Genomic DNA, 226097 nt, shown 5'->3' on the forward strand with positions numbered 1-226097 from the left:
CGGCATCATCTGCCGCACCACCCACTCCCGATGCTCTATCGAATAACGCGCCACACGGCTCTCACTTCCGCCCACCGACCAAGACTCATCGAATCAACTCACACGACAACTATCCTGACGCGGCGGGTGATGGTTGGTAAGGCGGTGTCGATTGATTTCAGTGCCTGCAAGGCAACGCTGACTTACTTCAATCGGCTAGGTTTTTTTGACCACCTAGCTGGGGCCGTGAATGTGATACCGGAGCGACCCTCCCTATCAGGGGCGGCAACCTACCGTGGCAACAATCATGGTGTGGTTGAGCTTGCACCGATTGCTCCTCACATCCCCGATGAGTCCATTCCGAAGCGTTTGAAAAATAGCCTGGTGGAGTGTGCAGGTGAACGCTATATGCAGTCCGCGTTCACCTTCATTTCGGAGCTATTTGGCAACGTGAGGGATCATGCAAAGTCCGAGATTCCGGGCGTTGCAGCTCTTCAGTACTACCCGAAAGGCCGCAAAATTCAGACAGTGATCTCTGACAGCGGGATTGGCATTGTCGGCAGCCTTCAGCCTGTTCTGGAACGGAAGTACCCACAGCTCTTTCAGCAGCTCGATTTCTCGAAAGCAGAGTCAGGGCCGGAGCTGGTCTTGCACGTCTTCAAGCAGGGGCGAGTCTCCAGTTCCGACGAAGATGGCCGGGGGCTCGGGCTGAAACGAAGTGGTGATATGGCCGCTGATTTCAATGCCACGGTTACGGTGAGACAAAGAAACTTTGAGCTGACGATGGTCTACAGCGATGGTCGATTCAACCGTAGCTACCCCCGAATGGATATGCCAACCATCCTGGGAACCCATATCTGCTTTGACTTCTTAATTGACAGCTAAAGCCCTCTCGTTAAACTGAGCAAATGAATCAGAAATCAATTACGGTCAAGCTAAGAGACTTCACTGAGGACGACCACCCTTTTGGCAATGTCCAGGGGAAGGCAACCTTTGGGAAGCTGCTCGACGTCGTTCACTCCCATCCGCAGTACTCCGTTTTTGGGATCTCCCTCTCTGGCATAGAAGCGACGGATGCGTCATTTCCGAGAGAAAGCGTGGTTGCTGTCGCGAAGCTTTTTAGGGGAGAGCGCGGCTTCTTTCTCAAAGATGTCAGAAGTCGAGACTTACTGGATAACTGGAGCTATGCGGCCCAGGCCAAAGAGATTCCTCTGACTGTCTGGGCCGATGACGGTTACCAAATTATCGGGCCTGAGATCAGCTCGTCCACGAAGGAACTGTTGGAGTGCGTGCTGTCTCAGCGTTCGGTAACTGCCGCCAAGGTGGCCGAAACGCTGAAAATTTCGGTCGCCAATGCCAGTACCAAGCTCAAAAAGCTCAAGGATCAAGGGTACATCCTCAGAGCCGAGGAGACGGCTGAGTCTGGCGGGATCGAGTACGTCTACTTTGCCATTGGCGAATCTGCTTAAACAGCTTTACATAATCAGAATAGAGGCGTAACGTTTGCTTTGACTCCAAGGGATTTGTGTAATCTCTGGTTAAACTGAATAAATAAAGCAGAATGGTGATCGATATGGCAACGAATCCTCCGGCAGGTGATGGGCATCGAAATGGTGCTGTGCGTCAGCGTTCCCAAACCCAGACTCCGTCTGGTCATTGGGTCAAACGTGATACGGAAACCGGCCAGTTCATGGACGTGAAAACGTCGGATAAAACGCCGTTCAAAGGCGTGCGGAAAGAGAAATAGGAGAACAGCTCATGAGTGCGAAATACGAGATTTTCCTGGGAGCGGATCGTCAGTATTACTTCCGGTTGAAGGCACCTAATGGCGAGAAAATTCTTGCCAGCGAAGGCTATACCACCAAGGCGAACTGCCAGAATGGTATCCAGTCGGTGAAGACCAACTCCCCTTACGATGCCAACTACAAGAAGCTGACGTCCATTAACTCCCAGTACTACTTCACCCTGCACGCAAGCAATGGGCAGGTAATCGGCAAGAGCGAAATGTATACGTCCGCTCAAGCACGTGATGGTGGTATCACGGCGGTTAAGGCGTACGGCCCGAGTGCTCCGGTGGTAGATCTCACCTGATACATCGTGCTTGTACAAACCCGCTTCGGCGGGTTTTTTGTTGCCTAAAAAAGGGGGGGCGCGTGGCCATTTCCCTGCAATCCTAAGGAGCTAACCGTTGCGGCTGTTCTGTAGACGGGGTTGGCAAGGCGAGAGACTCGGGAATTTATTAACAAAAACGTTAATAAATTCCCGAGCCGGGCGGTGCGTATATCGGGCGCTATGTTCAATGGCGCCCCGCAGGGGGCAGGGTGCTGGCGATCACTTCAGCGTTATGTGGCTACCGGGTAACTGGGGTGTGGCGCCGCAGCCAGGGGGCACTTGGTCGGTGTGCTACTGGCGGGGTCGCCAACCCGCTTGCCAAAATACGGTTACCCTGTCACTGTAAATACGAATGTCATTACAGTGAGGGTCGCATCATGGCGTCCATCAATATCCGCATCGACGACGAGCTTAAGGCGCGTGCTTACCAGGAGCTGGAAAAGCTCGGCGTCACCCCCTCTGAACTGATGCGCCAGGCTTTGCAGTATGTGGCCGAGCGCGGACAGCTGCCCTTCCGGCCCGTGCTGATGACCGAGGAAGATGAAGCGTTAATCGCCACGGTTCGTGAACGCCTGGCCGCTCCTCAGCGCGTGAAGGTTGCGCTGGATGACCTATAGCCTTGAGTTTGATGCGCGGGCACTGAAGGAGTGGCAAAAACTGGGTGATACCGTTCGCCAGCAGCTGAAGAAAAAGCTCGCTGAGGTGTTGCTCAATCCGCGCATTGAAGCCAATCGGCTCCATTCGCTGCCGGACTGCTACAAGATCAAGCTGCGCAGCAGTGGTTATCGCCTGGTGTACCAGGTGCTTGACCACGAGGTGGTGGTGTTTGTGGTCGCGGTTGATCGCCGTGAGCGTGAGCAGGCCTATCGCAAGGCAGCCGAGCGTCTTAAATAGCGGGCTCAGCTGTTCCCCTATGACTGAAAGGTGGTCTCGGCACGATGAGTGGTGATGATCTGCTTGAGCATCTACGGGCCGAAAATGCGCGCTTGATCGCGCTGTTGGAAGCGCATGGTGTTGAGTGGCGCTTGCCTGACGAGCCGCCGCTAGTCGAACCGACTAGCCCGCCTCCACTGATAAGTTCGAGTCTCGACACGGATGCCAAGTTGGCGTTGTTCAGGCGACTGTTTCGGGGCCGTGCCGATGTGTTTCCCGTGCGCTGGGAAAGCAAGGCCGGTAAATCGGGCTACTCACCGGCGTGCGCCAATGAATGGCGACCCGGTGTGTGTGAGAAGCCACGGATCAAGTGCGGAGATTGCTCGTTCCGCCAACTCCTGCCGCTGACCGATCAGGTGCTCTACAAGCATCTGGCCGGAGATATTGTCATCGGCGTTTACCCGTTGCTGCCAGACGACACCTGCTACTTCCTGGCGGTGGATTTTGACGAGGCCGATTGGCGTGAAGATGTCACGGCTTTTGCCCAGTCATGTTGTGAGTTGGACGTGCCGGTGGCACTGGAAATCTCTCGCTCGGGCAACGGGGCGCACGCCTGGATTTTCTTCGAGCGTAATGTCCCCGCCTATGAGGCGCGCCTGCTCGGCTCCGCGATCATCAGTCATACCTGCGAGCGTACCCGGCAACTGACGCTGGGCTCGTATGACCGACTGTTTCCAAATCAGGACAGCATGCCCAAAGGCGGCTTTGGCAACTTGATTGCCTTACCCTTGCAGAAGCGGGCCCGCGCGTTTGGCGGCAGTGTTTTTGTCGATGAGACGCTGACGCCCTATCCCGACCAGTGGGCATTTCTGGCCAGCATTCAGCCTATGCCCGTGCAGGATATTGTGCCGAAAACCCTGCTGGCCACTGGAGGTCGCCATCCATTGGATGTCACCGCAGTTGCGGATGACGACGAGCCGAAACCCTGGCAGCGCACAGCGGAAAAGACTCAGAAGTTGGCTTGTCCGTTACCCGAGTCAGTGAACGTTACCCTGGCCAACCAGATCTATTTCGACAAGTCCGAACTGCCCCAGCCATTGGTCAACAAGCTCATCCGCTTGGCGGCCTTTCAGAACCCCGAATTCTACAAGGCACAGGCCATGCGTATGCCTGTGTGGAACAAGCCCCGGATCATTGGGTGCGCGGAAAACTTTCCCCAGCATATAGCCTTGCCCCGTGGCTGCCTGGATGACGTGCGGGCATTGCTTCATGACAACGGGGTTGAGCTGGTGCTGCACGATGAGCGCTTCGCAGGAGAGCCCATTGATGTCCGCTTTGCGGGCACGCTACGCCCGGATCAAGAGGCTGCTCTCGAAGGCATGTTGGCGCACGACACCGGCGTCCTCTGTGCGCCCACTGCTTTTGGTAAAACCGTCACGGCAGCCGCGCTGATTGCCAGGCGAGGTGTAAACACGTTGGTGCTGGTGCACCGGACGGAATTGCTCCAGCAGTGGAAGGAAAGGTTGCAGGCGTTTCTGGGCGCAGACAAAACGAAGGTCGGCACTATAGGCGGTGGTAAGGTCAAGCCGACCGGCATCATCGATATTGCCGTGATGCAGTCTTTGTCGCGGCAAGGTGAAGTCAGCGAGCAGGTGAAAAACTACGGGCAAATCATCGTGGATGAATGCCATCACCTGTCAGCCTTTTCATTCGAGGCCCTCCTCAAGGCTGCTGGGGCCAAATATGTCTTGGGTCTGACCGCTACGCCAGTCCGTCGTGATGGCCAGCAGCCGATTATCTTCATGCAGTGCGGGCCCATTCGGCATACAGCGAGTAGGCCGGAGAGTGCTCCAGCTGATCTGGCCGTGACGCCGCAGTGGCTTTCTCGACCGATAGTCATGCCCGAAGGGACAGGCATCCAAGATGTCTTCTTGCAGGTGTGCAGCGACACAGAGCGAACAGCCAAGATTGTTGCTGAGGTTGGAGATGTTTTTGACCAAGGCCGGAAGATCCTGGTGCTGACTGAGCGAACGGATCACCTCAACGCTATTGAGGCGCAGTTGGTCGGTCGGGTCGAGAACCTATTCACGCTGCATGGGCGGATGTCCAAGAAGCAACGCGCTGCGCTAATTGGCGAACTGGAAGCACTGCCAGCAGATGCCCCGCGTGTGATCCTAGCAACCGGGAAATTGGTTGGAGAGGGTTTTGACCACCCGGCACTGGATACCTTGGTACTGGCCATGCCGGTTTCCTGGAAGGGCACTCTCCAGCAGTATGCGGGCCGCCTGCATCGGGAACATGCGAGTAAGGCGGATGTGCGCATCATTGACTTCATTGATGCCGGACATCCTGCATTGCTCCGTATGTGGAGCAAGCGCCAAGCGGGTTACAAGGCTATGGGCTATCGATTTGTTGATTCGTCCAGCTCAATGGAACTGCCGGCAAATGGTTAACGAGTCTTCATACAGCCACCAAGCTTCCGTCTGTCGGAGTCGGAAAGTGGCTGTTTCCTACGCAGTGGATTCGCCGTAATCTGGGTTGCATTGACAGGTTGTCAATCCAGGCTGTGGCTTGAGGTCTGCCTCCAGCACGTCCGCTGTCTTACCGAAATGTAGTGCTGTGAGCGGCTCGTTTCAGGGGCTTACGGAAAATGCCATTTATTGCGGTAATTTCGGCGGAAAATGCCACTTTATGTGGCTCAATCATGCCAATAATGGTGCCCATTGCTTTTCGTAACTCATTGATTTAATTGAGTTTACCTGTGGTTCTGAATGCCAGGTTTGTCGCCCGTCGACAGATCTGCTAGCTGAACCGCTAGTTGGCGTGAAATGAGAAGCCCCTGCCGATGTGAGTCGGCAGGGGCTTTTTAATTTGAACCGGGCTCGCTCCGCGTTAACGCTGACCTTATTTCTTGAAACGCCGTCGCCACGCCGCGCGCTGCCCTCGCACTTCCACCATGGCCACAAGCATGGCGCGGTAGCGCTTGCTGTTCAGCGTCAGCAGGGTACTCAACGGCAGCAGCAAGCCGATGGAGTACAGCAGGTCAGGTGCGCGCCTGCCCCAATGCGTGATGATCACCAGCATGCAGGCGACCATGGCCGCCACGATCAGCCACACCGCCCAGGGGCGGCCGCGAATCACCAGAAGGTTGGCCGCGCACAGGTACAAGGATATTCCGCTGCTGCCCAGCATCATGTAAATGCCATAGTCGTCCAGGCTCGGCGGATAGACTTCCAGCAGCAGAATCTGAGAGACCGCCAGGGAAAATAGCGCCAGAAAGAACGCGGCGATGAAGACCGGGAAGTGCCGGCGCAGTATCGAGAGAAAATCGAGTCCTTGCTTCACTCCAGCTCCTCGTAAAGGCCGATGGCGTAAGTCTGTACCATGCTGCTGCCGAGCAAGCCGAGCCCGGCACCCAGCGCATCTCTGATATTGATCGCCAATGTTGACGAGATCTCACTGGTACTGAAGCGTTTCGGAAGCTCGCCGCTGCTTTGCAGGGCTTTGCGCAGCGCGGGAGTGAGAGCTGGATTGCGGTTCTCCAGAATCTCGTTGGTCAAGCGACGCCGTTCCTGGCGGCTTAGGCCATTCAGGCTCTGATACCAGCTGCGTCCGGTCATGGCCTTGCGCATGTTCATCACACGCAAAATCGTGGCTCCAGCCCCGGCGACGCCACCGAGAGAGATGATATCCAGCGCTCTGGATACGTCCTGGTACCACTGCTGGCTATCCAGCCTATCGAGTGCTTCCGGATTATTCACTTCGGTATAGACGCGAGCAGCACCGGCTACGCATTGCACGGAGCTCGCCGATGCAGCCGCTACGCCCAATGTCGTGATCACCAGGCTGGCACCACCGGTAAACGGCACGATGGCCGTACCGCCGATGATCGCGATCCAGCCCAGCACCGCACCGGCGCAGGCCAGCGTGGTATTGACGCTTTCGGCCACCAGTCGCGACTCGCGTGGGTTGGACCGCACCTGTTGCACGAACTGCTGAGGTGAGACATTGCGCTGGGCTTCGCGGATGATGATGCGCTTGGGTCTGATGCTGCAGATCGGCGTGAACTCGCGAAGGGTCACCGAGTTGAATCTGGTATCGATATACACCACGCCTGCACCGGCGATGGCGGGGTCGGCGTCGATGGCGGCATAGAGCCTGCGCAGGTCGATCATGGCTTCGATGCGCCGTCTTGCCATCATCTGCGATGGGGTATTTTGCAACCCGATCAGGTAGTCGGACATCGGCCCTCCTTGGTTTGTATTCCGATAGCCGCCGGCTCTGCCCGAAAGCGGAAACCAGCGGCGCGCTGTTTAAGCTAGTCACCCGGCGTAACTCAGACGTTCGGGCAGGGAATCGGTGCCCAGTCGCCCATGTCCGGGTTGTTGCACATGCTGTTGACCTGGTTGGTACCGGCCACGGCCACTTGTTGGCTCTTGGCCTGTTTAACTTCGGCCTGTTGCAGAACCTGTTCGGTCTTGACCGCTTCGGTGGGTACCTTGGCCGGCTTCTTGGCAGGGGTCTTGGCTGCGGTGGTCACTTCCGCGCGCGCGACGCCGACGTTCTTCAGGTCAGCCTCGTAGGCCTGGGTGTAGTTGCTCAGGTTCTCGCCAGCCTTGCCATTGACTGCGGTGATCAGGTTATTGGACTCGTTCAGGCCGGCGATGATCTCGGCCAGACGCTTGCGCCCTTCTGTATCGTCGATCGCACCGGACTTGCGCTTCTCCAGCAGGCTGGTGAATTCCTTCTGGTAGCAGCTCTGCGACGCTTCGGCGTAGGCGATGCTGCGGTCGAAGGTGCTGGCACTGGCATTGATGTCGGTGGAGTAGGAGCCGATACGCTGACGGTCGTCGCTGATCTGCTGCTGCTTGGAGGTGTAGTAGGCCGCTGCGCCGCCGACTAGGGCGCCACCGGCGGCGCCAATGGCGGCATTTCGCCCTCGGTCTTCCTTATCGGCGGTCAGGGCACCGGTCAGGGCACCGCCGACTGCACCGAGCATGGCGCCGGTAGCGATCGAACGCGTGATGCTGGAATCGGTATCGCGCAGGTGTTGAACGGGCTGGTAGCAGCTCGGGTAGTAGCTGACTTCGGTGGATTTGCCGACTCGGTTGACCGCAGAGGTGGAGCAGCCGCTGATCAGTACGGTCATCGAGGTGAAACCGATGGCAGCGAGGGTCAGGAGACGGCTGCGAGGTTGCGAGGTGTGTTGCGATGTGGATGGACGCATAGCTAGGTTCTCTGCTGATGGTGGATTGGTGTGTGTGAAACGGCTGATCACGCTCACGGCTGTTGCACCGCTTGCGTTGCCAGCAATTGCTTGAGGATCTCGGCCGGATCGGCCCGCTGCTGGGTCCGGTACAGGGCCACGTGGTTGACGAACAGGGTGGCGCGGTTGACCAGGCTGTTGCCGATCACGGGCTTGCGCGCGAGCTCCTCCTTGATGCGCTGGAACTGTGCCTGGATCACGGCATTGGTGTAGCGGGTGCCGCTGGCCATGTTGTCGATGTAGATCGCCACCGCGCCATCCAGCGCCTTGGTGCCGTTCTGGATAGCGCCGCCGAACACCTGCGCCGAGGTGGCGTCATTGTTTTGCTGCGCCTGGCGCTGGCTCTGGCGCAGGTTGGTCAGGCGGATGTTGTAGTTGTTGATGGTTTCCGCCACCAAGGCGGCGGACTGGATCAGGTTGCCGGCCGCCTCTTCGCGCTGGCGGGCGATCAGCGAGACGTTGCGCTTGAGTTCCTCGTTGACCAATCCGAGCTCGGCTTGCAGGCGCGGATCGGTGGCACTGGCGATGATGCTGTCCAGGCGTTGGGTAGGGTCATCGTCAGCATTGATGTCATCGGTCAGGCCGGCCAGGCGACCCTGCTTCTGCCACTGGGCGAACAGCTCGTCGTAGCGCGAGCGCGGAGCGGACAAGGCGCCGATGGCCACGCGGAAACCGGTGGTTTCGTTGCGTTGCTCGCTGCCGTCAGCACCGAACAACGGGTATTCGCGGCGCATGCCGGTGAACAGCGTGCCCTCGCCTTCCAGGTAGTTGCCGCCCTTGACCACGAAGCCGCCATAGGTGCCCTGGCGGCGCCCGGCACTGACCAGCTGGAACGATTCCTGAACCATTTCGGCGGCGTTGCCGATCACGTCGAACAGACCCAGCGGGTTGGCCTCCTTGGTGCCGATCGGCATCAGTCGGGGGGCCTGACCGGTACCACCTGCCACCTGGTTGAAAACGGCCCATTTGGCCAGCGGGCCATCTTCGTCGCTGCCTTCGACCGGCCGCGGGAACAGCCGTCCCTCCAGTTCCTGACGGCTGACTTCCGAGCCTCCTCGGGCAGCAAACTCCCATTCCACTTCACTAGGCAGCCGGACGAACGCAGCACCGCCCTCCTCGGCCTTGCTACCGCGACCGCTGACCGGCAGCAGGTCGCGGTGATTGGCCAGTAGCCAGGCGCTGTAGACCGCTGCGAAGCGCTCGGCTTCGAAACGCGACAGTTTCACCTGCGGCAGTCGTCCGCTCAGATCGGTGACCGGCGCACACGCTGGAGCAGGCTCGCCGCCGGCCAGTGATTGAGCCTGGGCCATGACCTGGGCGTACTGGCGGGCGGTGACTTCGTATTTGCCGATGAAATACATCATCGGCTTCAGCGGGCTGCCGACGTCGATCCTGGGCAAACGCTCGGTGATCTGTTTCTGCCACTGCGGTGCCAGGTCCTGCAGGCTGAACTGACCGTTGATGAAGTCGCGGCGATAGCCGGAAATGAAAGACTGCTTGTAGCCCGCCTCCCCTTCGCTGAACGGATAGCCCAGGCTGACTTCGCGATCATCCAGGCTGCCCTGCGTCAGCACGTAGACATGACGGAAAACCATCTCTCCGCCACAGGGCAGCGGCAGGCTGACGTCGCCCGGCAACGGCTTGGGGTTATCCAGCTTGGCCAATTGCTCCGCATCCAGTTCGCGGGCGGGCTCGCCGGATGACTGCGCAGGTGTGGCAGCTTTGTTCGCCGCTGGTGGCTCCTCGCCCGGCGAGCAGGCCGCCAGAGCCAGTGTGGCGAACATCAGGGCGGAAGCAGCGAAACGACAGTCAGACATCGCGAATTCCTTGAGAGGCGTCGATCCGGGCCGCACGTCGCCCTCCCAGCGCAGCGGCAAGGGCGCTGGCCAGCAGGACGGCGCCGAGGGCCACCAGGTAATGCTCGGGCAGCAGGCGACTGGCGTAGTCGCCCGGCACCTGTACGAAAAGATGGTTGATGCCGCCCTCCGCCAAGCGGTACAGCAGGGCCGACAGGACACTGGCGAACAGGCCGCTGTACAGCGCCTGGAGAATTACGAACAGCAACAGCGCACCGCTGCCGAAGCCCAGCAGGCGCAGCACCGCCAGTTCACGCTGCTTGCGCTCCACTGCAGCCAGGGCGCCGGCACTGGTTGCCGCTACGGCGCCACCCAGGGCCAGGGCGGTGATCAGCCAGAACAACAGATCGAGGTTGCGGCTCAGGGCCTGTACCTGGGCGATCTGCGCTGCCTGAGTGACCACCTGTACCTGCTGCGTGGCCAGATACTGGCGCAGCGGCTCGACGTCTTCGAGCGTGCGCGCATACAGACGAAATCCCGGGTAGATGCGTGGCGTCTGCCCTGCTGCTGCGCCAGGCCAGTCCAGCGCAGCGACCGCCAGGCCGTCGCGGTAGTCCTCGACGGCTTCCAGCAGGATCTGCGGCGCGAACAGCGCATCGCGCTCGAAGGCGGCCAGTGGCAGCACAGCCAGCACCTGCAACGTGGTCTGTTGCCACTGCAGGTCGCCGCCACGCTGGCGGCCGAAGCGTGCCTGCAACGATTCGCCGGCCTCGACACCGAGTTTCTCGGCAGCGGTATGGCTGAGCACCACCTGTTGCAGCGCCCGTGGCACTGGCAGGCCCTGCAGCAGCGGATCGCCGGGCGCCGTCGGCAGCATCTCCACGCTGACCCTTGCCTCCCCTGGCGCGACCTGCAATTCGCTGGTAGCCGCGATCTGCCGGGTACGCGGGATGGCGAAGGCAACGTCCTCACGCTGGCTCAGTGCCTCGATGAATTCTGGCTGCAGGCGCGTGCCGCCCAGCGGAATGATCTCGCGCACAGCAGGGTCACGTTGCAGGCGTTCGGTCAGGCTGCCGACCAGGCCGTACTTCAGGCCGAACAGCACCAGCAGCGGTGCGATCACCGCCACCAGGGCGAGCACGGCGCAGGCCGACAGGCGCGCTTCGCGGCGGTAGTCCTGCCAGGCCAGGCTGGCGATCAGCAGCGGGCGCATCAGGCAGCCTGCTCCAGATGGGCGCTGACACCGCCGTCGGCGTCACGCCGGCAACTCATGCGCAGAATGTGCAGGCCGGCGCGCTGCGCCAGCGCTTCGTCGTGCGTCGCCACCACGCAAGTCGCACCGGTCTCTGCAGCCTGGGTGAGCAGCAGCTGCATGACGCGTTCGGCGTTGAGCGGGTCCAGCGCCGCAGTGGGTTCGTCAGCCAGCAACAATTGCGGCTCGTGTGCCAGCGCACGCGCGCAGCTGACTCGTTGCCGTTGGCCGATCGACAACTGCGCCGGATACTTGGCCAGCTGCTCCTGCACATCCAGCGCCTGTGCCAGACGCTGCACCTTGCCGTTGTCCGTCATGCCGAGCAGTTGCCGGGGCAGTGCGATATTGCCGCGCACGTCGAGAAAACCGAGCAGCCCGCCGGCCTGCAGCACATAACCCAGATGCCGGCTGCGTAGCTGCGCCAGCTGGCTTTGCCGGCCCTGCCGCCACAGCTCGGAGATATCGCTGACAGTGCCGGCCAGCTCCAGATCGAAAGCCTCGGCGGAATCCGGAGCCAGCACCATGGCCAGCAGATCGAGCAGCGTGCTCTTGCCGCAACCGCTGGGTCCGACCAGCGCCACCTGCGCGCCTGCATGCAGCTGCAACCGCTCGATGGCCAGGCTGTAGCGCTGTGCGCCCTGGCCACGTTGCTTGAGGACCTGCTGCAGGCGAATCATCATGGCAGCGTCGACAGCGGTACACGGTACAGGGCGTCGCCCGGCTCGGCATTGCCGAAGCGCACCCAGTTGGCCATGTCGTTGTGGAAGGTTTCGTAGAGACGAATCTTCGACTCCAGCTCGTCGATGAAGTCCTCCTGCTCGGCCACCGACAGCGACAGCCAGAGATCCTGGGTCATGCTCAGCGCCTTGCTGCGATACGGCAGGCCGTCGAGGTATTCGCCGAGTACGCCGCTCTGTGCCAGGTTGGCGCCCTGGCGCAGTGCAGCTGGGTCGCGGCTCATGTAAGCGCTGGCGCTGGCGATTTCGCTGAAGAAGTCAGCCGGCGAGGTCTTGGTCTTGCGCGCGGCGTCGACGATCAACTTGAGCGACTGCTGCAGGTCGTTGAGTTGCAGCTTGGTCAGCATCACGCAGACCTGCAGTGTCGGCAGGTTGGGGTTGCTCAGGTCGCGGTCGGCGGTCCAGGCGCTGACCAGTTGCGGCGCCTGACTGGCGCTGCGGCGGCCGAGAAAGTCCATGTGCATGGCGTAGCCGATGGCCTGCGACTTGGCCGCGAGGTTGGCGCCACCGGCCAGTTGCGGCGTCTCGGGCGCCTGCTGTGCGCGGATCTGCTGCGCCAGTTCGGCGAAGGTCGAGCCGATCTCGCGTACGCGCTCGCCGAAGGCTTCGACATCACCACCCGGCACCGAGACGTAGAGGTCGCCGATCTGCGGGTTGCTGTCGGCCGTCAGCACCCGATACTGCTGCTCGGCCGAGGCGTGGTTGGACTTGCCGGCTGGTGTGCGCAGATGCAGGGCGAAGATCTTGATCTGCTTGCTCAGCGCCGCCTGGCGTACCTCGGCCTCGTTCATCCGGGTGCTGCTGTGCGGGTCGTTCTTGCGCAGCGCACCGGCGTCGCTGACCAGCAGGATCAGGCGCCCGCCATAATTCGACCAGTCCATGCCCTCGACGGCCTGCATGACGCCGGCGAAGGCATCCTCGTTGAAGGAATGGCTGGACACGCTGGTCGCCTGCACCTGTTCGGCGGCGCGCAGAAAACGCTGCGGGTCGCTGCCGTCCTGCAGGCTGACCAGGGTCTTGCTCAGGTATTGCAAACCCGGGGTGCGCTCGGTGCTGTTGCGATAGCCGACCAGACCGAAGCTGACGTTATCCAGCTCGCCACGTGCCTGCAGCTGGCTCTGCAGCTCGCTGACCACCTGGCGCACGCGGTCGATGTAGGGCTGCATCGACACCGAGGTGTCGACCACCAGCACGATGCCGGTGCGGAAGCCCGAATCGGTGGCAGTCGCCGGCTTGCCGGCAGGTGTCTGAGACTGGGCGGCGTTGCCGGGATCGATCGAGGCGATGTTGAGCAACTGCACCGGCTGCCCCTCGGCGTCGAAGGCTTCGCGGAAGTCGAAGATCGGCATCAGGTAGAACTGATCCTGCGGCACGGCGCTGGCGGTGGGCTCCAGTGCAACCACCTGCGGTACCTGCTCGGGGTCGTTCTGCGCCTTGAGCAGCAGCTCGCGAGCCTGGCTGGTGCGATCGATCAGGCGCTCCACGTCGGCGGCCTGTTGCATGAACAGCACAGGTGCCCGACCGGAGCGTTCGGTGAACTTCAGCACCAGGCTCTGTTTCCAGTCGGTTGCTTGTTCGGCGGCGATCCAGCCCTGCACCCGGCCATCGCTGGCCGCACCGACCTGCAGCCAGGTCTGGCCGTCCTGGCTGCGCTTGGCGTACACGTAGAGCACCGAGAAGGCTGGCAGCGCCTCGCCGCTGGCGGCGCCGGGAGCGTTAAGCAGTTGCGCGCCGGGCTTGGCCAGGATGCGCTGGTAAAGGGTCTTCTTGCCCGGCATGAGCAACGGGTGGTCGCCCGCTTCACCCGTGTCGGCCACTTGCTGTGTATCTGCGACTGGCTGTTCGTCGCGCTGCGGTGGGGTGTCCGAGGCCACCACCGGAGACGGTTGGGCGAGCCACCAATAGGCGCCGCCACCCAGACCCAGCGCGGCGGCTACGGCCACCGCCAGCAGCGCCATGCGAGGGCTCTTGCTACCAGCAGTGGACGACCGCCCCGCTACGCTGGCTGCCGTGGCAGTCGGTGCGGGTGCCACGGTCGGCGCTGGTGCCGGTGCGCTGCGTGGAATCTCGATGGAGACCGGTTGCAGATCGCCGAGCTCGCTAGTCGAGGGCGCGCTCAGCGTGGCCTGCGGGGTGAGCGCTGGACGGATCACGGTCGCATCCGAGTCGGGTGTCGGCAGGGCATCCAGCGCGGCCAGCAGTTCCCCGGCATTGCTGAAGCGTTCATCCGAATTCTTCGCCAGCAGGCGTTGCAGCAGCGTCTGATAGCGGCTGTGCTGCAATGGCAGCTCCGGCAATGGTTGGGTCAGGTGCGCCAGCGCCGTGGACAGGGCATCGGTGCCCATGTACGGCAACTCGCCGACCAGAATTTCATAGAGCACCACGCCCAACGCATAGAGGTCGGCGCGGCCGTCGATATCCAGACCGCGCGCCTGCTCGGGGCTCATGTAGTTGGGCGTGCCGACGGCAAAGCCCACCTGGGTGAACTGAGTACTGTCGTCGAGCGACTTGGCGATACCGAAGTCCGACAGCACTGCGGTGCCGTCGGCGCGAAAGAGGATGTTGGCCGGTTTCACGTCGCGGTGGATCAAGCCCTGGCTGTGGGCGTAGCCCAGCGCCGAGGCGATCTGGCGGATGTACTGCAGGCCCTGCTCGGGGCTCAGGCCGGCGGCGATACGCTCGCGCAGGGTACCGTTGGGCAGGTACTCCATGGCCATGTAGTAGTGCTCGCCGGCGTTGCCGATGTCGTGCACGGTGACCACATGCGGGTGGGCCAGACGCGCCAGGGTCTTGCCCTCGCGCAGGAAACGCTCGCAGAACGAGGCATCGGCCGCCAGCGCCGGGGCCATGATCTTCAACGCCACCTTGCGCTCGAGGGAGCGCTGCAGCGCCAGGTAGACGGTGGCCATGGCGCCTTCGCCGATCACGCCTTCGATGTCGAAACCGGGAATGTTCAGGTCCATGAGGCGGGCTCGCTGGTCTTGATGACGATGGCGGTGATGTTGTCGGGAGCGCCGCGGGTCAGGCCCAGATGAACCAGACTGCGCACCACCTGATAGGGGTCGGCATGGGCCAGTACATCGCGGATTTCGTGGTCTTCGGCGGTGCGGGTGAGGCCGTCGCTGCACAGCAGCCAGGTATCGCCGGGGAGGACCTCGAACTGGCTACCGGCGAGTTCCAGCTGGTCCTGCACGCCGACGGCGCGGGTGACGACGTTGGCGCGAGGATGCAGGCGCGCCTCGGCCTCGCTGAGCAGGCCGCTGTCCTGCAGGTCCTGCACGTAGCTGTGGTCACGCGAGACCGCCTGCAGCTCACCCGCTCGCAGCCGGTACAGTCGGCTGTCGCCGGCCCACAGGCACAGGCCACGGTCGCCACGCGTCGCCATCAGCACCACGGTGCTGCCCATCATGCTTACGCCGCGCAGTTGGGTCTGCTCGCGCACCGCCGCATTGACCTGGCTGAGGCTGTGTCGCAGTACCTGCTCGTAGTCATTCAGGCTGTCGCTTGCGTTGAGGTTGCGCAGGCTGTCGACGATCAGGCTGCTGACATAATCGCCCGCGGCGTGTCCGCCCATGCCATCGGCCACGACCCAGAGGCCGGCTTCGGGCCGCTCCAGATAAGCGTCTTCGTTGATCTGACGAACCAGGCCGACATGACTGTAGGCCGCCGATCGGTAATGCAGTGCAGTCATTGCGCGACCACCTCCGGCCCCAGCAGGTAAACCGCGAACGACTCGGTCGGCGGCAGTCCCTGGCAACGGCGCAGGCCGGCCGCGATGCGTTGCGAGCCACGCCCCCACCACAGGCTGGCGCCGCTGCAGGCCTGGGCGGCCAGCGCTGCCAGGCGCCCCGCTGCATCGACCACCGGCCAGTGTTGCAGGCCATGCGCCTCGTCGTGCGCGGGTGTCACTGTGTCCGGCAAGGGTTCCAGGCGCTGCACCTCGCTTTCGAAGTCTTCGAAGCGGGCGCCCTCTTCCAGGGTGCTCAGCAGCAGGTTCTCGATCCGCTCGAACCACGATTCGTTTGCCTGCAAGGCCAGCAGCGGCTGCCCGCCGGGGATGGGGCAGGCGATGGTCAGCGGGAAGTAGCGGCCCACGCGGTCGATGCTTGGCATCAGCACCCCGGTCATGGCCTCGCTACCGCACACGCCCGGTGCCAGGGCGAAGCGCCACAACGGGCTGGTCAGGTAGGCGTCCAGCCAGTGTTCACCGAGCTGTTGCCGGCTTGTCTGCAGGCCAGCGGAGAGCCAGGCGTCCCAGCTGCGCTGGAAGTCCTTCGGCAGGTTGCGCTCGATGAAGTCGCCGCGGCTGGCGACCTTGCCGTAGAAACCCATCATCGTCATAGCCGCTCCGGCAGGGTGAAGCCGGCCACTGCGCGACTCTTGAAAGGATTGAAGGCACTGCTGGCGCGCAGTTCGTAGGCAACGCTGGAGCGATCCAAGCGTATACGCAGGTTGAAGCGATCCGGCGAGGCACCGCCAATCAGCTCGGACTGGTCGAGCAGGCGGAACCAGGCCCAGGGCCCTTCCAGGGTCAGGGCCGAGCGCCCGCCTTCTACTGGTGGCGACACCGACAGACGTACTACGCCGATGCTGCTCGGGTTCGGCCATTGCACCGCCACCGGACGGCTCGGGCCGTGGTCGAAACCGATCAGTTGGCCGTCGAGATCGAGCTGCGACTGGCTGATGGTGGCATCCATGCTCACCGGCTTGAGGTCGAAGCGCACGCTGGGCTGCAGGCCGCCGCTGCGGAAGAACTCGTCGCGGATCAGCGCCGCGCGCTGGAAGGTCTGCAGCACACCGGCGGAGATGCCCAGCTTCTGTGCCGCGCCCGGCTGCCAGCGCCAGGTGCGTGCGGAGGTATCGACGTAGGGTTGCAGGTACTTGCGGAAGTAGCTGTCCATGACCCCGCCGACGCCGAAGAACTGGCCGAAATCATCCAGCGTGGCGTCGCGCTGGCTACCCGGTACCATGGGGTAACGGCCGGCCAGCGACTGCCGCCAGACATTGACCACATCGCTTTGCCAGGCCGCATTGAGCTGGTTGCGCACCCCGCCCATCATGCTGTTGGTGCTGGCTGCGACGACCGAGCCTACCAGGCCCTGAACCAGCTTCGGCTGACGTGCCGCTGTCAGGTTGACCCTTGCCGCGGCGGCACTGGCCTGGTTCTTCGCCTCGCCGAGCAGCGCCTCGCCGCTGGCGCCGACCATGCTGCTGAGTTGCACGTAAAGTTCGTTGAGATCCGCCAGCAGGCCATCGATGGCCATCGGCGCCGACGGGTCCTGGCTGACCAGGCTGTTGAGCTCGGCGAAATGCGCGCTGACCGGATCGATCTCGCTCACCGCCGCCACGGCATTGCCGGCGGGAGTCTGGCCAAGCAGCGAGCCGAGCTTCTGCTTGAGCTGGTCGACACCCTCGTCGCTGGTCTTGGCCACACCTTCGGCTTCGGGCGCCTGCTGCAGATCGGTTTCCCGCGCCACTGCGATCAGCAACTGCTTGAGCGGCGAGGATGGTCCCGAGAGTATCCGCAGCACGTCGGCGGCCCGGGCCACGCTGGTGATCGACACGAAGTCGAGATCGGCCAGCAGCGCATCCCACTGTTGCACGTAATCGCGCAGGTACAGCTGGCGTACATCGGCGGCCAGGTTCACCGCGTCCTGAGTGCTGTCGAGCTGACGGCCCAGCACCCATTGTTCCTCAGCCACCACGCTGGCCTGGCCGACGCTGGCGCGGAGGAAGGCTTCGCGGTAGCCGCGGCGGGTGTAGAAACCACTCAGCGGATCGCTCAGCGCTTTGCCACTCTTGCGCGTGAAGATCAGCGCGGCGTCGCGCCCGGCGGCTTCGCTGATGCGGAAGTCACTGACCCCGGCCGGCAGCTTCTGCCGCTTGACCCGGTCGTATACGCGCTGCGCCAGCGGCAGACGTTGCAGTTGCATGCGCAGCTCGTCGATCAGGCGCTGATCCAGACGCGCGTCCGGTGGACGACGTTCGAACAGCGCCTGCAGATGCCCGTCGAGCGCCTGGCGCTGCTCGCCCGGCAAGTCACGCGGCAGGCTCTGATCCCAGTCCAGAGCGATCCAGGCCTTGATGAACTCGGCGTCGTAATGTTCGCCGCCACCGAGCATCAGGTAGGCCTTGAGTCCTTCGTAGAGGTAATCGGTGCCACCGCCGGAACGCAGTTGTTCCTCAACGCGGCTGAGCAGGCGCGGGGCGAAGGTGGCTACCAGCAGACGGCGATAGACGCTGGCGGCCTGCTCCTCGAGCATGTCGCCCTGATACAGACCCAGGCCCTTGGCCCAGTCCGGCGGATCGCCAGCAAGGTTGCGTACGGCGCTGAGCAGGGGCAGTACCGCCAGTACATCGCGTTGCGCCGGGCTGAGGCTGCGCACCTGCTGCTCCAGCGGCACGGTGCGCGCGCCGACCTGGGCGATATGCTCGCGGTTGGCGTTGAAGCTGAGCAGCCACAGCGTACTTACCACCAGTACCAGCGCCACGCTGGCAGCCAGCGAGCCGATGGCCAGCCATCTGCGGCGGCGCTCGACCTTTTGGTCGACGCCGACCAGGCCGCGCTCGGCGAATGCGACGCGGCTGAACAGGTGCTGGAGGAAATAGCTGCGGCCGCTGCCGCTCTGCCTGGCCAGGTGCTGGCGGTCGAGGTTCATGCTCTGCGCCATGGCGCCGATCAGGCGGTCGATCGGGCTGCCTTCCTGAGTGCCGCTGGTGAAGTACACACCGCGCAGCAGGGTGCGCTCCTCATAGGCATTGGGTTTGAACACGCCGTTGAGAAACTCGCCGAGCAGGCTCTTGATCGCCGCGAATTGCTGCGGGAAACCGTAGATCAGGTCGCGTCGGGCTGGATCGCGCTCGCGCTGCAGACGTTCGACCAGGCGCTGGTTGAGGCGCTGTTCGAGGGCGATGAACTCGCTGTCGAAATTCTCCAGCGGGCCGCCGATGCTCTTGCCGTCATCCAGGGCGAAGGTAAAGCCCCAGACCTGGGCACGTTTCTCACGGCTGAGGTCGTCGAAGAACTCCATGAAGCCCGGCACCAGGTCGCACTTGGTGAGCATCACGTAGACCGGGAAACGCACGCCGAGCTGGGTATACAGCTCCTGCACCCGCGAGCGGATCGCCGCCACGTGTGCGGCACGTTCGCTGTCGCTGCTCTGCAGCAAATCGGACAGGCTGATGGCGATGAAGGCGCCATCGATCGGGCGGCGCGCACGTTGGGTCTTGAGCAGGTCGAGAAAGCCGAGCCAGGCCGCCTTGTCCACCTGGGCGTGGCTGTCCTGGGTGGTATAGCGCCCGGCGGTGTCGAGCAACACCGCTTCGTCGGTGAACCACCAGTCGCAGTTGCGCGTACCGCCCACGCCGCGAACGGCCCCGGCGCCCAACTGCGCTGCCAGCGGGAAGTTCAGCCCGGAGTTGACCAGTGCGGTGGTCTTGCCGGAGCCGGGCGGCCCGATGATCACGTACCACGGCAGCTGATACAGGTTGCGCCGCTCATCGCCGCCCAGGCGCGCCTTCTTCAGCAACGCCAGGGCTTCGTCCATGCGCTGGCGCAGGGTCGCCAGCTCCTCGGCGGTGGCCACGCTGGCGGCATCCGGTGCTGCCTGTGCAGCCAGGCCGTCGAGTACGTTGCGCTCCTGCTGGCGTTCGCGCAGCAGCCAGAACAGGCGCCAGCCAAGCCACAGGGCGAGCAGCAGGACGATCAGCGTCCAGCGCGTCCAGGCCGGCTGCAGTGCATTGAGCAGCGGACCGATGAACCAGATGATCAGGCTCAGGGCGATCAGCCCGAGCAGCGGGATGACCCAGCGGGTGATGAATCCGAACAGCGCCTTCACTCCACACCCTCCGCCAGCACGGTGATCTCTACCCGGCGATTCTTCGCCCGTCCTTCGGCCGTGGCATTGGATGCCAGCGGTTCGGTGTCGCTCAGGCCCTCGGCGCTGAAGCGCTCGGCCTGGCCGGTGCGCGCTGCGAGGATCTGCAGCACCTCTTCGGCGCGGGCACGCGACAGTGCCCAGTTGGAGGGGAAGCGCAGCGTGGCGATCGGCTGGTTGTCGCTGTGGCCGGTGATGCGCACCTGGCCCTTGACCTTGGCAACCGCCTCGGCGATGCGCAGCAGCAACGGCTGGAAGTCGTCACGGATGCTGGCGCTGCCGGAGCTAAACAGCTCGTCGCCACGGATGGTCACCACCGACCGGTCGACGCCATCCTCGACCGCTACGCGGTTGGCGCGGATGTCGTCGGCGAGGAAGGTGGCCAGGCGCGGGCGCTCCACTACACGCGGCTTGACCACGGCTGGTTCGATGCTCTGCACCGGTACTTCGCCCAGGGCGTGGATCTGCCGGAATACCGGTTCGGCGTCGGCCGCGAGCATCATCCTCAGTGTCATCAGCAGCATCAGCAACAACGCCAGCGCCACGGCCAGGCCGACCCAGGGCGGTAGCAGTCGTGACAGCCTGTCCGGCGCCACGCTGACCCCGCGCCAGTGCGGCGACAGCTCCTGTTCGCGCTCGCCACGCACGCTGCGCAGGGTCGCTGCGGTACGCTCGCGCAGCGCTTCCAGCTGGCTGCGACCGTCATGCATGACCCGATAGCGACCCTCGAAGCCGAGGCTGGTGCACAGGTACAGCAGCTCCAGCAGATCGAGTCGTTCGCGTGGGCTTTGCAGGCAGTGTTCGAGTAGCTGGAACACCTTCTCGCCGCCCCAGGCCTCGTTGTGCACGGTGATCAGCAGGCTTTGCTTGCCCCACTCGCTGGTGCTGCCCCAGGGCGTGCTCAGCACCGCCTCGTCGAGGGCGGTGCACAGCGCATAGCGCGCCAGCAACACGTCGTTGCGCGGCACACCGGCGGCCTCGGCACGCTGTTCGAACTGGCGCAGGTAACCCAGCAACTGGGCGCGAAGGCTGGCCGGTGCGGGATGGGCCAGGGTGCTGCGCAGCCGGGTGAGCATGCTCAGCAGCGGCCCGGCGGCCTGCTCCAGCGGGTTCATGCCACGCGCCTGGCCCGCCGGTAGCGGCGCGGCCGGCATCTGCAGCGGTGCCGCAGCCGGGGCCTCGGCTGGCGCCTGCGGAGCACGGCCACCGGGGCGGGGCATGAACTGAGTGCGGTCGTTGTTCGCCGGTTGAGGTGCTGGCGGCTTGTTCAGCCAGTCGTCTTGATCGGTCATGGATTAACCCCGTATCGCCCAGAAGGCCAGATTCAGGCCGGGGTACTCGCCCGCCACGTGGAAGGCGAAGCCGCCGGAATGCGCCAGCTGCTTCCAGTGTTCGCTGCCACGGTCGAGCTCGTAGTAGGTCGAGCCGGCGTGGAATGGAATCTGCCTTGGCGCCACCGGCAGCGGCAGCAGGTTGATACCCGGCAGCTGCAGGTTGACCAAATCGCGAATGTGCTCCACCGAGCCGATCTTGCTCTGCTGGCCGAAGCGCCCGCGCAGGGTCTCGGCGGGCATGTCGGCGCGGACCACCAAGATGAAGCTGGCGCTGTCCAGCAGGCTGCGGTCGGCCAGCATGGCCACGTGCACGCCGTAGGCCTTCTCGACGATGGGAATGGGTACGGCCTTGCTGTCGATCAGCATCGACAGGGCTTCGCGCAGTGCCTGCATCACCGGGGTGAAGCTGGCCTGCAGGTCATCGTGGATGTAGGGCGGGAACTCCAGCGGCCTGCGCCCGGCGTTGGAGAAGGTGGCGAACTCGCCGGCCAGAGCCAGCAATTCGCTGTACAGACGCTCCGGGTGCAAGGGTTGCAGCTGGGCCAGGTGGGCGAACAGTGGCTGCGCGCGGTTGACCAGTTGCAGCAGCATGAAATCGGCAATTTCCGAAGCGCCGCCGGCGCTGGAGGCCACCACGCGCCCGGCCAGGGCTTCGCCACGCTGGTGCAGCAAGCCCAGCAGTTCGCCACGAAAGGCTGCCAGTGGTGCGCTGGCCGCCACGTCGAGCAGCGGTGGGATGTACTGTTCGTCCAGCACCAGGGCGCGGTCGGCGCGTTTTTCCCGCACGCGCGCCACGCCCAGCACGGCGTATTCCTGCAGGCCATCGGCGGCGGTCAACAGGCGCAGGGCGCGTTCGCCAACCATCACCGGCACACGGCTTTCAAACGCGGCGTTGTCGTCGCGCACTTCGCGGACCTGGCCACGATAGCGCGCGCCGCCCAGCGCTTCACCCGCTTCGACGGTGTCTCGCACACCCGCCCGGCGCAGCGGCAGGGCCAGATAGATCACGCCGTCGCGCAGGTCGTCGGGGATTTCCAATGGCTCCGGCGCCACGTCATCCTGGGGGATGTTGAACGGTGTGCCGTCGGGCAACAGGCCGCGGGCGCTGACGATGGCCAGCTTGCCCTGTGCCAGCAGGCCGATATCCAGCTGCAGCTCGGCGAAGCCCCAGCCGGCGGCCGACAGCGGGCGGCTGCGGGCGTCGATCAGTGCCTCCAGGTAGCGGTCATGCTGCTGGAAATGCTGGGTGCCGATGAACATGCCTTCGGACCAGATCACACGGTTGTTCCAGGACATACAGGCTCCTGTTAGCGAGAGTCGAGGCGGGACGGCGCGGCGAGCTCAGCAGCGCTGGCGGCGTGGGTCCCGAGGTCGATGCGGTAATGGCTGCGGCTGCCCTGCTTTGGCTCTAGGACCACGCGCCACTGCGCCCGGTCAATTTCGCGGTAGCCGACCAGCAGGCCCAGATGACGCGTTTCCGGGTCGAGCGTGCGTTTCAGCTCCCGTGTCTGGCCGGGATGGACCAGCCATTCGTCCTCGGCCACCAGCTCGCCGCCCAGGGTCGCTGCTGCGCGCTCGGCGAGGCTGAAGTAATCGGTCCGGCTGAATGCGGCGGCGCTGCGCAGCTCCAACAGGCGCACACGCACCGGGGCGCTGTAGCCTTCGACGGTAGGGTTCAGTTCGTCGCCGGCCTGCAGTTGCAGCACGACGCTGGTTGGCCCTTGTGCGGCAGTGCTGTCGTCCATCGCGTCCTTGCTGCAGCCGCTGCCAAGCCCTGCCAGCACCAGGCCCAGCAGAGCGGGCCGAAGTAGTCGTTGTCGCACGTTGTCATCCTTGCCCGGGCCCGTCAGGGGCGTCGTTGACGGGCGATATGTTGCTCATAGGCCCGGCCGAACTCGCGGCCGAACAGGTCCTGAAAATCGTCTTCGGCTTCGCGCGACAAGGTCGCGTAGAGCTCCACGAACTGCTGCCAGCACTGCGCCTGGCGCGAGCCCGGCAGCAGGCTGGCCAGCCCGCCTCCCTTGCCCATGCGTGCTTCCAGTGCCTGCGGTTCGAAACGCGCCAGCAGGTGACGGATGGCGGCCTGTACGCCGGCCATGACGGCCAGTTGATGGGCGCGCAGGTCCTCGAAGCCATCCTGTACGGCCTGGTCGGCCGGCATGAACGCCGAGTTGCCGCCACGCAGCAACAGGAGCAAGGCTTCTTCGGCGTTGGGGGCGAACTTCAGCGGGTTGTTTTCCACCGGCTGCACCATGGTCTGCTGAAGGCGGAACTCGCCCTTGAGGCTGCTGCGCGCCCGCAGTACATCGATCAGGCCCTCGACCATCAGGCGATAACTGCGCCCGATGCTTTCCATCTGCGCGGCGGCCTGCTGGCCATCCAGACGCAGCTGATCCAGCCCGGCACCGCGCAGGAAGGCCTGTAGCATTGCATCGTCCGGTTGAGCGCTCTGCGGCTGGATGGCTGGAGCCTGGCTGACCGGCGCAGCAACCGGGGCAGCAGGTGCGGGACTCGGCACCGGCGCAGGTATCGGCTGGAAGGGTTCCGGCGGTGGAGCATGTTCCGGCAAGGGTGCAGCCGGAGCGGCTGCCGGCGCGATGTCATCGAACAGGTTCCAGTCATCGGGGATCAGGCTCGGGGCACTGGGGGTGGGTTCGATGGGCGGGGCAGGTGCCTTGAATTCCGGCGGTCGGAAGTCATGCTGTTGCGCGGGCACATGGTCGGCAACAGGGGCCGGCGCGGCTGTGCTCGGGCCAAGAAAATCGAACAGATCGGGCAAAGTCTCGTGCGGAGCGACGCTTTGCAGATGGGCGCTGGCCGAGGCATCGAAGGGGTTGGCCGGTGCATCGAAAGGGCTGACTGGAGTGGCCTGTTGGTTGGCCATCAGCGCTTCGAAACTGTTTGCAGACGTGGTATCGGGAAACGGCGCGGAGCCCTCTGCAATGGAACTTTCCAGCGCTACTGCAATTTCGTACTCGCCGATTCGAATAACTTCGCCATGCTGCAGAAGTTCACTGTTGCCGCGTTGCATGCGGATACCGGCCTGGAGCAGTTCGACACCGTTGGTGCTGCTGTCGGTGATGTAGTAACGGCCGTCCTTGTTTTGCACAAGGCAATGTTTAGAGGAAACCAGGCGCGCCGGGTCAGGTAATACCCAGTCATTATCCGTGCTACGGCCAATTGCCATCATGCCTTGTTCCAAGGTTTTCTCGGGACATTGGCCGGGGGTGATCTTGTGATAGCTGGTGATGGTCAAGCGCAGCGCCATATGGCCTCCCTGCCCGGCTCTTGTGACACCTTTGAAAACCGTGAAAGCCTTTATTTACAAGGCTTACAGACCGCTTTTAGCCCTGATTGAACATCCGTCTAAGGGGCCCCTGAACGCGGAAACACGCGATCTTACCTATTCTTTCGGGGTTCAAGTATGTGCGCAATCTCACAACTTGACGAAACTTTGCCGAAGTTCACAAAGGTTCTGGGCGGTCGCCATACTACCTTGACTTTATATATTTTTAAGTTAAAAAATGCGCGACGCCATCGACAATGCGTAGTGGCCAATTAACATTAAGCGTTAGTTGGCAAAGTGCCAGCCAGGATGAAGTTTGGGCACTTATTGTGACGCAGTTCAAATCGATAAGGAGATCGAATCCGTGGAGAATTCGTTGTTATTCGCCGCCATTTCGGATACTTCGCCCTGCGGCGAAGATCTGGAATACGACAGCGATTTTCTCCAACTGGAGCGCGATGCGTTGGGGCGCCCCGAGCGCAGCATGGGTGATGCCATCCAGGCCGCCGAGCCGCCCGAGTGGCGCCAGCTGGAACAGGCCTGTCACGCCCTTTTGCAGCGCAGCAAGGACTTGCGCGTCACCCACTACCTGCTGCAGAGCCGCCTGGCGCTGCGCGGTGTCGAAGGGCTGGCCGACAGCCTCGAATTGATCCTCGAACTGCTCTCGCGCTACTGGCCCGAGATCCACCCGCAGCTCGATGCCGACGACGACAACGATCCCACCGTACGCATCAACACCCTTTCCGGCCTCACCTGCGAGACCAATCTCGGCCTGCTGCGCGATGCCGTGCTGGTGCGTTCACGCGTGTTCGGCAGCATCACCCTGCGCGCCGCACTGAACGCCGCCGGCTTGCATCCGGCCAGCAGTGAAAGCCTCAGCATCGAAGAACTTGGTGGCGCCCTGCAGGATGCCGACAGCGAATCCCTGCAGCTCACTCGCGACGCCCTTGGCCGCGCCTTGCACAGCCTGGATGCGATCGAGCGGCTGGTCAGCGAACAGGTCGGTTCCGCGCAGGGCGTGGAGCTGGCGGCGCTGCAACAACCGCTCAAGCTGGCCTTGCAGGTAATCGGCGACAGCCCTGCCGGCGCCGGCGAACATTTGGCAGATGCGTCAGTCACTGACGATGCGCCGATGCAGTCAGCAACGCCTGCCACCGTGCGTGCCAATGGCGAAATCGCCAATCGCGACGACGTGCTCAAGAGCCTGGAGCGGATTCTCACCTACTACGCCCGCCACGAGCCTTCCAGCCCGTTGCCGGTGCTGCTCAACCGGGCTCGCAGCCTGGTCAATGCCGACTTCGCGACCATCGTGCGCAACCTCATACCCGATGGCATGAGCCAGTTCGAAAACCTGCGCGGCCCCGACGAGTACTAGGCCGACTGGCCCAGGTATGCGGGATCACGCTTTACCGTAGACGGCCGGTGGCCGACACGCCGCGTCGCGTCAGGCGACCAGGAGAGAAAGCATGGCGAACAGCAGTTCTCAGAAATTCATCGCGCGCAATCGCGCGCCCCGTGTGCAGATCGAATACGACGTCGAACTCTACGGCGCCGAGAAAAAGGTCCAGCTGCCCTTCGTCATGGGCGTCATGTCCGACCTCACCGGCAAGCCTGCCGAGCCGCTGCCGGCGGTGGCCGATCGCAAGTTCCTGGAAATCGATGTCGGCAACTTCGACTCGCGCCTCAAGGCGATGAAGCCGCGTGTGGCGTTCAACGTGCCCAACGAGCTGACCGGCGAAGGCAACCTGAGCATCGACATGACCTTCCAGAGCATGGACGACTTCAGCCCGGCCGCCGTGGCGCGCCAGGTGGACGCCCTCAACCAGTTGCTGGAGGCCCGTACCCAGCTGGCCAACCTGCTGACCTACATGGACGGCAAGACCGGCGCCGAGGACATCATCATGAAGGCGATCAAGGACCCTGCATTGCTGCAGGCCCTGGCCAGCGCGCCGAAACCCCAGGACAACGAGCCCCAGGCCTGATTCGGAAGACCACCATGAGCGAACAGTTGCAACACGACCAGGCCGCACTGGCCAGCACCGAGCAGACCAGCGAATTCGCCTCGCTGCTGATGCAGGAATTCAAACCCAAGACCGAACGCGCCAAGGAAGCGGTGGAAACGGCCGTGCGTACCCTGGCCGAACAGGCCCTGGCGCAGACCGATCTGATCTCCAACGATGCGATCAAGTCCATCGAGTCGATCATCGCCGCCATCGACGCCAAGCTCACCGCACAGGTCAACCAGATCATCCACCACAGCGACTTCCAGCAGGTGGAAAGCGCCTGGCGTGGTCTGCACTACCTGGTGAACAACACCGAGAGCGACGAGCAGCTGAAGATCCGCGTGCTCAACATCTCCAAGCCGGAGCTGCACAAGACCCTGAAGAAATTCAAGGGCACCGCCTGGGACCAGAGTCCGGTGTTCAAGAAGCTCTACGAAGAGGAATACGGCCAGTTCGGTGGCGAGCCCTACGGCTGCCTGGTCGGCGATTACTACTTCGATCAGTCGCCGCCCGACGTCGAGCTGCTCGGCGAACTGTCCAAGGTCTGCGCGGCAATGCACGCGCCGTTCATCGCGGCTGCCTCGCCGACGGTGATGGGCATGGGCTCCTGGCAGGAACTGTCCAACCCGCGTGACCTGACCAAGATCTTCACCACCCCGGAATACGCCGGCTGGCGCTCGCTGCGCGAGTCCGAGGATTCGCGCTACATCGGCCTGACCATGCCGCGCTTCCTCGCCCGTCTGCCGTATGGCGCCAAGACCGATCCGGTGGAGGCCTTCGCCTTCGAGGAAAATACCGACGGCGCCGACAGCAGCAAGTACACCTGGGCCAATGCCGCCTACGCCATGGCGGTGAACATCAACCGTTCCTTCAAGCACTACGGCTGGTGCTCGCGCATCCGTGGCGTCGAGTCCGGCGGCGAAGTGCCGAACCTGCCGGCGCACACCTTCCCCACCGACGACGGTGGCGTGGACATGAAATGCCCGACCGAGATCGCCATCTCCGACCGCCGCGAGGCCGAGCTGGCGAAGAACGGCTTCATGCCGCTGCTGCACAAGAAGAACACCGACTTCGCCGCCTTCATCGGTGCGCAGTCGCTGCAGAAACCGGCCGAGTACGACGATCCGGATGCCACCGCCAACGCCAACCTGGCCGCGCGCCTGCCTTACCTGTTCGCTACCTGCCGTTTCGCGCATTACCTGAAGTGCATCGTTCGCGACAAGATCGGCTCGTTCAAGGAGCGCGACGAGATGCAGCTCTGGCTGCAGGACTGGATCCTCAAGTACGTCGACGGTGACCCGGCGCATTCCACCGAAACCACCAAGGCGCAGCACCCGCTCGCTGCTGCAGAAGTCGTGGTGGAAGAGGTGGAGGGCAACCCGGGTTACTACAACTCGAAGTTCTACCTGCGTCCGCACTACCAGCTCGAAGGGCTGACGGTGTCGCTGCGGCTGGTTTCCAAACTGCCGTCGGCCAAGGGCGCATAACCCGACCGACAACCCGTAGGAGCGGCTTCAGCCGCGAGCCGCTTGCGGCTGAAGCGCAACGTCGTACGGGACAGGTCGATGGATTTGCAAGGCGAGTGAGATGACCAGGGTCATCCCTAAATTTACGCAGTGGCCCATGCCACCTCAGGAGAAAACATGGCTGTTGATATCTTCATCAAGATCGGTGACATCAAGGGCGAGTCTCAGGACAAGACCCACAAGGACGAAATCGAAGTGCTCAACTGGAGCTGGGGCATGTCCCAGTCCGGCAACATGCACACCGGCACCGGTGGTGGCGCAGGCAAGGTGAGCATCCAGGATCTGTCGCTGACCAAGTACGTCGACAAGGCTACCCCCAACCTGATGATGCATTGCTCCAGCGGCAAGCACGTTCCCAAGGTCACCCTCACCGTGCGCAAGGCGGGCGGTGATTCCCAGGTCGAGTACCTGATCATCAACCTCGAAGAAGTGCTGATTTCCTCGCTGAGCACCGGCGGTTCGGGCAACGACGATCGTCTGATCGAGAACATCACCCTGAACTTCGCCAAGGTCACGGTCGACTACCAGCCGCAGAAAGCTGACGGTACCAAGGAAGGCGGCCCGATCAAGTACGGCTGGAACATCCGTTCCAACGTCAAGATCTGATGCGCTGCCGCCCCCGGCGCTTGCGCCGGGGGCGTTCGGAATTGGGACGACTCCGATTCATCCAGTACTGAGACTGTTTCATGGCCAAGCCATCGTTTATCAATCTGTGGAACGAATATCTCAAGATCTGGGACGAGTATCCCGACGGCAAGGTATGTGATGGCCCATGGGCGAACCAATGCGCCATTCGCATGAGCTACGCGCTCAATGCCGAGCAGACCATCAAGGTCAACAAGGCCACCTACACCGAACCCAAATGCGCTCATGCACATGCCAGGGGCGCCGAATCACTGGCCAACTGGCTGTGGAAACATCACCTGGGCCGACCGCTGATCGTCGGCGGCAGTGCACAGGATCGTCTCAAGCTGGCCGACAAGAGCGGACTGATCTTCTTCAAGGACTGCTTCCAGCAAGCCGGACAGACCGTCGATGAGCGCACGGGCGACCACATCGATCTATGGAAACGCGGCTTTACCGCAGGCCGTTACGATGACCCGAGGCACATGGCCCGGCAGGTCTGGTTCTGGGAGCTGGCATGAGCAAGCGCCTGCGTACACCCTTACTGCTGCTCGGCATGTTGACCAGTCTTTGTGCATGTGCCGAATCGACTCCCCCGCCTGCCGCAGGCAATTCTGACTATCCGCAGCACGTGGATCTGGCAGGGCAGACTTATAGATTGGAGAACGCTGGCCAGGCCTGCGTATTGCGCAAGCCAGACCAGAGCGTACTGCCGCTGGACATTGCCTCGCCGTGTCATTTCAGCGTCGGCAAGGATGGCCAGGCTCATGTCGAAACCTTTCAGGATGTGCCGATCATCATGGTGCTGCATGTAGCCCCCGTGGCGGACAGCAAGCTGGAGTGCCGTTCGCAATACAAGGCCATTCGACTGGTCGAGGGCCAGCTGGAGCCATCGGTGCTGGCGCGGAGTGCCAGTTGCCTGCGCGGTGTCGGTGATCAGAAGAGCTACACCGCGATGTTCGACTGGTAAACCTGCGCATGACCAGCCCCATGACCCCGCGTGAGCGCCTGCAGCCTTCGCTGCTCGACCGTCTGACCGACGATGACCCCGGCAATGCGCAGGAAAGCGCGGATCGTCGCGTGCTGTCGCTAAGCCAGCTCAAAGCCTCGGTGCTGCGTGACCTGACCTGGCTGTTCAACACCATCGCCCTGCTCGATGCCGACACCACGCGGCACACACCAGCCGGTACCTCGGTAATCAACTATGGCCTGCCGGCATTGGCCGGCAGCAGTGTGTCCGGGATCGACATCGCCGCCCTGGAGAGCCTGATCCAGCGCGCCATCGTCACTTTCGAGCCGCGCATCCTCGCCCATAGCGTGCGGGTGCGGGCGCATGTCGGTCACGAACAGATGAACCACAACGCGCTGAGCTTCGAGATCCAGGGCGACCTGTGGGCCCAGCCGGCGCCCCTGCCCTTGCTGTTGCGCACCGAGCTGGACCTGGAGTCCGGCCATGTGCAGGTGCTGCCCGCCGCGCAGCGGAGACGCTCATGAACCCGCGTTTGCTGGAACTGTACAACCAGGAGCTGCAACACATCCGGGACGGCGCGGCCGAGTTCGCCCGCGAATACCCGAAAATCGCCAGCCGCCTCAGCCTGTCCGGCCTGGAGTGCACCGACCCCTACGTCGAGCGCCTGCTGGAGGGCTTTGCCTGGCTGACCGCGCGCGTGCAGCTCAAGCTCGACGCCGAATACCCGGTATTCACCCACAACCTGCTGGAAATCGCCTACCCGCATTATCTGGCGCCTACACCGTCGATGACCGTGGTGCAGCTGCACACCGATGCCAACGATGGCGCGCTCAACGGCAGCTTCAACCTGCCGCGCGACAGCGTGTTGCGCGCCACCCTCGGCAAGGACAGCCAGACTCCCTGCGAATACCGCACCGCACACCCGGTGACCCTGTGGCCGCTGCAGGTGGCGGACGCCGAGTACATCAGCAACCCCGCCGCGGCGCTTGGCCGTCTGGCCGCCAGCGAGCCGCGCGTCAAGGCTGCCCTGCGCATCACCCTGCGCAGCGGCGCGGAAATCCCCTTCGCCAGCCTGGATCTGGACAACCTGCCGCTGTACCTCAACGGCCTCGACGAACTGCCGTTCCGTCTCTACGAGCAACTGCTGGGCAACCGCGTCGCGGTGTTCGCCCGCCAGCCGGGGCGCGACTGGGTCGAACGGCTGCCGGCCGACGCGTTGCGCCCGTGCGGCTTCGATGATGCCGAGGCGGCCCTGCCGGTGGTGCCGCAGGCCTTCCAGGGCTATCGCCTGCTGCAGGAGTATTTCGCCCTGCCGCAGCGTTTTCTGTTCGTCGACTTCTGCAATCTGCGCCGCGCCGTGCGCCAGTGCAGCGGCAACGAGCTGGAGTTGATCGTGCTGTTCGATCGCCTCGACAGCCACCTGCAGAACCAGGTCGACGCCAGCCAGTTCCTGCCGTTCTGCACCCCTGCGATCAATCTGTTTCCGCGGCGCCTGGATCGTATCCACCTGAGCGACAAGGTGCATGAGCACCACGCCATTGCCGACCGCACACGGCCCATGGACTTCGAGATTCATTCGCTGCGCAGCGTCAGCGGCCATGGCAGTGGCCCGGAGCAGACCTTCCTGCCCTTCTATGCCGTGCGCGATCCCGCGCGCTATGGGCGCGATCAGGCCTACTACATCGTGCGCCGCGAGCCGCGCGTACTGTCGGCCGAACAGCGCCGCAACGGTACGCGATCCAGCTATGTGGGCAGTGAAACCTTCATCAGCCTGGTCGACAGCCACCAGGCGCCGTATCGCCATGACCTGCGCCAGCTCGGTCTCAGCGCCCTGTGCACCAACCGCGACCTGCCGCTGTTCATGAGCGTCGGCAGCGGCAAGAGCGACTTCACCCTGGCCGACAGTGCGCCGGTGCAGAGCGTGCGCTGCGTAGCCGGGCCGAGCCGTCCGCGTCCCAGTGCAGCCCACGACAACCAGGCTTGGCGGCTGATCAGCCAACTGTCACTGAACTACCTGTCGCTGGCCGAGCAAGGCCAGGGCGCCGCCGCGCTGCGAGAAATGCTGCGGCTGTATGGCGATGTGCAGAATCCGGCGCTGCAACTGCAGATCGAAGGCCTGCGCGAGGTCAGCGCCAAACCCTGTACGCGGCGCCTGCCGATGCCCGGGCCGATCGTCTTCGGCCGGGGTCTGGAAATCACCCTGGAGTTCGACGAGAACGCCTTCCGCGGTACCGGGGTGTTTCTCCTCGGTGCAGTGTTCGAGCGTTTCCTGGCGCGCTACGTATCCCTCAACAGCTTTACCGAGACGGTGCTGCGCAGCACCGAGCGCGGCGAGATCATGCGATGGAAAGCCCGGCCCGGCCGTCGTCCGAACCTCTAGACACGCTTGCACAGATGCAGGCGCTGCCCTGGGAGTACGACTTCTTCCAGGCTCTGCGACGCATCGAGAACGAGCATCCGCATCTGCCGCGCCTGGGGCGTTCCCGGCGCCTGGCAGACGATCCGCTGCGCCTCGGGCAGCGCCAGGAGGGCACTTTCGCCCCGGCCACCCTGGCCGCTGTGACCCCAGCCAGCGACGAGCGACCGGCACGTCTGGAACAGTATTTCTTCGGCCTCGGCGGGCCCAACGGGCCGCTGCCGCTGCACTTGACCGAGTACGTGCGCGAGCGCCAGCGCAACCACGCCGACAGCACCAGCAAGCACTTCCTCGACCTGTTCCATCATCGCCTGCTGACCCTGTTCTATCGTGCCTGGGCCGAGGCCCGGCCGACCGTCAGCCATGACCGCCCCGACGACGATTACTGGTCGGCTCGCCTGGCCGCCTTCAGCGGTCGCGGCATGCCCAGCCTACGCCAGCGGGGCTTGCTGGACGATGCGGCGAAGCTGCACTACAGCGGTCACCTGGCCGCGCAGACGCGTTACCCCGATGGCCTCAAGGCGATCCTCGCCGATTACTTCGGCGTGCCGGTGCAGATCGAGGAATACGCCGGCAGCTGGCTCAGCCTGCCCGAACGCACGCGCCTGGGCGTGGAGTCCAGCCAGCTGGGCGTGGACTTCTGCCTGGGCAGCCAGGTCTGGGACCGCCAGCACAGCTTCCGTATCTGCTTCGGCCCGCTGACGCTCGAGCAGTACAACGCCATGCTGCCCGATGGCGACTCGTTCGCCGCGCTGGTGGCCTGGGTCGCCGAATACCAAGGCGACGAACTGGACTGGCAACTGAATCTCGTACTGCAGCGCGAGGAAGTCCCCGCGCTGCGCCTCAACGGCCAGGCTCGCCTGGGCTACACCACCTGGCTCGGCCAGCCACAGCACGACGCCAGGGATCTGGTGCTGGCCCGCCATCACGCCACAGCGACCCCGCCGGCGGATCAATCAAGGAGAACTTCACATGGGTGAAATCAGTCGTACCGCGCTGTTCGGCAAGCTCAACAGCGTCGGCTACAAGGCCATCGAGGCCGCCACCGTGTTCTGCAAGCTGCGTGGCAATCCCTACGTCGAGCTGGCGCACTGGTTTCATCAGCTCCTGCAGCTGCAGGACTCCGACCTGCACCGCATCATCCGCCAGTTCAGCCTGGAGCCGGCGGGTCTGGCGCGAGACCTGACCGACGCACTCGACCGCCTGCCGCGCGGCTCGACCTCGATCACCGACCTGTCCTCGCACGTCGAGGAAGCGGTCGAGCGCGGCTGGGTCTACGGCAGCCTGATGTTCGGCGAGCACCAGGTGCGCACCGGCTACCTGATCATCGGCATCCTCAAGACGCCGAGCCTGCGCCAGGTGCTGCTGGGCCTGTCGGGCGAGTTCGCCAAGATCAAGGTGGAAACCCTCAGCGAGCGTTTCGACGAGTACGTCGGCGATTCGCCGGAGAACAACCTGGCCGCCAGCGACGGTTTTGCCGCTGCCGCACCGGGCGAGGCCAGTGGCGCCATGGCGCCAGCGGCGATGGGCAAGCAGGAGGCGCTCAAGCGCTTCACCATCGACCTCACCGAGCAGGCGCGCAAGGGCGAGCTGGACCCCATCGTCGGCCGCGACGAGGAGATCCGCCAGCTGGTCGATATCCTCATGCGCCGCCGGCAGAACAACCCGATCCTCACCGGCGAGGCGGGCGTCGGCAAGACCGCCGTGGTCGAAGGCTTTGCCCTGCGCATCGCCGCCGGTGACGTGCCGCCTTCGCTCAAGGATGTCGAGCTGCGCAGCCTGGATGTCGGCCTGCTGCAGGCCGGCGCCAGCATGAAAGGCGAGTTCGAGCAGCGCCTGCGCCAGGTCATCGAAGATGTGCAGGCCTCGCCCAAGCCGATCATCCTGTTCATCGACGAAGCCCACACCTTGGTCGGCGCCGGTGGCGCGGCCGGTACCGGCGACGCGGCCAACCTGCTCAAGCCGGCGCTGGCGCGCGGCAGCCTGCGTACCGTGGCCGCCACCACCTGGGCCGAGTACAAGAAGCACATCGAGAAGGACCCGGCGCTGACCCGCCGCTTCCAGGTGGTGCAAGTGCCCGAACCGTCCGAGGACAAGGCGCTGCTGATGATGCGCGGCGTGGCCTCGACCATGGAGAAGCACCATCAGGTGCAGATCCTCGACGAAGCCCTGGACGCTGCGGTCAAGCTCTCGCACCGCTACATCCCGGCGCGCCAGCTGCCGGACAAGTCGGTCAGCCTGCTCGATACCGCCTGCGCCCGCGTAGCCATCAGCCTGCATGCCGTACCGGCCGAGGTGGACGACAGCCGCCGGCGTATCGAAGCGCTGGAAACCGAACTGCAGATCATCGCCCGCGAGCACGCCATCGGCATCGACGTCAGCCTGCGTCAGGCCAACAGTGAGAGTCTGCTGGCCGCCGAGCGTGAGCGCCTGGCCGAGCTGGAAAGCCGCTGGGCCGAAGAGAAGCAGCTGGTCGACGAACTGCTGGCGACCCGCGCCAGCCTGCGCGAAAGCGCCGGCGTGGTCGATCAGGACAGCGGCACCGATCACCAGGCCCTGCGCGCGCGGCTGGTCGAGCTGCAGGAGCGCCTGAGCCAGCTGCAGGGCGAAGCCCCGCTGATTCTGCCGACCGTCGACTACCAGGCCGTGGCCTCGGTGGTGGCGGACTGGACCGGCATTCCGGTCGGGCGCATGGCGCGCAACGAGGTCGAGACCGTGCTCAACCTCGACAGCCTGCTGGCCAAGCGCATCATCGGCCAGGACCACGCGCTGAAGATGATCGCCAAGCGCATCCAGACCTCCCGCGCCGGCCTCGACAACCCCAACAAGCCGATCGGCGTGTTCATGCTCGCCGGCACCTCCGGCGTCGGCAAGACCGAAACCGCGCTGGCGCTGGCCGAGGCACTGTATGGCGGTGAGCAGAACCTGATCACCATCAACATGAGCGAATTCCAGGAGGCGCACACCGTCTCCACCCTCAAGGGTGCGCCGCCCGGCTACGTCGGCTACGGTGAAGGTGGCGTGCTGACCGAGGCGGTGCGTCGCCGGCCGTACAGCGTTGTGCTGCTCGACGAGGTGGAAAAGGCCCACCCGGACGTGCACGAGATCTTTTTCCAGGTGTTCGACAAGGGCGTGATGGAAGACGGCGAAGGGCGCCTGATCGACTTCAAGAATACCCTGATCCTGCTCACCACCAACGCCGGTACCGAACAGGTGGCGCGCCTGTGCCAGGACCCGGACAACCTGCCCGACCCGGAAAGCATCGCCCGCGACCTGCGCCAGCCGCTGCTGGAGATCTTCCCGCCGGCGCTGCTCGGCCGTCTGGTGACCATCCCCTATTTCCCGCTCAGCGACACCATGCTCAAGGCCATCACCCGCCTGCAGCTGGGGCGCATCAAGAAGCGCATCGAAAGCACCCACAAGGTGCCCTTCGACTACGACGAGGCGGTGGTCGACCTGGTGGTTTCGCGCTGCACCGAGAGCGAGAGTGGCGGCCGGCAGATCGACGCCATTCTCACCAACGGCATGCTGCCGGACATGAGTCGCGAGTTCCTCACCCGCATGATGGAAGGCAAGCCGCTGGCCGGCGTGCGCGTCAGTGTGGCCGACAACGACCTGAACTACAGCTTCGCCGACAACGCCTGAGCCCGAGCGCGGGTCGGCTAGCGCCGGCCCGCGCCATGGCAGGCCGGAACCCCGACCTATGTTCTTCGCCCAATCTTCCCGCTTTGCCCGCATCACCAGCCCGCTCGGGCCGGACGCCCTGCTGCTGCGCTCGATGCACGGCAGCGACGAGCTGGGCCGTCTGTTCGAGTACGAGCTGCAACTGGTGTCCCACGATGCCAACCTCGATCTCAACCAGTTGCTTGGCAAGCCGCTGACGCTCTCCGTGCAGCAGCATGGCGGCGGCGACCGGCATTTCCATGGCATCGTCGCCGCCTGCGGGCAGAGCGTCGACCGTGGCCAGTTCGCGGCTTATCGGGTCACCCTGCGGCCCTGGCTGTGGCTGCTCAGCCGTACCTCCGACTGCCGCATCTTCCAGCACATGAACGTGCCGCAGATCATCAAGCAGGTGTTCCGCGACCTGGGTTTCTCCGATTTCGAAGACGCACTCAGTCGCCCCTATCGCGAGTGGGAGTACTGCGTGCAGTACCGCGAAACCAGCTTCGACTTCGTCAGCCGGCTGATGGAGAAGGAGGGCATCTACTACTACTTCCGCCACGAGGCCGATCGCCATGTGCTGGTGCTGGCCGATGCCTACGGCGCCCATGTGCCGGCCCCCGGCTACGCCAGCGTGCCCTACTACCCGCCTGATGGGCAGCACCGCGAGCGCGACCACATCAACGACTGGCAGCTGGCCCAGCACGTGCAGCCGGGTTCGATGGAACTCAACGACTACGACTTCCAGCGCCCCAGCGCGCGCATCGACGTGCGCTCGGTTATGCCGCGCCAGCACAGTGCCGGCGACTATCCGTTGTACGACTATCCGGGCGCCTACGTGCAGAGCAGCGACGGCGAGCAGTACGCGCGCAATCGCATCGAGGCGCTGCAGAGTCTGCACGAGCGCGTCGAGCTCGGCGGCAGCGTGCGCGGCATCGCCTCGGGCAACCTGTTCAGCCTCACCGGCTTCGGTCGCGCCGACCAGAACCGTGAATATCTGGTGGTCTGCGCGCGTTATCACGTCCTGCAGGAGTCCCTGGAGAGTGGCAGTGGCGGCGGTGGCCAGTTCGAGTGCCAGCTCACCTGCACCGACGCCCAGCAGACCTTCCGCCCGCTGTGCGGCACGCCCAAGCCAATGGTGCAGGGGCCGCAGACCGCCGTGGTGGTCGGCCCCGCCGGCGAGGAGATCTGGACCGACCAGTACGGCCGGGTCAAGGTGCACTTCCACTGGGACCGCCACGACCAGTCCAACGAGAACAGCTCCTGCTGGATTCGCGTCTCGCAGAACTGGGCCGGCAAGAACTGGGGCGCCATCCAGATTCCACGCATCGGCCAGGAGGTCATCGTCAGCTTCCTCGAAGGCGACCCCGACCAGCCGATCATCACCGGTCGGGTCTACAACGCCGAGCAGACCGTGCCCTACGACCTGCCCGCCAACGCTACCCAGAGCGGCATCAAGAGCCGCTCCAGCAAGGGCGGCACGCCGGCCAACTTCAACGAAATCCGCATGGAGGACAAGAAGGGCGCCGAGCAGTTGTACATCCACGCCGAGCGCAACCAGGACATCGTCGTCGAGGTGGATGAAACCCACTCGGTGGGCAACAACCGGGTCAAGAGCATCGGCATGAACGAGACTGTCACCATCGGCAACAACCGCCTGCGTGCGGTGAAACTAGATGACGTGCTGCTGGTGGGCTCGACCAAGACCGACAGCATCAGCCAGAGCTACCTCATCGAGGTCGGCCAGAACCTGCGCCTGGTCTGTGGCAAGAGCATCCTCGAACTCAACGCCAGCGGCCAGATCAACCTCAGCGGCGTGGCGATCAACTTCCACGCCAGCGGCGACGCGGAATTCAACACAGGCGGCGTGCTCAACCTGAACATCGGCGGCGGCCCTGGCGCCACGCCCGATGGCCAGGGTGATCAGGGCAGCATCGATGCGGCCGTCAAATCCCTGTTCGGGCAAGAGAAAGGAAACTCCTGATGAGCTACACCACCCAAGAGCTGAGCCTGCAACTGCCCACCGAAGAGGTTCAGGACGGCACCATCAATATCCTGCGTTTCCCTGCCCTGGGCACCTCGCTGGTGATCACCCGCGGCAATCTGGGAGCACACGAAACCCTGCGCAGCCACTTCGAGGATCAGCTCGGCAAGCTGGCCAAGCAGCTCAAGGAAATGAAGACCAGCCCGATCAGCGATACCCGCGTCGGTCTGTCCGGCGACATCGAAGCCGTGGAGCTGCGCAACCAGTTCATCAAGGGCACCGAACAGGTGTACCAGTTCCAGCTTGGAGTCAAACCCGCCGAGGGCCGCATCATGTCGCTGAGCTACGTGAAGCCGCAGCCGATGGGCGAGGCCGAGGCCAGCCACTGGGAAAGCATCAAGTGTTCGCTGGTACTCAACGGAGCGGGATAAGCGTCGATGTCCGACCTGTTCTGGGCCGCCCGGCTCGGCGACGATCTTGAACACAGCTCGGTCTTCGCTGACGTTCTCAGTGGCGTGCTGGAGGTGGCCGCCTATGCCGCCGCCGGCGCTGCGCTGGTAGCTGCCACCGGCCTGACCGTGGCCACCGGCGGTATTGCCGGTTGTGTGCTGGGCTTCGCCGCCAGCGTCGTGGTCGGCGTCGGCATGAACCTCACCGGTCTGGACAAGGCCGTCACCAGCGTCTGTGACGGTCTGGCCAACGCCATCTTCCCGCCCAGCCCGCAAGCCAAGATCTCCAGCGGCGCCAGCAAGACCCAAACCAACGGCCTGCCGTCGGCCCGCGCGGCCGGCAAATTGGGCGCGGTGGCGCCGCCGTCAGGCACTGAGCTGGAGAAGCCGCCAGAGCCCAGCTATCTGGACATGGCCAGTAGCTTCTTCAGTGAGTTGTGGAACCCTACCGTAGAGAATCCGGCGCCAGGTGCCATCCCCTGCCCGCTGGACACCATCCTCTGCGAGAAACACCCGCCCATGCCGCTGCAACTGCTGGCCGAAGGCTCCAGCAAGGTCAGCATCGAAGGGCAACCGGCAGTGCGCAGTGGTGACCGCGCCACCTGCGAAGCCAAGGTGGTGGCCGCTGGCAAGATATCCTCCAACGTACGCATCGGTGGCGAATCCGTGGTGGTACGGCCGATTCGCAGCGGCAAGACGCCCGGTGTTGGCCTGGCCCTGAGCGTACTGATGGCGCTGCGTGGCAACCCGCGCAAGTTGCTGAGCAACCTGCCATGCCTGGCCATGGGCATGGTTAATGGCTTTGTCGTCGATCAGGTGGCCGGTGCGGTGACCCGCTCCATCACCGGCGCTCCCAACCCGGTGCATGCCGCCACTGGCGCCAAGGTTCTCAACGGCCTCGATGACCTCGACTGCGTGCTGCCAGCTCTGCTGCCCGTTGAATGGCAGCGCTTTTATTGCAGCCGCGATGAACGCCAGGACGGCCTGTTCGGGCCGGGCTGGAGCGTTGCCTATGAAGTGTCGGTGACGCTCATCAGCAATGCCGCCGGCACGCGCAGTTTCATCTACACCGATGAACAAGGCCGACGCATCGACCTCGGCTGGCTGGAGCCCGGCGACGCGGCCTATGGCCCGGGAGAAGGTCTCAATCTGCGCCGTGATGCCCGCAGCGGAGCGTTGCTGATCGAGAACGACAATGGCCTTTACCGGCTTTTCGAGGCGGCCCCCGATAATCCCCGGATGATGCGCCTGAGCAAGCTGGGTGACCGCAACGACAATCGCCTGCTGCTCGAATACGACGTCCAGGGTCGGTTGGCGGCCATCCGTGACCGTGACGCCGCGCTGCGTGTGGAGCTGTGCTACGACACTGTGCACCCCGCGCGTCTGGCGCGGCTGGAACGCTGCCACGCCGATGGCCGGCGGCAGTTGCTGGCGGCCTACGGCTATACCGAGCAGGGGTGGTTACGTGAGGTGGTTGACGCCAATGGCCAGGTCAAACGCCGCTTTGCCTATGATGACAAGGCCCGTCTGACCGCACACCAGACTCCCACGGGCCATGGCTGCTTCTATCACTGGGGCGAATTCAACGAGGTGGGTACGGTTCAGTCTCGAGTCGTGCGTCACTGGACCAGCGAAGGCGAAGAATACCTCTTCGACTATGACATCGAGGCTGGTATCACGCGTGTCCAAGACGGGCTCGGGCGTACTCGCGAGCACTGCTGGGACCGGCAATACCAGGTCACCCGTTTTACCGATCCGCTGGGTCAGAGCTGGGCTTTCGACTGGAACGACGAGCGCCAGCTGATCGCTGCCACTTCCCCGCAGGGCGCGCGCTGGCAATACGACTATGACGAGTCCGGCAACCTCTGCGGCTGTACCGATCCGCTGGGTCGCCGTGACTGCATCGAATTTCTCGGCCACTGGGCCCTGCCAGTCTGCGAAACCGATGCTGCCGGCAACGCCTGGCAATATCGCTACGACGCGCGGGGCAACTGTCAGGAAGAGATCGATCCGCTGGGCCATAGCACCCGCTATCGCTATGACGACGGTGGTCTGCCGGTAGAAATCATCGACGCTTCCGGTAACCGCCAGACCCTGCGCTGGAACGCGTTCGGCCAGCTCATCGAGCAGGTCGACTGTTCCGGTTATCCCACCCGCTTCGCCTATGACGAGTGCGGCAATCTGGTACAGGTCACCGATGCCCTCGGCGAGATCACCCGGTATCAGCACGACGCCCAGGGCCGACTGCTGCAGAGGCAACTGCCGGATGGCCGCAGCGAACAGTTCATCCGCGATCCGGGTGGGCAGGTCCAGGCGTATCAGGACCCGGCCGGAAAGGGGCTGCGTTATCACTATGACCGCAGAGGCCGGGTGACCGCCGTTCTGGGGCCGCAGGGTAGCCAGATCACCTATACCTACGACAGCTATGGCAGGTTGCAGAGTCTTACCAACGAGAACGGCGAGCCCTATCGTTTCAGATGGGACGACAATGACCGGCTGAGCATTCGCCATGGGCTCGACGGCACGGCCCGCCACTATCGCTACGATGCAGACGGTTATCTGAGTGCCGTGGCTTACACGCCCGCTGCGATCGCCAGTGGGGACGTAGCGCCCATCGTCCACGATTTGCAGCGTGATGCTGTCGGCAGGCTGATGTGCAAAACCACTGGCGACGGGAAGACGCGATTCCAGTACGACGCCCTTGACAACCCGACCGAGGTGCGTTTCACCGACGATACCGATAACGTTCAGGTGCTCAACTTCGCCTACGACCAGCTCGGCAGGCTGGCACAGGAAAGCGGCGCAAGCGGTACGTTGCATCACCGCTACGATGCGCTGGACAACCTGACCGAAACCCTTCTGCCGGACGGTCGGCGCATCAGGCGCTTGTACTACGGCAGCGGTCATCTGCAGATGCTCAATCTCGATGATCACGAGGTCAGCCATTTCGAACGCGACCGGCTGCACCGCGAAGTGCTCCGCAGCCAAGGTCGCCTGACCACCCGCAGCAGTTATGACCGTGCCGGACGCCTGAGCGGGCGCCGCCGCCATGGCGCGGGGCAGCCGGTGCAGCTGCCGGCCCAGGCGGAGCAGCGTTATGACTATGATGCCAGCGACAACCTGATCGGCCGTCTGGACCATGACCCCCAGGCGGGGCGTCACCAGCGGCACGGCCTGCATTACGATGCTCGTGGCCGCATCGTTTCCCGGCAGGATCTGCTCAGCGGGCATCTGGAAACCTTTGCCTACGATGCCGCGGCCAACCTGCTGCCAGGCGCGCAGCAGGATGCGACCGTGGTTCGCCATGATCAGTTGCTCGTCTATCAGGACAAGCGTTACCGTTATGACGCCTTTGGGCGGGTGATTGAAAAGCGCAGCGCCGCACGGCAGTTGCAACGCCTGTTCTACGACGATGAACATCGCCTCGTGGAAGTGCGTAATGCCGATGGCAGCCGGGTACGCATGCAGTACGACCCTCTCGGTCGGCGCACGCAGAAGAAGCACTTTCACGCCCAGGGTCACCTGCTCAGTGAAAGCCGTTTCATCTGGGATGGCCTGCGCCTGCTGGGCGAGCAGAGCAATGGCCGGCACAGCCTGTACCTGTACGACGGCAGCGGCCACGAGCCACTGGCCCGAGTTGACGGGGAAGGTCCGCACGCACAGCTGCACTATTACCACAACGACCCCAATGGCCTGCCCCAGCAACTGACCGACGAACATGGCCGCTGCACTTGGCAAGCCAGCTACCAGGTCTGGGGCAACACCCTGAGTGAGCAACGCCAGGATGCTCACCTCACAGAGCAGAACCTGCGTTTTCAAGGCCAGTACCTTGATCGGGAAACAGGCCTGCACTACAACACGTTTCGCTTTTACGATCCGGATATCGGTCGCTTCCTCAGCCCCGATCCAATCGGCTTGGCCGGCGGCACCAACCAGTACCAGTACGCACCCAACCCAGTCGGATGGGCCGACCCGCTGGGGCTGACGTGCCAGAAGTCGAACCTGCATCAACGTGGCCACAGGCCGGGTCCCGGCGAGCGCAGCCTGACCCGTCAGCAATACAAGAGAATGGTGTCGCAGACGCGCCAACAGGGCGGTGCCTTGCATGCGCAGTTGCAATCACGCCTGCAACACTCGGACTATGTCTACCGTGCAACGAACTACCGGACGCTGAAGTACTACCGCGATGCGGGGCGTATCAACCGTGATGCTTACATGACCTTCGATAATCCGGGCCTGGACCCGAAGGTCAGCATGGACAAGAGCCAGGTATTCGATCACTGGGGCCAGCACGAAGTGGTGCTGAAGATACCCGCTTCACAGGTCATCGACGCCCGCGTCCCAAGGCCGTTGGGAGACTCTCACCCGATCGGCTGGGAGCCTGTGACCGAGGCCTATCCGGCCGCCGGTTCAGGTGGCAACAGCCAGTTCCTTGCACAGACCTCAACCTGGGACGAGTCCTGGGTCATCCCCATGAATGGAGCGCCGCCAAGTGGACCCTGATCAACTCAGCCTGCTCTTGCAGGCTCGCCGCGCCGAGCGAATCACTCAGGACGAGGTGACCGCCTGGGTCGATGCTCACGCCGATGCAGCCAGCAGCCAGCTCAAACGGACCACCTACCTGAAGCTGCGCCGCGGTGACCCGCAGCCGGCATTTCTCGAATGCCTGGCGGCCTGTCATAGCTGCGCAAAGGTCTACCAGGCCGGTGAGTTTCGCGACTATCACGACTTCGAGCAGTGCGACGGCCGCCTGCGTAGCGCGTCGGGCGTCTTTACACCCGTGCCGGCACCCGCGTGGTACACGGCACCGGCCAACGTCCTGGGCGGCGAAGTGCTCTATCAATGCCAGCAATGTGAGGCCATCTGGAGGCTCATCCTGCCCGAACGGGCACAGCGAGGCAGCTGGTGTCGGGTCGGCTAGCCATTGCCCGGCAGAGCCTCGATTTGCCCTGGATTGTTGATATTTCCATACGAAATCGTAACCGCTTCACAAACCCCACCTGCTCATAGCTGGCCGAGCACTGAATACCGAGCTCTCGTAGTTGGAGCTTGTCACCAGGACGCGTCCACGGCACCCAAAGGAAGGAAACGCCCGATGAGCTACACCATTCAAGAAGCAAGCAGCGATCCCAAGGCCCCGTTCGCCAAGTTGGCGAAACAGATCAAGCACAGCCTCAGCCTCAACGGATGATCTGCGATGTCTGATGCGCTCTGGGCCGCCCGGCTCGGCGACGATCTGCTGCACACCACATTGCTCGCCGACATAGTCGGCGGCGTGCTGGAAGTGGCTGCCTATGCCGCCATCACCGCCGTGGCCTGTGCCGCCGTGGTCGCCGCCACCGGCCTGACCGTCCTCACCTTTGGTCTCGGTGGCTTTGCCCTCGCTGCAGTAGTAGGTATCGCCGTGGGGGTCGGCATGAACAAAACCGGCTGGGACAAGGGTCTTACGACCCTCTGCGAAGGCCTGGGCAATGCCATCTCCCCGCCCAATGTTCAGGCCAAGATCGTTACCGGCGCCAACAAGACCAAAACCAACGGCCTGCCTTCCGCGCGCGCCGCTGGCAAGCTGGGCAGCGCCGCTGCGCCGGCAGGCACCGAGCTGGAGCAGGCACCACCCGCCGAGGAGCCTGAGCCCAGCTTTCTCGACATGGCCAAGAGCTTCTTCAGTGAGATGTGGCAGCCGACGGTTGCCCAGCCGGCACCTGGCGTCATCCCCTGCCCGCTGGATGCCATCGAGTGCAAGAAGCACCCGCCGATGCCGGTGCAACTGCTGGCCGAAGGATCGATCAAGGTCAGCATCGAAGGCCAGCCGGCGGTGCGCAGTGGTGATCGCAGCACCTGCGAAGCCACGGTGGTGGAAAGCGGCAACATCTCGCCGAACGTGCGCATCGGTGGTGACGCCGTGGTGGTGCAGCCGATTCGCAGCGGCAAGACCCCCGGCATCGGCCTGGCCCTGGGCGTGCTCATGGCGCTGCGTGGTAACCCGCGCAAGCTGTGCAGCAAGCTGCCCTGCCTGGTCGCCGGTTTCGCCGGCAACATGGCCATGGGCGGTGCGACCGCCTATGCCACCAACTCCATCGTCAACGCTCTTGGTTCGGCCAGCAGCGGTGCACCCAACCCGGTGCACGCCAGCACCGGGGCCAAGGTGCTTGGCGAAGACGACGACCTCGACTTCGTCCTGCCGGGGCTGATGCCCATCGAGTGGCAGCGCTTCTACAGCAGTCGTGACGGGCGTCGTGACGGTTTGCTGGGGGCTGGCTGGAGCCTGCCGTTCGAGATCGCCGTGCAGGTACGCGCCCATCCGGAGGGTGGCGAAGCGCTGACCTATATCGACGAGCAGGGCCGCCCTATCGAGATCGGCAGCCTGCCGCCGGGCGATGCCTGCTACAGCCCGGGTGAAGGCCTGAACTTCCGCCGCGATGAAAGCGGCGCGCTGCTGGTGGAAAGCGTCGATGGTCTCTACCGCCTGTTCGAGCCTCTGCCTGAAGCGCCGCATCGGCTGCGCCTGAGCAAGCTGGGTGATCGCAACGACAACCGCCTGCTGCTCGAATACGACTCCGCTGGCCGGCTGTCTGCCGTGCGTGATGGCCATAACCAGCTGGGCATCGAACTGATTGCCGACGCCCGCCACCCGCAGCGCCTTGGCCGGGTCGAGCGCCTGTTCGCCGATGAGCGGCGCGAGGTGCTGGTCGCCTACGCCTATGACGCACAGGGCGATCTCAGTGAAGTCCGCGACGACAAGGGCCAATTGCTGCGTCGCTTCGTCTACGACAGCGGCCGCCGTCTGATCGAGCATCGGCGTCCCACAGGCCTGCGCTGCTTCTACGAATGGGGCGAGTTTCAGGGTGCCGATGGCCGCGAATGGCGGGTGACACGGCACTGGACCGCCGACGGCGACGAATACCATCTGCATTACGATCTGGATGCGGGCATCACCCGGGTCATTGACGGCCTTGGTCGCACCAGCGAACGCCACTGGAACAGCCAGTACCAGATCACCCGCTATCACGATGCCCTCGGCCAGCTCTGGCTGTTCGAATGGAATGACGAGCGCCAGCTGCTGGCCGCCGTCGCTCCGGACGGCGCGCGTTGGCAATTCGCCTATGATGAATCCGGCAACCTTTGCGAAACCCACGACCCGCTGGGGCGTCGCGACTTCACCCAGTGGCTTGGCCACTGGTCGCTGCCGGAAGCCGAGACCGACGCTGCCGGCAATGCCTGGCAGTACCGCTACGACAAGCGCGGCAACTGCATCGCCGAGATCGACCCGCTGGGCCATGTCACCCGCTATCGCTACGACACCAGCGGTCTGCCGGTGGAAATCATCGACGCTAGCGGCAAGCGCAAGACCCTGCGCTGGAACGCCCTCGGCCAGCTCACCGAACAGGTCGACTGCTCCGGCTACCCCACGCGCTTCGCCTACGACGAGCGCGGCAACCTGGTGCAGATCACCGATGCCCTCGGCGAGATCACCCGCTACCACTACGACAGCCAGGGGCGCTTGCTGCAGACGCAACTGGCTGATGGCCGTTGCGAGGAGTTTCAACGCGACGCCATCGGCCAGCTCAGCGCCTACCTCGATCCTGCCGGCAAGCCCGTGCGCTATCGCTATGACCGCCGTGGTCAGGTTCGCCAGCGCATCGATGCCCTGGGCCGCAGCGTCGGCTTCGAATACGACGCCTATGGTCGCCTGCTCGCCCTGAGCAACGAGAACGACGAACGCTACCGCTTCACCTGGGACGTGCTCGACCGCCTCACCGCCCAGCACGATCTAGACGACAGCGCTCGGCATTACCGCTATGACCCGCAGGGCAACCTCATTGCCCTGGCCTATACCCCAGCCCCATACGGCACGGGCCTGGGCAGTGTCCCCGAGACGCCGCCGGCGCCGATCATCCACCGCTTCGAGCGCGATGCCGCTGGCCGGATGATCGCCAAGCACACCGAAGACGGTCGCACCGAATACAGCTATGACCCGCTCGATCGCCTGACGGGGGTCGACCTCACTGCGGCTGATGGTCAGATGCAGTCGCTGGCCTTCGCCTACGACGCCCTTGGCCAGTTGCTCAGCGAGCAGAGCGCCGCCGGCGCCCTGCAGCATGCCTACGATGAGCTCGGCAACCTGCTGGAAACGCAACTGCCTGACCAGCGCCGTATCCGCCGCCTGTACTACGGCAGCGGTCACCTGCAGTTGCTCAACCTGGATGATCAACTGGTCAGCCGCTTCGAGCGTGACCGTCTGCATCGCGAGGTGCTGCGCACCCAGGGGCAGCTCGTTACCCGTAGCCAGTACGACCGAACCGGACGCCTCACCGCACGCCTGCGTCGGCGCCTGGAGCAACCCGTGCAGCTGCCGGCCGAAGCCGAGCGGCGCTACGCCTTTGATCCCAGCGACAACCTGATCGGCCGCCTCGACCGCGACCCGGCCAGCCAGCGCGAACAGAAGCAGCAGCTGCACTACGATGCCAGCGGGCGCATCATCGCCAGCCAGGACCTGATTCGCGGCAATCTGGAAACCTACAGCTACGACGCGGCTGCCAACCTGCTGCACCCGGTTGGTGGCGATGCTGCCAGCAGCGGCTGGGTGCGCCACAACAAACTGCTCACCTACCAGGACAAGCGCTACCGCTACGACGCCTTTGGCCGCCTGGTGGAAAAACGCAGCGGCCGTCACCAGGTGCAGCGCCTGAGCTACGACGCCGAACACCGCGTGCGGGAAGTCACCAACAACGACGGCAGCCGCGTGGTCATGCACTACGACCCGCTCGGCCGGCGTATCGGCAAAAGCCACTACGATGCCCACGGCGTGCTGCTCGGCCAGACCGACTTCACCTGGGACGGCATGCGCCTGCTCAGCGAGACCCGCAACGGTCGACATAGCCTTTACCTCTACGACGAAGGCAGCTACGACCCGCTGGCGCGCGTCGACGGCCAGGGCGAACACGCCCGCCTGCGCTATTACCACACCGATCCAAACGGGTTACCGCAGCAACTCACTGAAGACGACGGCCGCTGCATCTGGCAGGCCCGCTACCAGGTCTGGGGCAACACCCTGGCCGAACAGCAGGAAAGCTTCTTTGTCGAAGAGCAGAACCTGCGCTTCCAGGGCCAGTACCTGGACCGCGAAACCGGGCTGCACTACAACACCTTCAGGTTCTACGATCCGGATATCGGAAGGTTTATCAGCCCGGATCCGATTGGGTTGGCGGGTGGGATCAACCTGTTCCAGTACGCACCGGAGCCGTATGGGTGGGTGGATCCGTGGGGGTGGGCCCTCACAGGGGTAGACTTTACTGGGAGTAGTGATTTATTCCCCACAGTCGGCTCACAAAAGAATATTGTGGTTATCAAAATGCAGGGAAGTCGCGGGCGCGATTTCACTCAAGCATTTAAAGAGGCTGGTATTTCTAAGAAAGCGGCAACGGGTTACACCTGGCACCATGTTGATGACTTTAACCCGAAAACTGGTACCACCACGATGCAATTGGTTAAGACCTCTGCTCATGAGGCAACATTCCCTCATGCAGGGTCTGTGTCCCAGTATGAAAAAAATTTCAAGGTAAAGTACGAAAGCGCTGAAGCAATTTTGGTATCTTCAAAGAAAGGATGGCTTGCTAATAAGATTCCTAGATCTAAAGTCGGGCGTTGTTGATAAGTGAGGGTTGGTCATGAATGAAAATATTTTCTCTAATACTGAAGCTTCAGTCGATCTGGCGCAGCTGAATAGTTTTGAAGCTAAGGTTGGAAAAAAATTGCCTGATGAGTTTAGGACTCATTATCTTAAATATAATGGTGGCGTTCCTGATCGCACGTATTGGGTTGGTGCGGAAATTGAAGAGCCTTTAGAGGTCGCATCTTTCAAGCCAATTTCCGATTCTCCATCGAATCTGCTATCAACTTACCTTTCAATGAGAGATAAACAGGTGATTCCTGAGAATCTACTTCCCTTTGCTAACGACTGGGGGGGGAATTATTTTTGCCTAAATGTAGACTCTGGGCTGGTTAGCTATTTTACGACTGATAATTTTTACGCCGAGCTCAGCTTTGAAGAGAATCAAAAAAAATCAGAAACGGTAATTTGTTCCAGTTTTACTAATTTTGTCCAAGGACTAGTCCATGAGGAGGACTTGTAAGGAAGTTAGACACAAACCTCTTCAGAGTATCGGTGCTCTTGCGTAACACCAAATGCGGCGCACAGATAGTGCAGTAGAGTATCAAAATTTGGAGATAAAAAAGCTTATTCTTGAAGCATGAGTGATCTAGTTAAAAATAAAAAACGACTATTCGATGGTGCTGAAAGCGATTTCTATGTGTTCAGCTCAATGTTAGATGTGCCAGATTTCGGACCAGTGCTCTTCGATAACCAGCAGGTCCAGTATTTATCGGAACTCGGTGAGCGGCAGGCAGATGCGCTGGTAGGTCTGATTCCTGGCGCAAGAAAACATATGGATTTTCCGGGCGATACGCCCGCGTATAAGCAAGGAAATCTTGCTCTGTACGTACAATGCGTTAATGGTCGAGACGCCAATCGTTCGGTACTTATCGTCGTAGCGGCAGGAGAGGCGCAACCTGCGCGATTCGTGATCGATCTATGTGGCGTGTTTGTGGACGAGTAAAGCTGCCTTCTAATTAGCGTCAGGCTCAGATCATGGTTTTTCGCGAGTGCCGCTATGGCAAAAGGCTTACATGCCGAAGCGCAACGGACCTCTCCCGCCGCGTCCGTGGGCTGGTTAATCTACTCACACCTACCGGGAACTGGATGTCCCGAGTCACGGAAGACAGACCGCGCCAGGAAGGCAAACGACAGGATGTCGGAAGGTCTTAAAAAACCCGCTTCGGCGGGTTTTTTGTTGCCTGCAGAAAAGCCGGGCGACGCTGAACGCTGGTAGCCAGGCATGACTCAGGTCTGCCCGTAAATCCGAGCCCCTCCTATCAGTCCGCCGTGGCCAGAACCTGTGTATTACGCCCGGCGTGCTTGGCGCGATAGAGCGCGGTGTCGGCCTTGAGCAGCATGGCGGTGATGTCATCGGCGACGGAGCTGCTGCTGCCGTAAACACCGGCGCTAAAGCTCAAGGCGATGTGCCTGTCGTCAATCTGTGCCGGGTGCTGGGTCAGGGATTGGCGAAGCTGATCGACCAGCTCCAGCGCGCCGCTGGCGTCGGTGCCGGGCAGGATCAGCAGGAATTCCTCACCACCATAACGGCCGATGCTGTCATTACGCCGCAGCCGTTGCTGCAGATGGTCCGCGCAGTGCCTGAGCACGTCATCGCCGACCAGATGGCCGTGGCTGTCGTTGATCTGCTTGAAGTGGTCCAGATCGAGCATGGCGATGGACAGCGGCGTGTGCTGGCGGCGGGCTCGCTCCAGCTCATCGCTGAGTTGTTCGAGTATCGCCAGGCGATTGGGCAATCCGGTAAGCGTGTCGCGCAGGGCGGTCTGGCGCAGCTCCGATTCGATGCGCTCGCGCGACAGCAGCACCAGGCCGAAGGAGAACATGATGATGGTGGCGGCGCCGAGGGCGACCGATACCGTCTGCTTCAGGTTGCTGACGTCGTAGTGCATCTCCGCCGGCGCGCCGCTGAGGATGACCACCACGCGGATGCCCAGGCCGAACAGGCTGATGCCTGCACCGATCATCAGAATTCGGTGGGCGCGCCCGCCGAGCACGGCATGGAGGCGGCTCAGGTGCAGAATCACCAGACATTGGCTGAACAGCAGCAGGCAGGCCACCAGTTGTCGGGGTTCCTGGGTCTCGATCAGCAGGCTGAGCAGCACACCCAGAAGCAGCGGGAAGGCAAAGGCCAGCCGCCAGGGCGGGCGCCGGCCGTGGATCAGCGGCAGGCTGACCGTATAGAACGCCAGCGCGGTGGACAGCAGCGTGTTGGCCAGCACATAGGTCAGCCACATCGAGGCCAGCCCGAACAGGGTAAAGCCGATGTAGGCCAGCGCATGGGAGAGCATGCCCAATCCGGTGGTGAGCATGCCGTCGCGGTGACGCAGCTGGCCGACCAGGATCAGACAACTGCCCATGATCACGGCGACCAGTGCGACGGCTCCGAACAGTGTCTGGGTGTGGGCGATCATGTCAGCCTTCTTGTTCTCTGGCTTGAGTTGACTCTAGTGCAATCCACAATCCCCGTGCTGGCCTAGGCTCAGGCCCACCAGTAACGCACCATATGGAAGAACACCGGTGCGGCGAAGCACACCGAGTCGAGACGGTCGAGCATACCGCCGTGGCCCTCGATCATATGGCCCCAGTCCTTCACGCCGCGGTCGCGCTTGATCGCCGACATCACCAGGCCGCCGGCGAAGCCGAGCAGGCACACCAGCAGGGCGAACAGCGCGGCCTGCCAGAAGGCGAAGGGGGTGATCCAGCACAGGGTGGCGCCGATCAGCGTTGCCAGGGCCACGCCGCCGATAAAGCCTTCCACGGTTTTCGACGGTGACAGGTTGGGCGCGATCTTATGCTTGCCGAACAGCTTGCCGCATACGTACTGCAGCACGTCGGAGAGCTGCACAACGATGATCAGCCAGGCGATCAGCAGCAGGTTGCGCCCCTCGTAGCCGGGGATGTCCAGGGTCAGCAGCGCCGGTACCGAGGAGATGCAGTACACGGCGATCATCAAGCCCCATTGCACCTTGGCCGCGCGTTCGAGGTAGCGCGTGGTATCACCGCCCAGCGAGGCGAGGATCGGCAGCAGCAGGAACAGATAGACCGGGATGAAGATAGCGAACAGGCCGTACCAATCCAGGGCGATCAGCAGGTACTGCATCGGCAGGGCGAAATAGAAGGCCGCGACCAGCGCCGGATAGTCGCTGCGCCGGGTCGGTGTCAGCGTCATGAATTCGCGCAGGGCGTAGAAGGACACGAAGTAGAACAGCACGACCACGCCAATGTTGCCGAACAGGAAGGCGATGCCGATTACCAGCACCATCACCCACCAGGCGTTGATCCGCGCGTTGAGGTTGTCCACCACCGGGTTGGGTCGGTCGCCACTGCGTCGCTTGAGGACGAAGCCGACCAGGCTGGCCAGCAGGAGCAGGGCACCGATACCGGCGAACAGCAGTAAAGTGTTGTTATCCATCTCAGGCCTCCTCGGGTGCCAGGGCCAGCAGGGCGTTACGCGCGCGTTCCAGGAAGGCGTCTTTGCCCTCGCCCTCGATGCGCTCCAGCGCTGCGCCGAAACTCAGGGTGCACAGTAGAGGCAGCGGCAGCGCGCGGCCCTTAGGCATCACCCGATTCAGGTTGGCGATCCACACCGGTACCAGCTCCACGTCGGGGCGCGCCTGGGCCAGGTGATAGAGACCACTCTTGAACGGCAGCAGCGGCTCGTCGCCGAGGTTGCGCGTGCCCTCGGGGAAGATGATCAGCGAGTCGCCGCCATCCAGCGCATCGAGCATCGCCTGCAGTGGGTTGGCGCCTTCCTTGCGCTCGCGGTCGACCAGCACGCCGTTGAATACGTTATTGATCAGGAAGCTGCGTACGCCCGGCTTCTGCCAGTAGTCGGCGCCGGCCACCGGCCGGGTGCGCTTGCGCAGCTCCGGCGGCAGCGATGCCCAGAGCAGGACGAAATCGCCATGGCTGCTGTGGTTGGCGTAGTACAGGCGTTGCGTCGCCTGCGCGGTGCTGCCGAGCCACAGGGCTCGGGCACCGGTCAGCAGGCGAGCTGCCGAGGTGATGGCGAAAGCGGTCAATGCAGCGAGCATGGCGACTCCTTAAGCGAAAACGATGAAGATTCCGAGCACAACGATTGCGACCTGCAGCAGCAGACACAGCGCCTGTTTGCGCAGCAGGCCGAGCGCACCCTGAGCTCGCAGGCTCCAATCGCGGCCAGCCTGCTGCGCATTCTGCAGGCCCAGATTCTGTAGCGCCTGATCCAGCGCATGAGTCTGGCTGTCGAGCTGTTCGCCGGATTCGGCCAGGCGCTGAAACAGTTCGGCATCCAGCGCCACGCGCAGCGCCCAGTATTTCTCGGCCAGGCCGGCAATCAGCAGCGCTGCGCAGATGAGCGCCATCATCAGGCTTGCCGGGGCGCCGAGCCAAGGCGCCAGGCCGAAGACCACGGCGACCAGACTCAGCGCGCCGGAAAATTGGTCGAGGCTGCGCCCGCGTCGTAGCAGCGCGGCGACCAGCAGCAGATCAGCCTGCATGGGCGACCTCCAGTTCAGCGCCCACGTCGAGCATGGCCTGCAGCGCAGCCAGATGCTGCGGGCCGAGCACGACCTGTGGCCGCGCCTGGCGGATCAGCTCTACGGCGGACTCGACGCTCTGGCAGCGGCCGCTATGTAGCAGCCAGGCGGCCACGGCTGTGGCACTGCGCGAATAACCCAGGGCGCAGCACACCAACAGCGGGCCGCTCTGGCGCAGGCGTTCGATGGCCTCGGCGGCGCGCTGGCAGGTCAGCGCATCGGGCGCCACCAGGTCCAGCGAGGGCAGGCTGCAGTAGGCGCTCGGTGTGTGCAGCAGCGGCAGTTCGGCGCACAGATCGACCACGGCGGCGTAGCCATCGAGATCACCCGGGCCCGGCAGGCGGCCGAGGTCGATGCCCTCCACGACCTGGCTCGGCGCTGGCTGGCGGTATGTCCATAGCCTTGAATTGATCCAGGCACCGAGCAGATAGGGTGCGAGCAACACCGTCGCGGCCGGGCTGAGGCGCCCGTCGGCCTGCTTCTGGAAGCCGCCAGCGCCGAACAGCAGGTAGTTGAGCGCGACCATGACCAGGGCAACGAACGGCCAGAACAGCCACAGCCAGGCGCCGCCCAGCTTGACTGCCAGCACGGCGCATAGCGTTGCGCCAAGCCCATAGCGCAGCGCCAGGCGCCAACGCCGGGGATCGCTGGCCAGGCACATCTGCTTCAGCGGCGTATCGCCCTGCAGCGGCAGCAGCCACAGGCAGAAGAAGCCCGCCAGCGCCCCGGTGGGCAGGTCGATGAAGTGATGCTGCCAAGTAGTCAGCACGGAGATGCCGATCAGCGCCATCCACCCGTGCAGCAGGCCACGCCAGAACAGCCCGCGGGTGTGATTGGCGAACATCGCCCAGATGATCACCAGCAGGGTGATATGCAGCGAAGGCGCCTGGTTGAAGGGTTTGTCGAAGCCCATCAGTACGTCGAACATCAGGCCGAAGGTGCCGTCCAGCGGCGGCCGCTCGAAGGTGAAGCGCAGCGGCCAGAGCAGGAAGCAGGCCACGCAGATGACCTGCGCAGCGAGCAGGCGCAGGGCGTGGCGATCCATTTCGCGGCGGCAGGCTGGCAGCAGGAAGGACAGGCCGTAGAGCAGGTCGATCGACCAGTACGGCACGATGGTCCAGGGCCAGAGCGGGATCTGTGGCTCCCAGGCGAAGACCAGGCTGCCGACATCATCGCGCTGCCCAGTGAACCAGTTGGCGAAGCCGTAGCTGGCGAAGAACAGCGGGCCGAGCAACAGCAGCCAGAGTACGCCGCGCTTGTACAATCCCTGTTCGCGCGTGTTGTCCATCACTTCACCCGTTGGGCAAGGGATACGCTGAAGATACCCCACTGGTCGATGCGCTGCGCCACCTTGCGAAAGCCCGCCGCTTCCACCAGCTGATCCATCTCCGCCTGGCTGCGCCGGCGCATCACCCAGGCCTGACCATCGCGGTGGCTGGTCAGGGCGCGGGCGATCAGCTCCAGTTGCGGGTGCCAGGGCTGGCCGGTGTAGACCAGATAACCACCCTCCTCGACCGCTGCGGCCAGCCCGGCCAGCGAATCGCTGACCATCTGGTTGCTGCCGAACAGTTCATACAGGCCGGACACCACCGCCAGGGTCGGCTTGGGATCCAGCGCAGCGAGATCGTCACGGTCGAAGGCATCGCCTTTGACGAAGCGGGCGATGTCGCCCAGGCCCTTCTGCTCGATCAGCGCATTGCCGTCACGCACGTTGATGTCGCTATAGTCGCGCAGCAGGATCGAATCGGGGCGCTGCTGCTGGCCCTCCAGCGATTCGAGGATGTAGCGGCCGTGGCCGGCGGCGATATCGACGATGCGCACCGCCCTGCCCGTCTCGCGCAGCCGGGCCATGGCCAGGCGCAACAACTCTTCGGCGTGCAGCTTGCGTTGGCGGATGCCACGCCAGCCGATGGAATCCAGGTAGTTCGCATCGATCAGCCGGCCCAGTGCGCCCTTGCCGGTCGGTTGGTTGCGGTAGACATAATCGAGCGTACTGCCGGAATCGAAGCCGGTGTCGAAGCCCAGTTTCACCCCGGCCGACAGCGTGCTGCCCAGGCGCATGCCGGCACGGGTGGCGCGCCAGTAGAGGTCGCGCAGCGAGTTTCTCGGCAGTGGCGCGGCCAGTTCCTCGGCTTCGGCGCAGGTGGCGCCCAGGCGATCAGCATCGAGCAGCGAGGGGCGCGTCACCGGCTCCTCGAAGTTGCGCAGGATGAAACGCCGCGCGCGGCTCAGGGCATGGGCGCGGTCGCGCTCGCCAAGAGTGTCGTGGAAGAAGCCGGGCAGCAGGTGCTTTTCCTTGCGCAGGCTGCCGAGGCGCTCGAAGAAGTCTTCCTGCGGTTTGCGATGGACGACGAAGTCGGCGCCGGAGATCAGCAGCTGGGTCGGAACCTGAATCGCCTGAGCGTCGGCGACGACGCGCTCGGCCGCCTCGTACAGGCCGAGCAGCATGGTCACCGAGATTGGCCGGGCGATCAGCGCGTCGTTTTCGAAAGAGGCGATGCGCTCGGGATCGTGGCTGAGGAACCTCGCCTTCACGTAGCTGTTGACGAAGAAATTGCCGCGCCAGGCATGCAGCAGTTTCAGGCCGGGTCGGGCGAAGGGCACGTAGAGCTTGACCTTGAAGGCCGGCGAGGCGAGCACCAGGCAGCGCACCTTGGGCGCGTAGTCATGGGCCCAGGTGGAGACGATCACCGCGCCGACGCTCTGCGCCACCACCGCCAGGTCCTCTTCGGCGATGCCGTGTTGCGCGCCGATATGCTCGATAAAGGTCTGCACGTCGCGCACGCTGGTGGCGAAGCTCGGGCTGTCGCCGCGCGCGCCAGGCGAGAGGCCATGGCCACGGGCATCCCAGGCGAAGAAGTCGCAGTGCGGCAGCTCCAGCTCGTCCACCAGATGGGCCATGCGCCCGCCATGCTCATGGCCGCGATGGAACAGCACCACCGCCTGGCGAGAGCCGTCTGCGGGCACCGTCGCCGGCCAGTGGCGATAGCTCAGCTCGACGCCGTCGTGGGTGGCAAAGGTATGCAGTTGGACGGGGCGCATGGAATCTCCTTATTCCTTGAATGGGTCAGGCCGTTTCGGCCAGCCCGAGGCGAACGCGGTTGTAGAGGGTATAGAGCAGCAGGGCGAGGATCAGCGCCAGCGCCAGGTTGATCCACAAGACAGGCAGCAGGCCCGTGGCGACGCCTGCACCGATCACACCGAAGCAGAAGGCGCGGTCGCTCTTGCCCATCGGCCCGTCATAGCGGCGGGAGGCGCCGACCATGGGCCCGAGCACGCCGGCGTATTCGCTGATCACGGCCATCACCACCACCAGGACCACCAGCAGCGGCGAGACGCCAGGCAGCAGGGCGAAGGGCAGATACAGGGCGCTGTCGGCAATCACGTCGCAGAGCTCGTTGAGGTAGGCGCCGAGCTTCGACTGCTGGCCGAACTCGCGCGCGAGCATGCCGTCGACGGCATTGAGCGCCATGCGCAGCAGCATCCACACAGGAGTCAGTGCGAACAGCCAGATGATATGGCTAAAGGCGGCGAGCAGGGCGCCGAGCAGCACCGAGACGAGCGCGGCGGCCAGGGTCACCTGGTTGGCGGTGACGCCGCGCGCATACAAACGCTCGACACCGGGGCGCAGCAGGTTCTGGAAGGCGGGTTTGAGCTGGTAGATCGACGGCATGGCAGTGAATTCCCTTTACTGATCCAATCATCGGCCATCGTCGCGAGCGAGACTGTGCGCGCGTCGAGGCTTATATCAATGCGTGCCGGGGGCTGATGCGTTCTGGCATACGTACCTCGGCGGAGGTGAGCCCCGTTGGGTTCTCGACAGAAGCGCCACGCGACAACTTATACCCTGTTGAGGATTTTTCCTAGCACGGCTATTTCGCCTTAAAAATCAGCTAGATAAAATCAGTGATGGCGCTTTGATTGTATTTGATGCACAGCTTATCCACAGATCAGGCCATTTCGCCCAGGCGGCTCAGCTGAGGCTCTTCACCGCGCAGTTCGGTCTGCTGCTGGCAGACCCACTGGAAGGCGCGCTCGTTGAGTTCGGCAATGGCACGAGGCCCCTCGCCTTCGGCATACATCGGTGCGCCGATGATCACTTCGATGGTGCCCGAGCGCTTGCCCCAGCCGGCCTTGGGCCAGAATTCGCCGGCGTTGTGCGCGATGGGCAGCACTGGCAGGCCGGCATTCACCGCCAGTGCCGTGCCGCCACGGGAGAACTTGCCGATCTGCCCCGGTGGAATGCGCGTGCCTTCGGGAAACACCAGCACCCAGGCGCCCTGCTTGAGGCGCTCATCGCCCTGCTTGGCCAGTTGCTTGAGCGCAGCCTTGGGGTTGCTGCGGTCAATGGCGATGGGCTTGAGCAGCGCCATGCCCCAGCCAAAGAACGGCACGCGTAGCAACTCGCGCTTGACCACCTGGCTGAGTGGTTCGAAATAGGCGGAGAGGAAGAAGGTCTCCCAGGTGCTCTGGTGGTTGGCGAGGATCACGCAGGGGCGCTGCGGGATATTCTCCAACCCGCGCACTTCATAGCGGATGCCGACGATCACCCTGGCCAGCCACACCGCGCAGCTGCACCAGGCCTGGACGACGAAGCGGTAGCGTTGGCGGAACGGCAGCAAGGGGGCGACCACCAGGCTGATCAGGCACCAGAAGAACGAGCTGGACGACAGCAGCAGGTAGAAAAGCGTGACTCTTAAAGCCTGCAGGATCGCCATGAAGCTTCGCACCTTATGAGAGCAGTCGATCGGCGACAGCCGCCAGATCGTCGAATACCAGGGTTCCTGGCGGCAACGGCTTGGCCAGGGTACGTTCGCCCTTGCCGGTTTTTACCAGCACAGGCTGACAATCGACGGCCAGTGCAGCCTGCAGGTCACCGCTGCTGTCGCCGACGAACCAGATTCCTTTCAGATCCGTGGCGTAGTGCGCAGCGATCTGTTCGAGCATGCCAGCCTTTGGCTTGCGGCACTCGCAGCCGTCATCCGGCCCGTGCGGGCAGTGGACGATCAGGCCGATTTCGCCGCCCTGCTCGGCCACCAGCTGGCGCAGGCGCGCGTGCATCGACTCCAGGGTCGCCAGGTCGTAATAGCCACGTGCGATGCCGGACTGGTTGGTGGCCACGGCCACCGTCCAGCCTGCTTGCGACAGGCGTGCAATGGCGGCGATCGACGACGGGATCGGAATCCACTCGTCGAGCGCCTTGATATAGGCGTCGGAGTCTTCGTTGATGACACCGTCGCGGTCGAGGATGAGTAACTTCATAGCGGCAAGCTCCAAGCCGCAAGCTACAAGTCAACAGCGGCCTGCTTGCCGCTTGAAGCTTGTAGCTTGCCGCTGCTGTGCGTCAGCCCAGCACCGAGATATCCGCAACGCCGAGGAACAGCCCGCGCAGACGGGCCAGCAGGGCGTAACGGTTGGCGCGCACACGCGCGTCTTCGGCATTGACCAGCACCGCCTCGAAGAAGGCGTCCACCGGCTCGCGCAGGCTGGCCAGCTTGGCCAGCGCCTCGTCGTACTGACGGACGGCGGCCAGCGGTTGTACCGCATGGTCGGCCTGCTGGATGGCAGCGTGCAGGGCGAACTCGCTGGGGTTGTCGAAGTAGTGCGCCTCGACCTGGGCGGCGACGCCACCTTCGGCCTTGCTCAGCAGGTTCGACACGCGCTTGTTGGCGGCGGCCAGGGCAGCGGCCTGCGGCAGCTTGCGAAAGGCCTGTACGGCCTGCACGCGCTGGTCGAAGTCCAGCGGCGAGGTCGGATTGACCGCACGCACGGCCTGGTACACGGCGACTTCAATGCCTTCGTCCTCGTAGCGCGCACGCAGGCGATCGAAGATGAACTCCAGCACCTGGGCGGCCAGGCCGTCGGTCTTGATCTTGCCGGCGTACTGGGCGACGGCGAAGTCGACTGCAGCGGCCAGGTTCAGGTCCAGGCCCTTCTCGATCAGGATGCGCAGCACGCCGAGGGCGGCGCGGCGCAGGGCGTAGGGGTCCTTCGAGCCGGTCGGCAGCATGCCGATGCCGAAGATGCCGACCAGGGTGTCGAGCTTGTCGGCCACGGCCACTGCGGCACCGGTCAGGGTGCTCGGCAGCTCAGCGCCGGCACCGCGCGGCATGTACTGCTCGTTCAGGGCCAGGGCGACATCTTGCGGCTCACCGTCGTTGAGCGCGTAGTAGTAACCGGCGATGCCCTGCATCTCGGGGAATTCGCCGACCATCTCGGTGGCCAGGTCGCATTTGGACAGCAGGCCGGCACGGGCGGCGCGCTGGGCGTCGCCACCGACTTCGCGGGCGATGAAGCCGGCCAGGGCAGAGACGCGCTGGGCCTTGTCGAATACCGAACCGAGCTGGGCCTGAAACACCACGTTGGCCAGGCGCTGGTTGAAGCCTTCGAGCTTCTGCTTCTTGTCCTGCTTGAAGAAGAACTCGGCGTCGGTAAGGCGCGGACGCACGACCTTCTCGTTGCCGGAGACGATCTGCGCCGGGTCCTTGGACTCGACGTTGGCCACTGTGATGAAGCGCGGCAGCAGCTTGCCGTTCGCATCGAGCAGGCAGAAGTACTTCTGGTTGTCCTGCATGGTGCTGATCAGCGCCTCCTGCGGCACTTCGAGGAAACGTTCCTCGAACGAGCAGACCAGCGGCACCGGCCATTCGACCAGGGCGGTGACTTCATCCAGCAGCGCTGGCGGCACGATAGCCGTGCCCTGCTCGGCGGCGGCCAGTTCGTCGACGCGGCGGCTGATGATCTCGCGGCGCTCGGCGAAGTCGGCCAGCACATAGGCGCTGCGCAGGTCTTCGGCGTAGTTCGCCGGGCTGCTGATGCGCACTTCGCGGTTGGCATGGAAGCGATGGCCACGGGACACGCGATCGGCCTTCTGCGCGAGGATTTCGCAGTCGACCACAGCGTCGCCGAACAGCATCACCAGCCACTGGGTCGGGCGCACGAACTCGTCGCGCCGGGCGGCCCAGCGCATGCGCTTGGGAATCGGCAGGTCGTTCAGCGAGTCCTGCACGATGGTCGGCAGCAGCTTCACCGCTGGCTGGCCGGGGATGTGCTGGGCGAAGCGCAGTTTCGGGCCGCTGCGGTCAATCTCGGCGATATCCACCCCGCACTTGCGGGCGAAGCCCAAGGCGGCCTGGGTCGGGTTGCCGTCGGCATCGAAGGCGGCCTGCAGGGGCGGGCCGTCGAGGTTCATGCTGCGGTCGGCCTGTTGTTCTTCGAGTTGCTCGATCAGCACTGCCAGGCGGCGCGGCGCGGCGTATACGCGGCTGGCGGTGTAGCCCAGGCCGGCGGTCTTCAGACCTTTCTCGATGCCTTTGAGGAAGGCCTCACCGAGGCTTTTCAGGGCTTTGGGTGGCAGCTCTTCGGTGCCCAGTTCGACCAGGAAATCTTGTGCACTCATGCTTGCGCCTCCAGCTTGGCCAGTACTTCTTCACGCAGTTCGGGGGTGGCCATGGGGAAGCCGAGCTTGGCGCGTGCCTGCAGGTAGCTCTGCGCTACGGCGCGCGCCAGGGTGCGTACGCGCAGGATGTACTGCTGGCGCGCGGTCACCGAGATGGCGCGGCGGGCGTCGAGCAGGTTGAAGGTGTGCGAGGCCTTGAGCACCATCTCGTAGGTCGGCAGCGGCAGCTCCAACTCGATCAGGCGGTTGGCTTCGCTCTCGTAGAAGTCGAACAGTTCGAACAGCTTCTCGACGTTGGCGTGTTCGAAGTTGTAGGTGGACTGCTCCACCTCGTTCTGATGGAACACGTCGCCGTAGGTCACGGTGCCGAACGGGCCGTCGGTCCAGATCAGGTCGTAGACCGAATCAACGCCCTGCAGGTACATGGCCAGGCGCTCCAGGCCGTAGGTGATCTCGCCGGTCACCGGGTAGCACTCGATGCCACCAACCTGCTGGAAGTAGGTGAACTGGGTGACTTCCATGCCGTTGAGCCAGATTTCCCAGCCCAGGCCCCAGGCGCCGAGGGTCGGCGATTCCCAGTTGTCCTCGACGAAGCGGATGTCGTGCACTTCCGGGTCGAGGCCGATGGCCTTGAGCGAACCCAGGTACAGCTCCTGGAAGTTCTCCGGGTTGGGCTTGAGGACCACCTGGAACTGGTAATAGTGCTGCAGGCGGTTGGGGTTTTCGCCATAGCGGCCATCGGTCGGGCGACGCGAAGGCTGCACGTAGGCGGCGTTCCAGGTCTCCGGGCCGATGGCGCGCAGGAAGGTGGCGGTGTGGAAGGTGCCGGCGCCCACTTCCATGTCGTAGGGTTGCAGCACCACGCAGCCCTGCTCGGCCCAGTAGTTCTGCAGGGCCAGGATCAGGTCCTGGAAGGTGCGCACGGCAGGCTTGTTCTGGCTCACGAAAAAATCACCTGTGGAGGCTTGCGAGGGAAAGCCGGGGAGTATATCGAAACTCGGCGCAGGTCGCAGGGTACGGCTAGCGCGCGCGTGGCTGAGGCAGGAGCGAATTCATTCGCGATGGATAGCACCGCACCGTCCAGATTCGCGGCATTCGTCATGGCTGTATTTATATACAGCCGTGGTTATAGTCACCGCTTCATCCTGACCGAGGCTTGCTGCCATGCCCCGCTGCTTCTGGTGTACCGACGATCCGCTGTACCAGGCCTACCACGACGAGGAATGGGGCGTGCCGCAACGCGATGCCCGCCAACTGTTCGAGATGCTGCTGCTCGAAGGCGCGCAGGCCGGTCTGTCGTGGATCACCGTACTGAAGAAGCGCGAGCGCTATCGGCAGGTATTGCACGGCTTCGATCCCGAGCGTCTGGCCCGTCTCACTGATGAAGAGATCGAGGTGCTGATGCAGGACCCCGGCATCATCCGCAATCGCCTCAAGCTCAAGGCCGTGCGGCAGAACGCCCAGGCCTGGCTGAAGTTGGAAGACCCGGTCACCTGGCTCTGGTCGTTCGTCGGTGGCGCGCCGAAGATCAACCATTTCAGCGACCGCAGCCAGATGCTGGCGGTGACGCCCGAAGCCGAGGCGATGAGCAAGGCATTGCGCAAGGCCGGCTTCAACTTCGTCGGGCCGACCATCTGCTATGCCTTCATGCAGGCCACGGGTATGGTGATGGACCACACCACCGACTGCGACCGCTACGCGCAACTGAAGGGCTCATGATCACCATCACCACCCTCGACGAACTGCAGGCCGTATACGGCGACAGCCACGAGCGCTCGCGGCGCAAGGAGCTGCCGCGACTGATCGAACCCTACCGCGCGCTGATCCAGGCCTCGCCCTTCGTGGTGCTGGCCAGCGCCGGGCCGGATGGCCTGGATTGTTCGCCGCGTGGCGATGCGCCGGGCTTCGTGCACATACTCGACGACCAGACCCTGCTGCTGCCGGATCGCCCCGGCAACAACCGCATCGACAGCCTACGCAACATCGTCCTGAACCCGCAGGTGGCGCTGTTGTTCCTGATTCCGGGCGTCGGCGAGAGTCTGCGGGTCAATGGTCGCGCCGAGATTTCCCTCGATTCCGAGCTGCTCGAATTGGGCCGTGCCCAGGGCAAGCTGCCGCGTAGCGTGCTGCGCATCCATATAGAGACGTGCTACTTCCAGTGCTCCAAGGCGGCGGCGCGCTCGGGGCTGTGGGATGCCTCGCGCCAGGTGGAGCGCGCCAGCCTGCCGAGTGCTGGCGATATTTTCCGCCACATCTACGACGAGTTCGATGTCGAAGCCTACGAGCGTGACCTGCAGCAGCGGCTTCGGACGAGCCTTTACTGACTGCGCGGTCGCCCAACGCTACAATTGGCGCTTTTGTGAGCGGTTGGAGTCTGTTGTGGAAAAACTCAAGGGCGCCCTGGTGGTGGGTTTTCTGCGCCTGTTCGCACTGCTGCCCTGGCGTGTCGTGCAGGCCGTGGGCAATGCCATTGGCTGGCTGATGTGGAAATTACCGAACGGCTCACGCGACGTAGTGCGCATCAACCTGAGCAAGTGCTTCCCTAAGCTGAATGAGTCAGAGTTGGACGAGCTGGTTGGGCAGAGCCTCAAGGACATCGGCAAGACCCTGACCGAAAGCGCCTGCGCCTGGATCTGGCCGGCACAGAAATCCCTCGCTCTGGTCCGCGAAGTGGAAGGCCTGGAGGTGCTGCAACAGGCGCTGGCCTCCGGCAAGGGCGTGGTCGGCATCACCAGCCATCTGGGCAACTGGGAAGTGCTCAACCACTTCTACTGCAACCAGTGCAAACCGATCATTTTCTACCGCCCGCCCAAGCTCAAGGCCGTTGATGAACTGCTGCAGCAGCAGCGCGTGCAGATGGGCAACCGCGTCGCGCCGTCGACCAAGGAAGGCATCCTCAGCGTCATCAAGGAAGTGCGCAAGGGCGCCGCCGTGGGCATTCCGGCCGACCCTGAGCCGAGCCGTTCGTCGGGCATTTTCGTGCCGTTCCTTGGCACCACTGCGCTGACCAGCAAGTTCGTGCCCGGCATGCTGGCTGGCGGCAAGGCGGTCGGCGTGTTCCTGCATGCGCTGCGCCTGCCTGACGGCAGTGGCTACAAGGTGATCCTCGAGGCGGCGCCGGAAGGCATGTACAGCGAGAATGTCGAAGAAGGTGTGGCGGCCATGAGTGATGTGGTGGCGCGCTACGTGCGCACCTACCCGAGCCAGTACATGTGGAGCATGAAACGCTTCAAGAATCGTCCGGACGGCGAGGACAGATGGTACTGACGTGCCGTCACCGAGCATGATGAAGGAAGGCGCCTCGATGGCGCCTTTTTTCCGCCACGCGCTGGGCGCCTGCGCGCTAATGCGCTATTAAAGGCGAAATCGCTTGTCCAACCATGGAGCTGTCATGCCGAACCAGCGTCAGCAGGTGCGTACCCCGATGAAGTGCCGGATCAAGATCAGCCACCCCAGCTTCGGTGAGCTGCTGGCACAGACCCGTGACCTGTCCGATAGCGGCGTCTATGTGAAACACCCGGACATGGCCGCCCTGGCGGTCGGCACCGAGGTCACCGGTCAGGTGCAGGATCTGCCATTTCCCGCCCCAGTTCTGAAGATGGAAGTGATGCGCGTGGACGCCGAAGGGGCCGGCCTGCGCTTTCTCGGCGAGGCGTGAGCGACGGCAACTCTATTCTCTGTCTGCTTGACCGACATGAGATGAATCCAGGCGCGTCAGCAGAGAACGCCTTGGGTCGGGTTGCCGTTCGTCAGTCATCAACAGAAAAAATGAACTGGTGTTCGCTTCGGTAGTCCGTCACCGGGACGGGCAGGAAGCATCGTCTCCGATGCAAGGCCTTGATGGGGGTAAGGTTTCCGCTTGAAGGCCAGTTACCAAGGTCACTGGGTTTGAATAAGTTTTTCATGTCATTTTGCCTGGGAGGCGCTCTTTTACTGGGAATCTGTACCCAAGCCTCCGCCACCTTTCGCGTCTACACCGTTCCCGCCACTTCGCAAGCGGCCAAGCCCAAACCAGCCGGGGAAGTGATCGACCGCGCCCTCGGCGCGCTGGGCACTCCCTATCGCTGGGGCGGTACCAGCCTGAGCCACGGCTTCGACTGCAGCGGTCTGGTGCAGTACGCCTTCAAGACCCAGGATGACCTCGAACTGCCGCGCACCTCACGCGCCTTGTCGCGTGTGGATGCACCCACGGTGAAACGCAGCGACCTGCAGCCGGGCGATCTGCTGTTCTTCCGTATCCGCAGCCGCTCGGTGGATCACGTCGCCATCTACATCGGTGAGGGTCGCTTCGTCCACGCGCCACGTCGCGGCACCAAGGTGCGTATCGACCGCCTCAACAATGCCTACTGGCAGCGTCATTTCCAGTCGGCCAAGCGCGTGGTGCCGACCGCCTGATCAGGCCCTGAAGGTTTCCAGACGCTGTTTCTGCTGGCCGTCGACGGCGAAGTTGTCGGCTGCCAGCCAGCGCTCGAAGGCCTCTTGGCGCGCGGGCCATTCGCCGTCGATGATGGCGAACCAGGCGGTGTCGCGGTTTCTGCCCTTGCGCACCATGTGCTGGCGAAAGAGCCCTTCATGGACGAAGCCGAAGCGCTCGGCGGCGCGCCTGGAACGCGCGTTGGCGTTGTCGCACTTCCACTCCAGGCGGCGATAGCCGAGATCGTCGAAGGCGTGGCGAGCCAGCAGGTACACCGCCTCGGTAGCGCCTGGCGTGCGCTGCATCGACGCGCCGAAGACCACGTGGCCGATCTCGATGCTACCGTCCTGCGGGGTGATGCGCAGGTAGCTGAACAGCCCCAGGGCGCGACCCGAGCCCTGCTCCAGCACCGTGTAGAACAGCGGATCGCGACTGCCGGCATTAGCGGTGAGCCAGGCATCGAATGCGCTGCGTTCGTTGAACGGGCCGTAGGGCAGATAGTCCCACAGCGCCGGGTCCGGTCCCTGCAGAGCGGCCCACAGGTCATCGCCGTGGCGTGTGGCGTCGAGGCCTTCCAGGCGTACGAAACTGCCCTGAAGCGTGCGCTGATCCGGCGTCGGGCGAGGTTGCCAGTGGCTGAGGTCCTGGGTCATCAAAACAGCTTCCTGTACTGGATGAAGCCGGTGCGATCGGCGATACGGTCGTAGAGCTGGCGTGCGCGGTAGTTGGTTTCCTGAGTCAGCCAGTGTACGCGGCTGGCGCCGGCTGACCGAGCCTGCGCATAGACATGTTCGATCAGCGCCCGACCGATGCCGGTGCCGCGGATGTTTTCGGCGACGTACAGGTCCTGCAGGTAGCAGTAGTCGCCCTCGGTCTAGCAGCTGCGATGGTAGATGACGTGCACCAGGCCGACGGCTTCGCCATCGATCCAGGCGAGTGCGGCATTCATGGGTTCGGTCGGGTCGAGGAAACGCTGCCAGGTCAGTGCGCTGGTCGCGCTGGCAATTTCGGCCTGGTAGAAGCGCTGGTAGCCGTGCCATAGCGGCAGCCAGGCCGCGTGGTCGTCGGCGGTGATCGGGCGGATTTCGAGCATGGCGGTGTTCCTGTCAGTCGAGGGTGAGCATGCGGGCGGCCAGTTCTTGATTGCGTGCATTGGGCGAGGCGCTCAGCCCTGCGCGTACGCCAGCCTGATCGGCGGCCGAACGGTTCTGGCCGAGCTTCCATTTGCCCTCAATTCGGCGAATCGGCAGAGCGAAGCCGACGATGGCGCGCAGCATGGCGTCGAGGTACTCGCGGGGGGCATCGCTTGTCGCCCAGGGCTGCGCCTGCTGGCGTTCATGGCGATCGCTGAGGCCGCTGACCAGTTGCAACAGACGCTCGGGTTCGTCGAACACCTCGGCCTGGCCCCAGGCGTGCACGGCGATGTAGTTCCAGGTTGGCACCACCTTGCTGTGCTCGGCCTTGGCCGGGTACCAGCCCGGGTGGATGTAGGCGTCCGGGCCGCTGAACACCAACAGCGCCTCGGCGCCGCTGGCGAGGTCGCGCCAGTGCGGGTTGGCACGGGCGAAGTGGCCGTACAGCGTGCCGAACTCACCTTCGCCCGGCTCCAGCAACACTGGCAGGTGGCTGGCTTGCAGACCCTGTTCGCCAGCGCTGGTCAGTACGGCCAGGCCACTGGAATCGATCTGTGCATGCAGGGTGGCCAGGTCGTCCTGGCGGAAGGCGGCGGGGCGGTACATGGTGCGTCTCCTGGCGTGATGGGCTCATGCTAGGCAGGATATTGGTTCCCTGTAAGATCCATTTTCAGGCAGTTTCATGGAGCCAATCATGCCCGCTACGCCACCTCTGCCAGTCGACCTTTCCGGCATTCGCCTCGACCCTGCCGCCGGCCTGGCGCGCCAGCTCTACCAGTCGCTGCGCGAGCGTATTCTCGATGGTCGCCTGCCAGGCAATACGCGTCTGCCGGCCAGCCGCGATCTGGCGAGTCTGCTGTCTATCTCGCGCAATACGGTGACCCGCGCCTTCGACCAGCTCTACGCGGAGGGCTATATCGAAGGTCGGGTGGGCGATGGCACTTATGTGGCGGACCTGGCCCTGGCGCGGCCGGCAATGCCAGCACCTCATTGCGCTCCGGCTGCGAGCGCTGCGCTGCAGCGCCAGGCTTTGCCCATGCCGGTGGCGGGTGCGCCGCGAGCCTTTCGCATCGGCGTGCCGGCTTTCGACCTGTTTCCCTTCGAGACCTGGGCACGCTTGCAGGCGCGCTTCTGGCGCCGTCCGTCGCCGGCCCGGCTGGGTTATGGTGACCCGGCCGGCGACCGCACATTGCGCGAACTGGTCGCCGCTTACCTGCGTAACGGCCGGGGGCTGGCCTGTGATCCGCGGCAGATCGTCATCACTTGCGGCGCGCAGCAGGCCATCAGCCTCTGCGCGCAGTTGCTGGTGCGGCCCGGTGAGCGGGTGGCGGTGGAGAACCCCGGCTATCGCGCCGCTGCCCATGCCTTTGCCGCCGCCGGGGCCGATTTGCGTGGCGTACCGCTCGATGGCGAGGGCCTGGATACCAGAGCGCTGTCTGCCATCGAGGGCTGTCGCCTGGCCTACGTGACGCCGTCGCACCAGTACCCGACCGGCGTGACTCTGTCGCTGGCGCGACGCCTGGAGCTGCTGGAATGGGCCGAGCGCCAGGCCGGCTGGATCGTCGAGGACGACTACGATGGCGAGTATCGCTACAGCGGCACGCCGTTGGCGCCTTTGGCCGCGCTGGATCGACAGGCCCGTGTGCTGTACGTCGGCACCTTCTGCAAGATCGCCTTTCCGGCGTTGCGCCTGGGCTACCTGGTGCTGCCGCCCGCTCTGGCGGAAGCCTTCGCCCAGCGCCAGGCGGTGGAGATGCGCCATTCGGAGATCGGCAATCAGGCGGTGATGGCTGAGTTCATCGCTGCCGGGCATTTTCAGCGTCATGTACGACGCATGCGCCAGGCGGCGCGGCAGCGTCGCGATGCCCTGGTAGAGGCTTGGCCACAGGCGATACCAGGCTGCGCGCCATTGCCGTGCGTGGAAGCCGGGCTGCACCTGAGCGTGCGGGTCGACAGCCTGGCCCGCGAGCGCGAACTGGTCAGCGCCGCGCGGGCTGCCGGGGTGGAGATGAACGCGCTCAGTGATTACTGGCTGGAGCACAGCACCGAACCGGGCGATGCACGCGCCGGCCTGGTGCTGGGCTTCGCAGCGGTGCCCGAAGCGCAGATCGTCGAAGCGGTGCAGGTCCTGCGGCGGGCCTGGCGTCTGCTCAATGAGCGATAGGGCCGGTTGCTGTGACCTTCATCTGTATGACAATGCACGCCCTTATTTCCCCTCCGCGAGCCGCGCATGACTGACAGATACACCGATCAGGGTTTTCACCTTCTGCATTGGGCGGAGCAAATCGAGGCGTTGTGTCCACAATGCAGCCAGCCTGGACTGATCATCGGTAATCCGCATTGGCGGAACTGGAGCGCGGCGTTTCATTGCCCAAGCTGCACGCACGCGATGATGACCGCCGATGATTCCTGGCGTGGCCCCGTGTTGGGGAGCGGGCGCAGGCCGTGCGGTGCCTGCGGGCAGCAATGGGTGACCTTCTGCAGCATTTTCCACGAGGCCAGCCAGGCGCCGAGCGTCGGCCGAACCAACTGCCAACACTGCGCTGCCGAGAACGAGGTCACACTGACCTTCAGCCGTGCCGAGCCGGTGGACCATGCCATCGATCCCTTCTTCGGCCTGGAGCTGGCGCTCAAGGAAGAGACCCGGCATGGCACGATCTGGGCCTATAACGCCGAGCATCTGTACGAGCAGGAGCAGTTCATCGCTGCCCGGCTGCGTGAGAACAGCACCAGCAAGTGGTCCTACTTCGCCCGGTTGCCGAGCTGGGTGAAGTCGGCAAAAAACCGCGAAATGGTGCTCAAAGCCATCGCCCGGCTGCAAAGACGCTCGATCACGAAACCGGCAGCTTCGTCGGAAAACCTATCCCGGAAGTCAACAACAGGCTAGAATGCGCGCCGCTCGCGGCCATGTCGGCTGCGGCAGTGGGTTCCCTCACCCCACTCTATGAAAAAGGACATAGACATGACCCTGATTCCCGCGTCGGTCAGTCGGCCCGTGCTGGCCGGCCTGATCGCCTTCCACATTCTCATCATCATCGCCAGCAACTACCTGGTGCAGCTGCCGATCACCCTGTTCGGCTGGCATACCACCTGGGGCGCGTTCAGCTTTCCGTTCATTTTTCTGGCCACCGACCTTACCGTGCGCCTGATCGGCAAACAGGCTGCGCGCGTGGTGATCGCCCGTGTCATGCTGCCGGCGCTGGTGGCTTCGTACGTGGTGTCGGTGCTGTTCCATCAGGGCGTGTTCGGCGGTCTGGCAACGCTGGGCGAATTCAATCTGTTCGTCTTTCGCATCGCTGTGGCTAGTTTCCTCGCCTATGCCTTCGGCCAGTTGCTGGATATCCAGGTGTTCGACCGCCTGCGCAAGATGCGTCAGTGGTGGGTCGCGCCGACGGCCTCGACCATCTTTGGCAACCTGCTCGATACCTTCCTGTTCTTCTCGGTGGCCTTCTGGCACAGCGACGATCCGTTCATGGCCGCCAACTGGGTGGAGATCGCCACGGTGGACTACGTAATCAAACTGGCGATCAGCCTGATCCTCTTCGTGCCGCTGTACGGCATGCTGCTCAGCGCGATTGTCCGCGCCCTGCCGCAGCGTACTGCCACCGCCTGAGTCGGCCGCAAAAAGCTCGCCGCTGAAGCGCCTCCCACGGGGTCGCACTGAACTTGTGGGAGGGGCTTTAGCCGCGATTGCTCCCCTGCTTGTCCAGCTTGCGCAGAAACACCGACATTTCCTTCTCGGCCTGCTTGTCGCCCTTGGCCTGGGCTGCAGCGACCCCCTGCTGCCAGGCCTGGCGTGCACTTTCGGCGTCGCCCTTGGCCTGCAGCGCCTTGCCCAGCAGCTTCCAGGCGGCGGAATAGCTCGGGTCGAACTCGACGCAGCGTTGCAGGTGTTCGGCGGCCTGCGCCGCGTCGCCGCCATCGAGATGGGCCTTGCCCAGGCCGAAGCGCAGCAGGGCGTTGTCCATGCCCTTGGCCAGCATCTTTTCCAGTGCTTCGGTACTCATGAGGTCTCCTTCGTCGCCACGCTCGTGTCGATTGTAGGAGCGAGCTCTGCTCGCGAATCTCAGACGCGCGAAAAGCTTCGCGAGCAGAGCTCGCTCCTACGAGATTTGTCTTCTCCGGCTTAGAAGAACGTCAGGCCGGCCTGGAACAGGCGTTCGACGTCGCGGATGTGCTTCTTGTCGACGAGGAACAGGATCACGTGGTCGCCAGACTCGATCACCGTGTTGTCGTGGGCGATCAGCACCTGCTCGTCGCGGATGATGGCGCCGATGGTGGTGCTCGGCGGCAGGGCGATGCCTTCGATGGCGCGACCGATGACCTTGCTCGACTTGGCATCGCCATGGGCGATCACTTCCAGCGCTTCCGCCGCGCCACGGCGCAGGCTGTGCACGCTTTCGATATCGCCGCGGCGCACGTGGGTCAGCAGGGTGCCGATGGTGGCCAGCTGCGGGCTGATGGCGATGTCGATCTCGCCACCCTGGACCAAATCGACATAGGCCGGATTGTTGATGATGGTCATCACCTTGCGCGCGCCCAGGCGTTTGGCCAGCAGCGACGACATGATGTTAGCCTCGTCGTCGTTGGTCAGGGCGAGGAAGATGTCGGCATCGTTGATGTTCTCTTCCACCAGCAGGTCGCGATCCGAGGCACTGCCCTGCAGCACGATGGTGCTGTCGAGGTTCTCCGACAGGTAGCGGCAGCGCGCCGGGTTCATCTCGATGATCTTCACCTGGTAGCGGCTTTCGATGGCCTCGGCCAGGCGTTCGCCGATGTTGCCGCCGCCAGCGATCACCACGCGTTTGTAGCTGTCCTCGAGGCGACGCATCTCGCTCATCACCGCACGAATATGCGCCTTGGCGGCGATGAAGAACACCTCGTCATCGGCCTCGATGACGGTATCGCCCTTGGGCATGATCGGCCGGTTGCGGCGGAAGATGGCCGCCACGCGGGTGTCGACGTTGGGCATGTGCTGGCGCAGCTGGCGCAGTTGCTGGCCCACCAGCGGGCCGCCGTAGTAGGCCTTGACCGCCACCAGCTGGGCCTTGCCCTCGGCGAAGTCGATTACCTGCAGGGCGCCGGGGTACTCGATCAGGCGCTTGATGTAATTGGTCACCACCTGCTCGGGGCTTATCAGCACGTCGACCGGGATCGCTTCGTTGTCGAACAGCGCCTCGCGGGTCAGGTAGGCCGCTTCGCGCACGCGGGCGATCTTGGTCGGCGTGTGGAACAGGGTATAAGCCACCTGACAGGCGATCATGTTGACTTCATCGCTGTTGGTCACTGCCACCAGCATGTCGGCATCATCGGCGCCGGCCTGGCGCAGCACGGTGGGGAAGGAACCCTTGCCCTGCACGGTGCGAATGTCCAGGCGGTCGCCAAGGTCGCGCAGGCGATCACCGTCGGTGTCGACCACGGTGATGTCGTTGGCCTCGCTGGCCAGGTGTTCCGCCAGGGTGCCGCCCACCTGGCCGGCGCCGAGAATGATGATTTTCACTGATCGCTCCGTTAGCTGTGGCTGGTCACAGCGGTCTTTATCAGCTTGGCATAGTAGAAGCCGTCATGGCCGTCCAGCTGCGGCAGCAACTGGCGACCGTGGGCGGTCTGCAGGCCGAAATCGCCCTCGATGGCGACTTCCCGCGCTTCGGGCGTGCGCGCCAGGAACGCGGCGATGGTGTCGCTGTTTTCCGTCGGCAGTACTGAGCAGGTGGCATAAAGCAGGATGCCGCCGGGCGCGAGGGTCGGCCACAGGGCATCGAGCAGTTCGCCTTGAAGTTGCGCCAGGGCGGGAATGTCTTCGGGCTTGCGCGTTAGCTTGATGTCCGGGTGGCGGCGAATCACGCCGGTGGCCGAACAGGGCGCATCGAGCAGAATGCGCTGGAACGGCTGGCCGTCCCACCAGGCCGCGGTGTCGCGGCCATCGGCGGCGATCAGCGTGGCTTCCAGCTGCAAGCGCTCGAGGTTCTCGCGCACGCGTGCCAGGCGCTTGGCTTCCAGATCGACGGCGACCACTTCGCTGAGGCCCGGCTCGACTTCCAGCAGGTGGCAGGTCTTGCCACCCGGTGCCGCGCAGGCATCCAGCACGCGCTGGTCCGGCGCCAGTTCGAGCAGGTCGGCGGCGAGTTGCGCGGCCTCGTCCTGCACGCTGACGCGGCCGCCCCTGAAACCGGGCAGTGTGGTCACGTCGCAGGGCTGCAGCAGACGCACACCGTCACGGCTGAAGGTGCATGGCTCGGCGGCGATGCCGGCTTCGTGCAGCTCATTGAGGTAGGCGTCGCGACTGCCGTGACGGCGATTGACCCGCAGGATCAACGGCGGATGCGCATTGTTGGCGGCGCAGATGGCCTGCCAGTGCTCGGGCCAGTGCGCCTTGAGCGCCTTCTGTAGCCAGCGTGGATGCGCGGTGTGCAGTACCGGGTCGCGATCAAGTTCAGCGTACAGCGCCTCGTGCTCGCGCTGGGCGCGGCGCAGTACGGCATTGAGCAGACCCTTGGCCCAGGGCTTTTTCAGCGCGCCGGCGCAGCCCACCGTCTCGCCGATGGCGGCGTGCTCGGGAATGCGGCTGTGCAGCAACTGGTAGAGGCCGATTAGCAGGAGCGCTTCCACGTCCTTGTCGGCGGCCTTGAAGGGTTTCTCCAGCAGCTTCTCGGCCAGCAATTGCAGGCGCGGCTGCCAGCGCGCGGCGCCGAATGCCAGGTCCTGCGCCAGGGCGCGGTCGTGGTGCTCGACCTTATCCAGCTGCGGCGGCAGGCTGCTGCCCAGCGAAGCCTTGCCCGAGAGCACGGCCGTCAGGGCGCGCGCGGCCGCCAGGCGAGGGTTCATTGGCCGAGCACCAGGCCGGGCGCGAACTGCTCGCGGCGGCTGTTATAAAGGTCGGCGAAGGCCAGCGGCTTGCCGCCGGGCAACTGCAGGCGAGTCAGACGCAGCGCACCTTCGCCACAGGCGACGGTCAGGCCGTGCTTGTCGGCGGCGAGAATGCTGCCCGGTGTGCCACTGCCTTCGCCGATCTCGGCTGCATGCACTTTCAGCGCCTCGCCAGCCAGCGTGCTGTGGCAGATCGGCCAGGGATGGAAGGCGCGGATCAGGCGTTCCAGCTCCACGGCCGGGCGGCTGAAGTCCAGGCGCGCCTCGTCCTTGTTCAGCTTGTGTGCATAGTTGGCCAGAGCGTCGTCCTGCACCTCACCGACGAGCGTGCCGGCAGCCAGGCCGTCGATGGCCTGCAGCACTGCCTGTGGGCCAAGCTGGGCGAGGCGGTCGTGCAGGCTGCCGCCGGTGTCGCTAGCGCTGATCGGCGTGCTCACCTTGAGCAGCATGGGGCCGGTGTCGAGGCCGGCTTCCATCTGCATCACGGTGACGCCACTCTCGGCATCGCCGGCCTGTACAGCGCGCTGAATCGGCGCGGCACCGCGCCAGCGCGGTAGCAAGGAGGCGTGGCTGTTGATGCAGCCCAGGCGCGGAGTGTCGAGCACCACTTGCGGCAGGATCAGGCCATAGGCGACCACCACCATCAGGTCCGGCTGCAGTGCGGCCAATTCGGCCTGCGCCTCTTCATTGCGCAAGCTGGCCGGCTGAAAGACCGGGATGCCGTGCTCGACGGCGAGTTGCTTGACCGGGCTCGGCATCAGCTTCTGGCCGCGACCGGCCGGGCGATCCGGCTGGGTGTAGACGGCCACGATCTCGTGCTGGCTGGCCAGCAGGGCCTTGAGGTGTTCGGCGGCGAATTCCGGGGTGCCGGCAAAGACGATACGCATAGGGCAGTCACCAAAGAAAAAGGCTTGCCGTGGCAAGCCTTTCGGGTAGTCGGAGGTCAGGCGCGCTGGCGATGCTGTTTTTCCAGCTTCTTCTTGATCCGGTCGCGCTTGAGGTTGGACAGGTAATCGACGAACAGCTTGCCGTTGAGGTGATCGCACTCGTGCTGAATGCACACGGCGAGCAAGCCTTCGGCGATCAGCTCATAAGGCTGGCCATCGCGGTCCAGAGCCTTGATCTTCACCTTCTGCGGACGGTCGACGTTCTCGTAGAAGCCGGGCACCGACAGGCAGCCTTCCTGATACTGGTCCATCTCGTCGGTCAGCGACTCGAACTCGGGATTGATGAAAACGCGCGGCTCGGACTTGTCCTCGGACAGGTCCATGACCACCACGCGCTTGTGCACGTTGACCTGCGTCGCGGCCAGGCCGATACCGGGTGCGTCATACATGGTCTCGAACATGTCGTCGACCAGTTGACGGATGGAGTCGTCCACGACGTCCACCGGTTTGGCGATGGTACGCAGGCGTGGATCAGGAAATTCGAGGATATTCAGGATCGCCATATGCGTTTGTGATGCACTTGTGGAATAAAGTCAAAATCCGCTGCTAAGATGATGAACAGCATTGAAAAACGGCTTCACGCCGCGTATTCAGCGGGTTTGGACGCGGCGCTAGGGCGCTTCACGTGAAGGCACATAATAAAGGGATTCACCGCATGAGGAAATCACTACTCGCCCTGCTCGCAGCCGGCGGAATGGCCCTGACCTGTCTGGCTCAGGCCGCAGTGCAACTCAAGGACGGTCATCCGGACCGTTACACCGTGGTCAAAGGCGATACGCTCTGGGATATCTCCGGTAAATTCCTCAGCCAGCCGTGGAAGTGGCCGGAAATCTGGCACGCCAATCCACAGGTCGCCAACCCGCACCTGATCTACCCCGGTGACACCCTCAATCTGGTCTATGTCGACGGTCAACCACGCCTGATGCTCAACCGCGGTGAATCGCGCGGCACCATCAAGCTGTCGCCGCAGGTGCGCAGCACGCCGATGGCCGAGGCGATCCCGACCATCCCGCTGGAGGCGATCAACAGCTTCCTGCTGAGCAACCGCATCGTCGACACCCCGGAAGAATTCAACGGCAAGCCCTATATCGTCGCCGGCAACGCCGAGCGCGTGGTCAGCGGCGCCGGTGATCGTATCTACGCGCGTGGCCAGTTCGACGAGCAACATCCTATCTACGGCGTATTCCGCCAGGGCAAGACGTATACCGACCCCGAAACCAAGGAGTTCCTTGGTATCAACGCCGACGATATCGGTACCGGCGAGATCGTCGCCGAGGAAGGCGATATCGGTACCCTGTTGCTCAGCCGCTCGACTCAAGAGGTTCGTCTGGGTGACCGCCTGTTCCCCACCGAGGAGCGTGCGATCAACTCCACCTTCATGCCCAGCGAGCCAGCCGGTGAGATCAAGGGCGTTATTCTCGACGTGCCGCGTGGCGTGAATCAGATTGGCCAGTTCGACGTGGTCACCCTGAACAAGGGCGCCCGCGACGGCCTGGAGATTGGCAACGTGCTGGCGGTGTACAAGACCGGCGAAACCGTGCGCGACCGTGTCACCGGCGAGAGCGTGAAGATCCCGGACGAGCGCTCCGGCCTGCTGATGGTGTTCCGCACCTACGACAAGCTCAGCTACGGCCTGGTGTTGCAGGCCAGCCGCCAACTGGCCGTGATGGACAAGGTCCGCAACCCGTAATGCCCAACGAGCCCCGCAAATGCGGGGCTCGTGCTTTCTGGTCGCCAGGATGGCGGCGCAACGCATCAGGGAAGAATCGTCATGCCTACATCCTCCTCGCTGTTCCCCGCAATTTCTCCTGCCGAGCTTGAAGCCCGTCTGCGCCTGCACCTGCTGCCGGAGCTGGGGCCGCGACGTTTTCGCAAGCTGCTGAGTGCCTTCGAGACCGCCTCGGCTGCGCTGAGCGCGCCGGCCAGTGCCTGGCGGGCTCTGGGGCTGCCGGCCGCCTGCGCCGAGCCGCGGCGCAGTGAAGATATTCGCGAGCGAGCGCGTGCTGCACTGCAGTGGCTGGAGCAGCCCGGTCAGCAGGTGCTGATGTGGGACGATCCAAGCTACCCGGCGCTGCTGGCCGAACTGGCGGATGCGCCGCCGCTGTTGTTCGTGGCGGGCGAGCCGAGTGTGCTGGAGTCGCCACAACTGGCCATGGTCGGCAGCCGGCGCGCCTCGCAGCCCGGCCTGGACAATGCACGGGCCTTCGCCCGCAGCCTGGCTGGTGGTGGCTTCGTCATCACCAGCGGGCTGGCGTTGGGCATCGATGGCGCCGCGCATCTGGGCGCGCTGGAGGGCGATGGTAAAACGATAGCCGTGCTGGGTACCGGCTTGCAGTGCCTGTATCCGCGGCGACATGTGGGGCTGGCGGCACGGATCATCGAGCAGGGCGGCGCGCTGGTTTCCGAACTGCCGCTGGACTGCCCGCCGCAGGCGAGCAACTTCCCGCGGCGCAACAGAATCATCAGCGGCCTGTCGCTGGGTGTGCTGGTGGTCGAGGCCAGCCCTTCGAGCGGTTCGCTGATCACCGCGCGGCTGGCCGCCGAACAGGGGCGTGAGGTCTACGCCATTCCCGGTTCCATCCATCATCCCGGCGCGCGCGGCTGTCACCAGCTGATTCGCGATGGCGCCACGCTGGTGGAGAGCATCGAGCACATCCTCGAAGCCCTGCGCGGTTGGCAGACGCAGGCTGTAGCACCCGTGCCCAAGGCAACGTCGGAACAGGCCGAGCATCCGCTACTGGCCTTGCTGCATGCCGCGCCGCACAGTACCGAGGCACTGGTGCAGACCAGTGGCTGGCCATTGGCGCAGGTGCTGGCGGCCTTGACCGAGCTGGAGCTCGATGGCCAGGTGTGCAACGAGGCCGGGCGCTGGCTGGCGCGACCTCGCTGAACGCTTGTCTGCCCTCTCCCGCAAATGGGAGAGAGCAGGCCGTGCCTCCCTATGCACATAGGCTCTACAGTCGTATGGCCGTCTTGGATAGACTGCCGCCCATTGATTCACTGGGAGACGGTCGATGGCCAGCAACTGGCAGATACAGCAAACGGCGCGAGTGGTGCGTGAGGGGGGCGTGATCGCCTATCCGACCGAGGCGGTCTGGGGTCTTGGCTGCGACCCGTGGAACGAAGAGGCGGTGGATCGCCTGCTGGCGCTCAAGGAGCGGCCGATGCGCAAGGGCCTGATCGTGGTCGCCGACGACATCGAGCAGTTCGACTTCCTCCTCGAAGACCTGCCCGAAGTCTGGCAGGAGCGCCTGGCCGGCAGCTGGCCAGGCCCGAATACCTGGCTGGTGCCGCACCAGAATCGTCTGCCCGAGTGGGTCACCGGCGAGCACGACAGCGTCGCCCTGCGCGTCAGCGATCACCCGCTGGTGCGTGCACTATGCCGTTACACCGGCCCGCTGATCTCCACCTCGGCCAACCCGGCCGGGCGCCCGTCGGCACGTTCGCGTCTGCGCGTCGAGCAGTACTTTCCGGGGGAGTTGGACAAGGTTCTGGGTGGGGCACTGGGCGGACGCAAGAACCCCAGCCTGATTCGTGATCTGCGTACGGGCGATGTGATTCGCCCGTCCTGACGCGCTTGAACGCTCGCGGCTAAAGCCCCTCCCACGATTGTGGCGGCTGTGGGAGGGGCTTTAGCCGCGACTGTTTTACGGCAGCAAGATGGTCGAGCCGGTGGTCTGCCGCGAGCTCAGCGCGTCCTGGGCGGCGGCGGCGTCCTTGAGCGCGTAGCGGTTGCTGATTTCCACCTGCAGCTTGCCGCTGCTGATCATCGCGAACAGCTCGTCGGCCATGGTCTGCAGGCGCTGCGCGCTGGTGGCGTAGCCGGCCAGGGTCGGGCGGGTGACGTACAGCGAACCCTTCTGCGCCAGGATGCCCAGATTGACTCCGGTAACCGCGCCCGAGGCGTTGCCGAAGCTGACCAGCAGGCCGCGCGGTGCCACGCAGTCCAGCGAGGTTTCCCAGGTGTCCTTGCCGACGCCGTCGTAGACCACCGGGCACTTGGCGCCGTCGGTCAGCTCCAGCACGCGCTGCACCACGTTCTCATGGCTGTAGTCGATGGTCGCCCAGGCGCCCTGCTCCCTGGCGCGCGCGGCCTTTTCCGCCGAGCTGACGGTGCCGATCAGCTTGACGCCCAACGCCCTCGCCCATTGGCAGGCAAAGGAGCCGACGCCGCCAGCCGCAGCGTGGAACAGGATGGTTTCGCCGCCCTTTAGCTCATAGGTCTGGCGCAGCAGGTACTGCACCGTCAGGCCCTTGAGCATTACCGCGGCGGCCTGCTCGAAGCTGATGCTGTCCGGCAGTTTCACCAGCTTGTCGGCTGGCAGCACGTGCAGTTCGCTGTAGGAGCCCAGCGGGCCGGTGGCGTAGGCGACGCGATCACCCACGGCAAAGCCTTCGACCTCGCTGCCGACTGCCTCGACCACGCCGGCACCTTCGGTGCCCAGGCTCGAAGGCAGCGCGGGCGGCTGGTACAGGCCACTGCGGAAATAGGTGTCGATGAAGTTCAGGCCGATGGCGTGGTTGGCCACGCGAACCTCGCGCGGGCCCGGTACTGCCGGCTGGTAATCGCGGTATTGCAGCACGTCGCTGCCGCCGTGCTGGCTGAACTCAATACGCTTGGCCATCTCGGATTCCTTCTGCTCGAGCCGTCGAAGCGGCGAAAAAGGGTCTATCCAATCCTCTCGATTGACCGACGTCAACTGCGGATGTGCCTGGGTGAATGCTATGCTGCCCGCCGATTCCGCCCTGCTCTCTGTTCAAGGTGCCGCCGTGACTGACCGTACCGAGGCCGTGAAGGCCTATCTGCTCGACCTGCAAGATCGCATCTGTTCCGCCCTGCAAGCCGAAGACGGCCAGGCCGTGTTCGCCGAGGACGCCTGGCAGCGCCCGGCCGGTGGTGGCGGTCGCACGCGGGTGATCGAGAACGGCGCACTGATCGAAAAGGGCGGGGTGAATTTCTCCCACGTATTCGGCGACAGCCTGCCGCCGTCGGCCAGTGCCCATCGCCCCGAGCTGGCCGGGCGCGGTTTCCAGGCCCTCGGCGTGTCGCTGGTGATTCACCCGGAAAACCCCTACGTGCCCACCTCGCACGCCAACGTGCGCTTCTTCAGCGCCGAGAAGGAAGGCGAGGAGCCGGTGTGGTGGTTCGGCGGCGGCTTCGACCTCACGCCCTACTACGCCAATGAAGAGGACTGCGTGCACTGGCACCAGGTCGCCCATGATGCCTGCGCGCCGTTCGGCCCCGAGGTCTATGCGAAGTTCAAGGCCTGGTGCGACCGCTACTTCCACCTCAAGCACCGCGGCGAGCCGCGGGGTATCGGCGGGCTGTTCTTCGACGACCTCAACGAGTGGGACTTCAACACCAGCTTCGCCTTCATACGCGCCATCGGTGACGCCTACATCGACGCCTACCTGCCCATCGTCCAGCGCCGCAAGGCCATGCCCTTCGGCGAGCGCGAACGTGAGTTCCAGGCTTTCCGTCGTGGGCGCTACGTGGAATTCAACCTGGTGTTCGACCGCGGCACCCTGTTCGGCCTGCAGTCCGGCGGGCGTACCGAGTCGATCCTCATGTCGCTGCCGCCGCAGGTGCGCTGGGGCTACGACTGGAAGCCGGAGCCGGGCAGCGAGGAAGCGCGCCTGACCGAGTACTTCCTTACCGATCGCGACTGGCTCCAGGCGGCGCCGTGACCCCGTAGCCCGGATGCAATCCGGGGCATTGACCAGACATCCCCGGATCTCATCCGGGCTACGATCTGTTGCTCACCACCGAGAAATTCCATGGACCGCTACTGCGTCTTCGGCAACCCCATCGGCCACAGCAAATCACCGCTGATCCATCGTCTGTTCGCCGAGCAGACCGGCCAGGCATTGACCTACGACGCGCGTCTGGCGCCGCTGGATGACTTCGTGGGCGACGCCCGCGCCTTTTTCGCCGACGGTCTGGGCGGCAACGTTACCGTGCCGTTCAAGGAAGAGGCCTTTCGCCTGACCGATGAACTGACCGAGCGCGCCCGCCGCGCCGGTGCGGTGAATACCCTGAAAAAGCTGGCCGACGGCCGCCTGCTCGGCGACAACACCGACGGCGCCGGCCTGACCCGCGACCTGCAGAACAACGCCGGTTTCAGCCTGGCCGGCAAGCGCATCCTTATTCTCGGAGCCGGCGGTGCCGTGCGCGGCGTGCTCGAACCCTTCCTGGCGCAGAAGCCGGCCGTGCTGGTGATCGCCAACCGCACCGTGGCCAAGGCCGAGCAACTGGTGCGCGAATTCGCCGATCTCGGCCCACTGGTCGCCGCCGGTTTCGACTGGATCGATGCGCCAGTCGACCTGATCGTCAACGGCACCTCGGCCAGCCTCGGCGGCGAGTTGCCGCCGATTGCGCCAAGCCTGATCCAGCCTGGGCATACGGTCTGCTACGACATGATGTACGGCCGCGAGGCGACCGCCTTCAATCGCTGGGCCGCCGAGCACGGGGCAGCGCGTTGCCTGGATGGGTTGGGCATGCTGGTCGAGCAGGCGGCCGAGGCATTCGAGCTCTGGCGTGGGGTGCGCCCAGATACGGCGCCGGTGCTGGCCGAGCTGCGCCGTCAGCTGGCAGGCTAGCGCATGGACGAGCAAGTGCTGCCTCGTATCAGCGGCTACCACGCCCACGTCTATTTCGACGCCGGCAGCGTCGATCAGGCGCGTACGTTGTGCGAAGAAGCCGCGCGGCGTTTTCCGCTGAAGATGGGCCGGGTGCACGAGCGTCCGGTCGGTCCGCATCCATGCTGGAGTTGCCAGCTGGCCTTCCGCGCCGAACTGTTCGCCGACGTCGTGCCCTGGCTGATGCTCCGCCGCGGTGGCCTGGACGTCTTGCTGCACCCGATCACCGGTAACGAACTGCGTGACCATCGCGACTGTGCGATGTGGATCGGTCGCTCGCACGTGCTGGATCTGAGCGTGCTCGATGACGCCGAGGACTGAAATCCAGCTGCGTAGGGTGATTAGGCGCATATCGCCAATTCAGATGCCCAGCGCATGTTTAGCCGCGCCGTAACCCACCATTGGTGTCACGCGGGAAGATCGCCCGGTGGATTACGCGGCGCGCTATCGCCGCGCGGTCAGGTCGTTCGTGGATTGTGCCGCCCACCCTACGGGTTCGACGCCGCCTCGCTCAGTCTTCGAACTGCACCGGGCAATGCTCGGCGCCTTCCAGCTTGAGAATCTCCTCCACCACCTGTGGTCGTGCCTGGCGTAGCACCAGGCTGCGCTGCAACGCCTGCAGGCGGCGTGCTTCCTGATGCAGCATCTCCACACCGGCATAGTCGATAAAGTTGATGTGCCGTGCATCGATTATCAGGCGCTGGCCGCGGCTGCGCTGCAGCAGTTGCTGGATGTACTGGCAGGCACCGAAGAAGATCGAGCCGTCGATGCGCAGCACCTCGTCGTCGCCGTCGTGCCACAGGCGTACGCGCGGCTGCGAGGTGCGCTTGAGGTAGAAGAACAGCGAAGCCAGCACGCCGGCATAGATCGCCGTCTGCAGCTCCAGCACCAGAGTGGCGGTGAAAGTCAGTAGCATCACCACGAACTCGGAGCGGCTCACCTTGCGCAGCGCGCGGATCGCCGGCAGATCCACCAGACCCCAGCAGATCAGCAGGATGCCGGCGGCCATCACCGGCAGCGGAATATGCGTCAGCAGCGCCGTGCCGAACACCGCGAACAGCGCCACCAGCAGCGCCGAGAACACCCCGGCCAGCGGCGTGCGCGCGCCGGCCTGCAGGTTCAGCGCCGAGCGGGTGAACGACCCGGCCGACAGCGAGCCGGAGAACCACGGCCCGATCATGTTCGACAGGCCCTGAGCGCGCACCTCCTGGTTGGCGTCGAGGAACTGGTGCGATTTCACCGCCAGGGCGCGGGCGATGGACAGGCTGGTGACCAGTCCGAGCATGCCGCAGGCCACCGCTGCCGGTAGCAGGCGCAACACGTCGTCGAGGTCGAAACTCAGCAGGGTCAGAGGCGGCAGGCCGCCGTCGAACGGTGCCACCAGGGCGATGTCAGCGGTGAAACGTGCCGGTAGCAGCCACGCCAGCAGGCTGCCGCAGACCAGGCCGATCAACAGTGCGGGCGCCTTTGGCCAGAGTTTGCGCACGGCCACGCTGAGCAGCAGGGTAACGGCGGCCAGGGTCAGGCTGGGCCAGTGCGCCTCGGGCAGGTGTTGGCCGATCTGCAGCAGGCTGGTCAGGGCCGTGGGTTGGCTGGCGACCTCGACGCCGAGCAGGTTGGGCATCTGGCCGATGGCGATCACCAGGGCCGCGCCGAGGGTGAAGCCGAGCACCACCGACTGCGAGACGAAGTTCACCAGCGCGCCGAAGCGCAGCAGGCCGAGCAGCCATTGGAACAGCCCGGCGAGAAAGGTCAGCAGCAGGATCAGGGCGATGAACTCATCGCTGCCCAAGCGCGCCATGGGCGTGACGCTGGTGAACAGGACGATGGAAATGGCAGCGGTCGGCCCGCAGATCAGGTGCCAGGACGAGCCCCACAGGCAGGCGATGATCACCGGGACGATGGCCGCGTACAGACCGTATTCGGCAGGCAGGCCGGCGATCAGCGCGTAGGCCAGCGATTGCGGCAGAGCCAGGATAGCCCCCGACAGGCCCACCAGCAGATCGTTGCCGAGGGTGCCGCGGCGAGTGCCGGGCAGCCAGCGCAGGAAAGGCAACAGGGTCTGAAGATTGGGTAACGGCATCGTCTGCTGGTTTGCTTCGTCCAGGAAAGTGAAGTGTAAACGACGTGCCAGTTGGCCGCTGGCGGAGCAGCTCGTGTTCCGCCTGCGGTCGCTGCAGGCCGCGCCCGGTAGGCGCAGATTTATCCGCGATCAGGGTCGGGCCCCGCGCCAAGCCCTGTCGCGAATAAATTCGCTTCTACCGGATGAAAGCGCTCACAGCCGTGCCTTCACCGCCGCCAGACCGTCGCCACCGTCGCGCGTGGTGACGCCCTGCAACCAGCCATCGAGCACCTGCGGGTTGGCCTTGAGCCAGGCCTTGATCGCCTCGTCGTTGCTGGCCTGCTTGCTCAGCACCTGATCCATGATGCTGTTCTCCATGTCCTGAGTGAAGCGCAGGTTGCTAAGCAGCTTGCCGACGTTCGGGCACTGCGCGGCATAGCCTTTGCGCGCCAGCGTGTTGACCTGGCCGCTGTCGCCGAAATACTTCTCGCCGCCCTTGAGGTACTTCATGTCGTACTGCACGTTCATCGGGTGCGGCGTCCAGCCGAGGAAGACGACGAACTGATCGCGCTTCACCGCACGCCCCACTTGCACCAGCATCGCCTGCTCGCTGGACTCCACCAGTTTCCAGTCGCCCAGGCCGAACTCGTCGGCGTCGATCATCTGCTTTATCGAATCGTTACCCGGCGAGCCGGAAGCGATGCCGTAGAGCTTGTTGCCGAACTTGTCGGCGTGCTTGTCGAGGTCGGCAAAGGTCTTTACCCCTGCCTCGTAGGCATAGGCTGGCACCGCAAGGGTGTATTCGGTGCCTTCGAGGTTCTGCGCCAGCTTGTCCACCTCGCCGCTGGCGACGAACTTGTCGTAGTTGCTCTGCTGCGCCGGCATCCAGTTGCCGAGGAACACGTCGACCTGCCCTTTCTGCAGCCCGGCAAAAATGATCGGCACGGCCAGGGTCTGGCTTTGCGTCTTGTAGCCCAGGCCGTCGAGCAGGAAGCTGGCGATGCCGTTGGTCACGGCGATGTCGCTCCAGCCGGGGTCACCCAACTTGACCGTGGCACAGGCGGCATCTTCGGCCCAGACATTGCCGGCGCTGGTGAGCGCGGTGGCGAGTAACAGCACACTGAATCGGTTCATGGCGTCTCTCCTTTTTTCTTCTGGTTTTCGCGATTGGCAGCTTGCAAGGCTCAGGCCCGTGGCGCGGAGCAAAGGTTCAACCGACGACCGGAAAACGCGCGCGGCGCTCCAGGTCGTCGAGGTCGATATGGTTGCGCATGTATTGCTGGCTGGCGTCGACCATTGGCTGATGGTCCCAACTGGTCAGTTTGCCCTGGCTCAGGGCTTCGGCCACCAGCCGGCGGCGGCGCTGGCTGGCCAGGGTGGCGGTGTGAATGGCCGGGACGTCCCATCGCTCGCGGGCCTCGGCGACGAAGCCTGCTACCGTAGTGCGGTGCTCGGCGGACCCGGCCAGGTTGCGCTGCTCCAGCGGGTCATCGTGCAGATTGAACAGCAGCAACGGGTCCTGCTCGGAATAGACGAATTTCCAAGGCCCGCGGCGGATCATCATCAGCGGGCTGAGCGTGCCTTCGGCCATGTATTCGCCGAGCACTTCGTCATGCCCGCCTTCACTCTTGAGGTGCGGCAGCAGTGAGTGACCATCCAACTCCAGGCCCTGCTCGACCTGGCCGCCGGCCAGTTCCACCAGGGTCGGCAGCAGATCGAGCGTGGAGACCGACTGGCTGACCCGATGCGCGGCGAAGCGACTCGGCGCGTGCACCAGCAGCGGCACGCGGGCGGACATCTCGAACCAGTGCATCTTGTACCAGAGGCCACGCTCGCCGAGCATGTCACCGTGGTCGCCGGAGAAGACGATCAGGGTGTCGCCTGCCAGCCCGCATTCTTCCAGGGTCTTCAGCAACTTACCGATGTTGTCGTCGATATAGCTGCAGGCGCCGAAGTAGGCGCGTCGCGCATCGCGGACCTTGTCCTCGGGCAATGGCTTGTCCCACAGGTCGATGACCTTGAGCAGGCGCTGCGAGTGCGGGTCCTGCTCGGTCTGCTCGACGTGCTGGCGCGGCATGGGGATGTCCACGCCCTCATAGCGGTCCCAGTATTCGCGGGGAATGGTGTAGGGGTCGTGCGGGTGGGTCATCGACACGGTCAGGCAGAACGGCTGCTCGGGCGTCAGGCGCACGTGGTCGTAGAGGTACTGGCGCGCCTTGAACACCACCTCCTCGTCGAAATCCAGCTGGTTGCTGCGCACGCAGGGGCCGGCCTGCAGCACCGAGGACATGTTGTGGTACCAGCTGGCGCGCACGTCCGGCTCGTCCCAGTTCACCGCCCAGCCGTAGTCGGCCGGATAGATATCGCTGGTCAGGCGTTCCTCGTAGCCGTGCAGCTGGTCCGGGCCGCAGAAGTGCATCTTGCCCGACAGCGCGGTGCGATAGCCGAGGCGGCGCAGGTAGTGGGCGTAGGTCGGCACGTCGGCGGGAAAATCCGCGGCGTTGTCGTAGGCGCCGATCTTCGACGGCAGCCGCCCGCTGACCAGGGTGAAGCGCGACGGCGCACAGAGCGGGCTGTTGCAGTAGGCTGAGTCGAACACCACGGCCTGTTCGGCCAGCTTCATCAGGTTGGGCATCTGCACCGGCGAGGCGGCATCGTGCAGCGGCATGATCGGCGCGGCCATCTGGTCGGCCATGATGAAGAGGATGTTCGGGCGCTTCATGGTGGCGATATTCCATACTGTGGGTTTATGCGACAGTGCAGTGCCATAATTCCGGCTGAACGCTGGTAGGGTAAACCCGGCTGCGACACATGCCTCGGATAAGTAAAGCTTATGTTTAAAGTTATCGATGGGCTGTCGCTCGACGCGCTGCGGGTGTTCGAGTCGGCGGCACGCCAGCTCAGTTTCACCGCTGCCGCCAATGAGCTGGGCAGCAGCCAGCCGGCCGTCAGCCAGCAGATCAAGCGCCTCGAACAGCAACTGGCTACGCGTCTGTTCGACCGCGTCTATCGCGGCATTGTGCTGACCGAAGCCGGCGAGTTGCTGCTGGCCCATGTGCAGGAAGGGCTGGCGGCCCTCGATGCGGGGCTGGCTGCTGTCACCGCGCGGCAGCAGCACGAAGTGCTGCAGGTGGCCACCGACTTCGCATTCGCCGCCTACTGGCTGATGCCGCGTCTGCAGCGTTTCAATCGCCTGTACCCGGAGGTCGATGTCAGCCTGATCACCAGCGAGCGTGACCCGGCCACGGTACCCAGTGACATCGACGTGGCGATCCGCTTCGGCGATGGTCGTTTCAAGCACGGCGAAGCACACCTGCTGTTTCGCGAAGAGGTGTTCCCGGTGTGCAGCCCGCGCCTGCTCGGCACACGTCAGCCTCCGCTGCCGACCGAGGCGCTGACCGAACTGCCGCTGCTGCACCTGCGCCCGGAACACCGCTCGCGCTGGTTCGACTGGGAAGGGTTGTTCCGCGCCCTCGGCATCGCCAGCCAGCCGACGCCCGGCGCCCTGCGCTTCGACAACTACACCCTGCTGATCCAGGCCGCCATCGCCGGCCAGGGCGTGGCCATCGGCTGGCGCCATCTGGTGGACGAACTGCTCGCTCAGGGCCTGCTCTGCCGCCTGGGTGAAGCCGAGGCGCAGTCGGCGCTCGGTTATTACCTGGTGCTGCCCGAGCGCAAGCGCCGCCAGCGCCTGACCGCGCGTTTCGTCGACTGGCTGCAGGCCGAGCTGGATTTGCCAGCAGCGAGCGTTTGATCGGGCCATACTGCAAGCGCAAGCGCTGAGTCCTATACTGAGCGCCACCGCACACCGCGACCCTCGTGAAATGTGCTTGCGGTCCCTCCACTCCAACCGGTGAAGTGAATCTTGAAACTCCGTCATTCGATTTTGGGCCTGCTGCTGTGCGGCAGCCTTGTTGTTTCGAACCTCCAGGCCGCGCCGGTCCAGCCCAAGCAGCAGCTGGCCGCCGGCAGCGCATTGCTGATCGACCTGAAGACCGGCCAGGAGCTGTATTCCAGCAACCCGGACCTGCGCCTGCCGGTCGCCTCGGTCACCAAGCTGATGACCGCCATGGTGGTGCTCGATGCCAAGCTGCCGCTGGACGAGGTGCTGCCGATCACCATCCGCGATACCCAGGAAATGCAGGGCGTGTTCTCCCGCGTGCGCATCGGCAGCGAGATCACCCGCCGCGAGATGCTGCACCTGGCGCTGATGTCCTCGGAGAACCGTGCCGCCGCCAGCCTCGCCCACCATTACCCGGGTGGCCACGCGGCCTTCATCGCGGCCATGAACGCCAAGGCCAAGGCGCTGGGCATGCACCACAGCCATTTCGTCGAGCCTACCGGCCTGTCCGAGCACAACGTCGCCACCGCCCGTGACCTGGCGCTGATGGTCAAGGCGGCCAACCAGTATCCGCTGATCCACCAGTTCAGCACCGACTCCGAGGCCACCGTAGCCTTCCGCAAGCCCAACTACACCCTGGGCTTTCGCAATACCAACGCGCTGGTGCGCAAGGCGGACTGGAACATCAACCTGAGCAAGACCGGCTTCACCAATGCCGCCGGCCGCTGCCTGGTGATGGCCACCACCATCGCCAACCGTCCGGTGGCCTTCGTGGTGCTCGGCGCCTTCGGCAAGTACACCCACATGGCCGATGCCAACCGCCTCAAGCGCTGGATGGAGACCGGCAAGGTCACCCCGGTACCGGCAGCTGCGCTCAGCTACAAGCAGCAGAAGCTGGCCGAATGGAGCCTGCAGGCCGCGCAGTGATCTGCAGCGACATGCAGAAAAGGGCGACTCCATGAGTCGCCCTTTTTCGTTTTACCTGCCGTAGCCCGAATGCAATCCGGGGAAACCACGGTTCAGGCCCCGGATTGCATCCGGGCTACGGTCGTTGTGTCTCAGGTCGGGCAGCCGAGTCGCTCGCTGAGGAAATCCAGGAAGCAGGTGATGCGCGAAGCCAGCGCGGTGTTGCGGTAGTACACCGCATTGATTGGCTGGCGCACCTCCACGCGCTGCTCGGCCAGCACCTCCACCAGCGCGCCGCTGGCGCGGGCGGCATCGGTCATGAAGTCGGACAGGCATACCAGGCCCTCGCCGGCCAGGGCCAGTGCGAGGATGGTGTCGCCGCTGGAGGCGCGCAGGCTCGGCGTGATGTGCCAGCGCTCGCCGAGGGCATGACGCAGCGGCCAGTCGTTGAGGCTGTCCGGCTCGGTGAAGCCGATCAGGCTGTGGCCGGGTAAATCCTCGGTGCGTGCCGGCGTGCCATGTCGGCGCAGGTATTCGGGGCTGGCCAGCACGCGGCGATAGCTGTGGCACAGCGGCCGGGCGTGCAGGCTGGAGTCCGGCAGGTTGCCGATACGGATGGCCAGGTCGGTACGCCGCTCCAGCAGGTCGATGATGCGGTCGTCGCTGTTCAGCTCCAACTCGATCTGCGGATAAAGCGCGCGAAACTCGCCGATCAGCGGCAGGATCGCGTGCAGCATGAAGGGCGAGGCGGTGTTGATCCGCAAACGTCCGGCCGGTGCCTGGCGGCGCAGAGTCATCTGCTCCTCGGCTTGCTCGACGCTGGCCAGGATGCGCCGCGCCTGAGCTAGGAACACCTCGCCCTCCTCGGTCAGCTCCAGGCGCCGCGTGGTGCGGCGCAGCAGAGTGACGCCGAGCTTTTCCTCCAGACGGCTAAGCGCGCGGCTGACGCCCGACGCGGTTTGCTCCAGTTGCTCGGCCGCGGCGCTGATCGAACCGCTGTCGACAACGCTGACGAAAGCGAGCATTTCTTCCAGGCTGGTCTTCATCGTTGACCTTCAGTCAAAAGTGTTTGTCAGGTTGACCGCTATTTCCGCATGAGTCTGACGCGGATACTGCTTCCTCTCAACCCGGCCCGCCAAGGGCCTGCAACTTTTGCGCGATCGATGAGGCCGAAACTTCCGTACCCGTTCCGGCCCGATGCTCGGCCAGCGCTGCGTAACCCATGAGGAGTTCTGTATGAAATTCATTCCACCCTTCGGTCTCGGCACTTTCCGACTCAAGGACCAAGTCGCCATCGACTCGGTGCGCACCGGCCTCGAGCTAGGCTACCGGCATATCGACACGGCGCAGATCTACGGCAACGAGGCCGAGGTTGGCCAGGCCATCGCCGACAGCAGCGTGGCGCGTGACGAGTTGTTCGTCACCACCAAGATCTGGACCGAGAACCTCGGCAGTGGCCAGGTCATCGCCAGCTTGCAGGAGAGCCTGCAGCGCCTGGGCCTGGAGCGGGTCGATCTGACCCTGATCCACTGGCCGTCGCCGAATGACGAGATTCCCGTGGCGCAGTATCTGAGCGAACTGCTCGAGGCCAAGCGCCAGGGTCTGACCGCGGCCATCGGTGTGTCCAACTTCACCATCGCCCATTTGCGCCAGGCCATCGAGGCCGTCGGTGTGGAGGAGATCGCAACCAACCAGGTAGAAATCCATCCGCTGCTGCAGAACCGCAAGCTGGTGGATTTCGCCCGTCAGCAGGGCATCCATCTGACCGCCTACATGCCACTGGCCTACGGCAAGGTTCTGGCCGAGCCGGAAATCCAGCGCATCGCCGCTGCTCATGGTGTCAGCCCGGCGCAGGTCGCCTTGGCCTGGTCGCTGCAGCAGGGCTATACGGTGATCCCCTCCTCGACCAAGCGCGAGAATCTGGCCGCCAACCTGGCTGCTGCCGAGCTGCGCCTGAGCACCGAAGACATGACAGCCATCGAGGCGCTGGATCGTGGCGAACGCGTTGCCAATCCAGGCTTCGCGCCGCGCTGGGATTGAGCCGTTAGTGTTGGTGCGCAGGGCGCACCAGACCACGAATGTGTGGGAGGGGCTTTAGCCGCGACTCTGGGCGCTATCTGCCGCCAGCTATATCGATCAACGCGCCGGTGGTATAGCTGGCCTTGTCGTCGAGTAGCCAGACGATCGCCTCTGCGACTTCCTCGGCACGCCCGGCGCGGCCCAGCGGCGTGGTCTTGCCGAGACGCTCGGCGCGATCCGGCTGGCCGCCGCTGGCGTGGATCTCGGTGTCGATCAACCCCGGGCGCACGGCATTGACCCGCACGCCTTCGCCACCCAGCTCCTTGGCCAGGCCGCGGGTCAGCACGTCCATGGCGCCTTTCGCCCCGGCGTAGTCGACGTATTCGAAGGGGGCGCCGAGGCTGGCGGCGATGGACGACACCAGCACCATCGAACCGCCCTCGCCGCCGCGGCTGCGTGCCATGCGTCGGGCACCCTCGCGCGCGGTCAGGTAGCTGCCCAGCACGTTGACGTCGAACATGTGCCGCAGGCGCTCGCCGCTCATCTCCAGCAGCGGCATGGGCGGCGCGACGATGCCGGCGTTGACCACCAGCCCATGCAGCGGGCCGAGCTTGTCCATGGCCGCGAACAGGTGTTGTACGTCGGCTTCGACCGCCACATCACCGGGCAGAGCGATGGCCTTGCCGCCCGCGGCTTCGATCTGCGCCACCACCTCAGCGGCGGCGTCGCGGTCGTTGCGGTAGTTCACCCCGACCGTCCAGCCGCCAGCAGCGGCCAGCAGGGCGGTGGCGCGGCCGATGCCGCGGCTGGCACCGGTTATCAGCAGGTTCTTGCTCATGGCTGGGCTCCCTTGTCGTTTTGGTCTTCAGGTTGCCGAATGTATCCCACGGCCGCCATAGGTGTATCGATGCCAGGCATGACGCTCGGGTATTCAGGCGCTACCATGCGCGCCTCTTTTCGTTCCGCCGCCATCGTCCGGTTCTGCCGGCTTGCCGAGACACCATGAAACCCGCATCCCTTCGCGCCGACCTGCTGGCCGGCCTGACCTCGTCCTTCGCCCTGGTGCCCGAGTGCATCGCCTTCGCCCTGGTAGCCCAGGTCAACCCACTGATGGGCCTGTACGGCGCTTTCATCATCTGCACCCTAACCGCCCTGTTCGGCGGCCGGCCAGGCATGATTTCCGGCGCGGCCGGGTCGATGGCGGTGGTGATCGTCGCGCTGGTGGTGCAACACGGCGTGCAGTACCTGCTGGCCACGGTGCTGCTCGGCGGTCTGATCATGCTGGCGTTCGGCCTGCTGCGCCTGGGCAAGCTGATCCGCATGGTGCCGCACCCGGTGATGCTGGGCTTCGTCAACGGCCTGGCGATCATAATCGCCCTGGCTCAGCTCGAGCATTTCCAGCACGACGGCCACTGGCTGCAGGGTAACGCGCTGTACCTGATGCTCGGCCTGGTGGCGCTGACCATGGTCATCGTCTACCTGCTGCCGCGACTGACTCGCGCGGTGCCGCCGGCGTTGGTGGCGATCCTCGGCATTGGCGCGCTGGTCTACCTGCTGGACCTGCCGACCCATACCCTCGGCGACATGGCGCAGATCGCTGGTGGCCTGCCGAACCTGATGCTGCCGGACATTCCCTGGAATCTGGAAACCCTCTCCATCATCGCCCCTTACGCGGTGTTGATGGCGCTGGTCGGCCTGCTGGAAACCCTGCTGACGCTGAACCTCACCGACGAGATTACCGCCACCCGCGGCCATCCGGATCGCGAGTGCGTGGCGCTGGGCGTGGCCAACATGACCTCAGGCCTGTTCGGCGGCATGGGCGGCTGCGCGATGATCGGCCAGACCGTGATCAACCTCAGCTCCGGCGGGCGCGGGCGGCTGTCCGGCGTGGTCGCCGGGGTGATGATCCTGCTCTTCGTGCTGTTCCTCTCGCCGCTGATCGAGCGCATCCCGCTGGCGGCGCTGGTCGGGGTGATGTTCGTGGTGGCGCAGCAGACCTTCGCCTGGGGCTCGCTGCGCGTGGCCGGCAAGGTGCCGATCAACGACGTGCTGGTGATCGTCGCGGTGACTGCCATCACCGTCGCCACCGATTTGGCCACGGCGGTGCTCTGCGGCATCGTTATCGCCGCGCTCAACTTCGCCTGGCAGCATGCCCGCGAGCTGTATGCCGACAGCGACATGCAGGCCGACGGCAGCAAGCTCTACCGTGTGCATGGCACCTTGTTCTTCGCCTCCTGCACTGCCTTTCTCGCCCAGTTCGAGCCGGCCGACGACCCGCAGCAGGTGACCCTGGACTGCCGCCACCTGAGCTTCGTCGACTACTCCGCCATCGCCGCGCTGAAGACCCTGCGTGAACGCTATGAGCGCGCCGGCAAGCACCTGCGCGTGGTCCACCTGTCCGAGCGTTGCAAGCAGTTGCTCAAGCGGGCCGGCGCTGGTGAGTAGGCCACGCTTGCGGCGTCATAAGGGGATGCAGGTTGCGCTCCCGATGAAAGAGCATTGAAGAGTCCTAAATAAGGACTTATCGTTCCTTAATAGGGACTTAATGGATCTTCATATGCCAAGTCTTTCATTAAGCGAGGCGCTATTCACCGGCACCCAGCGCAAGGTGCTGGGGCTGCTCTACGGCAAGCCGCAACAGAGCTTCTATGCCAATGAAATCGCCCGCCATGCGCAGGTCGGCAAAGGTAGTTTGATGCGTGAGCTGGAACGCCTGCAGCAGGTGGGTATCTTGGTCATGAGCCGTCAGGGCAACCAGACTCACTACCAGGCCAATCCGGGCTGCCCGATCTACGCCGAGCTGCAGGGCATAGTACGCAAGACCTTTGGTATCGACGCGCCGCTGCGTGAAGCGCTCGCGCCGCTGGCCGGGCAACTGGCATGGGCATTCGTCTATGGGTCGCTGGCCAAGGGGCATGAACAGGCCGACAGCGACATCGACCTGATGCTCATTGGCGATGGCCTCAGCTATGCCGAGGTAATGGAGCGACTGTTACCGGTCGAGGCGCAACTGGGGCGAACCATCAACCCAACGTTGTATACTCCGGATCAGTGGCAAGCCAGGAAGGCCGCCGGCAACAGCTTCGTGCTGCGGGTGGCGCAGCAGGACAAGATCGAGCTGATCGGCCACGATCCAGAGGGAACCGAACATGGTCAGTAACGACAATCTGGAAAACCTGCTACGCACGGGCGGCCTCAAGGCCGAACCGGCGGACCGCAAGGAATGCGAAGGCCTGCTGCGTTCGGCCATCGACCGCCTGCAGGACGCCCACAACCCTGCGCTGTCATTCGCCAGCCGCTTCGACCTCGCCTACAACGCCGCCCACGCCCTAGCCCTGACGGCATTGCGCCTGCAAGACTATCGTTCCGACCGCCGCTATCTGGTCTTCCAGTGCCTGGCGCATACCCTCGCCATCAGCAAGGTGCAGGTGCGCCTGTTCGCGCTATGTCATGACCGACGCAATCTGGCGGAGTACGAGGGCTACATGGACGTCGATGAGCCGCTTCTCGCCGAGCTGGTGTCGGCGACCGATGCCTTGCTGCTCGATGTGCGCTAAGCCATGGCGGCGCTCTGGAGCGCATGACGCTCAATCTGCGCCATCTCTGTTTTATGCGAACGCCACGAGCGCGCCGGCTCGGATGAACAGGCAAACTTCGCCGGCGTCGCCAACCGTCTTCGGGCCAATCCGCAGAGCCGGAGCTTCATGTATAGGGAGATAATCGTGAAAAAATTTTGTTCGTGTCGCTGGCCGGGCTGCTGCTCGGTGCCTGCTCCAATCAAGCCGTGCAGCAGGAGCAGGCGCCCTCTGCGACTGAAAACGACCAACGGTTAGTCGGCATCTGGGCGATGCTGCCGCTGCGTAACGGTATTGCCAATGTTGCCGAATACCGCGCCGACGGCAAGGTCCTGCTGCACTCTTTCAACTGCGCCGAGCCTGACAAGCGTGGCATCGAAGAGTCTGACTACCGTTTCAGCGAGGACGGCCGGAGCATTCATGTCTCCTCGCCTCAACGCGCCTTCGACCTTCAGGTGCTGGACCTTCAGCCGAACAGCATGAGGCTCGGTATGCAGGTAGCGGGCTTCGATCTGAATTTTTCCTACCTCAAGCGCAACGAGGTCGCGCCGCTATGCGCGCTCTACGTCGAACCGCAGGTCGATGAAAGTAAGCAGTCAGCGTTCAAGGCAAGCGATTTCGTCGCGGCTCCGGTCATACCGGCACACGCCGATATCGAGCGCTACATGGGGCGCTGGGTGGACGAAAACGGAGAGGTGCAGGTCGAGGTGATCAGGGATTCATCCGGTCGCCCCAAGCTGCATCACGCCAGTGACAAGAACTGGCATTATCTTTTCAACGGCGTTAACTGGCAGGGCGATGAACTGCATTACCAGAGCTTCGCCTACTCGGATCAACCGAGGCTGTTCAGCCATTCGTATCACAAGTCCCAGCATCGCTCGATCCTGTCGCCACAGGCTGAGACCGGAAAGATTCGGTACAGCTTCTTCATCGGCCAGAAACGCTTCGATTACATTCTGATGCGCGCGCGGTAATGCATTAGCGCAGCCGATACTCGAACGAAAAAAACCGCTGCCCTGTCGCCAGGTGCAGCGGTTTTTTTGGGGGGATCGAAAGCGATCAGCGGCGCGCGCCGCGTACCCCTTCGGCCAGTTCGCGGCACAGGCCGAGCACGCCGTCGATGGCTTGCTGCGGGCTCTTCGCCTCGGCGATCTTGTCGATCAGTGCCGAGCCGACCACCGCGCCTTCGGCGCGCTTGGCGACTTCGGCGGCGTGCTGCGGGGTGCGGATGCCGAAGCCGATGCACAGCGGCAGGTCGGTGTGGCGACGCAGGCGCGCCACAGCTTCCTCGACATGATCCATGGTCGCCGCGCCGGCGCCGGTCACGCCGGCCACCGACACGTAGTAGACGAAGCCGGAGCTGCCAGCCAGCACGGTGGGCAGGCGGTCGTCGTCGGTGGTCGGTGTAGTCAGGCGGATAAAGTCGATGCCCGCGCTCTGCGCCGGTTCGCACAGCTCGTCGTTGTGCTCCGGCGGCAGGTCGACCACGATCAGGCCGTCGACGCCGGCTTCTTTGGCGTCACTGATGAAGCGCTCCACGCCGTAGACGAAGATCGGGTTGTAGTAGCCCATCAGCACCAGCGGCGTGCTCTGGTTGCCCTCACGGAATTCACGAACCATCTGCAGCGTCTGCTGCATGCCCTGCTTGCCGGCCAGCGCGCGGATATTGGCGAGCTGGATGGACGGGCCGTCGGCCATCGGGTCGGTGAACGGCATGCCCAGCTCGATCACGTCGGCACCGGCGTCCGGCAGGCCCTTGAGGATGCTCAGCGAGGTGGCGTAGTCGGGGTCGCCGGCGGTGACGAAGGTGACCAGCGCGGCTCGGTTTTCCTGCTTGAGTTCGGCGAAACGGTTTTGCAGGCGGCTCATGCGTGTTTCTCCTGTTCGCCCATGTGGTGCATCACGGTTTGCATGTCCTTGTCGCCACGACCGGACAGGTTGATCACCATCAGGTGATCCTTGGGCAGCTTGGGCGCACGTTTGAAGGCTTCGGCCAGCGCGTGGGCGCTTTCCAGGGCCGGGATGATGCCTTCCAGGCGGCAGCAGTGATGGAAGGCTTCGAGGGCTTCGTCATCGCTGATCGGCACGTATTCGACGCGCTTGATCTCGTGCAACCAGGCATGTTCCGGGCCGACGCCGGGGTAGTCGAGGCCGGCGGAAATCGAGTGGGCATCGGTGATCTGGCCGTCCTCGTCCTGCAGCAGGAAGGTGCGGTTGCCGTGCAGCACGCCCGGCGCGCCGCCAGCCATGCTCGCCGCATGCTTGCCGGTGTCGATGCCGTGGCCTGCAGCCTCGACGCCGACGATCTGCACGCCTTCGTCATCAAGGAAAGGGTGGAACAGGCCGATGGCGTTGGAGCCGCCGCCGATGCAGGCCACCAGCGAGTCGGGCAGGCGCCCTTCCTTGTCCAGGATCTGTTCGCGTACTTCGTTGCCGATCACCGACTGGAAATCGCGGACCATGGCCGGATACGGGTGCGGGCCGGCAGCGGTGCCGATCAGGTAGAAGGTGTTGTGGACGTTGGTCACCCAGTCGCGCAGGGCTTCGTTCATGGCGTCCTTGAGGGTGCCGGTGCCGGCGGTGACCGGGATCACCTCGGCGCCGAGCAGCTTCATGCGGAAGACGTTGGCCTGCTGACGATCGATGTCGGTGGTGCCCATGTACACCACGCACTGCATGCCGAAGCGCGCGGCCACGGTGGCGGTGGCCACGCCGTGCATACCGGCGCCGGTCTCGGCGATGATGCGCTGCTTGCCCATGCGCTTGGCCAGGAGGATCTGGCCGATGCAGTTGTTGATCTTGTGCGCGCCGGTGTGATTCAGGTCTTCGCGCTTGAGGTAGATCTTCGCTCCGCCGAAGTGCTCGGAGAGGCGCTCGGCGTAGTACAGCGGGCTGGCGCGGCCGATGTAGTCGCGCTGGAAGTAGGCGAGCTCTTCGAGGAAGGCCGGATCGTTTTTGGCCTGCTCGTATTCGGCGGCCAGCGAGTTGATCAGCGGCATCAGGGTTTCGGCGACGAACTGACCACCGAAGCGGCCGAACAGGCCGCGAGCGTCGGGGCCGGTACGAAATGAGGTCATGGCGTGCTCCTTGTCGACAGCGCTGGGCTGGCAGGGCGAGTGGTTGATGGGGCCATTCTACCGCCGGCTGAGTGAGATAAAAGCGATTAGATCGAATCGATTCGTCAGAAAAACTCACAGGTCTGATGACGCCAGGCGCTCGTTTCGATAGGCGGTGCAGAACTCGGCGACGCTTGGCCAGTCTCAGCAGCGGCGGCTGCTCAGCCGTTTTTCCAGGGAGAAAAGGGATGCACAAGGTATTGGCGGTAGGCGTGGTGGTTGCGGCGTGGCTGAGTACGGCCCAGGCACAGACACTGGAGCTGGACGACATCGGCGTTTCCCGCGATGTGCCATGCAACGGACTCGACGTGATCATCACCGGAAATGGCAACCAGTTTCGCCTCGCCGGTGACTGTGGCCAGGTTGAAGTGGGTGGCTCCGAACAGCAGGTCAGTTTCGGCGAGGCCACCAGCCTGGTGGTGACCGGCGCGAACAATCGCGTCGAGGCCGAGCGTGTCGGCGGGCTTGATGTCAGCGGCAGCGAACACCGTATCGACAGTCAGGTGCAGGGTAGCGGTCAGCCGGCACAGGTCGCCTTATACGGCGAAGGCCACGTGCTCGATCTGGACTTGAGCGGCCCCGTGCAGATCGAAGTCAACGGCATCGGCCAGCAACTGACTTGGCGTGGCGACGAGCCGCAGATCGAAACCAGCGGCGTCGAGCACCACATCGAGCGCGACTGATTCCATCCGGCAGGTTGGCGGCCCGTCGGGATCGTGATTAGATGCCCTGACTCGTCAGGAAAAATCACCTCTCCCATGAGCCGAGACCTGCCCCCACTCAATGCCCTGCGCGCCTTCGAAGCCGCAGCCCGCCTGCAGAGCGTAAGCAAGGCAGGCGAAGAGCTGCACGTTACCCATGGGGCCATCAGCCGGCAGATTCGTGCGCTGGAAGAACAGCTCGGCGTCAGCCTGTTCCACAAGGAAGGGCGCGGAGTGAAACTCACCGATGCCGGCCAACGCCTGCGCGATGTCGCCTCCGAGAGCTTCGAGCGCCTGAGTAGTGTTTGTGCCGATCTGCGTCGGCAGCAGGCGGAGCGCCCCTTCGTGCTCGGCTGCCCCGGCAGCCTGCTGGCGCGCTGGTTCATCCCGCGTCTGGATCGTTTGCAGCGCGAGTTGCCGGAGCTCAACCTGCAACTGTCGGCCAGCGAGGGCGAACTGGACCCGCGCCGCCCGGGTATCGACGCTACGCTGCTGTTCGCCGAGCCGCCCTGGCCGGCCGACATGCAGGTGCACGCGCTGGCGCCCGAGCGCATCGGGCCGGTGCTCAGCCCGCGTTATGCGCGGCATGCCGAGCTGGCCGGGCAGGCACCTGCGGCGCTGCTCGGCGAGCCCTTGCTGCACACCGCTTCGCGCCCTCAGGCCTGGCCGCAGTGGGCGCATGCGCAAGGGTTGGCACCGGCTGCGCTCAGGCAGGGGCAGGGCTTCGAGCACCTCTACTACCTGCTCGAAGCGGCCGCTGCCGGCCTCGGCGTGGCCATCGCGCCACAGCTGCTGGTGGCCGACGACCTCGCTGCAGGCCGTCTGGTCGCGCCCTGGGGCTTTACCGACACCGCGGCGCAACTGGCGCTCTGGTCGCGCCCCGGCGATAGCCGCAGCGAGCGCCTGGCCGACTGGTTGCGGCGCGAATTGCGGAGAGCGGGCTGAGCCGGCAAGTCGATGGTGATAAGTATTCGCACTAGCAGGTATGCTTGCCAGCCCTTTTCATCGCCCGTCAGTCGGTCGGTTCTCGAGAGATTCGCGATTTACATGCGCCGCCGCTTTTCCTCGCCCTTGCTCAAGAGCTTCCAGATCCACTATGAGGATCTGTTGCGCTTTCTTGCCCGGCGCCTGGGCGACTCGCAACGCGCCGCCGATGTCGCCCAGGACACCTGGCTGCGTCTGGCTCATCAGGATGACGGCGATGCGGTGCGCGATCCGCGCGCCTATGTCTTTCGCGTGGCCGGCAACCTGGCCATCGACAACCTGCGGCGTGACCAGCGCCTGGCCGAACAACAGGATGACGGCGAGATTCTCGAGCAGCTCAGCGATCCGCTGGCCGAGCCGGAGTCGCGTCTGCTCGCCCAGGAAGATCTGGCGCGCCTCGACGCCGCGCTGGCCAGCCTGCCGGCCAAGGTCCGCGAAGCCCTGCTGCTCAATCGCCTCGACGGCCTGACCTACGCGCAGATCGCCACGCGCCTCGGGGTTTCCGAAAGCATGGTCGGCAAGTACCTGATCCAAGCCATGCGCCACTGTCGACAGTGGCGCAGCGAAGAGGAGGCCGACGCATGAGCGAGCTCGACGATCAGGCCAGCGAACTGCTGTTGCGCCTGCATGCCGGTGGCGAGCAGGCCGCTGCACGCGCCGAATGGCAGCGCTGGCGCCGACAGAGCCTGGCGCATGCGCGCGCCGCCCGCAACGCCGAGGCGCTTTGGGCAGCGCTGGAGCACACCGACACCGCCCGCCGCCATCGCCAGCGCAGCCGCCCGGCCCGGCGCTGGCGCCTGCCGGCGATGGCCGCGGCGCTCTGCCTGGGCCTGCTGCTGACGCTGCTCGGTCGTCCGCAACTGCTGGAAAACCTCAGCGCCGACTATTACACCGCAGTCGGGGAACGCCGCCTGATCGAGCTGGACGACGGCAGCCGGGTTTGGCTCAACAGCGACAGCGCGCTGTCGGTGCGCTACTCCGCCGACGCCCGTGACCTGGAGTTGCAGCGCGGCCAGGCGCTGTTCGAGGTGGCCAAGGATGCCCAGCGGCCGTTCGTGGTGCAGGCCGCCGACGGGCAGGTCCGCGCTGTGGGCACGCGGTTTGATGTTGCCCTGCGCGCCGATCGGGTGCAGGTGGAGGTCAGCGAAGGCGTGGTGCAGGTGCGCAGCGGCGCGGCGCCGGGCGTGCGTGTCGACGCCGGCCAGCGGCTCGACTATCGCCAGCAGCAGGCGCCCGGGCCGCTGCAGGTGCTGGACCTGGATAACGCCAGTACCTGGCAGCGCGGCAAGCTGATCTTCAACCAGCGCCCGCTCGGCGAAGTGCTGGCCGAACTGGAGCGCTACCTGCCGGGGCGCATCCTCATCGAGGATGCCGCGCTTCGCGAACAGCGCATCAGCGGCGTGGTCGACCTCGACCAGCCAGAAGCGCTGCTGGCCAATCTGGAGCGCCTGCAGCCGCTGCGCATCACCCGCCTGCCCTGGCTGGTGCTGGTGCAGCCGCGCTGAGGTTCGGACGCCGCCTAGTGGTAGACGCTCTTCAGCGGCGAGCTTTCGAAGCGTGAATCGCGGCTGAAGCCGCTCCTACAGTTGTCAGGCCAGTCGGTAGCCCGGATGCAATCCGGGGCCGAGGCTGAGCCATAGCTTGCCCCGGCAAAAATAATTTTCATCCGGCACTGCAGGATCGTATCGGACGTTTCGTCGTAGAGGGGAACGCGACTTATTCCCAAAAACGAAACTGCCACACGACACGGATAACCCGCCATGCGCCATCCCGTTTCTGCCCTGCACCGCGCCCTCGCCTTCGCGACCCTGATCGGCACTGCCTGGCCGTTGGCCCAGGCCGCCGAGCCGACCCGCTATGACTTGCACATCAGCGCCAGCGACCTGGATGGTGCCATGACCCAGTTCGCCGATCAGGCCGGGCTGCACCTGCTGTTCAACTCCAGCGACCTGCAGGGCCTGCCCAACCCCGGCCTGCAGGGCAGCTTCACCGCCCGCGAGGCGCTGCAGCGGCTGCTCGAAGGCAGCGGCGTGAGCTGGACCTTCACCGATGAGCACAGCGTGCTGTTGCAGCGCAACGCCGCGCCTGCCGCCGCGCCGAGCGGCGAGGCGCAGAGCAACCGCGAGCGGGTGCGTCTGGACGCCATGCAGATCCAGGTGGCGTCGCGCACGCCGACGCAAATCAGCGCCATTCCCGGCACCGTCTGGGTGGTCGAGCAGAAGCAGCTGCGCGAGCAGCTCGACACCGGCGTCAGCCTCAAGGAGGCACTCGGCAAGCTGGTGCCAGGCCTTGACCTGGGCCCGGAAGGCCGCACCAACTACGGCCAGAACATGCGCGGGCGCGGCGTGCTGGTAATGATTGATGGAGTTAGTCAGAACAGTTCGCGCGGCCTCTCGCGCCAGTTCGACAGCATCGCCCCGTTCAACGTCGAGCGCGTCGAGGTGCTCTCCGGCGCCAGCGCTCTGTACGGCGGCGGCGCCACCGGCGGCATCATCAATATCGTCACGCGTAAAGGCGAAGCCGGCCCGGCGCGCTTTCAAAGCAACGCCAGCGTCACCAGCGGCTTCAACAACAGCGATGACCTGTCCACGCGCCTGGCGCAGGCGGTCAGCGGCGGCAACGAGCGCGTGCAGGGCCGCCTCGGCGTCTCCCTGGAGAAGAACGAAGCCTTCTACGATGCCGACGGCGAGCAGGTGTTCCTCGACAACACGCAGACCGACCTGCAGTACAACCGCTCCGTGGACGTGCTCGGCAACCTCGCCGTGCGCCTCGACGACACCCAGCAGCTCGACCTGCTGGCGCAGTACTACGACTCCGGCAACGACGGCAGCACCGGCATTTACTTCCCCAACCTCAATGCCAACGCGCCCTCGGACCTCGACGATGCCGAGATTCGCAACGGCCTCGACACCGACCTCAAGCCGCGCACCCGCCGCACCCTGATCAACGCCAGCTACCGCAACAGCGAGCTGCTCGGCCAGGACTTCTACCTGCAGGGCTACTACCGTCGCGAGGACAACAACTTCCACCCCTTCCCCTACTACAACGCCGGCAGTCCGCGGGGCAGCAACGGCATCTACTTCGCCGGCTCGCAGCAGAACTTCGAAGTCAGCGGCCTCAAGGGGCTGTTCAGCAAGCAGTGGGACGATATCAAGCTGACCTATGGTCTGGACCTCGATCATGAGCGTTTCAACGCTACGCAAAAGGTCTTCGACGCACAGCGCTCTTCGGACAGCGGCGGCCTGGAACTGGACACTCAGAGCAGCGCTGCGCGCTACCCCAGCTATGTGGTCGACGGGCTGTCGGCCTACGCCCAGCTGGACTGGCAACTGACCCAGCACCTGAGTCTGTCCGCCGGCGCCCGCCAGCAGCACATGGACGTCGAGGTCGGAGATTTTCGCGGTGTGCCCGGCGGCAGCAACGACTACGAAGTCGGCCTGTACAACCTCGGCGCGCTCTATGACTTCGCCAACGGTCACCAGCTGTGGAGCAACTACAGCGAAGGTTTCGAGCTGGCCGATCCGGCCAAGTACTACGGCCGCGCCGGACTGTCGGTGGCGGACAATCCGCTGGCCGGCATCAAGAGCCGCCAGGTGGAGGTGGGCTGGCGCTTCAACGATGCCTACTGGCAGGCTCAGGCAGCGTTCTACTACATCTGGTCGGACAAGGTGATCAATACCGACAGCGCCACCCTGACCATCAACGTCGACGAACAGAAGAGCCGCGACTTCGGTTTCGAGGCCGCGCTGAGCCGCGACTTCGACAGCGGCTGGCAGGCCGGCACCACCCTGCACCTGGTGCGCTCCGAAGAGGAGGACGACGACGGCGACTGGATCAAACGCGATGCGCGCTACGCTTCGCTGTCCAAGACCACCGCATTCGTGGGCTGGAGCGACGAGCGACGCAGCCTGCGCCTGCAGGGCAGCCACGCAATGGACCTGAGCGACGACGCCGGACACCGCATCGAGGGTTACACCACCTTCGACCTCAGCGCGCGTCAGGACACCGACTTCGGTACCTTCAGCGCCGGTATCCAGAACCTGCTGGACAGGCGCTACAGCACCGTCTGGGGTCAGCGCGCCGCGCTGTTCTATTCGCCAGCGTACGGTCCGGCCTACCTGTACGACTATCAAGGCCGCGGGCGCACCTTCACCCTCGGTTACGAAGTGGAGTTCTGATGGCGGCTGTGGATAAGAAGCGGCTTGTTTCTGAGTGACGGCGCGACCTCTCGGCAGCAGCGCAAGACGCTCGAGATAGCCTGCTCCAGGCGGTAACGGCCGTAGACCAGCCGGCAGAGAAAGGCGCGTGGGCGCTCGAGATGCGCCGGGTCGACCCCGCGCAGTGAGCAGCTGGCAGAAGGTTGCTGCTGCTGCGTCTTCAGCGTCGGCACAGTTGCGCAGCTGGCGCTGGATATGCTGCAGCAGCCAGCGGTGTTTGTCGCTGAAGAAGAGGCGAACTTGGAGGGATCGACTCGATGGTGTCTCATTATTAATGAGAATTTGTCGCATCCTTTCGACTGACCTGAGGCCTGTAAATGAAACCTCTGGCCGGGTGGCTAGTCTTGAAGATGAACCCTTCAATTTCAGGAGCTGAACATGTCCGACCATCACACCTACAAGAAGATCGAGATCGTTGGTTCATCGCATACCAGCATCGAGGATGCCATCGAGAACGCCCTGGCCGAGTGCGCCAAGAGCGTGCGCAACCTGGATTGGTTCGAGGTGCTCGAGACCCGCGGCCATATCGAGAATGGCAAGGTCGGTCACTACCAGGTCACGCTCAAGGTCGGCTTCCGTCTGAGCAATAGCTGATGCCCTGCACGCGGAGGTCGGCGCGGCTGGCGTAGCGCGCCACTCTGCCGGCAGCGGCCGGTAGGTTTCTGCAGGATGGCGGCGATCTCCCGCAGGCTCATGGCGCTATCACCGGCCAGGTTGTAGGGGCCTTTCCGGGCCTGCTCCAGGCCCTGGCGGATGATGTCGGCCACATTCCGCTGCCAGATGAACGCGAAGCGGATGATGCACACGCATGGCAGTCTCCTGGCTGCTGTCACATGGCAGATGAAGCGCCCCGGGATTGTCGGTTTTCGGGCTGTCAGGCTGGTTGCCAATAGCCATTGCGGCCGTGGCGCCGCAAGTCAGCGGCCATGGTGATCGGTGCCAGGATGGGCCAGCGGTTGTGGCCCCGCGCACAGCGGCGGTGCCGGCCGCTGGTGAGGCAGGGCTGGATCGGGCAAGCTGCCTGGGCTGATTTCAGGGAGGAAATGCCATGTTCAGACTCTTGCTGCTGGTGAGCCTGCTGTCGCTTGCGGGGTGCGTCGACAATGATCCGCCACTCGACGAGGAGCGCCGCCTGCTGCTCAGTGGCGAAGATTTCGCCGCTTACGAGGCGCCACAGGAGGGGCGCTACCAGAAGGTGGTGACCTATGCCACGCGCACCATCGACCTTAATTTCGAAAGCCGTGGCAGCGACTGGTTTTACCTCTACACCGGCGTCTCGCTGTATCCACGTGCCGGCGATGCGCTGATGACCAGCTATGCCGAGACCTTCGGTGCGTCGTTTGGCCTGCGCGACAGCGGCCTGGTGCAACAGGATCTGCCGCTGGAAACCAGCCTGGCCAGCCGCGCCAGCCTCAAGCTGCTGGTTCAGGATGGCGAGCCGGTGGGCAATCTGTTCTATGCCACGGTCGGCAACAAGTCGATGTTTACCATCTTCACCGGCGTGTATTTCGAGCAGGCCGGGGACTTCGAGGCGTTCATCGCACCCAAGCTGCTGGCATTGCGCGAATACCAGCACGACGATCCCTTGCTGACCTGGGCGGGCAAAACACTCGGCTTTGGCGAGTGACGGGCACTTAGCCGAAGAACCAATAGCACACGGCAATCGCGGCGATGATCCCGGCCGCATCGGCGACCAGTGCACAGCCCACGGCATGGCGGGCGCGTTGCAGGCCGACCGCGCCGAAGTACACCGCCAGCACGTAGAAGGTGGTTTCGGTGCTGCCCTGTACCGTGGCAGCGATCAGCGCCGGGAAGCTGTCGACGCCGAAGTTCTCCATGGTTTCGATCAGCATTGCGCGCGCTGCGCCGCCGGAGAAGGGTTTGATCAGCGCGGTCGGCAGGGCGTCGACGAAGCGCGTATCCCAACCCAGCGTCTCGATCAGCCAGCGGATGCCGTCGAGGCCGAAATCCAGCGCGCCGGACGCGCGCAATACGCCAATGGCGCAAAGCATCGCGACCAGATACGGCAACAGGCTCTTGGCTACATCGAAACCTTCCTTGGCGCCGTCGATGAAGCTTTCGTACACCGGGACCTTGCGTAGCGCTCCGACCACGAGAAACAGCAGGACCAGGCCGAACAGGGTGAGATTGCCGAGCAACGAGGACAGCGCAGCCAGGGCGGTGGCGCTCATGCCGGCGAGCAGCGCCATGAAGCCGCCGAGCAGCAGCGCGGTAGGAATCAGGTAGGCCAGCACCACCGGATCCCACAGACGCAGACGCTGCATCGCCGCCACCGCCAGCAGACCAGCCAGGGTCGAGGCGCTGGTAGCCAGCAGAATCGGCAGAAACACCAGCGTCGGGTCTTCGGCCCCTTGCTGCACGCGGTACATGAAAATCGATACCGGGAGCAGGGTCAGCGAGGAGGTGTTGAGAACGAGGAACAGGATCTGCGCATTACTCGCCGTCGTCGCGCTCGGGTTGAGGTCCTGCAAGGCGCGCATGGCTTTCAGGCCGATGGGTGTGGCGGCGTTGTCCAGTCCCAGGCCATTGGCGGCGAAGTTCATGCTGATCAGCCCCAGCGCCGGGTGGCCGCGCGGCACTTCCGGCATCAGACGGGCGAACAGTGGTCCCAGCAGGCGCGCCAGCAAGTCCACGAGGCCGGCCTTCTCAGCAATGCGCAGCAGGCCCAGCCATAGCGTCAGGGTACCGAACAGCACCACCATCAGCTCCACCGAGAGCTTGGCCATGGCAAACAAGCTCTCGACCATGGCGCCGAACACGCTGGCATCGCCGCCAAGCAGCCAGCGCGCCAGTGCAGCGACGGCAGCCAGCAGAAAAAAGCTCAGCCACAGGCCATTGAGCATTGCGATCCCCCTTCGTTATGGCGGGGGATGATAACGTGCCGACGGTGACTTATGGGACAGGCTGCAAACTGCCGTCACTCAATACCAGTTGGCATCGGCGCGCAGCTGTTCCATCAGCATCTGCTGAATGTCTTCGTCGGGATCACCCAACCAGCGCAGGGTAGCGTGCTCGCTTGGCACGCGGTCTTCGGGCAGGCCGTCCGGCACCTGCACATAGAGCGCATAGGCATCGTCGTCCTCCCACTCGAAGGCGACATAGGCGCGCTGGCTGAAGCATCTTTGCGCTTCGCATACCTGGCCGACCAGGTAGCGATCGTTGTCGGCTTCCACTGCCTGCATGGGGGTAGACAGGCCGCTGAGATTGATCAGCCAGTCCGGCAGGCGCTCTTCATCTTTGACCAGGTCCTGCCAGGCTTCGCGGTAGTCGGCGTTGCTGCTCAGCAGCTCGCCCGGCTGGAAACTGGCGTCGCGGTCGGCGGCCTGAGCCGCCAGGGCGCCGCCCATCAGCAGGGCGGCAGCGATGGCGTGAATCGAATGCATTAACGACTCCTACATCTTCGGGCGGCGGCCCATGACGAACGAGACGATGAACAGCACCAGGAACACCACGAATAGAATCTTGGCGATACCTGCAGCGGTGCCGGCGATACCACCGAAGCCCAGTACAGCGGCGATGATGGCGATGATCAGGAAAGTGACTGCCCAACTAAGCATGGTGTTTCTCCTCGGTGGATCATGGGGAAGTGGCCCAGGCAGGCCAGAGGTCTTACGCGTTGCTCGGAACCGTTGGCTGGGGCACAGCGCCCGTGGGCAGCTCCAGTCCGGCGGTGTAGCGGCTGATGCACAGGGTCCGGCCAATCAGCAGGACGCTGGCGAACGTCAGACTGAGCAGAAGCAGCGAACTGGCCAGTACCAGAGCAACTATCCACATGGCGGTTCTCCTGTTGCGTTGGAGGCGGATGGCGCGCATTCCGTCTCTTCCTTTCTTGTATCGCGACCGGCGCCTGACCGGTCACCCAGCAAGGACATTGCAGCGCCCGTGCCAGACTTGTTCTTTCAATAAATTCCTTTGGAATCATCTAGTTATATTTATTTGATGGCGCATGATGGCGGGCATCCTGCCCGAATGCGGTTTTTTCTATCGTGCGTTTTGCCCGATAACTTGCAAAAGCTCGGGCGTTGCGAATGGCCAGAATGGTCGCCCGTCGACTGCGCAGTCGGTATACTCGCTGCGCCCGCGTACCATGCGGGTTCCGCGCCCAGAACAACAACCGCGCCGCGAGTCTCGAGCCGATGAACGACTACGAACAGGAAGACCCGATTCCCCAGGGCGACCTCGCCCTGCAGCTCACCGCGTTGCCGCGCGAGACCAATGGTTTCGGTGATATCTACGGCGGCTGGCTGGTGTCCCAGATGGACCTCGCCGGCACCGCGATGGCGAGCAAGGTCGCTGGTGGCCGCGTGGCAACCGTCGCCATCGATCGCATGGCCTTCTTGGTGCCGGTGGCGGTGGGTGCGCAACTGTCCTTCTACACCCAGGCGCTGGAGATCGGCCGCAGCTCGATCCAGATGATGGTCGAAGTGTGGAGCGACGATCCGCTGTCCAACGAATGGCGCAAGGTCACCGAGGCCGTGTTCGTGTTCGTCGCCATCGATGGCAGTGGTCGCACCCGTCCGGTACCGCCGCGCCGCGGCTGAGCGGGCATGCGCCATACAAGCGAATCGCAGTAACGAAAACGCCGGCATAAGCCGGCGTTTTGGTTTTGTCCTGGCAATCAGCCGCGGATGTTGTAGATGTCCTTCTCGTTGCTCTCCGCGTAGTCGTACAGGCGCTGCAGATAGGCTTTCTGATGCTCCCAGACCTTTGTCGCTGCCGGGTCGGCCGCGGCGCTGGCGTCCACCACTTCGGCCGCCACTTCCTTCAGGCGGGCCAGGACTTCATCCGGCAGGCGGCGTACTTCCACGCCATCGGCCTTGAGCTGTTCCATGGCTTCCATGTTCTTGGCGTTGTAGTCGTCGAGCATGTCGCCGTTGACGTCACGGGCGGCGGCACGAACGATGGCCTGCAGATCGGCCGGCAGGGTTTCCCAGGCCTTGAGGTTGACGTCCAGTTCGAACAGAACGCTCGGCTCCTGCCAGCCCGGGGTGTAGTAGTACTTGGCAGCCTTGTGCAGACCCAGGGCCAGGTCGTTGTATGGGCCGATCCACTCAGTGGCGTCGATGGCGCCGGTTTGCATGGCGGTGAAGATCTCACCGGCCGGCATGTTGACCACGGTGCCGCCCATCTTGGTCAGCACTTCGCCGCCCAGGCCGGGGGTGCGCATCTTCAGGCCCTTGAAGTCGTCGACCGAGTTGATTTCCTTGTTGAACCAGCCGGCGGTTTGTACGCCGGTGTTGCCGCAGGCCATCGGCAGCACGCCGAACGGCTTGTACACCTCTTCCCACAGCTGCTGACCGCCGCCGCGATGCAGCCAGGCGTTCATCTCCTGGGCATTCGGGCCGAACGGCGAGGCACAGAAGAACTGCGCCGCCGGGACCTTACCTTTCCAGTAGTACGGCGCGCCGTGACCCATCTCGGCGGTACCGCGGGAGACTGCATCGAACACTTCCAGTGCAGGTACCAGTTCGCCGGCCGCGTACACCTTGACCTTCAGGCGGCCGTTGCTCATTTCATCGACCAGCTTGGCGAAGCGTTCGGCCCCCACGCCGACGCCCGGGAAGTTTTTCGGCCACGAGGTGACCATCTTCCAGTTGAAGGTTTGGGCACTCGAACCCTCTTGAGGTGCTGCAGCGCTCTTGGCCTCTTCTTTACAGCCAGCCAGCGCGGTTGCTGCAAGGCCTACGCCCGCTGCGGCGAGTATGTCGCGACGTTTCATGCAATGCTCCTTTATTGTTGTATTGGTCTTACCACGGGATCGCCGGGGGTAGACCGGGCGTGAATAACATAGGGGTTCGTGACCTACAAGCCTAGCGACTGCGACTAAAGTTGTACGGGCATTGCTGCAATACCCTTTGCCTGCCTAGAATCGCCGGCCTGCGGCCCACAAGGCCGCTGGTGGCGTGATGTGCAGCCAACCGGTCGCTGTCTGCCTCCTACTCATAACGATAAGGACTCACTATGTCCGACAAGCCTTCATTTCCCCTCGCTATTACAAATTTAATCGATGCGCTCAACAGCTGGTTCGGCAAGGCCTGCGCATGGCTGACCGTATTTCTGGTGATCGGTACCGCCATCGTCGTGGTCCTGCGATACGGCTTCGGTATCGGCGCGACAGCTCTGCAGGAGGCAGTTCTATACGCTCACGCGCTGGTGTTCATGGGGGCCGCAGCCTGGGTGCTGCAGCGTAACGGCCATGTGCGTGTCGACATTTTCTACCAGAAGTTCAGCGGCCGCCGCCAGGCGCTGGTGGAGGTCTTCGGCAACCTGCTGTTCCTGCTGCCGGTGGCGCTGTTCCTCGGCTGGGCCAGCTGGGATTACGTCAGCAACTCCTGGGCGACGCTCGAAGCCTCCAGCGAGTCAGGCGGGCTGAAGTTCGTCTATCTGCAGAAAAGCATCATCCTGGTACTGGTCGTCAGCCTGGTACTGCAGGGTATTTCCAACCTGATCAAGGCGCTCTACATCCTCAGCGGTCGCCTGCCGGCTCCGGAGGTGAAACATGGCTGAGTTGATGGCGATTCTGCTGTTCGTCAGTATTTGCGTGGCCTTGATGGGCGGCTTCCCGGTGGCGTTCACCCTGGCCGGCGTTTCCCTGCTGTTCGCCGGTATCGGCGTGCTTACCGGCACCTTCGACCCGGGGTATCTGAGCGCCCTGCCGAACCGCCTGTTCGGCATCATGAACAACCAGACCATGCTCGCCGTGCCGCTGTTCGTGTTCATGGGGGTGATGCTGGAACGCTCGCGGGTGGCTGAAGATCTACTCGAGTCCATGTCGCGCCTGTTCGGTACCCTGCGCGGCGGTCTGGCGATTTCCGTGTGTGTGGTCGGCGCGTTGCTGGCGGCTTCTACCGGTATCGTCGGTGCCACTGTGGTGACCATGGGTCTGCTGGCGCTGCCGACCATGCTGCGCCGCGGCTACGACCCGGCCATCTCCACCGGCACCCTGGCGGCGACCGGTACCCTGGGGCAGATCATTCCGCCGTCCATCGTACTGGTACTGCTGGGTGACGTGATGTCCAGCGCCTATCAGCAGGCGCAGCTGAAGATGGGCATCTTCTCGCCGAAGACCGTCTCGGTCGGTGACCTGTTCGTCGGTGCGTTGCTGCCCGGCCTGCTGCTGGTCGGCCTGTACATCCTCTACATCATCGCCACTGCGATCCTCCAGCCGAAGAAACTGCCGGCGCTGCCGCAGGAAGAACTCGGCCCCATCGAATGGGGCAAGCTGGTCAAGGCACTGGTGCCGCCGCTGATCCTGATCGGCGCGGTGCTGGGCTCGATCCTCGCTGGCTACGCCACACCCACCGAAGCCGCTGCATTGGGCGCCGTGGGCGCGATGTTGCTGGCCTTCAGCAAGGGCAAGCTGAACTTCGGCCAGCTCAAGGAAGTGGCCTATGGCACCACTGAAATCAGTGCCATGGTCTTCATGATCCTGATTGGCGCTTCGCTGTTCTCCCTGGTGTTCCGTGGCTTTGGCGGCGAGGTGCTGATCGAGGACGTGTTCGCGCAACTGCCAGGCGGCGTGCTCGGCGCGTTCTTCCTGGTGATGGTGGTGATCTTCCTGCTCGGCTTCATCCTCGACTTCATCGAGATCACCTTCGTGGTGGTGCCGATCGTCGGGCCGGTGCTGCTGGCCATGGGGCTCGACCCGATCTGGCTGGGCGTGATGATCGCGCTGAACCTGCAGACGTCCTTCCTTACGCCGCCGTTCGGCTTCGCGCTGTTCTATCTGCGTGGCGTGACGCCGCCGAGCATCGCCACCAGCACCATCTACAAGGGTGTGGTGCCGTTCATCCTGATCCAGATTATGCTGCTGGTGATCGCCTACATCTTCCCGGGCCTGATCACCTGGTTGCCGGAACAGGTCTACGGCAAGTAGGTCATAGCTTGCAGTCAGCTGACGCCCGTCCCAGTGACGGGCGTTTTGCTTCTTGCGTGTCACACTATCGTTCATCTATCCCAACGAGAGGTCGTCATGAGCAGCGCCCAAGTCGAACGCGTGGAACTGGATCAACTGACCTGCTGGCGAATCCGCGCTGCCGGCAGCGAGCTGCTGGTGGCTCAGCAGGGTGCGCAGATTCTCGGTTACCAGCAGGGCGAGCAGCCGCCGCTGATCTGGCTGAGCCCGGACGCGGCCTATCAGCGCGGCCAGAGCGTGCGCGGTGGTGTACCGCTGTGCTGGCCCTGGTTCGGCGATCTGCGGCGCAACCCGCAGGCGGTGCAGGCGCATTATCAGCTGGAGCAGGCGCCGGCCCACGGCCTGGTGCGCACGCTTGACTGGGAGTTGCTGAGCATCGATGAGGAGGACGCCGCCGTCACCCTGCGTTTTGCCTACGACACTCGCAACCAGCCGCTGGAGGGTTGGCCGCGGGATGTCGGCCTGACCTTCGTCGTACGTGTGGCGCAGGACCTCGGCATGAGCCTGGAGACCCACAATCGCGGTACGGAACCGCTGACCCTGAGCCAGGCGCTACACAGCTACTTCGCCGTCAGCGACGTGCGTCAGGTCAGCGTCGAGGGGCTCCAGAGCTGTCGCTATATCGACACCCTGCAGGACTGGCAGGAGCTGCGTCAGCAGGACGCCCCGCTGTTCGACGCGGAGACCGATCGCATCTATCTCGATACCGCCGCGCGGCTGAGCATCGTCGACCCGGGCTGGCGGCGGCGCATCCATCTGGACACCCGCGGCTCACGCTCGGCCGTGCTGTGGAATCCCTGGATCGACAAGGCCAGGCGCCTGTCGCAGTTTCCCGATGACGCCTGGCAGGACATGCTCTGCATCGAGACGGCCAACGTGCTGGAGGACGTCGTGCAGCTGAAAGCCGATGAGCGCCATAGACTTGAGCTGCGTCTGTCCAGCGAGCCCAGCGACTAGCCCGTGGCACCGGCCCGGCGCAGGTAGACGGTAGGACGGGCTACGGGCCTGTGCTGCCGTCATCAGTGTCGTGGCTGTGTTTAAAGGTCTTCGTCGGTCACCAGGCGCACTTCGCCCGCTTCCATGGCGTAGGCAGCGTCGGCCAGGTCATTGCTGATCTTCTCGACCTTCAGTTCGCCGCTGACCCACAGCGGCGCGTAGATGTCCTCGAGCGGGATACCCTTCGGGTAGCGCACCAGCACCAGCTGATTGGGCGGTGGTGGCGGCACGTGGATGCAGGCGCCCGGATAAGGCACCAGGAAGAACAGGGTGCTGTTACCTTTCTCGTCGTTTTCCAGCGGCACCGGATAACCGCCCAGGCGGATCGCCTTGCCGTCGAGCTCGGCCACGGTCCTGGTGGAATACATCACCGCTGGCAGGTCCTGGTCCTGCTGGCGCAGGCCGTCCTCGCTGTAGAAGGTGCTGTCGCCTTCGGGGCTGTCGTGGCTGATCTCGGGCATCTCCTCGAGGGCCTTGCGGTCCTCGGGTGGCATCAGGTCGAGCCAGTCGGTTTCCGGTAGTTCGGCGTGGGCCAGGCCGGTAAGCAGTAGCAGGGCGAACAGCAGGTGGTGCATGGAATCAGGCATCTCGTGGCGGCGTGAATGAGAAGCCGAGGGACCAGGCGTCCATCGGCTCCTTGAAGAAGGGCCTCAGCTCTTCTTGATCGCGCCGTAGATTACCAGCAGAACGATGGCGCCGATCACTGCGCCGATAAAACCGGCGGCCTCCCCGGCTTCATAGATGCCCAGCGCCTGGCCGCCGTAGGTAGCGGCGATGGAGCCGCCGATGCCGAGCAGGATGGTCATGATCCAGCCCATGCTGTCATCGCCGGGTTTGAGGAAGCGTGCGACCAGACCGACGATCAGGCCAATTAAAATGGTGCCGATAATGCCCATTGGCGTGTCTCCTTGATGAGTGCCGCTTGTGCGGCAGGCTCGGTATCGGACAGGTGGATGGGCTGTCAGTTCGTCTCGTCGGGCGGCAGGACGCCGTAGCGACGGTAGATCAGCGCAATTTCACCCTCTGCACGCATGCGCTCGAGTTCGGCACCGAGGCGGTCGTACAGCTCACGCCGATCGCTCTGGTAGCGCTTGAGCGAGGCACCGAAGTGGTTGCCCAGCACCTGCCGGTGGGCGTAGTGCGCGTAGCTGTAGTCGCGAAAGCCCATTGCCTGGAGCTGCGCTTCCATCGGCGCAACGTCGAGAACCGCAATGGTGTCGAGCCGTCCGGCGCGGAACATGGCTACCAGCTGCGCATCGTCGCTGGCGAACACGCGGTTCAGCAGATCATCGCTGTCGAAGGGCTCGAAGTAGGCCGTGCCGCGCTTCACACCCAGGGACAGCCGGTAGAGATCTTCGTAGCGGCTCAATCTGCCCTCTTCGCCGGGGCGCGTGACGAAGCGGATATTGAGCTGCTGGTTGCCGATGCTGGGCAGAAAATGGATGTATTCGCGGCGCTGCTCGGTGAGCAGCACGCGTGGCACCAGGTCGACCCGCCCCGAGCGCAGGTCTTCAAGGCTGCGCAGAAAGGGCGCTTCGCGCCAGTGCAGGTCGATCCCGAGGCGCTGTGCGGCGGTCTCCAGCACGCTGATCAGCGGGCCGCTGGGAAGGCCATCGACGGCGTGCATCTCCGGCGGCCGCTCGCGGAAATCGACGCGCAGCACATCGTCGTCGCCAACGCAGGTCAGTGCGAACAACAGGGGCAGCAGGGAAAGGAGACGCTTCATGGAGGAGGCTCTTGAACGACCGCCGTCGTTCAAGAGTTTAGCTGCGAATCGCCCGATCAGTCTGCAGCGATCAGCGCCTGCACGGCGGCGATAGCGGTATCGAGGCGGGCGCGGTCGGCACTGCGCAGGGTGGCGTGGCCAACCTTGCGCCCGGCCTTGAAGGCCTTGCCGTAGTGGTGCAGATGGCAATCGGCGACGCTGATCACCTTGTCCACCGGCGGCACTTCACCGATGAAGTTGAGCATCGCGCTTTCGCCCACCTTGGCGGTGGAGCCCAGCGGCAGGCCGGCGACAGCGCGCAGGTGGTTTTCGAACTGGCTGCACTCGGCGCCTTCGATGGTCCAGTGCCCGGAGTTGTGCACGCGCGGGGCGATCTCGTTGGCCTTGAGCCCGCCGTCCACCTCGAAGAACTCGAAGGCCAGCACGCCGACGTAGTCGAGTCTGTCCAGTACGCGACCGACGTAGTCTTCGGCCAGCGCCTGCAGCGGGTGAGCGGTGCTGGCGATGGACAGGGCGAGAATGCCGCTGTCGTGGGTGTTGTGCACCAGCGGGTAGAAGCGGGTTTCACCGTCGCGGGCACGCACGGCGATCAGCGACACCTCGCCGGTGAAGGGCACGAAACCTTCGAGGATGCACGGCACGCTGCCCAGTTCGGCGAAGGCGCCGGTGACGTCTTCCGGCTTGCGCAGAACCTTCTGGCCCTTGCCGTCGTAGCCCAGGGTGCGGGTCTTCATCACCGCCGGCAGGCCGATGCTGGCCACGGCGGCGTCGAGGTCGGCCTGCGACTGGATGTCGGCGAACTCCGGCGTGGGGATGCCCAGTTCGCGGAACATGGACTTCTCGAACCAGCGGTCACGGGCGATGCGCAGCGCTTCTGCACCCGGATAGACCGGTACGAACTGCGAGAGGAAGGCCACGGTTTCCGCCGGCACGCTCTCGAATTCGAAGGTGACCAGGTCGACCTCGTCGGCCAGCTGGCGCAGGTGATCCTGATCGCCATAATCGGCGCGGATATGCTCACCAAGCGCCTGGGCGCAGGCGTCCGGCGCCGGGTCGAGGAAGGCGAAGTCCATGCCCAGCGGAGTGCCCGCCAGGGCCATCATGCGGCCCAGCTGGCCGCCACCGATCACGCCGATCTTCATTACTGCGCCCTCGGGTCCGGGTTTTCCAGCACGGTGTTGGTCTGCTCGTCGCGGAACTGCTTCAGCGCCGCGTGGAACTGCGGGTGCTGGTGGCCGAGGATGCTGGCGGCGAGCAGGGCCGCGTTGACCGCACCGGCCTTGCCGATGGCCAGGGTGGCGACCGGGATGCCGGCCGGCATCTGCACGATCGACAGCAGCGAGTCGACGCCCGAGAGCATGGACGACTGCACCGGCACGCCGAGCACCGGCAGGTGAGTCTTGGCTGCGCACATGCCCGGCAGGTGAGCGGCGCCACCGGCACCGGCGATGATCACCTGGATACCGCGGGCCTCGGCCTCTTCGGCGTACTGGAACAGCAGATCCGGGGTGCGGTGGGCGGAGACCACCTTGACCTCGTGGGGAATGCTCAGCTTGTCCAGCATCTCGGCGGTGTGGCTAAGGGTGGACCAGTCGGACTTGGAGCCCATGATCACGCCAACCAGTGCGCTCATCAAAGTGCCTCTTCTCTCGGGCGCCTCGCGGCGCGTCAAAAACCAACAAGCCACGCGGGCGGGCCAGCGTGGCTTGTCATGATTCGTTGTAGCCGGGCGCTGCCGGCCGAAGGCCGCGCAGTATAACGCAAAGCCGCCGTCGTCGGGCAGTGGCGACGACCGTTTGTCATGCTGGCCGTGGCCATGCGGAAAAAGCGCCTAAACCTTGCTCTGGAGCAATGCCGGCGTGGGCTGCGCGCGCACACTGGCCAGACACTCGCATGGAAGAGGAACAGCCTATGAACCAGACCATGAAAGCCGCAGTCGTCCATGCCTTCGGGCAGCCGCTGCGTATCGAGGAAGTAAAGACACCACTGCCCGGCCCGGGGCAGATTCTGGTGAAGATCGAAGCGTCGGGTGTATGTCACACCGACCTGCACGCAGCCGAAGGCGACTGGCCGGTGAAGCCGAGCCTGCCGTTCATTCCCGGCCACGAAGGCGTCGGCTACGTGGCAGCGGTCGGCAGCGGTGTGACCCGGGTGAAGGAAGGCGACCGCGTCGGCGTGCCCTGGCTGTACACCGCCTGCGGCTGCTGCGAACACTGCCTGACCGGCTGGGAGACGCTCTGCGAGAGTCAGCAGAACACCGGCTATTCGATCAACGGCGGTTACGCCGAATACGTGCTGGCTGATCCGAACTACGTCGGCATCCTGCCGAAAAGCGTCGATTTCCTGGAAATCGCGCCGATCCTTTGCGCAGGCGTGACGGTGTACAAGGGCCTCAAGGAAACCAAGGCGCGCCCCGGCCAGTGGGTGGCGATCTCCGGTATTGGCGGTCTCGGCCACGTCGCCGTGCAGTATGCGCGTGCCATGGGCCTGCACGTGGTCGCGGTGGATGTGGACGATGCCAAGCTGGAGCTGGCGCGCAAGCTCGGCGCCAGCCTGACCATCAACGCCCGCAAGGAAAATCCGGCCGAGGTGGTGCAGCGCGATATCGGCGGCGCCCACGGCGTGCTGGTCACCGCGGTGTCCAACGCTGCCTTCGGCCAGGCCATCGGCATGGCGCGCCGGCACGGTACGGTGGCGCTGGTCGGCCTGCCGCCGGGTGACTTCCCCACGCCGATCTTCGACGTTGTGCTCAAGGCCATCAGCATCACCGGCTCCATCGTCGGCACCCGTGCCGATCTGCAGGAGGCGCTGGACTTCGCCGGTGAGGGTTTGGTCAAGGCCACGGTGAGCAGCGACAGCCTGGACAACATCAACGGCATCTTCGAGCAGATGCGCGGCGGACAGATCGAGGGGCGGGTGGTACTGCAGTTCTGAGCCGCGAAGGCGCTGGACGGGCCATTTTCCTACAGCGCGGACGCGCAAGGGCGCACAGATTGCCGCCAGGCGGCTGGCTATACTGTGCGCCCTTCATCCGTACAAGGACGTGCCCAATGAAAGCCTATCTTCCGTTTTTTGCCCTCTCCCTGCTGTCCCTCCAGGTTTCGGCCATCGAGCTGGCCAAGCATCCGCAGGTATTCGACGCCGGCCAGGGCGTGAGCCTGGCGCTGGCTCCCTCTGCCGACGGCAAGCAGGCTCTGGTGCAGGTACGTGGTATCAACCACCCGCTCGACGAGGTGGTTTTTCTCACCGAGGTGCGCGAGCTGGGCAACGAGCAGCGCGATTATGGCGTCCGTCTCGATGGTCGTGACTACAACCTGCTGAACAAGCGCCGTGCCTGGGGTGGCGAGAGCTACCAGCTCAACCTGCCCAATACCCAGGGCTTCGAACTCAGCTACAGCGAGGACAAGACCAAAGCGCTCAAGCCCAAGGACCTCCTCGCCCTCTATGAGAAGCAGGAAAAGGACGGCGTTCAGGCGCGCCTCGCGGCCTTCGATCGCAAGCAGCGTCTGGCCGACTACAGCGCCCGCCTGCAGGAGATGGATAGCGAAGCTTCCAGGGCCTGCGGCACGCCGCTGACGACCCAGGTCGACTGGAGCTCGATCAGCGACGAGCAACTGATCAAGCTCAGCGTGCCGAGCTTCTGTGGCGAGGTGGTCAACCAGATGGCCTACCTGTGCGGCAGGGATGATCGCTACAAGACCGAAGCCAAAACCCTCAAGGGCGTCGACTGCCGCTTCGGCGAGGCGATGAAGCTGCGTGAGCAGGACGGCCAACTGCAGTTCACCACTCATCCGGATGAAGCCAACCAGGGCGACTTCATCAACGCCATCCTGCGTAACCGCTGACAGCGATCCCCGCCTTCGGGCGGGGCATCAGCCTTCGCTGTCGAGCAGCTCGAACGCGGTCAGGCGATCGATCCCCTTGCCCATGAACAGGTTGAAGGGCCGCCCGGCCTCCACGGCCATGTGGGTGCAATCGTCGTAATAACGGTCCCCCAGCAGCGTGCGTTGCCCGAGCAGAAAGTGTTTGCCCATGCTGCCGATCTCGAACACCAGTTTCTTGATGGGGGACGTAAGGTGGTCATCGTTATCGATGATCACCTCTATCTGTCTTTCGTCGACGGCCTTTTGCAACTCCGGATCGCTGAAGCGCAGCCTGGCCGGCGTGCGTTCGTTTTCCCTGTCCAGGTAGAGTTGGCCCAAGCTGCCCGCCTGGTCTTCGTCGCCCCGGTTTCGAACTCGTTGAAAGCTCAGCGGTGGCAGTTGCTCATTCAGCTTCACCTCGATACGGCAGAACACTTCCTCCAGTGAGGACGGCCTGTTGAACGCATTGCCGTTCTCCCGCTTGACCAGAAACGGTCGACCATGGGCGACGAACGAGGTACGCAGCGGCGTCGGCAAGTCGTCCTCAATACCGGTGATTTCGAGTGTGGCCGGCCAGTGTTCCCTGGCTTGCACGATCGGCGTGAAGCGTTCGGTCAGGGCTTCACGTTGTGTGGCGTCCAATGGCTTGGATTGCAGCCGGACCCTAAGCGCCTGCTCATCACCATCGACCAGGGTGTAACGCAGATGACCCGGGAGATAGCCGAGCGCCTGAAACTGCTGCTGCAGGCTTTCAAGATAGGAGCCGTCAATGCCGGCGCCCTGGCGAATGGACTCGTCAAAACGCAATTCGACCTGGGGCTCCTGCCCGCACGCGGCGAGTAGCAGGCAAGCGGGTAAAAAGGCGGTACGGAGCGAGTTTCGCATGAGGTTCATCCTTGAAAACGGCCACGGACTCTAGCACGCGCAACCTTTATTGACCTTGCGCGAGTACACGACGTGGGCCTGAATGCCTCTCAACGCGAAAAGCGCGAGGCATGCTTCTTGCGTTCTTTTCTCCCTCCTGCACCGACGGAATGCATCATGCTGCACGCTTCGCTGACCACCTTGCACGTGGTTTCCCTGATCCTGCAACGCTTCGCCGAGCAGCCCGAGTTGCGCCCGCAATTGCTGGCCGGGAGCGGGATTGGTGCGGCCGACCTGGACAATGCCGATGCGCGCATCACCCGGGTGCAGGAACTGCAGGTGTGCGCCAATGCCCTGGCCCTGCGTGCCGACCTGGGCCTCGAGTTGGGGCGCAGCCTGCATGTTTCCTCCTATGGGCTGCTCGGTTACGCCGCGCTCTCGGCTGCCACCTTTGGTGACGCCTGGCGCCTGCTGCTGCAGTACCCAGCACTGCTCGGCACCTATTTTCGGCTCGACCTGCAGGTGGAAGGCGAACTGGCCTGGATCAGCGCCAGCGGCTATCGCCATGCCGAGGCGCTGGAAGTGTTCAACGTGGAGATGTGTCTGGCCTCGCTGAAGCTGATCGGCGACGAGTTGCTGCATCAGCCGCTGCCGCTGGCGTGCGCCGAGTTCGGCCATGCCAGGCCGCGCTACGTGAAGCGCTATGCACACAGCTTTGCCTGTACGCTGCGCTTCGCGGCGCCGCGCAATGCCTTCGCCTTTCCCGCCGAGCTGCTGGAGCGCCGCCTGCCGCTGGCGGACAGCGTCACCCATGGCGATATGGTCGAGCGCTGCCGGCGCCTGAACGTCGAGTTCGGCTGCCGTCAGGCCTGGCTGGAGCGGGTGCGCCAACTGCTCGCCGCGCAACTGGCCGAGCCGCCGGGGCTGGAGAACCTGGCGCAGCAGATGCACTGCTCGCCGCGCACCCTGCGCCGTCACCTGCAGGAACTGGGCACCAGTTACCAGGGCCAGCTTGACGAGCTGCGCTTCGAACGCGCCAAGGCGCTGCTCAATGAGGAGCAATGGCCGGTGTACCGCATCGCCGAAGCGCTCGGTTTCAGCGAGACCGCCAGCTTCCGTCATGCCTTCCAGCGCTGGAGTGGAGTGGCGCCGAGTCGCTTTCGAGCGTAGCGCGGATGCAATCCGGGAATGCCCGGCGCCTTTCCCGATGGCATTAGGGCCACCAGCAGTCTCGTGGGAGCGGCTTCAGCCGCGATAAAGGCTCGCCGCTGAAGCGCCTCCCACGCCGCCGCCGGACATGGGATGTGCGCCACTGCAATCTGGCCATTTCGATCCCCTTTTGGCCGTTGCCAGCGTTCTCGATGCTGGCCGAGCAGGCGAACAATACAGGCACAACAACGATGCCTGGAGCGCCTTGCATGCTCACCTACTACAGTGACGACCACCACCTGCACCACGGCAAATGCGAGCTGATCGACGGGCAGCTGATGCCCTGTTTCGAGAAGCCGCAGCGCGCCGACCACATCCTCGCCCGCGTGCGGAATCGCCAGCTCGGCGAGGTTCGCGCGCCGAAGGATTTCGGCCTGGCGCCCATCGAGCGCATCCACAGCAAGGCCTATCTGGATTTCTTCCGGGGCGCCTGGGCGCGCTGGCAGGCGCAGGGCGGCAAGGGCGACCTGCTGCCGTTTACCTGGCCGGCGCGCACCCTGCGGCCGATGATTCCCAACGACCTGCACGGCCAGCTCGGCTACTACAGCTTCGACGGTGGCGCGCCGATCACCGCCGGCACCTGGCAGGCCGCCTACAGCGCCGCGCAGGTGGCGCTCAGCGCCCAAGCCGAGATCGCCAACGGCGCCCACAGCGCTTTTGCCCTGTGCCGTCCGCCAGGCCACCACGCCGCCGGCGACGTGATGGGGGGCTACTGCTACCTGAACAACGCCGCCATCGCCGCCCAGGCCTTTGTCGATCAGGGCCGCAAGAAGGTCGCGATCCTCGACGTCGACTACCACCACGGCAACGGTACTCAAGACATCTTCTACCAGCGCAGCGACGTGCTGTTCGCCTCGATCCACGGCGACCCGGCCGAGGAGTTCCCGTTCTTCCTCGGTTATGCCGACGAACTGGGCGAGGGTGCAGGCGAGGGCTACAACTTCAATTACCCGTTGCCCATGGGCAGCTCCTGGGAGACCTGGAGTGCGGCGCTGGAGCAGGCCTGCCAGCGCATCGCCGAATACGGCGCCGAGGTGCTGGTGGTGTCGCTGGGCGTGGACACCTACATGGAAGACCCGATTTCGCAGTTCAAGCTCGACAGCCCGGACTACCTGGCCATGGGCCGGCGCATCGCCGCGCTGGGGTTGCCGACACTATTCATCATGGAAGGCGGCTACGCGGTGGAGGCCATCGGCATCAACGCGGTCAACGTACTGGAAGGGTTCGAGGGCGCCTGACTGGCGCCTTAATCAGTGATCAGGAATCTGCCAAACAATAACGACACTTCAGGGGTGACATACACGATGAAAGCCATCAAACAGATGCTCGGCGCCGCCCTGTGCGGCGCCACCCTGCTCAGCAGTGCGGTGCAGGCCAAGGAGCTGCGCGTGTACAACTGGGCGGACTACATCCTGCCGTCCGTGCCCAAGGACTTCCAGAATGAGTCCGGCATCCAGATCACCTGGGACACCTTCGAGACCAACGAGGCGCTGGAGGCCAAGCTGCTCACCGGCAACTCCGGCTATGACCTGGTGATCCCGTCCAACCAGTTCCTCGAAACCCAGATCAAGGCCGGCGTGTTCGCCCCGCTGGACAAGTCGAAGATCCCCAACTGGAAGAACCTCGACCCGGTGTTGCTCGGCCTGCTGGAGAAGAACGACCCGGGCAACCAGTACGGCGTGCCCTACATGTACGGCACCGTGCTGATCGGCTACAACCCGGACAAGGTCAAGGCCGCGCTCGGTGACGATGCGCCGGTCAACAGCTGGGATCTGGTGTTCAAGCCCGAGTACATGGAGAAGCTGAAGTCCTGCGGCGTGGCCATGCTCGACTCGCCTACCGAGATCATCCCCATCGCCCTGCACTACATGGGCCTCGACCCCAACAGCAGCAACCCGGCCGACTACGACAAGGTCACCGAGCTGCTGCTGAAAGTGCGCCCGTACGTGACCTACTTTCATTCGGCCAAGTACATGACCGACATCGCCAACGGCGATATCTGCGTGGCTGTCGGCTATTCCGGCAGCTTCTACCAGTTCGCCAACCGCGCCAAGGAAGCCGGCAACGGCGTGACGATCAACTGGCGCCTGCCCAAGGAGGGTGCGCCGATCTGGTTCGACACCTGGGCCATCCCCAAGAGTGCACACAATGCCGACGAAGCCCACGCCTTCATCAACCACCTGCTCGAACCTAAGGTGATCGCGCCGATCAGCGACTTCCTCGGCTACCCCAACCCCAACGTGCCGGGCATGGAACTGGTGGGCGCGGAAATCGCCGCCGACCACGACCTGACGCCGACAGCGGAAATGCAGAAGTCGCTGTACGTGGTGCAGCCGCTGCCGCAGAAGATCGAGCGCGTGCGTACGCGGGCGTGGACCTCGATCAAGTCGGGTAAGTGATCCACTAAAAGCTCGCGGCTAAAGCCCCTCCCACAGAGTGCGTCGCTTTTGTGGAAGGGGCTTTACCGAGGTGCCCACGTCTAAGTGGGCAACTGCGTTTGCGCCGCTCCGCGTCACATCTGGTGACGCTGACGACTGTGACGATCGTGATGGACGCAGAGCGTCCTGGGCTGCGTTGCCCCGCGGGGCGTGGCAACGATCAAACGGCGGGTAGCGGCCTACACTCAACAAGCACAATAAAAACCGAGGTTTCCCCATGCGCGTTTTTCACTTCAAGACCCTGACGCTCAGCGTCGCCCTCGCCCTCGCCGTCGGCAGCAATGCCGTGCTGGCCGCCAGCCTGGAAGGTGGTGCGGTCGCCGCTCCGGATCAGTACGCCGCCAAGGTCGCCGCCCAGGTGCTAGAGAAAGGTGGCAACGCGGTGGACGCCGCCGTCGCCACCGCCTTCACCCTGGCCGTCACCTACCCCGAAGCCGGCAACATCGGTGGCGGAGGCTTCATGACCCTGTTCATGGACGGCAAGCCGTACTTCCTCGACTACCGGGAAACTGCGCCCAAGGCGGCGACCAAGACCATGTATCTGGACGACAAGGGCGAGGTGATCGAGAACCTCAGCCTGGTCGGCGCCAAGGCGGCCGGCGTGCCCGGCACGGTGATGGGTCTGTGGGAGGCGCACAAGCGCTTCGGCAAACTGCCATGGAGCGAGCTGATCACCCCCGCCATCGGCTACGCGAACGAGGGTTTCAAGGTCGCCGACCAGCAGTTCCAGTACCGCGAAGACGCCATCGGCCTGTTCAACGGCCAGACCAACTTCACCGACTACTTCGACACCATGCGCCCGGGCGAGGTATTCAAGCAGCCGCAGATGGCAGAGACCCTGGAACGTATCGCCGCCAATGGGCCGGACGAGTTCTACAAGGGCAAGACCGCCGACCTGCTGGTCGCCCAGATGCAGCGTGACGGCGGGCTGATCAGTAAAGAGGATCTGGCCGACTACCGCGCCAAGTGGCGCGAGCCGATGCGCGTCGACTGGCAGGGCAACACTCTCTACACCGCGCCGCTGCCCAGCTCCGGTGGCATCGCCCTGGCCCAGCTGATCGGCATCAAGGAACAGCGCGCCGCCGACTTCAAGGGCGTCGAGCTGAACTCCGCGCGTTACATTCATCTCCTGGCCGAGATCGAAAAACGCGTATTCGCCGACCGCGCCGACTATCTGGGTGACCCGGATTTCTCCGACGTTCCGGTCGACAAGTTGGTCGATGCCGAGTACCTCAAGCGCCGCGCCAGCGAGGTCAACCCGACGGCTATCTCGCCGACCGAGCAGGTACGCCCAGGGCTGGAACCGCACCAGACCACACACTTCTCCATCGTCGATGCCGACGGCAACGCAGTCAGCAATACCTACACGCTGAATTGGGATTTCGGTAGTGGCGTGGTGGTCGAAGGGGCGGGTTTCCTGCTCAACGACGAGATGGACGACTTCAGCGCCAAGCCCGGCGTGGCCAACGCCTTTGGTGTGGTGGGCAGTGATGCCAACGCCATCGAACCGGGCAAGCGCATGTTGTCCTCGATGAGCCCGAGCATCGTTACCCGTGACGGCAAGGTCAGCCTGGTGCTGGGTACGCCTGGCGGTTCGAGGATCTTCACCTCGATCTTCCAGGTGCTCAACAACGTCTACGATTTCAAACTGCCCCTGGAAAAGGCCGTCGCCGCCCAGCGCGTCCACCATCAACTGCTGCCCAAGGACACCATCTACTACGACGCCTACGCGCCGCTCACTGGCAAGGTCGCCGACGAGCTCAAGGCCATGGGCTACGTGCTCGAGGACCAGGGCTGGAACATGGGCGACATCCAGGCCATCCGTGTTGACGGGCGTACCCTGGAAACCGCCTCCGACCCGCGCGGTCGTGGCGTGGGCCTGGTGGTGAGGCCCTAAGTCAGAGGCATCGCGCCGATCAGTGCTTTTCTCGGCTACCCAACGTACCGGGCATGCAGCTGGTGGGCGCAGCCGCTGGCCGCAGAAGATCGAACGCGTGCGTAAGCGGGCGTGGACGCCGATCAAGTCGGGTAAGTGATTCATCACCAGCCGCTACTACAGGTTTTGCAGTTTTCTGTAGGAGCGGCTTCAGCCGCGAATGTCTTTGTCCTGCTAAAGCCGGCGCGGCAGGGCACCCTACCCGAAAGCTCAGCCCCCCACTTCCCCCGTCTCCAGCTTGCGCCACAGCAAACGCACCGCCGCCTTGCGCACCAGGGCGCAGCGGTACAGGCGGATTTCCAGCGGGATCTGCCACTGCTCTGCGCCACAGATGGCCAGTTCGCCGCGGGCCAGTTCCGCAGTCACCGATAGCCGTGGCACCCAGGCCACGCCCATGCCCTGCAGCGCCATGCTCTTGAGGCTGTCGGCCATGGCGGTTTCGTACACGGTGGTCGAGCGCAGCGCGCGCTGGCGCAGCAGCAGGTTGACCGAGCGACCGAGAAAGGCGCCGGCGCTGTAGGCCAGCAGCGGTACGCTCTGGCCTGCGTCGAGGTCGTACAGCGGCGTGCCGGACTCGCTCACCGCGCATACCGGCAGCATCGAGGTCGCACCCAGGTGCAGTGAGGGGAAGATCGCCGGGTCCATCTGCAGCGCCGCGTCGGGGTCGTAGTAGGCGAGGATCAGGTCACAGGCGCCCTCGCGCAGCGAGTGCACCGCCTCGCCGACGTTGGTGGCCACCAGGCGGGTGTTGAGCGGCAGGCCATCGCGGCGCAGGCCGGCAATCCATTGCGGGAAGAAACCGAGGGTCAGCGAGTGCGCCGCTGCGATCTGCAGGACTTCACCGCGCTGCCCGTCCAGGTGGTGCAGGTGGCGGATGACTTCGCCAAGCTGCTCCACCAGGCTGCGCGCGGTGACCAGAAACAGGCGGCCGGCCTCGGTCAGCTCGATGGGGGTGCAGGAGCGGTCGACAAGGGTCAGGCCGAGCATCGCCTCCAGGCTGCGGATGCGCCGGCTGAACGCCGGCTGGGTGACGAAGCGCTTCTCGGCGGCCTGGGAGAAGCTGCGTGTGGCGGCGAGAACGATGAAGTCGTCCAGCCATTTGGTTTCCAGGTTCATCGAGTCTCCGTAGCCCGGATGCAATCCGGGGTTGGCCTGTCACGTTGCCCCGGATTGCATCCGGGCTACGCACTATAGGCAGGGCGCGAATCGTGGGAGGCTTCAGCCGCGACCGCTCGCGGCTGAAGCCACTCTAACGGCGATGGTGCACGCCGCAACAGCGTCCGGCGTCACACGAACATTATGCCGATTGTGCATAGGGCAGCAAGCAACGGCATTGGTAGCGAGACGGTAAGAGCCCATATTCTATGGGCATCGCGGCGTTCGCCGTATCTCCCGAGAGTCATCTCCATCATGTCCTCTGCTGCATCTGTTCGCGTCGAAAAAGACCTGCTCGGCACCCTCGAAGTCCCCGCTGAAGCCTATTACGGCATCCAGACCCTGCGCGCCGTGCAGAACTTCCGCCTGTCCGGCGTGCCGCTGTCGCACTACCCGAAGCTGGTGATCGGCCTGGCCATGGTCAAGCAGGCCTCGGCTGACGCCAACCGCGAGCTGGGCCACCTGTCCGCCGCCAAGCACACGGCGATCAGCACCGCCTGCGCGCGCATCATCCAGGGCGAGTTCCACGAGCAGTTCGTGGTCGACATGATCCAGGGCGGCGCCGGCACCTCGACCAACATGAACGCCAACGAGGTGATCGCCAACATCGCCCTCGAAGCCATGGGTCATGAAAAGGGCCAGTACCAGCACCTGCACCCGAACAACGACGTGAACATGGCGCAGTCGACCAACGACGCCTACCCGACCGCCATCCGCCTCGGCCTGCTGCTCGGCCACGACAGCCTGCTGAGCGCACTGGACAAGCTGATCCAGTCGTTCGCCGCCAAGGGCCTGGAGTTCGGCCATGTGCTGAAGATGGGCCGCACCCAGTTGCAGGACGCCGTGCCGATGACCCTCGGCCAGGAGTTCCGCGCCTTCGCCACCACCCTCGGCGAAGACCTGCAGCACCTGAAACTGCTGGCGCCGACCCTGCTCACCGAAGTCAACCTGGGCGGCACCGCCATCGGCACCGGCATCAACGCCGACCCGAAATACCAGGCCCTGGCGGTCAAGCGCCTGGCCATCATCAGCGGCCATCCGCTGACCCCGGCTGCCGACCTGATCGAAGCCACCAGTGACATGGGCGCCTTCGTGCTGTTCTCCGGCATGCTCAAGCGCACCGCGGTCAAGCTGTCGAAGATCTGCAACGACCTGCGCCTGCTCTCCAGCGGCCCGCGTACCGGCATCAACGAGATCAACCTGCCGGCGCGTCAGCCGGGCAGTTCTATCATGCCGGGCAAGGTCAACCCGGTGATCCCCGAGGCGGTCAACCAGGTGGCCTTCGAAGTGATCGGCAACGACCTGGCGCTGACCATGGCAGCCGAAGGCGGCCAGCTGCAGCTGAACGTGATGGAGCCGTTGATCGCCTACAAGATCTTCGACTCGATCCGCCTGCTGACCCGCGCCATGGACATGCTGCGCGAGCTGTGCATCGACGGCATCACCGCCAACGAAGACCGCTGCCGTGAACTGATGGAAAACTCCATCGGTCTGATCACTGCGCTCAACCCCTACATCGGTTACGAGAATGCCACCCGTATTGCCAAGGTCGCCCTGGAAAGCGGGCGCGGCGTGCTGGAACTGGTACGTGAGGAGCAACTGCTGGACGAGGCCACCCTGGCCGACATCCTGCGCCCCGAGAACATGATCGCCCCGCGTCTGGTTCCGCTGCAGGGCTGATTCATCGAATGACGCACGCCGCCTCTTTGGGCGGCGTGTTCATTTCCGCCCTCGAACCTGTGCCTGGGGCGGCACCGCAGAAGACCGCAGAGACGGCCCCCACAACAACGACAATCCGGGTGTACAACCACATGAGTCAGAGCAACACCGCTTCCCCCTCCTTCCTAGCCCGCGTGCCGCTGTGGCAGCAGATCCTCTTCGGTCTGGTGCTTGGTGTCGTGATCGGCATGCTGTTCAAGAGCGTCGCCCTGGCGCTGGCACCGATCGGCGCGCTGTTTCTCAATGCGATCAAGATGCTTATCGTGCCGCTGGTGTTCGTTTCCCTGGTAGCCGGCATCACCTCGATGAGCGACAGCGCCAAGCTCGGTCGCATCAGCGTCAAGACCATCGCCATCTATCTGATCACCACCGCCTTCGCGGTGAGCATCGGCCTGCTGTTCGGCACCCTGTTCAGCCCCGGTGAGGGCATGCAGATGGTCGCCAACGGCACCATGGAGGCCAAGCAGGCGCCTTCGCTGGTAGAGATACTGGTGGGCCTGGTGCCGACCAACCCGGTGACCGCCTTCGCCGAAGGCAACATCCTGCAGATCATCGTCTTCGCCATCGCCCTGGGCCTGAGCATGAACCTGGTCGGCGAGAAGGCGGCCCCGACGATTCGCCTGTTCGACAGCCTGGCCGAGGTGCTCTACAAGCTCACCGACCTGGTGATGCGCTTCGCCCCCATCGGCGTGTTCGCACTGATCGCCGGCGTGGTCGCTTCCCATGGCATCGAGGTGCTGCTGCCGCTGGCTGGCGTGATCGGGGTGATCTACCTGGCCAGCCTCGCCCATCTGCTGCTGATCTACGGCGGCCTGATCGGCGGCCTGGCGCGTCTCAGCCCGCTGCGTTTTTTCCGCGGTATCGCTCCGGCGCTGGCGGTGGCCTTCAGTACCTCGAGCAGCTCCGGCACCCTGCCGGTGTCCATCGAGTGCGCGCGCAAGAACCTTGGCGTATCGCAGGGCGTGGCCGGCTTCGTGCTGCCGGTGGGCGCCACCATCAACATGGACGGCACCGCGATCTACCAGGGCGTGCTGGCACTGTTCATCGCCCAGGCCTTCGGCATCGACCTGAATGCCGGGCAGTACCTGATGATCATCCTCACCGCCACCCTGGCCTCCATCGGCACCGCCGGCATCCCCGGCGCCGGGCTGATCATGCTTGGCCTGGTGCTGAGCTCGGTGGGTCTGCCGCTGGAAGGCGTGGCGCTGATCGCTGGTATCGACCGCATCCTCGACATGGCGCGCACCACGGTGAACGTCGCCGGTGACCTGATGACCACCACACTGGTGGGCAGCAGCGAGAAAGAGCTGGATCGCGAGATCTACAACAGCGACAACGCTGCCTGAGCAACCGTTTTCATAGGAGGCCTTCACCAGCCTCAACCTTCAGGGATGGCCTCGGCCATCCCTTTTTTTATCCGTTTGTTGACGCGGTTGTGGTAGCCACTAATTGTGGGAGCGACGGGGGCGCCTAGCCTTGTCCGCGAGCTTTTCAACCCTTTGCGGGCAAGCCAGGCGCCCCGTCGCGGCCACACAACACCTCTATTCAGCGCCTTGTCAGTTGCCGATACAGCTGCGGCAGGTACAGCGGCAGATGCTGCGGTTTGTCGATCAGCGTGTAGCCACCGGCGCCGAACATGTACGGCAGATAGTCGCCGGCCTGCTGGTCGATGGTGATGCAGAACGGCAGCACGCCGGCTCGGCGGGCTTCGAGCACGGCCTCGCGGGTGTCCTCCACGCCGTAACGGCCTTCGTAGAGGTCGAGGTCGTTGGGCTTGCCATCGGTGACCAGCAACAGCAGGCGCTGGCTCTGCTGGCGCCCGCCGAGCAGGCGCGTGGCCTGGCGGATGGCCGCGCCCATGCGCGTGTAGTAGCCGGGGCGCACCGCGAGGATGCGTCCGCGGGCCTGCTCGTCGTAGCGCTGGCCGAACGGCTTGAGCTCCTGCATGCGCACCTGCTGGCGGCGCAGCGAGGAGAAACCGTACAGGGCGAAATCGTCACCGGCCGCCGACAGCGCCTCGGCGAACAGCAGCAGGCTGTCCTGGATCACGTCGATGACCCGTTGCTCGTCGTTGAGGTGCGATTCGGTGGACATCGACAGGTCGGCGAGCAGCAGGCAGGCCAACTGGCGGCGGGTGCTGCGCTGTTCGAGGAACAGCCCCTTCTCGCAGGCCTTGCCCTGCTGACGCTGCACCTGGAAATCGAGCCAGGCGCTGAGGTCCAGCTCGCTGCCCTGCGGCTGCTGGCGCAGCCATTGGCGGTCGTTGCGCAGCACCTCGAACTGGCGGCGCAGGCGCCGTGCCGGCAGTGCCAGGTGCGTCGGCAATGGCTGCGCCTCGGCCGCGTGCGGGTGGAAGAGCTGCAGGCTGACGTGGCGCTCGAGCAAGGCCGAGCGGCGGTAATCCCACTCCGGCAGGTGCAGGCCCGCGCCCAGCGGCAGGTCGTCCTGCTCCGGTGATGGCAGGTCGAGGTCCAGATGCAGGCCGCCGCCCTTGCGCGTGCGCTGGCGCGACAGGGTCAGCTCGTCGAGGTCCTCGGCCACGCGGGCGGCATCGAGGTCCTCGCTGTCATCGTTGCAGCGGTCCAGTTGCACGTGTTCGGACCAGCTGAACAGATTCTCCAGGCGGAACAGCAGCAGGCCGCCCTTGCCGCTGGTGTCGTCTATGCGCGAGGCGCGCTTGCGCAGTGAACGTTGCGCCGGGTTGGGGTTGCGGGCGCTGCCTTCGCCTTCCTCGGGCAGTTCGCTGGAGGCGCCGGGGCCCTGACCCTGCGGCGGATACAGCCACAACGGCAATGGCCAGGGGGCACGTTCGTCGTGGGCGAAATGGGTGACGCTGCCGGGTTCGCGCAGCGCCTGGCGCAGGTCGCGCTCCAGGGCCGCACTGGCGGGCGGCAGGCTGTCGGGGGCGGGCCGCAGGCGCAGGTGCGCGTCGACCAGCCGTTGGTAGCGAGGGCGCATGGCCGGGTAGCGTCGCAGCAACTCGTTCACCCAGCGCTGGTTGTCACGCCCCCAGTGGCGCATGCCGTCGGCGACCGCGCCGAGCATCGCCAGCCAGCGGTACAGCTCGCGGTTCAGCTCGGCCTGCGGGAACACGGCGAGGGTCGGCGGCAGGCGCATGTTCTGCGCATCGCGCCAGGCCACCGGCATCTGCCTGCAGGTGCCAGCGACCTGTTGCAGCAGGCTGCGCCGCAGCAGCAGTTCGCGCGGCTGCGCGGCCTGGATCTGCACTGCGCTGGCGCCGCCGATGGCGTGAAAGAGCAGTGCCAGGGCGCGCTGCTGGTCGCTCAGCTGCACCTGGGCGTGGGTGAAGTCCGGGTCGCTGCGGCGGGTGATGAAACGGTGCCAGACGCTACCGACCCATTCCTCGACTTCGATGCTGAAGGCCATACCCGATTCCCTGAAAATGAGATGAGGGAGGGGCTTCAACCACGACTGTCGCCGCTGAAGCGCCTCCCACCGTTACCCCTTGTCGTCGATCAGGGGGTGGCCATGACGACGTTCTTGCGCTGCACGAAGCTCAGCAGGTAGCAGACCAGGCCGAGGGCGAAGCCGATACCGGCAACCAGGCGCGCCCAGAAGTACGGTGCCAGCTGGTCCATGGTGGCCATGAAGGCCATCGCTTCGTTGTCGCTCGGCCAGCGTTGCAGCCAGATCTGCGCGGCGCCGGCGGCGGTCAGCAGCAGGGTGATCAGCACCATGGAGATGGTCATCAGCCAGAAGCCGGCGATCTCGACACGCTGGGCGCTTTCCTGTGGCGCCTCACCGATGCCACGTAGACGCGGCATGGCGTAGGAGATCATGGTCATGACGATCATCGCGTAGGCGCCGTAGAACGCCAGGTGGCCATGCGCTGCGGTCAGCTGAGTGCCGTGGGTGTAGTAGTTGACCGGCGCCAGGGTGTGCAGGAAGCCCCACACGCCGGCGCCAAAGAACGCGGTCACGGTGGTGCCCAGTGCCCACAGACCGGCGGCACGGTTGGGGTGCTGGCGACGACGACGGCGCACCATGTTGAAGGCGAACAGCACCATGGCGAAGAACGGCAGCGGTTCCAGGGCCGAGAAGATCGAACCCAGCCACAGCCATACGCCTGGTGCGCCGATCCAGAAGTAATGGTGGCCGGTGCCGATGATGCCGGTGATCAGGGCCATGGCGATGATCACGTAGAGCCACTTCTCGATCACCTCGCGGTCGACGCCGGTGACCTTGATCAGCACGAAGGCCAGCATCGCGCCCATGATCAGCTCCCACACGCCTTCCACCCACAGATGCACCACCCACCACCAGTAGTACTTGTCGCGGGCGAGGTTTTCCGGGTTGAAGAAGGAGAACAGGAACATCACCGCGAGGCCGATCAGGCCGGTCATCATCACCACGCTGACCGTGGTCTTGCGACCTTTGAGCAGGGTCATGCCGATGTTGTAGAGGAAGCCCAGGGCGACCACCACGATGCCGGCCTTGGTGATCGTCGGCTGTTCGAGGAACTCGCGACCCATGGTCGGCAGCAGCTCGTTGCCGGTGATCCTGGCCAGGGTGGCGTAGGGCACGGCGAGGTAGCCGAGGATGGTCAGCGCGCCGGCGATGGCGAACACCCAGAACAGGATAATCGCCAGCTTCGGGCTGTGCAGTTCGCGGTCGGCCTCTTCGGGGATCAGATAGTAGGCCGCGCCCATGAAGCCGAACAGCAGCCAGACGATCAGCAGGTTGGTGTGCACCATGCGCGCCACGTTGAAGGGGATCAACGGGAACAGGAAGTCACCGACCACGTACTGCAGGCCCATGATCAGGCCGAACAGGATCTGCCCGACGAACAGCATCAGGGCGAACACGAAGTAGGGTTTGGCCACGGCTTGCGAGGCGAATTTCAGATGCGGATTGGCAGTGGTCATTTCTCAGCCCTCCCTGTTTGGCGGCCAGTCGTTGGTATCGATCTTCGAGGTCCACTTGAGGAACTCGGCAAGATCGTCCACTTCCCTGTCGCTGAGGTTGAATTGCGGCATCGCGCGGCGGCCGGGAACGCCCAGCGGCTGGGCCGCCATCCAGGCATGCAGGAAGCTGCTGAACTGTTCTTCGCCACCGCGGCGGACGAACACGTTGCCCAGCTCCGGCGCGAAGTAGGCGCCCTCGCCCAGCAGGGTGTGGCAGCCGATGCAGTTGTTCTGCTCCCAGATCAACTTGCCGCGCACCACCGCTTCGTTCATCAGGTGTTCGTTGGTGCGTTCGGGGAAGGTTTGTTCGCTGTGGAAGGTCAGGGCCAGGAATATCAGGATGAAGAACACGCTTCCCCCGAAGTAGATATTTCTGGCCATTCCCTTGGTGAAGGTTTCCGACATGGTCATGTCCTCAAAGGCTTGGCGAGGTCATTTTCGGACGGCACCCCGGGAAAACCGCTTGATGGCGATCAAGAAGGCGCAATCGCAATACTGGGCAGGGAAAGGGCAACTCGGGTTGGCGGCGAATTCCGCGTGGGTGCAGAAAAGATCGCGGACAAGTCCGCTCCCACAGGAAGGGCGCCGCTCGCAGTTCTTTTGTGGGAGCGACGAGGACGCCTAGCCTTGTCCACGAGCGGGCGACACCGCGCTCGGGCTCTTGTGGGAGCGGACTTGTCCGCGAATGGGTAACACAGCGCGGTGCCGTGCTGCATGTGAAAAGCCGCGGACCCGCCCGCGGCCACAGTCAAGAAGCGCGACCCTCTTTTGTGGCGGCGGACGTGTTCGCGAACAGGGCCCCGGCTCGCTCAGGGCGTGCCGAAGTACAGCGCGCTCGCCATGCCCAGCGACCACGCCAGCAACAACGCGCGCCAAAGGCGCGGGCCGTGGCGCAACTCCATGAACCCGTCGACGATCAGCCAGGCCTTGCCCAGCGCTGCCGCCGACAGCGCCAGGGCAGCCCAAGAGGCGACCGGCGCGGTGACCAGCCACAGGCTCAGCAGCGACAGCACTACCAGGCCCAGCCAGCACAGGAAGGCGTTCATCCGGCTTACCTCTGCAGATAGAGCAAGGGGAACAGCAGCACCCAGATCAGATCGACCATGTGCCAGTACAGGACGCACGCCTCCAGTTCGCCGTGCTTGTCGGCCTGCGCGTACACGCCGCGCCGGCAGCGCCAGGCCAGCCAGCCGAACAGCAGCAGGCCGGGCAGCACGTGGAGGAAGTGGAAGCCGCCGAGAATCCAGTACAGGGTGAAGAAGCGGTCGTACTCCAGATCCAGCCCGGCGTCGATCAGGTGCCCGAATTCACGGCCCTTGAGCACCACGTAGACTAAGCCGCTGGCCAGCGCGGCGAGCAGCCAGACGCTGGCCTGGCGACTGTGCCCGGCACGTACCCGGTGCACCGCCAGTGCCGCGAAGAAACCGGCGGTGAGCAGGCTGAGGGTCAGTGCCAGGCCGATGGAGCCGTCGAGCAGCGCCCGGCTGGCGGCGAATTGCGCGCCGGATAGCGCCTGGGTGATGGCGAAGCTGAGGATCAGCAGGGCGAACACCGTCAGCTCGGCGAGGATGAACAGCCACATCGCCAGGTCGCCCGGCAGGCGGGCGACCTGGCGATCAGCCGAAGTGGACATCGACCAGGTCCATCAGCGCGGCGACCGTCTGTGCATCGTCCGACAGCGGTTCGGCCAAACAGGCGCGACACGCCGTGCGGGCGTCCATGCCGTTGTGGATCAGGCGCGCGGCGTAGATCAGCAAGCGGGTCGAGGCGTCCTCCTCCAGGTCGTGCTGCTCGAGGCGGCGAATGTCCTGGCCGAGGGCGACCAGGCGGCGCGCCAGCGACTCGTTGACGTTCGCCTCGCGGGCGACGATCTGGCACTCCTGCTCGACGCCGGGGTAATCGAAGCGCAGCGCCACGAAACGCTGCCGGGTGCTGGGCTTCATGCCCTTGAGAAGATTCTGGTAGCCGGGGTTGTAGGACACCACCAGCATGAAACCGGGCGGCGCCTGAAGGGTCTCGCCGGTGCGCTCCAGGTACAGTTCGCGGCGGTCATCGGCCAGCGGGTGGATGACCACCACGGTGTCCTGGCGCGCCTCGACCACCTCGTCCAGGTAGCAGATGCCGCCCTCGCGCACCGCGCGGGTCAGCGGGCCGTCCTGCCACCAGGTGCCTTCACTGCCGATCAGGTGACGGCCGACCAGATCCGCGGCGCTCAGGTCGTCATGGCAGGCTACGGTGTACAGCGGCAGCTGCAGGCGCTGCGCCATGTGCTGGACGAAGCGTGTCTTGCCACAGCCGGTCGGGCCTTTGAGCAGTACCGGCATGCGCTGCTGCCAGGCCTGCTCGAACAGCAGCTGTTCGTCGCCCTGTACCTGATAGAAGGGGGTGTCGTGCATGACGGTTCCTGTTTCGCTACGGGTTTGGCTGCACGCTAGCGGGGGCGGATGGGCGCTCTCAAGCGCCACGCGCGACAGACTTGATTGCGGTCAAGCGCCGCGGCAAATGCCTCTGTTTATGATCCTTTCCAAACAACGCGCCAGCCGCCAGCTGTATCCGGCAGGCCATATCTACGATGAGGAAATGATCATGAACAAAGCGCTGATTCCGCTGGCGGCCCTGCTGAGTCTGGCGGCCCTGCCGAATGCCCATGCTGCGTCCGGCGAGGAGCTGTTCAAGAGCAAGCCCTGCGGTGCCTGTCACAGTGTGCAGGCCAAGCTGGTCGGTCCGTCCCTGAAGGACGTGGCAGCGAAGAACGCAGGCGTCGACGGCGCGGCGCAAACCCTGGCCGGCCATATCAAGAACGGCAGCAGCGGCGTCTGGGGCGCCATGCCGATGCCACCAAATCCGGTTACCGAGGAGGAAGCCAAGACCCTGGCCGAGTGGGTGCTGACGCTGCAATGACCGGCTGGCCGACTGCGACCAGATCACCCATGAGAGGGCAGGCGTTTGAGGATCGCCTGCCCTTTTTCGTTGGTTTCATCGCCACTGCCCGTGATGTTGCTCATTTAGCTGGCAGGGAGTGCTTTTCATCCCTTGCCCCTCTCCCCCAGCCCCTCTCCCATGAATGGGAGAGGGGAGCCAATCGCGTAGTCCTGAGTGAATGGAGTCGTTTTTGTGGGAGCGGCCTTGGCCGCGAATGATCAGGCAGCGATGCAGGACTTGCGCGATCCGCTCCCTCGCCATCTCCCATCCCGAGTGAATGGTGTCGTTTTGTGGGAGCGGCCTTGGCCGCGAATGACCAGGCACCGACACAGGCCGCTCTTGATCGTAATCAAGGAGATCGGCAAGACGCGCGACCTACCATCCGCCGCAATTGAGCAGTGGATGTAGGTAGCCTGATGAAGCCCCAGCTTTCGGCCGTTGGCGCGTTGCGCGCATGGGGGGCCGGTCTCGTCGTTCTTTTGGCCCTGAGCGCGCTCGCGCTGCCCTTGCAGGCCAGGGAGTACGACGCCGAGCAGCAGCGCATCGAGCAGTTCTTCCCCGACGCTGACAGCCTCTCCGAAGCTGCGGGCAAGTATCAGGTGCGTACGTTGCGCAAGGGCGAGGAAATCCTTGGCTACGCCTTCCAGAGCATTCACGTCACCGACATGCCCGCCTACTCGGGCAAACCGATCAACATGCAGGTGCTGCTCGGTCCGCAGGGCGTGATCCTCGACGCCTACCTGCTCGAACACCACGAGCCGATCGTCCTGATCGGTATTCCCGAGCAGAAGATCCACGACTTCAACGCCCATTACTCCGGAGTCAAGGCCGGTCAGCGCGTGGTGGTCGGGCGCTCCAGCGATCCCGACGCGGTGACCGTGGATGCGGTGACCGGGGCCACCGTGACGGTGATGGTGATCAACGAGATCGTCATGCGCGCCGCCCATGCCGTTGCGGTCGACCTGGGCCTGATCGAGGCCGGCAGCCATGTGCGGCCGAGACCGTCGCGGGTGCGCGAGGATGTCTTCCACGAGGCGGACTGGAGCGAGTTGACCGGCAATGGCGCGATCCGCCGCCTGCACCTGACCCGTGGCCAGGTCGACGACGCCTTCAACGGCACCGAGGCCGAAGGCATCGATGTAGCTGCGCCGGAGCTGCGCGAAGAGACCTTCATTGATCTCTACGTCGCGCCGCTGAACCCGCCGACCGTCGGCCGCAACCTGCTGGGCGAGCGCCAATATGCGGAGCTGATCGGCAGCCTCAAGCCCGGCGAGCAGGCCTTTGCCGTACTGGGCAATGGCGAGTATTCCTTCAAGGGCTCGGGCTATGTGCGCGGCGGCATCTTCGATCGGGTGCAGCTGCGCCAGTTCGGCGATGTCATCAGTTTCCGCGACCTCGACTTCATCCGCCTATCGGACGTGTACGCAGGCGGCATGCCCGAATTCTTCGAGATGGCGATCTTCATCGCCCGCAAGCAGCACACCTTCGACCCCGGTTCGCCGTGGAGCCTGGAGCTGCTGGTGCGGCGCCAGATCGGCCCGGTCGAGGGCATCTTCACCAGCTTCGAGTTGCCCTACCAGATTCCCGAGGACTACATCGAGCGGCCGCAGCCGACCGCTGCGGAGCTGGCGGCGATCGAGGAGGCCAACCGCCCGCTGTGGGTCAACATCTGGTACCAGAAGAGCTTCCAGATCGGCGTGCTGCTGGTGGCCCTCGGGCTGCTCACGGTGATCCTGTTCCTGCAGGACAGCTTCGCCCGCAAGCCGCAGTTCCTGCACTGGTTGCGCCGTGGCTACCTGCTGTTCACCGTGTTGTTCATCGGCTGGTACGCATTGGGTCAGCTGTCGGTGGTCAACGTGCTGACCTTCGTGCACGCGGTGTTCCAGGATTTCCGCTGGGAGCTGTTCCTCACCGACCCGATCATCTTCGTGCTCTGGGTGTTCACTGCCGCCAGCATCCTGCTCTGGGGGCGTGGCGTGTTCTGCGGCTGGCTGTGCCCGTTCGGCGCGCTGCAGGAGCTGCTCAACGAGCTGGCGCGCAAGATCAGGATTCCCCAGTACGAACTGCCCTTCGCCGTGCATGAACGTCTCTGGGCGATCAAGTACATCGTCCTGCTGGTGCTGTTCGGCATCTCCCTCGAATCGATGATGCTGGCCGAGAAGGCCGCCGAGGTAGAGCCGTTCAAGACCGCCATCACCCTGAAGTTCGACCGCCAGTGGTGGTTCGTGCTGTACGCAGTGGTCCTGCTGCTGGTCAACCTGTTCACCCGCAAGGTCTATTGCCGCTACATCTGCCCGCTGGGCGCTGCCCTGGCGATCCCCAGCAAGTTCCGTCTGTTCGACTGGCTCAAGCGCCGCAAGGAGTGCGGCAACCCCTGCCAGCTGTGCGCCAAGGAATGCGAGATCCAGGCCATCCACCCGGACGGTCGCATCAACGGCAACGAGTGCCACTACTGCCTCGACTGCCAGATGACCTACCACAACGACAACAAATGCCCGCCGCTGATCAACAAGCGCAAGAAGCGCGGCAAGAAGGCTGCCGACCCACAACTGATTCCCGCCGTCGAGGTGAGCGATGCGTGACCACGAGCCGAACCGGGCTCGCGGCAGGCGTGTTATTTCCCAACAGGAGCGACCCATGAGCGACAAACAAAGCGATAAGGATGAAAAAACCGGTCTGAGCCGGCGCGGCTTTCTCGGCGCCAGCGCACTTACCAGTGCCGCCGTGGCGGCCAGTGGCCTGGTCGGCGGGGTGATGACCCGCGACAGCTGGGCCGCGGCCGCCAAGGAGGCGCAGCAGAAGATCCATGTCGCCCCCGGCGAGCTGGACGAGTACTACGGCTTCTGGAGTGGTGGCCACCAGGGCGAGGTGCGTGTGCTCGGAATTCCCTCGATGCGTGAGCTGATGCGCATCCCGGTGTTCAACGTCGACTCGGCGACCGGCTGGGGCCTGACCAACGAGAGCCGGCACATCCTCGGCGACAGCGCCAAGTTCCTCAACGGCGACTGCCATCACCCGCATATCTCGATGACCGACGGCAAGTACGACGGCAAGTACCTGTTCATCAACGACAAGGCCAACAGCCGCGTCGCGCGTATCCGCCTGGACATCATGAAGTGCGACAAGATCACCACCATCCCCAACGTCCAGGCCATCCACGGCCTGCGCTTGCAGAAGGTGCCGTACACCAAGTACGTGTTCTGCAACGCCGAGTTCATCATCCCGCATCCCAATGACGGCAAGGTCTTCGACCTCGAGGACGAGAACAGCTTCACCCTGTACAACGCCGTGGATGCCGAAACCATGGAGGTGGCCTTCCAGGTCATCGTCGACGGCAACCTCGACAATACCGACATGGACTACACCGGGCGCTTCACCGCCGCCACCTGCTACAACTCGGAGAAGGCCTTCGACCTCGGCGGCATGATGCGCAACGAGCGCGACTGGGTGGTGGTGTTCGACATCCCGGCCGTGGAGAAGGAGATCAAGGCCGGTCGCTTCATCACCCTCGGCGACTCCAAGGTGCCGGTGGTTGACGGGCGCAAGAAGGACGGCAAGGACAGTGTGGTGACCCGCTACATCCCGGTGCCGAAGAACCCGCACGGCCTGAACACCTCCACCGACGGCAAGTACTTCATTGCCAACGGCAAGCTGTCGCCGACCTGCACCATGATCGACATCGACCTGCTCCCCGACCTCTTCGCCGGCAAGCTCAAGGACCCGCGTGACGTGGTGGTCGGCGAGCCCGAGCTGGGCCTTGGCCCGCTGCACACCACCTTCGACGGCCGCGGCAACGCCTACACCACGCTGTTCATCGACAGCCAGGTGGTCAAGTGGAACATGGAGGAGGCCCGTCGCGCCTACAAGGGCGAGAAGGTCAACTACATCAAGCAGAAGCTTGACGTGCACTACCAGCCCGGTCACCTGCACGCCTCACTGTGCGAAACCAGCGAAGCCGATGGCAAGTGGCTGGTGGCGCTGTCGAAGTTCTCCAAGGACCGCTTCCTGCCCACCGGCCCGCTGCACCCGGAGAATGACCAGTTGATCGACATCTCCGGCGACGTGATGAAGCTGGTGCATGACGGCCCGACCTTCGCCGAACCGCATGACTGCATCATGGCCCGCCGCGACCAGATCAAGACGCGCAAGATCTGGGATCGCAACGACCCCTTCTTCGCCCCGACCGTGGCCATGGCCAAGAAGGACGGCATCAAGCTGGAGGAGGACAACAAGGTCATCCGCGATGGCAACAAGGTGCGCGTGTACATGACCTCCATGGCGCCCGCCTATGGTCTGACCGAATTCAAGGTCAAGCAGGGCAATGAAGTCACCGTGGTGATCACCAACATGGACCAGATCGAGGACGTGTCCCACGGCTTCGTCATGGTCAACCACGGCGTGAGCATGGAGATCAGCCCCAACCAGACCTCGTCGATCACCTTCATCGCCGACAAGCCCGGTCTGCACTGGTACTACTGCAGCTGGTTCTGCCACGCGCTGCACATGGAAATGGTCGGCCGCATGATGGTCGAGCCGGCCTGACGCCGGGGCCGGGAAAGGCTGCCTTCCCCGGCCTCGTTGCGAGGCAGCCAACTGTGGCTGGAATGTGGGAGCGGACTTGTCCGCGAATGCTTGTGGATAAACGTTCGAGTCCGCTCCCATAGAACGCGATGCCCCGTACGAACAGGTGGACGAAGGTAAGTGCAGTGATCCGATATACCAAGTTCCCCGCGACCTGCGCCGTGCTGCTGCTCGCTGCAGGCTCCGCCATGGCGCAGGTGCAGCCTATCTCGACGCTGCCGCTGCAGGCGCAGGGCGAGAACCGCTGGCTGCTACCGGCAGGCGAGTATCCTGGGCAGTTCGTCATCGACCAGCCCATGCAACTGCGTTGTGCGGCCGGCGCCGTGCTGCAGGCTGAGGGGCAAGGCAGTGCGTTGTTGATCGAAGCCAGCGACGTCAGCGTCGAAGGCTGCACCCTCCTCGACTGGGGCCGCGATCTCACCGCCATGGATGCCGGCGTGCATATCGCCCATACCGCCCACGATGTGGTGGTGCGCGACAACCGCCTGAGCGGGCCGGGCTTCGGCCTCTGGGTCGACCGCAGCGAGAACGTCAGCCTGATCGGCAATCGCATCGAGGGCGACCCGAGCATCCGCTCGCAGGATCGTGGCAACGGCATCCATCTGTTCGCCGTACGCGGCGCGCGAGTGATCGACAACCACGTGCGCAACACCCGTGACGGCATCTACATCGACACCTCCCACGGCAACCACCTGGAGGGCAACGTCCTCGAGGACCTGCGCTACGGCGTGCACTACATGTTCGCCAACGACAACCGAGTGATCGGCAACGTCACCCGGCGCACCCGTACCGGCTTCGCGCTGATGCAGAGCCGCAAGCTGACCGTGGTCGGCAACCGCTCCGAGCAGGATCGCAACTACGGCATCCTGATGAACTACATCACCTACTCGACCATCCGCGACAACGTCGTCACCGACGTGCAGCCCGGCGATACCGGTGGTGACAGCATGATCAGCGGCGATGAGGGCAAGGCGCTGTTCATCTACAACTCGCTGTTCAACAGCATCGAGAACAACCACTTCGCCCGCAGCACCCTGGGCATTCACCTCACCGCCGGCTCCGAGGACAACCGCATCGCCGGCAATGCCTTCGTCGACAACCAGCAGCAGGTGAAATACGTCGCCACTCGCACCCAGGAGTGGTCGGTGGACGGCCGCGGCAACTACTGGAGCGACTACCTGGGCTGGGACCGCAACGACGACGGCCTGGGCGACGTCGCCTACGAGCCGAACGACAACGTCGACCGCCTGCTGTGGATGTACCCGCAGGTGCGCCTGCTGATGAACAGCCCGAGCATCGAGGTGTTGCGCTGGGTACAGCGCGCATTCCCGGTGGTCAGGTCGCCGGGCGTGCAGGACAGCCATCCGCTGATGCGCCCGCCCACTGCAACACAGTCGAATACCGGCCTGGAGGCTGCGCCATGAATGCCGTCGATATCCACAGCGTCAGCCAGCGTTACGGGCGCATGACCGTACTGCACGACCTTGACCTCAGCCTTGGCGAAGGCGAGGTCCTTGGGCTGTTCGGCCATAACGGCGCCGGCAAGACCACCAGCATGAAGCTGATCCTCGGTCTGCTGTCACCCAGTGCCGGCCAGGTGCGCGTGCTCGGCCGCGCGCCCGATGATCCACAGGTGCGCCGCCAGCTCGGCTACCTGCCGGAGAACGTCATGTTCTATCCGCAGCTCAGCGGTCGTGAAACCCTGCGTCACTTCGCACGCCTCAAGGGCGCGGCGCTGAGCCAGGTCGACGAACTGCTGGAGCAGGTCGGCCTGATGCCTGCCGCCGAGCGGCGGGTGAAAACCTATTCCAAGGGCATGCGCCAGCGTCTCGGCCTGGCCCAGGCGATACTCGGCGAGCCGCGCCTGCTGCTGCTCGACGAGCCCACGGTGGGCCTCGATCCGATCGCCACCCAAGACCTCTACCAACTGATCGACCGCCTGCGCCAACGCGGCACCGGCATCATCCTCTGCTCCCACGTGTTGCCCGGTGTGGAGGCGCATATCGACCGCGCGGCGATTCTCGCCGGTGGTCGCCTGCAGGCAGTCGGCAGCCTCAGCGAGCTGCGCAACGAAGCCGGCCTGCCGGTGCGCATACGCGGCAGTGGCATCAGCGCCAGCGAACAGTTGCTGCGGCGCTGGGACGCGGCTGGCCACAGCGCGCGCAGCCTGGGTGAACACAGCGTCGAGGTGCAGGCGCTCAATGGCCACAAGCTGCCGCTGCTGCGCCAACTGCTCGATGAAGGTGCTGCGCAGGACATCGAGATTCACCAGCCTTCGCTGGAGGATCTGTATCGCCATTACATGGAGCGTGCCGGCGCTGTGGGCGCACAGGAGGGCAGAGCATGAGCCAGGTGTGGAACATCGCGCGCAAGGAGCTCAGCGACGGCCTGCGCAACCGCTGGTTGCTGGCCATCAGTCTGCTGTTCGCCGCTCTGGCAGTGGGCATCGCCTGGCTCGGCGCGGCAGCTTCCGGGCAGCTGGGTTTCACCTCGATCCCGGCGACCATCGCCAGCCTCGCCAGTCTGGCCACCTTTCTCATGCCGCTGATCGCCTTGCTGCTGGCCTATGACGCCATCGTCGGCGAGGACGAGGCCGGCACGCTGATGCTGTTGCTGACCCACCCTCTGGGGCGTGGGCAGATACTGCTCGGCAAGTTCGTCGGCCACGGCCTGATCCTCGCCCTGGCGGTGCTCATCGGCTTTGGCGGCGCGGCACTGGCCATCGGCCTGCTGGTGGAGGATGTCGAGTTGGCCACACTGGCCTGGGCGTTCGGCCGCTTCATGCTGTCCTCGACGCTGCTCGGCTGGGTGTTCCTGGCGCTGGCCTACGTGCTCAGCGCCAGGGTCAGCGAGAAATCCAGCGCGGCCGGCCTGGCGCTGGGGGTGTGGTTTCTCTTCGTGCTGGTGTTCGACCTGGCGTTGCTGGCGCTGCTGGTGTTCAGCGAAGGCCGGTTCAATCCCGAACTGCTGCCCTGGATACTGTTGCTCAATCCCACCGACATCTACCGCCTGATCAACCTGGCCGGCTTCGACGGCAGCGGCATGGGCGTGCTGACGCTGGGCCGCGACCTGCCGCTGCCCGGCAGTGCGCTGTGGCTGTGCCTGCTGGCCTGGGCCGCAGCCTTGCTGCTACTGGCCTACGTCGTTTTTCGCCGGCGCCCGACCTGATGCACCCGCGCGAGTGTGAGTTTCTGTGGGAGCGGCCTCGGCCGCGAGGCTTTTCTGCCCCCCTATTCGCGGACAAGTCCGCTCCCACAAAGATGAATGCGCGGGCGCCTGTGGGAGCGGACTTGTCCGCGAAATCCCAGCGCCTGCTCGCCCATTTTTCCACTGACTCGAGGAACCTCGCCCCATGAACCATCTGTACCGCACCAGCGCAATAGCGCTGCTCGCCACCGCCCTCGCCTTCGGCCTGGCCGGCTGCGGCGACAAGGAACAGACCACGCAGACACTGGAGTCGGTGGCCTTTCATCCGAGTGACGAATGCCATGTCTGCGGCATGATCATCGCCGACTTCCCCGGGCCCAAAGGTGAGGCGGTGGCCGGTAACGGCGTGAAGAAATTCTGCTCCACCGCCGAGCTGCTCGGCTGGTGGCTGCAGCCGGAGAACCGCGTCAGCGGCGCCCGGCTGTACGTCCACGACATGGGCCGCAGTGTGTGGGAGCACCCGGACGACGAACACCTGATCGATGCCACCAGCGCCTTCTACGTGATCGGCATTTCGCTGAGGAACGCCATGGGCGCGCCGCTGGCCAGCTTCGCCAGCGAGGAGCAGGCGCAGCAGCTGGCGGCCATGCACGGCGGGCGCGTGCTGCGCTTTGACGAAATCGACCAGGCGCTGCTGCAGGAGGCCGCAGGCCAGCAGCATGGTGGCGCCATGCACGGGCATGCACATGGCCATGCCGTTCACTGAGCTGCGATTAACCAGAGGAGATAAGCGCCATGATGGGTTTGAGTGTGTGGAAACTTTTGGTCATCGCACTGCTGGTAGTGATGCTGTTCGGCACCCGCCGCCTGCGCAGCATTGGCTCGGATCTGGGCGGTGCGATCAGCGGCTTTCGCCGCTCGATGCGCGATGATCGAGATCCGGTGACGAGCGACGAAGCGCCGCGTGAGCTGAAGTAGTCGCGGACCCCGTTCGCGGACAAGTCCGCTCCCACAAAGCCCGCTCCCTCCAGTGGTGCTGAGAACCTGTGGGAACGGACTTGTCCGCGAAGCGCTTTGCCGGCATGAAAAGTCTGCTGTGCTATACCAAAGTCTCCGCTTATCAGGAGGCAAAGGAATGCCCGCCCAATCCCACCGCTTGCGCCTTGGCCGCCACTGCCAGCCAGGCCGTCCCTACCTGCTGACCACTACCACTCAACGGCGCCAACCACTGTTTGGCGATTTCGATCTGGCGCGCCTGCTGGTGGCCGAGCTGCGTGCCGCCAGCGAAGAGGGCTGGGTGACGTCGTTGGCTTGGGTGGTGATGCCGGATCACCTGCACTGGCTGGTCGAACTGCACGGCAAGCCGCTGGACAAGCTGATGCGGCGGATCAAGAGCAATAGCGCGCGGCATATCAACCGCAGACGTGGGTGTTCAGGCGTGCTGTGGCAGCAGGGCTTCCACGACCGGGCCATTCGTCGGGAGGAGGACCTTCTGCCCGTTGCGCGTTACATCATCGCCAATCCTTTGCGGGCGGGGTTGGTCGAGCATATTGGCGATTACCCGTTGTGGGATACTTGCTGGTTATGAGGCTTGAGGCTTGAGGCTTTGGCCTGGAAGAGCTTCGCGGACAAGTCCGCTCCCACAGTTTGGAAGCCGGTGTGCCGCTGGTTTGAAGGAAGAGACGCCGTCGCTTTTGTGGGAGCGGACTTGTCCGCGAATGGAGCTGCAACGGTGGATCAGGATGATCAGCGAGTCGTTTGGCGAGATGCCCAGGCGCGCTGCGAAATCAGCAGAAAAGCTTCGCGGACGAGTCCGCTCCCACAGGTTGGGAGCGGGTGTGTCGCTGGTTTGAAGGAAGAGATGCCGTCGCTTTTTTTGTGGGAGCGGACTCGTCCGCGAATAGAGGGTTAAGCAGCGATCACTCCCGCACCAATCGAAACCCCAGGTTGCTCGGCGGCACGCCCACCGAGCAGGCGCCGCTGATCGGGTCACGAACGAAGTCGGAGAGCCCGCTGGGATGTTGCCCGGCAGCGATGCGGATACCGCAGAAGTCGCCCTTGCCGAAGCAGCTGTCGGTCCATTCCCAGACATTGCCGGCCACATCGAGCAGGCCGTTGGCGTTGCTGCCCTGGCTGCCGAAGGCCCGCGGGCGCGGGTCCAGCGGCTTGCGTCGGGACTCGCGGTCGTACTCCGCCAGCCAGCGCTGCGCCGGGTTGCGGGCGTCATCGAAAACCTGTGCCTGAATGTCCTGGAACGCCTCGCCAGCGGCCAGGACCCACTCTGCATATGTCGGCAGACGGTGAATTACGCCCGTGCGCTGCGTCAGCCACTGGGCGTAGGCGCTGGCGTCCATCCAGCTGACGCCCACGGCCGGCAGGTCGGCAGCGCTCGCCTCGCGCAAGTCGCCATCCAGTGGCAGGCAGGCGTTGGCCGCGACGCAGGCCGCGTATTCCGCCTGGCTGACCTGGCGGCGCATGATGGCGAAGCCGTCGCTGTGCTGTTCGAAGGTCGCACCGCTGGCATCGGCGGCCTGGTACCGGGCAGTGCCGGCAGCGATCCGTACCCAGTCGTTTTCGTCGATGCCGCTCGTCTGCATACATCCGCCGAGCAGCATCGCACCCACCAGCAGTGCTCTCATCGCCATGCCCTTACTTCGCAGTGATCGGGCCGGGGGCCTTGATCTGCTTCATCAGGTCATCGTTCCACTCGCCTTCCACCTTGACGTGGCCGGCAGCGCCCAGCTCCATCGCCTCGATCAGGTTGTGGTTGACGTAGGCGTACACGCCCGGCTGCTTGAAGGTGTACAGCGCCGCACCGGCCGAGCCGCCGCGGATGAACCAGGTTTCCAGGTTCTTCTCCGGCGGGTTGTCGAACTTGCCGGTTTCCCAGACCCAGTCGCCGTGGCCACCGATCAGGTGCGGGCGGGTGTCGCGGTTGGCCTGCGAATGGATGAACAGCACGGTCTCGCCGACCTTGGCGGTCAGGGCGCCGTCGCCAGTCAGTGCACCGACCTTGCCGTTGAACACCACGTGGGTCGGGATCAGGGTGCGCATCGCTTCGCGCGAGTCCTGGAAGCTGGAGCCGAGGTCGGGGTAGTCCTTGTACTTGCCGTCCTTGTCCTTGGGTATGTACAGGTCGAATTCGCCGATGGTGTAGGCGCGGTCGTAGTGCAGCGGCTTGCCCTCCGGGTCCTTGAGGCCATCGCGCGGCAACACCATGAGGGTGCCACTCATGCCGGCGAGCACATGCCAGGCGACCATGCCTTCCGGCGCGCAGTGGTAGACGAAGGTGCCGCTGCGGTCGGCCTTGAAGCGCAGCACCACTTCTTCGCCCGGTGCCACCTGGGTCAGCTTGGCGCCGCCCAGCGCGCCAGTGGCGGCATGGAAGTCGATGTTGTGCGGCATGGCGTTGCTGGCCGGGTTGACCAGGGTGAGCTCCACGTAGTCGCCCTCGTGCACGACCATGGTCGGGCCGGGCATGGAGCCGTCGAAGGTCATGGCCTGCAGGGTGGTGCCCTGACCGTCGATGACCATCTTCTTCTCCTCGATGGTCATGCGGAACTGCACCACCTTCGGCTTGGCGCTGGTGGCCTGCTCATGCGCATGCACTTGTGGCGGCGCGACCAGGTCGACCTTGACCCGCTCCAGGCCAGCGGTGGAGTCGGCCAGCAACGAGGTGCTGGTGAAGCTCAGGGCGATGGCGCTGGCGATCAGTAGCGGTTTGAAGCCTTTCATGCTGTGTCCCCTTTTATGGTTGGCTGGAACCATTTCAGGGCAAGCGATCTTCGCCTTCTTTGTCCTGGAACAAAGAAGTGGTGGGTAGCGACAACATACCGCAGCGGCTGACGCAGGCGACGCGCTACGATCAGCACATCCGCCGCATTACCCGAATTGATGCCTTATGCCACCCGAACTCGAGCTGATAGCACGCCTGCCGCTGTTCTCGCCCTTGAGCGATGACGAGCTCGAGCACGTCGTGGCGCATGCTCAGCGGTGCGATGTCCTCAAGGGGGATTTCGTGTTCCGGCAGGGCGAGCCCGCCCGGCATTTCTTCTTTTTGCTCGGCGGCCACTTGCAGATTTCCCAGCTGACCCCGGCCGGCGAGCGTGTGGTGGTGCGCTACGTCTGTGCCGGCGAGTTGTTCGGCCTTGCCCGCGCCATGGCGCTGAGCCATTTTCCGGCATCCGCCGTCGCGGTGGAGAACAGCAGCGTGCTGCGCTGGCCATCGGCGCAGTGGGAGTCGCTCAGCCGGGTTTGCCCGCACTTGGGCGAGCATGTGGTGCGCGCGCTCGGGCAGCGTCTGCAGGACGCGCACCAGCGTATCCGCGAGCTGTCCACTGAGCGCGTCGAACAGCGCCTGGCGCACGCCCTGCTGCGCCTGGCCCAGCATTCCGGGCGCCGCACCGGCAACGGCGTCAGCATCGATTTTCCCCTGTCGCGTCAGAACCTCGCGGAAATGACCGGCACCACCCTGCACACCGTCAGCCGTCTGCTCAGTGCCTGGAAGGAGCGCGGACTGCTGGAGCTGGGGCGCCAGCACGTGGTGCTCCTCGATTTGGACGGCATCGCCCGTTATGCCGAACCCCCGGAGACCGAGCATGTTCAGTAACACCATTGCGACCCGAATGATCGCCTCGTCGGGCAGCCAGGAATCGTCCCGGGTGCAGCATCGCGTTCATCACCAGATCCTGCGCAGCCATCACCTGTTCGAGCCGATGGCCGACGAACAGCTGGACGAACTGCTGGCCGACAGCCAACTGCTCAACCTCGATAAGGGCGACATCCTGTTCATGCAGGGTGAGCCGGCGCACGCGTTCTTCTTCGTGATATCCGGGGCGGTGAAAATCTACCGCCTGACGCCGGACGGTCAGGAAAAGGTGTTCGAGGTGATCGGCGAGCGCAACACCTTCGCCGAGGCGATGATGCTGATGGACACCCCCGACTACGTCGCGTCGGCCCAGGCGCTCGGCCCAACGCAGCTGTACCGCTTTTCCAACGCCACCTACATGCGCCTGCTGCAGAGCAACTCGCGGCTGACCTTCGCATTGCTCGGCAAGCTGTGTATCCGCCTGCACCAGCGCATCAACGAGATCGAAACGCTGTCGCTGAAGAACGCCACGCACCGCGTGGTGCGTTATCTGCTCACGCAGTTGGCGCGCGGCGACGGCGACGAGGTGGAGCTGCCGATGGCCCGACAACTGATCGCCGGGCACCTGTCGATTCAGCCGGAGACCTTCTCGCGAATCATTCGCCGCCTGGTCGACGAGCAGATCATCACCCAGCAGGCGCGGGTCATCCGCATTCTCGACCGCCAGCGCCTGGAACAGTTCGAGTAGCGCCATGAGCAGCCGTATCTGTCTCTATTGTCAGCGCGCCCAGCCCGATTCGGCGCAGAACTGCGGCGATTGCGGCATGCCGCTGCCCACGGATCGGCCACAGCAGCGTCGCCAGCGGCGCTTTTTGTGGTTCTGCATCGGCCTGACGCTGTTCTGCGTGGCGATGATGCTGTGGTTGCCGCGTAGCCTGTGAGCGGGGCGCCTCACTCCATCTCGAACAGCCCATCGCGTAGTTGCGCGCTACCCAGGCGCTGGCGCACGTCTTCGTCGATCCGTGGATCGTCCGGTGCGTAGAGCATCAACTGGCGGTAGGCGTTGACCCGGTTGATCTCGTTGCCCAGGTACTGCCAGACCACGCGGGTGCAGGCCGGGGTACGGCGGTCGCCGCTGGAGACGCCGGTCTTGATGCCGTTGAGGCGGGTGATGCGGCTCTTGAAGCTGGGGATGAGGATGGTCTGGCTGATTTCGTTGCCGGTCAGCGATTCGTAGTCCACCAGAAACAGGCGGTCCTGCAGGAAGAACGCCGTGCCCAGGTAGCGACAGCGTACCCAGTCCTCGGTGCCGCCGCGTGTGTGTTCCTGACGCTCCTGACGTTCCTGGCGCTCGAACAGGTAGTTGCCGCGCTCTTCGCGCAGGTGCACCAGTGACAGCAGCACCTGGCCCGGAACCGACATGCAGTTCGAGTATTCGAAGTAGTAGCCGCAGTAACGGCTCATCGGGCTGGCCTGCTGGCGCAGCGGGTCGAACAGTTCCAGCAGTGGATCGTTGCCGCCCTGCACCTGCGTATCGCCGCTGCGGGCGCCGATCAGCCGGGCGAACTGCTCGTTCGGCATGCTCAGCTCGAAGGGTTCGATGCCGAAGAAATCGCAGATGCGCTTGAGGTTGTGTGCGGTGGGTTTGCTCTGCCCCGCCAGGTAGCGATTGAACTGCGCGCGGTTGATCGAGAGCTTGCGGCAGACCTCGGCGATGGAGCGGTAGTGGCTGCACAGCAGTTTGAGGTTGCTGCCGAGGGAATCGGACATATAGACGTACTGGATGATGCGGGTGACGCGATTCTAGCATCAACTCGCATCATTTTGCCGCGACCTGCGAAATTGCTCGATGAGGCCTCTATCACGAAACATGCCGCCATCCGCCCGGAGAGGCGTATCCCCCATTCAGAACAACAAGAGAAAGCCTCCATGCTCGATCTTCTCAATGACCTCATCTGGAGCAAGCTGCTGATCGTGATGCTGATCGGTCTCGGCCTGTTCTTCACCATCTCCTCACGTTTCGTCCAGTTCCGTTACTTCAGCAGCATGTTTCGCATCTTCGCCGAGGCCTTCCAGCGCCAGCCGGGCCAGCTCAGCTCGTTCCAGGCCCTGATGCTCTCGGTGGCCGGCCGCGTCGGCGCCGGCAATATCGCCGGGGTATCCGTGGCGATCATGCTCGGTGGCCCGGGCGCCATCTTCTGGATGTGGATCGTGGCCCTGGTCGGCATGGCCACCAGCTACTTCGAGTGCTCCCTGGCCCAGCTGTACAAGCGTCGCGAAGCCGATGGCGGCTACCGCGGTGGCCCGGCGTTCTACATCCAGCACGGCCTCGGTCAGCGCTGGCTGGGCATCGTCGTGTCGATCCTGCTGCTGGTGACCTTCGGCTTCGGCTTCAACGCCGTGCAGTCCTTCACCGTCGCCAGCTCGCTGCATGACACCTTCGGCGTTCCGACCCTGGCCAGCGGCATCGCCCTGACCGTGGTGATCGGCCTGATCATCTTCGGTGGCATCAAGCGCATCGCGCAGTTCGCCGACGTGCTGGTGCCGGTCATGGCGTTCTCCTACATCGCCATGGCAGTGCTGGTGATCGGCATGAACATCGGCGAGGTGCCGGCCACCTTCGCCCTGATCTTCAACAGCGCCTTCGGCCTCGAGCCGGCCTTCGCCGGTGGTATCGGCGCAGCCATCATCATGGGCGTCAAGCGCGGCCTGTTCTCCAACGAGGCCGGCCTGGGCAGCGCGCCGAACGTGGCCGCCGTCGCCGAGGTCAAGCACCCGGCCGCGCAGGGCATCGTGCAGTCGCTCAGCGTATTCATCGACACCCTGATCCTGTGCAGCTGCACTGCGCTGATCATTCTGCTCTCGGGCGTCTACCAGCCAGGCATGGAGCAGGCCGGTGTGGTCCTGACCCAGAGCGCCGTCGCGGCCGTGGTCGGCGAGTGGGGCCGGGTATTCATCAGCCTGGCGCTGCTGCTGTTCGTCTTCACCACCCTGATCTACAACTACTACCTCGGCGAGAACGCCCTGGGCTTCTTCAGCCAGAAGCGCGGCCCGGTGATGGTTTACCGTGTGCTGGTGATCGGCCTGGTGCTGTGGGGTTCGGTGCAGGACCTGGGCACCGTGTTCGCTTTCGCCGACGTGACCATGGGTCTGCTGGCGATCTGCAACCTGATCGCCCTGGCGCTGCTGTTCAAGGTAGGCCTGCGGGTGATGCGCGACTACGATAGCCAGGTCAAGGCAGGCGTGAAGTCGCCGGTGTTCGATGCCAAGCAGTTCGCCGATCTGGACCTCGACCCTGCCGTGTGGGACAACCAGTCGAGCAATGCCGCCGACCCGGCGCAGGTCGGTGATCGCGCCTACCAGCGCTGATCTGACTCAGACGGAAAAAAGGGGGCAAGGCCCCCTTTTTCTTGGCCTGCCGAACTCTGGCAGCCATTCTTCGGGCAGTCGTGAGCGATGTTGTGAACGTTGCGTTTGCCCGTGATTTGCGAGGAGAGCCCATGGCGACCCCAGAAAAACTCCTGGTGCTGTACACAGGCGGCACCATCGGTATGCAGATGAGCGCAGACGGCCTGGCGCCGGCCTCGGGTTTCGAGGCGCGCATGCGTACCCAGCAAGCCAGCGAGAACACCAGCGAACTGCCGCAGTGGAGCTTTCGCGAGCTGCTGCCGCTGATCGACAGCGCCAACATGAACCCCGGTCACTGGCTGGCGTTGCGTGACGAGATCGTCACGGCCGTGGAGACGCATGGCCATGACGCCGTGCTGGTGCTGCATGGCACCGATACGCTGGCCTACAGCGCTGCGGCGCTGAGCTTTTTGCTGCTCGGCCTCGACGTGCCGGTGGTGCTGACCGGTGCCATGCAGCCGGCCGGTGTGGACGGCGGCGATGCCTGGCCCAACCTGTTCGGCGCCATGCGTGCGCTGCACCGCGGCGTGACGCCGGGCGTGCACCTGTACTTCAACGGTCAGCTGCTGCACGGCGCGCGCTGTTCGAAGCTGCGCAGCGATGCCTTCGATGCCTTCCAGGTGCTGCCGCGTCAGCGTCAGGCCGAGCATGTCGCGATCAGCGCCCTTATCGACTACCGTCAGGCGCGCGAGCGGGTGAACCTGGCCGTACTTCCGCTGCATCCGGCCGTGCAGGCGGGTCACCTCAGCGCCCTGCTCGACAGTGGCGTGAAGGGCGTGCTGCTGGAGTGCTACGGCAGCGGTACCGGCCCGGCCGGTGATGCCGAGCTGATGGCGGTGCTGCTCGATGCCCATGCGCGCGGCGTGGTGCTGGCGGCGATCAGCCAGTGCGCGCAGGGGCATGTGCAGTTCGGCGTGTACGCCGCCGGCAGTCGTCTTGCCGAGGCCGGGTTAGTGTCCTGCGGCGGTATGACCCGTGAGGCCGCGCTGGGCAAGCTGTTCGCCCTGCTCGGCGCCGGATTGACGCAGACCGAGGTGGAGCACTGGCTGGCGCGCGATCTCTGTGGTGAGATGAGCGACTGATCCACCTGCCCAAACAGAGGAAGGACGATGAGTATCGAAATTCGCCCTGTAGTCGCTGCCGATCACCCCGCCTGGTTGCCCTTGTGGCAGGGCTACCAGCGCTTCTACATGACCGATATCCCGGCCGAGACCGGCGCCGTCACCTGGCAGCGCTTTCTCGACCCCGCCGAGCCCATGGGCGCCGCGCTGGCCTGGCGCGGTGATCAGGCCGTCGGCCTAGTGCACTGGGTCATCCACCGCTCGACCTGGACCACCGGCGATTACTGCTACCTGCAGGACCTGTTCGTCGCCAAGGGCGAGCGCAGCGGCGGCGTCGGTCGTCAGCTGATCCAGCATGTCTACGAGCAGGCACGTGCCGCAGGCTGTTCACGGGTGCACTGGCTGACGCACGAGAGCAACAGCCAGGCCAAGCTGCTGTACGAGCGCATCGGCGAGCGCTCGGGTTTCGTGCAGTACCGCAAGCTGCTGTAGCGCGATGTACCCGCTGCCGTAGCCCGCATTCATCCATAGCGGCGTTCCTTCCCGGATTTCATCCGGGCTGCGCCGCCTCAAGGACGTCGCGCGATGAAATCGATCTCCACCAATGCGTGGCGGGCCAGCCCCGTGGTGCCGATACAGGTGCGCGCCGGGCGCTTGCCTTCGGGGAAGTAGCTGGCGTACACCGCGTTGAAGCGAGCGTAGTCGCCATAGAAATCGGTGAGGAAGGCACGCGCCGACACCACGTTTTCCAGGCCCAGGCCGAGCCCTTCGAGGACCACCAGCAGGTTGTCGAAGGTCTTGTGCGTCTGCGCCTCGATGCCTTCCGGCAGTGGCGCCGCTTCGTTGCCCGGATCGATCGGCAACTGGCCGGTGATGAACACCCAGCCATCGGCTTCGCAAGCATGGGAGAACGGCGCGACCGGCGCGGGCGCAGCGGCGAACATGTGGTATTCGGGCATCGACATGGGCACTCCTGGTCTTCGAAACGGTGGCCGCATGACGGTGCGGCCTGTTGCGACCATAGCCTATCGAATCAGAACACCGACCAGCCGATGCGTTCGCTGAGCAGCTCTAGAGCTTTCATGCCGGCCAGCGAATTGCCGGCCGCGTTGAGCTCGGGCGACCACACGCAGACGCTGAAGCGCCCCGGCACCACAGCGACGATGCCACCGCCGACGCCGCTCTTGCCAGGCAGGCCGACGCGATAGGCGAAGTTGCCGGCCTCGTCGTACAGCCCGCTGGTGGCCATGATGGCGTTGATCTGCTTACTCTGCCGGGGCGACAGCACCTGCTCGCCGCTGTGCTTGCAGAAGCCCTGGTTGGCCAGGAAGCCGAAGGCGCGCGCCAGATCGACGCAGCTCATGCGCAGCGCGCAGCAACTGAAGTAGCTGCGCAGCACGGCCTCGACGTCGTTGTGAAAGTTGCCGAACGACTGCATCAGATACGCCGCCGCGGCATTGCGCGCGCGGTGCTGGTATTCGGACTCGGCGACATGGTTGTCCACCGTCACCTCGGGGTTGCCCGACAGACGCCGGACGAAGTCGCGCATCGACAGCGCCGGCGCGGCGTAGCGCGACTGATTGATGTCGCAGATCACCAGCGCGCCGGCGTTGATGAACGGATTGCGCGGCTTGCCGCGCTCGAACTCGAGCTGCACCAGCGAGTTGAACGGCTGCCCGGACGGCTCGTGGCCCAGGCGCTGCCAGATGCCTTCGCCGCTGTGGCCGATGGCCTGCACCAGGCTGAACACCTTGGAAATGCTCTGGATGGAAAAGGGCAACTGCGCATCGCCGGCGACATGCAACTGACCATCGTTGCCATACACGGCGATGCCCAACTGATCGGGCGCCACGCCGGCCAGCGCCGGGATGTAATCGGCCACCTTGCCCTGGCCGATCAGCGGGCGGACTTCATCGAGAATTTCGTTCAACAGCGCTTGCATGTTCGGGCTCGCGAGTAGGCCGGGGAGCGTCCCGGCAGGTCAGTGCTAGACGCCAGCGGACGTCATCGAATCACAGGCAATGGCTTGCCCTGGACCGCTAGCGCCCCTAGGCTCGGTCCTCCCCTGTCGCTGGCGTAGTTCGATGTCCACCGTTCTCAATGTGCTGCTGCCGATCTTCGGTCTGATTCTGGTCGGGTTCATCTGCCGGCGCACCAATCGCCTGGGGCCGACCGCCGCTTCGGAGATGAACCGCTTCGTGGTCTGGCTCGGCCTGCCGGCGTTGCTCTTCAGCCTCACCGCCAAGGCCGACTGGGCGCAGATCTGGCAGCCCGGCTTCCTGCTCGCCTTCACCGGCGGCATGCTCGCGGTATTTCTCGCCACCCTGGCGTATCGCTGGAAAACCACCGGCAGCCTGGTCGACGCCAGCATCGACGGGCTCAGCGCCGGCTACGCCAATACCGGCTACATCGGCATTCCGCTGTGCGTGCTGGTGCTCGGTGATGACGGTATGGCGCCGGCACTGATCGCCTCGCTGATGGTGGTCTGCGTATTGTTCGGCCTGGCGGTGGTGTGCATCGAGGTGGGCCTGCAGAGCGACAAGGGCCTGGGCGGCGCCATCGTGCAGGTGGTCTCGGCGCTGCTGAAGAATCCGCTGGTGGTGGCACCGCTGCTCGGTGCGGCCTGGGCGCTGGGTGGTGTGCAACTGCCGGTAGCGCTGGACGAATTCCTGCGCCTGCTCGGTGCCGCCACCGTGCCCTGTGCGCTGGTCTCGCTGGGGTTGTTCCTGGCGCAGCGGCAGAGCGGGTCGAGTGAAGGTGCCTGGCCGCTGGTGGCGTTGAAGCTGGTGTTGCAGCCGCTGGTAACCTGGTTCATCGCCTTCGTGCTGCTCGACCTGCCGCCGTTCTGGGCGCACGCCGCGTTGCTGTTAAGCGCGCTGCCCACCGGCACCGGACCGTTCATGCTCGCCGAGTATTACCAGCGTCAGGCGGCGCTGGTGTCGCGGGCGATCCTGTTCTCCACCCTCGGCTCGCTGCTGACTCTGTCGCTGATCCTGCTGGCGATCAGCCCTTGAGCTGCAACTCCACGCCCAGCTGCTGCGACAGGCAGGGCCAGCGCCGCCAGGCCAATGTGGTGCTCGGCGCCGCCAGGCGCTCGCGGTAGGCCTGCACTGAGGGCTGGTCGAAGCTGGCGCCATCGAGCATGCCGGCCAGAGCGTGATGCACGGCTTCATCGAGCTGGTTGGCGAAGGGCTCGCCGATCAACTGATGCGCGATCAGATTGGCACGCGTGGTGTCCAGCGGGATCAGTGGCTGGCCGAAGTGGGCGATGTAGCGGTCGTTGACCTCCTCCACCAGGCGATGGGCCAGATAGGCCTCGTCGAGCAGGCCTTCCAGCCCTTCGTGGCCGTCCATCAAGGCCGGTGGTTGCAGGAAGAAATGCTCGGCGATCTTCAGCACGGGCTTCACCGCGGACTCGATTCCGGCTTCGCGCGCCACCTCGGCGGCGGCATCCAGCACGTCCGGTACCTCCTCGATATAGGCGATGATGAAGGCAGCCAGCGCGCCCTGCGCGTCGCCCTCGGGCAGGCGAATGGACGGATGCAGGCGATCCAGCTGAGCCTGGAGAAAATGGGCGAGCGCCTGGCTGCCGCTTTCCTGCTGACGAGCATGGGCGATCAATTGACGAAGGGCGGCGGTGTTCATGACTGCTCCTACATATCAGGACATGGACGTGAACCTTAGCCGGCTCCTGCGGTCGGCTAAGACACGATTGTCATAACTTTTTCATACTTATGCGAGTCCGCTATATCCACCTGTATCAGAACGGCTACAGCCCGCAGCAGCCGCGGCGTTTAGGACAAGGGCTGTGTGGCTTCGGCCATTTTCGCTGGTACGTTGCGAGGTGAAAGTCGCCGTCTATACTCGATTTCGAAAGGCAGTACCTGATGGAACCGGACGGGCTCACGCACGGAGAGGTTTCGGCAGCAGTCGCCAGCAGTCGGGTGTGCTTCGTGGACAGTGAGTCCGCAGCGCATGCCCTATTGGCAGTCGATCCCTTAGCCGCAGGCTCAGCCGGCGGGATAACAAGAACAATCAAGGGGAACCCGCAATGATGCGACATCCACGAGTCTGGATGGGCCTCCTGCTGTGGCTGGCATTAGGCTCGGCGCACGCCCAGTGGACGGTCAACATGACGCCTGGTGTAACCGACGTCAGCCGCTCCGTGTTCGATCTGCACATGACCATTTTCTGGATCTGTGTGGTGATCGGCATACTGGTATTCGGCGCCATGTTCTGGTCGATGATCATGCACCGCCGCTCCACCGGCCAGGAGCCTGCGCACTTCCACGAAAGTACCACCGTCGAGATTCTCTGGACCGTCGTGCCACTGGCCATTCTGGTGGTGATGGCGATCCCGGCGACCAAGACGCTGATCGAGATCTACGACACCTCCGAGTCCGAGCTGGACATCCAGATCACCGGCTACCAGTGGAAGTGGCACTACAAGTATCTGGGCCACGACGTCGAGTTCTTCAGCAACCTGACCACACCGCGCTCGCAGATCAACAACCGCGAAGCCAAGGGTGAACACTACCTGCTGGAAGTCGACGAACCACTCGTGGTGCCGGTGGGCACCAAGGTGCGCTTCCTCATCACTGCTGCCGACGTCATCCACTCCTGGTGGGTGCCGGCGCTGGCGGTGAAGAAGGACGCCATCCCCGGCTTCATCAACGAGTCCTGGACCCGCATCGAAGAACCGGGCATCTACCGCGGCCAATGCACCGAGCTGTGTGGCAAGGACCACGGCTTCATGCCCGTGGTGGTCGAGGCCAAGTCCAAGGAGGACTTCGATGCCTGGCTGGCCGAGCGCAAGCAGGCTGCGGCTGCCGAGCGCGAGCTGACCAGCAAGGAATGGACCATGGAAGAGCTGATGGCGCGCGGCGAGAAGGCCTACAACACGGCCTGCGTCGCCTGCCACCAGGCCAACGGCGAAGGCCTGCCGCCGATGTTCCCGGCGCTCAAGGGTTCGGCCATCGCCACCGGGCCGGCCGAGGGCCACATCGACATCGTCTACAACGGCAAGCCGGGCACCTCCATGGCCGCCTTCGGCAAGCAGCTGTCGCCGGTCGACCTGGCCGCCATCATCACCTACGAGCGCAATGCCTGGGGCAACAACCTCGGTGAGATGGTCACGCCCAAGGACATTCTCGATTTCTCCAAGGCGCAGGAGTAAGGACATGAGTGCAGTGATCGATCACGGTCATACTGACCACCACCATGGCCCGGCCAAGGGTCTGATGCGCTGGGTGCTGACCACCAACCACAAGGACATCGGCACGATGTACCTGTGGTTCAGCTTCTGCATGTTTCTGCTGGGTGGCTCGATGGCGATGGTCATCCGCGCCGAGCTGTTCCAGCCGGGCCTGCAGATCGTGCAGCCGGAATTCTTCAACCAGATGACCACCATGCACGGCCTGATCATGGTCTTCGGTGCAGTGATGCCGGCCTTCGTTGGCCTCGCCAACTGGATGATCCCGCTGATGATCGGCGCGCCGGACATGGCCCTGCCACGGATGAACAACTTCAGCTTCTGGCTGTTGCCGGCGGCGTTCGGCCTGCTGGTCAGCACGCTGTTCATGGAAGGTGGCGGGCCGAACTTCGGCTGGACCTTCTATGCGCCGCTGTCGACCACCTACGGGCCGGAGAGCACCACTTTCTTCATCTTCGCGGTGCACCTGATGGGCATCAGTTCGATCATGGGGGCGATCAACGTGGTCGCCACCATCCTCAACCTGCGCGCCCCCGGCATGACCCTGATGAAGATGCCGCTGTTCGTCTGGACCTGGCTGATCACCGCCTTCCTGCTGATCGCGGTGATGCCGGTGCTGGCCGGCTGCGTGACCATGATGCTGATGGACATCCATTTCGGCACCAGCTTCTTCAACGCCGCCGGTGGCGGCGACCCGGTGCTGTTCCAGCACGTGTTCTGGTTCTTCGGCCACCCCGAGGTGTACATCATGATCCTGCCCGCCTTCGGTGCGGTCAGCTCGATCATCCCGGCCTTCGCGCGCAAGCCGCTGTTCGGCTACACCTCGATGGTCTACGCCACGGCTGCGATCGCCTTCCTGTCATTCATCGTCTGGGCGCACCACATGTTCACCGTCGGCATCCCGCTGACCGGCGAGCTGTTCTTCATGTACGCCACCATGCTGATCGCCGTGCCCACCGGGGTGAAGGTGTTCAACTGGGCCAGCACCATGTGGCAGGGCTCGATGACCTTCGAGGCGCCGATGCTGTTCTCGGTGGCCTTCGTCATCCTCTTCACCATCGGTGGTTTCTCCGGCTTGATGCTGGCCATCGCGCCGTCGGACTTCCAGTACCACGACACCTACTTCGTGGTGGCGCACTTCCACTACGTGCTGGTGCCGGGTGCGATCTTCGGCATCTTCGCCTCGGCCTACTACTGGCTGCCGAAGTGGACCGGCCACATGTACGACGAAACCCTGGCCAAGCTGCATTTCTGGATGAGTTTCATCGGCATGAACCTGGCGTTCTTCCCGATGCACTTCGTCGGCCTGGCCGGCATGCCGCGGCGTATCCCCGACTACAACATGATGTTCGCCAACTTCAACATGGTCTCCAGCATCGGCGCCTTCATGTTCGGCGCAACCCAGTTGCTGTTCCTGTTCATCGTCATCAAGTGCATCCGCAGCGGCAAGCCGGCGCCGGCCAAGCCCTGGGACGGTGCCGAAGGCCTGGAGTGGACGGTGCCGTCACCGGCGCCCTATCACACCTTCAGCACGCCGCCGGAAGTGAAATAGGAGGTCTGCCGTGAGCGAGGTCATCGCGACGCGTCGCCTGGTTACCCGTCTGCTGGTCGTGGTGGTGGTGATGTTCTGCTTCGGCATCTTCATCCTGCCGCCGTTCTACGACGCCATGTGCCGGGTCTTCGGCATCAACGGCAAGACGGCCGGGGCCTACCAGGGCGAGCAGTTGGTGGATGAGCAGCGCCAGGTGCGCGTGCAGTTTCTCGCCACCAACGCTGCCGGCATGGTCTGGGAGTTCGGACCAGAGGCCGACGAGATCCTGGTTCACCCTGGGGAGGCGCGCGACATGCTTTTCGTTGCCTACAACCCCAGCGATCACCCGATGAGCGCGCAGGCGATTCCCAGCGTATCGCCGTCGAAGGCGGCGGCCTTCTTTCACAAGACCGAGTGCTTCTGCTTCACCCAGCAGGTGCTGCAACCGGGCGAGCGCATCGAGATGCCGGTGCGCTTCATCGTCGACCGCGACCTGCCGCAGGACGTGAAGCACCTGACCCTGGGCTACACCCTGTTCGATATCACCGAACGCAAACCGCCAGTGGCTCAGGCGACCCTTGCTCGGGCGACTCCATAAGGAGAACAACAATGTCGAGTCACGAAAGTCACGAGAACTATTACGTACCGGCACAAAGCAAATGGCCCATCGTCGCCAGTGTCGGTCTGCTGGTCAGCTTCTATGGCATAGGAACCTGGTTCAACGACCTCTCGGCCAACCGGGAAAGCTCGAACGGGCCGATGATCTTCTTCGTCGGTGGGCTGATTCTGGCCTGGATGCTGTTCGGCTGGTTCGGCAACGTCATCAAGGAAAGCCGTGCCGGCCTCTACAGCGCGCAGATGGACCGCTCCTTCCGTTGGGGCATGAGCTGGTTCATCTTTTCCGAGGTGATGTTCTTCGCCGCCTTCTTCGGCGCCCTGTTCTACATCCGCATGTGGTCCGGGCCCTGGCTCGGCGGTGAGGGTGACAAGGGCGTTGCCAACATGCTCTGGGAAGGCTTCGAATACAGCTGGCCAATGCTGCAGAACCCCGACTCCAAACTGTTCCCGCCACCGAGCGGGGTGATCGACCCCTGGCATCTGCCACTGGTCAACACCATCTTGCTGGTGTCTTCCAGTTTCACCATCACCTTCGCTCACCACGCCCTGAAGAAGAACCACCGCGGCCCGCTCAAGGCCTGGCTGGCAGCGACCATCGTGCTGGCGCTGGCGTTCCTGTTCTTCCAGGTCGAGGAGTACATCGAGGCCTACACCGAGCTGGGGCTGACCCTGGGCTCGGGGATCTACGGCGCGACCTTTTTCATGCTCACCGGCTTCCACGGTGCGCACGTGACACTGGGCACCATCATTCTGATCGTGATGCTGGTACGCATCACGCGCGGGCACTTCGATGCCGATCAGCACTTCGGTTTCGAGGCCGCCGCCTGGTATTGGCACTTCGTCGACGTGGTCTGGCTCGGCCTGTTTATCTTCGTCTACGTCTTGTAGCGCAGCTTCACCAGGTGACGTGAGAAACCAGTTGCCCTGAATAGAAGCCCCAGGCGATCAGGGCAACGGTAATGGCGGTCAGGCCGACACGGACAGTCAGAGCGCCTACCACGCGGGAACCATGGCCTTCGTCCTTGACCAGGAAGAACAGGCCGCTGAACAGGCTGGCGAGCGTAGCCAGCAGCATTAGGACGATCGCGGCCTTGAGCATGCGGGACTCCGGGGGATTGAAGTGATGCAATGCAGTATAGCCAGCAACCCCGACCGTCACGGCAGGACGCAATGAGTGCCTTCCGTCCCGGTTGGCTGCCCAGCCTGCTGGTCGCCCTGCTGCTGCCGGGCCTGATCTGGCTGGGCTTCTGGCAGTTGCAGCGCGGCGAGGAGAAGCGCCAGCTGCTGGCCAGCTTCGAGGCGCGGCGTCAGGCCGAGCCGGCCAGCCTCGAGCAGCTCGAACCCGTGCGTGATCCGGCCTATCGCCGGGTCCAGCTGCGCGGGCACTTCGACGAGGAACACAGTCTTCTGCTCGATAGCCGCGTGCGCGATGGCCACGCTGGTGTCGAGTTGCTGCAACCCTTCTATGACCAGTCCAGCGGCCTCTGGGTGCTGCTTAACCGCGGCTGGTTGCCCTGGCCTGACCGCCGTACACCGCCGCAGTTCGAGACTCCCGATGGTGTGCTGCAGCTCACGGCGTGGATCTACGTCGCGCCTTCCGGCGGTCTGAATCTGCGCTCCGGCGCGGCGACCGATGGCTGGCCACGGCTCATTACTCAGGTCGAGGCCGAAAGCCTGTGGCAGCAACTGGGCCGCGGCGGGTTGCCGTTCGAGGCGCGCCTTGAACCGGGGCCAGCCAGTTACCGCGTCGATTGGCCGGTGGTGAGCATGAGCCCGAGCAAGCATCTGGGCTACGCGGTGCAATGGTTCGCCCTGGCCGCCGCGCTGCTTGGCCTGTTCATCTATCTCGGAATTCACAACGCACGGGAGAGCCGTCATGAACCCAGCCATCGCCATGCCTGAGGCGCCGCGCAAGGGGCGTGGTCGCCTGCAGTTGCTGCTGATCCTGGCCATTGCCATCGGCCCGATGTTTCTCGCCAGTGCCATGTACCAGTGGCGCTTCTGGGTGCCGGAGACGCGCAGCTACCACGGCGTGCTGATCGGCGACGGCCGCACCCTGGCCGACCTCGGCGTCCAGGGTGAGGTCGAGCCCGGTTGGCAGATTCTGGTGACGGCACCGGGCGCGTGCGAAGCGGACTGTCAGCAGTTGGTTTACCTGGCGCGGCAGATCCAGATCGGCCTCAACCGCGAGACGTCCCGCGCCAGCCACGGTCTTGCGCTGGCCGAGCCGCTGACCGCCGATTACGACGCCACGCTCAAGCGCGAGTACCCGCAACTGGGACGCTACCGGCTGGATCTGCGGGCCTATGACAAGGCCGCCGAGGCGGTGCCCGGTGCGCAGCTGTGGCTGGTCGACCCGCACGGCAATCTGGTGCTGCGTTATCCGGCCGGCAGCAACGGCAAGGCGATTCTCGATGATCTGCGCTATCTGCTGAAAATTTCCCTGATCGGCTGACGCTGCGCTCTGTCCATATCGACAGCGCGCCAAGCCCCGTGCCCAAGGAGTCGACATGCACAAGCCCGGTTACCGTCTAGCGTTGTTCGCGACCCTACTGACCGTGGTGGTGGTGCTGCTAGGTGCCTACACCCGCCTGACCCATGCCGGCCTGGGTTGCCCGGATTGGCCGGGTTGCTATGGTTTTCTCGGCGTTCCGATGAGCGAGCACAAGCAGGCCATCGCCGAGGCGCGCTTTCCCGAGGCACCGGTGGAGGTCGCCAAGGGCTGGTACGAGATGATCCACCGCTACTTCGCCGGTGCGCTCGGGCTGGTGATCCTGATCATCGCTATCCAGGCCGTGCGCCGTCGTGAGGAGCCGACGCAACCCGTCAAACTGCCGCTGGCGATCCTGGCGCTGGTGATCCTGCAGGGCGCCTTCGGTATGTGGACGGTCACCCTGCAGCTCTGGCCGCAGGTGGTCACCGCCCATCTGCTCGGCGGCTTCGCCACCTTGAGCCTGCTCACCTTGCTCACCTTGCGCCTGTCGGGGCGCTTCGCCCCGCTGCAAATACCGGGGCGCCTGCGTGCACTGGCGGCTGCCTGCCTGCTGCTGGTGATCGGGCAGATCGCCCTCGGCGGCTGGGTCAGCTCCAACTATGCCGCGGTCGCCTGTGTCGACCTGCCCACCTGCCATGGCGAGTGGTGGCCGGCGATGGACTTCGGCAAGGGCTTTCATCTCACCCAGCATATCGGCCCCAACTACCTGGGCGGGCAACTCGACAGCGATGCGCGCACCGCCATTCACATGAGCCATCGTATCGGCGCGCTGCTGGTAACGCTGGCGCTGTTGGTGCTGGCCTGGCGGCTGCGCGCGGCCGGGCTGCCGCGCCTAGCCGGTCTGCTGCTGCTGGCGCTGGCCGCGCAGGTCAGCCTGGGCATCAGCAACGTGATCTTCCACCTGCCGCTGCTGGTGGCGGTGGCGCACAACGCTGGTGGCGCAGCCCTGCTGCTGACCATGGTGCTGATCAACTATCGCCTGCGGAGCGCTTCTGCGACGACTTGTAAAACATCCGATCTGGCGGACAGGCGCACGACGCTCGTTTCCAGCGGTCTGGTTCAAGGCCGGTAAATAACGAATCAGGGAGAAATGCCATGGCGACAATGCTGCGCACCCACTCCGAACGCGCCACCTGGCGCGATTATCTGGAGCTGACCAAGCCAAGGGTGGTGATGCTGATGCTGATCACCTCGCTGGTCGGCATGTTCCTCGCCACCCGTGCAGGCGTGCCCTGGACCGTGCTGCTGTTCGGCAACCTCGGTATTGGCCTGTGCGCTGGCGCGGCGGCTGCGGTCAATCATGTGGTGGACCGGCGCATCGACTCGATCATGGCGCGTACGCACAAGCGTCCGGTCACGGCTGGGCGCGTTTCGCCGGTGGCGGCGCTGACTTTCGCCCTGGCTCTGGCCATTGCCGGCATGAGCCTGCTGATGGTGTTCACCAACGAACTGGCCGCCTGGCTGACGCTGGCTTCGCTACTCGGTTACGCAGTGATCTACACCGGCTTTCTCAAACGTGCGACGCCGCAGAATATCGTCATCGGCGGCCTGGCGGGCGCTGCGCCGCCGCTGCTGGGCTGGGTCGCTGTCACCGGTCACCTGAGTGCCGAGCCGCTGCTGCTGGTGCTGATCATCTTCGCCTGGACGCCGCCGCATTTCTGGGCCCTGGCCATCCACCGCAAGGAAGAATACGCCAAGGCCGACATCCCCATGCTGCCGGTGACCCACGGTGAGCACTACACCAAGGTGCATATCCTGCTTTACACCCTGGTGATGTTCGCGGTAACCCTGCTGCCTTACGCCATCCACATGAGCGGCCCGCTGTACCTGGGCTGCGCTGTGCTGCTGGGCGGCCGCTTCCTGCACTGGGCCTGGGTGCTGTACCGTGACAGTAAACCGCACGCCGCGATCAACACCTTCAAGTACAGTATCTGGTATCTGTTCCTGCTGTTTATCGCTTTGCTGGCGGATCACTATCTGTTGCTGAATATTTAAGGCTCTTCATGACGCGTACCCACACAACGGTTTTCGTTCTTGTCGCCATCGTCGCCCTGGTGCTGGGGCTAACCGTCAACAAGGTGCTCAGCAGCAAGAGCCAGGGCGACCCGGCTGCGTTGCTCGATGCCGGTATCGTCCTGCTGCCGCAGAACCGCAGCCTGCCGGCGCTGACCCTGGTCGATCAGGACGGCAAGGAAGTCGCGGTCGATCAGCTCAAGGGCGACTGGAAGCTGCTGTTCTTCGGCTACACCTTCTGCCCGGACATCTGCCCGGCCACCCTCGCCCAACTGCGCCAGCTGCAGACGCAATTGTCCGATGAAACGCGCGCGCGGCTTGAGGTAGTGATGGTCAGCGTCGACCCGCACCGCGATACGCCGGAGCAGTTGAGCAAGTACCTGGGCTTCTTCAATGCGGGCTTCAAGGGCCTGACCGGCGAAGAGGAAACCCTGCAGAAGTTCGCCAACTCGGTGAGCATCCCCTACATCCCGGCCGACACCAGCAAGGAAAACTACACCGTCGATCACAGCGGCAACCTGGTGATCATCGGCCCGGATGGCACCCAGCGCGGCTTCATCCGCGCGCCGATCAACAATGCCAAGCTGGCCGAACAACTGCCGGGCCTGGTTTCGGGTAGCTGATCCGCTGGGGTGCGCTTACGCACCGCTATTACCATCATTTCCCGGATTTCATCCGGGCTACGGCCCGACGCAGACCCGTAGGGTGGGTTAGCGGCGCAAAGCACCGGCCGCATAAACGCAACTGAACTTGGCGCGCCGCGTAACCCACCAGGCAGTGGATGGCGCTGCGCCGACGGTGGGTTACGCCGCCGTAGGAACAGAGAGAGTTATTCAGCAATGCGTTACAGGTGGCTAACTCATCCTACGAAACGCGTCGATCCCACTACAGCGCGAACGGCAGCGGCAGATCGACCTGCTGGCGCTGCGCCAGGCGCCGCTGGAACTCGGCTGGATCATGAATCAGCACTTCCTGCCCGGCGAACGACTCGGCGGCGATCAGGCGTGACAGCCAAAAGCGCACGCAGGCCACGCGCAGCATGGCCGGCCACAGCTCCGCTTCGGCCGCGCTGAACGGCCGCAGCGCCGCATAGGCGCCGAGCAGCGCACGGGCGCGAGTGCCATCGAGGCCGCCATCTTCGTGCGAACACCAGTCGTTGAGGGTGATCGCCAAGTCATAGAGCATCGGCCCGGAGCAGGCGTTGTAGAAGTCGATCACCCCGGCCAGATGGTTGCCGTCGAACAGCACGTTGTCGCGGAACAGATCGGCATGCAGGTTCGCCCGCGGCAGAGCGAGGATGCGCGGTTTCAGCTCGGCGATCTCGGCCAGTGCATCACGCAGCAGCGGCAACGCCTGCTCGTCGAGTTTCAGGGCCTGGCTCGGACCTTCGGCGAGCATCCAGTCCAGACCGCGGTCGCTGCGGCGTTCGATGGGCGTATCACGCGTGGCCAGGTGAATCCGCGCCAGCAGGCTGCCCACCTCCTGGCAGTGGTGGGCGTTGGCCTCGCGCACATGCTTGCCGGAAAGGCGCGGCTGCAACAGCGCCGGTTTTTCCGCCAGGCTGCGCAGTGCCGCGCCGTCCTGCGTGCGCAGGGCGTAGGGCACCGGCAGGCCGGCGTCGTGGAGCACGTCGAGCAGTTCGATGAAAAATGGCAGGTCGGCCACCGGGCCGCGTTCGACCAGGGTCAGGACGTACTCGCCCTGTTCCAGGCTGACGAAGAAGTTGCTGTTTTCGCTACCCGCAGCAATGCCCTGGAAGTCACGCAACCGCCCAAGCCCGTAGGGCGCCAGGAAGACTTCGAGCTGATGACGCTCCAGGGGGGTGAATACCGACATATCAGACCTTAATCGCTTACCAGCTAAAGATTTCCCACGAAGGGATCAGCATGTCCGGATCGTCCGAACGTACGAAGTTGCCGTCGCTGCCATCGGCGCGAACGAGAAAGTAGGGTTTGCCGTTCTTCGGGATGACCTTGATGGCATAAAGGAAGCCATTGACCCGGTATTCCTGAATGGTGCGGTCGCCGTCCTGGCGAATGGTCACATCCGGGTCGCCCGAAACCGGGTCATCGGCATGCGCGGCAAGCGGAAGACAGGCCAGCAGGCCGACCAGCAAAAGGCGATTCAATGTACCCATGATAACCTTGCTCCTTAATATTCACCGATGCAGCCATTCTAACAGGCTGCTGAAAAACTACCTGCGTTGCCATTGCTGCGTTAAAAGCAGGCTCGGAATGCTCATTTACAGCTCGTAAACTGCGCTTCCTCGCCTGTTTGATTCGCTGGCGCTCACCCTTCGGGCCAGCCTTTGGCTGTTACTCCCGTTGGTCGTTGCGCCTTGCACTGGCTGCCTCGCCTACGTTTTTCAACTACCTGTTAGCTGCACCCGCCGAAAAGGTTGATCCCGCGCATGAGCCAAGCTCCCCTCGTTCTGGTCGACGGTTCCTCGTACCTGTACCGCGCCTTCCACGCCCTGCCGCCGCTGACCACCTCCAGGGGCATGCCCACCGGAGCGGTAAAGGGCGTGCTGAACATGCTCAAGAGCCTGCGCAAGCAGTACCCGAACAGCCCGTTCGCCGTGGTCTTCGACGCCAAGGGCGGCACTTTCCGTGACGAGCTGTTCGCCGAATACAAGGCCAATCGCCCGTCCATGCCGGACGAACTGCGGGTGCAGGTCGAGCCGCTGCATGCCAGCGTGCGTGCCCTTGGCCTGCCGCTGCTGTGCGTCGAAGGCGTGGAAGCCGATGACGTGATCGGCACCCTGGCCCGCCAGGCCGCCGGCGAAGGTTGTGACGTGGTGATTTCCACCGGTGACAAGGACATGGCGCAACTGGTCTGCCCGCACGTTACGCTGGTCAACACCATGACCGGAAGCGTGTACGACATCGATGGCGTGAAAGGGAAATTCGGCGTCGGCCCTGAGCTGATCATCGACTACCTGGCGCTGATGGGCGACAAGGTCGACAACATTCCCGGCGTACCGGGCGTGGGCGAAAAAACCGCGCTCGGCCTGCTGGTCGGGGTCGGCGGTGGCCTCGATGTGCTCTACGCCAACCTCGATAAGATTCCCGAGTTGCCGATTCGCGGCGCCAAGAGCCTGCCGGCCAAGCTCGAGGAACACCGCGACATGGCTTATCTGTCGTATCAGCTGGCGACCATCAAGACCGACGTGCCATTGAACATCGCCATCGATTCGCTGCATCCCGGCGAGCCGGACCTTGCCGCCCTGGTCGAACTGTACGGTCAGCTGGAATTCAAGAACTGGCTCGACGACTTGCTGCGCCAGAACAAGGCGCTGGCGGCCAAGACAGTGGCCCCTGCCGGCGACCTGTTCGCCGAGCCGGCCAGCGAGGCCGTCGAAGAAGCGGCCGAGCCTGCGCCAGCCAGCGCCGGTGACTACCAGCTGGTGCTGGAGCAGGCGCAGTTCGATGAGTGGCTGAAGAAACTGGAGCAGGCCGAGCTGATCGCCTTTGACAGTGAGACCACCAGCCTCGATGCCCAGCAGGCGCAACTGGTCGGTCTGTCCTTCGCGGTCAAGGCCGGTGAGGCTGCCTACGTGCCGCTGGCGCACAGTTACATGGGCGTGCCGCAGCAGCTCGATCGCGATGCGGTGCTCGAGGCGCTCAAACCGATCTTCGAAGACCCGGCCAAGGCCAAGGTCGGCCAGCACGCCAAGTACGACATCAACGTCCTGGCCAACGCCAGCACACCGATCACGGTGCAGGGCGTGGCCTTCGACACTATGCTCGAATCCTACGTGCTGGACTCCACCGCCACCCGTCACGACATGGACAGCCTGGCGTTGAAGTACCTGAATCACAGCACCATTCGCTTCGAGGACATCGCCGGCAAGGGCGCCAAGCAGCTGACCTTCGATCAGATCGCCCTGGAACAGGCCGGCCCCTATGCCGCCGAAGACGCCGACGTGACCCTGCGCCTGCACCAGGAGTTGTGGCGCCGCCTCGAAGCCGTGCCGTCCCTGGCCAAGGTGCTGCGCGAAATCGAAATTCCGCTTATGCCGGTGCTGGCGCGCATCGAGCGCAACGGCGCGCTGGTCGATGCCAAGCTGCTCGGCGAGCAGAGCGTCGAGCTGGGCGAGAAACTGGTGGAGCTGGAGCGCAAGGCCTTCGAGATCGCCGGCGAGCCGTTCAATCTGTCCTCACCCAAGCAACTGGGCGTGATCCTCTACGAGAAACTCGGCTACCCGGTGATCAGCAAGACTGCCAAGGGCCAGCCCTCCACCGCCGAGGCGGTGCTCGCCGAACTCGCCGAGCAGGATTTCGAGTTGCCCAAGGTGCTGATGCAGTACCGCAGCTTAAGCAAGCTCAAGAGCACCTACACCGACAAGCTGCCGGAGCAGATCAACCCGCGTACCGGGCGCATTCACACCAGCTACCATCAGGCGGTGGCCGCCACTGGCCGGCTGTCGTCGAGCGACCCTAACCTGCAGAACATCCCGATCCGCACCGCCGAGGGGCGGCGCATCCGCCAGGCCTTCGTCGCGCCCCAGGGCTACAAGCTGATGGCGGCGGACTACTCGCAGATCGAGCTGCGCATCATGGCCCACCTGGCCAAGGACGAAGGGCTATTGAGTGCGTTCCGCGACGATCTGGACGTGCACAAGGCCACGGCCGCCGAGGTATTCGGTGTGGCGCTGGAGGAGGTGACCAGCGATCAGCGACGCAAGGCCAAGGCCATCAACTTCGGCCTGATCTACGGCATGAGCGCCTTCGGTCTGGCCAAGCAGATCGACGTCGAGCGCAAGGAGGCGCAGGCCTATATCGACCGCTACTTCGCCCGTTATCCAGGCGTGCTGACCTATATGGAGCGCACGCGCGCCCAGGCTGCCGAGCAGGGCTATGTGGAGACGGTCTACGGCCGTCGCCTGTACCTGCCGGAAATCCATGCGCAGAACCAGGCGATGCGCAAGGGCGCCGAGCGTGCGGCAATCAACGCGCCGATGCAGGGCACTGCAGCGGACATCATCAAGCGCGCGATGATCGCTGTGGATGGCTGGTTGCAGGAGAGCACCATCGATGCGCGCATCATCATGCAGGTGCACGATGAACTTGTACTGGAGGTGCGCGAGGAGCTGGTCGATGAGGTTGGTGCCAAACTCAAGAGCCTGATGAGTGGCGCCTCCGATCTGGACGTGCCGTTACTGGTGGAAGTAGGCGTTGGTACCAATTGGGACGAAGCACACTAAGCCAGGCAGCGCCGCGGCGTGCAGCCGCGGCCGCTCTGGCTTAGGGGTTTGAGGAATCAAAAGACACTTTCTTATGGCAAATGGTTTTTAGGGCGCCGATGAACTTTCCCCAAACCCGTCCGGTCAGAGTTCATGAATGGCCGTTGAGGCCTTCATGCTCCTTTGTTGTGTTAAGTGTTGGCAGACATCTGAACCCCGCCCTAGCGGTTCAGACCTTGGACCCCGAACTTCTCCCTCCCCATACGAAGCTCGGGGTTTTTTTTGCCCATAAAAAAGTGCCGCTCGCGGCCATCTGATGACCCTCGCCCGCTTGCGGGAGAGGGTGCCCGAAGGGCGGGAGAGGGCGCTTTTGACGCACTTTCAAGTCAAAACGGCGGCGGCTGCTCCGGGTGCGCCGCGCGCACCGAATACTATCTCTGATCTCGGTGCGCATAGCGCACCTAAGCTTCACGCTTCCTCTTGAGTTTCCTCACCCTCTTCCGGCAACAGATCCAGCCAACCGGCCAGCACCATCTGCGCCTCTTCCACGCCCATGCGCTTGGGCGCCGAGAACAACTGGATGCTGATGCCTTCGCCCCACTGCTTGCGAATGTCCTGACGCACCTTGAGTAGGGCGTTCTTCGCCGCGCCGAAGGCCAGTTTGTCTGCTTTCGTCAGCAGGATATGCAGCGGCATGCCGCTGGCCACCGACCAATCCAACATCATGCAATCGAATTCGGTCAGCGGATGGCGAATATCCATCATCAGCACCAGACCGCACAGGCTTTCGCGACTGCCCAGGTACGCTTCCAGATGTTTCTGCCAGTGCTGCTTGAGCGGGATCGGCACCTTGGCGTAGCCGTAGCCGGGCAGGTCCACCAGGCGGCGTTCGTCATCCAGGCGGAAGAAGTTGAGCAACTGCGTGCGCCCCGGCGTCTTCGAGGTGCGCGCCAGGCTGGCATGGGTCAGGGTGTTCAGCGCGCTCGACTTGCCCGCGTTGGAACGGCCGGCGAAGGCGACTTCCAGACCGCTGTCCTCGGGGCACTGGTCGACCTTGGCGGCACTGATGAGGAAGCTGGCCTGCTGGCACAGACCGATGATGGGATTCTTCGGGAGCATGGAGGGTATCCGGTGGTTGCCTCGATTCCGTGAGAGGGTGCCTACAAATTGCTGCGCTTGACCATGCTGCGTTGGAACCAGCCTCAAAATGCTCATGTACCACTCGTACATTCCGCTTTCTCGGCTGCCTCCGCCTTGCCTGACCTTCGCTCGCTGCTTTGTAGCTACCCCTCTGGCGGCTCGAGGGCTTGCGACATTTCCGCGCACCTGCTGCACGCCAGGTGGCGTGGCAAGCGGCGTCGTTTCCGTTTCAGCGTTGCCAGTATATAATGCCGCAGATTTTGTGTGCGCTTTGTCCCACCCGCAGGAACCCGATTGCCGGGAGCGATTACATCTCTGCTCGATAGAAAGCAGGACGCTTCCAACCCTGATGAGGTTGATCTGATGAAGAAAATGCTGCTCGCAGCCGCCGTCATGACTCTGTCGTTAAACGGCTATGCTGCTCAGGATCCGCAAGCGGTGTACGACCGCTCCTGTGGCGTATGCCACAACGGCCAGATCCCCACGGCGCCCAAGAAGGGCGACAAGGCCGCTTGGGAACCACGCCTGGCCAAGGGCATGGATACACTGGTGCAGAGCGTCACCAATGGTTTGAATGCCATGCCGCCGCGCGGCCTGTGCATGGACTGCACGGCCGAGGATTACCAGGCGGTCATCAAGTTGATGACCGAATGAGTAAGCCCAGCCGATAACCCTTTCTCTCTTAGCCGTAATTGGATTAGCTGATGAACAAAGTACTCGTGAGTCTGCTGTTGACCCTGGGCCTCACCGGTGTGGCTCAGGCTGCTGGCGATGCCGAAGCCGGTCAGGGCAAAGTCGCTGTCTGTGGTGCCTGCCATGGCGCCGATGGCAACAGCCCTGCGCCTAACTTCCCCAAGCTGGCCGGTCAGGGCGAGCGTTACTTGCTCAAGCAGCTACACGACATCAAGTCCGGCGCTCGTCCGGTGGTCGAGATGACCGGCATGCTGGACAACCTCAGTGACCAGGACATGGCTGACATCGCTGCTTACTTCGCCAGCCAGAAAATGAGTGTCGGTGCTGCCGATCCCAAGCTGGTCGCACGTGGTGAAGCGCTGTTCCGTGGCGGCAAGCTGGAAGAAGGCATGCCATCCTGCACCGGCTGCCATTCGCCAGACGGCGCTGGCCTGGCTGCTGCCGGCTTCCCGCACCTAGGTGGCCAGCACGCGCAGTACGTGGCCAAGCAGCTGACCGACTTCCGCGAAGGCAATCGCACCAACGACGGCGACGCGATGATCATGCGCGCCATCGCCGCCAAGCTCAGCAACAAGGATATCGAAGCTGTTTCCAGCTTCATCCAGGGTCTGCACTGATAGACCGCCGTTGCTTTTGGCAAGACAAAGGGTGGCTTCGGCCACCCTTTTTCGTATGCGTCATGGCTACAATGGGCGGAACCGGCCCAGTGGTAGCGAGTCATAGTCTCGAATCGCCATCAGGGCGAAGCTTATCCAGCCAAGGAGTACCCTCATGCGTAACCTGATTCTCGGCGCCGCTCTGGCGATCAGCAGCCTGTTCGGCCTTACTGCCCACGCCGAACCGGTCGCAGGCCAGCAGTATGTCGAGTTGAAAAGCCCGGTGCCGGTGTCCAAGCCCGGCAAGGTCGAGGTGGTGGAGCTGTTCTGGTACGGCTGCCCGCACTGCTACCAGTTCGAGGCGACGCTCAATCCCTGGGTCGAGAAACTGCCGGAAGACGTCAACTTCGTCCGTGTCCCGGCGCTGTTCGGCGGCGTTTGGAACGTGCACGGCCAGGCATTCATCACCCTGGAAATGATGAAGGTCGAACACAAGGTGCATGACGCCGTGTTCAATGCCATCCACCAGGAGAAGAAGAAGCTGGCCTCGGCTGAAGAGTTCGCCGACTTCGTCGCGACTCAGGGCGTGGATCGCGACGCCTTCCTCAAGACCTTCAATTCCTTCGCCGTCAAAGGCCAGATGGAAAAGGCCAAGAAACTGGCCATGGCGTACCAGATCACTGGCGTACCGGTGATGATCGTCGGCGGCAAGTACCGCTTCGACCTGGGTTCGACCGGCGGCCCGCAGCAGACTCTTCAGGTGGCTGACCACCTGATCGCCAAGGAGCGCGAGGCGCTCTAAGCGCCCCGCAGGCGCTAAACATGATGCGCCGCTGGCGGAAGACACGTGCGGTTGGTCTGTGCGATCCACAGATCAATCCGCACTGCTCGCCGCAGGCTGACTGGCCAGCCGACGGCCTTTTGCGCCTGCTCAGTTTCAATGTCCAGGTCGGCATCAACACCCAGCGTTATCACCACTACCTGACGCGCAGTTGGCAGCATCTGCTGCCCCATGCCGGGCGCACCGGCAACCTGCAGCGCATTGGCGATCTGCTAGCCGATTTCGACCTGGTGGCGCTGCAGGAAGTCGATGGCGGCAGTCTGCGCTCGGGTTACGTCAATCAGGTTGAGTACCTGGCCCAGCAGGGAGCCTTCCCCTACTGGTATCAACAGCTCAATCGCAATCTCGGGCGTCTCGCCCAGCACAGTAACGGCGTGCTTAGCCGCTTGCGGCCTACTTTGTTGGAGGATCATCCGTTGCCTGGACCACCTGGGCGGGGGGCGATCTTTCTACGTCTGGGTGAAGGCGAGCACGCGCTGTGCGTGGTGATGATGCACCTGGCCCTGGGTGCCCGCACCCGTACCCGGCAGCTGGCCTACATCCGCGAGCGGGTCAGCGAGTTTCGTCATCTGGTGCTGATGGGCGACATGAACACTCATGCCGTCGATCTGCTGGAGAACTCCCCGCTGCGTGATCTCGGTCTGCTTGCCCCGCAGGTCGAGGCGACCTTTCCCAGCTGGCGCCCGCAGCGCTGTCTCGACCATATCCTGCTCAGCTCTGAGCTTGAACTAGGACGCGTCGACGTACTCAGCCAGCCGATTTCCGACCACCTTCCCGTAGCCGTGGAAATCCGCCTGCCAGGAGCACAGAATAGCGCGCAAATGCCTATGCTGAAGACGCCATCTCCTGAGTAAGCCGTATGAGCGATGACGCGCAACGCTGGAAAGACAAATACCTGAGCAGCCTGGAGCAGCAGGAAAAGCTCGAGCGACGCTGGGAGTCGCGTCTGGATCTGTTGCGCCGTGGCCTGGTGCGCAGCAGCCTGGCTGCCGAGGGTGCGGACAAGGCGGTCGATCAATGCATGCAGGAAATGCGCGACATCCTCCGTCGCGATGAGATGGATGCCGCCTTGGGTGGCCTGATTCCACGTCTGGAAAAGGCCGTGCTGGACTCCGAGCAGCGCCGCCAGCAGCGTGCCGGCGAGGCCGCCACGGCACTGGCAGGTCTGATCGAACAGCTGCAGCGCCTGCAGCCACCGCGTGAGGTGCGCAAGGCGCTCAAGTCGCTCGGCAAGCAGCTGCAGGATGCCACCAGTCACCAGTATCTGCTGCCCGCGCTGCTCAGCCAGCTTAGCAATCTACAAGGGCAGGCGCTGACCGTTCTGCAAACCCCGGTGCAGGAGCAGCCGGGTCTGCTGCAGCGCCTGTTCGGCTCACGCGGCGAGAGCGGCGAAGAGGCCGCACATACTAATCCTGCACCTGCACCTGCACCTGCACCTGCACCTGTATCTGTATCTGAGCCTGAGCCTGCAGCTGTCTCTGAGCCTGAAGCGCGGGCGCCATTGGTCGCCGCGCATGCGAGCACGCCAGTGGCTGTCGCTCCCGAATCATCGGTGCATCGCCAGGCCAGCGACGCTGCGCCGGTGCTCGACAGCCTGCCGTTGCCACCTGGCCTGGTGCTGCATGAAGAACCCAGCGACAGCCCGTTCTCCCTGCCCAGCAGCGAGCCGGGATACAGCGCGGTGGCACCGCACATCGCCAACAGCCTGCGCGGTCTGCTCGACGAACTGCAGCTGCCGGCACGCCATCTGCCGCAGGGCGAGGCATTGCGCCAGCGCCTGGAGGGCAACCTCAACTGGTATGAGCTGGTGCCGGTGCTGGATGACCTGGCCGTGCTGGTACTGGCGGTCAGCGACAGTGGCCAGCGCGATTTCGCCGTTTATCTCAAGCAGCTCAACGAGCGCCTGGCCGCCTTTATCAGCACCCTCAGCGAAGCGCACGAGGGCTACACCGCGTCGGTAGAAAGCACGCGAAACTTCAACCAGCAGCTGCGCGATCAGGTCAATGACCTGCAGAGCAGCGTGCAGGAGGCGGCCGACCTGGATACGCTCAAGCAGGCGTTGGAGCAACGTCTGGAGGGCCTGTTGCAGAGCGTCAGCAATCACCAACGCCAGCGCGACGGCGGTGAGGAGGACGTGGCCGAGCGGCTGCAGGGCCTGGTCAAGCGTGTTGCCGAAATGGAACTCGAGGCGCAGCAGTTCCGCCAGCATATCGAGGAGCAACGGCAAAAGTCCCTGCTAGACCCCCTGACCGGCTTGCCCAACCGCGCTGCCTGGAGCGAGCGCCTCGATCTGGAAGTCGCGCGTCGCCAGCGCTACGGTGGTCAGCTGCTGATGGCCGTGCTGGATATCGATCACTTCAAGCGGATCAACGATGGCTACGGCCATCTGGCCGGCGATCGGGTGCTGAAGATCATCGCCGGCGAACTGCACAAGCGCCTGCGCAAGACCGACTTCATTGCCCGCTTCGGTGGCGAAGAGTTCGTTCTGCTGATCCCGGCAACCCCGCTGGAAGGCGGCGTTCAGTTGCTGGAAACCCTGCGGGCGGCGGTCGAAGCCTGCCCATTCCATTTCAAGGGCGAGCCGGTGACCATCACCTTCTCTGCCGGTATCGCCGAATTCCGCAATGACGAGGCCACCGAGGCCACCTTCGAGCGCGCCGACCAGGCGCTATACCGCGCCAAGGGTTCCGGACGAAACCGCGTCGAACAGGCCTGATGGCTGCCCCGGGCAATCAGACCGGGGCAGCCATCAGAGCGGGTCTGTTCGGGGCTAGGAAGTCATCTCTGCCCGTTCCTTTTCTGCAGGCGCGCCCGTCCGTGGCGCAGGGGCGTGATCGTCATCCAGCAGCGGCACTTCATTGCCCTGAGCGTCATACAGCTTGCCGCCGATGAAGTGGTCGCCCTCGTGCAGGGCGGCGATGTCGCGGTAGCGCAGGCTGCGTTCGGTACCGGCGACGAACACCGACTGCTGATCCGAATTGCCGGTAGTGAAGTGGTTGAACAGCAGGTTGAGCAGGATCGCCATGATCGCCGCCGAGCTGATGCCGGAGTGGAAGATGGTTTCGAACCAGGCTGGAAAATGGTGATAGAAGCTGGGCATGGCGATGGGGATCATGCCGAAGCCGATCGAGGTGGCGACGATCACCAGGTTCATGTTGTTGCGGTAGTCCACCTTGGCCAGTGTGCGGATGCCGCTGGCCGCGACCGTGCCGAACAGCACGATGCCGGCGCCACCGAGTACCGAGGTCGGCACCGCGGCAATGACCCGGCCCATGATTGGCAACAGGCCGAGGGTGACCAGAATCAGTCCGCCGGTGGCAACCACGTAGCGGCTCTTGACGCCGGTGACGGCCACCAGGCCGACGTTCTGGGCGAATGCGCTCTGGGTGAAGGAGCCGAACAGCGGCGCGACGACGCTGGCGATCATGTCTGCGCGCAGGCCATTGCCGAGACGTTTGGAGTCGATCCTGGTGTCGATGATGTCGCCCACGGCGAGAATATCGGCCGAGGTTTCCACCAGGATCACCATCACCACGATCAGCATGGAGATGATCGCCGCCACCTCGAACACCGGCATGCCGAAGTGCAGCGGTGCCGGGAAGGCCAGCACCGGCCCTTCGCTGACCCTGGAAAAGTCGGCCATGCCGAACGCCAGGGCGACCAGCGTGCCGATTACCATCGCCAGCAGGATCGACAAGCGCGAGATGGTCGCGCTGCCGACTTTGCTCAATAGCAGAACGGTAGCCAGGGTGAACGCGGCCAGGCCGATGTTGGCCATGCTGCCGAAGTCCGCAGCCTGGCTGTTACCGCCCATGGCCCAGCGCGCGGCTACCGGCATCAGGGTGAGGCCGATGGTGGTAATGACGATACCCGTCACCAGCGGTGGGAAAAATTTGGTGATCTTGGAGAAGATTGGCGTGATCAGCAGGCCGATCAGCGCCGCGCCTATCACAGCACCGAACACCACCGGCAGCCCACCCTCGCCGCCATTGCTGCCGACTATCGCCACGATGGTGGCGACGCTGGCGAACGAAACGCCCTGCACCAGGGGCAGCTGACAGCCGAAGAACGGCAGGCCGATGGTCTGCAGCAGGGTGGCGGCGCCGCCGACGAACAGCGAGGCCGCGATCAGCAGGCCGATATCGGCGGGTGACAGGCCGGCCGCCTGGCCGACGATCAGCGGAACGGCAACGATGCCGCCATACATGGTCAGTACGTGTTGCAGGCCGTAGAGCAGATTGGAGCCGATACCGAGGTTCTCGTCCTCGGGGCGCTGAGCGGTGGAGGTCATGGGGAAAACTACTCGCTGTTGTTCTTGTGCAGTCAATGTAGACATTTTGTTCCAATCTTGGCTACTACTTTGTATACATTTCTACGAATGGTCGCTGCCATGAACGCCGCTGCGTTTTCGGTCACGAAAGCTCCGCCCCGGCGACAATGCGAGCATCCATGCGCGCGCGACTCGCGAGGTGACCCCGCAGGCCCTAGACTATGCGCACCTGTCAGCGGAGCTAGCCATGGACATCTTCAGCATCGCCGTGCTGATCTTTCTCGTCACCGACCCTTTCGGCAATATCGCCATCTACATCGCTGCGCTGAAGAACGTCGAGCCACGCCGGCGCATCTGGATCGCCGCGCGAGAGCTGCTGTTCGCCCTAGGTCTGCTGCTGCTGTTCCTCACCTTTGGTGACAAATTCCTCACCAGCCTCGGGCTATCACGCGAGGCAACGGCCATCGCCGGCGGTATCATCCTGTTCGTCATCGCCATGCGCCTGATCTTTCCCAGCCCGCAAGGCCTGCTCGGCGACGTGCCGGACGGCGAGCCGATGCTGGTTCCGCTGGCCACGCCTGCGGTGGCCGGGCCTTCGGCACTCGCAGTGCTGATGACCCTGCGCAACACTCACACCGGGCCGCTCTGGGAGCTTTACCTGGCCTTGATTCTGGCCTGGGCGGCGACGGCATTCATCCTGTTGCAGGCTTCGTTCCTGCAACGGTTCCTCGGTAATCGCGGGTTGATGGCGGTGGAACGTCTGATGGGCATGCTGTTGATCATGCTCAGCGTCGACATGCTGCTGGACAACCTGCAAAGCGTATTCGGTCACGCATGAAGTCTCTTTGCCTTGCCCTCGTTCTTGTTCTGCTCGCCGGCTGTGCCGGCGGTCTGCGTATCGACGACAGCCATACCGCGACTGGCCAGAACAGCCGCGTACAGTACGTCGTGCTGCACTACACCTCCGCTGACTTGCAGCGCTCGCTCGAGCTGCTGACGCAGACCGAGGTGAGCAGTCACTACCTGATCGGCGATGCGCCGCCGACCGTCTACCGTCTGGTGGACGAAAACCGTCGTGCCTGGCACGTGGGCGTCAGCGAGTGGAAGGGACGTACCTGGCTCAACAGCACCACCATCGGCATCGAGCTGGTCAACCAGGGCTACTATCAGACGCCGGTCGGTCGCTACTGGCAGCCCTTCGCCCCGCAGCAGATCGACACGCTGATCGTGCTGCTCAAGGACATCGTCAAGCGTCACCAGCTGCCACTGGGCTCGATCATCGCGCATAGCGATGTGGCGCCTCAGCGCAAGGTCGATCCGGGCCCGCTGTTCCCTTGGAAGCGCCTGGCCGACGAGGGACTGGTGCCCTGGCCGAACGAAGACGCGGTGGCGCGCCAGCAGGCGCTGTTCAGCACCAGCCTGCCCAGCGTGCAGTGGTTCCAGGAGCAGTTGGCGCAGCACGGTTACACGGTGCCGCAGCATGGCGAGTTGGACGAGGCGACGCGCAATGTCATCGCCGCGTTCCAGATGAAGTACCGCCCAGCCAATTACGACGGCCAGCCGGACGCGGAAACCGCAGCGCGCCTGCTGGTGCTCAACCTGCAGGCATCAAGCTAGAGCCTCTCGGCAGGTGTCGTGGCGATCAGCCGCGAGTCGTCCAACGCTGCACTGCGATGAACCGTGGCCGCTTGGTATTCAGGGTCGGCGAGCATGCTCAGAAAGGCTGCGGACGATGGATAACGCACCAGAAGAAGCAGATCCCAGCGTTCTTCCTGCGGCGCGATCAACGCCAGGTGAACGTCAGCCATGATCTGTACTTCACCGCCCACGCCCTGAACCTTGGCCAGCGCGGTGCGGCTGTAGCGGGCATAGGCTTCGCGACCGCTGCAAGACGCAAAGGGGCTGTCTGCGTCATACGCAGCCTGACTGCTGAAGCGAAGCAGATTGAGCATCACAATCGGCGTGTCGCTTGGCATGCGTTCGGCGAACGCCTGCAAATCCACGCTACTTGGGTTGATGCTGGGCATGCATGTTCCTCGCCTGGTGTTTTTTCCGAGCCTCTCGCCTGAGATCAACTACCGCAAGCGCTATCGATCCGCTTGATAGTCAGCCATCTGTTCAGCGTGCTGCGGCTTACGCACGGTATTGCCTGGGCCTGGGCCTTGGCTGATCAGCGCAGGTCGGGTTGGAAGTCGCGCGCGTCGCGTGCCCAGACATCCAGCACCGGCTTGAGGTCATCCAGGGTCAGCTGGCTGCTGCTGTTCTCCAGTGCCAGGCCGTGGCCCTTGCGCACCACCCGCAGCACCGGCTCGCTGGTGCGCGCATCGAGCGCTTCCAGTTCGATGAAAATCTCCGTGTCGCGATCACGCGTGCCGGCAGCCGTGCTGGCTGCAGCGATCACCAGGGCCACGGGGATCACCTCGTAGGCTTTGATCCCTTCGGTCGAGACGTTGACGCCGGTGATTGCGCTGCGCAGCACCAGGCTGTCCATGCTCGGGGTGTCGACCAGCCTCAGACGTGCGTTCGTCAGCTCGCGCAACAGTGCCTGATGCAGGTAGTCACGCACCTGTTCCAAGGTCTGCGCGCTGACCTGGTCGCTGGGCGCGGGAGCGGGGTAAAAGCTTGGCTTCTCGACGTAGACCGATGTGTAGCGCTCGCTGCTGAACTGCGGTGAAATCCAGCGCAGCACCGGTGCTCCGGTGGCTGAGGTGGCAGGCTGCAGTTGGGAATAGTCGGCAAGATAGCCGGAGAATTGCGTGGGTTGGGTCGTCTGACTGGCGCAGCCGGTGAGCAGCAAGCCAGCGAGAAGACCCAGGCGAAGCGAAGTGGCGTAGCGCATCGGCGGACTCTCCTGTCCATTGGTCTGGAATCAGACTAGATGCCGCTCCGTCAGTCCGCCAGTTCGCCCAGCCGTTGTGCCAGCAGCCTGAAATCGTAGGGTTTGACAATACTTTCGGTAGCTGCCCCGCTATCGCGAGCGCGCACTTCTTCGAGCAGTTGACGCTCGTCGTAGCCGCTGGCGAACAGCACCGGCAGGGTCGGCCGCAGCTGGCGAGCGGCTGCCACCAGCTCGCGCCCGTCCATGCCGGGCAAGCCGATATCGCTCATCAGCAAATCGACCTGTTGGTCGCTGCGCAACAGGTCGAGCGCGCTGGGGCCGTCGCACAGGGCGTGTACGCGGTAGCCGAACTCACCGAGCACCTCCGCGGTGAGTTCGCGCACGACATCGTCGTCCTCGACCAGGACAATGGTCTTGACGCGGGCGCAATCGGTTTCGGTCATGAACTTCTCTGTTTCAGCGCGCAGAATGCGCAAATGTTTGGCAAACTTCGGAGTCTGCACGCGGTCAGTGTGCCACACGCCTTCCCCCGATAGATAAGAAGAAGCGAGACAATCACCGAATGGACGTCCCTATGTCGAATGAATCCGCAATGGACGAAAGAGGTTTTCGCCGCATTCTCAATCGTAATGTCGGGCTGCCGCTCGGCCTGGGCGTGGTGGGCGCCCTGTTCTTTGCACTGCTGATCGGCTTTCTGCTCGATGTGATCCGCTGGGTCGAGCATACCGACCAGGTCCTCAATCGGGCCAGCGAAGTGTACAAGCTGACCCTGGATCTGGAGACCGGCATGCGCGGCTTCCTGCTCAGTGGCGAGGAGGATTATCTGGCGCCCTATGAGCAGGCGCGCGGCAAGTTTCGCCCGTTGACCGAACAACTGATCGGCATGGTCGCGGACAACCCGCCACAGATGCAGCGGCTCGAGCGTCTGCTGGCGCTGCAAGAACAGTGGGATCTGTTCGCCCAGGAAGTCATCGGCCGCCGTCGCGACGGCGGCAATTACCTGGTCGAAATAGGACGGGGGCGCGGCAAGAACCTCACCGATGGCATGCGCCGCGAGCTCGATACCTTCATCAACAGTGAGCGTGAGCTGCGTCAGCAGCGCAATGCCGATGTCAGCAGTACCACGCTCTGGGGCGCCGGCATCTACCTGGTGGTGAGCATTCTGTTCAGCGCCTTGCTGGCCTTTTTCGGCCGCCGCGAGCTGATGAGTCTCTCGCAGACTTATTCCCAGGCCATGGCCAAGCAGGCCGATTATGCCGATGAGCAGGGGCGTCGTGCCTGGCTTGGCGGTGGCCAGACGCTGCTGTCGGAGCGTCTGCTCGGTCAGCCGCAGGTGCAGGAGCTGGCCGACCGCTCGCTCGAATTCCTCGCCGAATATCTCAATTGCGTGGTCGCCGCCCTGTATCTGCGCGACGGTAAAACCGGTGACCTGAAACGCGTTGCCGGCTACGGCTTCAGCAAGGATGCCAGCCTCAAGGAGCAGTTCTATAAAGGAGAGGGGCTGGTTGGTCAGGCTGCCCGTGGCCGCCGCCTGGTTTGCCTGGATGATTTGCCGGCGGATTACATCAAGGTCGCTTCAAGTCTCGGCGAGGGGCAGCCAGTCAGCGTTGCCCTGGTACCGCTGCAGTCCGAAGACAGTGTCAACGGCGTGATCGAGCTGGCCTTCATGCGCCCGCTCGAGGCGCGTGAGCGGGAGTTCCTCGAAGCCATTGCCGGCAGCGTCGGTATGGCTTTGGAGGCCGCGCGCTATCGCCAGCGCTTGCAAGAGGTGCTCGGTCAGACCCAGCAGCTCAACGAGGAGTTGCAGACCCAGCAGGAGGAACTGCGCGCCGCCAACGAAGAGCTGGAGCAGCAGGCGCGCGTGCTCAAGGAGTCCCAGGCCCATCTGGAAACCCAGCAGGCCGAGCTGGAGCAGACCAACGAGAAGCTTTCCGAACAGGCGCAGACGCTAGCCGACCAGCGCGACGAGCTGGACCAGCGCAACACCACGCTCGGCCGCATCCAGGCCCAGCTCGAAGAGCGCGCCGAGGAGTTGCAGCGTGCCAGCCGCTACAAGTCCGAATTCCTCGCCAACATGAGCCATGAGCTGCGCACGCCGCTGAACAGCTCGCTCATCCTGGCCAAGCTGCTGGCGGAGAACTCCGCCGGCAACCTCGACGATGAACAGGTCAAGTTCGCCGAGTCGATCTATTCGGCCGGTAACGATCTGCTCAACCTGATCAACGACATCCTCGACATCGCCAAGGTCGAGGCCGGCAAGCTCGAGGTGCGCCCCGAGCGCACGCCGCTGGCGAGCATGCTGGAAAGCCTGCGCGATGTGTTCGCGCCACTGGCTGGCGAGCGTGGCCTGGGTTTCCAGATCGAGCAGCAGGGCGAGCTTCCACAGGTGCTGTTCACCGACCGCCAGCGCGCCGAACAGATCCTGCGCAACCTGCTGTCCAACGCCTTCAAGTTCACCGACCGTGGCGGCGTGACCCTCAGCGTCTCGCGTCAGGAGGGTCATTACCTGGCCTTCGCCGTGCATGACACCGGCATCGGTATCGCGGCCGACCAACAGCAGGCGATCTTCGATGCCTTCCGCCAGGCCGATGGCACCACCAATCGCCGTTACGGCGGCACCGGCCTGGGGCTGTCCATCTCGCGTGACCTGGCGGGGCTGCTCGGCGGGTCCATTTCCGTCAGCAGCGTGCCCGGCGAGGGCAGCACCTTCACCCTGCTGCTGCCCGAGCAGATGGTCGAAGGCGCAGCCCAGAGCAAGCCGGCGGCGCCGCTGGTAATGGCGCCGCTAGCGATGCCGGCCACGCCGGTTATTCCTGCCGCTGCGGCGGCGATGCCGCGTCCCCCGGCGCCGTTCGCCGATGATCGCGAGCAGCTCGACGCGCACGGCGGCCGCCGTGTGCTGGTGGTGGAGGATGAAGTGCGCTTCGCCCGCATCCTCTTCGACCTGGCCCACGAACTGGGCTACGCCTGCCTGGTCGCCACCAGCGCTGACGAAGGCCTGGAGCTGGCGCGGCGGTATCGTCCCGATGCCATCCTGCTCGACATGCGCCTGCCCGATGGCTCCGGCCTCAGCGTGCTGCAGCGCCTCAAGGATGACGCACAGACTCGTCACATCCCGGTGCATGTGGTCTCGGTCGAAGACCAAAGCGAGGCGGCCCTGCACCTGGGAGCAGTCGGCTATGCGCTCAAGCCAACCAGCCGCGACCAGCTCAAGGAAGTTTTCGGCAAGCTGGAGGCCAAGCTCAACCAGCAGGTCAAGCGCGTGCTGCTGGTGGAGGACGACCCCCTGCAGCGTGACAGCGTTGCCCGCCTGATCGGCGACGAAGACATCGAGATCACCGCTGTCGCCCTGGCCGGTGAGGCGTTGGAGAAATTGCGCAGCACGGTCTTCGATTGCATGATCATCGACCTCAAGCTACCCGACATGCTCGGCAATGAGCTGCTGCAGCGTATGGCTGAAGAGGACATCTGCTCCTTCCCACCGGTGATCGTCTACACAGGGCGCAACCTGACCCGCGACGAGGAAGCCGAACTGCTCAAGTACTCGCGCTCGATCATCATCAAGGGCGCGCGCTCGCCGGAGCGCCTGCTGGACGAAGTCACCCTGTTCCTGCACAAGGTCGAAGCCGAACTGTCCAGCGAGCACCAGCGCATGCTCAAGACCGCGCGCAGCCGCGACAAGCTGTTCGAGGGGCGGCGCCTGCTGCTGGTGGACGACGACGTACGCAACATCTTCGCCCTGTCCAGTGCGCTGGAGCAGAAGGGCGCCACCGTCGAAATCGCCCGCAACGGCCACGAGGCGTTGGCCAAACTGCATGAACACGACGACATCGACCTGGTGCTGATGGACGTTATGATGCCGGAAATGGACGGCTACGAAGCCACCCGGCAGATTCGTTTGCAAGACCGCTGGAAGAACCTGCCGATCATTGCGGTGACGGCCAAGGCGATGAAGGATGATCAGGAGCGCTGCCGCGAAGTCGGCGCCAACGATTACCTGGCCAAACCCATCGACCTGGATCGCCTGTTCTCCCTGATCCGCGTGTGGATGCCCAAGCTGGAGCGTCTCTGATGCCTGACGAAATCGAGCTGCGCCTGCTGATTGAGGCGATCTATCTGCGTTACAGCTATGACTTTCGCGATTATTCGAAGGCCTCGCTCAAGCGCCGTGTACGTCAGGCGCAGGCGCAGCTCGATTGCCCGACCATTTCGGCCTTGCAGGAGCGCATCCTGCACGAGCCGCGGGCCTTCATGCAGCTGTTGCAGTACCTCACCATTCCGGTCAGCGAGATGTTCCGCGACCCTGACTACTTTCTTGCCCTGCGCGAGCAGGTGGTGCCGCTGTTGCACACCTATCCGTCGCTGAAGGTCTGGGTGGCCGGCTGCAGCACCGGGGAGGAGGTGTATTCGCTGGCCATCCTGCTGCACGAGGAAGGTCTGCTGGAACGCACCATGATCTACGCCACAGACATCAACCCGCATTCGCTGGAAAAGGCCGAACAGGGCATTTTCGCCCTCGACAACCTGCGCACCTACACGCAGAACTACCAGCTGTCCGGCGGCAAGCGGGCATTTTCCGACTATTACTCGGCAGCCTACGATCGCGTGCTGTTCGACAAGTCGCTGCGCGCCAACGTGACCTTCGCCGACCACAGCCTGGCCACCGACAGCGTGTTCGCCGAAACCCACCTGGTGTCGTGCCGCAATGTGCTGATCTACTTCAACCGCGACTTGCAGGATCGTGCGCTCGGCCTGTTCCACGATTCGCTCTGTCACCGCGGCTTTCTCGGCCTTGGTAGCAAGGAAAGCCTGGATTTCTCCGCCTATGCCCGACAGTTCGAAGCGGTGTCGCGCCCCGAGCGGATTTTCCGCAAGCGATGAGCGGCCAACGGATCAACCTCCGCGGCCAGGTTCGTGCGCCGCTGCAGGCGCTGCTGATCGGCGCTTCGGCCGGTGGGGTGGAAGCGCTGCTGAGTCTGCTCGAAGACCTGCCGCCGGACTATCGGCTGCCGGTGGTGTGCCTGCTGCATCAGCCGGATCGCAACGACAGCCTGCTCGCCGAGCTGCTCGCGCGGCGTTTGCAGCTGCCCGTCAAGGAAGCCGAGGACAAGGAATACCTGAGCGGCGGTACGGTTTACGTGGCGCCCGCGGGTTACCACCTGTCCATCGAGACCGAGCGCAGCTTTTCCCTCAGCCGCGAGGAGCCGCGACATTTCTCCCGGCCCTCGATCGACATCCTCTTCGAGTCTGCGGCCGATGCCTACGGTGAGCATCTGGCGGCCGCGCTGCTGACCGGCGCCAACGAGGATGGTGCCGCCGGCCTGCAAGCCGTTCAGCAGGCCGGGGGCCTGACGTTGGTGCAGGACCCGGCCGACGCGCAGGTGCCGACCATGCCGAACGCCGCGCTGGCGCTGCTCGAACCGGATTTTCTCCTGCCTATCAATGCCATGCGCCTGCTGCTGGCCGAACTGGATACCCTGCCATGTTGAGGAAGATCGAATCCAAGGTGCTGATCGTCGACGATCTGCCGGAGAACCTGCTGGCGCTGCGTTCGCTGATCCAGAGCGAGGACCGCACCGTGTTCCAGGCCAGCAGCGCCGATGAGGCGCTGTCGCTACTGCTCGAACACGAGTTCGCCCTGGCCATTCTCGACGTGAAGATGCCCGGCATGAACGGCTTCGAACTGGCCGAGCTGATGCGCGGCACGGAGAAGACCAAACATATTCCGATCATCTTCGTCAGCGCCGTGGGCCGCGATATGGACTACGCCTTCCGCGGTTACGAGAGCGGTGCGGTGGATTTCCTGCACAAGCCGCTGTCGCCTTTCGAGGTGCGCAGCAAGGTGGCCATGTTCGTCGAGCTGTACCGCCACCGCAAAGCGCTGAGCATGCAGCTGGAAGTGGTCGAGGCCGCACGCCGTGAACAGGAGGCGCTCCTCACCGAGCTGCGCGAGACCCAGGCCGAGCTGCAGAAAGCGGTGCAGATGCGCGACTCGTTCATGTCCATCGCCTCGCACGAGCTGCGCACGCCGCTCAACGGCCTGATCCTCGACGTGCAACTGCGCCGGCTGCGCCTGGAGCAGGGGCGCATGGATGCCTTCAGTGCCGACAAGCTGCGGGAGATGATCACCCGCGACGAGCGCCAGATTCGCAGCCTGAGCCGGCTGATCGACGACATGCTGGACGTTTCACGGATCCGCACCGGCAAGCTGTCGGTGCGCCCGGAGCCGGGCGACCTGGGCGTGCTGGCCGGCAATGTGGTAGAGGGGCTGGCCGCGCAGTTCGCCAGCGCTGGTAGTCATATCGAACTGCAGGTCGAGGGGCCTGCGCCGGTGATGATGGACGAGTTCCGCATCGAGCAGGTGCTGGCCAATCTGCTGACCAACGCCCTGCGCTACGGCGGCGGCAAGCCGGTATCGGTGCGGGTTGGGGCGGCGGGCGAACAGGTGCGTGCCGAGGTGCGCGATCAGGGTATCGGTATCTCCGAAGCGGATCAGCAGCGAGTGTTCGAACAGTTCGAGCGTGTTTCCTCTGCCGACGCCCCCCAGGGGCTGGGGTTGGGCCTGTTCATCAGCGAGCAGATCGTCCAGGCCCATGGCGGGCGCATCGAGCTTAGCAGCCGCCTTGGCGAGGGCTCCTGCTTCAGCGTTGTACTGCCGCGACGGAACTGATCGTGCAAATTGCACGTGTCGCAAATCATGCATCTTGCAAAGTGCATGAGAAGGATTGCGTTTTGCTTATATAAGTTATTGATTTATAAGGATATTTCTGGCGATAAAAATTGGCATGGGCGCTGCAGAATCAGTCGTGTAAGCCCCGACTGACCTGCTAATGGAGAAGCATCATGCACATCGTCCGACTGAGCCTGTTCTGTGTCGCTGCATTGCTGGTCAACGGGGCTTACGCCAAGGATTTCAGTGGTTCGGCTGGCGCCATCGCCAAGACCGCCGAATTCACCCTCTCCAACTCGCCGGTGTGGGAATCGCGTGTCGGTGCGCAGCAGGATGGTTCTGCCGAGCTGCGCAAGCAGAGCGTTCACAGCGTCGGTGATGACGCCAAGTGGCTGCGTATCTCTGACGATGGCGCCACCGATACCGCCAATCGCGAGCCACGTCCAGCCAACAGCACCCCGCGCTGGGTGTTCTGACCGACAAGGAGTCCTGCCATGTCCAGAAGCGCCATCCTGTTTTTGATCATGACCCTGTCGAGCCTGGCCGTGCTGTGGCTGAGCCCCGACCTGGAGGCAGGATTCGCCCTGCTGCTCAAGGGTGCCAGCGCCGTTTTCGGCCTGGGCTTTCTGGTGGCCCTGATGGCTGGGCGGCGTATCAAGTTCGACCCGGTACTGCGCTGAAACTGATCAGCAAGACCAAATGAAACGCCGCGAAGATCGCGGCGTTTTTTATGGTTCTTCACGTTATCGCGGGGAAGATACGCTTGCCATCGGACTGGCAATTACGTGTTGGTTGTCGATGACTTGGCATTATCCATTAACACGCCGCCTGACCTGATGGGTTTCGCCCCTTACGGGCGCCACACCTTTCTTGCTTGCCCAAGAAAGGTGTGCCAAAGAAGGGCACCCCGACATCCGGGTTTCGCTACGCGAAACTTCCCTCGCTCCGGCGCTGCTCCGGGGGCCGGCTTACAAGGGCCATCCCTGGCCCTTTAAGCCTCTCGCCGCATCCATGCGGCTCGTCCCCCTACGCAACACCTCCACTCGGCCTCCTGAAGGGGACCAGGTCGCGAGCTTGCATAAGCTTTGCGGAACTGAAATTGGCGGCGTCTGGCCTTTGCAGGGGAGTGTTTCTTTGCTTACTTTCTTTGCACAAGCAAAGAAAGTAAGTCGCCCGTAAGGGGCGAAACCCATCAGACCAGACAACACGCTAACGGAGAGTGCCAAGTCATCGAGCGCTAACACGTAATTGCCGGCTCGCTTTTGTCCCTCAGACCGGCAGGCTGAAATAGAAGTTGGCGCCCTCGCCGGGGCGTGAATGTACGCCGAGCTGACCGCCGTGCAGCTGCACGATTTCCCGTGCCAGCGCCAAACCGAGGCCGACGCCGCCCTTGCGTCTGCCGACCTGGACGAAGGGTTCGAAAATGCGCGGTTGCTGCTCGAAGGGAATGCCCTCGCCCTGGTCGCGAACGCTGATGATCACGCGTTCACCATGGCGGCGCACCTGCAGCCGTACCTTGTCTCCCGGGTTGCTGTAGCGCAGGGCGTTGTCGGTCAGGTTGTCCAGCAGCCGTTCCATCTGCGCGACGTCGAGGTTCAGGCGCGGCAGCGGCTCATGCACCTCGCAGACCAGCTCCACCTCACGCTCCGCGGCTTTCTCGGCAAAGCGCTGTGGCGTGCGCTGGATCAGTTCGGCCAGGTCGCAAGGGCGGCGTTGCAGGGTCTGCATGCCGTTCTGGTAGCGCGAGAAGTTGAGCAGGTCGTCGATCAGTTGCACCAGGCGATGCATTTCCTCGTCGACGGTGCGCATCAGCTCCTGCTCACGGCCACTCGGTGGCAGCGAGAGGCGCTCGCGCAGCAGGCTGAAAGCCATGTGCATGCCGGTGATCGGCGTGCGCAGTTCGTGGGACGCACGCAGGATGAATTCGCTGCGCACGCGCTCGAAGGCGCGCTGCTTGGTCACGTCGCGCAGCACCATCACCGCACCGACACTGCCACCCTCGATGACCTGCACCGGGGTCAGCGCCCAGGCCAGCAAACGGGTTTCGCCATCGCGCTCGATCTGCAGGTCGGCCGGTGGTTCGCCCAACAGCTCACCGGCGAGCACCTGACTTAATGCCTCGTCCACCGCGTGGTCCGGCAGCAGTGGGCCGATCGGTTGGCCGAGAATGTCGGCGTGCCAGGACAGCTGGCGCAGCGCTACCGGGTTGGCATGTTCGATACGGCCCTGCTCGTCGAGGATGACCAGACCATCGTCGATGCTGTCGAGCACGGCTTTCAGCCGGCCCTCGCTGCTGAGCAACTGATTGAGGTTGCTCGAGTGGTATTCGCGCAGCGCCTCGGTCATCAGGCCGAAGCGGCGGCTTAGTACCGCCAGCTCCACCACCGGCGACACCGGCAGCACCACATCGTATTGGCCCTGGCCGATCTGGTCGGCGGCACGCGCCAACATGTCGATGGGGGCGCCGAAGCGCCGGGCGATGCCATGGGCGGTGAGCACACCGATCGCCAATACGGCGAGGCCGGTCAGCACCAGGAGCCCGGCGATCGGCTGAGAGCGCTCGCCGGCCTTTTTCTCGGCGGCGACGACCCGCTCGACGACCTGATCCTGTTCGTTGAGCAGGTGGTTGCGCAGGCGCTGGAAAGCTTCGGTGAAGGGTTTGTGAGCACCCAGATTGTGCGGAGTCTGCCCTGCAGGAGTACCGCTGGCGGCGGCCTCTACCTGCTGTTCGTAGAGCGCGGCAGCTTGCTCGAGGCCTTGTTTGTAGCGCGTACCGAGGTTCGCCTCCAGGCCTTCGGCAAGGGTGGCGCGGAAAGACTCGCGTGCCTGCGCCAGTCTTTCCGGCGCCGGCTTGGGGTCGAGCAACAAGATCAGTTCGTCGCCCAAGTGCTGGCGCAGCTTCTGCCCGACCTGCACGGCGGTGAAACCGCGCTGGATCAGATCACTCTGGCTGCGCGCCATCTGAGTGACGCTGAACAGGCCGAGCAGCAGGCCGAGCAGTGCCACGGTGATCAGCGCGGAAATACTGAGGAACAGGCGAGTGCGAAGCTTCATCGACAGCTTCATGGTGATCCCATGGTCAGAGGTTGTACTGCTTGCGTTTGCGGTAGAGGGTCGAGGTGTCGATACCCAGGGTCCTGGCCGCCAGGTCGAGGGTGCTGCTGCTGGCCAGCACCGCAGCGATATGGGCCTTTTCCAGCTCCTCGAGGCTCATCGGCGCGCCGACCCGTACGGTGCTGCTTGGTGCTTCGCTGCTGCCGCCGAGGCCGAGGTGGGCGATCTCCACCGCTTCCTGCTGGCAGATGATGCTGGCCCGTTCGATGACGTTGCGCAGTTCGCGAATATTGCCCGGCCAGTGATAGGCCTGCAGGGCGGCTGCCGCCTCGGGCGTGAAGGCACAGGCCGGACGGCCGTAGTCGCTGACGAAGCGGGCGAGAAAGCGTTCGGCCAGGGACATCACATCCTCATGTCGCTCACGCAGCGGCGGCAGCTTGAGGGTGATGACATTGAGGCGGTAGAGCAGGTCTTCACGGAAGCGCCCTTCGCGCACCATTTCGTCGAGATCCAGGTTGGTGGCGGCGACGATGCGCACATCGGCGCGGCGCGTGACCGGATCGCCGACGCGCTCGTATTCCTTGTCCTGGATGAAGCGCAGCAGCTTGGGTTGCAGCGCCAGCGGGAAATCGCCGATCTCATCGAGGAACAGGGTGCCGCCGTCGGCCTGGCTGACCCGGCCCTGGGTGCTTTCGCTGGCGCCGGTGAATGAGCCGCGGGCGTGGCCGAATAGTTCGCTTTCCATCAGCTCGGCGGTCAGCGACGGGCAGTTGATGGTCACGCAGGTGCGTTTGGCACGGCGGCTCCAACCGTGAATGGCGCGTGCCAACTCGCCCTTGCCGGTACCGGACTCGCCGAGAATGAGGATATTGGCATCGGTGGTGGCGACCTGCCGCGCGGTTTCCAGGATCGACATCATCGCCGGGCTGTGCGAATCGAGTCCGTCCTTGACCTTGCGTACTTCGCCCTCCAGTGCCTCCAGGCGCGCGGCCAGGGTGCGCACTTCCAGCTGCTTGGCAGCCGCCAGGCGCAGTTGATCGGGGGTGCAGGGCTTGACCAGGTAATCGGCAGCGCCGGCCTGGATGGCGTCGACTGCGGTATCCACCGCCGAGTGGGCGGTGACGATCACCACGCGCATCCACGGCGCCTGGATGCGCATTTGCGCCAGCAGATCGAGGCCGCTGTCTTCGCCCAGGCGCAGGTCGAGGAAGCACAGGTCGAACACCTGACGATGCAGCAGGGCTTCGGCCTGCGCTGCGCTACTGGCACCCGCGACATCGTAGCCTTCATCTTCGAGGCAGTAGCGGAAAGTACGCAGGATTGCCGCTTCGTCATCCACCAGCAAAATGCGCCCGCTAGTTTGCTCTGCTACTGCCATTTATATGCTCCGTCTCGCTGGTCAATGCAGCTTAGTCAGGTAAAAACCGTGCAAGTTGCACGGCCTGACTGCGCCGATACTGCACCCTGCATGCAGGCAGGGTGCCTTTATTATTGTTAACTATTTGTTTTTAAAGGAATTTATCTGTCTTTTTGGGCTGGCATGAGGCTTGCGATATTGCTTGTATCGTCTCACGAACAGGAGTGAACTTATGCCCCCGTTCAAACCCTTGATACTGGCTGCCAGCACAGCGCTGCTGCTCGGCCTTACCCCACTGGTCAGCCAGGCCACCGAGGGCGCGCTGGCTCCCCAGTTGGACGCTGCCCGCCAGGAAGGTTCCATCTGGACAGCCTTCGCACTCAATCGCCATCTCAATCCGTTCAAGCTCGATATCGATGTAGAGGATGGCGTAGCCACGCTCGGCGGTAAGGTCGAGAACGACGTACAGAAAGAACTCGCTGAGCAGGTGGCGCTGAGCATAGAGGGCATCGACTCGGTGGACAATCGCATCGAGGTCGGCAGCGATGCCGTCGAGGGCAATCCGCCCGGCATGGTTCAACGTCTGGAAGATGCCAGCCTCGCCGCAACCGTGAAGTCCAAGTTGCTCTGGAACAGCAACACTCGCGGCCTGGACATCCAGGTCAAGAGCGAGACCGGCAACATCACCTTGAGCGGCCATGCGCAGACCCCGGCGGCCAAGGAACTGGCCGGCCAGTTGGCGGCCAATACCGATGGTGTGAACGAGGTGTTCAACCACCTCAGCATCAGCACGGCCGACAGCAGTAGCAGTGAGGTGCAAACGACCCTCGACGAGGCACGCGAGAACATCAGCGACGGCTGGATCACCAGCAAGGTCGAGGCCAGCTTTCTCTATAGCCGCAACCTGGATGCGATGAACATCTCGGTGGACACCAGTGACGGCTTGGTCAGCCTGCGCGGCAGTGTGCTGAGCAGCGCCGAGAAACGTCTGGCGGTCGAGATTGCCCGCAATATCCGCGGTGTTCGCGGCGTCGATGCCGACGCCCTGCGCATCAGCAGCTGATTCACGACCCGTCGGCCGCCGCAGCGACCGGCAACCCGAAAGTCCCATCGCCAAGGAGAGAATCCATGAGCAGCAAGACCGCACAACTCAATGAACTGATCGAAATCACCCGTGACGGCAAACGCTTCTACGAGCATGCCCACGAGGAGGTCAAGGATGTTCGCCTGCAGGCGCTATTCCGTGACATGGTGCGCGCCAAGACCCAGGTGATCGATGCGCTGAGCGTCAAGGTCGCGGCCAATCAGAGCGAGCCGGCAGCCGGCGGCACCATGCTGGGCAAGCTGCGCCAGTTCTATGCCGACACCCGCGCGACCCTGGCCAAGGATGAAGACGCCACCTACGTGGCGCAGCTTGAGGACGCGGAAGACCGCATCCTGCATGCCTTCGAAGACGCGCTGGAGAGTGCCGACCAGGACGTCCGCGTGCTGCTGGCCGTCGAAATGCCCAAGGTACGCGCCTGCCATGAGCGCATGCGCGCGTTGAAGCAGAGCATGCAGTAATCGCTGCTGCGCTGTTCCGAGCCCCTGCACGTTAGGCGTGCGGGGGCTTTTTTGTTGGGCAGATCGGGCTGGCGAGTTTGTGTGTTCTTTTGCGCTATTTATATCCGGGCAAAGATCATTGGCATGTCGATCTTTCGTCTTGGTTTCGCCCCTTACGGGCGAGTCACTTTCTCTTGCTTGCCCAAGAGAAAGTAACCAAAGAGAAGGGCACCCCGCCATCCGGCCCCGGCTGCGCCGGGGTTCCCTCGCTCCATCACCGCTCCAGGGGCACGCCGTGAAGGGCCATCCCTGGCCCATCACGGCTCTCGCGACATCCATGTCGCTCAACCCCTTCCACGGCGATTCCACTCGGCCTCCTGAAGGGGACTTGGGCGTCGCTTGTGAGATCGCGCTTCAAGAGCAAAAGCCAAACGCTACCCACTTTGATCTTCCGGATATTTCGCGAGCTCGCGGTCCCGTAAGTAGGCCAAGCCATCGGCAGCACACACTTAATTGCCAGTCCGGTATCAACCCGCCTTTCACCAAAGCGCCTTTCGCTGCCAAAGCGAAACGTCACTGGTGTTCATTTAACTGTCACATTCGTTTCATACAGTGTTCACGTGGCCTGCAGATACTTGGGCCCGTTCCATCCAACACAACACAATCTGCTAGGAGCAAGGCATGAAACTGAAGCGTTTGATGGCGGCCCTGACTTTCGCCGCCACTGGCGTAAGCGCCGTATCTGCTGTAGCCGCCGTCGACCCGGCTCTGCCGACCTATGAAAAGACTTCCGGTGTGTCGGGCAACCTGTCCAGCGTTGGTTCCGACTCGCTGGCCAACCTGATGACTCTCTGGGCTGAAGAGTTCAAGAAGAGCTATCCGAACGTGAACATTCAGATTCAGGCTGCCGGTTCTTCCACTGCCCCGCCCGCTCTGACCGAGGGCACTGCCAACATCGGCCCGATGAGCCGTCCGATGAAAGACAGCGAAATCCAGGCCTTCGAAGAGAAGTATGGCTACAAGCCGGTCGAAGTACCGGTCGCCATCGACGCCCTGGCGGTGTTCGTGCACAAGGACAACCCGATCAAGAGCCTGGACATGGCTCAGGTCGACGCCATCTTCTCCAGCACCCGCCTGTGCGGTGGCGAGAAGGACATCAAGACCTGGGGTGACCTGGGCCTGACCGGCGAGTGGGCGTCCAAGCCGATCCAGCTGTTCGGCCGCAACTCGGTTTCCGGCACCTACGGCTACTTCAAGGAAGAAGCCCTGTGCAAAGGCGACTACAAGTCCAACGTCAACGAGCAGCCGGGTTCGGCTTCCGTGGTGCAGTCGATCTCCAGCACCCTGAACGCCATCGGTTACTCGGGCATCGGTTACAAGACTTCCAGCGTGAAGACCGTTCCCCTGTCCAAGAAAGGCGGCGAAGCCTTTGACGCCAACGAAGCCAACGCTCTGGCTGGCAAGTTCCCGCTGGCTCGCTTCTTCTACGTCTACGTCAACAAGGCTCCGAACAAGCCGCTGAGCCCGCTGGATGCCGAGTTCCTGAAGCTCGTCCTGTCCAAGCAGGGTCAGGAAGTCGTCGTCAAGGACGGCTACATCCCGCTGCCGAAGAAAGTCGTCGACAAGACCATGAAAGAACTGGGTCTGTAACGACCGCGTAAGGCTGCAATCCGAAGCCCGCCTCTATTCGTAGAGGTGGGCTTTGCTACGTCACCGTGCTGTAACTTTTCTGTCATACGAAACCGCTAGATTGGCCGGGCTCGTGAAACAGACAAAAAATACGGCGCGCTCATGGCCGCGCAGAGAAGCTCTCAATCATGAATGACCTGGCTAGTGAAACCATGACCGCCTCCACCAATTCCCTGGGGCTGGACTTCAACACTCCTGCCCTGCAACGCAAGCGCCGCCTGCGCGCTCTCAAGGATCGCCTGGCTCGCTGGGGCGTTTCCGTCGGTGGCCTCGCCGTGCTCGGCGCCATCACCCTGATTTTCTTCTACCTGGCCTATGTGGTACTGCCCATGTTCCAGGGCGCCGACCTGCAACAGCGCGAGCCGGTACAGCCGGCCTGGCTGGCCGAGGCCGGCAAGCCGCTGCTGATGGCTGTCGAGGAGCAGAACCAGGTCGGCATGCGCCTTGCCAATTCCGGCAGCGTGCAGTTCTTCGATGCCAAGAGCATGGCCGCGCTGAACGCGGTCACGCTGCCGCTGCCGGCGGGCAGCGAAGTGACTTCCGTCGGCGAGGATCAGCCGGGCAGCAACCGCGTCGTGCTGGGCCTCTCCAATGGCCAGGCGCTGGTGTTCGAACACAACTATCGGGTCAGCTACCCCAACGACGTGAAGACCATCACGCCGGTCGTTTCCTACCCCTTCGGTGAGGAACCGCTGACTCTGGACCCGCAAGGCCGCCCGCTCGAGCACATGGGCATCAGTCTGAGCAGTGGCACCCTGGTCATCGCCGCCTCGGTGGGCAGCGAGCTGCACGCGGTCAGCATCAGTCGCGAAGAGAACCTGATGACCGGCGAGGTCAGTACCAGCGAAGATCGCCTGGCGCTGCCGCAGATCGCCGATCCGATCAAGAGCCTGATCATCGATCCGCGCCAGCAGTGGCTGTACGTGATCAATGGCAGCGCCACCGCCGATGTCTTCGACCTGCGCCGCAACACTCTCAACGGCCGTTACAAGCTGCTCAACGACGGCTCCAGCGAAGTGACCTACGCCACTTCGCTGCTCGGCGGCATCTCGCTGCTGGTCGGTGACAGCAAGGGTGGCATCGCCCAGTGGTTCATGGTCCGTGACGAAGACGGCAAGTCTTCGCTGAAATTGGTGCGTGACTTCAAGATGGCGGGCAGCCCGATTGCCCAGATCATCTCCGAGCAGCGCCGCAAGGGCTTCATCGCCATGGATAGCGCCGGTAACCTGGGCGTGTTCCACAGCACCGCGCACCGTACCCTGCTGGTCGAGCAGGTCGCCGATGGCCACACCATGGCGGCCATGTCGCCGCGCGCCAACCGCATTCTGCTGGAACACGACGGCAGCCTCGAGCGCCTGCTGCTCGACAACCCGCACCCGGAAATTTCCTTCAGCGCGCTGTGGGGCAAGGTCTGGTACGAGAACTACGACAAGCCGGCCCACGTCTGGCAGTCCACCTCGGCCAACACCGATGCCGAACCCAAACTGAGCCTGGCGCCGCTGGCCTTCGGTACCCTCAAGGCGGCTTTCTACGCCATGCTGTTGGCCGCTCCGCTGGCGATCGCCGCGGCGATCTACACCGCCTACTTCATGGCGCCGGCGATGCGTGGCAAGGTCAAACCGGTGATCGAGCTGATGGAAGCGCTGCCGACGGTGATTCTCGGCTTCTTCGCCGGCCTGTTCCTCGCGCCCTATGTCGAGGGACACCTGCCCGGTATCTTCAGCCTGTTGATCTTCACGCCGATCGGCATCGTGCTGGCAGGCTTCATCTGGAGCCGCCTGCCGGAGTCCGTGCGCCTGCGCGTACCGGACGGCTGGGAAGCTGCGCTGCTGATCCCCGTCATCCTGGCCGTCGCGTTCTTTTCCCTGAGCATGAGCGGTCACCTGGAAAACTGGCTGTTCGACGGCAACATGCGCCAGTGGCTGAGCAATGACCTGGGCATTCCGTTCGACCAGCGCAACGCCCTGGTGGTCGGTCTGGCCATGGGCTTCGCGGTGATTCCGAACATCTACTCGATCGCCGAAGACGCTGTGTTCAGCGTACCCAAGAGCCTGACCTTTGGCTCTCTGGCCCTCGGTGCCACGCCGTGGCAGACCCTGACCCGCGTGGTGATCCTGACTGCCAGCCCGGGCATCTTCTCGGCGCTGATGATCGGCATGGGCCGCGCCGTCGGCGAAACCATGATCGTGCTGATGGCCACCGGCAACACGCCGATCATGGACATGAACATCTTCGAAGGCCTGCGCACCCTGGCCGCCAACGTGGCGGTGGAGATGCCGGAGTCGGAAGTGGGCGGTACCCATTACCGCGTCCTGTTCCTTTCCGCGCTGGTGCTGCTGACCTTCACCTTCGTCATGAACACTCTGGCCGAGCTGGTGCGTCAGCGCCTGCGCGTCAAGTACGCATCGCTCTGAGGACTGCAAGACTATGTCCGTGAAACAGAACAACATGAAATCCTGGTTCAAGAGCGGTTCGCCCTGGATCTGGATGAACGCCGGCGCGGTGTCCATCGCCATCATCATGGTCATCGGCCTGCTGTCGGTGATCGCGGTGCGCGGTCTGGCGCACTTCTGGCCGGCCGACATCATCGAAGCCAACTATCAGGTGCCCGGCCAGGAAGCCAGGGTGATGGCTGGCGCCGTGGTGCAGATCGAGGAAATCCCGCGTGCCCGCTTGGCCGCCTCCGGCCTGCCGGTGGATGTCGAGGGTGGCGAGTTCATGACCCGCGAGCTGATCAAGGTGGGTAACCGCGACCTGTACGGTGCGGACTTCACCTGGGTTGTCGGCGAGTGGCTGAGCGACCAGCGCAAGCCGGTGGACATCACCGCCTTCGAGCGTCGCGAGTGGGGCAACTTCTACGGCTACCTGGTCAACGTCAAGGAAAATGGCCAACTGGTCGCTGAAGGCGACGCTGCCTGGGCGGAGCTGCAGAAGCGTCTGCAGCGCGTCGAAGACCTGCATGGCGAAATCGTCAAACTGGAGAAGCGCGACATCGGCCGCATCAACGCCGGCCTGGAGCGCGTGCGCCTGCAGACCCGCAAGCTGGAGCTCACCAACCAGCTCACCGATGCCGCCCAGGCCGACCTAGCTGCCGAGCGCGCCCAGTGGGACGCCGAGTACAAGGTGCTGGAGGCCGAGCTGAGCGCGCGCTACGAGCAGTTCAACCGCGACAGCATGACCGTGCGTTCGGCTGACGGCCGCGAACAGGAAATCAGCCTCGGCAAGGTGGTACGCGCCTTCCGCCCGAACGCCATGTCGACGCTGGACAAGCTGAGCCACTATGGCAGCAAGGTCTGGGAGTTCGTCAGCGACGACCCGCGTGAAGCCAACACCGAAGGCGGCATCTTCCCGGCGATCTTCGGCACCATCATGATGACCCTGATCATGGCGGTGATCGTTACCCCGTTCGGCGTGATCGCAGCCATCTACCTGCGCGAGTATGCCAAGCAGGGCCCGCTGACCCGGGTGATCCGCATCGCGGTGAACAACCTGGCTGGCGTCCCGGCGATCGTCTATGGCGTATTCGGCCTGGGTTTCTTCGTCTACGTGCTGGGTGGCTCGATCGACCGCCTGTTCTTCCCGGAAGCCGCGCCGGCGCCGACCTTCGGTACGCCAGGCCTGCTGTGGGCCTCGCTGACCCTGGCGCTGCTCGCGGTACCGGTGGTGATCGTCGCCACCGAGGAAGGCCTGTCGCGCATTCCGCGAGCGCTGCGTGAAGGCTCCCTGGCCCTGGGCGCGACCAAGGTGGAAACCCTGTGGCGCGTGGTGCTGCCGATGGCTAGCCCGGCGATGATGACCGGCCTGATTCTCGCCGTGGCCCGCGCCGCCGGCGAAGTGGCGCCGCTGATGCTGGTGGGTGTGGTCAAGCTGGCGCCGAGCCTGCCGCTCGACGGCAACTATCCTTACCTGCACCTGGACCAGAAGATCATGCACCTGGGCTTCCACATCTACGACGTCGGCTTCCAGAGCCCCAACGTCGAGGCCGCGCGGCCGCTGGTATATGCCACCGCGCTGCTGCTGGTGCTGGTGATCGCGGTTCTCAACCTGACGGCCATCTACCTGCGCAACCGCCTGCGCGAGAAGTACAAGGCCCTGGACCACTAAATCCGAGCCGCAAGCCCCAAGCCGCCAGCTTCGAGCAGAAGTGCGGCGACCGGGCTTGCAGCTTGTAGCTTGCAGCTTGCCGCTGCGAACGGAGTGAGCACTTATGCAACACGAAAACGCTACCCACGGTATCGACCTCGCGGCCCTGGGCCGAGACAAGCAAAGCCTCAACCTGGCATCCGAGACCGTGGCCATCCAGGTGCCGGGCCTGAATCTCTACTACGGTGAGAAGCAGGCGCTGTTCGACGTCAAGATGGATATCCCCAAGCAGCGCGTGACCGCCTTCATCGGCCCGTCCGGCTGCGGCAAGTCGACCCTGCTGCGTACCTTCAACCGCATGAACGACCTGGTCGACGGTTGCCGTGTGGAAGGTGAGATCAACATCGACGGGCGCAACATCTACCGCAAGGGCGAGGACGTGGCCGAGCTGCGCCGCCGCGTCGGCATGGTGTTCCAGAAGCCCAACCCCTTCCCCAAGAGCATCTACGAGAACGTGGTGTATGGCCTGCGTATCCAGGGCATCAACAGCAAGCGCGTGCTCGACGAAGCGGTGGAGTGGGCGCTGAAGAGCGCGGCGCTGTGGGATGAGGTAAAGGACCGTCTGCACGACTCGGCGCTGGGCCTGTCCGGCGGCCAGCAGCAGCGTCTGGTGATCGCCCGTACGGTGGCGGTGCAGCCGGAAGTGCTGCTGCTCGACGAGCCCTGCTCGGCACTCGACCCGATCTCCACGCTGAAGGTCGAAGAGCTGATTTACGAGCTCAAGAGCAAGTACACCATCGTCATCGTTACCCACAACATGCAGCAGGCCGCGCGGGTTTCCGACTACACGGCATTCATGTACATGGGCAAGCTGATCGAGTTCGGTGACACCGATACCCTGTTCACCAACCCGGCCAAGAAGCAGACAGAAGACTACATCACCGGTCGTTACGGCTGATGGCCATGTCAGAGGGCGCTGGACTGCGTCGGCGGAACTTGCCGTACTACCTGTACTGTCTGCGTTCCGCCTCCTTGCCCAGCACCCTCTGCCAAAGCCCATCCCTTAACAACCAGTAGGGTGCGCCGTGCGCACCATGGTCACCCAAGCCGGCAGCTTTCGCGGAGCGAACCCAATGATCAATAAAGACAACCTTACCCAGCACATCTCCCAGCAATTCAACGCCGAGCTGGAAGAAGTGCGCAGCCACCTGCTGGCCATGGGCGGCCTGGTGGAAAAGCAGGTCAACGACGCCGTCACCGCGCTGATCGAGGCCGACTCCGGCCTGGCCCAGCAGGTGCGCGAGATTGATGACCAGATCAACCAGATGGAGCGCAACATCGACGAGGAGTGCGTACGCATCCTCGCCCGTCGCCAGCCGGCGGCCTCCGACCTGCGTCTGATCATCAGCATCTCCAAGTCGGTGATCGACCTGGAGCGCATCGGCGACGAGTCGACCAAGATCGCCAAGCGCGCCATCCAGCTGTGCGAGGAGGGTGAGTCGCCGCGTGGCTACGTCGAGGTGCGTCATATCGGTGATCAGGTGCGCAGGATGGTGCAGGAGGCGCTGGACGCCTTCGCTCGTTTCGATGCCGACCTGGCGCTGTCCGTGGCGCAGTACGACAAGACCGTCGACCGCGAGTACAAGACCGCGCTGCGCGAGTTGGTCACCTTCATGATGGAAGATCCGCGTTCGATCTCCCGCGTGCTCAACGTGATCTGGGCGCTGCGTTCGTTGGAGCGCATCGGCGATCATGCGCGCAACATCGCCGAACTGGTGATCTACCTGGTGCGCGGCACCGATGTTCGCCACATCGGCCTGACCCGTATGCGCGAAGAGGTAGAGGGCAAGCCCAAGGAATGAGGCCCGCTTCATGCCGACGGCCCGGGACTTCCCGGGCCGTTTCTTTTGCGCGATTTGTTGTGCGTCCGGCGTTTTCCGTTGGCCTTAGGCCACTGGCCATGACTATGCTTACTGCCATTCGTACAGGAGTAACCGATGAGCAAAGTCAGTGTGCTGGTGGTGGATGACGCGACCTTTATCCGTGATCTGGTCAAGAAAGGGCTGCGCGATAACTTCCCCGGCGTACAGATCGAGGAAGCGATCAATGGCCGCAAGGCCCAGCAGATGTTGAGCCGTCAGGTGGTCGACCTGATTCTCTGCGACTGGGAAATGCCGGAGATGTCCGGCCTCGAGCTGCTGACCTGGTGCCGCGAGCAGGACAACCTGAAAACCACGCCCTTCATCATGGTCACCAGCCGTGGCGACAAGGAGAACGTGGTGCAGGCGATCCAGGCCGGTGTCTCCGATTACATCGGCAAGCCGTTTTCCAACGAGCAGTTGGTGACCAAGGTGAAGAAGGCGTTGAGCCGTGCTGGCAAGCTGCAGGCCCTGGCCGCCAGCGCGCCGCCGAAAATGCTCAGTAGCGGTGGTTTCGCCAATGACTCGCTGGCCGCACTCACCGGCGGCAAGGCTGACGTGGTCAAGCCCAGCGCACCGACGCCGGCCCCTGCTGCAGCCGCGCCGGCGGCCAGCGCCGCGCCAGCACCCGCTGCAGCCAGCAAGGCGCCGGCCGGGCGTGGCCAGGGCCAGCTGCGCCTGCCGGCCGGCAGCATGGCCTGTGTGATCAAGGCGCTGAGCCTCAAGGAGGCGCTGCTGGTGGTCAAGCGTGGCGAGCCGCTGCCGCAGGTACTGGAGAGCGCTGTGCTCGATCTGGAGCAGGGCGAGGCGGCGGAAACCGCTCGGCTCAATGGCTACCTGCACGCGGTGGCGGCCTTCGAGCCCAAGCCCGAGAGTGAATGGCTGCAGCTGACCTTCCGCTTCGTCGACCGCGACCCGCAGAAGCTCGACTACCTGTCACGCCTGATCGCCCGCGGCACGGCGCAGAAGCATTTCGTCCCTGGCGCCTGAGCGGCGCGATCGCGGCGGGCTGTACCCGCCTACGCTTCCCCAGCACCATGGCGCCGGTGCAACCCGCTGCCGTCCATGGTGCTCATCCGACCGGCGGCGGTGAGCCGGTTCACAGCCTGACGGCCGGTACCTCGCATGTGCCGTGCCGCGCTGCTAGTCTTCACAACCCGGATATCAAAAAGCCATAAGATCCGAGTCGTTATGCTAGGGCGTCTGATCATTCTCTGCAGTCTGCTGGCCTTCTGCGGCCAGGCCGCTGCGCTGACCATCTACAAATACGTCGACAACAACGGCGTGGTGACCTACAGCGACCAGGCCGCGCCTGGCGCGCAGGTGTTCGTGTTCAACGATCGCATGGTCGAGCGTCTGGACAACCAGGTGAAGCTGGAAACCAGAAAGCACGAAGCCGGTGAAACCCTGCTGGTTCGCAACGACCTCTATGCGCCGGTGGAAATCGAGGTGAAGCTGGAGCAGGTGCACAACGCCATCGGCGCGCCGGACAAACCGATTCGCTGGGTACTGCCGCCGCGCAGCAATATCCGCCTGGCCACGCTGACGGCGCAGGACGTGTCCAAACCGCTGCGCTACAAGCCCAGGCTGCGCTATGCCCTTGGCGATCCACGTCTGCAGCCGAGCATCCATCGTTATCCGCTGCCCTGGCGCGGCGGCCCCTTCCGCCAGACCCAGGGCGCCAACGGCACTTACAGCCATTTCACGCCCAAGGGCCGTTACGCGGTGGATATCGCCATGCCCGAGGGCACGCCCATCGTCGCAGCGCGCGGTGGCGTGGTGGTCAAGACCGAGAACCAGCAAAGCGGCCGTGGCAACAACCCGGCCGGCAATTTCGTGCGCATCCTGCATGACGACGGCACCATGGGCGTCTACCTGCACCTGATGAAGGGTTCGGTCAGCGTGCGCGAGGGCCAGCGCGTGGAGACCGGCAGCCTGCTGGCGCGCTCCGGCAACACCGGCAATAGCACCGGCCCGCACCTGCACTTCGTGGTGCAGCGCAACGTCGGTCTGGCTGTCGAATCCATCCCCTTCAACTTCCGCCAGCCGGTCAACAGCCTGCCCAATTTCGCCGTCGGGGGCGAGTAACACTTCTCGCCTCGCCTCGCCTCGCCTCGCATCGCAATCCATTCCAGCCCCGGCGCCACCCCGTGGGGACGTCGGAAAAGCTTCGCGGTCAAGACCGCTCCCACAGTTCGAATGCTGCAGGTTCTGGTTCTTCTGTGGGAGCGGACTTGTCCGCGGACAAGAGGATGGGCGGCGAATAACCCTTCGTGCCCCGCGTCGCAATCCGTTCACGCCCCCCGGCGCTACGCAGTGGTGATGCCGGAAAAGCTTCGCGGTCAAGACCGCTCCCACAGTTCGTGCGCTGTCAGGTACTGGAGTTCTGTGGGAGCGGACTTGTCCGCGAACAAGACGGTGGGCGGTGAATAACGCTTCGCGCCCCCGCGTCGCAATCCATTCCTACCCCGGCGCCACCCTGTGGGGACGCCGGAAATCTTCGCGGTCAAGACCGCTCCCACAGTTCGGGCGCTGTCAGGTACTGGCTCTTCTGTGGGAGCGGACTTGTCCGCGAAGAGGATGGACGGCGAATAACCCTTCGCGCCCCGCGTCGCAATCCGTTCAAGCCCCCCGGCGCTACGCAGTGGTGATGCCGGAAAAGCTTCGCGGTCAAGACCGCTCCCACAGTTCGGGTGCTGTCAGGTTCTGGCTCTTCTGTGGGAGCGGACTTGTCCGCGAAGAGGATGGACGGCGAATAACCCTTCGCGCCCGCATCGCAATCCATTCCAGCCCCTGGCGCTACGCAGTGGTGATGCCGGAAAAGCTTCGCGGTCAAGACCGCTCCCACATATCGAATGCTGCAGGTTCTGGTTCTTCTGTGGGAGCGGACTTGTCCGCGAACAAGAGGATGGACGGCGAATAACCCTTCGCGCCCCGCATCGCTATCAATCCAGCCCGGCGCCACCCTGTGGGGACGCCGGAAAAGCTTCGCGGTCAAGACCGCTCCCACATATCGGGCGCTGCCAGGTTCTGGCTCTTCTGTGGGAGCGGACTTGTCCGCGAACAGGACGGGCAGAAACCCTTCAGAACCTCCGTCACACCATCCGTGTCATGACGCTTGCGCTTAAGCGGCATGCCCTCAGGGTCGCCTGTGTAATGGGTACGTCCGCGGCCCGCGCGACACGGGCGGAAGTCAGCCTTCCGCTTGTCGCTCGCCGCCGCGCGAGCGGAAAGGATCTTTCACCTGGCGGTTAGCTTAAAGCCTTTAATATCAATGGCTTAGTTTGTTGGCACCGCTATTGCTATCTCACAGGAAAACGGGTGTCCGACTATGGCTATCGATTCAGATTACGTTCAAAGCATGGCGACCCAGCTGGCCCAGTACGAAGTTCAGGGCCAGTTGGCCAAGGCCAATCGCAACCAGGCGTCATACAAAGCGCAGCTCAATGCTCTGACCACGCTGGATACTGCGCTGAAGAGCTTCAAGAGCGCCGCCAGCGGTCTCAAGCTGGCCGGCAGCAGCATGCTGGTCAACAGCGCCAGCTTCACCCAGGAGGGCTATGCCAGCGCCACGGTAGGTAGCAAGGCCGTGGCGGGCAGTTACGATTTCTTCGTCCAGCAACTGGCCAGCAAGAGCCAGGTTGCCCTGCAGGGGTTGCAGGACGGCAACCTCGGCAGCGGCAGCCTGACCATCGGTCAGGGCAGTGGCTCGTTCAACATCGATCTCGGCACCGTCGCGACCCTCGACGAACTGGCCAAGGCCATCAACGCCGCCGCCGATAACGAGGGCGTGAAGGCGACACTGGTGCGCAGCAATGGCCAGGTCAACCTGGTGCTGACCAGCGAGAAGACCGGTGCCGACCAGGCCATCAGTCTGAGTGCCAGCGGCAATGCTGCGTTCGAAGGGGCCGTGGCCGGGCGTCAGGAACTCTCCGTGGCCAAGGATGCCATCGTGCGCCTCGGCGGTGAGACGGGTATCGAGCTGACCAGCACCAGCAACACCTTCGACAACCTCATCGATGGCGTCAGCCTGACCTTCAGCAAGGCGCACAAGAGCGGTGATGCGCCGCTGACCATGGAAGTCGGCCAGGATCAGAAAGCCACCAAGGAAAAGGCGCAGACCTTCGTCAACGCCTTCAACGCGCTGATGACCAGTTTCGATTCGCTCACCGCCAGCGGCGGCGAGAGCGGCGGTCGTGGGGTTCTGGCCGGTGATGCCAGCGTGCGTGCCATCGAGGGCATGCTCAATCAGTTGGTGCGCACCTCGTTCGGTGGTGTGAGCCTCACCGAGTTCGGCATCGCCGCCGACCGCAACGGCAAGCTGACCATCGACAACGCGCGCTTCGAGAAGGCCGTGGCAGCCAACCCGGAGGGCTTTGAGAAGCTGTTCACCGACAAGGGCAACCTGCTCGACACCCTGGACAAGAACCTGGCGGCTTACACCAGCAGCGCCGGCGGCCTGCTGACCGACCGCAAGGACAACCTCAATACCCAGCTGCGCCGTGTCGATCAGCAGTTCGACACCATCCAGAAGCAGTACGACTCCTACTACGCCCGCTATCTCCGCCAGTACACCGGTCTCATGCAGACCATGGCGGCGATGGAACAGACCTACGGAATGTTCTGATGAGTGCCTACAACCTCAACGAAAGTTACGACAGCTACCGCACAGTGGATCTCGAGGCGCGCGCTGCCGCCGCCTCGCCTTATGAACTGGTGCTGGTGCTGTTCGACGGCCTGCTCGACGAGCTGGCCCGTGCCCGTGGCCATATCGAGGCCAAGCGTTACCAGCAGAAGGGCCAGTCCCTGGAGAAGTGCCTGAACATCCTCAATGGCCTTAATGGCGCCCTCGATTACGAGAACGGCGGCGAGCTGGTGCAGGGCCTGGCGCGGCTTTACGACTACTGCATCTATCGACTCTCCGACGTCAGCGTCAGCCTGTCGCTGGAGGGGCTGGACGAGGTGGTCGGCCTGCTCGGCGTGCTGCGCGAAGGCTGGGAAAGCGTGAATGCAACGCGCAAGTGAACTGCGCGCGCTGCAGCAGTTGCATGCCCAGCTGACGCAAGCGCTGGAGCAGGGCGACTGGACGAGCATCGGCGAGATCGACTCGCGGATTCGCGCCTGTCTGCAACTGCTGGCCGCTCTGCCGAGCCTGAGCGACGAGGTGCGTGAGGCCAGGGAGCAACTACGCCAGTTACACGGGCAGGCGCGCAACGCCTGCGCCGAGGAATGCGAGCGGGTGCGTCGGCAGTTGCTGACGCATCTGGAATACGCCGAAGGACGCAGTGCTTATATGCGCGTCGATCTGTATCAAGCCGGGAGATAAAAGGGTGCTGCAACTGATCAATGCCAACGCTCGGGTCAGCCCGAGTGGTTCCGCCGAGCAAACGCTGCCGTCGGGGTTTGCCCAGGCTGGCAGCGCGGGCGATGCGACCCGGCCGTTCGATCAGCAGATGGCCGTGCAGGGCTTCGCTGCTGCCGATGCGCAAGCGGTGCCCGGCTTGAGCGTGACGCCCGAAGCCATCCACCTCAGCGAAGCGGATGCCGAGCAGTGGCTGGCCGGAATGCTGGGGCAGCAGGCCGTGCGTATCGAGGCGCGCGAGGCGCCGGAGCCGGTGCAGGAAGAGCAGGAACAGGTGCAGGAAGATGAGGCCGAGCAGGCCGCCGTGTTACCTGCCGCACTCCTCGACCAGGCGCACGTGCAGTCTCGTGAGCAGCGCTTGCCAGCGGAGACGTTGCGCGCTGCCACCGCTACCGCACCCGGCCAGCCGCCAGCGCCAGTTGCGGACCCAGTGGCAGTGCCCAAGTCGCTGCTGACGGCCGAGACCGCGACTCAGGCTGCCGCGCCGCTAGTGCTGGATGACGTCGTCGAGCTGAAGGCGATTGAGCGCCTGCCGGGTAGCAGCACGGACAGCGACAAGGTGATGCCAGGCAGCGCTGCCGCTACCTCGGCCGCTCCCGCGCCGCTGGCGACCGAGCGCCCGCTCAAGCTGCATGCGCCGCAGGCGCAGTGGGGCGAACAGATGCTGGCCAGCCTGCGTGAGCATGTCGACCTGCAGATCAACCAGCGCATTCAGAACGCCACCATTCGCCTCGACCCGCCGGAGCTGGGCAGCCTGGAAATCTTCCTCAGCCACGAGTCCGGCCGCCTCAGCGTGCAACTGTCCGCGGCCAATGCCGATGTGGCGCGTCTGCTGCAGCAGACCAGCGAGCGCCTGCGTCAGGAGCTGGTGGGGCAGAACTTCGTGCAGGTCAACGTACAGGTCTCCGCCGATGCGCAGGGCGGTCGCCAGCAGCAACAGGCGCAGGCCCAGGCCTGGCTCGCCGAAGACGCTGTGGCGGCAGCCGCGGTGCTGCCGAGCGGTGGCGAGCGCAGCGCCACGGAGTCGGCCAGCGATGTGCTGGTCACCGTTTAATTTCCCGTTAGTGAATCGAGAGTAGTCATGACAATGCCGCGCATCCTCCTGCTGCTGGTTATCTTCAACACCCTGGTGGTGATCGGCGGCAGCATTTTCAACTACGCCACGCTCAAGTCGATGCAGACTGGCCAGGCGGTGCTCGGCATTTCCGCTGGCAATACAGGCGGCGAAGAGGAAGAAGCCAGCAGCGAATACCGTTTCTTTCCCATCGAGAAAGTGATCGTCAGCCTGCAGGGCGAGACCCGCGAGCATTATTTCGTCCTCGACCTGGTGCTGCAGGCCGACCTGGAGACCGATCCGAAGAAGCTCGAGCAGATCGACCCCATGGTGCGCAATTCGGTGGTGGCGCACTTGTCCTCGATGACCTTCGAGAAGCTGCGCGGCATGCCCATTCCCGAGTTGCAAGGCACCCTGGAGCGGGTGCTGTCCGATGATTTCGCCAGCAAGAAACTGGCGAAGCCCTTCGCCAGCGTGCTGGTCAGCAAGCTGATCGTCCAGTAGGGCGCAGCGAGCGACTGCGCCGGAACCGGAGCCGACTATCCATGAATGCCAACTGCGCCATCGACTACCGCTATGCCGCCGAACAGGGCGGTGCCGCGCTGTTCGCCCCCGGTGCCGAGCAGAAGTGGCTGTTGCAGTACCTGCCGCTGGTCAAGCGCATCGTCAGCCAGCTGGCGCTGCAGGCCAACCAGGTGCTCGACCGCGAGGATATGGAGCAGATCGGTCTGATGGGACTGCTCGAGTGCCTGCGCCGCTACGGCACGCCGGACGAGCAGTTCGGTCGTTTCGCCGCCTTGCGCATACGTGGCGCGATTCTCGATGAGCTGCGCCGTCAGGACTGGCGGCCGCGTCAGGTGCGCCAGCAGACGCACAAGATTCGCGATGCCATTCGCCAGCTGGCGCGGCAGCTGGGGCGTGTGCCGCAGGAGGAGGAGATCCTCCAGGCGGCCGGGATCAGCGCCAAGGATTACCAGGAGTTTCTCCAGGCCGATGCCTGCGAGGCCATCGAAAGCCTCGATGAACTGCTGCAGAACGGTCACGAGGGTTTCGCCTGTGGCAGCAGCGCGGTCGAGGAACGGGTGCTCAAGGAGCGCCTGCTGACCCAGGCGCTGAGTCAGCTCAGCGAGCGCGAACGGCTGGTGCTGACCCTTTACTACCAACACGAGCTGAGCCTCAAGGAAATCGCCCTGGTGCTGGAGCTGAGCGACGCGCGCGTCTGCCAGCTGAGCAAGCAGGCGATCGCCAAGGCCAGCCGCTACCTGAACGAGAGAGGCTAGGGTGCAGAAGTTATTAGGTGCATTGATCATCGTCGCCTGCGTGCTGGGTGGCTACGTCATGGCTCATGGTGAGCTGGCCATGCTCTGGCAGCCGGCCGAGGTGATCATCATCGTCGGCGCAGGTTTTGGTGCCCTGGTGGTGGCCAACCCCAAGGACGTGCTGCTGGATATGCTGCACCAGATCAAGGGCGTGTTCGTTTACAAGAAGCGTGGCGAGGAGTTCCAGCGCCAGTTGCTGATGATGCTCTACGAGCTGCTGGAGATGGTCGACGTCGGCGGCCTCAAGGTACTTGATGCGCATATCGAGGAACCCGAGCAGAGCGACCTGTTCGGCAAGTACCCGCTGATCCGTCAGGAAAAGAACCTGATGGCCTTCATCGCCGACAACTTCCGCCTGATGGCCATGGGCAAGATCAGCGCGCACGAACTGGAAGGCTTTCTCGAGCAGGAGCTGGAGGCCATGGAGCACGTGCTGATGCAGCCGTCGCGCTCGTTGCACAAGATCGGCGAGGCCATGCCGGGCTTCGGCATCCTCGCGGCGATCCTCGGCATCGTCATCACCATGGGCAACATCGGCGGTTCGGTCGCCGAGATCGGTGCCCACGTGGCGGCGGCGCTGGTCGGCACCTTCCTCGGCATTTTCATGTGCTATTGCGTGATGGACCCGCTGTCGAGCGCCATGGGCCAGCGCATCAAGACCGAGATGTCGGCGCTCGAATGCGTGCGCACCACCCTGGTCGCCCATGTCGCCGGCAAGCCCACGTTGTTGGCAGTGGATGCCGGGCGCAAGCTGATCGAGCAGGACGTCAAACCTGCGTTCAAGCAGCTGGAAATCTGGGTCAACCGTTATGAAGATGAAAGGGACGCCGCATGAAACAGCGCGGTGGTGACGGCCACGAGATCATCGTCAAGCGGCGTGGCAAGAAGGGCGGCCACGACGCGCATGGCGGTGCCTGGAAGGTGGCCTTCGCCGACTTCACCATGGCCATGATGGCGCTGTTCATGGTGCTGTGGATCATCCAGCCGCAGACCCAGGACGCCAGCCGCGCCAACGCCGACATGCTGAATAATCCGCTGGTCGACGGTGGCGCCGGCATTTTCGACGGCACCAGCACCACACCGCTGGAACTCGATGGCGTGCCGGTGCAGGTCGCCCCGCGCCGTGACCCCGAGAACCGCGCGCGCACGCCGCAGGAAGACCCCGGTGCGGCCCTTGGCGAGGGCCAGCCCGGCGAGCCGCGTCGCCCGCACTTTAGCGAGTCGGTGCAGATGCAGGAGCTGGCCACGTTGATGAAGGAGCTGGCCCTGCAGCTCGACGCCGAGGCCAACATCGAAGTGCAGGTGGTGCCTCAGGGCCTGCGTATTCTGATCAAGGACGATGAGCAGCGTTTCATGTTCAATCGCGGCAGTTCCCACCTGAATGCGCATTTCGAAACCCTGCTGCAGCGTCTGGCCGGTATCCTCGGGCGAGTCGACAACCACCTGATCATCAGCGGCCACACCGACTCCATGCCCTATCGCGGCGTGGTCGGCGGCTACAACAACTGGAACCTGTCCGGCGACCGCGCACTGCGCGCGCGCAACGTGCTGGTGGAAGCCGGCCTGCCGACCGGCAACGTGCTGCAGGTCGCGGCCCAGGCAGACGGCATGCCGTTGCTGCCGAACGATCCGGAGAACGGCGCCAATAGGCGTATCGAGCTGCTGTTGCTGACCAGCCAGGCCGAAGGCCTGTATCGCGAGCTGTTCGGCGAGGCTCAGGTGCGCGCCGAGGTACGCGCCGAAGGCGTCCAGCTCAGCCTGCCGGAGTCCTGAGCGGTGGTGCCTCTCGCGCTAGGGATTGCGCCCATGGCAATAGACCTGCCGGGTTTCCAGCGCGTAGAGGCAGCCATCGACGCTGGTCAGGCGAATGGTCGATCCCTTGTGGCGGCCGTAGAGCAGGTTGAACACCAGCTCGTCGTCGATCTCGCTGGCCAGCCCGGTGACCTGACCGTCCTCGACACGCAATCGATAATTGCCGAGGAAGCCATAGTCCACCACGCCCGAGGTTTCCAGAATGCTGTCGCCTTGCCGGGTCATGGCATAGAAGCGACCGTCGTTGACCTGCAGGCTGTGGCTGATGTCCAGTACGCGCCCGTTGCTCAACTGCACCTGGCCGGTGGACAGGTAGCGACCATCGAGTTCGGCGCTGGAGGTGAAGCTAAGCCACAGGGCAAGCATGCCCAGCAGCATCGTCAGAGCCGTGGCGAACATGGTGAGCAACCAGCCGCCGCTGATGCCGCACTGCTTGCTCTTGCTCATGGCAGGCACCTGCTCAACTGGGCGTCGGCCACCTGATTCAGCTGGCTTTCGTGCAGCATCAGCGAGCGCGCGCCACCGTTGGGCTGCAGGCACAGCAGTTCATAGAAGCCTCCATGCAGGCGCAGCACCAGGCTCGCCGGCTTGCTGGCCAGAACCGCAAGCCGGCTGGTCAGGCCATGGGTTTGCAGAATCAACTGTTGCAGACGCTGCGAGTCTTGATCGATGTAGTGAACGTGCAGCGGGCCCAGGTTCATTTCGCTACTGTGCAGATCCTTGGGTTGGCTGATGTTGTACAGCGCCATGAACAGGGCGATGCCAATGAGGCCGAAAATACTCAGCAGAATCAGCCAGGATGTTTGCTGCCGGCTATGGCGGCGCAAAAAGGCGGGTGATGGGGCCGGGGTATCGAGTGGTTCGCTGACTTCGCCAATGTCATCGATGCTCGGCGGATAGACCAGATAGTTGGGGTTGAGCAGATAGCCGCGGCGCGGCAGGGTCTGGATGATTTCCCGGCTTTTCTCGTCGCCCAATATCTGGCGCAAGGTGTAGATCTGCTGGTTGAGGCTGCCCTGGCCGACGACCCGGTCGGCCCAGGCATGATTCATCAGCTCGTCGCGTGACACCACCTCGCCGGGCTCCTGCAACAGGCGTTCGAGCAGGCGGCTACCGGAGTAGCCCAGGTCGATCTTCTCCTCGATACCACTTTTGACCAGGGTCAGCTGATACAGCGCCGGGTAAAAGTGTGCATAGCAATCGCTTCGTCCGGTCCTGATGATCAGACAGGCGATATTGCTTCCCGGCTCGGCGAGCGGCGTTTCGGAGCTGGAATTCATGCGGTCCTTGGGGCGAGCGGTGTTTCCGTTTGGAAAGTCCGGGCGATAAGTGGGTCGGCATTCTGGCGTCAGGAAAATACTGTGGCAAGTCTTGTGCCATAGCTTTGATTGCAGTTGTAGGACAACAATTGAACTCGTTCAAGGCTGATAGCGACCGGGCAGCCAGTTAAGTGGGCACGATCAACGCGAATTGCGAATTGGCTCGATCATTCCGAAATGCTGTTACGGTTGATCGATTGCGGCGACAGATGGCGATGGTCCGATGGACCATGAAGAACGCCCCGCGAGAGCGGGGCGTCGGAGGGTGTGGCGCAATCCGTTGCGCCTAAATGACGCGGGATCAGCCCAGCAGGGACATGACCATGCCCGGCATCTGGCCGGCCTGCTTGAGCATGGAAATGCCGGACTGCATCAGCATGCTGTTCTTGGTCATGTTGGCGCTTTCCTTGGCGAAGTCGGCATCCATGATGCGTCCCTTGGCCATGTCGGTGTTGTCCTTCATGTTGCCCAGGTTGTTGGCGGTGTGGTTCAGGCGGTTGATGTTGGCACCGAACTGGGCACGCAGCGCGCCGATGTCGTCGAGTGCGTCGCTCAGCGTATCGATCATCGCGTTGGCGTTGGTGTTGACCGCAGTATCCGGATCCTGGGTGGTGGCCAGTTCGGTACCCGGAGTTCCAGCGGTGGTGTAGGTATCGGAAATCGCCGCCAGGGAGGTGCCCAGAGCGGTCAGCTTGGTGCTGACGTCCAACTCCAGGGTTTCGGCAGAGCTGGAGCCGATCTGGAAGTTGACTGCAGCGGACAGTTTGCCGTTGGAGCCGTCGACGGTAGTGCCGTTGCTGAACAGGTTCTCGCCGGCATACTTGGTGTTTTTGACGATGTTGGCCATTTCCTTGCCGAGCTCGTCGTATTCGTTCTGCAGGGCGATCAGGTCGGCGCCGCTGTTGGTGGCGTTGGAGGCCTGGGTGGCCAGGTCCTTCATGCGCTGGACGATATCGGTCATCTCGCTGAAGGCGCCTTCGGCGGTCTGCAGCAGGGAGATGGCATCACCGGTGTTGCGCATGGCCACGTCCATGCCGCGCGACTGGGCATTGAGGCGGGTGGCGATCTGCAGGCCGGCGGCATCGTCGGCGGCGCTGTTGATGCGCAGGCCGGTGCCCAGGCGCTGTTGGTTGGTGCCCAGGGCGTTGTTGGTCTTGCCCAGGTTGGTCTGGGTGACCAGCGAGGAGTAGTTGGTATGAATCGAGAGAGCCATAAGAGTATTCCTTCGTGCGTGAACGCCTGGAAGCGGTGCTGTAGGAACAGGGCGACCGTTTTCGCGAATGCCTTAAGGGCGGACGGCGTTTAGTCGTACATGTGGAGTGGCGCAGTCCCTTGCGCCTGGAAAGCCCGTGATCAGCCCAGCAGGGACATGACCATGCCCGGCATCTGGCCGGCTTGCTTGAGCATGGAAATGCCGGACTGCATCAGCATGCTGTTCTTGGTCATGTTGGCGCTTTCCTTGGCGAAGTCGGCATCCATGATGCGACCCTTGGCCATGTCGGTGTTGTCCTTCATGTTGGCCAGGTTGTTGGCGGTGTGGTTCAGGCGGTTGATGTTGGCACCGAAACTGGCACGCATCGCACCGACATCGTCCAGCGCGCCTTCCAGCGCGGTCATCGCCGCACCGGCGTTGGCCGCAGTGTCGAGGGTCAGGGCGGCCACGTCGGTATTGAGCGTGGTGTCCAGGGTGCCCAGATCGGTGCTGACGTCAAAGCTCAGGGTTTCTGCCGAGCTGGAGCCGATCTGGAAGCTGACGGCGGCGGCGAGCTTGGTGGTGAACAGGTTTTCGCCCGCGTATTTGGTGTTGTTGAAGATGTTGGTGATCTCTTTGGCCAACTCGTCGAATTCGGACTGCAGGGAGGTGCGGTCATCGGCAGAGTTGGTGTCGTTCGCCGCTTGGGTGGCCAGATCCTTCATACGCTGCAGGATGTCGGTGGTTTCGTTGAACGCACCTTCGGCGGTTTGCAGCAGGGAGATGGCGTCGCCAGTGTTGCGCATGGCCACGTCCATGCCGCGCGACTGGGCATTGAGGCGGGTGGCGATCTGCAGGCCGGCGGCATCGTCGGCGGCGCTGTTGATGCGCAGGCCGGTGCCCAGGCGCTGTTGGTTGGTGCCCAGGGCGTTGTTGGTCTTGCCCAGGTTGGTCTGGGTAACCAGCGAGGAGTAGTTGGTATGAATCGAGAGAGCCATGAGTGTATTCCTTCGTGCGTGAACGCCTGGAAGCGGTGCTGTAGATACAGGGCGACCGTTTTCTCGAATGCCTTAAGGGCGCTGGCGTTCAGTGGTGAAATGGGTGTGGCGCAGTCCCTTGCGCCGGCTAAGCGCGTGATCAGCCCAGCAGGGACATGACCATGCCCGGCATCTGGCCGGCCTGCTTGAGCATGGAAATGCCGGACTGCATCAGCATGCTGTTCTTGGTCATGTTGGCGCTTTCCTTGGCGAAGTCGGCGTCCATGATGCGACCCTTGGCCATGTCGGTGTTGTCCTTCATGTTGGCCAGGTTGTTGGCGGTGTGGTTCAGGCGGTTGATGTTGGCGCCAAGCTGCGAACGCAGAGTGCCGACGGCGTCCAGAGCGGTTTCCAGCTCGTCCATGGCGCTACCGGCGTTGGTGGCGTCATCGAGGGTCTCGGCCTTGATGGTGGTGATCGCACCGGTAACGGCGGTCAGGTTTGCACTGGCGTTGAACGACAGGGTTTCGGCGCTGCTGGAGCCGATCTGGAAGGTCATTGCAGCGGTCAGCTTGCCACCGGCAGCAAACAGGGCTTCGCCTGCGTACTTGGTGTTGCTGATGATGTTGGTCAGCTCGTTGCCCAGCTCGTCGTACTCGGCCTTCAGCGAGGTACGGTCGTCGTCGCTGTTGGTGTCGTTCGCGGCCTGGGTGGCAAGGTCCTTCATGCGTTGCATGATGTCGGTCATCTCGCTGAAGGCGCCTTCGGCGGTCTGCAGCAGGGAGATGGAATCACCGGTGTTGCGCATGGCCACGTCCATGCCGCGCGACTGAGCGTTGAGGCGGGTGGCGATCTGCAGGCCGGCGGCATCGTCGGCGGCGCTGTTGATGCGCAGGCCGGTGCCCAGGCGCTGCTGGTTGGTGCCCAGGGCGTTGTTGGTTTTGCCCAGGTTGGTCTGAGTGATCAGCGAGGAGTAATTGGTGTGAATCGACAAGGCCATGATCGTAATCCTTCGTGCGGTAGGCGCGGAATGAAGCTGGCTGTGATTGCCTGCTGTAGGTGAAGGGCGACCGGCTTTTGGCGCTGCTTAAATGACGCCGAAGATTTTCCTGCACTGCGCAAAGGTTCGGGCACCTGCCTGGGCCTGTAATGAAAACGGCGACCCGAAGGTCGCCGTTGTCGTATTGCCAAGGCCGATCAGCCGATTTCGATCATCTCGAAATCCATCTTGCCGACGCCGCAGTCGGGGCACAGCCAGTCTTCCGGCACGTCTTCCCAGCGGGTGCCGGGGGCGATGCCGTCATCCGGCCAACCCTGGCTCTCGTCGTAAATCAGTCCACAGACCACGCATTGCCACTTCTTCATATCGACCTCGGGTGAATCTCACGGTGCCGGCAAGCTACCGCAATTGGCGGGATGCGCCAAGCCGGCTGGCGGCAATCGCCGCCAGTCGGTGGGCCAAGCACAGTCGGGTCGTGCGATAGACGACCCGTGTGGCGTCAGCGCGCGGCCATCAGCGGATCGGTCAGCGCCATGCCGTACATCGCCACCAGCGCGATCACACCAGCCATGGTGAGGTAGTACAGCGTCGGCAGAATGGTCTTGCGCAGGGTGATGCCTTCACGGCCGAGCAGACCGACGGTCGCCGAGGCCGCCACCACGTTATGGATGGCGATCATGTTGCCCGCCGCCGCGCCGACCGACTGCAGTGCCACCATCATTGCCCCGGACACACCGAGCAGCTGCGCCGCGTTGAACTGGAACTGCGACAGCATCAGGTTGGACACGGTATTGGAGCCGGCGATGAAGGCGCCGAGCCCGCCCACCGCCGGGGCGAAGAACGGATACACGCCGCCGACGCTATCGGCCACCAACTGCGCCATGGCTACCGGCATCGACACCAGGTCGCTGCCATTGACCCCGGAGTTGATCAGGATACGCACCATGGGGATGGTGAAGATCAATACGAAGCCGGCGCCTAGCAGGGTCTTGCTCGACTCGCCCACCGCCGCCTTGAGCTCGGAAAAACGCATGCGATGGAGGAAGAAGGTCACCAGCACCACCATGCACAGGATGCCGCCCGGCAGGAACAGCGGCTCGATGGTGCCGGACACGCCGGTCTCGCCGAGGATGTCCTTCCAGCCGAAGGTAACGCTCATCAGCGCCGCTTTCACCTCGGGGAAGGTGCGCGAGATCACCAGGAATACCGCCAGCAGCAGGTAGGGCGCCCAGGCCATGGGCACCGAGATCGGCGCCTTGCCTGCCACCTCGTCCAGTCTCATTTCGATCTTGCCCATCCAGTCGGACGGCCAGTCCTTGGGATCGGCGAAGTCCCAGGTGTTCTTGGGCAACAGAAAGCCCGCTTTGGCAGCCGGCACCACGATGGCCAGGCCGACCAGGGCGCCGATCATCGAGGGGAATTCCGGGCCGAGGAACACGCCGGCCGCCATGTACGGCAGGGAGAAGGCGAAGGCGGTGAAGATGGCGAACGGCGCGATGGCCAGGCCTTCCTTCCAGCTCTGATTGCGACCGAAGAAGCGCGTCATGATCATCACCATGATCAGCGGCATCAGCAGGCCGATCAGGCCGTGGGTGATGGCCACCCGCGAATAGATCAGGTGGAAGAAGGTTTCCCAGGTGCTGCCGGTGGCCACCAGTTGCTCGGTGATACCGGTCTTGTCCAGACCGGCGCCGACGCCCACCAGAATTGGCGTACCCACCGCACCGAAGGATACCGGCGTGGATTGCACCATCATCCCCAGCACCACTGCGGCCAGGGCCGGGAAGCCTAGCGCCACCAGCAGCGGCGCGGCCACTGCGGCCGGGGTGCCGAAGCCGGAGGCGCCCTCGATGAAGCAGCCGAACAGCCAGGCGACGATCAGCGCCTGCACGCGGCGGTCCGGGCTGATGTTGGAGAAGCCCCGACGAATCGCCGCGATGCCACCGGAGTGCTTGAGGGTGTTCAGCAGCAGGATCGCGCCGAAGATGATCCACAGGATCGAGGCCGTGAGAATCAGCCCCTGCAGACTGGAGGCAATGACCCGGTTGAGGGACATGTCCCAGGCCAGCAGGCCGATCAGGGCGGTGAGGACGAACACCAGCGGCATCGCGTACTTGGCCGGCCAGCGAAAGCCGATCAGCAGTACACCCGCCAGTACCAGTGGCACGAAGGCCAGGATGGAGAGCAGCGTTTGACTCATGGGTTGGTTCCTTCTTTTTCTTGTGAACCACAGTTTTCCGGGGATACCCGGCGCCACGCATCTGGAAGGGCCGGGCACCACGGCGCCGACCTTTCCGCGAGCCGCGACGGCAGGGATCACCCGCCACCGCGCTCATGCTCGAAAGCCCCGACGGTCAGCGACCGTCAGGGCTTGTTTCGTGGAGGCTTTCGGCTCCGTCCACGATGGTTAGTCTGCTTTTTGTGGGAGGGGCTTTAGCCGCGACCAAACAACTACAAAAAGCTCGCGGCTAAAGCCCCTCCCACTTTGCTTAGGCCTCCTGCTTGAAACGCAGCCGCCAGGCATGCAGCAGCGGCTCGGTATAGCCGGACGGCTGCTCGCGGCCCTTGAACACCAAGTCACTGGCGGCGCGGAAGGCATGGGATTGTTCGAAGTCAGGTGCCATCGGGCGGTAGGCCGGATCGCCAGCATTCTGCCCGTCGACCACCTGTGCCATGCGCTGCAGCGTCTCGCGCACCTGGGCCTCGTTGACCACGCCGTGGTGCAGCCAGTTGGCGATATGCTGAGCCGAAATGCGCAGGGTGGCGCGGTCTTCCATCAGGCCGACGTTGTGGATATCCGGCACCTTGGAGCAGCCGACGCCTTGCTCGACCCAGCGCACTACGTAACCGAGGATGCCCTGGCAGTTGTTGTCCAGCTCCTGCTGGATATCGCTGGCGCCCCACGGCCGCTCGGCGCTGACCGGCACGCTGAGCAGATCGTTCAGCAGGCTGTCGCGCTGGCTGGCCAGGTCGATCAGCTCCAGCTCGCTCTGCACCGCCTGCACGTCGATCTTGTGGTAGTGCAGCGCGTGCAGCACGGCGGCGGTGGGCGACGGCACCCAGGCGGTGTTGGCGCCGGCTTTCGGATGGCCGATCTTCTGCTCCAGCATGGCCGCCATCAGATCCGGCATGGCCCACATGCCCTTGCCGATCTGCGCCTTGCCACGCAGCCCGCAGGCCAGGCCGACCAGCACGTTGTTACGCTCGTAGGCCTGGATCCAGGCGCTGGATTTCATGTCGCCCTTGCGCAGCATGGCACCTGCTTCCATGGCGGTGTGCATTTCGTCGCCGGTGCGGTCGAGGAAGCCGGTGTTGATGAAGGCCACACGCGCGCTGGCGGCCTCGATGCACGCCTTGAGGTTGACGCTGGTGCGCCGCTCCTCATCCATGATGCCCATTTTCAGGGTGTTGGCCGGCACGCCCAGCAGTTGCTCGACGCGACCGAACAGTTCGTTGGCGAAGGCCACTTCGAACGGCCCGTGCATCTTCGGCTTGACGATATAAACGCTACCGGTGCGCGAGTTACCGCGGCGCTGCAGGTCATGCAGGGCGATCAGGCTGGTCACTACCGCATCGAGGATGCCCTCGGGAATTTCCAAGCCTTCACCGTCGATGATCGCCGGGTTGCTCATCAGGTGGCCGACGTTGCGGATGAACAGCAATGAGCGACCGTGCAGGGTCAGTTCGCTGCCATTGGCGGCGGTGTAGACGCGATCGGCATTGAGGCGGCGGGTGATGCGCTTGCCAGCCTTTTCCAGATCTTCGGCCAGATCGCCCTTCATCAGGCCCAGCCAGTTGCGGTAGACCACCACCTTGTCGGCGGCGTCGACGGCAGCGACGGAGTCCTCGCAGTCCATGATGGTGGACAGCGCCGCTTCCATCAGCACGTCCTTCACGCCGGCGGCGTCGGTACGGCCGATGGGGCTGCTGGCGTCGATCTGGATCTCGAAGTGCAGGCCGTTGTTCTTCAGCAGCACGGCGCTCGGCGTGGCAGCCTCGCCCTGGAAGCCAACGAATTTCTCCGGTTGCGCCAGCGAGGTCTGCGCGCCGCTGCTCAGGGTCACCTGCAGTTGGCCGGCGACTACGGCATAGGCACTGGCGTCTGCGTGTGAGCCCTGGGCCAGTGGCGCGGCCTGGTCGAGGAAGGCGCGGGCGAAGGCGATCACCTTGGCGCCGCGCACTTCGTTATAGCCCGGCCCCTTGCTGGCGCCGCCTTCTTCGCTGATCGCATCGGTGCCGTACAGGGCGTCATACAGCGAGCCCCAGCGGGCGTTGGCGGCGTTCAGCGCGTAGCGCGCATTCGTCACCGGCACTACCAGCTGCGGGCCGGCCTGGATGGCGATTTCGCTGTCAACGTTGGCGGTGGTCGCCTTGACCTGCTCCGGCTGCGGCAGCAGATAGCCGATGGAGCCGAGGAAGGCGCGGTAGGCGTTCATGTCGGTGATCGGCCCAGGGTTGGCGCGGTGCCAGGTATCCAGCTCGGTCTGCAGACGGTCGCGCTCGGCCAGTAGGGCACGGTTGCGCGGCGCCAGGTCGTGCACCAGCGCATCGAAACCGCTCCAGAAGGCCGCCGCCTCGATACCGCTGCCGGGCAGCACTTCGCTTTCGATGAATTGCTTGAGCTCGGCGGCTACCTGCAGGCGCTGACATTGCACGCGTTCGGTCATTTTTCTGTTCTCCTGTCTAATCGCTTGCGAGAGGGGCCAGGCGTTGTCTGTTGGAACCCTCTTCCGTCACTTCGTGACACCTTCTCCCGGAGGGAGAAGGTCATCAGTTGGCGGCTGCGCCGCATGTTTAAAGGGCCGCTATTCCTGCCTTGGCCACCTGCGCATCCTGTTCGGCCTTGACTCCGGACACGCCGACGGCACCTACCACCTGGCCATCCACCAGCACCGGTACACCGCCCTCCAGCGAGGTGATCAGCGGCGCGCTGACGAAGGCGGTGCGACCGCCGTTGACCATGTCTTCGTAGCCCTTGGTTTCGCGGCGGCCGATGGCAGCGCTGCGCGCCTTCTCGGTGGCGATGTAGGCGCCGATGGGCGCGCAGCCGTCGAGGCGCTCCAGAGCCAGCGGATGACCGCCGTCGTCGACCACGGCGATGGCCACGGCCCAGCCCTGTTGCTGCGCTTCGTTACGGGCGGCTGCGATGATCTGGCTGACTTCGCTCTGGCTGAGTACGGCTTTGTGTTGCATGGCATACCTCGTGTTCTTGGTTTTTCTCCCCTCTCCCGCATGCGGGAGAAGGTGCTCAGTCGCGTAGCCCGGATTCAATCCGGGAATATCTGGCGCTTTGCCCGGATTGCATCCGGGCTACCGGGCAATCACCGTGGGAGCGGCTTCAGCCGCGATAAAAGCTCGCCGCTAAAGCGCCTCCCACAGGCGGGACTCATTCCTCCGCTTGTGCGTTGCGGTACATCTGTAGCCGTGCGCGTGGCACCGGCTACGCGTGATCAGCCCATCGCCTCCTCGACGATCTCGATCCAGTGGCGCACCGGTGTGCGTCCGGCACCGTCCAGATGGGTCTGGCAGCCAATATTGGCGGTGACGATGGCGTCCGGTTTGCCGCTTTCCAGGGCGTTCAATTTGTTGTCGCGAAGCTGCCGCGACAGTTCTGGCTGGGTCAGCGAATAGGTGCCGGCCGAGCCGCAGCACAGATGACCGTCCGGCACAGCGGTCAGGCCGAAGCCGAGGCGCGTCAGTACGCCTTCAACCGCGCCGCCGAGCTTCTGCGCATGCTGCAGGGTGCAGGGGCAGTGGAAGGCCAGGCGCTGCTCGGCGCGCATTTGCAGCTGTTCCAGCGCCTCGCCCTGCAGCACCTCCACAAGATCCTTGGCCAGGGTGCTGACCCGCGCCGCCTTGGCCGCGTACGCCGGGTCGCTGGCGAGCAGGTGGCCGTAGTCCTTGACGAAAGCGCCGCAGCCGCTGGCGGTCTGCACGATGGCCTCAGTGCCGGCTTGGATGGCCGGCCACCAGGCGTCGATGTTCTGCCGCGCGCGTTGCAACCCGGCTTCCTGGGCGTTGAGGTGGTAGTCCACGGCGCCGCAACAGCCGGCCTCGCGGATCGGCGTGACGCTGATGCCGAGGCGATCCAGCACGCGCGCGGTGGCGGCATTGGTGTTGGGTGACAGCCCCGGTTGCACGCAGCCTTCGAGCATCAGCACGCGGCGGGCATGCTGCTGCGTCGGGCGCGGCTTGGCCGGGCGAACCTCGCGCGGCAGCTTGGCCTTGAGCGCGGCCGGCAGTAGCGGGCGCAGGGCCAGGCCGGTCTGGGTCAGCGTCTTGAACAGCGCCGGTCGTGGCACCACGGCGCGCAGGCCCTGACGCAGCAGGCGCTCGTTCAGCGGCCGCGGCACCGCCTGCTCGACCACTTCGCGGCCGATATCCAGCAAGTTGTGGTATTGCACGCCGGATGGGCAGGTGGTCTCGCAGTTGCGGCAGGTCAGACAGCGATCCAGGTGCTCCTGAGTCTTGGCCGTGACTTCGCCGCCTTCGAGCATCTGCTTGATCAGGTAGATGCGCCCACGCGGGCCGTCCAGCTCGTCGCCGAGTAACTGATAGGTCGGGCAAGTGGCGTTGCAGAAGCCGCAATGCACGCAGGAGCGCAGGATGCGTTCGGCTTCCTCGGCGCGCGGCAGGCGCTTGGCCTGTTCACTCAAATTGGTCTGCACGTCTTATACCTCGGCGTACATGCGGCCAGGGTTGAAGATGCCCTGGGGGTCGAGCTGGTTTTTCAGCTGGCGCTGGTAACGCAGCAGAGGAGCAGCCAGCGGCTGGAAGGGTTGTACCTGGCCGGCGGCGAAGCAGGTGGCGTGGCCGCCGAGCCCCCCCGTCACGCGCTGGATCAGCTCGCCATCGGCGTCGGTTTTCAGCCAGCGCTGCGCGCCGCCCCAGTCGATCAGCTGGCGGCCGGGCAGGTCGAGCAGACCGCTATTGGTCGGCAGCGACAGGCGCCAGAGCGTGCCGCTGGCGCTGAAGAACGGCAGGCGTTGTTCGCGCAGTTCGTGCCAGTAAGCGTTGTCGATCTCTTCGCCACCCAGGCGTTGGCGTGCGGCCAGGACCGAGCCTTCGCCGCCCTCAAGGCGCAGGTGAAGCGCGACACCGTCATGGCTGGCGGCGCTGATCGGCAATGGCTGCTGGCCCCATTCGGCAAGCTTGTTGAGCGCGTCGCGAGCACTCATGTCCAGGCGCAGGCTGAGCACCTGGCGCGGTTTGGGCAGCACCTTGATCGAGACTTCGGCGAGCAGGCCAAGGCAACCGAAGCTGCCGGCCATCAGGCGCGACAGGTCGTAGCCGGCGACGTTCTTCATCACCTCGCCGCCGAAGCGCAGCAGCTTGCCCTGGCCGGTGATCACCCGGGTGCCGAGCACCTGATCGCGCACCGAACCGGCCCAGGGCCGACGCGGGCCGGACAGCCCGGCTGCGACCATGCCGCCCAGGGTGGCGCCATCGCCCAGGTGCGGCGGTTCGCACGGCAGCATCTGGTTGTTGGCCTCCAGCGCCGCTTCGATTTCTGTAAGTGGTGTGCCGGCGCGGGCGGTGAGCACCAGTTCGGTGGCGTCGTAGCTGACGATGCCGCGGTGCATGCGGGTATCCAGCACTTCGCCGGTGGTGGCGCGGCCCAGATGGGCCTTGCTGCCGCTGCCCTGGATGCGCAACGCCGTGGCGCTGTTGAGCGCGTGGTTGACCTGTTCCAGCAGCGCGGCGCTGGCATCGAAATCATGCTGCATCAGAAGCGCTCCAGTTCCGGGAAGGGCAGTTGGCCGTGGTGCACGTGCATGGCACCGAACTCGGCGCAGCGGTGCAGGGTGGGGATGTTCTTGCCCGGGTTGAGCAGGCCGCTGGGGTCGAACGCCGCCTTTACCGCGTGGAACAGGGTGATCTCGTCGCTGTTGAACTGCGCGCACATCTGATTGATCTTCTCGCGGCCGACTCCGTGCTCGCCGGTGATGCTGCCGCCGACCTTGACGCAGAGTTCGAGGATCTTGCCGCCGATGGCCTCGGCGCGCTCCAGCTCGCCCGGTACGTTGGCATCGAAGAGGATCAGCGGGTGCATGTTGCCGTCGCCGGCGTGGAACACGTTGGCCACGCGCAGGCCGTACTCTTCGGACAATTCGGCGATGCCGCGCAGCACGCCAGGCAGCTCGCGGCGCGGGATGGTGCCGTCCATGCAGTAGTAGTCCGGCGAGATGCGCCCGACCGCGGGGAAGGCGTTCTTGCGCCCGGCCCAGAATTTCACCCGCTCGGCTTCGTCGCGGGCCTGGCGCACTTCGGTGGCGCCGGCCTGTTCCAGCACCTCACGCACGCGCTCGCAGTCGTCGGCGACGTCGGCTTCGACGCCGTCCAGCTCGCAGAGCAGGATGGCTTCGGCCTCCACCGGGTAGCCGGCATGGATGAAATCTTCGGCGGCGCGGATCGCCAGGTTGTCCATCATCTCCAGGCCGCCGGGGATGATGCCGGCAGCGATGATGTCACCCACCGCGCGGCCGGCCTTTTCCACCGAGTCGAAGGCAGCCAGCAGTACCTTGGCCACCTGCGGCTTGGGCAGCAGCTTGACCGTCACCTCGGTGACGATGCCGAGCATGCCCTCGGAGCCGGTGAACAGCGCCAGCAGGTCGAAACCCGGCGCGTCCAGGGCGTCGCTGCCGAGGGTCATGAACTCGCCTTCGACGGTGAGGATGTCCACCTTGAGCAGGTTGTGCACGGTCAGGCCGTACTTCAGGCAATGCACGCCACCGGCGTTTTCGGCGACATTGCCGCCGATAGAGCAGGCAATCTGAGAGGAGGGATCAGGGGCGTAATACAGGTCGAACGGCGCGGCGGCCTGGGAGATCGCCAGGTTGCGCACGCCGGGCTGTACCCGGGCGAAGCGGCCTTCGCGGTTGATCTCGAGAATCTGGTTGAAGCGTGCCATCACCAGCAGGATGCCCTTCTCCAGCGGCAGCGCACCGCCGGACAGGCCGGTGCCGGCACCGCGCGCCACGACCGGCACGCCACGGGCGTGGCAGAGCTTGAGCAGCTGTTGCACTTGCTCGATGCGCTCGGGCAGCACCACCAGCATGGGTGTGGTGCGGTAGGCGGACAGGCCATCGCACTCATAGGGCTTCAGGTCTTCGACGGTATGCAGGATGTCGAGGTCGGGCAGACACTGGCGCAGCTCGGTCAGCAGCGCGGCCTTGTCGACCTTGGGCAGCGCGCCGTCGACGCGCTCGTCGTACAGAATGCTCATGGCAGGCTCAATCGTGAACGTTGTTTTTATAAGCGGTCGTGCCGCGACCATGGCCCGTATGTTTAGGTCGCCTGAATTTTTACGTCGTCTTTATCGCTGGTAGGACCAGTTTCTTTCGTCAACCTTTCGCACAAGGCTGCTCAAAGTGCTTATTCTCATAGGCGTTGAACATGGCTTTCGGATGAGGCGCGTATGCTCGTGCCAGCTGGTACGACCAGTTGCAGGGAGGGTTGAAATGGATACGAATCAGGCTGTCGCAAGACGGCAGGTCAGCGACGTGGTGGCCGAGCGCATCGAGCGGCTGATCGTCGATGGCGTACTCAAGGTGGGCCAGCCGCTACCCTCGGAGCGGCGCCTGTGCGAGAAGCTGGGCATTTCCCGTTCGGCGCTGCGTGAAGGGCTGAAGGTCCTGCGTGGGCGCGGCATCATCGACACTGCGCAGGGGCGTGATTCACGGGTGGCCAAGCTTAGCGGCGAGCGCGACGCCAGCCCGCTGATGCACCTGTTCGGCTCGCAACCGCGCACCCTGTACGACCTGCTGGAAGTGCGCGGCCTGCTAGAGGGCGAGTCGGCGCGCCTGGCGGCGCTGCGTGGCACCGACGCGGACTTCGTCCTGCTGACCCGGCGCTACGAGGAAATGCTCGCGGCCCACGCGCAGGAGCATCCGGTCGACCCACGCGAACACGCACGCCTCGATCACGCCTTCCACCTGGCCATCTGCGAGGCGTCGCACAACCCGGTGCTGGTGCACACTTTGCAGTCGCTGACCGACCTGATGCTCAGCACCGTGTTCGCCTCGGTGAACAACCTCTACCACCGCCCGGCGCAGAAGCGGCAGATCGACCGCCAGCACTCGCGCCTGTACCACGCGGTGATCGAACGCCTGCCGGAACAGGCCCAGCGTGCGGCGCGCGACCATATCAACAGCATCCGTGACAACCTGCAGGAGATCGAGCAGGAAGAGCAGCGCCTGGTGCGTGCGACCATGCGCCTGGAGGGCTGGGCGTAGGGCGGGTGAAACCCGCCGGTCAATGGTGGCGGGTTGCACCCGCCCTACGTATTTGTGGGAGGGGCTTTAGCCGCGACCCGCCAGCCCCGCTCGCCACGCAAGTGCCTCCCACGTGGCGTGACACCCTACCTGAAGGTGCTGGTGACCACGCCATCTTCCACCACCTGCGCCTCGATCACCTTCTGGCTACCAAGGTTGCGCACGCGGATCACCTCGCCTTCGCGGCCATTGGCCAGCGCCTCTCCGGTGGCCGAGGCGGAAATGCCGTCCTGGCTGGCGATGATGGTGACCTGCTGGCCGCGGCGAATCAGCAGCGGTGCGGTGAGCAGGTTCGGCGCGATCAGCTGGCCGGCGCGCACGCGGCGTTTGGCGCCCTGGCCGACCACCTCATCGAGGTTGTTGTAGAAACCGCGCGATACCTTGCCGATGTTCACATCCTGCAATTGCAGCTGTTCGGCGCTGATGGTCTGGCCGCGTTCGATCACCCGCGCAGCATGTACCACCGGCAGGAAGACGTTGGCCTGCACTAGGGCGGTGATGCTCCAGCCGGGGGTGTCCGGGCAGCTCAGCTCCAGGCGCTGGCGCGCCAGCGCCGAGGGATCATCGCTGGGGACCATCACGCTCAGGGCCTGGGCGCAGACCGGCAGTCGTTCCGCGCTGCCCACCAGCGTTGTATCGAGGCTGTGGCGCTGGCCTTGCCAGGCCTGGCGTTTGGCCTCCTCGGCAAGCTTCTGCTGCATATGCGTAGCGATGGCCTGGTCGATCTGGCCGGCGGCGTCGGCCTGCGCGCGTGCCGTATCCGCAGGCAGTGCGGCGAAGAGGAAGAGCACTGACGCCAAGGCGGAAAAAGCCTTTCCGCTTTTCCCTCCGGCGATGCGGCGATGCGGAAAAAGGGCGACGCGAAAGGCGCCGGCGGTTCTCAAGAATCCCTGATAAATCAATGTAATACGGCTCTCTTATGGGTTGGGCACGCTTTGTGCTCAAGGCACCTGGGCACAACCTTGGGTTAAGGGTACCGGTGAATGAGTATACGGATTGATGACGTGGTGGGCCTGCATTCGCGAGCCATCGAACTGCGTATGCAGCGCAGCGAGATTCTCGCCGCCAACCTGGCCAACGAAGACACGCCGGGCTTTCTCGCCCGCGACATCGATTTTGCTGGCGAGATGCAGCGGCTCGACCCACAGCAGGCGTTCAGCGCCAGCACTGCCGATCTCAAGTACCGCGTGCCGACCCAGCCGTCGCAGGACGGCAACAGCGTCGAGCTGAGTGTGGAACAGGCCGCGTTCTCCAAGAACAGCATGGACTTCCAGACCAGCCTGACCTTTCTCAGCATGAAATTCCGCGGCCTGAAACAGGCCATCGAGGGACGCTGACCATGGCTTTCGATTCCATCTACCGCATCGCCGGTTCATCGATGAACGCGCAGACCGTGCGCCTCAACACCGTGGCCAGCAACCTGGCCAACGCCGACTCGGCCGCGGCCAGTGCCGAGGACGTGTATCAGGCACGCAAGCCGGTGTTCGCTGCCGTCTACAACAACGACCAGCTGACCCGCAGCGTGGGCATGGGCGGCGCCCATGTGCAGGTGCTCGACGTGGTCACCGCCGGCCGCGAGCCGGTGCGCCGCTACGAGCCGGACAACCCGCTGGCCGATGACAAGGGCTACGTGTTCTACGCCGACATCGATCAGATCGAGGAAATGACCGACATGATGTCGGCCACCCGCAGCTTCGAGACCAGCGTCGAGGTGCTCAATCGCCTGAAAAGCATGCAGCAGGGCCTGCTCAAGCTCGGAGAATCCTGATGGCCACGGTCAGCAACAATAGCCAGAACAATCCCGCTTACAGCATCGACGAAGCGGTGAAGCAGTCGGTCAACGTCAGCGACGCGACCCAGCTGGAAAACAACTTCCTCACCCTGATGGTCGCGCAGATCCAGAACCAGGACCCGACCAAACCGGTGGACAGCACCGAGTTCCTCAACCAGTTCGCCGCCATGAGCCAGGTCAAGAGCCTGGAGAACATGGCCTCGCTGAGCAAGAGCAACCTGGTGCTGCTGGACAACCTGCAGACCCTCACCGCTGCCGGCCTGGCCGGCCAGGAAGTCAAGGTTGCCACCGAGCAGCTGGAGCTGGATGCAGACAAGGTCAAAGGCGAGGTCAATCTCGAGCACGCCGCCGGCAAGCTGGCCCTGGTAGTCACCGACAGCAACGGCGTGAAGAAGGAAATCGACCTGGGTTCCCAGGCGCCGGGCCGCGTGCCCTTCGAGCTGGACCCCAAGGCCCTTGGCCTGGCGCCAGGCCGCTACAAGGTCGAGGTCAAGAGCGACAGTGGCGAGTACCCGAAAGTCGAAGTGGCCGGCCGCGTCACCCAGGTGCGCGTGAGTGCCGAGGGGCCGGTGCTGGACGTCGTCGGCATCGGCTCCGTGCCCTTTTACAACATCACCGAATTCGGCCAGACGCAGACTGCCGGTCTGCTCTGAACCCACCCAGTCGTTAATTCAAAGGTCCAGTCGCCATGAGTTTCAACATCGCCATGACCGGCCTCAGTGCCGTCAACGAACAGCTCAACACCATCAGCCACAACATCGCCAACGCCGGCACCACCGGCTTTAAGTCCTCGCGCACCGAGTTCGGCAGCATCTACGCCGACAGCCAGGCGATGGGCGTGGAAGTGCTGGCCACCACCCAGAGCATCAGCCAGGGCGGCTCCCTGGTGACCACCGGGCGCAGCCTTGATCTGGCCATCTCCGGCGGCGGCTTCTTCGTTACCCGTGGCGGCAATGGTGATGTCAGCTACACCCGCGCCGGCGTGTTCGGCGCCGACAAGGACAACAACATCGTCAACGCCGCCGGCCAGACCCTGCAGGGTTACCCGGTAGATGCTGCTGGCAATCTTTTGGTCGGCGCCATGGGTGATCTGCAACTGCGCAACGCCAACCTGCCGGCGCGCGCCACCGACAGCCTGGCCTTCGTCATGAACCTGGACTCCAACCAGACCGTGCCGGCCACCGCGCCGTTCGATCCGGCGGACGTCAACACCTACAACTCCACCTACACCACCAAGGTGTTCGACTCCCAGGGCAAGGAACACACCCTGACCCAGTATTTCGTCAAGACTGGCGATAACAGCTGGGAAGCCCACTATTACGCCGGCGGTACGGCTGTAGGCGCCCCTCAAGCCCTGACCTTCGGCACCAACGGCACGCTCACCGCGCCGGCCGGCCCGGTCAACGTCGGTTTCGCCCTGCCCGGTGTCGACCCGATGGCCATCGCCATCGACTACAGCAACTCCAGCCAGTACGGCTCCGACTTCGTCGTCACCACCAACCGTGCCAGTGGTTACGCAGCGGGTGAGCAGACCGGTCTCTCGGTTGAGAAGGACGGCATGGTCTACGCCAACTACAGCAATGGCCAGCGCATGCTGCAGGGCCAGGTGGCGCTGGCCACCTTCGCCAACGCTGGCGGCCTGAAGAACATCAGCGGCACTGCCTGGGTGGAAACTGCCGACTCCGGCGCGGCGCTGATCGGCGTGCCCGGTGTCGGACCGTTCGGCGCGCTGGTGGCCGGTTCGCTGGAGAACTCCAACGTCGACCTGACCCAGCAGCTGGTCGGTCTGATGGAGGGGCAGCGCAACTACCAGGCCAACACCAAGGTGCTGACCACCAACAAGGAACTCACCCAAGTGCTGTTCGGCGCGATCTGAGGCTGACCCATGGACCGTCTCGGCTACACCGCAATGACCGCCGCCAGCCGCACCATGAGCTCGCTCACGGTGCGCGCCAACAACCTGGCCAACGTCAACACGCCCGGCTTTCGTGCCGATCTGGAGCAGGCCCAGGCCGTCGCCGTGGAAGGCTACGGCTACGACAGCCGCCACCTGGCGCGGGTGAAGAACAACGGCGTCAACCTGGCGCCAGGTGAGCTGATGGCCACCGGCCGTGATCTCGACGTGGCGATCCAGGGCCGCGGCCTGTTCACCGTCGAGGGCGATGAAGGCGCCGAGCGCTACACGCGCAACGGCGCGCTGCAGGTCGATGCCGAGTTGCGCCTGACCCTGAACGGCCGCGCCGTGCTGGGCGAGGGTGGCCCCATCGTGCTGCCCGAATACGACAGCCTGCATATCGGCCGTGACGGCACCGTTTCGGTGATCCCGCGTGGCGATTTCGTCACCGCCGAGGTGGACCGCATCCGCGTGGTGGATGTTGACGCCGCCGATCTGACCAAGGATGCCAGCGGCCTGCTGGCGCGCATCGATGGTCAGCCGGCAGAGGGCCTGGAAACACCGGTGCTGGTATCCGGCTACCTGGAGGCGAGCAATGTCGGCGCCATCGATCAGCTGGTGGCGACCATGAGCCTGAACCGCCTGTTCGAAACCCAGGTGAAGATGATGAAGGCCGCCGAGGACCTTTCCGAGGCCGGCAACCGGATGATTCGCGGCAGCTGAGCCGG

At 64.0% G+C, this 226097-nt stretch carries 213 protein-coding genes and 3 pseudogenes; 126 read left to right on the forward strand and 90 right to left on the reverse strand.

Features of this window, described 5'->3' with window-relative positions:
• The 6 genes from P3C50_RS13765 to P3C50_RS13790 form a co-directional block, all read left to right on the forward strand.
• Positions 1 to 864 (forward strand): hypothetical protein (locus P3C50_RS13765; protein ID WP_275546433.1); only part of this gene is annotated, 864 nt, incomplete at its 5' end.
• 23 nt (positions 865 to 887) lie between these two features.
• Positions 888 to 1448, forward strand: coding sequence for a winged helix-turn-helix transcriptional regulator (locus P3C50_RS13770; RefSeq protein WP_275546434.1), 561 nt, complete (start codon positions 888 to 890; stop codon positions 1446 to 1448).
• A gap of 289 nt (positions 1449 to 1737) precedes the next feature.
• The gene (locus P3C50_RS13775) at positions 1738 to 2070 is read left to right on the forward strand and encodes a YegP family protein (RefSeq protein ID WP_090506100.1); all 333 of its coding nucleotides are present in this window, start codon (positions 1738 to 1740) and stop codon (positions 2068 to 2070) included.
• Between the two features lie 398 nt (positions 2071 to 2468).
• On the forward strand, positions 2469 to 2708 hold the full coding sequence (locus P3C50_RS13780; protein ID WP_003284884.1) for a type II toxin-antitoxin system RelB/DinJ family antitoxin: 240 nt from the start codon (positions 2469 to 2471) through the stop codon (positions 2706 to 2708).
• A complete protein-coding gene (locus tag P3C50_RS13785) occupies positions 2698 to 2985 on the forward strand; it encodes a type II toxin-antitoxin system RelE family toxin (RefSeq protein WP_044315231.1) in 288 nt (95 codons plus the stop codon). The genes P3C50_RS13780 and P3C50_RS13785 overlap by 11 nt, the downstream gene beginning before the upstream one ends.
• Positions 2986 to 3029: 44 nt before the next feature.
• Positions 3030 to 5417: a TOTE conflict system archaeo-eukaryotic primase domain-containing protein gene (locus P3C50_RS13790; RefSeq protein ID WP_175252507.1), complete on the forward strand. Its 2388-nt coding sequence runs from the start codon at positions 3030 to 3032 to the stop codon at positions 5415 to 5417.
• A 451-nt stretch (positions 5418 to 5868) separates the two neighbouring features.
• On the opposite strand, the gene P3C50_RS13795 is transcribed toward P3C50_RS13790, so the two are convergent.
• The 14 genes from P3C50_RS13795 to tagH form a co-directional block, all read right to left on the reverse strand.
• Positions 5869 to 6309 (reverse strand): hypothetical protein, encoded by a 441-nt coding sequence (locus P3C50_RS13795; RefSeq protein ID WP_275546435.1) that lies wholly within the window; start codon positions 6307 to 6309, stop codon positions 5869 to 5871.
• On the reverse strand, positions 6306 to 7208 hold the full coding sequence (locus tag P3C50_RS13800; protein WP_275546436.1) for an NAD synthetase: 903 nt from the start codon (positions 7206 to 7208) through the stop codon (positions 6306 to 6308). The genes P3C50_RS13795 and P3C50_RS13800 overlap by 4 nt, the downstream gene beginning before the upstream one ends.
• Positions 7209 to 7300: 92 nt before the next feature.
• A complete protein-coding gene (gene tagQ / locus P3C50_RS13805; RefSeq protein WP_275546437.1) occupies positions 7301 to 8191 on the reverse strand; it encodes a type VI secretion system-associated lipoprotein TagQ in 891 nt (296 codons plus the stop codon).
• 53 nt (positions 8192 to 8244) lie between these two features.
• A complete protein-coding gene (locus P3C50_RS13810) occupies positions 8245 to 10047 on the reverse strand; it encodes an SUMF1/EgtB/PvdO family nonheme iron enzyme (protein WP_275546438.1) in 1803 nt (600 codons plus the stop codon).
• The gene (locus P3C50_RS13815; RefSeq protein ID WP_275546439.1) at positions 10040 to 11239 is read right to left on the reverse strand and encodes an FtsX-like permease family protein; all 1200 of its coding nucleotides are present in this window, start codon (positions 11237 to 11239) and stop codon (positions 10040 to 10042) included. Before P3C50_RS13815 ends, P3C50_RS13810 begins: the two co-directional genes overlap by 8 nt.
• Positions 11239 to 11955: an ABC transporter ATP-binding protein gene (locus P3C50_RS13820; protein WP_275546617.1), complete on the reverse strand. Its 717-nt coding sequence runs from the start codon at positions 11953 to 11955 to the stop codon at positions 11239 to 11241. Before P3C50_RS13820 ends, P3C50_RS13815 begins: the two co-directional genes overlap by 1 nt.
• A complete protein-coding gene (locus tag P3C50_RS13825; RefSeq protein WP_275546440.1) occupies positions 11955 to 14978 on the reverse strand; it encodes a serine/threonine-protein kinase in 3024 nt (1007 codons plus the stop codon). The genes P3C50_RS13820 and P3C50_RS13825 overlap by 1 nt, the downstream gene beginning before the upstream one ends.
• Positions 14969 to 15706, reverse strand: a complete 738-nt coding sequence (locus P3C50_RS13830) for a PP2C family protein-serine/threonine phosphatase (RefSeq protein ID WP_275546441.1) — start codon at positions 15704 to 15706, stop codon at positions 14969 to 14971. Before P3C50_RS13830 ends, P3C50_RS13825 begins: the two co-directional genes overlap by 10 nt.
• Positions 15703 to 16356, reverse strand: coding sequence for a type VI secretion system-associated protein TagF (gene tagF, locus P3C50_RS13835; protein ID WP_115298758.1), 654 nt, complete (start codon positions 16354 to 16356; stop codon positions 15703 to 15705). Before tagF ends, P3C50_RS13830 begins: the two co-directional genes overlap by 4 nt.
• Positions 16353 to 19853: a type VI secretion system membrane subunit TssM gene (gene tssM / locus P3C50_RS13840; RefSeq protein WP_275546442.1), complete on the reverse strand. Its 3501-nt coding sequence runs from the start codon at positions 19851 to 19853 to the stop codon at positions 16353 to 16355. Before tssM ends, tagF begins: the two co-directional genes overlap by 4 nt.
• Positions 19850 to 21184, reverse strand: a complete 1335-nt coding sequence (locus tag P3C50_RS13845) for a DotU family type VI secretion system protein (RefSeq protein WP_275546443.1) — start codon at positions 21182 to 21184, stop codon at positions 19850 to 19852. The genes tssM and P3C50_RS13845 overlap by 4 nt, the downstream gene beginning before the upstream one ends.
• A 3-nt stretch (positions 21185 to 21187) precedes the next feature.
• Positions 21188 to 22522 (reverse strand): type VI secretion system baseplate subunit TssK, encoded by a 1335-nt coding sequence (tssK, locus tag P3C50_RS13850; protein WP_275546444.1) that lies wholly within the window; start codon positions 22520 to 22522, stop codon positions 21188 to 21190.
• Between the two features lie 11 nt (positions 22523 to 22533).
• Complete coding sequence (gene tssJ / locus P3C50_RS13855; protein ID WP_275546446.1) at positions 22534 to 23049, reverse strand: type VI secretion system lipoprotein TssJ; 516 nt, start codon at positions 23047 to 23049, stop codon at positions 22534 to 22536.
• Between the two features lie 23 nt (positions 23050 to 23072).
• The gene (gene tagH / locus P3C50_RS13860) at positions 23073 to 24494 is read right to left on the reverse strand and encodes a type VI secretion system-associated FHA domain protein TagH (RefSeq protein WP_275546447.1); all 1422 of its coding nucleotides are present in this window, start codon (positions 24492 to 24494) and stop codon (positions 23073 to 23075) included.
• 382 nt (positions 24495 to 24876) lie between these two features.
• On the opposite strand from tagH, the gene tssA reads away from it, so the two are divergent.
• The 17 genes from tssA to P3C50_RS13945 all read left to right on the forward strand — a co-directional run bounded on the left by tssA (position 24877) and on the right by P3C50_RS13945 (position 48760).
• A complete protein-coding gene (gene tssA, locus P3C50_RS13865) occupies positions 24877 to 25887 on the forward strand; it encodes a type VI secretion system protein TssA (protein ID WP_275546448.1) in 1011 nt (336 codons plus the stop codon).
• Positions 25888 to 25978: 91 nt separating this feature from the next.
• Positions 25979 to 26494, forward strand: coding sequence for a type VI secretion system contractile sheath small subunit (tssB, locus tag P3C50_RS13870; protein WP_275546449.1), 516 nt, complete (start codon positions 25979 to 25981; stop codon positions 26492 to 26494).
• Between the two features lie 14 nt (positions 26495 to 26508).
• On the forward strand, positions 26509 to 28002 hold the full coding sequence (gene tssC, locus P3C50_RS13875; protein ID WP_161864242.1) for a type VI secretion system contractile sheath large subunit: 1494 nt from the start codon (positions 26509 to 26511) through the stop codon (positions 28000 to 28002).
• A 156-nt stretch (positions 28003 to 28158) separates the two neighbouring features.
• On the forward strand, positions 28159 to 28647 hold the full coding sequence (locus tag P3C50_RS13880; RefSeq protein ID WP_197858720.1) for a type VI secretion system tube protein Hcp: 489 nt from the start codon (positions 28159 to 28161) through the stop codon (positions 28645 to 28647).
• Between the two features lie 80 nt (positions 28648 to 28727).
• Positions 28728 to 29186, forward strand: coding sequence for a T6SS effector amidase Tae4 family protein (locus P3C50_RS13885; RefSeq protein WP_197858721.1), 459 nt, complete (start codon positions 28728 to 28730; stop codon positions 29184 to 29186).
• Positions 29183 to 29635 carry a hypothetical protein gene (locus P3C50_RS13890; protein WP_275546450.1) on the forward strand — a complete coding sequence of 151 codons (453 nt, stop codon included), beginning with the start codon at positions 29183 to 29185 and terminating at the stop codon, positions 29633 to 29635. The genes P3C50_RS13885 and P3C50_RS13890 overlap by 4 nt, the downstream gene beginning before the upstream one ends.
• Before the next feature lie 8 nt (positions 29636 to 29643).
• On the forward strand, positions 29644 to 30159 hold the full coding sequence (gene tssE, locus P3C50_RS13895) for a type VI secretion system baseplate subunit TssE (protein ID WP_197858723.1): 516 nt from the start codon (positions 29644 to 29646) through the stop codon (positions 30157 to 30159).
• Positions 30156 to 32015 (forward strand): type VI secretion system baseplate subunit TssF, encoded by a 1860-nt coding sequence (gene tssF / locus P3C50_RS13900; RefSeq protein ID WP_275546451.1) that lies wholly within the window; start codon positions 30156 to 30158, stop codon positions 32013 to 32015. Before tssE ends, tssF begins: the two co-directional genes overlap by 4 nt.
• The gene (gene tssG / locus P3C50_RS13905; protein WP_275546452.1) at positions 31979 to 33031 is read left to right on the forward strand and encodes a type VI secretion system baseplate subunit TssG; all 1053 of its coding nucleotides are present in this window, start codon (positions 31979 to 31981) and stop codon (positions 33029 to 33031) included. Before tssF ends, tssG begins: the two co-directional genes overlap by 37 nt.
• Positions 33024 to 35696, forward strand: a complete 2673-nt coding sequence (tssH, locus tag P3C50_RS13910; protein ID WP_275546453.1) for a type VI secretion system ATPase TssH — start codon at positions 33024 to 33026, stop codon at positions 35694 to 35696. Before tssG ends, tssH begins: the two co-directional genes overlap by 8 nt.
• 58 nt (positions 35697 to 35754) lie before the next feature.
• Positions 35755 to 37695: a type VI secretion system Vgr family protein gene (locus tag P3C50_RS13915; protein WP_275546454.1), complete on the forward strand. Its 1941-nt coding sequence runs from the start codon at positions 35755 to 35757 to the stop codon at positions 37693 to 37695.
• On the forward strand, positions 37695 to 38126 hold the full coding sequence (locus P3C50_RS13920) for a DcrB-related protein (protein WP_275546455.1): 432 nt from the start codon (positions 37695 to 37697) through the stop codon (positions 38124 to 38126). The genes P3C50_RS13915 and P3C50_RS13920 overlap by 1 nt, the downstream gene beginning before the upstream one ends.
• Before the next feature lie 6 nt (positions 38127 to 38132).
• On the forward strand, positions 38133 to 42647 hold the full coding sequence (locus P3C50_RS13925; protein ID WP_275546456.1) for an RHS repeat-associated core domain-containing protein: 4515 nt from the start codon (positions 38133 to 38135) through the stop codon (positions 42645 to 42647).
• Positions 42637 to 43065, forward strand: coding sequence for a hypothetical protein (locus P3C50_RS13930; RefSeq protein WP_275546457.1), 429 nt, complete (start codon positions 42637 to 42639; stop codon positions 43063 to 43065). The genes P3C50_RS13925 and P3C50_RS13930 overlap by 11 nt, the downstream gene beginning before the upstream one ends.
• A 276-nt stretch (positions 43066 to 43341) precedes the next feature.
• On the forward strand, positions 43342 to 47796 hold the full coding sequence (locus tag P3C50_RS13935) for an RHS repeat-associated core domain-containing protein (RefSeq protein ID WP_275546458.1): 4455 nt from the start codon (positions 43342 to 43344) through the stop codon (positions 47794 to 47796).
• A gap of 16 nt (positions 47797 to 47812) precedes the next feature.
• Positions 47813 to 48277 (forward strand): SMI1/KNR4 family protein, encoded by a 465-nt coding sequence (locus P3C50_RS13940; protein WP_275546459.1) that lies wholly within the window; start codon positions 47813 to 47815, stop codon positions 48275 to 48277.
• Positions 48278 to 48394: 117 nt separating this feature from the next.
• Entirely contained in the window at positions 48395 to 48760 is a 366-nt protein-coding gene (locus P3C50_RS13945; RefSeq protein ID WP_275546460.1) for a hypothetical protein, read from the forward strand.
• A 316-nt stretch (positions 48761 to 49076) separates the two neighbouring features.
• On the opposite strand, the gene P3C50_RS13950 is transcribed toward P3C50_RS13945, so the two are convergent.
• The 11 genes from P3C50_RS13950 to glyQ all read right to left on the reverse strand — a co-directional run bounded on the left by P3C50_RS13950 (position 49077) and on the right by glyQ (position 60677).
• Positions 49077 to 50228, reverse strand: coding sequence for a GGDEF domain-containing protein (locus P3C50_RS13950; RefSeq protein WP_275546461.1), 1152 nt, complete (start codon positions 50226 to 50228; stop codon positions 49077 to 49079).
• A 68-nt stretch (positions 50229 to 50296) separates the two neighbouring features.
• Positions 50297 to 51229 carry a phosphatidate cytidylyltransferase gene (locus P3C50_RS13955; protein ID WP_275546462.1) on the reverse strand — a complete coding sequence of 311 codons (933 nt, stop codon included), beginning with the start codon at positions 51227 to 51229 and terminating at the stop codon, positions 50297 to 50299.
• Position 51230: 1 nt separating this feature from the next.
• Positions 51231 to 51851 carry a lysophospholipid acyltransferase family protein gene (locus tag P3C50_RS13960; RefSeq protein ID WP_197858736.1) on the reverse strand — a complete coding sequence of 207 codons (621 nt, stop codon included), beginning with the start codon at positions 51849 to 51851 and terminating at the stop codon, positions 51231 to 51233.
• A gap of 9 nt (positions 51852 to 51860) precedes the next feature.
• Positions 51861 to 52295 (reverse strand): hypothetical protein, encoded by a 435-nt coding sequence (locus P3C50_RS13965; protein WP_275546463.1) that lies wholly within the window; start codon positions 52293 to 52295, stop codon positions 51861 to 51863.
• Positions 52285 to 53622: a phosphatase PAP2/dual specificity phosphatase family protein gene (locus P3C50_RS13970; RefSeq protein ID WP_275546464.1), complete on the reverse strand. Its 1338-nt coding sequence runs from the start codon at positions 53620 to 53622 to the stop codon at positions 52285 to 52287. Before P3C50_RS13970 ends, P3C50_RS13965 begins: the two co-directional genes overlap by 11 nt.
• Positions 53622 to 55376: a bifunctional alpha/beta hydrolase/class I SAM-dependent methyltransferase gene (locus P3C50_RS13975; protein WP_275546465.1), complete on the reverse strand. Its 1755-nt coding sequence runs from the start codon at positions 55374 to 55376 to the stop codon at positions 53622 to 53624. The genes P3C50_RS13970 and P3C50_RS13975 overlap by 1 nt, the downstream gene beginning before the upstream one ends.
• Positions 55377 to 55401: 25 nt before the next feature.
• Positions 55402 to 56007 (reverse strand): CDP-alcohol phosphatidyltransferase family protein, encoded by a 606-nt coding sequence (locus P3C50_RS13980; RefSeq protein ID WP_275546466.1) that lies wholly within the window; start codon positions 56005 to 56007, stop codon positions 55402 to 55404.
• Positions 56008 to 56284: 277 nt separating this feature from the next.
• Entirely contained in the window at positions 56285 to 57052 is a 768-nt protein-coding gene (locus P3C50_RS13985) for a lysophospholipid acyltransferase family protein (RefSeq protein ID WP_197858741.1), read from the reverse strand.
• Between the two features lie 13 nt (positions 57053 to 57065).
• Positions 57066 to 57596, reverse strand: a complete 531-nt coding sequence (gene gmhB, locus P3C50_RS13990) for a D-glycero-beta-D-manno-heptose 1,7-bisphosphate 7-phosphatase (RefSeq protein ID WP_197858742.1) — start codon at positions 57594 to 57596, stop codon at positions 57066 to 57068.
• Positions 57597 to 57678: 82 nt separating this feature from the next.
• Positions 57679 to 59733 (reverse strand): glycine--tRNA ligase subunit beta, encoded by a 2055-nt coding sequence (glyS, locus tag P3C50_RS13995; RefSeq protein WP_275546467.1) that lies wholly within the window; start codon positions 59731 to 59733, stop codon positions 57679 to 57681.
• On the reverse strand, positions 59730 to 60677 hold the full coding sequence (gene glyQ, locus P3C50_RS14000) for a glycine--tRNA ligase subunit alpha (RefSeq protein WP_197858744.1): 948 nt from the start codon (positions 60675 to 60677) through the stop codon (positions 59730 to 59732). The genes glyS and glyQ overlap by 4 nt, the downstream gene beginning before the upstream one ends.
• A 220-nt stretch (positions 60678 to 60897) precedes the next feature.
• Between glyQ and P3C50_RS14005 the strand changes: the two genes are divergently transcribed.
• The 5 genes from P3C50_RS14005 (at position 60898) to P3C50_RS14025 (ending at position 64128) form a co-directional block, all read left to right on the forward strand.
• Entirely contained in the window at positions 60898 to 61452 is a 555-nt protein-coding gene (locus P3C50_RS14005; RefSeq protein ID WP_197858745.1) for a DNA-3-methyladenine glycosylase I, read from the forward strand.
• A complete protein-coding gene (locus P3C50_RS14010) occupies positions 61449 to 62057 on the forward strand; it encodes a pyridoxamine 5'-phosphate oxidase family protein (protein ID WP_275546468.1) in 609 nt (202 codons plus the stop codon). Before P3C50_RS14005 ends, P3C50_RS14010 begins: the two co-directional genes overlap by 4 nt.
• 55 nt (positions 62058 to 62112) lie before the next feature.
• Positions 62113 to 63000, forward strand: coding sequence for a lysophospholipid acyltransferase (locus tag P3C50_RS14015; RefSeq protein WP_275546470.1), 888 nt, complete (start codon positions 62113 to 62115; stop codon positions 62998 to 63000).
• 124 nt (positions 63001 to 63124) lie between these two features.
• On the forward strand, positions 63125 to 63391 hold the full coding sequence (locus tag P3C50_RS14020) for a PilZ domain-containing protein (protein ID WP_275546471.1): 267 nt from the start codon (positions 63125 to 63127) through the stop codon (positions 63389 to 63391).
• Positions 63392 to 63573: 182 nt separating this feature from the next.
• Positions 63574 to 64128, forward strand: coding sequence for a C40 family peptidase (locus tag P3C50_RS14025; protein ID WP_275546472.1), 555 nt, complete (start codon positions 63574 to 63576; stop codon positions 64126 to 64128).
• Here the strand turns inward: P3C50_RS14025 and P3C50_RS14030 are convergent, their stop codons facing one another.
• The 3 genes and pseudogenes from P3C50_RS14030 to P3C50_RS14040 form a co-directional block, all read right to left on the reverse strand.
• Entirely contained in the window at positions 64129 to 64800 is a 672-nt protein-coding gene (locus P3C50_RS14030) for a GNAT family N-acetyltransferase (RefSeq protein ID WP_275546473.1), read from the reverse strand. It lies immediately after the preceding gene.
• Positions 64800 to 65240 (reverse strand): annotated as a pseudogene (locus tag P3C50_RS14035) (GNAT family N-acetyltransferase). The gene P3C50_RS14030 and the pseudogene P3C50_RS14035 overlap by 1 nt, the downstream one beginning before the upstream one ends.
• 13 nt (positions 65241 to 65253) lie before the next feature.
• Positions 65254 to 65886 (reverse strand): FMN-binding negative transcriptional regulator, encoded by a 633-nt coding sequence (locus tag P3C50_RS14040; protein ID WP_275546474.1) that lies wholly within the window; start codon positions 65884 to 65886, stop codon positions 65254 to 65256.
• Positions 65887 to 65974: 88 nt separating this feature from the next.
• On the opposite strand from P3C50_RS14040, the gene P3C50_RS14045 reads away from it, so the two are divergent.
• The 3 genes from P3C50_RS14045 (at position 65975) to P3C50_RS14055 (ending at position 68893) form a co-directional block, all read left to right on the forward strand.
• Positions 65975 to 67444: a PLP-dependent aminotransferase family protein gene (locus tag P3C50_RS14045; protein ID WP_275546475.1), complete on the forward strand. Its 1470-nt coding sequence runs from the start codon at positions 65975 to 65977 to the stop codon at positions 67442 to 67444.
• Between the two features lie 66 nt (positions 67445 to 67510).
• Complete coding sequence (locus P3C50_RS14050) at positions 67511 to 68167, forward strand: hypothetical protein (protein WP_275546476.1); 657 nt, start codon at positions 67511 to 67513, stop codon at positions 68165 to 68167.
• Positions 68168 to 68242: 75 nt separating this feature from the next.
• Positions 68243 to 68893 carry a 7-cyano-7-deazaguanine/7-aminomethyl-7-deazaguanine transporter gene (locus P3C50_RS14055; RefSeq protein ID WP_275546477.1) on the forward strand — a complete coding sequence of 217 codons (651 nt, stop codon included), beginning with the start codon at positions 68243 to 68245 and terminating at the stop codon, positions 68891 to 68893.
• Between the two features lie 67 nt (positions 68894 to 68960).
• Here P3C50_RS14055 and P3C50_RS14060 read toward each other — a convergent pair whose 3' ends face one another.
• The 5 genes from P3C50_RS14060 to def form a co-directional block, all read right to left on the reverse strand.
• Entirely contained in the window at positions 68961 to 69287 is a 327-nt protein-coding gene (locus P3C50_RS14060; RefSeq protein WP_275546478.1) for a tetratricopeptide repeat protein, read from the reverse strand.
• Positions 69288 to 69406: 119 nt separating this feature from the next.
• Positions 69407 to 70780: a Trk system potassium transporter TrkA gene (gene trkA / locus P3C50_RS14065; protein WP_275546479.1), complete on the reverse strand. Its 1374-nt coding sequence runs from the start codon at positions 70778 to 70780 to the stop codon at positions 69407 to 69409.
• Positions 70781 to 70791: 11 nt separating this feature from the next.
• Positions 70792 to 72105 carry a 16S rRNA (cytosine(967)-C(5))-methyltransferase RsmB gene (gene rsmB, locus P3C50_RS14070; protein ID WP_275546480.1) on the reverse strand — a complete coding sequence of 438 codons (1314 nt, stop codon included), beginning with the start codon at positions 72103 to 72105 and terminating at the stop codon, positions 70792 to 70794.
• Positions 72102 to 73034, reverse strand: a complete 933-nt coding sequence (gene fmt, locus P3C50_RS14075) for a methionyl-tRNA formyltransferase (RefSeq protein ID WP_275546481.1) — start codon at positions 73032 to 73034, stop codon at positions 72102 to 72104. Before fmt ends, rsmB begins: the two co-directional genes overlap by 4 nt.
• Positions 73035 to 73090: 56 nt before the next feature.
• Positions 73091 to 73597: a peptide deformylase gene (def, locus tag P3C50_RS14080; protein ID WP_013713230.1), complete on the reverse strand. Its 507-nt coding sequence runs from the start codon at positions 73595 to 73597 to the stop codon at positions 73091 to 73093.
• A 152-nt stretch (positions 73598 to 73749) separates the two neighbouring features.
• Between def and P3C50_RS14085 the strand changes: the two genes are divergently transcribed.
• The 3 genes from P3C50_RS14085 to P3C50_RS14095 all read left to right on the forward strand — a co-directional run bounded on the left by P3C50_RS14085 (position 73750) and on the right by P3C50_RS14095 (position 76666).
• A complete protein-coding gene (locus P3C50_RS14085; RefSeq protein ID WP_275546482.1) occupies positions 73750 to 74784 on the forward strand; it encodes a LysM peptidoglycan-binding domain-containing protein in 1035 nt (344 codons plus the stop codon).
• Between the two features lie 81 nt (positions 74785 to 74865).
• Entirely contained in the window at positions 74866 to 75984 is a 1119-nt protein-coding gene (gene dprA / locus P3C50_RS14090) for a DNA-processing protein DprA (protein WP_275546483.1), read from the forward strand.
• Between the two features lie 124 nt (positions 75985 to 76108).
• Positions 76109 to 76666 carry an L-threonylcarbamoyladenylate synthase gene (locus P3C50_RS14095; RefSeq protein ID WP_197858761.1) on the forward strand — a complete coding sequence of 186 codons (558 nt, stop codon included), beginning with the start codon at positions 76109 to 76111 and terminating at the stop codon, positions 76664 to 76666.
• 75 nt (positions 76667 to 76741) lie between these two features.
• On the opposite strand, the gene P3C50_RS14100 is transcribed toward P3C50_RS14095, so the two are convergent.
• On the reverse strand, positions 76742 to 77719 hold the full coding sequence (locus P3C50_RS14100; protein WP_275546484.1) for an NADPH:quinone reductase: 978 nt from the start codon (positions 77717 to 77719) through the stop codon (positions 76742 to 76744).
• Between the two features lie 145 nt (positions 77720 to 77864).
• On the opposite strand from P3C50_RS14100, the gene hemF reads away from it, so the two are divergent.
• The 3 genes from hemF (at position 77865) to P3C50_RS14115 (ending at position 80054) form a co-directional block, all read left to right on the forward strand.
• On the forward strand, positions 77865 to 78782 hold the full coding sequence (gene hemF, locus P3C50_RS14105; protein ID WP_275546485.1) for an oxygen-dependent coproporphyrinogen oxidase: 918 nt from the start codon (positions 77865 to 77867) through the stop codon (positions 78780 to 78782).
• A gap of 90 nt (positions 78783 to 78872) precedes the next feature.
• Positions 78873 to 79694, forward strand: coding sequence for a shikimate dehydrogenase (gene aroE, locus P3C50_RS14110; protein ID WP_275546486.1), 822 nt, complete (start codon positions 78873 to 78875; stop codon positions 79692 to 79694).
• A gap of 3 nt (positions 79695 to 79697) precedes the next feature.
• Positions 79698 to 80054: a DOPA 4,5-dioxygenase family protein gene (locus P3C50_RS14115; protein ID WP_275546487.1), complete on the forward strand. Its 357-nt coding sequence runs from the start codon at positions 79698 to 79700 to the stop codon at positions 80052 to 80054.
• Positions 80055 to 80244: 190 nt separating this feature from the next.
• Here the strand turns inward: P3C50_RS14115 and P3C50_RS14120 are convergent, their stop codons facing one another.
• From P3C50_RS14120 to betC, 3 genes are all read right to left on the reverse strand, one after another.
• Positions 80245 to 81816, reverse strand: a complete 1572-nt coding sequence (locus P3C50_RS14120) for a SulP family inorganic anion transporter (RefSeq protein WP_275546488.1) — start codon at positions 81814 to 81816, stop codon at positions 80245 to 80247.
• A 192-nt stretch (positions 81817 to 82008) separates the two neighbouring features.
• Positions 82009 to 82929: a choline ABC transporter substrate-binding protein gene (locus tag P3C50_RS14125; protein WP_275546489.1), complete on the reverse strand. Its 921-nt coding sequence runs from the start codon at positions 82927 to 82929 to the stop codon at positions 82009 to 82011.
• 76 nt (positions 82930 to 83005) lie between these two features.
• The gene (gene betC / locus P3C50_RS14130) at positions 83006 to 84517 is read right to left on the reverse strand and encodes a choline-sulfatase (protein WP_275546490.1); all 1512 of its coding nucleotides are present in this window, start codon (positions 84515 to 84517) and stop codon (positions 83006 to 83008) included.
• Between the two features lie 111 nt (positions 84518 to 84628).
• On the opposite strand from betC, the gene P3C50_RS14135 reads away from it, so the two are divergent.
• Positions 84629 to 85549 (forward strand): choline sulfate utilization transcriptional regulator, encoded by a 921-nt coding sequence (locus tag P3C50_RS14135; RefSeq protein ID WP_275546491.1) that lies wholly within the window; start codon positions 84629 to 84631, stop codon positions 85547 to 85549.
• A 111-nt stretch (positions 85550 to 85660) separates the two neighbouring features.
• Positions 85661 to 86563, forward strand: coding sequence for a D-alanyl-D-alanine endopeptidase (pbpG, locus tag P3C50_RS14140; RefSeq protein WP_275546492.1), 903 nt, complete (start codon positions 85661 to 85663; stop codon positions 86561 to 86563).
• Positions 86564 to 86694: 131 nt separating this feature from the next.
• On the opposite strand, the gene P3C50_RS14145 is transcribed toward pbpG, so the two are convergent.
• Positions 86695 to 87588, reverse strand: a complete 894-nt coding sequence (locus P3C50_RS14145) for a LysR substrate-binding domain-containing protein (protein ID WP_275546493.1) — start codon at positions 87586 to 87588, stop codon at positions 86695 to 86697.
• A gap of 190 nt (positions 87589 to 87778) precedes the next feature.
• On the opposite strand from P3C50_RS14145, the gene dkgB reads away from it, so the two are divergent.
• Positions 87779 to 88582, forward strand: a complete 804-nt coding sequence (gene dkgB, locus P3C50_RS14150; RefSeq protein ID WP_275546494.1) for a 2,5-didehydrogluconate reductase DkgB — start codon at positions 87779 to 87781, stop codon at positions 88580 to 88582.
• 73 nt (positions 88583 to 88655) lie between these two features.
• Here dkgB and P3C50_RS14155 read toward each other — a convergent pair whose 3' ends face one another.
• Positions 88656 to 89399, reverse strand: coding sequence for an SDR family oxidoreductase (locus P3C50_RS14155; RefSeq protein WP_275546495.1), 744 nt, complete (start codon positions 89397 to 89399; stop codon positions 88656 to 88658).
• Between the two features lie 164 nt (positions 89400 to 89563).
• On the opposite strand from P3C50_RS14155, the gene P3C50_RS14160 reads away from it, so the two are divergent.
• The 4 genes from P3C50_RS14160 (at position 89564) to P3C50_RS14175 (ending at position 93110) form a co-directional block, all read left to right on the forward strand.
• Positions 89564 to 91006, forward strand: a complete 1443-nt coding sequence (locus tag P3C50_RS14160; protein WP_197858778.1) for a SulP family inorganic anion transporter — start codon at positions 89564 to 89566, stop codon at positions 91004 to 91006.
• A 112-nt stretch (positions 91007 to 91118) separates the two neighbouring features.
• Positions 91119 to 91721, forward strand: coding sequence for a transcriptional regulator (locus tag P3C50_RS14165; protein ID WP_275546496.1), 603 nt, complete (start codon positions 91119 to 91121; stop codon positions 91719 to 91721).
• Positions 91711 to 92118 carry a hypothetical protein gene (locus tag P3C50_RS14170; protein WP_275546497.1) on the forward strand — a complete coding sequence of 136 codons (408 nt, stop codon included), beginning with the start codon at positions 91711 to 91713 and terminating at the stop codon, positions 92116 to 92118. The genes P3C50_RS14165 and P3C50_RS14170 overlap by 11 nt, the downstream gene beginning before the upstream one ends.
• 182 nt (positions 92119 to 92300) lie before the next feature.
• Positions 92301 to 93110, forward strand: coding sequence for a hypothetical protein (locus tag P3C50_RS14175; protein WP_275546618.1), 810 nt, complete (start codon positions 92301 to 92303; stop codon positions 93108 to 93110).
• A gap of 85 nt (positions 93111 to 93195) precedes the next feature.
• On the opposite strand, the gene trpA is transcribed toward P3C50_RS14175, so the two are convergent.
• Positions 93196 to 94005: a tryptophan synthase subunit alpha gene (gene trpA, locus P3C50_RS14180; RefSeq protein ID WP_275546498.1), complete on the reverse strand. Its 810-nt coding sequence runs from the start codon at positions 94003 to 94005 to the stop codon at positions 93196 to 93198.
• Positions 94002 to 95213: a tryptophan synthase subunit beta gene (gene trpB / locus P3C50_RS14185; protein WP_275546499.1), complete on the reverse strand. Its 1212-nt coding sequence runs from the start codon at positions 95211 to 95213 to the stop codon at positions 94002 to 94004. The genes trpA and trpB overlap by 4 nt, the downstream gene beginning before the upstream one ends.
• 227 nt (positions 95214 to 95440) lie before the next feature.
• On the opposite strand from trpB, the gene P3C50_RS14190 reads away from it, so the two are divergent.
• The 5 genes from P3C50_RS14190 (at position 95441) to P3C50_RS14210 (ending at position 101115) form a co-directional block, all read left to right on the forward strand.
• Positions 95441 to 95935 (forward strand): DUF3060 domain-containing protein, encoded by a 495-nt coding sequence (locus tag P3C50_RS14190; protein WP_275546500.1) that lies wholly within the window; start codon positions 95441 to 95443, stop codon positions 95933 to 95935.
• A gap of 75 nt (positions 95936 to 96010) precedes the next feature.
• Positions 96011 to 96898, forward strand: a complete 888-nt coding sequence (locus P3C50_RS14195) for a LysR family transcriptional regulator (protein ID WP_275546501.1) — start codon at positions 96011 to 96013, stop codon at positions 96896 to 96898.
• A gap of 102 nt (positions 96899 to 97000) precedes the next feature.
• Positions 97001 to 97522 carry an RNA polymerase sigma factor gene (locus P3C50_RS14200; RefSeq protein ID WP_143505011.1) on the forward strand — a complete coding sequence of 174 codons (522 nt, stop codon included), beginning with the start codon at positions 97001 to 97003 and terminating at the stop codon, positions 97520 to 97522.
• Positions 97519 to 98442, forward strand: a complete 924-nt coding sequence (locus tag P3C50_RS14205) for a FecR domain-containing protein (protein ID WP_275546502.1) — start codon at positions 97519 to 97521, stop codon at positions 98440 to 98442. The genes P3C50_RS14200 and P3C50_RS14205 overlap by 4 nt, the downstream gene beginning before the upstream one ends.
• A gap of 255 nt (positions 98443 to 98697) precedes the next feature.
• On the forward strand, positions 98698 to 101115 hold the full coding sequence (locus P3C50_RS14210; protein ID WP_275546503.1) for a TonB-dependent receptor: 2418 nt from the start codon (positions 98698 to 98700) through the stop codon (positions 101113 to 101115).
• 51 nt (positions 101116 to 101166) lie between these two features.
• Here P3C50_RS14210 and P3C50_RS14215 read toward each other — a convergent pair.
• A pseudogene (locus P3C50_RS14215) lies at positions 101167 to 101445 on the reverse strand (hypothetical protein); the annotation flags it as partial.
• Between the two features lie 87 nt (positions 101446 to 101532).
• Here P3C50_RS14215 and P3C50_RS14220 point away from each other — a divergent pair.
• Positions 101533 to 101748 (forward strand): dodecin, encoded by a 216-nt coding sequence (locus P3C50_RS14220; protein ID WP_275546504.1) that lies wholly within the window; start codon positions 101533 to 101535, stop codon positions 101746 to 101748.
• 65 nt (positions 101749 to 101813) lie between these two features.
• On the opposite strand, the pseudogene P3C50_RS14225 reads toward P3C50_RS14220, so the two are convergent.
• Positions 101814 to 101948, reverse strand: a pseudogene (locus tag P3C50_RS14225) (epimerase); the annotation flags it as partial.
• 254 nt (positions 101949 to 102202) lie between these two features.
• Here P3C50_RS14225 and P3C50_RS14230 point away from each other — a divergent pair.
• Positions 102203 to 102781 carry a hypothetical protein gene (locus P3C50_RS14230; protein ID WP_275546505.1) on the forward strand — a complete coding sequence of 193 codons (579 nt, stop codon included), beginning with the start codon at positions 102203 to 102205 and terminating at the stop codon, positions 102779 to 102781.
• Between the two features lie 7 nt (positions 102782 to 102788).
• On the opposite strand, the gene P3C50_RS14235 is transcribed toward P3C50_RS14230, so the two are convergent.
• The 4 genes from P3C50_RS14235 to P3C50_RS14250 all read right to left on the reverse strand — a co-directional run bounded on the left by P3C50_RS14235 (position 102789) and on the right by P3C50_RS14250 (position 104949).
• A complete protein-coding gene (locus P3C50_RS14235; RefSeq protein ID WP_275546506.1) occupies positions 102789 to 104018 on the reverse strand; it encodes a nucleoside recognition domain-containing protein in 1230 nt (409 codons plus the stop codon).
• Between the two features lie 78 nt (positions 104019 to 104096).
• Positions 104097 to 104558 carry an inhibitor of vertebrate lysozyme family protein gene (locus tag P3C50_RS14240; RefSeq protein ID WP_197857635.1) on the reverse strand — a complete coding sequence of 154 codons (462 nt, stop codon included), beginning with the start codon at positions 104556 to 104558 and terminating at the stop codon, positions 104097 to 104099.
• Between the two features lie 9 nt (positions 104559 to 104567).
• Complete coding sequence (locus P3C50_RS14245) at positions 104568 to 104732, reverse strand: DUF1328 domain-containing protein (protein ID WP_197857636.1); 165 nt, start codon at positions 104730 to 104732, stop codon at positions 104568 to 104570.
• Between the two features lie 52 nt (positions 104733 to 104784).
• Positions 104785 to 104949, reverse strand: coding sequence for a hypothetical protein (locus P3C50_RS14250; RefSeq protein ID WP_275546507.1), 165 nt, complete (start codon positions 104947 to 104949; stop codon positions 104785 to 104787).
• Positions 104950 to 105311: 362 nt separating this feature from the next.
• Here P3C50_RS14250 and P3C50_RS14255 point away from each other — a divergent pair, with 362 nt between their 5' ends.
• Entirely contained in the window at positions 105312 to 105716 is a 405-nt protein-coding gene (locus tag P3C50_RS14255; protein ID WP_197857638.1) for an acyl-CoA thioesterase, read from the forward strand.
• 77 nt (positions 105717 to 105793) lie between these two features.
• Here the strand turns inward: P3C50_RS14255 and P3C50_RS14260 are convergent, their stop codons facing one another.
• Positions 105794 to 106894 (reverse strand): TRAP transporter substrate-binding protein, encoded by a 1101-nt coding sequence (locus tag P3C50_RS14260; RefSeq protein WP_275546508.1) that lies wholly within the window; start codon positions 106892 to 106894, stop codon positions 105794 to 105796.
• A 242-nt stretch (positions 106895 to 107136) separates the two neighbouring features.
• On the opposite strand from P3C50_RS14260, the gene P3C50_RS14265 reads away from it, so the two are divergent.
• The 3 genes from P3C50_RS14265 to P3C50_RS14275 all read left to right on the forward strand — a co-directional run bounded on the left by P3C50_RS14265 (position 107137) and on the right by P3C50_RS14275 (position 110047).
• Complete coding sequence (locus P3C50_RS14265; protein WP_275546509.1) at positions 107137 to 107682, forward strand: TRAP transporter small permease subunit; 546 nt, start codon at positions 107137 to 107139, stop codon at positions 107680 to 107682.
• Positions 107675 to 109051, forward strand: coding sequence for a TRAP transporter large permease subunit (locus tag P3C50_RS14270; RefSeq protein WP_197857641.1), 1377 nt, complete (start codon positions 107675 to 107677; stop codon positions 109049 to 109051). The genes P3C50_RS14265 and P3C50_RS14270 overlap by 8 nt, the downstream gene beginning before the upstream one ends.
• A gap of 96 nt (positions 109052 to 109147) precedes the next feature.
• A complete protein-coding gene (locus P3C50_RS14275; RefSeq protein ID WP_275546510.1) occupies positions 109148 to 110047 on the forward strand; it encodes a D-hexose-6-phosphate mutarotase in 900 nt (299 codons plus the stop codon).
• Positions 110048 to 110127: 80 nt separating this feature from the next.
• Here the strand turns inward: P3C50_RS14275 and P3C50_RS14280 are convergent, their stop codons facing one another.
• The 5 genes from P3C50_RS14280 to purE form a co-directional block, all read right to left on the reverse strand.
• Positions 110128 to 110661: a DUF3299 domain-containing protein gene (locus P3C50_RS14280; RefSeq protein ID WP_275546511.1), complete on the reverse strand. Its 534-nt coding sequence runs from the start codon at positions 110659 to 110661 to the stop codon at positions 110128 to 110130.
• Positions 110662 to 110736: 75 nt separating this feature from the next.
• Positions 110737 to 110982, reverse strand: a complete 246-nt coding sequence (locus tag P3C50_RS14285) for a GlsB/YeaQ/YmgE family stress response membrane protein (protein ID WP_197857644.1) — start codon at positions 110980 to 110982, stop codon at positions 110737 to 110739.
• A 65-nt stretch (positions 110983 to 111047) separates the two neighbouring features.
• Positions 111048 to 111812 carry a substrate-binding periplasmic protein gene (locus P3C50_RS14290; RefSeq protein ID WP_197857645.1) on the reverse strand — a complete coding sequence of 255 codons (765 nt, stop codon included), beginning with the start codon at positions 111810 to 111812 and terminating at the stop codon, positions 111048 to 111050.
• A gap of 56 nt (positions 111813 to 111868) precedes the next feature.
• The gene (locus P3C50_RS14295; protein ID WP_275546512.1) at positions 111869 to 112954 is read right to left on the reverse strand and encodes a 5-(carboxyamino)imidazole ribonucleotide synthase; all 1086 of its coding nucleotides are present in this window, start codon (positions 112952 to 112954) and stop codon (positions 111869 to 111871) included.
• Positions 112954 to 113445, reverse strand: a complete 492-nt coding sequence (gene purE / locus P3C50_RS14300; RefSeq protein WP_275546513.1) for a 5-(carboxyamino)imidazole ribonucleotide mutase — start codon at positions 113443 to 113445, stop codon at positions 112954 to 112956. Before purE ends, P3C50_RS14295 begins: the two co-directional genes overlap by 1 nt.
• 278 nt (positions 113446 to 113723) lie before the next feature.
• Between purE and adhP the strand changes: the two genes are divergently transcribed.
• Positions 113724 to 114746, forward strand: a complete 1023-nt coding sequence (adhP, locus tag P3C50_RS14305) for an alcohol dehydrogenase AdhP (RefSeq protein WP_197857648.1) — start codon at positions 113724 to 113726, stop codon at positions 114744 to 114746.
• A gap of 116 nt (positions 114747 to 114862) precedes the next feature.
• The gene (locus P3C50_RS14310) at positions 114863 to 115657 is read left to right on the forward strand and encodes a hypothetical protein (RefSeq protein ID WP_275546514.1); all 795 of its coding nucleotides are present in this window, start codon (positions 114863 to 114865) and stop codon (positions 115655 to 115657) included.
• 27 nt (positions 115658 to 115684) lie between these two features.
• On the opposite strand, the gene P3C50_RS14315 is transcribed toward P3C50_RS14310, so the two are convergent.
• Positions 115685 to 116560 carry a hypothetical protein gene (locus tag P3C50_RS14315; RefSeq protein ID WP_275546515.1) on the reverse strand — a complete coding sequence of 292 codons (876 nt, stop codon included), beginning with the start codon at positions 116558 to 116560 and terminating at the stop codon, positions 115685 to 115687.
• Between the two features lie 156 nt (positions 116561 to 116716).
• Here P3C50_RS14315 and P3C50_RS14320 point away from each other — a divergent pair, with 156 nt between their 5' ends.
• The 4 genes from P3C50_RS14320 (at position 116717) to ggt (ending at position 122083) form a co-directional block, all read left to right on the forward strand.
• The gene (locus P3C50_RS14320) at positions 116717 to 117709 is read left to right on the forward strand and encodes an AraC family transcriptional regulator (RefSeq protein WP_275546516.1); all 993 of its coding nucleotides are present in this window, start codon (positions 116717 to 116719) and stop codon (positions 117707 to 117709) included.
• Between the two features lie 248 nt (positions 117710 to 117957).
• Complete coding sequence (locus tag P3C50_RS14325; RefSeq protein ID WP_275546517.1) at positions 117958 to 118986, forward strand: histone deacetylase family protein; 1029 nt, start codon at positions 117958 to 117960, stop codon at positions 118984 to 118986.
• 66 nt (positions 118987 to 119052) lie between these two features.
• Complete coding sequence (locus P3C50_RS14330; protein ID WP_275546518.1) at positions 119053 to 120147, forward strand: polyamine ABC transporter substrate-binding protein; 1095 nt, start codon at positions 119053 to 119055, stop codon at positions 120145 to 120147.
• 256 nt (positions 120148 to 120403) lie between these two features.
• Positions 120404 to 122083 (forward strand): gamma-glutamyltransferase, encoded by a 1680-nt coding sequence (ggt, locus tag P3C50_RS14335; protein ID WP_275546519.1) that lies wholly within the window; start codon positions 120404 to 120406, stop codon positions 122081 to 122083.
• Positions 122084 to 122332: 249 nt separating this feature from the next.
• Here the strand turns inward: ggt and P3C50_RS14340 are convergent, their stop codons facing one another.
• A complete protein-coding gene (locus P3C50_RS14340) occupies positions 122333 to 123238 on the reverse strand; it encodes a LysR substrate-binding domain-containing protein (protein ID WP_275546520.1) in 906 nt (301 codons plus the stop codon).
• Between the two features lie 294 nt (positions 123239 to 123532).
• Between P3C50_RS14340 and aspA the strand changes: the two genes are divergently transcribed.
• Both aspA and P3C50_RS14350 read left to right on the forward strand, forming a co-directional pair.
• Positions 123533 to 124957, forward strand: coding sequence for an aspartate ammonia-lyase (gene aspA / locus P3C50_RS14345; RefSeq protein ID WP_275546521.1), 1425 nt, complete (start codon positions 123533 to 123535; stop codon positions 124955 to 124957).
• 131 nt (positions 124958 to 125088) lie between these two features.
• Positions 125089 to 126342 (forward strand): dicarboxylate/amino acid:cation symporter, encoded by a 1254-nt coding sequence (locus P3C50_RS14350; RefSeq protein ID WP_275546522.1) that lies wholly within the window; start codon positions 125089 to 125091, stop codon positions 126340 to 126342.
• Positions 126343 to 126541: 199 nt separating this feature from the next.
• On the opposite strand, the gene P3C50_RS14355 is transcribed toward P3C50_RS14350, so the two are convergent.
• The 6 genes from P3C50_RS14355 to P3C50_RS14380 all read right to left on the reverse strand — a co-directional run bounded on the left by P3C50_RS14355 (position 126542) and on the right by P3C50_RS14380 (position 132317).
• Complete coding sequence (locus P3C50_RS14355) at positions 126542 to 128383, reverse strand: nitric oxide reductase activation protein NorD (protein WP_275546523.1); 1842 nt, start codon at positions 128381 to 128383, stop codon at positions 126542 to 126544.
• Between the two features lie 89 nt (positions 128384 to 128472).
• Positions 128473 to 129882: a cbb3-type cytochrome c oxidase subunit I gene (locus P3C50_RS14360; RefSeq protein ID WP_275546524.1), complete on the reverse strand. Its 1410-nt coding sequence runs from the start codon at positions 129880 to 129882 to the stop codon at positions 128473 to 128475.
• 3 nt (positions 129883 to 129885) lie between these two features.
• The gene (locus P3C50_RS14365) at positions 129886 to 130326 is read right to left on the reverse strand and encodes a c-type cytochrome (protein ID WP_275546525.1); all 441 of its coding nucleotides are present in this window, start codon (positions 130324 to 130326) and stop codon (positions 129886 to 129888) included.
• A 404-nt stretch (positions 130327 to 130730) separates the two neighbouring features.
• On the reverse strand, positions 130731 to 130967 hold the full coding sequence (locus P3C50_RS14370; protein WP_275546526.1) for a cytochrome C oxidase subunit IV family protein: 237 nt from the start codon (positions 130965 to 130967) through the stop codon (positions 130731 to 130733).
• A gap of 5 nt (positions 130968 to 130972) precedes the next feature.
• Positions 130973 to 131554 carry a cytochrome c oxidase subunit 3 gene (locus P3C50_RS14375; protein WP_275546527.1) on the reverse strand — a complete coding sequence of 194 codons (582 nt, stop codon included), beginning with the start codon at positions 131552 to 131554 and terminating at the stop codon, positions 130973 to 130975.
• Positions 131538 to 132317 carry a CbbQ/NirQ/NorQ/GpvN family protein gene (locus tag P3C50_RS14380; protein ID WP_275546528.1) on the reverse strand — a complete coding sequence of 260 codons (780 nt, stop codon included), beginning with the start codon at positions 132315 to 132317 and terminating at the stop codon, positions 131538 to 131540. Before P3C50_RS14380 ends, P3C50_RS14375 begins: the two co-directional genes overlap by 17 nt.
• A 190-nt stretch (positions 132318 to 132507) precedes the next feature.
• Between P3C50_RS14380 and P3C50_RS14385 the strand changes: the two genes are divergently transcribed.
• The 9 genes from P3C50_RS14385 (at position 132508) to P3C50_RS14425 (ending at position 142159) form a co-directional block, all read left to right on the forward strand.
• Positions 132508 to 132822 carry a c-type cytochrome gene (locus P3C50_RS14385; RefSeq protein ID WP_275546619.1) on the forward strand — a complete coding sequence of 105 codons (315 nt, stop codon included), beginning with the start codon at positions 132508 to 132510 and terminating at the stop codon, positions 132820 to 132822.
• Between the two features lie 437 nt (positions 132823 to 133259).
• On the forward strand, positions 133260 to 135425 hold the full coding sequence (locus tag P3C50_RS14390; protein ID WP_275546529.1) for a transcriptional regulator NosR: 2166 nt from the start codon (positions 133260 to 133262) through the stop codon (positions 135423 to 135425).
• Positions 135426 to 135480: 55 nt separating this feature from the next.
• Entirely contained in the window at positions 135481 to 137385 is a 1905-nt protein-coding gene (gene nosZ / locus P3C50_RS14395) for a TAT-dependent nitrous-oxide reductase (protein ID WP_275546530.1), read from the forward strand.
• 128 nt (positions 137386 to 137513) lie between these two features.
• Positions 137514 to 138848 (forward strand): nitrous oxide reductase family maturation protein NosD, encoded by a 1335-nt coding sequence (locus tag P3C50_RS14400; RefSeq protein WP_275546531.1) that lies wholly within the window; start codon positions 137514 to 137516, stop codon positions 138846 to 138848.
• Positions 138845 to 139771 (forward strand): ABC transporter ATP-binding protein, encoded by a 927-nt coding sequence (locus tag P3C50_RS14405; RefSeq protein WP_275546532.1) that lies wholly within the window; start codon positions 138845 to 138847, stop codon positions 139769 to 139771. The genes P3C50_RS14400 and P3C50_RS14405 overlap by 4 nt, the downstream gene beginning before the upstream one ends.
• Complete coding sequence (locus P3C50_RS14410; protein ID WP_275546533.1) at positions 139768 to 140592, forward strand: ABC transporter permease; 825 nt, start codon at positions 139768 to 139770, stop codon at positions 140590 to 140592. Before P3C50_RS14405 ends, P3C50_RS14410 begins: the two co-directional genes overlap by 4 nt.
• A gap of 184 nt (positions 140593 to 140776) precedes the next feature.
• Positions 140777 to 141337: a nitrous oxide reductase accessory protein NosL gene (locus P3C50_RS14415; RefSeq protein ID WP_275546534.1), complete on the forward strand. Its 561-nt coding sequence runs from the start codon at positions 140777 to 140779 to the stop codon at positions 141335 to 141337.
• Positions 141338 to 141366: 29 nt separating this feature from the next.
• Entirely contained in the window at positions 141367 to 141549 is a 183-nt protein-coding gene (gene tatA / locus P3C50_RS14420) for a twin-arginine translocase TatA/TatE family subunit (RefSeq protein WP_275546535.1), read from the forward strand.
• A 157-nt stretch (positions 141550 to 141706) separates the two neighbouring features.
• Entirely contained in the window at positions 141707 to 142159 is a 453-nt protein-coding gene (locus tag P3C50_RS14425) for an REP-associated tyrosine transposase (protein ID WP_275546536.1), read from the forward strand.
• Between the two features lie 331 nt (positions 142160 to 142490).
• Here the strand turns inward: P3C50_RS14425 and P3C50_RS14430 are convergent, their stop codons facing one another.
• Positions 142491 to 143210 carry an SUMF1/EgtB/PvdO family nonheme iron enzyme gene (locus tag P3C50_RS14430; protein ID WP_275546537.1) on the reverse strand — a complete coding sequence of 240 codons (720 nt, stop codon included), beginning with the start codon at positions 143208 to 143210 and terminating at the stop codon, positions 142491 to 142493.
• A 10-nt stretch (positions 143211 to 143220) separates the two neighbouring features.
• A complete protein-coding gene (gene nirK / locus P3C50_RS14435) occupies positions 143221 to 144306 on the reverse strand; it encodes a copper-containing nitrite reductase (protein WP_275546538.1) in 1086 nt (361 codons plus the stop codon).
• 166 nt (positions 144307 to 144472) lie between these two features.
• Between nirK and P3C50_RS14440 the strand changes: the two genes are divergently transcribed.
• From P3C50_RS14440 to P3C50_RS14450, 3 genes are read left to right on the forward strand one after another with little or no spacing between them, the layout of a single operon-like run.
• A complete protein-coding gene (locus P3C50_RS14440) occupies positions 144473 to 145180 on the forward strand; it encodes a Crp/Fnr family transcriptional regulator (RefSeq protein WP_275546539.1) in 708 nt (235 codons plus the stop codon).
• 16 nt (positions 145181 to 145196) lie between these two features.
• Positions 145197 to 145907 carry a Crp/Fnr family transcriptional regulator gene (locus tag P3C50_RS14445; RefSeq protein WP_275546620.1) on the forward strand — a complete coding sequence of 237 codons (711 nt, stop codon included), beginning with the start codon at positions 145197 to 145199 and terminating at the stop codon, positions 145905 to 145907.
• A 4-nt stretch (positions 145908 to 145911) separates the two neighbouring features.
• Positions 145912 to 146100, forward strand: coding sequence for a protein DnrP (locus tag P3C50_RS14450; RefSeq protein WP_275546540.1), 189 nt, complete (start codon positions 145912 to 145914; stop codon positions 146098 to 146100).
• Between the two features lie 10 nt (positions 146101 to 146110).
• Here the strand turns inward: P3C50_RS14450 and P3C50_RS14455 are convergent, their stop codons facing one another.
• Positions 146111 to 146929, reverse strand: coding sequence for a helix-turn-helix domain-containing protein (locus P3C50_RS14455; RefSeq protein ID WP_275546541.1), 819 nt, complete (start codon positions 146927 to 146929; stop codon positions 146111 to 146113).
• Positions 146930 to 147088: 159 nt separating this feature from the next.
• Between P3C50_RS14455 and P3C50_RS14460 the strand changes: the two genes are divergently transcribed.
• The 3 genes from P3C50_RS14460 (at position 147089) to P3C50_RS14470 (ending at position 150120) form a co-directional block, all read left to right on the forward strand.
• Complete coding sequence (locus P3C50_RS14460; protein ID WP_275546542.1) at positions 147089 to 148528, forward strand: alanine/glycine:cation symporter family protein; 1440 nt, start codon at positions 147089 to 147091, stop codon at positions 148526 to 148528.
• A gap of 131 nt (positions 148529 to 148659) precedes the next feature.
• Entirely contained in the window at positions 148660 to 149649 is a 990-nt protein-coding gene (locus P3C50_RS14465; RefSeq protein ID WP_275546543.1) for an asparaginase, read from the forward strand.
• A gap of 27 nt (positions 149650 to 149676) precedes the next feature.
• Positions 149677 to 150120 carry a GNAT family N-acetyltransferase gene (locus P3C50_RS14470; RefSeq protein WP_275546544.1) on the forward strand — a complete coding sequence of 148 codons (444 nt, stop codon included), beginning with the start codon at positions 149677 to 149679 and terminating at the stop codon, positions 150118 to 150120.
• A gap of 77 nt (positions 150121 to 150197) precedes the next feature.
• Here P3C50_RS14470 and P3C50_RS14475 read toward each other — a convergent pair whose 3' ends face one another.
• Entirely contained in the window at positions 150198 to 150593 is a 396-nt protein-coding gene (locus P3C50_RS14475; protein WP_013713310.1) for a RidA family protein, read from the reverse strand.
• A gap of 68 nt (positions 150594 to 150661) precedes the next feature.
• On the reverse strand, positions 150662 to 151570 hold the full coding sequence (glsB, locus tag P3C50_RS14480; protein ID WP_275546545.1) for a glutaminase B: 909 nt from the start codon (positions 151568 to 151570) through the stop codon (positions 150662 to 150664).
• 142 nt (positions 151571 to 151712) lie between these two features.
• On the opposite strand from glsB, the gene P3C50_RS14485 reads away from it, so the two are divergent.
• Positions 151713 to 152642, forward strand: coding sequence for an AEC family transporter (locus tag P3C50_RS14485; RefSeq protein WP_275546546.1), 930 nt, complete (start codon positions 151713 to 151715; stop codon positions 152640 to 152642).
• Here P3C50_RS14485 and P3C50_RS14490 read toward each other — a convergent pair.
• Complete coding sequence (locus tag P3C50_RS14490; protein WP_275546547.1) at positions 152632 to 153273, reverse strand: hypothetical protein; 642 nt, start codon at positions 153271 to 153273, stop codon at positions 152632 to 152634. The two genes, P3C50_RS14485 and P3C50_RS14490, sit on opposite strands and share 11 nt — an antisense overlap.
• Before the next feature lie 406 nt (positions 153274 to 153679).
• Between P3C50_RS14490 and coxB the strand changes: the two genes are divergently transcribed.
• Genes coxB through P3C50_RS14510 form a run of 4 tightly spaced genes read left to right on the forward strand, consistent with a single transcriptional unit; the run spans position 153680 to position 157877 of the window.
• Positions 153680 to 154804, forward strand: coding sequence for a cytochrome c oxidase subunit II (gene coxB / locus P3C50_RS14495; RefSeq protein WP_197857676.1), 1125 nt, complete (start codon positions 153680 to 153682; stop codon positions 154802 to 154804).
• Positions 154805 to 154808: 4 nt separating this feature from the next.
• Positions 154809 to 156392 (forward strand): cytochrome c oxidase subunit I, encoded by a 1584-nt coding sequence (ctaD, locus tag P3C50_RS14500; protein WP_275546548.1) that lies wholly within the window; start codon positions 154809 to 154811, stop codon positions 156390 to 156392.
• 10 nt (positions 156393 to 156402) lie between these two features.
• Entirely contained in the window at positions 156403 to 156969 is a 567-nt protein-coding gene (locus P3C50_RS14505) for a cytochrome c oxidase assembly protein (protein WP_275546549.1), read from the forward strand.
• An 11-nt stretch (positions 156970 to 156980) separates the two neighbouring features.
• Positions 156981 to 157877, forward strand: a complete 897-nt coding sequence (locus P3C50_RS14510) for a cytochrome c oxidase subunit 3 (RefSeq protein WP_275546550.1) — start codon at positions 156981 to 156983, stop codon at positions 157875 to 157877.
• A gap of 7 nt (positions 157878 to 157884) precedes the next feature.
• Here the strand turns inward: P3C50_RS14510 and P3C50_RS14515 are convergent, their stop codons facing one another.
• On the reverse strand, positions 157885 to 158088 hold the full coding sequence (locus P3C50_RS14515) for a twin transmembrane helix small protein (RefSeq protein ID WP_275546551.1): 204 nt from the start codon (positions 158086 to 158088) through the stop codon (positions 157885 to 157887).
• A 71-nt stretch (positions 158089 to 158159) separates the two neighbouring features.
• On the opposite strand from P3C50_RS14515, the gene P3C50_RS14520 reads away from it, so the two are divergent.
• Genes P3C50_RS14520 through P3C50_RS14540 form a run of 5 tightly spaced genes read left to right on the forward strand, consistent with a single transcriptional unit; the run spans position 158160 to position 162119 of the window.
• Complete coding sequence (locus P3C50_RS14520) at positions 158160 to 158891, forward strand: SURF1 family protein (protein ID WP_275546552.1); 732 nt, start codon at positions 158160 to 158162, stop codon at positions 158889 to 158891.
• A complete protein-coding gene (locus P3C50_RS14525) occupies positions 158866 to 159444 on the forward strand; it encodes a hypothetical protein (protein WP_275546553.1) in 579 nt (192 codons plus the stop codon). The genes P3C50_RS14520 and P3C50_RS14525 overlap by 26 nt, the downstream gene beginning before the upstream one ends.
• A 55-nt stretch (positions 159445 to 159499) precedes the next feature.
• A complete protein-coding gene (locus P3C50_RS14530) occupies positions 159500 to 160555 on the forward strand; it encodes a COX15/CtaA family protein (RefSeq protein ID WP_275546554.1) in 1056 nt (351 codons plus the stop codon).
• A 23-nt stretch (positions 160556 to 160578) separates the two neighbouring features.
• On the forward strand, positions 160579 to 161478 hold the full coding sequence (gene cyoE, locus P3C50_RS14535) for a heme o synthase (RefSeq protein ID WP_275546556.1): 900 nt from the start codon (positions 160579 to 160581) through the stop codon (positions 161476 to 161478).
• Positions 161479 to 161486: 8 nt separating this feature from the next.
• On the forward strand, positions 161487 to 162119 hold the full coding sequence (locus P3C50_RS14540) for an SCO family protein (protein ID WP_275546557.1): 633 nt from the start codon (positions 161487 to 161489) through the stop codon (positions 162117 to 162119).
• A gap of 262 nt (positions 162120 to 162381) precedes the next feature.
• Here the strand turns inward: P3C50_RS14540 and P3C50_RS14545 are convergent, their stop codons facing one another.
• Entirely contained in the window at positions 162382 to 163332 is a 951-nt protein-coding gene (locus P3C50_RS14545) for a homoserine kinase (RefSeq protein ID WP_275546558.1), read from the reverse strand.
• Positions 163333 to 163348: 16 nt separating this feature from the next.
• Positions 163349 to 163633, reverse strand: coding sequence for a DUF2782 domain-containing protein (locus P3C50_RS14550; protein ID WP_275546559.1), 285 nt, complete (start codon positions 163631 to 163633; stop codon positions 163349 to 163351).
• 273 nt (positions 163634 to 163906) lie between these two features.
• On the opposite strand from P3C50_RS14550, the gene polA reads away from it, so the two are divergent.
• Positions 163907 to 166702 carry a DNA polymerase I gene (polA, locus tag P3C50_RS14555; RefSeq protein WP_275546560.1) on the forward strand — a complete coding sequence of 932 codons (2796 nt, stop codon included), beginning with the start codon at positions 163907 to 163909 and terminating at the stop codon, positions 166700 to 166702.
• A gap of 447 nt (positions 166703 to 167149) precedes the next feature.
• On the opposite strand, the gene yihA is transcribed toward polA, so the two are convergent.
• Positions 167150 to 167800, reverse strand: coding sequence for a ribosome biogenesis GTP-binding protein YihA/YsxC (gene yihA / locus P3C50_RS14560; protein WP_275546561.1), 651 nt, complete (start codon positions 167798 to 167800; stop codon positions 167150 to 167152).
• Between the two features lie 384 nt (positions 167801 to 168184).
• Here yihA and P3C50_RS14565 point away from each other — a divergent pair, with 384 nt between their 5' ends.
• The 5 genes from P3C50_RS14565 to P3C50_RS14585 all read left to right on the forward strand — a co-directional run bounded on the left by P3C50_RS14565 (position 168185) and on the right by P3C50_RS14585 (position 172667).
• A complete protein-coding gene (locus P3C50_RS14565) occupies positions 168185 to 168475 on the forward strand; it encodes a c-type cytochrome (RefSeq protein ID WP_275546562.1) in 291 nt (96 codons plus the stop codon).
• A gap of 50 nt (positions 168476 to 168525) precedes the next feature.
• Complete coding sequence (locus tag P3C50_RS14570; RefSeq protein WP_197857687.1) at positions 168526 to 169131, forward strand: c-type cytochrome; 606 nt, start codon at positions 168526 to 168528, stop codon at positions 169129 to 169131.
• Between the two features lie 154 nt (positions 169132 to 169285).
• A complete protein-coding gene (locus P3C50_RS14575; protein ID WP_275546563.1) occupies positions 169286 to 169912 on the forward strand; it encodes a thiol:disulfide interchange protein DsbA/DsbL in 627 nt (208 codons plus the stop codon).
• 20 nt (positions 169913 to 169932) lie between these two features.
• A complete protein-coding gene (locus P3C50_RS14580) occupies positions 169933 to 170805 on the forward strand; it encodes an endonuclease/exonuclease/phosphatase family protein (protein ID WP_197857689.1) in 873 nt (290 codons plus the stop codon).
• 5 nt (positions 170806 to 170810) lie between these two features.
• A complete protein-coding gene (locus P3C50_RS14585; protein WP_275546564.1) occupies positions 170811 to 172667 on the forward strand; it encodes a GGDEF domain-containing protein in 1857 nt (618 codons plus the stop codon).
• A gap of 54 nt (positions 172668 to 172721) precedes the next feature.
• Here the strand turns inward: P3C50_RS14585 and P3C50_RS14590 are convergent, their stop codons facing one another.
• Entirely contained in the window at positions 172722 to 174242 is a 1521-nt protein-coding gene (locus tag P3C50_RS14590) for a nucleobase:cation symporter-2 family protein (protein WP_275546565.1), read from the reverse strand.
• A gap of 226 nt (positions 174243 to 174468) precedes the next feature.
• Between P3C50_RS14590 and P3C50_RS14595 the strand changes: the two genes are divergently transcribed.
• Positions 174469 to 175059 carry a MarC family protein gene (locus tag P3C50_RS14595; RefSeq protein WP_013713334.1) on the forward strand — a complete coding sequence of 197 codons (591 nt, stop codon included), beginning with the start codon at positions 174469 to 174471 and terminating at the stop codon, positions 175057 to 175059.
• A complete protein-coding gene (locus tag P3C50_RS14600; RefSeq protein ID WP_275546566.1) occupies positions 175056 to 175838 on the forward strand; it encodes an N-acetylmuramoyl-L-alanine amidase in 783 nt (260 codons plus the stop codon). Before P3C50_RS14595 ends, P3C50_RS14600 begins: the two co-directional genes overlap by 4 nt.
• Here P3C50_RS14600 and P3C50_RS14605 read toward each other — a convergent pair.
• The 3 genes from P3C50_RS14605 to P3C50_RS14615 form a co-directional block, all read right to left on the reverse strand.
• Positions 175835 to 176248, reverse strand: a complete 414-nt coding sequence (locus P3C50_RS14605) for a DUF1330 domain-containing protein (RefSeq protein WP_197857693.1) — start codon at positions 176246 to 176248, stop codon at positions 175835 to 175837. The genes P3C50_RS14600 and P3C50_RS14605 overlap by 4 nt on opposite strands.
• Before the next feature lie 143 nt (positions 176249 to 176391).
• Positions 176392 to 177060: a DUF3313 domain-containing protein gene (locus P3C50_RS14610; RefSeq protein ID WP_197857694.1), complete on the reverse strand. Its 669-nt coding sequence runs from the start codon at positions 177058 to 177060 to the stop codon at positions 176392 to 176394.
• Between the two features lie 50 nt (positions 177061 to 177110).
• The gene (locus tag P3C50_RS14615; protein ID WP_275546567.1) at positions 177111 to 177503 is read right to left on the reverse strand and encodes a response regulator; all 393 of its coding nucleotides are present in this window, start codon (positions 177501 to 177503) and stop codon (positions 177111 to 177113) included.
• A gap of 131 nt (positions 177504 to 177634) precedes the next feature.
• On the opposite strand from P3C50_RS14615, the gene P3C50_RS14620 reads away from it, so the two are divergent.
• From P3C50_RS14620 to P3C50_RS14650, 7 genes are all read left to right on the forward strand, one after another.
• Positions 177635 to 181132, forward strand: coding sequence for a response regulator (locus tag P3C50_RS14620; RefSeq protein ID WP_275546568.1), 3498 nt, complete (start codon positions 177635 to 177637; stop codon positions 181130 to 181132).
• Positions 181132 to 181941 (forward strand): CheR family methyltransferase, encoded by an 810-nt coding sequence (locus tag P3C50_RS14625; RefSeq protein WP_275546569.1) that lies wholly within the window; start codon positions 181132 to 181134, stop codon positions 181939 to 181941. Before P3C50_RS14620 ends, P3C50_RS14625 begins: the two co-directional genes overlap by 1 nt.
• On the forward strand, positions 181938 to 182549 hold the full coding sequence (locus P3C50_RS14630) for a chemotaxis protein CheB (protein WP_275546570.1): 612 nt from the start codon (positions 181938 to 181940) through the stop codon (positions 182547 to 182549). The genes P3C50_RS14625 and P3C50_RS14630 overlap by 4 nt, the downstream gene beginning before the upstream one ends.
• Positions 182543 to 183730, forward strand: a complete 1188-nt coding sequence (locus P3C50_RS14635; RefSeq protein WP_275546571.1) for a hybrid sensor histidine kinase/response regulator — start codon at positions 182543 to 182545, stop codon at positions 183728 to 183730. Before P3C50_RS14630 ends, P3C50_RS14635 begins: the two co-directional genes overlap by 7 nt.
• 173 nt (positions 183731 to 183903) lie before the next feature.
• The gene (locus P3C50_RS14640; protein WP_275546572.1) at positions 183904 to 184206 is read left to right on the forward strand and encodes a hypothetical protein; all 303 of its coding nucleotides are present in this window, start codon (positions 183904 to 183906) and stop codon (positions 184204 to 184206) included.
• Positions 184207 to 184224: 18 nt separating this feature from the next.
• Positions 184225 to 184410 carry a PA3371 family protein gene (locus P3C50_RS14645; RefSeq protein ID WP_275546573.1) on the forward strand — a complete coding sequence of 62 codons (186 nt, stop codon included), beginning with the start codon at positions 184225 to 184227 and terminating at the stop codon, positions 184408 to 184410.
• Positions 184411 to 184429: 19 nt separating this feature from the next.
• Positions 184430 to 184567 carry a hypothetical protein gene (locus P3C50_RS14650; protein ID WP_275546574.1) on the forward strand — a complete coding sequence of 46 codons (138 nt, stop codon included), beginning with the start codon at positions 184430 to 184432 and terminating at the stop codon, positions 184565 to 184567.
• A gap of 432 nt (positions 184568 to 184999) precedes the next feature.
• Here the strand turns inward: P3C50_RS14650 and P3C50_RS14655 are convergent, their stop codons facing one another.
• Together P3C50_RS14655 and algB are read right to left on the reverse strand one after the other, a co-directional pair.
• Positions 185000 to 186796, reverse strand: coding sequence for an ATP-binding protein (locus P3C50_RS14655; RefSeq protein ID WP_275546575.1), 1797 nt, complete (start codon positions 186794 to 186796; stop codon positions 185000 to 185002).
• A gap of 13 nt (positions 186797 to 186809) precedes the next feature.
• Positions 186810 to 188162: a sigma-54-dependent response regulator transcription factor AlgB gene (algB, locus tag P3C50_RS14660; RefSeq protein ID WP_275546576.1), complete on the reverse strand. Its 1353-nt coding sequence runs from the start codon at positions 188160 to 188162 to the stop codon at positions 186810 to 186812.
• A gap of 211 nt (positions 188163 to 188373) precedes the next feature.
• Here algB and P3C50_RS14665 point away from each other — a divergent pair, with 211 nt between their 5' ends.
• The 17 genes from P3C50_RS14665 (at position 188374) to P3C50_RS14745 (ending at position 206882) form a co-directional block, all read left to right on the forward strand.
• A complete protein-coding gene (locus P3C50_RS14665; RefSeq protein WP_275546577.1) occupies positions 188374 to 189204 on the forward strand; it encodes a BON domain-containing protein in 831 nt (276 codons plus the stop codon).
• Positions 189205 to 189269: 65 nt separating this feature from the next.
• Positions 189270 to 189704 (forward strand): ferritin-like domain-containing protein, encoded by a 435-nt coding sequence (locus P3C50_RS14670; protein ID WP_275546578.1) that lies wholly within the window; start codon positions 189270 to 189272, stop codon positions 189702 to 189704.
• A gap of 660 nt (positions 189705 to 190364) precedes the next feature.
• Positions 190365 to 191333, forward strand: coding sequence for a PstS family phosphate ABC transporter substrate-binding protein (locus P3C50_RS14675; protein ID WP_275546579.1), 969 nt, complete (start codon positions 190365 to 190367; stop codon positions 191331 to 191333).
• Positions 191334 to 191500: 167 nt separating this feature from the next.
• Positions 191501 to 193786 carry an ABC transporter permease subunit gene (locus P3C50_RS14680; RefSeq protein WP_275546580.1) on the forward strand — a complete coding sequence of 762 codons (2286 nt, stop codon included), beginning with the start codon at positions 191501 to 191503 and terminating at the stop codon, positions 193784 to 193786.
• 13 nt (positions 193787 to 193799) lie between these two features.
• On the forward strand, positions 193800 to 195476 hold the full coding sequence (gene pstA / locus P3C50_RS14685) for a phosphate ABC transporter permease PstA (RefSeq protein ID WP_275546581.1): 1677 nt from the start codon (positions 193800 to 193802) through the stop codon (positions 195474 to 195476).
• 103 nt (positions 195477 to 195579) lie between these two features.
• The gene (pstB, locus tag P3C50_RS14690; protein ID WP_197857709.1) at positions 195580 to 196413 is read left to right on the forward strand and encodes a phosphate ABC transporter ATP-binding protein PstB; all 834 of its coding nucleotides are present in this window, start codon (positions 195580 to 195582) and stop codon (positions 196411 to 196413) included.
• A 175-nt stretch (positions 196414 to 196588) separates the two neighbouring features.
• On the forward strand, positions 196589 to 197317 hold the full coding sequence (gene phoU, locus P3C50_RS14695) for a phosphate signaling complex protein PhoU (protein ID WP_197857710.1): 729 nt from the start codon (positions 196589 to 196591) through the stop codon (positions 197315 to 197317).
• Positions 197318 to 197452: 135 nt separating this feature from the next.
• The gene (locus tag P3C50_RS14700; RefSeq protein WP_275546582.1) at positions 197453 to 198364 is read left to right on the forward strand and encodes a response regulator; all 912 of its coding nucleotides are present in this window, start codon (positions 197453 to 197455) and stop codon (positions 198362 to 198364) included.
• Positions 198365 to 198565: 201 nt separating this feature from the next.
• Positions 198566 to 199462, forward strand: coding sequence for a peptidoglycan DD-metalloendopeptidase family protein (locus tag P3C50_RS14705; RefSeq protein ID WP_197857712.1), 897 nt, complete (start codon positions 198566 to 198568; stop codon positions 199460 to 199462).
• Positions 199463 to 200705: 1243 nt separating this feature from the next.
• Positions 200706 to 202001: a flagellar filament capping protein FliD gene (fliD, locus tag P3C50_RS14710; protein ID WP_275546583.1), complete on the forward strand. Its 1296-nt coding sequence runs from the start codon at positions 200706 to 200708 to the stop codon at positions 201999 to 202001.
• Complete coding sequence (fliS, locus tag P3C50_RS14715; protein ID WP_197857714.1) at positions 202001 to 202399, forward strand: flagellar export chaperone FliS; 399 nt, start codon at positions 202001 to 202003, stop codon at positions 202397 to 202399. The genes fliD and fliS overlap by 1 nt, the downstream gene beginning before the upstream one ends.
• Positions 202383 to 202700 carry a hypothetical protein gene (locus P3C50_RS14720; protein ID WP_275546584.1) on the forward strand — a complete coding sequence of 106 codons (318 nt, stop codon included), beginning with the start codon at positions 202383 to 202385 and terminating at the stop codon, positions 202698 to 202700. Before fliS ends, P3C50_RS14720 begins: the two co-directional genes overlap by 17 nt.
• Before the next feature lie 4 nt (positions 202701 to 202704).
• Complete coding sequence (locus P3C50_RS14725) at positions 202705 to 203790, forward strand: flagellar hook-length control protein FliK (protein ID WP_275546585.1); 1086 nt, start codon at positions 202705 to 202707, stop codon at positions 203788 to 203790.
• Positions 203791 to 203817: 27 nt separating this feature from the next.
• Entirely contained in the window at positions 203818 to 204294 is a 477-nt protein-coding gene (locus P3C50_RS14730; RefSeq protein WP_197857717.1) for a flagellar basal body-associated FliL family protein, read from the forward strand.
• 41 nt (positions 204295 to 204335) lie between these two features.
• Positions 204336 to 205070, forward strand: coding sequence for a FliA/WhiG family RNA polymerase sigma factor (locus P3C50_RS14735; RefSeq protein ID WP_197857718.1), 735 nt, complete (start codon positions 204336 to 204338; stop codon positions 205068 to 205070).
• A 1-nt stretch (position 205071) separates the two neighbouring features.
• On the forward strand, positions 205072 to 205944 hold the full coding sequence (motA, locus tag P3C50_RS14740; RefSeq protein ID WP_197857719.1) for a flagellar motor stator protein MotA: 873 nt from the start codon (positions 205072 to 205074) through the stop codon (positions 205942 to 205944).
• Positions 205941 to 206882 (forward strand): flagellar motor protein MotB, encoded by a 942-nt coding sequence (locus tag P3C50_RS14745; protein ID WP_197857720.1) that lies wholly within the window; start codon positions 205941 to 205943, stop codon positions 206880 to 206882. The genes motA and P3C50_RS14745 overlap by 4 nt, the downstream gene beginning before the upstream one ends.
• Positions 206883 to 206900: 18 nt before the next feature.
• On the opposite strand, the gene P3C50_RS14750 is transcribed toward P3C50_RS14745, so the two are convergent.
• The 12 genes from P3C50_RS14750 to glcD form a co-directional block, all read right to left on the reverse strand.
• Positions 206901 to 207368, reverse strand: a complete 468-nt coding sequence (locus P3C50_RS14750; RefSeq protein ID WP_197857721.1) for a hypothetical protein — start codon at positions 207366 to 207368, stop codon at positions 206901 to 206903.
• A complete protein-coding gene (locus tag P3C50_RS14755; protein WP_275546586.1) occupies positions 207365 to 208201 on the reverse strand; it encodes a winged helix-turn-helix domain-containing protein in 837 nt (278 codons plus the stop codon). The genes P3C50_RS14750 and P3C50_RS14755 overlap by 4 nt, the downstream gene beginning before the upstream one ends.
• A gap of 340 nt (positions 208202 to 208541) precedes the next feature.
• Positions 208542 to 209453 (reverse strand): lateral flagellin LafA, encoded by a 912-nt coding sequence (gene lafA / locus P3C50_RS14760; protein ID WP_197857723.1) that lies wholly within the window; start codon positions 209451 to 209453, stop codon positions 208542 to 208544.
• A gap of 140 nt (positions 209454 to 209593) precedes the next feature.
• Positions 209594 to 210430 carry a lateral flagellin LafA gene (gene lafA, locus P3C50_RS14765; protein WP_197857724.1) on the reverse strand — a complete coding sequence of 279 codons (837 nt, stop codon included), beginning with the start codon at positions 210428 to 210430 and terminating at the stop codon, positions 209594 to 209596.
• Between the two features lie 139 nt (positions 210431 to 210569).
• The gene (lafA, locus tag P3C50_RS14770) at positions 210570 to 211409 is read right to left on the reverse strand and encodes a lateral flagellin LafA (protein WP_197857725.1); all 840 of its coding nucleotides are present in this window, start codon (positions 211407 to 211409) and stop codon (positions 210570 to 210572) included.
• Positions 211410 to 211606: 197 nt separating this feature from the next.
• On the reverse strand, positions 211607 to 211774 hold the full coding sequence (locus tag P3C50_RS14775; RefSeq protein ID WP_003242223.1) for a rubredoxin: 168 nt from the start codon (positions 211772 to 211774) through the stop codon (positions 211607 to 211609).
• A 134-nt stretch (positions 211775 to 211908) separates the two neighbouring features.
• Positions 211909 to 213609 carry an L-lactate permease gene (locus P3C50_RS14780; protein ID WP_197857726.1) on the reverse strand — a complete coding sequence of 567 codons (1701 nt, stop codon included), beginning with the start codon at positions 213607 to 213609 and terminating at the stop codon, positions 211909 to 211911.
• Positions 213610 to 213898: 289 nt separating this feature from the next.
• A complete protein-coding gene (locus P3C50_RS14785) occupies positions 213899 to 216076 on the reverse strand; it encodes a malate synthase G (RefSeq protein WP_275546588.1) in 2178 nt (725 codons plus the stop codon).
• 127 nt (positions 216077 to 216203) lie between these two features.
• The gene (locus P3C50_RS14790; protein WP_275546589.1) at positions 216204 to 216602 is read right to left on the reverse strand and encodes a heme-binding protein; all 399 of its coding nucleotides are present in this window, start codon (positions 216600 to 216602) and stop codon (positions 216204 to 216206) included.
• A 257-nt stretch (positions 216603 to 216859) separates the two neighbouring features.
• Positions 216860 to 218077: a glycolate oxidase subunit GlcF gene (glcF, locus tag P3C50_RS14795; protein WP_275546590.1), complete on the reverse strand. Its 1218-nt coding sequence runs from the start codon at positions 218075 to 218077 to the stop codon at positions 216860 to 216862.
• 3 nt (positions 218078 to 218080) lie between these two features.
• Complete coding sequence (glcE, locus tag P3C50_RS14800; RefSeq protein ID WP_275546591.1) at positions 218081 to 219136, reverse strand: glycolate oxidase subunit GlcE; 1056 nt, start codon at positions 219134 to 219136, stop codon at positions 218081 to 218083.
• Positions 219136 to 220635 (reverse strand): glycolate oxidase subunit GlcD, encoded by a 1500-nt coding sequence (gene glcD, locus P3C50_RS14805; RefSeq protein WP_275546592.1) that lies wholly within the window; start codon positions 220633 to 220635, stop codon positions 219136 to 219138. The genes glcE and glcD overlap by 1 nt, the downstream gene beginning before the upstream one ends.
• A gap of 235 nt (positions 220636 to 220870) precedes the next feature.
• Here glcD and glcC point away from each other — a divergent pair, with 235 nt between their 5' ends.
• On the forward strand, positions 220871 to 221644 hold the full coding sequence (glcC, locus tag P3C50_RS14810) for a transcriptional regulator GlcC (RefSeq protein WP_275546593.1): 774 nt from the start codon (positions 220871 to 220873) through the stop codon (positions 221642 to 221644).
• Between the two features lie 125 nt (positions 221645 to 221769).
• Here glcC and flgA read toward each other — a convergent pair whose 3' ends face one another.
• A complete protein-coding gene (flgA, locus tag P3C50_RS14815) occupies positions 221770 to 222474 on the reverse strand; it encodes a flagellar basal body P-ring formation chaperone FlgA (RefSeq protein WP_275546621.1) in 705 nt (234 codons plus the stop codon).
• A 192-nt stretch (positions 222475 to 222666) separates the two neighbouring features.
• On the opposite strand from flgA, the gene flgB reads away from it, so the two are divergent.
• Genes flgB through P3C50_RS14840 form a run of 5 tightly spaced genes read left to right on the forward strand, consistent with a single transcriptional unit; the run spans position 222667 to position 226092 of the window.
• Positions 222667 to 223020 carry a flagellar basal body rod protein FlgB gene (gene flgB, locus P3C50_RS14820; protein WP_197857734.1) on the forward strand — a complete coding sequence of 118 codons (354 nt, stop codon included), beginning with the start codon at positions 222667 to 222669 and terminating at the stop codon, positions 223018 to 223020.
• 2 nt (positions 223021 to 223022) lie between these two features.
• Entirely contained in the window at positions 223023 to 223451 is a 429-nt protein-coding gene (gene flgC, locus P3C50_RS14825) for a flagellar basal body rod protein FlgC (protein ID WP_161864085.1), read from the forward strand.
• Positions 223451 to 224128, forward strand: a complete 678-nt coding sequence (gene flgD / locus P3C50_RS14830) for a flagellar hook assembly protein FlgD (protein ID WP_275546594.1) — start codon at positions 223451 to 223453, stop codon at positions 224126 to 224128. Before flgC ends, flgD begins: the two co-directional genes overlap by 1 nt.
• A 35-nt stretch (positions 224129 to 224163) precedes the next feature.
• A complete protein-coding gene (gene flgE / locus P3C50_RS14835) occupies positions 224164 to 225351 on the forward strand; it encodes a flagellar hook protein FlgE (protein WP_275546595.1) in 1188 nt (395 codons plus the stop codon).
• A gap of 9 nt (positions 225352 to 225360) precedes the next feature.
• Positions 225361 to 226092, forward strand: a complete 732-nt coding sequence (locus P3C50_RS14840; RefSeq protein ID WP_275546596.1) for a flagellar basal body rod protein FlgF — start codon at positions 225361 to 225363, stop codon at positions 226090 to 226092.
• Positions 226093 to 226097: the final 5 nt, after the last annotated feature.

The organism is Pseudomonas sp. Marseille-Q0931 (assembly GCF_940789645.1).
Taxonomy (GTDB): Bacteria; Pseudomonadota; Gammaproteobacteria; order Pseudomonadales; family Pseudomonadaceae; genus Aquipseudomonas.

Bases quoted from the DNA above. Each gene is read 5' to 3' on its own strand.
- P3C50_RS14025 (WP_275546472.1), top strand. From the start codon at position 63,574: ATGGGGGTAAGGTTTCCGCTTGAAGGCCAGTTACCAAGGTCACTGGGT.
- P3C50_RS14455 (WP_275546541.1), bottom strand. From the start codon at position 146,929: ATGTCCGATTCCCTCGGCAGCAACCTCAAACTGCTGTGCAGCCACTAC.
- flgE (WP_275546595.1), top strand. From the start codon at position 224,164: ATGAGTTTCAACATCGCCATGACCGGCCTCAGTGCCGTCAACGAACAG.
- P3C50_RS13965 (WP_275546463.1), bottom strand. From the start codon at position 52,295: ATGCAGGCTGATCTGCTGCTGGTCGCCGCGCTGCTACGACGCGGGCGC.
- P3C50_RS14565 (WP_275546562.1), top strand. From the start codon at position 168,185: ATGAAGAAAATGCTGCTCGCAGCCGCCGTCATGACTCTGTCGTTAAAC.
- P3C50_RS13940 (WP_275546459.1), top strand. From the start codon at position 47,813: ATGAATGAAAATATTTTCTCTAATACTGAAGCTTCAGTCGATCTGGCG.
- P3C50_RS14370 (WP_275546526.1), bottom strand. From the start codon at position 130,967: ATGAACGCCTTCCTGTGCTGGCTGGGCCTGGTAGTGCTGTCGCTGCTG.
- P3C50_RS14540 (WP_275546557.1), top strand. From the start codon at position 161,487: ATGACGCGTACCCACACAACGGTTTTCGTTCTTGTCGCCATCGTCGCC.
- trpA (WP_275546498.1), bottom strand. From the start codon at position 94,005: ATGAGCCGCCTGCAAAACCGTTTCGCCGAACTCAAGCAGGAAAACCGA.
- P3C50_RS14100 (WP_275546484.1), bottom strand. From the start codon at position 77,719: ATGGCCAAGCGTATTGAGTTCAGCCAGCACGGCGGCAGCGACGTGCTG.
- P3C50_RS14020 (WP_275546471.1), top strand. From the start codon at position 63,125: ATGCCGAACCAGCGTCAGCAGGTGCGTACCCCGATGAAGTGCCGGATC.
- P3C50_RS14655 (WP_275546575.1), bottom strand. From the start codon at position 186,796: ATGAAGCTGTCGATGAAGCTTCGCACTCGCCTGTTCCTCAGTATTTCC.
- P3C50_RS13785 (WP_044315231.1), top strand. From the start codon at position 2,698: ATGACCTATAGCCTTGAGTTTGATGCGCGGGCACTGAAGGAGTGGCAA.
- P3C50_RS14790 (WP_275546589.1), bottom strand. From the start codon at position 216,602: ATGCAACACAAAGCCGTACTCAGCCAGAGCGAAGTCAGCCAGATCATC.
- P3C50_RS14230 (WP_275546505.1), top strand. From the start codon at position 102,203: ATGTTCAGACTCTTGCTGCTGGTGAGCCTGCTGTCGCTTGCGGGGTGC.
- P3C50_RS14385 (WP_275546619.1), top strand. From the start codon at position 132,508: ATGAACAAAGCGCTGATTCCGCTGGCGGCCCTGCTGAGTCTGGCGGCC.
- P3C50_RS14675 (WP_275546579.1), top strand. From the start codon at position 190,365: ATGAAACTGAAGCGTTTGATGGCGGCCCTGACTTTCGCCGCCACTGGC.
- P3C50_RS14265 (WP_275546509.1), top strand. From the start codon at position 107,137: ATGTCCGACAAGCCTTCATTTCCCCTCGCTATTACAAATTTAATCGAT.
- P3C50_RS14060 (WP_275546478.1), bottom strand. From the start codon at position 69,287: ATGAGTACCGAAGCACTGGAAAAGATGCTGGCCAAGGGCATGGACAAC.
- glyS (WP_275546467.1), bottom strand. From the start codon at position 59,733: ATGAGTGCACAAGATTTCCTGGTCGAACTGGGCACCGAAGAGCTGCCA.
- P3C50_RS14460 (WP_275546542.1), top strand. From the start codon at position 147,089: ATGCTCGATCTTCTCAATGACCTCATCTGGAGCAAGCTGCTGATCGTG.
- P3C50_RS14290 (WP_197857645.1), bottom strand. From the start codon at position 111,812: ATGAAGCGTCTCCTTTCCCTGCTGCCCCTGTTGTTCGCACTGACCTGC.
- P3C50_RS14785 (WP_275546588.1), bottom strand. From the start codon at position 216,076: ATGACCGAACGCGTGCAATGTCAGCGCCTGCAGGTAGCCGCCGAGCTC.
- P3C50_RS14415 (WP_275546534.1), top strand. From the start codon at position 140,777: ATGAACCATCTGTACCGCACCAGCGCAATAGCGCTGCTCGCCACCGCC.
- flgB (WP_197857734.1), top strand. From the start codon at position 222,667: ATGAGTATACGGATTGATGACGTGGTGGGCCTGCATTCGCGAGCCATC.
- P3C50_RS14485 (WP_275546546.1), top strand. From the start codon at position 151,713: ATGTCCACCGTTCTCAATGTGCTGCTGCCGATCTTCGGTCTGATTCTG.
- P3C50_RS13830 (WP_275546441.1), bottom strand. From the start codon at position 15,706: ATGACTGCACTGCATTACCGATCGGCGGCCTACAGTCATGTCGGCCTG.
- P3C50_RS14445 (WP_275546620.1), top strand. From the start codon at position 145,197: ATGATCGCCTCGTCGGGCAGCCAGGAATCGTCCCGGGTGCAGCATCGC.
- P3C50_RS14585 (WP_275546564.1), top strand. From the start codon at position 170,811: ATGAGCGATGACGCGCAACGCTGGAAAGACAAATACCTGAGCAGCCTG.
- P3C50_RS14275 (WP_275546510.1), top strand. From the start codon at position 109,148: ATGAGCAGCGCCCAAGTCGAACGCGTGGAACTGGATCAACTGACCTGC.
- P3C50_RS14125 (WP_275546489.1), bottom strand. From the start codon at position 82,929: ATGAACCGATTCAGTGTGCTGTTACTCGCCACCGCGCTCACCAGCGCC.
- P3C50_RS14325 (WP_275546517.1), top strand. From the start codon at position 117,958: ATGCTCACCTACTACAGTGACGACCACCACCTGCACCACGGCAAATGC.
- P3C50_RS14425 (WP_275546536.1), top strand. From the start codon at position 141,707: ATGCCCGCCCAATCCCACCGCTTGCGCCTTGGCCGCCACTGCCAGCCA.
- P3C50_RS14630 (WP_275546570.1), top strand. From the start codon at position 181,938: ATGAGCGGCCAACGGATCAACCTCCGCGGCCAGGTTCGTGCGCCGCTG.
- flgC (WP_161864085.1), top strand. From the start codon at position 223,023: ATGGCTTTCGATTCCATCTACCGCATCGCCGGTTCATCGATGAACGCG.
- P3C50_RS14545 (WP_275546558.1), bottom strand. From the start codon at position 163,332: ATGTCGGTATTCACCCCCCTGGAGCGTCATCAGCTCGAAGTCTTCCTG.
- P3C50_RS14095 (WP_197858761.1), top strand. From the start codon at position 76,109: ATGGCCAGCAACTGGCAGATACAGCAAACGGCGCGAGTGGTGCGTGAG.
- P3C50_RS14380 (WP_275546528.1), bottom strand. From the start codon at position 132,317: ATGCACGACACCCCCTTCTATCAGGTACAGGGCGACGAACAGCTGCTG.
- P3C50_RS14155 (WP_275546495.1), bottom strand. From the start codon at position 89,399: ATGAGCAAGAACCTGCTGATAACCGGTGCCAGCCGCGGCATCGGCCGC.
- P3C50_RS14550 (WP_275546559.1), bottom strand. From the start codon at position 163,633: ATGGGTACATTGAATCGCCTTTTGCTGGTCGGCCTGCTGGCCTGTCTT.
- fliS (WP_197857714.1), top strand. From the start codon at position 202,001: ATGAGTGCCTACAACCTCAACGAAAGTTACGACAGCTACCGCACAGTG.
- P3C50_RS14510 (WP_275546550.1), top strand. From the start codon at position 156,981: ATGTCGAGTCACGAAAGTCACGAGAACTATTACGTACCGGCACAAAGC.
- P3C50_RS14840 (WP_275546596.1), top strand. From the start codon at position 225,361: ATGGACCGTCTCGGCTACACCGCAATGACCGCCGCCAGCCGCACCATG.
- tssH (WP_275546453.1), top strand. From the start codon at position 33,024: ATGGGTGAAATCAGTCGTACCGCGCTGTTCGGCAAGCTCAACAGCGTC.
- P3C50_RS14620 (WP_275546568.1), top strand. From the start codon at position 177,635: ATGTCGAATGAATCCGCAATGGACGAAAGAGGTTTTCGCCGCATTCTC.
- P3C50_RS14580 (WP_197857689.1), top strand. From the start codon at position 169,933: ATGATGCGCCGCTGGCGGAAGACACGTGCGGTTGGTCTGTGCGATCCA.
- P3C50_RS14735 (WP_197857718.1), top strand. From the start codon at position 204,336: ATGAATGCCAACTGCGCCATCGACTACCGCTATGCCGCCGAACAGGGC.
- P3C50_RS14350 (WP_275546522.1), top strand. From the start codon at position 125,089: ATGAGTCAGAGCAACACCGCTTCCCCCTCCTTCCTAGCCCGCGTGCCG.
- P3C50_RS14680 (WP_275546580.1), top strand. From the start codon at position 191,501: ATGAATGACCTGGCTAGTGAAACCATGACCGCCTCCACCAATTCCCTG.
- P3C50_RS14040 (WP_275546474.1), bottom strand. From the start codon at position 65,886: ATGTACCGCCCCGCCGCCTTCCGCCAGGACGACCTGGCCACCCTGCAT.
- P3C50_RS14195 (WP_275546501.1), top strand. From the start codon at position 96,011: ATGAGCCGAGACCTGCCCCCACTCAATGCCCTGCGCGCCTTCGAAGCC.
- ggt (WP_275546519.1), top strand. From the start codon at position 120,404: ATGCGCGTTTTTCACTTCAAGACCCTGACGCTCAGCGTCGCCCTCGCC.
- P3C50_RS13915 (WP_275546454.1), top strand. From the start codon at position 35,755: ATGTTCTTCGCCCAATCTTCCCGCTTTGCCCGCATCACCAGCCCGCTC.
- yihA (WP_275546561.1), bottom strand. From the start codon at position 167,800: ATGCTCCCGAAGAATCCCATCATCGGTCTGTGCCAGCAGGCCAGCTTC.
- fmt (WP_275546481.1), bottom strand. From the start codon at position 73,034: ATGCGTATCGTCTTTGCCGGCACCCCGGAATTCGCCGCCGAACACCTC.
- tagH (WP_275546447.1), bottom strand. From the start codon at position 24,494: ATGGCGCTGCGCTTGACCATCACCAGCTATCACAAGATCACCCCCGGC.
- tssB (WP_275546449.1), top strand. From the start codon at position 25,979: ATGGCGAACAGCAGTTCTCAGAAATTCATCGCGCGCAATCGCGCGCCC.
- P3C50_RS14475 (WP_013713310.1), bottom strand. From the start codon at position 150,593: ATGTCGATGCCCGAATACCACATGTTCGCCGCTGCGCCCGCGCCGGTC.
- purE (WP_275546513.1), bottom strand. From the start codon at position 113,445: ATGAGCGCACTGGTTGGCGTGATCATGGGCTCCAAGTCCGACTGGTCC.
- P3C50_RS14145 (WP_275546493.1), bottom strand. From the start codon at position 87,588: ATGAAGACCAGCCTGGAAGAAATGCTCGCTTTCGTCAGCGTTGTCGAC.
- P3C50_RS14635 (WP_275546571.1), top strand. From the start codon at position 182,543: ATGTTGAGGAAGATCGAATCCAAGGTGCTGATCGTCGACGATCTGCCG.
- P3C50_RS14330 (WP_275546518.1), top strand. From the start codon at position 119,053: ATGAAAGCCATCAAACAGATGCTCGGCGCCGCCCTGTGCGGCGCCACC.
- cyoE (WP_275546556.1), top strand. From the start codon at position 160,579: ATGGCGACAATGCTGCGCACCCACTCCGAACGCGCCACCTGGCGCGAT.
- P3C50_RS14405 (WP_275546532.1), top strand. From the start codon at position 138,845: ATGAATGCCGTCGATATCCACAGCGTCAGCCAGCGTTACGGGCGCATG.
- tssE (WP_197858723.1), top strand. From the start codon at position 29,644: ATGACCAGCCCCATGACCCCGCGTGAGCGCCTGCAGCCTTCGCTGCTC.
- P3C50_RS14205 (WP_275546502.1), top strand. From the start codon at position 97,519: ATGAGCGAGCTCGACGATCAGGCCAGCGAACTGCTGTTGCGCCTGCAT.
- P3C50_RS13935 (WP_275546458.1), top strand. From the start codon at position 43,342: ATGTCTGATGCGCTCTGGGCCGCCCGGCTCGGCGACGATCTGCTGCAC.
- P3C50_RS14605 (WP_197857693.1), bottom strand. From the start codon at position 176,248: ATGCCCAGCATCAACCCAAGTAGCGTGGATTTGCAGGCGTTCGCCGAA.
- P3C50_RS13815 (WP_275546439.1), bottom strand. From the start codon at position 11,239: ATGCGCCCGCTGCTGATCGCCAGCCTGGCCTGGCAGGACTACCGCCGC.
- P3C50_RS13790 (WP_175252507.1), top strand. From the start codon at position 3,030: ATGAGTGGTGATGATCTGCTTGAGCATCTACGGGCCGAAAATGCGCGC.
- P3C50_RS14640 (WP_275546572.1), top strand. From the start codon at position 183,904: ATGCACATCGTCCGACTGAGCCTGTTCTGTGTCGCTGCATTGCTGGTC.
- P3C50_RS14120 (WP_275546488.1), bottom strand. From the start codon at position 81,816: ATGCCGTTACCCAATCTTCAGACCCTGTTGCCTTTCCTGCGCTGGCTG.
- P3C50_RS14670 (WP_275546578.1), top strand. From the start codon at position 189,270: ATGAGCAGCAAGACCGCACAACTCAATGAACTGATCGAAATCACCCGT.
- P3C50_RS14245 (WP_197857636.1), bottom strand. From the start codon at position 104,732: ATGCTTAGTTGGGCAGTCACTTTCCTGATCATCGCCATCATCGCCGCT.
- dkgB (WP_275546494.1), top strand. From the start codon at position 87,779: ATGAAATTCATTCCACCCTTCGGTCTCGGCACTTTCCGACTCAAGGAC.
- P3C50_RS14220 (WP_275546504.1), top strand. From the start codon at position 101,533: ATGTCCGACCATCACACCTACAAGAAGATCGAGATCGTTGGTTCATCG.
- P3C50_RS14745 (WP_197857720.1), top strand. From the start codon at position 205,941: ATGAAACAGCGCGGTGGTGACGGCCACGAGATCATCGTCAAGCGGCGT.
- P3C50_RS14295 (WP_275546512.1), bottom strand. From the start codon at position 112,954: ATGAAGATCGGCGTGATCGGTGGCGGCCAGCTGGGCCGCATGATGGCC.
- P3C50_RS14720 (WP_275546584.1), top strand. From the start codon at position 202,383: ATGCAACGCGCAAGTGAACTGCGCGCGCTGCAGCAGTTGCATGCCCAG.
- glcE (WP_275546591.1), bottom strand. From the start codon at position 219,136: ATGCAGCATGATTTCGATGCCAGCGCCGCGCTGCTGGAACAGGTCAAC.
- P3C50_RS14340 (WP_275546520.1), bottom strand. From the start codon at position 123,238: ATGAACCTGGAAACCAAATGGCTGGACGACTTCATCGTTCTCGCCGCC.
- gmhB (WP_197858742.1), bottom strand. From the start codon at position 57,596: ATGAAGTTACTCATCCTCGACCGCGACGGTGTCATCAACGAAGACTCC.
- P3C50_RS14600 (WP_275546566.1), top strand. From the start codon at position 175,056: ATGAAGTCTCTTTGCCTTGCCCTCGTTCTTGTTCTGCTCGCCGGCTGT.
- polA (WP_275546560.1), top strand. From the start codon at position 163,907: ATGAGCCAAGCTCCCCTCGTTCTGGTCGACGGTTCCTCGTACCTGTAC.
- P3C50_RS13970 (WP_275546464.1), bottom strand. From the start codon at position 53,622: ATGGACAACACGCGCGAACAGGGATTGTACAAGCGCGGCGTACTCTGG.
- P3C50_RS14470 (WP_275546544.1), top strand. From the start codon at position 149,677: ATGAGTATCGAAATTCGCCCTGTAGTCGCTGCCGATCACCCCGCCTGG.
- P3C50_RS14625 (WP_275546569.1), top strand. From the start codon at position 181,132: ATGCCTGACGAAATCGAGCTGCGCCTGCTGATTGAGGCGATCTATCTG.
- dprA (WP_275546483.1), top strand. From the start codon at position 74,866: ATGCCTACATCCTCCTCGCTGTTCCCCGCAATTTCTCCTGCCGAGCTT.
- adhP (WP_197857648.1), top strand. From the start codon at position 113,724: ATGAACCAGACCATGAAAGCCGCAGTCGTCCATGCCTTCGGGCAGCCG.
- betC (WP_275546490.1), bottom strand. From the start codon at position 84,517: ATGAAGCGCCCGAACATCCTCTTCATCATGGCCGACCAGATGGCCGCG.
- P3C50_RS14610 (WP_197857694.1), bottom strand. From the start codon at position 177,060: ATGCGCTACGCCACTTCGCTTCGCCTGGGTCTTCTCGCTGGCTTGCTG.
- P3C50_RS14590 (WP_275546565.1), bottom strand. From the start codon at position 174,242: ATGACCTCCACCGCTCAGCGCCCCGAGGACGAGAACCTCGGTATCGGC.
- P3C50_RS14050 (WP_275546476.1), top strand. From the start codon at position 67,511: ATGACTGACAGATACACCGATCAGGGTTTTCACCTTCTGCATTGGGCG.
- P3C50_RS14775 (WP_003242223.1), bottom strand. From the start codon at position 211,774: ATGAAGAAGTGGCAATGCGTGGTCTGTGGACTGATTTACGACGAGAGC.
- tssF (WP_275546451.1), top strand. From the start codon at position 30,156: ATGAACCCGCGTTTGCTGGAACTGTACAACCAGGAGCTGCAACACATC.
- P3C50_RS14530 (WP_275546554.1), top strand. From the start codon at position 159,500: ATGCACAAGCCCGGTTACCGTCTAGCGTTGTTCGCGACCCTACTGACC.
- aroE (WP_275546486.1), top strand. From the start codon at position 78,873: ATGGACCGCTACTGCGTCTTCGGCAACCCCATCGGCCACAGCAAATCA.
- P3C50_RS14235 (WP_275546506.1), bottom strand. From the start codon at position 104,018: ATGCTCAATGGCCTGTGGCTGAGCTTTTTTCTGCTGGCTGCCGTCGCT.
- P3C50_RS14520 (WP_275546552.1), top strand. From the start codon at position 158,160: ATGAGTGCCTTCCGTCCCGGTTGGCTGCCCAGCCTGCTGGTCGCCCTG.
- P3C50_RS14615 (WP_275546567.1), bottom strand. From the start codon at position 177,503: ATGACCGAAACCGATTGCGCCCGCGTCAAGACCATTGTCCTGGTCGAG.
- trpB (WP_275546499.1), bottom strand. From the start codon at position 95,213: ATGACCTCATTTCGTACCGGCCCCGACGCTCGCGGCCTGTTCGGCCGC.
- P3C50_RS14165 (WP_275546496.1), top strand. From the start codon at position 91,119: ATGCCAAGTCTTTCATTAAGCGAGGCGCTATTCACCGGCACCCAGCGC.
- P3C50_RS13770 (WP_275546434.1), top strand. From the start codon at position 888: ATGAATCAGAAATCAATTACGGTCAAGCTAAGAGACTTCACTGAGGAC.
- algB (WP_275546576.1), bottom strand. From the start codon at position 188,162: ATGGCAGTAGCAGAGCAAACTAGCGGGCGCATTTTGCTGGTGGATGAC.
- P3C50_RS14730 (WP_197857717.1), top strand. From the start codon at position 203,818: ATGACAATGCCGCGCATCCTCCTGCTGCTGGTTATCTTCAACACCCTG.
- pstB (WP_197857709.1), top strand. From the start codon at position 195,580: ATGCAACACGAAAACGCTACCCACGGTATCGACCTCGCGGCCCTGGGC.
- flgD (WP_275546594.1), top strand. From the start codon at position 223,451: ATGGCCACGGTCAGCAACAATAGCCAGAACAATCCCGCTTACAGCATC.
- P3C50_RS14430 (WP_275546537.1), bottom strand. From the start codon at position 143,210: ATGAGAGCACTGCTGGTGGGTGCGATGCTGCTCGGCGGATGTATGCAG.
- P3C50_RS14160 (WP_197858778.1), top strand. From the start codon at position 89,564: ATGAAACCCGCATCCCTTCGCGCCGACCTGCTGGCCGGCCTGACCTCG.
- P3C50_RS14570 (WP_197857687.1), top strand. From the start codon at position 168,526: ATGAACAAAGTACTCGTGAGTCTGCTGTTGACCCTGGGCCTCACCGGT.
- tssK (WP_275546444.1), bottom strand. From the start codon at position 22,522: ATGTCCTGGAACAACCGTGTGATCTGGTCCGAAGGCATGTTCATCGGC.
- P3C50_RS13880 (WP_197858720.1), top strand. From the start codon at position 28,159: ATGGCTGTTGATATCTTCATCAAGATCGGTGACATCAAGGGCGAGTCT.
- P3C50_RS13885 (WP_197858721.1), top strand. From the start codon at position 28,728: ATGGCCAAGCCATCGTTTATCAATCTGTGGAACGAATATCTCAAGATC.
- P3C50_RS14410 (WP_275546533.1), top strand. From the start codon at position 139,768: ATGAGCCAGGTGTGGAACATCGCGCGCAAGGAGCTCAGCGACGGCCTG.
- P3C50_RS13845 (WP_275546443.1), bottom strand. From the start codon at position 21,184: ATGACCGATCAAGACGACTGGCTGAACAAGCCGCCAGCACCTCAACCG.
- tssC (WP_161864242.1), top strand. From the start codon at position 26,509: ATGAGCGAACAGTTGCAACACGACCAGGCCGCACTGGCCAGCACCGAG.
- coxB (WP_197857676.1), top strand. From the start codon at position 153,680: ATGATGCGACATCCACGAGTCTGGATGGGCCTCCTGCTGTGGCTGGCA.
- P3C50_RS14465 (WP_275546543.1), top strand. From the start codon at position 148,660: ATGGCGACCCCAGAAAAACTCCTGGTGCTGTACACAGGCGGCACCATC.
- P3C50_RS14320 (WP_275546516.1), top strand. From the start codon at position 116,717: ATGCTGCACGCTTCGCTGACCACCTTGCACGTGGTTTCCCTGATCCTG.
- P3C50_RS14170 (WP_275546497.1), top strand. From the start codon at position 91,711: ATGGTCAGTAACGACAATCTGGAAAACCTGCTACGCACGGGCGGCCTC.
- glcD (WP_275546592.1), bottom strand. From the start codon at position 220,635: ATGAGCATTCTGTACGACGAGCGCGTCGACGGCGCGCTGCCCAAGGTC.
- tatA (WP_275546535.1), top strand. From the start codon at position 141,367: ATGATGGGTTTGAGTGTGTGGAAACTTTTGGTCATCGCACTGCTGGTA.
- P3C50_RS13820 (WP_275546617.1), bottom strand. From the start codon at position 11,955: ATGATTCGCCTGCAGCAGGTCCTCAAGCAACGTGGCCAGGGCGCACAG.
- P3C50_RS13890 (WP_275546450.1), top strand. From the start codon at position 29,183: ATGAGCAAGCGCCTGCGTACACCCTTACTGCTGCTCGGCATGTTGACC.
- P3C50_RS14190 (WP_275546500.1), top strand. From the start codon at position 95,441: ATGCACAAGGTATTGGCGGTAGGCGTGGTGGTTGCGGCGTGGCTGAGT.
- P3C50_RS14045 (WP_275546475.1), top strand. From the start codon at position 65,975: ATGCCCGCTACGCCACCTCTGCCAGTCGACCTTTCCGGCATTCGCCTC.
- P3C50_RS13775 (WP_090506100.1), top strand. From the start codon at position 1,738: ATGAGTGCGAAATACGAGATTTTCCTGGGAGCGGATCGTCAGTATTAC.
- P3C50_RS14255 (WP_197857638.1), top strand. From the start codon at position 105,312: ATGAACGACTACGAACAGGAAGACCCGATTCCCCAGGGCGACCTCGCC.
- P3C50_RS14085 (WP_275546482.1), top strand. From the start codon at position 73,750: ATGAGGAAATCACTACTCGCCCTGCTCGCAGCCGGCGGAATGGCCCTG.
- P3C50_RS14780 (WP_197857726.1), bottom strand. From the start codon at position 213,609: ATGAGTCAAACGCTGCTCTCCATCCTGGCCTTCGTGCCACTGGTACTG.
- def (WP_013713230.1), bottom strand. From the start codon at position 73,597: ATGGCGATCCTGAATATCCTCGAATTTCCTGATCCACGCCTGCGTACC.
- tssG (WP_275546452.1), top strand. From the start codon at position 31,979: ATGGAAAGCCCGGCCCGGCCGTCGTCCGAACCTCTAGACACGCTTGCA.
- P3C50_RS14270 (WP_197857641.1), top strand. From the start codon at position 107,675: ATGGCTGAGTTGATGGCGATTCTGCTGTTCGTCAGTATTTGCGTGGCC.
- nirK (WP_275546538.1), bottom strand. From the start codon at position 144,306: ATGAAAGGCTTCAAACCGCTACTGATCGCCAGCGCCATCGCCCTGAGC.
- P3C50_RS14645 (WP_275546573.1), top strand. From the start codon at position 184,225: ATGTCCAGAAGCGCCATCCTGTTTTTGATCATGACCCTGTCGAGCCTG.
- fliD (WP_275546583.1), top strand. From the start codon at position 200,706: ATGGCTATCGATTCAGATTACGTTCAAAGCATGGCGACCCAGCTGGCC.
- P3C50_RS14440 (WP_275546539.1), top strand. From the start codon at position 144,473: ATGCCACCCGAACTCGAGCTGATAGCACGCCTGCCGCTGTTCTCGCCC.
- P3C50_RS14285 (WP_197857644.1), bottom strand. From the start codon at position 110,982: ATGGGCATTATCGGCACCATTTTAATTGGCCTGATCGTCGGTCTGGTC.
- P3C50_RS13975 (WP_275546465.1), bottom strand. From the start codon at position 55,376: ATGCGCCCCGTCCAACTGCATACCTTTGCCACCCACGACGGCGTCGAG.
- ctaD (WP_275546548.1), top strand. From the start codon at position 154,809: ATGAGTGCAGTGATCGATCACGGTCATACTGACCACCACCATGGCCCG.
- P3C50_RS14525 (WP_275546553.1), top strand. From the start codon at position 158,866: ATGAACCCAGCCATCGCCATGCCTGAGGCGCCGCGCAAGGGGCGTGGT.
- P3C50_RS14375 (WP_275546527.1), bottom strand. From the start codon at position 131,554: ATGTCCACTTCGGCTGATCGCCAGGTCGCCCGCCTGCCGGGCGACCTG.
- P3C50_RS14280 (WP_275546511.1), bottom strand. From the start codon at position 110,661: ATGCACCACCTGCTGTTCGCCCTGCTACTGCTTACCGGCCTGGCCCAC.
- tagQ (WP_275546437.1), bottom strand. From the start codon at position 8,191: ATGCGTCCATCCACATCGCAACACACCTCGCAACCTCGCAGCCGTCTC.
- P3C50_RS13920 (WP_275546455.1), top strand. From the start codon at position 37,695: ATGAGCTACACCACCCAAGAGCTGAGCCTGCAACTGCCCACCGAAGAG.
- P3C50_RS13960 (WP_197858736.1), bottom strand. From the start codon at position 51,851: ATGCTCGCTGCATTGACCGCTTTCGCCATCACCTCGGCAGCTCGCCTG.
- P3C50_RS14010 (WP_275546468.1), top strand. From the start codon at position 61,449: ATGATCACCATCACCACCCTCGACGAACTGCAGGCCGTATACGGCGAC.
- rsmB (WP_275546480.1), bottom strand. From the start codon at position 72,105: ATGAACCCTCGCCTGGCGGCCGCGCGCGCCCTGACGGCCGTGCTCTCG.
- glsB (WP_275546545.1), bottom strand. From the start codon at position 151,570: ATGCAAGCGCTGTTGAACGAAATTCTCGATGAAGTCCGCCCGCTGATC.
- P3C50_RS14515 (WP_275546551.1), bottom strand. From the start codon at position 158,088: ATGCTCAAGGCCGCGATCGTCCTAATGCTGCTGGCTACGCTCGCCAGC.
- P3C50_RS14750 (WP_197857721.1), bottom strand. From the start codon at position 207,368: ATGAGCAAGAGCAAGCAGTGCGGCATCAGCGGCGGCTGGTTGCTCACC.
- P3C50_RS13810 (WP_275546438.1), bottom strand. From the start codon at position 10,047: ATGTCTGACTGTCGTTTCGCTGCTTCCGCCCTGATGTTCGCCACACTG.
- P3C50_RS13945 (WP_275546460.1), top strand. From the start codon at position 48,395: ATGAGTGATCTAGTTAAAAATAAAAAACGACTATTCGATGGTGCTGAA.
- lafA (WP_197857724.1), bottom strand. From the start codon at position 210,430: ATGGCTCTCTCGATTCATACCAACTACTCCTCGCTGGTTACCCAGACC.
- P3C50_RS14365 (WP_275546525.1), bottom strand. From the start codon at position 130,326: ATGTCGGAAACCTTCACCAAGGGAATGGCCAGAAATATCTACTTCGGG.
- P3C50_RS14665 (WP_275546577.1), top strand. From the start codon at position 188,374: ATGCCCCCGTTCAAACCCTTGATACTGGCTGCCAGCACAGCGCTGCTG.
- pstA (WP_275546581.1), top strand. From the start codon at position 193,800: ATGTCCGTGAAACAGAACAACATGAAATCCTGGTTCAAGAGCGGTTCG.
- P3C50_RS13985 (WP_197858741.1), bottom strand. From the start codon at position 57,052: ATGGCGATCCTGCAGGCTTTAAGAGTCACGCTTTTCTACCTGCTGCTG.
- P3C50_RS13780 (WP_003284884.1), top strand. From the start codon at position 2,469: ATGGCGTCCATCAATATCCGCATCGACGACGAGCTTAAGGCGCGTGCT.
- P3C50_RS14755 (WP_275546586.1), bottom strand. From the start codon at position 208,201: ATGAATTCCAGCTCCGAAACGCCGCTCGCCGAGCCGGGAAGCAATATC.
- lafA (WP_197857723.1), bottom strand. From the start codon at position 209,453: ATGGCTCTCTCGATTCATACCAACTACTCCTCGCTGGTCACCCAGACC.
- P3C50_RS14390 (WP_275546529.1), top strand. From the start codon at position 133,260: ATGAAGCCCCAGCTTTCGGCCGTTGGCGCGTTGCGCGCATGGGGGGCC.
- tagF (WP_115298758.1), bottom strand. From the start codon at position 16,356: ATGACGATGATGGGTTTCTACGGCAAGGTCGCCAGCCGCGGCGACTTC.
- P3C50_RS14360 (WP_275546524.1), bottom strand. From the start codon at position 129,882: ATGACCACTGCCAATCCGCATCTGAAATTCGCCTCGCAAGCCGTGGCC.
- P3C50_RS13825 (WP_275546440.1), bottom strand. From the start codon at position 14,978: ATGGACCTGAACATTCCCGGTTTCGACATCGAAGGCGTGATCGGCGAA.
- P3C50_RS14240 (WP_197857635.1), bottom strand. From the start codon at position 104,558: ATGCATTCGATTCACGCCATCGCTGCCGCCCTGCTGATGGGCGGCGCC.
- P3C50_RS14400 (WP_275546531.1), top strand. From the start codon at position 137,514: ATGCCCCGTACGAACAGGTGGACGAAGGTAAGTGCAGTGATCCGATAT.
- P3C50_RS14115 (WP_275546487.1), top strand. From the start codon at position 79,698: ATGGACGAGCAAGTGCTGCCTCGTATCAGCGGCTACCACGCCCACGTC.
- P3C50_RS14575 (WP_275546563.1), top strand. From the start codon at position 169,286: ATGCGTAACCTGATTCTCGGCGCCGCTCTGGCGATCAGCAGCCTGTTC.
- P3C50_RS14310 (WP_275546514.1), top strand. From the start codon at position 114,863: ATGAAAGCCTATCTTCCGTTTTTTGCCCTCTCCCTGCTGTCCCTCCAG.
- aspA (WP_275546521.1), top strand. From the start codon at position 123,533: ATGTCCTCTGCTGCATCTGTTCGCGTCGAAAAAGACCTGCTCGGCACC.
- glcC (WP_275546593.1), top strand. From the start codon at position 220,871: ATGGATACGAATCAGGCTGTCGCAAGACGGCAGGTCAGCGACGTGGTG.
- phoU (WP_197857710.1), top strand. From the start codon at position 196,589: ATGATCAATAAAGACAACCTTACCCAGCACATCTCCCAGCAATTCAAC.
- P3C50_RS13950 (WP_275546461.1), bottom strand. From the start codon at position 50,228: ATGATCGCCCACACCCAGACACTGTTCGGAGCCGTCGCACTGGTCGCC.
- P3C50_RS13925 (WP_275546456.1), top strand. From the start codon at position 38,133: ATGTCCGACCTGTTCTGGGCCGCCCGGCTCGGCGACGATCTTGAACAC.
- P3C50_RS14700 (WP_275546582.1), top strand. From the start codon at position 197,453: ATGAGCAAAGTCAGTGTGCTGGTGGTGGATGACGCGACCTTTATCCGT.
- P3C50_RS14315 (WP_275546515.1), bottom strand. From the start codon at position 116,560: ATGCGAAACTCGCTCCGTACCGCCTTTTTACCCGCTTGCCTGCTACTC.
- P3C50_RS14650 (WP_275546574.1), top strand. From the start codon at position 184,430: ATGAAACGCCGCGAAGATCGCGGCGTTTTTTATGGTTCTTCACGTTAT.
- P3C50_RS13955 (WP_275546462.1), bottom strand. From the start codon at position 51,229: ATGGATAACAACACTTTACTGCTGTTCGCCGGTATCGGTGCCCTGCTC.
- P3C50_RS14595 (WP_013713334.1), top strand. From the start codon at position 174,469: ATGGACATCTTCAGCATCGCCGTGCTGATCTTTCTCGTCACCGACCCT.
- nosZ (WP_275546530.1), top strand. From the start codon at position 135,481: ATGAGCGACAAACAAAGCGATAAGGATGAAAAAACCGGTCTGAGCCGG.
- P3C50_RS14450 (WP_275546540.1), top strand. From the start codon at position 145,912: ATGAGCAGCCGTATCTGTCTCTATTGTCAGCGCGCCCAGCCCGATTCG.
- P3C50_RS14260 (WP_275546508.1), bottom strand. From the start codon at position 106,894: ATGAAACGTCGCGACATACTCGCCGCAGCGGGCGTAGGCCTTGCAGCA.
- P3C50_RS14250 (WP_275546507.1), bottom strand. From the start codon at position 104,949: ATGTGGATAGTTGCTCTGGTACTGGCCAGTTCGCTGCTTCTGCTCAGT.
- P3C50_RS14705 (WP_197857712.1), top strand. From the start codon at position 198,566: ATGCTAGGGCGTCTGATCATTCTCTGCAGTCTGCTGGCCTTCTGCGGC.
- P3C50_RS14055 (WP_275546477.1), top strand. From the start codon at position 68,243: ATGACCCTGATTCCCGCGTCGGTCAGTCGGCCCGTGCTGGCCGGCCTG.
- P3C50_RS14200 (WP_143505011.1), top strand. From the start codon at position 97,001: ATGCGCCGCCGCTTTTCCTCGCCCTTGCTCAAGAGCTTCCAGATCCAC.
- P3C50_RS14135 (WP_275546491.1), top strand. From the start codon at position 84,629: ATGTTTAAAGTTATCGATGGGCTGTCGCTCGACGCGCTGCGGGTGTTC.
- P3C50_RS14210 (WP_275546503.1), top strand. From the start codon at position 98,698: ATGCGCCATCCCGTTTCTGCCCTGCACCGCGCCCTCGCCTTCGCGACC.
- P3C50_RS14030 (WP_275546473.1), bottom strand. From the start codon at position 64,800: ATGACCCAGGACCTCAGCCACTGGCAACCTCGCCCGACGCCGGATCAG.
- P3C50_RS14005 (WP_197858745.1), top strand. From the start codon at position 60,898: ATGCCCCGCTGCTTCTGGTGTACCGACGATCCGCTGTACCAGGCCTAC.
- P3C50_RS14355 (WP_275546523.1), bottom strand. From the start codon at position 128,383: ATGGCCTTCAGCATCGAAGTCGAGGAATGGGTCGGTAGCGTCTGGCAC.
- P3C50_RS13980 (WP_275546466.1), bottom strand. From the start codon at position 56,007: ATGCCGTCGATCTACCAGCTCAAACCCGCCTTCCAGAACCTGCTGCGC.
- P3C50_RS14490 (WP_275546547.1), bottom strand. From the start codon at position 153,273: ATGAACACCGCCGCCCTTCGTCAATTGATCGCCCATGCTCGTCAGCAG.
- lafA (WP_197857725.1), bottom strand. From the start codon at position 211,409: ATGGCCTTGTCGATTCACACCAATTACTCCTCGCTGATCACTCAGACC.
- P3C50_RS13800 (WP_275546436.1), bottom strand. From the start codon at position 7,208: ATGTCCGACTACCTGATCGGGTTGCAAAATACCCCATCGCAGATGATG.